The organism is Tardiphaga sp. OK245, assembly GCF_900108575.1.
GTDB classification, from domain to species: domain Bacteria; phylum Pseudomonadota; class Alphaproteobacteria; order Rhizobiales; family Xanthobacteraceae; genus Tardiphaga; species Tardiphaga robiniae.
The window spans coordinates 628,829-856,072 of the sequence record NZ_FNWZ01000002.1; the positions used below are offsets into that span (position 1 = coordinate 628,829).

220 protein-coding genes and 4 tRNA genes (2 of these 224 only partly in view) are annotated in these 227,244 nt (G+C 62.0%); 124 read left to right on the forward strand and 100 right to left on the reverse strand.

The window, feature by feature from the left end; genetic code table 11:
• Positions 1-151: the final stretch of a F0F1 ATP synthase subunit epsilon gene (locus BLW80_RS09620; protein ID WP_093757757.1), read on the forward strand. It extends 257 nt beyond the left edge of the window; 151 of the gene's 408 nt are visible here — the last part of the coding sequence; its start codon lies beyond the left edge, outside the window; it ends in the stop codon at positions 149-151.
• 43 nt (positions 152-194) lie between these two features.
• On the opposite strand, the gene BLW80_RS09625 is transcribed toward BLW80_RS09620, so the two are convergent.
• The 10 genes from BLW80_RS09625 to BLW80_RS09670 all read right to left on the reverse strand — a co-directional run bounded on the left by BLW80_RS09625 (position 195) and on the right by BLW80_RS09670 (position 9,725).
• Positions 195-689 (reverse strand): RNA pyrophosphohydrolase, encoded by a 495-nt coding sequence (locus BLW80_RS09625; protein WP_093757758.1) that lies wholly within the window; start codon positions 687-689, stop codon positions 195-197.
• Between the two features lie 7 nt (positions 690-696).
• The gene (locus tag BLW80_RS09630; protein WP_089263237.1) at positions 697-1,200 is read right to left on the reverse strand and encodes an RNA pyrophosphohydrolase; all 504 of its coding nucleotides are present in this window, start codon (positions 1,198-1,200) and stop codon (positions 697-699) included.
• Between the two features lie 105 nt (positions 1,201-1,305).
• A complete protein-coding gene (locus BLW80_RS09635) occupies positions 1,306-2,511 on the reverse strand; it encodes a divergent polysaccharide deacetylase family protein (RefSeq protein ID WP_093757759.1) in 1,206 nt (401 codons plus the stop codon).
• A 146-nt stretch (positions 2,512-2,657) separates the two neighbouring features.
• On the reverse strand, positions 2,658-4,034 hold the full coding sequence (locus BLW80_RS09640; protein ID WP_093757760.1) for a S41 family peptidase: 1,377 nt from the start codon (positions 4,032-4,034) through the stop codon (positions 2,658-2,660).
• Positions 4,031-5,350, reverse strand: a complete 1,320-nt coding sequence (locus tag BLW80_RS09645) for a murein hydrolase activator EnvC family protein (RefSeq protein WP_502688597.1) — start codon at positions 5,348-5,350, stop codon at positions 4,031-4,033. Before BLW80_RS09645 ends, BLW80_RS09640 begins: the two co-directional genes overlap by 4 nt.
• 125 nt (positions 5,351-5,475) lie before the next feature.
• Positions 5,476-5,958, reverse strand: a complete 483-nt coding sequence (gene rlmH / locus BLW80_RS09650) for a 23S rRNA (pseudouridine(1915)-N(3))-methyltransferase RlmH (protein ID WP_089263230.1) — start codon at positions 5,956-5,958, stop codon at positions 5,476-5,478.
• 46 nt (positions 5,959-6,004) lie between these two features.
• Positions 6,005-6,370 (reverse strand): ribosome silencing factor, encoded by a 366-nt coding sequence (gene rsfS / locus BLW80_RS30745; RefSeq protein ID WP_244558251.1) that lies wholly within the window; start codon positions 6,368-6,370, stop codon positions 6,005-6,007.
• Between the two features lie 351 nt (positions 6,371-6,721).
• The gene (locus tag BLW80_RS09660; protein ID WP_256461223.1) at positions 6,722-7,351 is read right to left on the reverse strand and encodes a nicotinate-nucleotide adenylyltransferase; all 630 of its coding nucleotides are present in this window, start codon (positions 7,349-7,351) and stop codon (positions 6,722-6,724) included.
• Between the two features lie 30 nt (positions 7,352-7,381).
• Complete coding sequence (locus BLW80_RS09665; RefSeq protein ID WP_093757761.1) at positions 7,382-8,674, reverse strand: glutamate-5-semialdehyde dehydrogenase; 1,293 nt, start codon at positions 8,672-8,674, stop codon at positions 7,382-7,384.
• Between the two features lie 76 nt (positions 8,675-8,750).
• Entirely contained in the window at positions 8,751-9,725 is a 975-nt protein-coding gene (locus tag BLW80_RS09670) for a LysR family transcriptional regulator (RefSeq protein ID WP_139285800.1), read from the reverse strand.
• 82 nt (positions 9,726-9,807) lie between these two features.
• Here BLW80_RS09670 and BLW80_RS09675 point away from each other — a divergent pair, with 82 nt between their 5' ends.
• From BLW80_RS09675 to BLW80_RS09700, 6 genes are read left to right on the forward strand one after another with little or no spacing between them, the layout of a single operon-like run.
• The gene (locus BLW80_RS09675; protein ID WP_093757763.1) at positions 9,808-10,821 is read left to right on the forward strand and encodes an ABC transporter substrate-binding protein; all 1,014 of its coding nucleotides are present in this window, start codon (positions 9,808-9,810) and stop codon (positions 10,819-10,821) included.
• On the forward strand, positions 10,821-11,549 hold the full coding sequence (gene rutB, locus BLW80_RS09680) for a pyrimidine utilization protein B (RefSeq protein ID WP_093757764.1): 729 nt from the start codon (positions 10,821-10,823) through the stop codon (positions 11,547-11,549). Before BLW80_RS09675 ends, rutB begins: the two co-directional genes overlap by 1 nt.
• A 7-nt stretch (positions 11,550-11,556) precedes the next feature.
• Positions 11,557-11,943, forward strand: a complete 387-nt coding sequence (rutC, locus tag BLW80_RS09685) for a pyrimidine utilization protein C (RefSeq protein WP_093757765.1) — start codon at positions 11,557-11,559, stop codon at positions 11,941-11,943.
• 1 nt (position 11,944) lies between these two features.
• Positions 11,945-12,736, forward strand: a complete 792-nt coding sequence (locus BLW80_RS09690; RefSeq protein ID WP_089263216.1) for an ABC transporter permease — start codon at positions 11,945-11,947, stop codon at positions 12,734-12,736.
• A 31-nt stretch (positions 12,737-12,767) separates the two neighbouring features.
• On the forward strand, positions 12,768-13,568 hold the full coding sequence (gene rutD / locus BLW80_RS09695; protein WP_093757766.1) for a pyrimidine utilization protein D: 801 nt from the start codon (positions 12,768-12,770) through the stop codon (positions 13,566-13,568).
• Positions 13,565-14,383 (forward strand): ABC transporter ATP-binding protein, encoded by an 819-nt coding sequence (locus BLW80_RS09700; RefSeq protein ID WP_244528081.1) that lies wholly within the window; start codon positions 13,565-13,567, stop codon positions 14,381-14,383. Before rutD ends, BLW80_RS09700 begins: the two co-directional genes overlap by 4 nt.
• Before the next feature lie 56 nt (positions 14,384-14,439).
• On the opposite strand, the gene BLW80_RS09705 is transcribed toward BLW80_RS09700, so the two are convergent.
• The 4 genes from BLW80_RS09705 to BLW80_RS09720 form a co-directional block, all read right to left on the reverse strand.
• Positions 14,440-14,515 (reverse strand) — tRNA-Thr (locus tag BLW80_RS09705).
• A gap of 154 nt (positions 14,516-14,669) precedes the next feature.
• On the reverse strand, positions 14,670-16,385 hold the full coding sequence (locus BLW80_RS09710; protein ID WP_093757767.1) for a heme biosynthesis protein HemY: 1,716 nt from the start codon (positions 16,383-16,385) through the stop codon (positions 14,670-14,672).
• 7 nt (positions 16,386-16,392) lie between these two features.
• On the reverse strand, positions 16,393-17,556 hold the full coding sequence (locus tag BLW80_RS09715) for a COG4223 family protein (RefSeq protein ID WP_093757768.1): 1,164 nt from the start codon (positions 17,554-17,556) through the stop codon (positions 16,393-16,395).
• Between the two features lie 56 nt (positions 17,557-17,612).
• Positions 17,613-18,359 (reverse strand): uroporphyrinogen-III synthase, encoded by a 747-nt coding sequence (locus BLW80_RS09720; RefSeq protein ID WP_093757769.1) that lies wholly within the window; start codon positions 18,357-18,359, stop codon positions 17,613-17,615.
• 145 nt (positions 18,360-18,504) lie between these two features.
• On the opposite strand from BLW80_RS09720, the gene tsaD reads away from it, so the two are divergent.
• From tsaD to BLW80_RS09740, 4 genes are read left to right on the forward strand one after another with little or no spacing between them, the layout of a single operon-like run.
• Positions 18,505-19,578, forward strand: coding sequence for a tRNA (adenosine(37)-N6)-threonylcarbamoyltransferase complex transferase subunit TsaD (gene tsaD / locus BLW80_RS09725; RefSeq protein ID WP_093757770.1), 1,074 nt, complete (start codon positions 18,505-18,507; stop codon positions 19,576-19,578).
• Between the two features lie 10 nt (positions 19,579-19,588).
• The gene (locus tag BLW80_RS09730; protein ID WP_093757771.1) at positions 19,589-20,569 is read left to right on the forward strand and encodes an NAD(P)H-dependent glycerol-3-phosphate dehydrogenase; all 981 of its coding nucleotides are present in this window, start codon (positions 19,589-19,591) and stop codon (positions 20,567-20,569) included.
• 7 nt (positions 20,570-20,576) lie between these two features.
• Positions 20,577-20,990: an EVE domain-containing protein gene (locus BLW80_RS09735; RefSeq protein WP_093757772.1), complete on the forward strand. Its 414-nt coding sequence runs from the start codon at positions 20,577-20,579 to the stop codon at positions 20,988-20,990.
• Positions 20,987-21,664: a class I SAM-dependent methyltransferase gene (locus BLW80_RS09740; RefSeq protein WP_244528082.1), complete on the forward strand. Its 678-nt coding sequence runs from the start codon at positions 20,987-20,989 to the stop codon at positions 21,662-21,664. The genes BLW80_RS09735 and BLW80_RS09740 overlap by 4 nt, the downstream gene beginning before the upstream one ends.
• Here the strand turns inward: BLW80_RS09740 and BLW80_RS09745 are convergent, their stop codons facing one another.
• Positions 21,665-22,771 (reverse strand): DNA topoisomerase IB, encoded by a 1,107-nt coding sequence (locus BLW80_RS09745; RefSeq protein ID WP_089263196.1) that lies wholly within the window; start codon positions 22,769-22,771, stop codon positions 21,665-21,667.
• Between the two features lie 358 nt (positions 22,772-23,129).
• Between BLW80_RS09745 and acs the strand changes: the two genes are divergently transcribed.
• From acs to BLW80_RS09760, 3 genes are all read left to right on the forward strand, one after another.
• Positions 23,130-25,079 carry an acetate--CoA ligase gene (gene acs, locus BLW80_RS09750; RefSeq protein ID WP_170849623.1) on the forward strand — a complete coding sequence of 650 codons (1,950 nt, stop codon included), beginning with the start codon at positions 23,130-23,132 and terminating at the stop codon, positions 25,077-25,079.
• A gap of 40 nt (positions 25,080-25,119) precedes the next feature.
• On the forward strand, positions 25,120-26,241 hold the full coding sequence (locus BLW80_RS09755) for a Kelch repeat-containing protein (RefSeq protein ID WP_093757774.1): 1,122 nt from the start codon (positions 25,120-25,122) through the stop codon (positions 26,239-26,241).
• A 273-nt stretch (positions 26,242-26,514) separates the two neighbouring features.
• The gene (locus BLW80_RS09760) at positions 26,515-27,030 is read left to right on the forward strand and encodes a L,D-transpeptidase (protein ID WP_093757775.1); all 516 of its coding nucleotides are present in this window, start codon (positions 26,515-26,517) and stop codon (positions 27,028-27,030) included.
• Between the two features lie 63 nt (positions 27,031-27,093).
• On the opposite strand, the gene BLW80_RS09765 is transcribed toward BLW80_RS09760, so the two are convergent.
• Both BLW80_RS09765 and BLW80_RS09770 read right to left on the reverse strand, forming a co-directional pair.
• Positions 27,094-27,609, reverse strand: coding sequence for a thermonuclease family protein (locus tag BLW80_RS09765; protein ID WP_231078668.1), 516 nt, complete (start codon positions 27,607-27,609; stop codon positions 27,094-27,096).
• A 111-nt stretch (positions 27,610-27,720) separates the two neighbouring features.
• Positions 27,721-27,951, reverse strand: coding sequence for a DUF1674 domain-containing protein (locus tag BLW80_RS09770; RefSeq protein ID WP_115033144.1), 231 nt, complete (start codon positions 27,949-27,951; stop codon positions 27,721-27,723).
• 195 nt (positions 27,952-28,146) lie between these two features.
• On the opposite strand from BLW80_RS09770, the gene BLW80_RS09775 reads away from it, so the two are divergent.
• The 3 genes from BLW80_RS09775 (at position 28,147) to purH (ending at position 33,055) form a co-directional block, all read left to right on the forward strand.
• Complete coding sequence (locus BLW80_RS09775; RefSeq protein ID WP_093757777.1) at positions 28,147-29,487, forward strand: RsmB/NOP family class I SAM-dependent RNA methyltransferase; 1,341 nt, start codon at positions 28,147-28,149, stop codon at positions 29,485-29,487.
• Between the two features lie 183 nt (positions 29,488-29,670).
• On the forward strand, positions 29,671-31,362 hold the full coding sequence (locus tag BLW80_RS09780; protein WP_093758202.1) for a heparinase II/III family protein: 1,692 nt from the start codon (positions 29,671-29,673) through the stop codon (positions 31,360-31,362).
• A 100-nt stretch (positions 31,363-31,462) separates the two neighbouring features.
• Complete coding sequence (gene purH, locus BLW80_RS09785) at positions 31,463-33,055, forward strand: bifunctional phosphoribosylaminoimidazolecarboxamide formyltransferase/IMP cyclohydrolase (protein ID WP_093757778.1); 1,593 nt, start codon at positions 31,463-31,465, stop codon at positions 33,053-33,055.
• A gap of 12 nt (positions 33,056-33,067) precedes the next feature.
• Here purH and BLW80_RS09790 read toward each other — a convergent pair whose 3' ends face one another.
• On the reverse strand, positions 33,068-34,459 hold the full coding sequence (locus tag BLW80_RS09790) for an MFS transporter (RefSeq protein ID WP_093757779.1): 1,392 nt from the start codon (positions 34,457-34,459) through the stop codon (positions 33,068-33,070).
• Between the two features lie 106 nt (positions 34,460-34,565).
• Between BLW80_RS09790 and ggt the strand changes: the two genes are divergently transcribed.
• From ggt to BLW80_RS09805, 3 genes are all read left to right on the forward strand, one after another.
• Positions 34,566-36,311, forward strand: a complete 1,746-nt coding sequence (gene ggt / locus BLW80_RS09795; protein ID WP_093757780.1) for a gamma-glutamyltransferase — start codon at positions 34,566-34,568, stop codon at positions 36,309-36,311.
• 81 nt (positions 36,312-36,392) lie between these two features.
• Positions 36,393-37,697, forward strand: coding sequence for an MFS transporter (locus BLW80_RS09800; protein ID WP_093757781.1), 1,305 nt, complete (start codon positions 36,393-36,395; stop codon positions 37,695-37,697).
• Positions 37,684-38,583, forward strand: coding sequence for an amidohydrolase family protein (locus BLW80_RS09805; protein WP_093757782.1), 900 nt, complete (start codon positions 37,684-37,686; stop codon positions 38,581-38,583). The genes BLW80_RS09800 and BLW80_RS09805 overlap by 14 nt, the downstream gene beginning before the upstream one ends.
• On the opposite strand, the gene BLW80_RS09810 is transcribed toward BLW80_RS09805, so the two are convergent.
• A complete protein-coding gene (locus tag BLW80_RS09810) occupies positions 38,580-39,245 on the reverse strand; it encodes a glutathione S-transferase family protein (protein ID WP_093757783.1) in 666 nt (221 codons plus the stop codon). The two genes, BLW80_RS09805 and BLW80_RS09810, sit on opposite strands and share 4 nt — an antisense overlap.
• A gap of 108 nt (positions 39,246-39,353) precedes the next feature.
• On the opposite strand from BLW80_RS09810, the gene BLW80_RS09815 reads away from it, so the two are divergent.
• The 5 genes from BLW80_RS09815 (at position 39,354) to panE (ending at position 43,914) form a co-directional block, all read left to right on the forward strand.
• Positions 39,354-39,959, forward strand: a complete 606-nt coding sequence (locus BLW80_RS09815) for a DUF2239 family protein (protein WP_414717053.1) — start codon at positions 39,354-39,356, stop codon at positions 39,957-39,959.
• 26 nt (positions 39,960-39,985) lie between these two features.
• A complete protein-coding gene (locus BLW80_RS09820) occupies positions 39,986-41,341 on the forward strand; it encodes an MATE family efflux transporter (RefSeq protein WP_210185314.1) in 1,356 nt (451 codons plus the stop codon).
• 103 nt (positions 41,342-41,444) lie between these two features.
• Positions 41,445-42,059, forward strand: a complete 615-nt coding sequence (locus BLW80_RS09825; protein ID WP_170849624.1) for a 2-hydroxychromene-2-carboxylate isomerase — start codon at positions 41,445-41,447, stop codon at positions 42,057-42,059.
• A gap of 12 nt (positions 42,060-42,071) precedes the next feature.
• Complete coding sequence (locus BLW80_RS09830; protein ID WP_093757785.1) at positions 42,072-42,809, forward strand: SDR family oxidoreductase; 738 nt, start codon at positions 42,072-42,074, stop codon at positions 42,807-42,809.
• A gap of 181 nt (positions 42,810-42,990) precedes the next feature.
• A complete protein-coding gene (gene panE / locus BLW80_RS09835) occupies positions 42,991-43,914 on the forward strand; it encodes a 2-dehydropantoate 2-reductase (RefSeq protein WP_093757786.1) in 924 nt (307 codons plus the stop codon).
• Between the two features lie 55 nt (positions 43,915-43,969).
• On the opposite strand, the gene BLW80_RS09840 is transcribed toward panE, so the two are convergent.
• The 4 genes from BLW80_RS09840 to BLW80_RS09855 all read right to left on the reverse strand — a co-directional run bounded on the left by BLW80_RS09840 (position 43,970) and on the right by BLW80_RS09855 (position 46,848).
• A complete protein-coding gene (locus tag BLW80_RS09840) occupies positions 43,970-44,560 on the reverse strand; it encodes a c-type cytochrome (RefSeq protein ID WP_093758205.1) in 591 nt (196 codons plus the stop codon).
• A 76-nt stretch (positions 44,561-44,636) separates the two neighbouring features.
• Positions 44,637-45,905, reverse strand: coding sequence for a PQQ-dependent sugar dehydrogenase (locus tag BLW80_RS09845; protein WP_093757787.1), 1,269 nt, complete (start codon positions 45,903-45,905; stop codon positions 44,637-44,639).
• A gap of 258 nt (positions 45,906-46,163) precedes the next feature.
• Positions 46,164-46,613, reverse strand: coding sequence for a hypothetical protein (locus BLW80_RS09850; protein ID WP_170849625.1), 450 nt, complete (start codon positions 46,611-46,613; stop codon positions 46,164-46,166).
• 160 nt (positions 46,614-46,773) lie between these two features.
• Positions 46,774-46,848 (reverse strand) — tRNA-Gly (locus BLW80_RS09855).
• Positions 46,849-47,146: 298 nt separating this feature from the next.
• On the opposite strand from BLW80_RS09855, the gene trxA (BLW80_RS09860) reads away from it, so the two are divergent.
• The 3 genes from trxA (BLW80_RS09860) to BLW80_RS09870 are packed head-to-tail and all read left to right on the forward strand — an operon-like array spanning position 47,147 to position 49,038.
• Positions 47,147-48,085 carry a thioredoxin gene (trxA, locus tag BLW80_RS09860; protein WP_414716828.1) on the forward strand — a complete coding sequence of 313 codons (939 nt, stop codon included), beginning with the start codon at positions 47,147-47,149 and terminating at the stop codon, positions 48,083-48,085.
• A gap of 30 nt (positions 48,086-48,115) precedes the next feature.
• Positions 48,116-48,790 (forward strand): LON peptidase substrate-binding domain-containing protein, encoded by a 675-nt coding sequence (locus tag BLW80_RS09865; protein WP_089263165.1) that lies wholly within the window; start codon positions 48,116-48,118, stop codon positions 48,788-48,790.
• Positions 48,791-48,837: 47 nt separating this feature from the next.
• Complete coding sequence (locus BLW80_RS09870; protein ID WP_068730204.1) at positions 48,838-49,038, forward strand: Trm112 family protein; 201 nt, start codon at positions 48,838-48,840, stop codon at positions 49,036-49,038.
• 17 nt (positions 49,039-49,055) lie between these two features.
• Here BLW80_RS09870 and BLW80_RS09875 read toward each other — a convergent pair whose 3' ends face one another.
• Genes BLW80_RS09875 through gstA form a run of 3 tightly spaced genes read right to left on the reverse strand, consistent with a single transcriptional unit; the run spans position 49,056 to position 50,729 of the window.
• Positions 49,056-49,385, reverse strand: a complete 330-nt coding sequence (locus tag BLW80_RS09875) for a DMT family transporter (protein ID WP_089263163.1) — start codon at positions 49,383-49,385, stop codon at positions 49,056-49,058.
• A gap of 7 nt (positions 49,386-49,392) precedes the next feature.
• The gene (locus BLW80_RS09880) at positions 49,393-50,091 is read right to left on the reverse strand and encodes a glutathione S-transferase family protein (RefSeq protein WP_093757788.1); all 699 of its coding nucleotides are present in this window, start codon (positions 50,089-50,091) and stop codon (positions 49,393-49,395) included.
• Entirely contained in the window at positions 50,088-50,729 is a 642-nt protein-coding gene (gene gstA, locus BLW80_RS09885) for a glutathione transferase GstA (protein WP_349633094.1), read from the reverse strand. Before gstA ends, BLW80_RS09880 begins: the two co-directional genes overlap by 4 nt.
• 87 nt (positions 50,730-50,816) lie before the next feature.
• Here gstA and BLW80_RS09890 point away from each other — a divergent pair, with 87 nt between their 5' ends.
• Complete coding sequence (locus tag BLW80_RS09890; protein WP_244528085.1) at positions 50,817-51,779, forward strand: LysR family transcriptional regulator; 963 nt, start codon at positions 50,817-50,819, stop codon at positions 51,777-51,779.
• A gap of 25 nt (positions 51,780-51,804) precedes the next feature.
• Here BLW80_RS09890 and BLW80_RS09895 read toward each other — a convergent pair whose 3' ends face one another.
• The gene (locus tag BLW80_RS09895; RefSeq protein WP_089263155.1) at positions 51,805-53,025 is read right to left on the reverse strand and encodes a ubiquinone biosynthesis hydroxylase; all 1,221 of its coding nucleotides are present in this window, start codon (positions 53,023-53,025) and stop codon (positions 51,805-51,807) included.
• A 142-nt stretch (positions 53,026-53,167) separates the two neighbouring features.
• On the opposite strand from BLW80_RS09895, the gene tesB reads away from it, so the two are divergent.
• The 8 genes from tesB (at position 53,168) to BLW80_RS09935 (ending at position 62,832) form a co-directional block, all read left to right on the forward strand.
• Positions 53,168-54,043 (forward strand): acyl-CoA thioesterase II, encoded by an 876-nt coding sequence (tesB, locus tag BLW80_RS09900; RefSeq protein ID WP_089263153.1) that lies wholly within the window; start codon positions 53,168-53,170, stop codon positions 54,041-54,043.
• 168 nt (positions 54,044-54,211) lie between these two features.
• The gene (locus tag BLW80_RS09905) at positions 54,212-54,550 is read left to right on the forward strand and encodes a P-II family nitrogen regulator (protein ID WP_089263151.1); all 339 of its coding nucleotides are present in this window, start codon (positions 54,212-54,214) and stop codon (positions 54,548-54,550) included.
• Positions 54,551-55,019: 469 nt separating this feature from the next.
• Positions 55,020-55,358: a P-II family nitrogen regulator gene (locus tag BLW80_RS09910; protein ID WP_068730208.1), complete on the forward strand. Its 339-nt coding sequence runs from the start codon at positions 55,020-55,022 to the stop codon at positions 55,356-55,358.
• A 54-nt stretch (positions 55,359-55,412) separates the two neighbouring features.
• Positions 55,413-56,852: an ammonium transporter gene (locus BLW80_RS09915; protein WP_089263149.1), complete on the forward strand. Its 1,440-nt coding sequence runs from the start codon at positions 55,413-55,415 to the stop codon at positions 56,850-56,852.
• A 295-nt stretch (positions 56,853-57,147) separates the two neighbouring features.
• Positions 57,148-58,377 carry an aminotransferase class I/II-fold pyridoxal phosphate-dependent enzyme gene (locus tag BLW80_RS09920; RefSeq protein WP_093757791.1) on the forward strand — a complete coding sequence of 410 codons (1,230 nt, stop codon included), beginning with the start codon at positions 57,148-57,150 and terminating at the stop codon, positions 58,375-58,377.
• Positions 58,378-58,415: 38 nt separating this feature from the next.
• Positions 58,416-60,902, forward strand: a complete 2,487-nt coding sequence (locus BLW80_RS09925; RefSeq protein WP_093757792.1) for a DNA translocase FtsK — start codon at positions 58,416-58,418, stop codon at positions 60,900-60,902.
• 193 nt (positions 60,903-61,095) lie between these two features.
• Positions 61,096-61,950, forward strand: coding sequence for an outer membrane lipoprotein carrier protein LolA (locus BLW80_RS09930; protein ID WP_349633095.1), 855 nt, complete (start codon positions 61,096-61,098; stop codon positions 61,948-61,950).
• A gap of 66 nt (positions 61,951-62,016) precedes the next feature.
• Positions 62,017-62,832 carry an exodeoxyribonuclease III gene (locus tag BLW80_RS09935; RefSeq protein WP_068730212.1) on the forward strand — a complete coding sequence of 272 codons (816 nt, stop codon included), beginning with the start codon at positions 62,017-62,019 and terminating at the stop codon, positions 62,830-62,832.
• A 6-nt stretch (positions 62,833-62,838) separates the two neighbouring features.
• Here BLW80_RS09935 and BLW80_RS09940 read toward each other — a convergent pair whose 3' ends face one another.
• Both BLW80_RS09940 and BLW80_RS09945 read right to left on the reverse strand, forming a co-directional pair.
• Positions 62,839-63,288, reverse strand: a complete 450-nt coding sequence (locus tag BLW80_RS09940; RefSeq protein WP_093757793.1) for a cyclic nucleotide-binding domain-containing protein — start codon at positions 63,286-63,288, stop codon at positions 62,839-62,841.
• 72 nt (positions 63,289-63,360) lie between these two features.
• Positions 63,361-64,047, reverse strand: coding sequence for a response regulator transcription factor (locus BLW80_RS09945; RefSeq protein WP_068730214.1), 687 nt, complete (start codon positions 64,045-64,047; stop codon positions 63,361-63,363).
• Positions 64,048-64,296: 249 nt separating this feature from the next.
• Between BLW80_RS09945 and BLW80_RS09950 the strand changes: the two genes are divergently transcribed.
• On the forward strand, positions 64,297-64,806 hold the full coding sequence (locus BLW80_RS09950) for a L,D-transpeptidase family protein (protein WP_502688589.1): 510 nt from the start codon (positions 64,297-64,299) through the stop codon (positions 64,804-64,806).
• 86 nt (positions 64,807-64,892) lie between these two features.
• Here BLW80_RS09950 and BLW80_RS30590 read toward each other — a convergent pair whose 3' ends face one another.
• Positions 64,893-65,990, reverse strand: a complete 1,098-nt coding sequence (locus BLW80_RS30590; protein WP_210185315.1) for a YXWGXW repeat-containing protein — start codon at positions 65,988-65,990, stop codon at positions 64,893-64,895.
• A 147-nt stretch (positions 65,991-66,137) separates the two neighbouring features.
• Complete coding sequence (locus BLW80_RS09960; RefSeq protein WP_093757795.1) at positions 66,138-66,866, reverse strand: YggS family pyridoxal phosphate-dependent enzyme; 729 nt, start codon at positions 66,864-66,866, stop codon at positions 66,138-66,140.
• 75 nt (positions 66,867-66,941) lie between these two features.
• On the opposite strand from BLW80_RS09960, the gene BLW80_RS09965 reads away from it, so the two are divergent.
• The 4 genes from BLW80_RS09965 to holA all read left to right on the forward strand — a co-directional run bounded on the left by BLW80_RS09965 (position 66,942) and on the right by holA (position 73,005).
• Positions 66,942-68,639, forward strand: coding sequence for a diguanylate cyclase domain-containing protein (locus BLW80_RS09965; protein ID WP_093757796.1), 1,698 nt, complete (start codon positions 66,942-66,944; stop codon positions 68,637-68,639).
• Between the two features lie 181 nt (positions 68,640-68,820).
• Positions 68,821-71,430, forward strand: a complete 2,610-nt coding sequence (leuS, locus tag BLW80_RS09970; protein WP_093757797.1) for a leucine--tRNA ligase — start codon at positions 68,821-68,823, stop codon at positions 71,428-71,430.
• Positions 71,417-71,968 (forward strand): LPS assembly lipoprotein LptE, encoded by a 552-nt coding sequence (locus BLW80_RS09975; protein WP_068730220.1) that lies wholly within the window; start codon positions 71,417-71,419, stop codon positions 71,966-71,968. Before leuS ends, BLW80_RS09975 begins: the two co-directional genes overlap by 14 nt.
• Positions 71,969-71,976: 8 nt before the next feature.
• On the forward strand, positions 71,977-73,005 hold the full coding sequence (holA, locus tag BLW80_RS09980) for a DNA polymerase III subunit delta (protein WP_093757798.1): 1,029 nt from the start codon (positions 71,977-71,979) through the stop codon (positions 73,003-73,005).
• Positions 73,006-73,274: 269 nt separating this feature from the next.
• On the opposite strand, the gene BLW80_RS09985 is transcribed toward holA, so the two are convergent.
• The 3 genes from BLW80_RS09985 to rsmG form a co-directional block, all read right to left on the reverse strand.
• The gene (locus BLW80_RS09985; RefSeq protein WP_093757799.1) at positions 73,275-74,165 is read right to left on the reverse strand and encodes a ParB/RepB/Spo0J family partition protein; all 891 of its coding nucleotides are present in this window, start codon (positions 74,163-74,165) and stop codon (positions 73,275-73,277) included.
• Between the two features lie 148 nt (positions 74,166-74,313).
• The gene (locus BLW80_RS09990) at positions 74,314-75,168 is read right to left on the reverse strand and encodes a ParA family protein (protein ID WP_068730223.1); all 855 of its coding nucleotides are present in this window, start codon (positions 75,166-75,168) and stop codon (positions 74,314-74,316) included.
• Positions 75,155-75,865: a 16S rRNA (guanine(527)-N(7))-methyltransferase RsmG gene (gene rsmG, locus BLW80_RS09995; protein ID WP_093757800.1), complete on the reverse strand. Its 711-nt coding sequence runs from the start codon at positions 75,863-75,865 to the stop codon at positions 75,155-75,157. Before rsmG ends, BLW80_RS09990 begins: the two co-directional genes overlap by 14 nt.
• Before the next feature lie 103 nt (positions 75,866-75,968).
• Between rsmG and BLW80_RS10000 the strand changes: the two genes are divergently transcribed.
• Both BLW80_RS10000 and BLW80_RS10005 read left to right on the forward strand, forming a co-directional pair.
• Positions 75,969-76,478, forward strand: coding sequence for a DUF4269 domain-containing protein (locus BLW80_RS10000; protein WP_093757801.1), 510 nt, complete (start codon positions 75,969-75,971; stop codon positions 76,476-76,478).
• A gap of 108 nt (positions 76,479-76,586) precedes the next feature.
• The gene (locus BLW80_RS10005; protein ID WP_092141968.1) at positions 76,587-76,775 is read left to right on the forward strand and encodes a hypothetical protein; all 189 of its coding nucleotides are present in this window, start codon (positions 76,587-76,589) and stop codon (positions 76,773-76,775) included.
• Positions 76,776-76,807: 32 nt separating this feature from the next.
• Here BLW80_RS10005 and mnmG read toward each other — a convergent pair whose 3' ends face one another.
• The 4 genes from mnmG to hemJ form a co-directional block, all read right to left on the reverse strand.
• A complete protein-coding gene (mnmG, locus tag BLW80_RS10010; protein ID WP_093757802.1) occupies positions 76,808-78,679 on the reverse strand; it encodes a tRNA uridine-5-carboxymethylaminomethyl(34) synthesis enzyme MnmG in 1,872 nt (623 codons plus the stop codon).
• Positions 78,680-78,934: 255 nt separating this feature from the next.
• Complete coding sequence (mnmE, locus tag BLW80_RS10015) at positions 78,935-80,269, reverse strand: tRNA uridine-5-carboxymethylaminomethyl(34) synthesis GTPase MnmE (RefSeq protein ID WP_093757803.1); 1,335 nt, start codon at positions 80,267-80,269, stop codon at positions 78,935-78,937.
• Between the two features lie 235 nt (positions 80,270-80,504).
• A complete protein-coding gene (rho, locus tag BLW80_RS10020) occupies positions 80,505-81,770 on the reverse strand; it encodes a transcription termination factor Rho (protein WP_068730228.1) in 1,266 nt (421 codons plus the stop codon).
• A gap of 274 nt (positions 81,771-82,044) precedes the next feature.
• The gene (gene hemJ / locus BLW80_RS10025; RefSeq protein WP_093757804.1) at positions 82,045-82,467 is read right to left on the reverse strand and encodes a protoporphyrinogen oxidase HemJ; all 423 of its coding nucleotides are present in this window, start codon (positions 82,465-82,467) and stop codon (positions 82,045-82,047) included.
• Positions 82,468-82,939: 472 nt separating this feature from the next.
• Between hemJ and BLW80_RS10030 the strand changes: the two genes are divergently transcribed.
• From BLW80_RS10030 to dnaQ, 4 genes are read left to right on the forward strand one after another with little or no spacing between them, the layout of a single operon-like run.
• Positions 82,940-83,779, forward strand: a complete 840-nt coding sequence (locus BLW80_RS10030; protein WP_089263669.1) for a pyruvate, water dikinase regulatory protein — start codon at positions 82,940-82,942, stop codon at positions 83,777-83,779.
• Entirely contained in the window at positions 83,776-84,384 is a 609-nt protein-coding gene (locus BLW80_RS10035) for a Maf family protein (RefSeq protein WP_093757805.1), read from the forward strand. Before BLW80_RS10030 ends, BLW80_RS10035 begins: the two co-directional genes overlap by 4 nt.
• A gap of 16 nt (positions 84,385-84,400) precedes the next feature.
• Positions 84,401-85,000 (forward strand): dephospho-CoA kinase, encoded by a 600-nt coding sequence (gene coaE, locus BLW80_RS10040; RefSeq protein ID WP_093757806.1) that lies wholly within the window; start codon positions 84,401-84,403, stop codon positions 84,998-85,000.
• 32 nt (positions 85,001-85,032) lie between these two features.
• On the forward strand, positions 85,033-85,734 hold the full coding sequence (gene dnaQ, locus BLW80_RS10045) for a DNA polymerase III subunit epsilon (RefSeq protein ID WP_089263111.1): 702 nt from the start codon (positions 85,033-85,035) through the stop codon (positions 85,732-85,734).
• Between the two features lie 60 nt (positions 85,735-85,794).
• On the opposite strand, the gene secB is transcribed toward dnaQ, so the two are convergent.
• Positions 85,795-86,274 carry a protein-export chaperone SecB gene (gene secB / locus BLW80_RS10050; protein ID WP_068730233.1) on the reverse strand — a complete coding sequence of 160 codons (480 nt, stop codon included), beginning with the start codon at positions 86,272-86,274 and terminating at the stop codon, positions 85,795-85,797.
• A gap of 504 nt (positions 86,275-86,778) precedes the next feature.
• Here secB and BLW80_RS10055 point away from each other — a divergent pair.
• From BLW80_RS10055 to BLW80_RS10065, 3 genes are read left to right on the forward strand one after another with little or no spacing between them, the layout of a single operon-like run.
• Positions 86,779-87,474, forward strand: a complete 696-nt coding sequence (locus BLW80_RS10055) for a Tim44/TimA family putative adaptor protein (protein WP_093757807.1) — start codon at positions 86,779-86,781, stop codon at positions 87,472-87,474.
• Complete coding sequence (mltA, locus tag BLW80_RS10060) at positions 87,452-89,209, forward strand: murein transglycosylase A (RefSeq protein ID WP_502688590.1); 1,758 nt, start codon at positions 87,452-87,454, stop codon at positions 89,207-89,209. Before BLW80_RS10055 ends, mltA begins: the two co-directional genes overlap by 23 nt.
• On the forward strand, positions 89,206-89,802 hold the full coding sequence (locus BLW80_RS10065; protein ID WP_093757809.1) for a Smr/MutS family protein: 597 nt from the start codon (positions 89,206-89,208) through the stop codon (positions 89,800-89,802). The genes mltA and BLW80_RS10065 overlap by 4 nt, the downstream gene beginning before the upstream one ends.
• A gap of 49 nt (positions 89,803-89,851) precedes the next feature.
• Here BLW80_RS10065 and hslU read toward each other — a convergent pair whose 3' ends face one another.
• From hslU to hslV, 3 genes are read right to left on the reverse strand one after another with little or no spacing between them, the layout of a single operon-like run.
• Positions 89,852-91,153: an ATP-dependent protease ATPase subunit HslU gene (gene hslU / locus BLW80_RS10070; protein ID WP_093757810.1), complete on the reverse strand. Its 1,302-nt coding sequence runs from the start codon at positions 91,151-91,153 to the stop codon at positions 89,852-89,854.
• A gap of 41 nt (positions 91,154-91,194) precedes the next feature.
• Positions 91,195-91,806 (reverse strand): DUF2585 domain-containing protein, encoded by a 612-nt coding sequence (locus BLW80_RS10075; protein WP_093757811.1) that lies wholly within the window; start codon positions 91,804-91,806, stop codon positions 91,195-91,197.
• Positions 91,803-92,375, reverse strand: a complete 573-nt coding sequence (gene hslV, locus BLW80_RS10080) for an ATP-dependent protease subunit HslV (RefSeq protein WP_068730238.1) — start codon at positions 92,373-92,375, stop codon at positions 91,803-91,805. The genes BLW80_RS10075 and hslV overlap by 4 nt, the downstream gene beginning before the upstream one ends.
• Before the next feature lie 201 nt (positions 92,376-92,576).
• On the opposite strand from hslV, the gene hisB reads away from it, so the two are divergent.
• Genes hisB through coaA form a run of 7 tightly spaced genes read left to right on the forward strand, consistent with a single transcriptional unit; the run spans position 92,577 to position 97,230 of the window.
• The gene (gene hisB / locus BLW80_RS10085; protein ID WP_089263102.1) at positions 92,577-93,170 is read left to right on the forward strand and encodes an imidazoleglycerol-phosphate dehydratase HisB; all 594 of its coding nucleotides are present in this window, start codon (positions 92,577-92,579) and stop codon (positions 93,168-93,170) included.
• Positions 93,171-93,201: 31 nt separating this feature from the next.
• The gene (locus BLW80_RS10090) at positions 93,202-93,732 is read left to right on the forward strand and encodes a DUF2628 domain-containing protein (RefSeq protein WP_089263100.1); all 531 of its coding nucleotides are present in this window, start codon (positions 93,202-93,204) and stop codon (positions 93,730-93,732) included.
• The gene (gene hisH / locus BLW80_RS10095) at positions 93,729-94,379 is read left to right on the forward strand and encodes an imidazole glycerol phosphate synthase subunit HisH (RefSeq protein ID WP_093757812.1); all 651 of its coding nucleotides are present in this window, start codon (positions 93,729-93,731) and stop codon (positions 94,377-94,379) included. The genes BLW80_RS10090 and hisH overlap by 4 nt, the downstream gene beginning before the upstream one ends.
• Positions 94,376-95,107 carry a 1-(5-phosphoribosyl)-5-[(5-phosphoribosylamino)methylideneamino]imidazole-4-carboxamide isomerase gene (hisA, locus tag BLW80_RS10100; RefSeq protein ID WP_093758206.1) on the forward strand — a complete coding sequence of 244 codons (732 nt, stop codon included), beginning with the start codon at positions 94,376-94,378 and terminating at the stop codon, positions 95,105-95,107. The genes hisH and hisA overlap by 4 nt, the downstream gene beginning before the upstream one ends.
• A gap of 10 nt (positions 95,108-95,117) precedes the next feature.
• Positions 95,118-95,879, forward strand: a complete 762-nt coding sequence (gene hisF / locus BLW80_RS10105) for an imidazole glycerol phosphate synthase subunit HisF (protein WP_093757813.1) — start codon at positions 95,118-95,120, stop codon at positions 95,877-95,879.
• Positions 95,880-95,927: 48 nt separating this feature from the next.
• Positions 95,928-96,248 (forward strand): phosphoribosyl-ATP diphosphatase, encoded by a 321-nt coding sequence (locus BLW80_RS10110; RefSeq protein WP_089263096.1) that lies wholly within the window; start codon positions 95,928-95,930, stop codon positions 96,246-96,248.
• 28 nt (positions 96,249-96,276) lie between these two features.
• On the forward strand, positions 96,277-97,230 hold the full coding sequence (gene coaA / locus BLW80_RS10115; protein WP_089263094.1) for a type I pantothenate kinase: 954 nt from the start codon (positions 96,277-96,279) through the stop codon (positions 97,228-97,230).
• 4 nt (positions 97,231-97,234) lie between these two features.
• On the opposite strand, the gene olsB is transcribed toward coaA, so the two are convergent.
• The 4 genes from olsB to BLW80_RS10135 form a co-directional block, all read right to left on the reverse strand.
• Positions 97,235-98,185: a l-ornithine N(alpha)-acyltransferase gene (olsB, locus tag BLW80_RS10120; RefSeq protein WP_093758207.1), complete on the reverse strand. Its 951-nt coding sequence runs from the start codon at positions 98,183-98,185 to the stop codon at positions 97,235-97,237.
• 138 nt (positions 98,186-98,323) lie between these two features.
• A complete protein-coding gene (locus tag BLW80_RS10125; RefSeq protein ID WP_244528087.1) occupies positions 98,324-100,570 on the reverse strand; it encodes an ATP-binding protein in 2,247 nt (748 codons plus the stop codon).
• Positions 100,571-100,745: 175 nt separating this feature from the next.
• A complete protein-coding gene (locus BLW80_RS10130) occupies positions 100,746-101,216 on the reverse strand; it encodes a hypothetical protein (RefSeq protein WP_093757814.1) in 471 nt (156 codons plus the stop codon).
• Between the two features lie 107 nt (positions 101,217-101,323).
• Positions 101,324-102,862, reverse strand: a complete 1,539-nt coding sequence (locus tag BLW80_RS10135; RefSeq protein WP_093757815.1) for a YifB family Mg chelatase-like AAA ATPase — start codon at positions 102,860-102,862, stop codon at positions 101,324-101,326.
• Positions 102,863-103,044: 182 nt separating this feature from the next.
• Between BLW80_RS10135 and BLW80_RS10140 the strand changes: the two genes are divergently transcribed.
• Positions 103,045-104,079 carry a diguanylate cyclase domain-containing protein gene (locus BLW80_RS10140; protein WP_244528088.1) on the forward strand — a complete coding sequence of 345 codons (1,035 nt, stop codon included), beginning with the start codon at positions 103,045-103,047 and terminating at the stop codon, positions 104,077-104,079.
• A gap of 72 nt (positions 104,080-104,151) precedes the next feature.
• On the opposite strand, the gene BLW80_RS10145 is transcribed toward BLW80_RS10140, so the two are convergent.
• From BLW80_RS10145 to rsmI, 4 genes are all read right to left on the reverse strand, one after another.
• Positions 104,152-105,132, reverse strand: coding sequence for an MBL fold metallo-hydrolase (locus BLW80_RS10145; RefSeq protein WP_093757817.1), 981 nt, complete (start codon positions 105,130-105,132; stop codon positions 104,152-104,154).
• A 192-nt stretch (positions 105,133-105,324) separates the two neighbouring features.
• The gene (gene gshB / locus BLW80_RS10150) at positions 105,325-106,266 is read right to left on the reverse strand and encodes a glutathione synthase (RefSeq protein WP_093757818.1); all 942 of its coding nucleotides are present in this window, start codon (positions 106,264-106,266) and stop codon (positions 105,325-105,327) included.
• A 38-nt stretch (positions 106,267-106,304) separates the two neighbouring features.
• Positions 106,305-106,718 (reverse strand): YraN family protein, encoded by a 414-nt coding sequence (locus BLW80_RS10155; RefSeq protein WP_093757819.1) that lies wholly within the window; start codon positions 106,716-106,718, stop codon positions 106,305-106,307.
• Positions 106,705-107,661 carry a 16S rRNA (cytidine(1402)-2'-O)-methyltransferase gene (rsmI, locus tag BLW80_RS10160; protein ID WP_093757820.1) on the reverse strand — a complete coding sequence of 319 codons (957 nt, stop codon included), beginning with the start codon at positions 107,659-107,661 and terminating at the stop codon, positions 106,705-106,707. Before rsmI ends, BLW80_RS10155 begins: the two co-directional genes overlap by 14 nt.
• Before the next feature lie 225 nt (positions 107,662-107,886).
• On the opposite strand from rsmI, the gene BLW80_RS10165 reads away from it, so the two are divergent.
• Positions 107,887-109,113: a penicillin-binding protein activator gene (locus BLW80_RS10165; RefSeq protein ID WP_093757821.1), complete on the forward strand. Its 1,227-nt coding sequence runs from the start codon at positions 107,887-107,889 to the stop codon at positions 109,111-109,113.
• Positions 109,114-109,116: 3 nt separating this feature from the next.
• Here the strand turns inward: BLW80_RS10165 and hemW are convergent, their stop codons facing one another.
• From hemW to rph, 3 genes are read right to left on the reverse strand one after another with little or no spacing between them, the layout of a single operon-like run.
• On the reverse strand, positions 109,117-110,280 hold the full coding sequence (gene hemW, locus BLW80_RS10170) for a radical SAM family heme chaperone HemW (RefSeq protein ID WP_093757822.1): 1,164 nt from the start codon (positions 110,278-110,280) through the stop codon (positions 109,117-109,119).
• Entirely contained in the window at positions 110,267-110,902 is a 636-nt protein-coding gene (gene rdgB, locus BLW80_RS10175) for an RdgB/HAM1 family non-canonical purine NTP pyrophosphatase (RefSeq protein ID WP_093757823.1), read from the reverse strand. The genes hemW and rdgB overlap by 14 nt, the downstream gene beginning before the upstream one ends.
• Positions 110,903-110,937: 35 nt before the next feature.
• The gene (rph, locus tag BLW80_RS10180; RefSeq protein WP_093757824.1) at positions 110,938-111,660 is read right to left on the reverse strand and encodes a ribonuclease PH; all 723 of its coding nucleotides are present in this window, start codon (positions 111,658-111,660) and stop codon (positions 110,938-110,940) included.
• 152 nt (positions 111,661-111,812) lie between these two features.
• Here rph and hrcA point away from each other — a divergent pair, with 152 nt between their 5' ends.
• Together hrcA and grpE are read left to right on the forward strand one after the other, a co-directional pair.
• Complete coding sequence (hrcA, locus tag BLW80_RS10185; protein ID WP_068730256.1) at positions 111,813-112,901, forward strand: heat-inducible transcriptional repressor HrcA; 1,089 nt, start codon at positions 111,813-111,815, stop codon at positions 112,899-112,901.
• Between the two features lie 105 nt (positions 112,902-113,006).
• On the forward strand, positions 113,007-113,603 hold the full coding sequence (grpE, locus tag BLW80_RS10190) for a nucleotide exchange factor GrpE (protein ID WP_093757825.1): 597 nt from the start codon (positions 113,007-113,009) through the stop codon (positions 113,601-113,603).
• A 149-nt stretch (positions 113,604-113,752) separates the two neighbouring features.
• Here the strand turns inward: grpE and pncA are convergent, their stop codons facing one another.
• Positions 113,753-114,469, reverse strand: a complete 717-nt coding sequence (pncA, locus tag BLW80_RS10195; protein ID WP_093757826.1) for a bifunctional nicotinamidase/pyrazinamidase — start codon at positions 114,467-114,469, stop codon at positions 113,753-113,755.
• Positions 114,470-114,726: 257 nt separating this feature from the next.
• Between pncA and BLW80_RS10200 the strand changes: the two genes are divergently transcribed.
• Positions 114,727-116,145, forward strand: a complete 1,419-nt coding sequence (locus BLW80_RS10200) for a hypothetical protein (protein ID WP_170849626.1) — start codon at positions 114,727-114,729, stop codon at positions 116,143-116,145.
• The gene (locus BLW80_RS10205; protein ID WP_093757828.1) at positions 116,145-117,674 is read left to right on the forward strand and encodes a hypothetical protein; all 1,530 of its coding nucleotides are present in this window, start codon (positions 116,145-116,147) and stop codon (positions 117,672-117,674) included. Before BLW80_RS10200 ends, BLW80_RS10205 begins: the two co-directional genes overlap by 1 nt.
• A 25-nt stretch (positions 117,675-117,699) precedes the next feature.
• Here BLW80_RS10205 and BLW80_RS10210 read toward each other — a convergent pair whose 3' ends face one another.
• On the reverse strand, positions 117,700-118,644 hold the full coding sequence (locus BLW80_RS10210; protein ID WP_093757829.1) for a hypothetical protein: 945 nt from the start codon (positions 118,642-118,644) through the stop codon (positions 117,700-117,702).
• A 380-nt stretch (positions 118,645-119,024) separates the two neighbouring features.
• On the opposite strand from BLW80_RS10210, the gene dnaK reads away from it, so the two are divergent.
• The 8 genes from dnaK (at position 119,025) to BLW80_RS10250 (ending at position 126,199) form a co-directional block, all read left to right on the forward strand.
• A complete protein-coding gene (dnaK, locus tag BLW80_RS10215) occupies positions 119,025-120,923 on the forward strand; it encodes a molecular chaperone DnaK (RefSeq protein ID WP_068730261.1) in 1,899 nt (632 codons plus the stop codon).
• Between the two features lie 183 nt (positions 120,924-121,106).
• Positions 121,107-122,249 carry a molecular chaperone DnaJ gene (gene dnaJ / locus BLW80_RS10220; protein WP_092140889.1) on the forward strand — a complete coding sequence of 381 codons (1,143 nt, stop codon included), beginning with the start codon at positions 121,107-121,109 and terminating at the stop codon, positions 122,247-122,249.
• A 92-nt stretch (positions 122,250-122,341) separates the two neighbouring features.
• Positions 122,342-122,944, forward strand: a complete 603-nt coding sequence (locus BLW80_RS10225; protein WP_093757830.1) for a class I SAM-dependent methyltransferase — start codon at positions 122,342-122,344, stop codon at positions 122,942-122,944.
• Between the two features lie 45 nt (positions 122,945-122,989).
• On the forward strand, positions 122,990-123,568 hold the full coding sequence (locus tag BLW80_RS10230) for an NADPH-dependent FMN reductase (RefSeq protein ID WP_093757831.1): 579 nt from the start codon (positions 122,990-122,992) through the stop codon (positions 123,566-123,568).
• 6 nt (positions 123,569-123,574) lie between these two features.
• A complete protein-coding gene (gene pyrF / locus BLW80_RS10235; protein WP_093757832.1) occupies positions 123,575-124,291 on the forward strand; it encodes an orotidine-5'-phosphate decarboxylase in 717 nt (238 codons plus the stop codon).
• A 23-nt stretch (positions 124,292-124,314) separates the two neighbouring features.
• Complete coding sequence (locus tag BLW80_RS10240; RefSeq protein WP_068730266.1) at positions 124,315-124,617, forward strand: DUF1330 domain-containing protein; 303 nt, start codon at positions 124,315-124,317, stop codon at positions 124,615-124,617.
• Between the two features lie 120 nt (positions 124,618-124,737).
• Positions 124,738-125,553 (forward strand): 4-hydroxy-tetrahydrodipicolinate reductase, encoded by an 816-nt coding sequence (gene dapB / locus BLW80_RS10245; RefSeq protein ID WP_089263057.1) that lies wholly within the window; start codon positions 124,738-124,740, stop codon positions 125,551-125,553.
• Positions 125,554-125,575: 22 nt separating this feature from the next.
• On the forward strand, positions 125,576-126,199 hold the full coding sequence (locus BLW80_RS10250; RefSeq protein ID WP_089263055.1) for a 2,3-bisphosphoglycerate-dependent phosphoglycerate mutase: 624 nt from the start codon (positions 125,576-125,578) through the stop codon (positions 126,197-126,199).
• Between the two features lie 26 nt (positions 126,200-126,225).
• Here the strand turns inward: BLW80_RS10250 and BLW80_RS10255 are convergent, their stop codons facing one another.
• Positions 126,226-127,017: an alpha/beta fold hydrolase gene (locus BLW80_RS10255; RefSeq protein ID WP_093757833.1), complete on the reverse strand. Its 792-nt coding sequence runs from the start codon at positions 127,015-127,017 to the stop codon at positions 126,226-126,228.
• A 171-nt stretch (positions 127,018-127,188) separates the two neighbouring features.
• On the opposite strand from BLW80_RS10255, the gene BLW80_RS10260 reads away from it, so the two are divergent.
• The 3 genes from BLW80_RS10260 to BLW80_RS10270 all read left to right on the forward strand — a co-directional run bounded on the left by BLW80_RS10260 (position 127,189) and on the right by BLW80_RS10270 (position 130,809).
• Positions 127,189-127,839 (forward strand): GntR family transcriptional regulator, encoded by a 651-nt coding sequence (locus BLW80_RS10260; protein WP_093757834.1) that lies wholly within the window; start codon positions 127,189-127,191, stop codon positions 127,837-127,839.
• Entirely contained in the window at positions 127,836-129,365 is a 1,530-nt protein-coding gene (locus tag BLW80_RS10265) for an aldehyde dehydrogenase (RefSeq protein ID WP_093757835.1), read from the forward strand. The genes BLW80_RS10260 and BLW80_RS10265 overlap by 4 nt, the downstream gene beginning before the upstream one ends.
• Before the next feature lie 76 nt (positions 129,366-129,441).
• Positions 129,442-130,809: an MFS transporter gene (locus BLW80_RS10270; RefSeq protein ID WP_093757836.1), complete on the forward strand. Its 1,368-nt coding sequence runs from the start codon at positions 129,442-129,444 to the stop codon at positions 130,807-130,809.
• A gap of 43 nt (positions 130,810-130,852) precedes the next feature.
• Here BLW80_RS10270 and BLW80_RS10275 read toward each other — a convergent pair whose 3' ends face one another.
• Together BLW80_RS10275 and BLW80_RS10280 are read right to left on the reverse strand one after the other, a co-directional pair.
• Positions 130,853-131,734 (reverse strand): methylated-DNA--[protein]-cysteine S-methyltransferase, encoded by an 882-nt coding sequence (locus BLW80_RS10275; RefSeq protein WP_414716825.1) that lies wholly within the window; start codon positions 131,732-131,734, stop codon positions 130,853-130,855.
• 81 nt (positions 131,735-131,815) lie between these two features.
• Complete coding sequence (locus BLW80_RS10280) at positions 131,816-132,334, reverse strand: DUF2244 domain-containing protein (RefSeq protein ID WP_093757837.1); 519 nt, start codon at positions 132,332-132,334, stop codon at positions 131,816-131,818.
• A gap of 22 nt (positions 132,335-132,356) precedes the next feature.
• Here BLW80_RS10280 and nth point away from each other — a divergent pair, with 22 nt between their 5' ends.
• A complete protein-coding gene (gene nth / locus BLW80_RS10285) occupies positions 132,357-133,133 on the forward strand; it encodes an endonuclease III (protein WP_089263043.1) in 777 nt (258 codons plus the stop codon).
• Here the strand turns inward: nth and BLW80_RS10290 are convergent.
• On the reverse strand, positions 133,130-133,882 hold the full coding sequence (locus BLW80_RS10290; protein WP_093757838.1) for a sulfate transporter family protein: 753 nt from the start codon (positions 133,880-133,882) through the stop codon (positions 133,130-133,132). The genes nth and BLW80_RS10290 overlap by 4 nt on opposite strands.
• 140 nt (positions 133,883-134,022) lie before the next feature.
• Between BLW80_RS10290 and BLW80_RS10295 the strand changes: the two genes are divergently transcribed.
• Genes BLW80_RS10295 through BLW80_RS10305 form a run of 3 tightly spaced genes read left to right on the forward strand, consistent with a single transcriptional unit; the run spans position 134,023 to position 137,202 of the window.
• Positions 134,023-135,405: an ABC transporter substrate-binding protein gene (locus BLW80_RS10295; protein ID WP_093757839.1), complete on the forward strand. Its 1,383-nt coding sequence runs from the start codon at positions 134,023-134,025 to the stop codon at positions 135,403-135,405.
• Positions 135,406-135,458: 53 nt separating this feature from the next.
• Complete coding sequence (locus BLW80_RS10300; RefSeq protein ID WP_089263663.1) at positions 135,459-136,337, forward strand: carbohydrate ABC transporter permease; 879 nt, start codon at positions 135,459-135,461, stop codon at positions 136,335-136,337.
• A gap of 13 nt (positions 136,338-136,350) precedes the next feature.
• Entirely contained in the window at positions 136,351-137,202 is an 852-nt protein-coding gene (locus tag BLW80_RS10305; RefSeq protein ID WP_068730277.1) for a carbohydrate ABC transporter permease, read from the forward strand.
• Between the two features lie 9 nt (positions 137,203-137,211).
• Here the strand turns inward: BLW80_RS10305 and BLW80_RS10310 are convergent, their stop codons facing one another.
• On the reverse strand, positions 137,212-138,099 hold the full coding sequence (locus BLW80_RS10310) for a YiiX/YebB-like N1pC/P60 family cysteine hydrolase (RefSeq protein ID WP_093757840.1): 888 nt from the start codon (positions 138,097-138,099) through the stop codon (positions 137,212-137,214).
• A 194-nt stretch (positions 138,100-138,293) separates the two neighbouring features.
• On the opposite strand from BLW80_RS10310, the gene BLW80_RS10315 reads away from it, so the two are divergent.
• The gene (locus BLW80_RS10315) at positions 138,294-139,697 is read left to right on the forward strand and encodes a flavin monoamine oxidase family protein (RefSeq protein WP_093757841.1); all 1,404 of its coding nucleotides are present in this window, start codon (positions 138,294-138,296) and stop codon (positions 139,695-139,697) included.
• Between the two features lie 25 nt (positions 139,698-139,722).
• Here BLW80_RS10315 and BLW80_RS10320 read toward each other — a convergent pair whose 3' ends face one another.
• The 6 genes from BLW80_RS10320 to rpmI all read right to left on the reverse strand — a co-directional run bounded on the left by BLW80_RS10320 (position 139,723) and on the right by rpmI (position 145,827).
• Positions 139,723-140,670 carry an MBL fold metallo-hydrolase gene (locus BLW80_RS10320; protein ID WP_093757842.1) on the reverse strand — a complete coding sequence of 316 codons (948 nt, stop codon included), beginning with the start codon at positions 140,668-140,670 and terminating at the stop codon, positions 139,723-139,725.
• Positions 140,671-140,743: 73 nt separating this feature from the next.
• Positions 140,744-141,511 (reverse strand): sulfite exporter TauE/SafE family protein, encoded by a 768-nt coding sequence (locus tag BLW80_RS10325; protein ID WP_244528089.1) that lies wholly within the window; start codon positions 141,509-141,511, stop codon positions 140,744-140,746.
• A complete protein-coding gene (pheT, locus tag BLW80_RS10330) occupies positions 141,508-143,913 on the reverse strand; it encodes a phenylalanine--tRNA ligase subunit beta (protein WP_093757844.1) in 2,406 nt (801 codons plus the stop codon). The genes BLW80_RS10325 and pheT overlap by 4 nt, the downstream gene beginning before the upstream one ends.
• Entirely contained in the window at positions 143,910-144,992 is a 1,083-nt protein-coding gene (gene pheS, locus BLW80_RS10335) for a phenylalanine--tRNA ligase subunit alpha (protein WP_093758209.1), read from the reverse strand. Before pheS ends, pheT begins: the two co-directional genes overlap by 4 nt.
• Before the next feature lie 206 nt (positions 144,993-145,198).
• Positions 145,199-145,558 (reverse strand): 50S ribosomal protein L20, encoded by a 360-nt coding sequence (gene rplT / locus BLW80_RS10340; RefSeq protein WP_068730282.1) that lies wholly within the window; start codon positions 145,556-145,558, stop codon positions 145,199-145,201.
• Positions 145,559-145,626: 68 nt separating this feature from the next.
• Positions 145,627-145,827: a 50S ribosomal protein L35 gene (rpmI, locus tag BLW80_RS10345; protein WP_068730283.1), complete on the reverse strand. Its 201-nt coding sequence runs from the start codon at positions 145,825-145,827 to the stop codon at positions 145,627-145,629.
• 293 nt (positions 145,828-146,120) lie between these two features.
• On the opposite strand from rpmI, the gene BLW80_RS30235 reads away from it, so the two are divergent.
• Positions 146,121-146,267: a hypothetical protein gene (locus BLW80_RS30235; RefSeq protein WP_170849628.1), complete on the forward strand. Its 147-nt coding sequence runs from the start codon at positions 146,121-146,123 to the stop codon at positions 146,265-146,267.
• Between the two features lie 115 nt (positions 146,268-146,382).
• Here the strand turns inward: BLW80_RS30235 and infC are convergent, their stop codons facing one another.
• Positions 146,383-146,922 (reverse strand): translation initiation factor IF-3, encoded by a 540-nt coding sequence (gene infC / locus BLW80_RS10350; protein ID WP_086936983.1) that lies wholly within the window; start codon positions 146,920-146,922, stop codon positions 146,383-146,385.
• Positions 146,923-147,245: 323 nt separating this feature from the next.
• Here infC and BLW80_RS10355 point away from each other — a divergent pair, with 323 nt between their 5' ends.
• Together BLW80_RS10355 and BLW80_RS10360 are read left to right on the forward strand one after the other, a co-directional pair.
• Entirely contained in the window at positions 147,246-148,028 is a 783-nt protein-coding gene (locus BLW80_RS10355; protein WP_093757845.1) for an alpha/beta hydrolase, read from the forward strand.
• A gap of 66 nt (positions 148,029-148,094) precedes the next feature.
• Complete coding sequence (locus BLW80_RS10360; protein ID WP_089263020.1) at positions 148,095-148,565, forward strand: nuclear transport factor 2 family protein; 471 nt, start codon at positions 148,095-148,097, stop codon at positions 148,563-148,565.
• On the opposite strand, the gene queG is transcribed toward BLW80_RS10360, so the two are convergent.
• Complete coding sequence (gene queG, locus BLW80_RS10365; protein WP_093757846.1) at positions 148,525-149,760, reverse strand: tRNA epoxyqueuosine(34) reductase QueG; 1,236 nt, start codon at positions 149,758-149,760, stop codon at positions 148,525-148,527. The genes BLW80_RS10360 and queG overlap by 41 nt on opposite strands.
• Positions 149,709-150,401, reverse strand: a complete 693-nt coding sequence (locus tag BLW80_RS10370) for a glutathione S-transferase family protein (protein ID WP_068730287.1) — start codon at positions 150,399-150,401, stop codon at positions 149,709-149,711. The genes queG and BLW80_RS10370 overlap by 52 nt, the downstream gene beginning before the upstream one ends.
• A 205-nt stretch (positions 150,402-150,606) precedes the next feature.
• Here BLW80_RS10370 and BLW80_RS10375 point away from each other — a divergent pair, with 205 nt between their 5' ends.
• Complete coding sequence (locus BLW80_RS10375; protein ID WP_170849629.1) at positions 150,607-151,416, forward strand: undecaprenyl-diphosphate phosphatase; 810 nt, start codon at positions 150,607-150,609, stop codon at positions 151,414-151,416.
• A gap of 69 nt (positions 151,417-151,485) precedes the next feature.
• Here the strand turns inward: BLW80_RS10375 and BLW80_RS10380 are convergent, their stop codons facing one another.
• Entirely contained in the window at positions 151,486-152,454 is a 969-nt protein-coding gene (locus tag BLW80_RS10380) for a complex I NDUFA9 subunit family protein (RefSeq protein WP_093757847.1), read from the reverse strand.
• Positions 152,455-152,617: 163 nt separating this feature from the next.
• On the opposite strand from BLW80_RS10380, the gene BLW80_RS10385 reads away from it, so the two are divergent.
• Positions 152,618-152,704, forward strand: a tRNA-Leu gene (locus BLW80_RS10385).
• 149 nt (positions 152,705-152,853) lie between these two features.
• On the opposite strand, the gene BLW80_RS10390 is transcribed toward BLW80_RS10385, so the two are convergent.
• The 3 genes from BLW80_RS10390 to BLW80_RS30240 form a co-directional block, all read right to left on the reverse strand.
• Positions 152,854-153,489: a 2-dehydro-3-deoxy-6-phosphogalactonate aldolase gene (locus tag BLW80_RS10390; RefSeq protein ID WP_093757848.1), complete on the reverse strand. Its 636-nt coding sequence runs from the start codon at positions 153,487-153,489 to the stop codon at positions 152,854-152,856.
• Positions 153,486-154,409 (reverse strand): 2-dehydro-3-deoxygalactonokinase, encoded by a 924-nt coding sequence (locus tag BLW80_RS10395; protein WP_502688591.1) that lies wholly within the window; start codon positions 154,407-154,409, stop codon positions 153,486-153,488. The genes BLW80_RS10390 and BLW80_RS10395 overlap by 4 nt, the downstream gene beginning before the upstream one ends.
• 114 nt (positions 154,410-154,523) lie before the next feature.
• Complete coding sequence (locus tag BLW80_RS30240) at positions 154,524-154,982, reverse strand: hypothetical protein (protein ID WP_170849601.1); 459 nt, start codon at positions 154,980-154,982, stop codon at positions 154,524-154,526.
• A gap of 380 nt (positions 154,983-155,362) precedes the next feature.
• Between BLW80_RS30240 and BLW80_RS10405 the strand changes: the two genes are divergently transcribed.
• From BLW80_RS10405 to BLW80_RS10430, 6 genes are read left to right on the forward strand one after another with little or no spacing between them, the layout of a single operon-like run.
• On the forward strand, positions 155,363-155,452 hold the full coding sequence (locus tag BLW80_RS10405) for a K(+)-transporting ATPase subunit F (RefSeq protein ID WP_081421711.1): 90 nt from the start codon (positions 155,363-155,365) through the stop codon (positions 155,450-155,452).
• 28 nt (positions 155,453-155,480) lie between these two features.
• Entirely contained in the window at positions 155,481-157,184 is a 1,704-nt protein-coding gene (kdpA, locus tag BLW80_RS10410) for a potassium-transporting ATPase subunit KdpA (protein ID WP_093757850.1), read from the forward strand.
• Between the two features lie 20 nt (positions 157,185-157,204).
• Complete coding sequence (kdpB, locus tag BLW80_RS10415) at positions 157,205-159,322, forward strand: potassium-transporting ATPase subunit KdpB (protein WP_093758210.1); 2,118 nt, start codon at positions 157,205-157,207, stop codon at positions 159,320-159,322.
• Positions 159,323-159,333: 11 nt separating this feature from the next.
• Positions 159,334-159,939: a K(+)-transporting ATPase subunit C gene (locus tag BLW80_RS10420; RefSeq protein WP_093757851.1), complete on the forward strand. Its 606-nt coding sequence runs from the start codon at positions 159,334-159,336 to the stop codon at positions 159,937-159,939.
• Between the two features lie 40 nt (positions 159,940-159,979).
• Positions 159,980-162,700, forward strand: coding sequence for a DUF4118 domain-containing protein (locus BLW80_RS10425; protein ID WP_093757852.1), 2,721 nt, complete (start codon positions 159,980-159,982; stop codon positions 162,698-162,700).
• Positions 162,697-163,386 (forward strand): response regulator, encoded by a 690-nt coding sequence (locus tag BLW80_RS10430; protein WP_093757853.1) that lies wholly within the window; start codon positions 162,697-162,699, stop codon positions 163,384-163,386. The genes BLW80_RS10425 and BLW80_RS10430 overlap by 4 nt, the downstream gene beginning before the upstream one ends.
• Positions 163,387-163,413: 27 nt before the next feature.
• On the opposite strand, the gene BLW80_RS10435 is transcribed toward BLW80_RS10430, so the two are convergent.
• Positions 163,414-163,953 (reverse strand): MarR family winged helix-turn-helix transcriptional regulator, encoded by a 540-nt coding sequence (locus BLW80_RS10435; RefSeq protein ID WP_158596735.1) that lies wholly within the window; start codon positions 163,951-163,953, stop codon positions 163,414-163,416.
• A 202-nt stretch (positions 163,954-164,155) separates the two neighbouring features.
• Between BLW80_RS10435 and BLW80_RS10440 the strand changes: the two genes are divergently transcribed.
• From BLW80_RS10440 to BLW80_RS10485, 10 genes are all read left to right on the forward strand, one after another.
• Positions 164,156-164,686 carry a flavin reductase family protein gene (locus tag BLW80_RS10440; protein WP_244528091.1) on the forward strand — a complete coding sequence of 177 codons (531 nt, stop codon included), beginning with the start codon at positions 164,156-164,158 and terminating at the stop codon, positions 164,684-164,686.
• A gap of 50 nt (positions 164,687-164,736) precedes the next feature.
• Complete coding sequence (locus BLW80_RS10445; protein ID WP_093757854.1) at positions 164,737-166,236, forward strand: 4-hydroxyphenylacetate 3-hydroxylase family protein; 1,500 nt, start codon at positions 164,737-164,739, stop codon at positions 166,234-166,236.
• A 24-nt stretch (positions 166,237-166,260) separates the two neighbouring features.
• Positions 166,261-166,641 carry a cupin domain-containing protein gene (locus tag BLW80_RS10450; protein WP_089266367.1) on the forward strand — a complete coding sequence of 127 codons (381 nt, stop codon included), beginning with the start codon at positions 166,261-166,263 and terminating at the stop codon, positions 166,639-166,641.
• A complete protein-coding gene (locus BLW80_RS10455; RefSeq protein ID WP_093757855.1) occupies positions 166,625-167,236 on the forward strand; it encodes a UbiX family flavin prenyltransferase in 612 nt (203 codons plus the stop codon). Before BLW80_RS10450 ends, BLW80_RS10455 begins: the two co-directional genes overlap by 17 nt.
• A gap of 43 nt (positions 167,237-167,279) precedes the next feature.
• The gene (locus BLW80_RS10460) at positions 167,280-167,819 is read left to right on the forward strand and encodes a TIGR02444 family protein (RefSeq protein WP_093757856.1); all 540 of its coding nucleotides are present in this window, start codon (positions 167,280-167,282) and stop codon (positions 167,817-167,819) included.
• Positions 167,820-167,938: 119 nt separating this feature from the next.
• The gene (locus BLW80_RS10465) at positions 167,939-169,363 is read left to right on the forward strand and encodes a UbiD family decarboxylase (protein WP_093757857.1); all 1,425 of its coding nucleotides are present in this window, start codon (positions 167,939-167,941) and stop codon (positions 169,361-169,363) included.
• A gap of 46 nt (positions 169,364-169,409) precedes the next feature.
• Positions 169,410-170,375: a Bug family tripartite tricarboxylate transporter substrate binding protein gene (locus BLW80_RS10470; protein WP_093757858.1), complete on the forward strand. Its 966-nt coding sequence runs from the start codon at positions 169,410-169,412 to the stop codon at positions 170,373-170,375.
• A 73-nt stretch (positions 170,376-170,448) separates the two neighbouring features.
• Positions 170,449-170,898, forward strand: a complete 450-nt coding sequence (locus BLW80_RS10475; protein ID WP_093757859.1) for a tripartite tricarboxylate transporter TctB family protein — start codon at positions 170,449-170,451, stop codon at positions 170,896-170,898.
• On the forward strand, positions 170,895-172,397 hold the full coding sequence (locus BLW80_RS10480; protein WP_092140811.1) for a tripartite tricarboxylate transporter permease: 1,503 nt from the start codon (positions 170,895-170,897) through the stop codon (positions 172,395-172,397). The genes BLW80_RS10475 and BLW80_RS10480 overlap by 4 nt, the downstream gene beginning before the upstream one ends.
• Positions 172,398-172,446: 49 nt before the next feature.
• Positions 172,447-174,123, forward strand: coding sequence for a thiamine pyrophosphate-binding protein (locus BLW80_RS10485; protein WP_093757860.1), 1,677 nt, complete (start codon positions 172,447-172,449; stop codon positions 174,121-174,123).
• Between the two features lie 36 nt (positions 174,124-174,159).
• Here BLW80_RS10485 and BLW80_RS10490 read toward each other — a convergent pair whose 3' ends face one another.
• Complete coding sequence (locus BLW80_RS10490; RefSeq protein WP_093757861.1) at positions 174,160-174,996, reverse strand: NYN domain-containing protein; 837 nt, start codon at positions 174,994-174,996, stop codon at positions 174,160-174,162.
• Between the two features lie 169 nt (positions 174,997-175,165).
• Between BLW80_RS10490 and BLW80_RS10495 the strand changes: the two genes are divergently transcribed.
• From BLW80_RS10495 to ptsN, 7 genes are all read left to right on the forward strand, one after another.
• Entirely contained in the window at positions 175,166-175,780 is a 615-nt protein-coding gene (locus tag BLW80_RS10495; protein ID WP_093757862.1) for a ribonuclease D, read from the forward strand.
• 176 nt (positions 175,781-175,956) lie between these two features.
• Positions 175,957-176,706 (forward strand): LPS export ABC transporter periplasmic protein LptC, encoded by a 750-nt coding sequence (gene lptC, locus BLW80_RS10500; RefSeq protein ID WP_093757863.1) that lies wholly within the window; start codon positions 175,957-175,959, stop codon positions 176,704-176,706.
• Positions 176,703-177,383: an LptA/OstA family protein gene (locus BLW80_RS10505; RefSeq protein WP_089266372.1), complete on the forward strand. Its 681-nt coding sequence runs from the start codon at positions 176,703-176,705 to the stop codon at positions 177,381-177,383. The genes lptC and BLW80_RS10505 overlap by 4 nt, the downstream gene beginning before the upstream one ends.
• A 197-nt stretch (positions 177,384-177,580) precedes the next feature.
• The gene (gene lptB / locus BLW80_RS10510; protein ID WP_093757864.1) at positions 177,581-178,597 is read left to right on the forward strand and encodes an LPS export ABC transporter ATP-binding protein; all 1,017 of its coding nucleotides are present in this window, start codon (positions 177,581-177,583) and stop codon (positions 178,595-178,597) included.
• Positions 178,598-178,687: 90 nt separating this feature from the next.
• Positions 178,688-180,364: an RNA polymerase factor sigma-54 gene (gene rpoN, locus BLW80_RS10515; protein ID WP_093757865.1), complete on the forward strand. Its 1,677-nt coding sequence runs from the start codon at positions 178,688-178,690 to the stop codon at positions 180,362-180,364.
• 59 nt (positions 180,365-180,423) lie between these two features.
• Positions 180,424-181,029 carry a ribosome hibernation-promoting factor, HPF/YfiA family gene (gene hpf, locus BLW80_RS10520; protein ID WP_089266375.1) on the forward strand — a complete coding sequence of 202 codons (606 nt, stop codon included), beginning with the start codon at positions 180,424-180,426 and terminating at the stop codon, positions 181,027-181,029.
• A gap of 223 nt (positions 181,030-181,252) precedes the next feature.
• A complete protein-coding gene (gene ptsN / locus BLW80_RS10525; RefSeq protein WP_093757866.1) occupies positions 181,253-181,714 on the forward strand; it encodes a PTS IIA-like nitrogen regulatory protein PtsN in 462 nt (153 codons plus the stop codon).
• Between the two features lie 111 nt (positions 181,715-181,825).
• Here the strand turns inward: ptsN and BLW80_RS10530 are convergent, their stop codons facing one another.
• The 10 genes from BLW80_RS10530 to BLW80_RS10575 form a co-directional block, all read right to left on the reverse strand.
• Positions 181,826-182,353 (reverse strand): hypothetical protein, encoded by a 528-nt coding sequence (locus BLW80_RS10530; protein ID WP_139285801.1) that lies wholly within the window; start codon positions 182,351-182,353, stop codon positions 181,826-181,828.
• Between the two features lie 32 nt (positions 182,354-182,385).
• Positions 182,386-182,973, reverse strand: coding sequence for a hypothetical protein (locus tag BLW80_RS10535; RefSeq protein WP_139285802.1), 588 nt, complete (start codon positions 182,971-182,973; stop codon positions 182,386-182,388).
• Between the two features lie 357 nt (positions 182,974-183,330).
• Entirely contained in the window at positions 183,331-183,597 is a 267-nt protein-coding gene (locus BLW80_RS10540; RefSeq protein WP_089266380.1) for a BQ00720 family protein, read from the reverse strand.
• A gap of 106 nt (positions 183,598-183,703) precedes the next feature.
• Positions 183,704-184,129, reverse strand: coding sequence for an Hsp20 family protein (locus BLW80_RS10545; RefSeq protein WP_068730313.1), 426 nt, complete (start codon positions 184,127-184,129; stop codon positions 183,704-183,706).
• Positions 184,130-184,287: 158 nt separating this feature from the next.
• Positions 184,288-185,385: a sn-glycerol-3-phosphate import ATP-binding protein UgpC gene (locus tag BLW80_RS10550; RefSeq protein WP_093757869.1), complete on the reverse strand. Its 1,098-nt coding sequence runs from the start codon at positions 185,383-185,385 to the stop codon at positions 184,288-184,290.
• A 6-nt stretch (positions 185,386-185,391) separates the two neighbouring features.
• A complete protein-coding gene (ugpE, locus tag BLW80_RS10555; protein ID WP_093757870.1) occupies positions 185,392-186,240 on the reverse strand; it encodes a sn-glycerol-3-phosphate ABC transporter permease UgpE in 849 nt (282 codons plus the stop codon).
• A complete protein-coding gene (gene ugpA / locus BLW80_RS10560; RefSeq protein WP_089266387.1) occupies positions 186,240-187,121 on the reverse strand; it encodes a sn-glycerol-3-phosphate ABC transporter permease UgpA in 882 nt (293 codons plus the stop codon). Before ugpA ends, ugpE begins: the two co-directional genes overlap by 1 nt.
• Positions 187,122-187,225: 104 nt before the next feature.
• The gene (gene ugpB, locus BLW80_RS10565; RefSeq protein ID WP_093757871.1) at positions 187,226-188,539 is read right to left on the reverse strand and encodes a sn-glycerol-3-phosphate ABC transporter substrate-binding protein UgpB; all 1,314 of its coding nucleotides are present in this window, start codon (positions 188,537-188,539) and stop codon (positions 187,226-187,228) included.
• A gap of 167 nt (positions 188,540-188,706) precedes the next feature.
• Positions 188,707-189,915 carry a CaiB/BaiF CoA transferase family protein gene (locus BLW80_RS10570; RefSeq protein WP_093757872.1) on the reverse strand — a complete coding sequence of 403 codons (1,209 nt, stop codon included), beginning with the start codon at positions 189,913-189,915 and terminating at the stop codon, positions 188,707-188,709.
• A 222-nt stretch (positions 189,916-190,137) separates the two neighbouring features.
• Positions 190,138-190,563: an organic hydroperoxide resistance protein gene (locus BLW80_RS10575; protein WP_093757873.1), complete on the reverse strand. Its 426-nt coding sequence runs from the start codon at positions 190,561-190,563 to the stop codon at positions 190,138-190,140.
• A 161-nt stretch (positions 190,564-190,724) separates the two neighbouring features.
• Between BLW80_RS10575 and BLW80_RS10580 the strand changes: the two genes are divergently transcribed.
• Positions 190,725-191,183, forward strand: coding sequence for a MarR family winged helix-turn-helix transcriptional regulator (locus BLW80_RS10580; protein WP_093757874.1), 459 nt, complete (start codon positions 190,725-190,727; stop codon positions 191,181-191,183).
• 69 nt (positions 191,184-191,252) lie between these two features.
• On the opposite strand, the gene BLW80_RS10585 is transcribed toward BLW80_RS10580, so the two are convergent.
• Positions 191,253-191,328 (reverse strand) — tRNA-Ala (locus BLW80_RS10585).
• A gap of 81 nt (positions 191,329-191,409) precedes the next feature.
• The gene (locus BLW80_RS10590; RefSeq protein WP_068730321.1) at positions 191,410-191,823 is read right to left on the reverse strand and encodes a TIGR02300 family protein; all 414 of its coding nucleotides are present in this window, start codon (positions 191,821-191,823) and stop codon (positions 191,410-191,412) included.
• A 147-nt stretch (positions 191,824-191,970) separates the two neighbouring features.
• Between BLW80_RS10590 and aroA the strand changes: the two genes are divergently transcribed.
• The 12 genes from aroA to BLW80_RS10650 all read left to right on the forward strand — a co-directional run bounded on the left by aroA (position 191,971) and on the right by BLW80_RS10650 (position 204,091).
• Positions 191,971-193,320, forward strand: a complete 1,350-nt coding sequence (gene aroA / locus BLW80_RS10595) for a 3-phosphoshikimate 1-carboxyvinyltransferase (RefSeq protein ID WP_170849631.1) — start codon at positions 191,971-191,973, stop codon at positions 193,318-193,320.
• 110 nt (positions 193,321-193,430) lie between these two features.
• Complete coding sequence (cmk, locus tag BLW80_RS10600) at positions 193,431-194,069, forward strand: (d)CMP kinase (protein WP_093757876.1); 639 nt, start codon at positions 193,431-193,433, stop codon at positions 194,067-194,069.
• Between the two features lie 262 nt (positions 194,070-194,331).
• Positions 194,332-196,035 (forward strand): 30S ribosomal protein S1, encoded by a 1,704-nt coding sequence (rpsA, locus tag BLW80_RS10605; protein ID WP_068730324.1) that lies wholly within the window; start codon positions 194,332-194,334, stop codon positions 196,033-196,035.
• A 200-nt stretch (positions 196,036-196,235) separates the two neighbouring features.
• On the forward strand, positions 196,236-197,216 hold the full coding sequence (gene sppA / locus BLW80_RS10610) for a signal peptide peptidase SppA (protein WP_093757877.1): 981 nt from the start codon (positions 196,236-196,238) through the stop codon (positions 197,214-197,216).
• Positions 197,217-197,377: 161 nt separating this feature from the next.
• Positions 197,378-197,689 carry an integration host factor subunit beta gene (locus BLW80_RS10615; protein WP_089266402.1) on the forward strand — a complete coding sequence of 104 codons (312 nt, stop codon included), beginning with the start codon at positions 197,378-197,380 and terminating at the stop codon, positions 197,687-197,689.
• An 87-nt stretch (positions 197,690-197,776) separates the two neighbouring features.
• The gene (locus tag BLW80_RS10620) at positions 197,777-198,166 is read left to right on the forward strand and encodes a LapA family protein (protein WP_170849632.1); all 390 of its coding nucleotides are present in this window, start codon (positions 197,777-197,779) and stop codon (positions 198,164-198,166) included.
• Positions 198,167-198,223: 57 nt separating this feature from the next.
• Complete coding sequence (locus BLW80_RS10625; protein WP_093757879.1) at positions 198,224-198,880, forward strand: phosphoribosylanthranilate isomerase; 657 nt, start codon at positions 198,224-198,226, stop codon at positions 198,878-198,880.
• A complete protein-coding gene (gene trpB / locus BLW80_RS10630; RefSeq protein WP_093757880.1) occupies positions 198,880-200,097 on the forward strand; it encodes a tryptophan synthase subunit beta in 1,218 nt (405 codons plus the stop codon). Before BLW80_RS10625 ends, trpB begins: the two co-directional genes overlap by 1 nt.
• Positions 200,094-200,930 (forward strand): tryptophan synthase subunit alpha, encoded by an 837-nt coding sequence (gene trpA / locus BLW80_RS10635; RefSeq protein WP_093757881.1) that lies wholly within the window; start codon positions 200,094-200,096, stop codon positions 200,928-200,930. The genes trpB and trpA overlap by 4 nt, the downstream gene beginning before the upstream one ends.
• A gap of 105 nt (positions 200,931-201,035) precedes the next feature.
• A complete protein-coding gene (gene accD / locus BLW80_RS10640) occupies positions 201,036-201,965 on the forward strand; it encodes an acetyl-CoA carboxylase, carboxyltransferase subunit beta (RefSeq protein WP_093757882.1) in 930 nt (309 codons plus the stop codon).
• On the forward strand, positions 201,962-203,293 hold the full coding sequence (locus BLW80_RS10645; RefSeq protein WP_093757883.1) for a bifunctional folylpolyglutamate synthase/dihydrofolate synthase: 1,332 nt from the start codon (positions 201,962-201,964) through the stop codon (positions 203,291-203,293). The genes accD and BLW80_RS10645 overlap by 4 nt, the downstream gene beginning before the upstream one ends.
• Before the next feature lie 57 nt (positions 203,294-203,350).
• On the forward strand, positions 203,351-204,091 hold the full coding sequence (locus tag BLW80_RS10650; RefSeq protein ID WP_093757884.1) for a metallophosphoesterase family protein: 741 nt from the start codon (positions 203,351-203,353) through the stop codon (positions 204,089-204,091).
• Between the two features lie 246 nt (positions 204,092-204,337).
• On the opposite strand, the gene trxA (BLW80_RS10655) is transcribed toward BLW80_RS10650, so the two are convergent.
• The 11 genes from trxA (BLW80_RS10655) to ubiE form a co-directional block, all read right to left on the reverse strand.
• Positions 204,338-204,658: a thioredoxin gene (trxA, locus tag BLW80_RS10655; protein WP_068734104.1), complete on the reverse strand. Its 321-nt coding sequence runs from the start codon at positions 204,656-204,658 to the stop codon at positions 204,338-204,340.
• 101 nt (positions 204,659-204,759) lie between these two features.
• Positions 204,760-208,248 (reverse strand): double-strand break repair helicase AddA, encoded by a 3,489-nt coding sequence (gene addA / locus BLW80_RS10660; RefSeq protein ID WP_139285803.1) that lies wholly within the window; start codon positions 208,246-208,248, stop codon positions 204,760-204,762.
• On the reverse strand, positions 208,245-211,436 hold the full coding sequence (gene addB / locus BLW80_RS10665) for a double-strand break repair protein AddB (protein ID WP_093757885.1): 3,192 nt from the start codon (positions 211,434-211,436) through the stop codon (positions 208,245-208,247). The genes addA and addB overlap by 4 nt, the downstream gene beginning before the upstream one ends.
• A gap of 68 nt (positions 211,437-211,504) precedes the next feature.
• A complete protein-coding gene (locus BLW80_RS10670; protein ID WP_089266886.1) occupies positions 211,505-212,227 on the reverse strand; it encodes a nucleotidyltransferase family protein in 723 nt (240 codons plus the stop codon).
• A gap of 159 nt (positions 212,228-212,386) precedes the next feature.
• Positions 212,387-212,704 (reverse strand): PilZ domain-containing protein, encoded by a 318-nt coding sequence (locus BLW80_RS10675; RefSeq protein ID WP_093757886.1) that lies wholly within the window; start codon positions 212,702-212,704, stop codon positions 212,387-212,389.
• Between the two features lie 157 nt (positions 212,705-212,861).
• A complete protein-coding gene (gene tsaE / locus BLW80_RS10680; RefSeq protein ID WP_093758212.1) occupies positions 212,862-214,385 on the reverse strand; it encodes a tRNA (adenosine(37)-N6)-threonylcarbamoyltransferase complex ATPase subunit type 1 TsaE in 1,524 nt (507 codons plus the stop codon).
• An 11-nt stretch (positions 214,386-214,396) separates the two neighbouring features.
• Positions 214,397-216,919 carry a sensor histidine kinase gene (locus BLW80_RS10685; protein ID WP_093758213.1) on the reverse strand — a complete coding sequence of 841 codons (2,523 nt, stop codon included), beginning with the start codon at positions 216,917-216,919 and terminating at the stop codon, positions 214,397-214,399.
• A 172-nt stretch (positions 216,920-217,091) separates the two neighbouring features.
• On the reverse strand, positions 217,092-217,556 hold the full coding sequence (dut, locus tag BLW80_RS10690; protein WP_093757887.1) for a dUTP diphosphatase: 465 nt from the start codon (positions 217,554-217,556) through the stop codon (positions 217,092-217,094).
• Positions 217,553-218,998 carry a bifunctional phosphopantothenoylcysteine decarboxylase/phosphopantothenate--cysteine ligase CoaBC gene (coaBC, locus tag BLW80_RS10695; protein WP_093757888.1) on the reverse strand — a complete coding sequence of 482 codons (1,446 nt, stop codon included), beginning with the start codon at positions 218,996-218,998 and terminating at the stop codon, positions 217,553-217,555. Before coaBC ends, dut begins: the two co-directional genes overlap by 4 nt.
• A gap of 60 nt (positions 218,999-219,058) precedes the next feature.
• Complete coding sequence (ubiB, locus tag BLW80_RS10700) at positions 219,059-220,627, reverse strand: 2-polyprenylphenol 6-hydroxylase (RefSeq protein WP_093757889.1); 1,569 nt, start codon at positions 220,625-220,627, stop codon at positions 219,059-219,061.
• Positions 220,624-221,385: a bifunctional demethylmenaquinone methyltransferase/2-methoxy-6-polyprenyl-1,4-benzoquinol methylase UbiE gene (ubiE, locus tag BLW80_RS10705; protein WP_093758214.1), complete on the reverse strand. Its 762-nt coding sequence runs from the start codon at positions 221,383-221,385 to the stop codon at positions 220,624-220,626. The genes ubiB and ubiE overlap by 4 nt, the downstream gene beginning before the upstream one ends.
• A 94-nt stretch (positions 221,386-221,479) precedes the next feature.
• Between ubiE and mutM the strand changes: the two genes are divergently transcribed.
• On the forward strand, positions 221,480-222,361 hold the full coding sequence (gene mutM, locus BLW80_RS10710; RefSeq protein WP_093757890.1) for a bifunctional DNA-formamidopyrimidine glycosylase/DNA-(apurinic or apyrimidinic site) lyase: 882 nt from the start codon (positions 221,480-221,482) through the stop codon (positions 222,359-222,361).
• 1,000 nt (positions 222,362-223,361) lie between these two features.
• Here mutM and rutA read toward each other — a convergent pair.
• Complete coding sequence (rutA, locus tag BLW80_RS10720; protein ID WP_093757892.1) at positions 223,362-224,462, reverse strand: pyrimidine utilization protein A; 1,101 nt, start codon at positions 224,460-224,462, stop codon at positions 223,362-223,364.
• 182 nt (positions 224,463-224,644) lie between these two features.
• Here rutA and BLW80_RS10725 point away from each other — a divergent pair, with 182 nt between their 5' ends.
• Together BLW80_RS10725 and BLW80_RS10730 are read left to right on the forward strand one after the other, a co-directional pair.
• Entirely contained in the window at positions 224,645-225,442 is a 798-nt protein-coding gene (locus tag BLW80_RS10725) for a class I SAM-dependent methyltransferase (protein WP_093757893.1), read from the forward strand.
• Positions 225,443-225,606: 164 nt separating this feature from the next.
• Entirely contained in the window at positions 225,607-226,284 is a 678-nt protein-coding gene (locus BLW80_RS10730; protein WP_093757894.1) for a PilZ domain-containing protein, read from the forward strand.
• Between the two features lie 31 nt (positions 226,285-226,315).
• Here the strand turns inward: BLW80_RS10730 and BLW80_RS10735 are convergent, their stop codons facing one another.
• A protein-coding gene (locus BLW80_RS10735) for a serine protease (RefSeq protein ID WP_093757895.1) crosses the window boundary here: on the reverse strand, positions 226,316-227,244 show its 3' portion. It continues 433 nt past the right edge of the window; only the last 929 of its 1,362 coding nucleotides appear in the window; its start codon lies off the right edge, out of view; the stop codon is at positions 226,316-226,318.

Genomic DNA, 227,244 nt, shown 5'->3' on the forward strand with positions numbered 1-227,244 from the left:
CGAGCTGGACCGCGAAGCTTTCGCCAAGGACATCGCGGAGATGGAAGAGAAGCTGGCCGAGAAGGAAGGCTCCGCTCTGGACCGTGCCATCGAGCGTCTCGACCACTTCAAGGTCATCCAACAGCACATCACCTCGACGGCGATGCACTAAGCGCTATAGCCCGGGTAGCGCTTCGTTTCGTCAGGGCTTCGCCTCAGACAAATTTCGCAAAACTCTCGGCCACGGCGCGATAGACCTCTCGCCGGAACGGCACCACGAGATCCGCGACGCGATCCAGCCGCTCCCAACGCCAGGCGTCGAATTCAGGCGGCTGGTCATTGCGCGGCGTGAGCGGATCGACTTCGGCATCATCCCCGGTGAATTTCAGCGCAAACCACTTCTGCCGCTGCCCGCGGAACTGCGCAAAGCGATGGCTGGGGTTCTCGAACGGGATGAAGTCGTAGGTCATCCAGCCGGTCTCGCCGAGATAGTCGGCATGGCTGACGCCAGTCTCTTCCCATAATTCGCGCATCACGGCGACGCGAGGATCTTCGTCGGGATCGATACCACCCTGAGGCATCTGCCATTCCAGGCCCGGCAGGATGATCTCTGGCCCGTCATCCTTGAAACGGCGGCCGATCAGAACTTTGCCGTCGGCATTGAACAGTGCGACGCCCACATTGGGGCGATAGGGCCGGTTGTCCGTCATTCCAGTACTAGCCGTCCGCCAGACCGGCAAATTCCTTCACCACCCGCTCATAGACGGGGCGCTTGAACGGCACGATCAGCTCCGGAAGGTTCTTCATCGGCTCCCAGCGCCAATTGATGAACTCGGCCTTGTGGCCACCCGGGGGATGCGTGACGTTGATTTCCTTGTCATCGCCGGTGAAGCGTACGGCGAACCATTTCTGCCGCTGGCCGCGATAGCGACCCTTCCAGGCCCGCCCGGCCACCGTGCGGGGAATGTCGTAGATCAACCAGTCCGGCACTTCGCCGAGCTTCTCGACCGATTGGACACTGGTTTCTTCATAGAGCTCGCGCTTGGCTGCCTCCCAGGTGTCCTCACCGGGATCGACGCCGCCCTGCGGCATCTGCCAGACATGCATGTCATCGACGTGCTCGATACCGCCGGCACGTCGGCCGATAAAGACGAGCCCTCGCGGGTTGATCAGCATCATTCCGACGCAAGTTCGATAGGGCAGGTCTTCGTAGCGCGCCATTCCGTCAATGCCTCTCGCGTCCGTTCGAGCACTCTTTACGCAGCGATTCGACCTTGCTGAATCGCAGCGATTCGGCCGTGCCGAATTCACCCTAGCCCAAAGACGCTAGCTTGATTTTGATTTCAGCATCGCGGTTGTCAATGGCACCAGCATGACCCCGCGGCTTTCAAGGGTTTTTGCCCAGGCGCTGATACGTTCGATCGAGATCGGCAGCGCCGAAGCGACGCCGACAGCCACACCCCGCTCCTTGGCCAGCCCCTCGAGCCGCGCCAGCGCCTTGTCGATGTCTGCGGAGGTCGGGACCGCGTCGATGGCGACATCGGAGCGTGCGAAGGGCATGCCCTGCCCTTCGGCGGCTGCGGCGGCAACGCTGCGCGGCGTCGAGCCATCGTCGAACAATGCAAGCCCGCGCTTGCTGGCTTCCCGCGCAATCGGCTGCATGGCCGTGTCCGTGGCGATGAAGCGCGCGCCCATGAAATTGGCGACGCCGACATAGCCCTGGAAGCGGCTCATATGCCACATCATGCGATCGAGGTTCTGCTCGGCCGTGGCGGAGGACAACAATGTCTGCGGACCGGGATCGTTGTCGGGATAGTCGAACGGCTCCATCGGCAGCTGCAACAGCACCTCGTGGCGCTGCGCACGGGCGCGCTCGACCAGTTTGCCGGGATCCGAGCCATAGGGCGTGAAGCCCAGCGTCACGGCCGGTGGCAGCTTCATGATGGCATCGGTGGTCTTGGCTGCACCGACGCCGAGGCCGCCAATGACGATGGAAATGCTCGGCGTCTTCATCGCCCTGGCGCGCTCGGCCTCGGAACCGGCGGCATAGGCCGTCACGGGCTTCAGCGCGCCGATGGCGATCGGCACCATACCGTGGCGAGATTTCTCCAACAATTTCTGATCGATTCCCGTCATGACCGGCGGCGGCGCATCGGCCACAGCGCTGTCCGAGCCCTCGCTCGACACCACGACGTCCTTACGAGCGCCGCTGGAGCCGTCGATGATGGTAATGGTCTTCTGGCCCGGAGCCTCAGGCGCCTTGGCCGTCTCGGGCGTACCGTGCTTGACCTCGACCGGCGGTTTGGCGGCGACCTTGTCCTCGGTCGCGGCGGGCGCCTTGATCGCGACACGCGCAACCGGCTCGCCGCCCATCGGGTTATTGGTGAAGATGGCAACACCGAGAAAGCCGAGCAGCAGCAGGGCAAGGATCGTGGCAAGCGCCTGCGTTCCGGAAAAAGGCAGCCGGAACTGACGCTTACGTTTCGATTTCTGTCCAAGCGGGGCGCTTAGATCGTCCGCCGACACTGCCATGAATCTCCCGAATCAACCGACCGGACAATAACACGCCCGGTCGTGGCCACGGCAGCCGGAAGGACATCGGATCCCTTTGGGAGGATTCCAACAAAAAGGGCGACCCGAAGGCCGCCCTTTCCGCAGAATTGATGCGTACTCGCCGATCAGTTCGACTTGGCGGCCGGCTTATCGTCTGCTGGCTTGTCCGCAGCAGCAGCGGCTCCCGGCGGCGGCGTGATGATTGCGTTCGACGTCACCTTAATGCCATGGAGCAAATCAGCAGCAGCCTTCAGCGCCTTGTCATTCTTGGCATCCGGCGGCACGTAGGACTGCGAACCGGTCTTCTCGTCGCCATCGTTCTTCAGATGGCCACGGAGCGAAGCCTCGCCCTTGATGTCGCGGGACTTCAGCTCATCCGGCACGTCCTGCACGATTTCGATGTCCGGGACGATGCCCTTGGCCTGGATCGACTTTCCCGACGGCGTGAAGTAACGCGCCGTGGTCAGACGCAGCGCACCGTTGCCGGAGCCCAGCGGGATGATGGTCTGCACCGAGCCCTTGCCGAACGAACGCGTACCGATGGTGGTCGCACGCTTGTGATCCTGCAGCGCGCCGGCGACGATTTCCGATGCCGAGGCCGAACCGCCATTGATCAGCACGACCACCGGCTTGCCCTTGGTCAGATCGCCAGCATGTGCCGTGCGACGCTGGGTTTCCTCGGCGTTACGACCGCGGGTCGAGACGATCTCGCCACGCTCGAGGAATGCGTCGGAAACGGTGACGGCTTCTTCGAGCAGACCACCTGGATTGTTGCGGAGGTCGATGATGTAGCCCTTGACCTTGTCCGCGCCGATTGCCGCGGTCTGTGCCGCGATCTCGCGCTTCAGGCCTTCGGTGGTCTGCTCGTTGAAGGTCGTGATGCGGATGTAAGCGATATCGTCGCTTTCAACGCGAGCACGCACCGAGCGAACACGGATGTTGTCGCGCACGAGGGTGACGTCGAGCGGATTGTCCTGACCCTTGCGGATGATCTTGAGCTTGATCTTGGTATTGACCGGACCGCGCATCTTCTCGACGGCCTGGTTCAGGGTGAGACCCTGCACGGCTTCCTCGTCGAGGCTGGTGATGATGTCGTTGGCCATGATACCGGCCTTCGATGCCGGGGTATCGTCGATCGGCGACACCACCTTGATCAGGCCGTCTTCCATGGTGACTTCAATGCCGAGGCCACCGAACTCACCGCGGGTCTGCACCTGCATGTCGCGGAAGCTCTTGGCGTCCATGTAGCTGGAATGTGGATCGAGGCCGGTGAGCATGCCGGAGATCGCCGACTCGACCAGCTTGCTGTCGTCGGGCTTCTCGACATAGTCGCTGCGGACGCGCTCAAACACGTCGCCGAACAGGTTGAGCTGGCGGTAGGTATCCGAGGTCGCTGCGCGGGCACTGGTGCCCATGAACACGGCGCGTGGCTGAGTCACGAAGAGCGTCAAGGCGGCGCCAGTGGCAGCACTCAGCAGAATTATGGAAGTCTTGCGCATCATCCGCGAACCTTTTCGCCTTCGTTAGCGGCCCACCATGGGCCTGGATCAATGGGAGTCCCGTCTTTCCGGAACTCGATATAAAGCACAGGCTGGCTGGCATTGGCCGCAAGGACGGATGCTACCCGGGATGTTGATCCCATGACAGCGATCGGTTCCCCGGTAAGGACGAACTGACCAATGTTCACCGAAATACGCTCCATCCCGGCGATCAAGACATGATACCCGCCCCCGGCATTGAGGATCAAGAGTTGTCCATAGCTACGGAACGGACCGGAATAAACAACCCAGCCGTCACACGGTGTTGTGACCTGCGCACCCGCCCGTGCGGCCAGTGACATGCCCTTTTCGACGCCACCTACACCGTCGGAACCGCCGAAATTGCGAATTTTAACCCCGTTGACCGGAAGTGCGAGCATGCCCTTTGCCGAAGCAAAGGCGATCGCGGGACTGAACCTGCCGGGATCCTTGAAGGCGCCGATATTCGGCTTGCCGTTACTGAGCGCCGCGGGCGTGCCCTGCAGACTGGCTGTGGCTGCTGCCTTCGCCGCCGCCTTGGAGTCCTGCTCCATCTTCGCGATCAGGCCCTGCAGACTGTCGACCTGACGGGACAACGTCAGCGCGCGCGCAGCTTCCGCTTCCATGTCCTTTTCCGCAGCCGACTGCTGCTTCTGGCGCTCCTCGGTAAAGGACGCGAGGCGTGTCTGTTCTTCCTTCAGCTTGTCGCGATCGCCGGCAAGCTGATCGCGCTCGGTCGAGATCACCTTGCGCAAATTCACGAGTTCGCTGAGGTCAGCCACCAGTTGCTCGGCGCGCGCGCGCATCTCGGGCACAACGGAGCCGAGCAGCATCGCGGTGCGCAGCGACTTCAGCGCATCTTCGGGACGCACCAGCAAGGCCGGCGGCGCACGGCGACCGGCGCGCTGCAAGGCGGACAACACTTCGACGATTTCGCCGCGGCGCGATTCCAGCGTGCCGCGGATCTTCTGCTCGCGCGCATCCAGCGGCCGCAATCGTACTTCGGCATCGTCGATCCGGGTTTCGACGCCGCGGACGCGGGCGGCAATATCGATGAGCTGCTGACTGAGCTTGCCGCGATCCTGTCCGATCGCCGCGATATCGGCTTTCAATTTCGCCTGCAGCTCCGCAGCGCTCTTCTGCTGCGCGCGGACCACTTCAAGCTCCTGCTCGCGCTGGCGAATGATATCAGGCGACGGCGCATTGACCTGCTGGATCGGCGTAGCGGTTTGCGCCCAGACCGAGGTCGTCATCAAACCTGCAACAGTCGCAGGTACAAGAGTCGCTGATAGTACCATCATCGACAACGACGATACGCTCGACATCCCGCGGCGACCGGCGTCGTGTTCAGATGGAATGGACCGCGGTGACAGCATCGTGGTTTCGACAGCGCCTTCTTTCAAACGCGTTAAGCTAACACAGCGGGCTAAACGCGGTGATACGGGTGGCCAGCTAAAATTGTAGCGGCCCGGTAAATCTGTTCCAGAAGCATGACGCGAACCATTTGATGCGGCCAGGTCGCCGAGCCGAATGCAATGCTCAGTTTGGCTTTGCGCCGCAATTCGGGCGAAAGTCCGTCCGCCCCGCCGATGACAAAAACATTATGTGGCACCGATTCGTCCCGCCATTTCCCGATATGGCGAGCGAAACTGGCGCTGTCGACGCTGCTGCCACGCTCGTCGAGCGCTACTAATACAGCCTTTTCCGGAATCAGCGCCGAAATCGCCGCGGCTTCCTCATTGATCCGGGTCGCCGCATCACGTGCGCGGCTTTCCGAAATTTCATGAATCGCAAGGCCGCGAAAACCGAGCTTGCGGCCGATATCGTCGAAACGATCACGGTACCGTTCCGCGAGCTCGCGTTCCGGACCCTGCTTGAGCTTGCCGATGGAAATCACAAGAAGATGCATCGGCGCAGACTAGCACGCGTCGCGCCGTTGCCGAATTCCCGCTGGCTCAAACAGCCTTCAGATCGATCCGCGGTTCATCCGACGGGCTCTGCGTCCACAAACGTTCCAGATTGTAGAATTCGCGAACTTCAGGCCGGAAGACATGCAGGATGACTTCGCCGGTATCGATCAGCACCCAATCGCAATTGGACAGGCCTTCGACATGCAGCTTCTTCTGACCGGCTTCCTTGAGACCTTTGGCGACATTTTCGGCCACCGCGCCGACATGGCGGTTCGACCGGCCGGTGGTCACAACCATGTAATCGGAGAAAGCCGACTTGCCGCGCAGGTCGATGGTCACCGTTTCCTCGGCCTTCATGTCGTCAAGCCGGGCGAGAACGAGATTGAGCGTTTCGGTCGCGCTATCGCGCACCGCCGCAGCTGATTTCTTTGCCTTGGGCGAAGCAACCTTCTTCGGAATGACAGCCTTCGGTGCAGCTGCGGGTGTCTTGGCTGCAGCCTTCGGCTTTGCGGTTTTGGTTGCGGCAGCCTTTTTAGGCGCGGCAGCCTTCTTTACCGAAGCGGACTTCTTGGGTGGGGCAACCTTTGACGGGGCTTTCTTGGCGCCCGTCTTGGACAATACAGAAGTGGCCAGAGGACCATTCCTTTCACTGTATTGGGACGCCGAATCCGACGCCCGGTGAGATCAAGTATGCATGTGGGAATGCCGGATTCAATATTCCAGCGCCCGCCCTATAGCACTTATCGGGCGAGTGTTGTGGAATTACGTCTTCCAGCTGCCATCCGGGTTCCGCAGCCGGGTAGAGGACAGATTCAGCTTTAAACCGGTCAAAAATACCCATGCGGGGGGCTTCAGGTCGGCCAATGACCCAGCGTCCTGCTCCGGTATCCGGTAACGGCCGAGGGCCTGGGCGGCGGTCGACGCCAGTCCCTGGAAGCTCTGCGGCGGCCGGTCGATGACCGCAAAGGGAACCTCTCCGGCAATCACCTGCCAGCTCTCCCAGCGATGAAACTGGGCGAGATTGTCGGCACCCATGATCCAGACAAATCGTGCTTGCGAACATCGACGTCGGAGGTAGCTGATGGTGTCGACGGTATAGCGCGTACCAATGACACTCTCGAGACAGGTGATATCGATGCGCGGGTGATCGGCCATCGCCTTCGCAGCCGCCGCGCGCTCGGCGAGATCGTGCAGATTGCGTTGATCCTTCAGCGGATTACCCGGCGAGACCAGCCACCAGACGCGATCGAGCTGCAGCCGCTTCATCGCGAACAGGCTTATGGCCCGATGCGCGGCATGCGGCGGATTGAACGATCCGCCAAGCAGACCGATCCGCATACCGGGACTATGCGGCGGTATGCCCTGCGCCGGCGGGACTGAATGCAAATCCAATTCAGTCTCCACGCGCCGAAACGCACATCATCACGGCCGGGTCTGTCCGGTGCCGTGAATGCGATATTTGAAACTGGTGAGCTGCTCGGCGCCGACCGGGCCGCGTGCATGGAATTTGCCGGTGGCGATTCCGATTTCGGCACCGAAGCCGAATTCACCGCCGTCGGCAAACTGCGTCGAGGCGTTATGCAGTACAATCGCCGAATCCACCTCGTTGAGAAACTTCGTGGCCACCGCAACGTCTTCGGTCACGATCGCATCGGTGTGATGCGAACCGTGATCGCGAATATGCGCGAGCGCATCATCGACACCATCGACGACCCTGGCCGAGATGATCGCGTCTTCGTATTCGGTGTCCCAGTCCTCGTCCGTTGCAGGCTTGACGCGCACATCGGCCTGCTGCACGACGGCGTCACCGCGCACCTCGCAGCCGGCATCAATCAGCATTTCCACCAGCGGCTTGAGATGCGTACCTGCCACCGCGCGGTCGATCAGCAGCGTTTCCGTCGCGCCGCAGACACCGGGACGGCGCATCTTCGCATTCAGCACGATCGATTTCGCCATATCGAGCTTGGCGGTACGATCGACATAGGTGTGATTGACGCCTTCGAGATGTGCGAATACCGGGACCCGCGCTTCGGCCTCGACACGCGCGACCAGGCTCTTACCGCCGCGCGGCACGATCACATCGACGCCGCCATTGAGGCCGGTGAGCAGCAAGCCAACCGCCGCACGATCGCGCGTCGGCACGAGCGTAATCGCGGCTTCCGGCAGACCGGCTTCACGCAGGCCCTGCACCAGACATTCATGAATTGCACGGCAGGAGCGGAAACTGTCGGAGCCGCCGCGCAAGATCACGGCATTGCCGGACTTCAGGCACAGCACGCCGGCATCCGCCGCAACATTCGGACGGCTCTCGAAAATCACCGCAACGACGCCGAGCGGCACGCGCACGCGTTCGATGGTCATGCCATTCGGCCGCTGCCAGCTTTCGGTGACGGCGCCGACGGGATCAGCGATGTCATGAATCACACGAATGCCGTCGGCCATTGCATGCACGCGCGCCTCGGTCAGGGTCAGCCGATCGATAAAGGCCGATGTGGCGCCATTGGCGCGCACCTCGGCGACATCCTCGGCATTGGCCGCCAGAATCGCCGGCGCACCGGCACGGATCGCGCGCTCCATGGCCGCAAGCGCCCGGTTCTTTTGCTCCGTTGGAGCCACCGCCAACGCACGCGCAGCCGCACGGGCGCTCCGGGCGAGGTCGTTCATCAGGACAGGCAAATCTGCCGATCCGTCGATGGCTTTCAGCGAGGCGGTCATAAGGGGCTCAAATTAGCGGAATAGGACTGTTCATCCCAAAATAGGGACTCATGAGAGCAAGGTCAAAGCGTGTTCGCTACCACCCGGCGGCGGTGCGCTCGCGGATCGATTGCGCCACGAGCTGGATGCCGCGGTAAAGCGCCCGACCGGCCGGCGACAAGTCACGCCCAACGCGTCGGATCAGATACAGGTCGCGCTCGATGACCGGATCGAGCAGCCTGCGGAAGGTCAGTACCGGATGGTCGGTCGCGGGCAACGCCAAACCGGGCAACGGCGCCACGCCGACGCCGGCCTCGACCATGGCGAGCAGGGTCGCCGGGTGTTCGGCCTCATGCAGCGGGCTGCTACGCCCCAGTTCCTGCAGACCGCGTTCCATTTCCAACCGGATCCCGGTGCCGGTCGCCATTGCGATCATGCCTGCAGCGACGCCGTCCATCCAGTTCACGGTGCTTTGTGACGCCAGCTGATGATCCCGCCGCATCACCAGCGCAAAACGATCCGTCAGCAGCTTCGTCGCGTCAAGATCCGCATCCTCACCCGGCACATTGGCAATGCCGAGCTCGGCGTCGCCGCTGCGCAGCCCGGCAATGATCTGATGCCGTGACACTTCCTTGAGCGTCACGCTCACCATGGGATATTCGCGCTGGAAGTTCGCCAACACCACCGGCATCAGACGCAACGCCACCGACGGCACGCAGGCCACCGTAACATGACCGCGGCGATGCTCGCGCAGATCGCGTAAATCCTGAATTTGGTGATCGAGATCCGCCAGCAGGCGTTGGATCCCCGGCAGGAATTCGGCACCGACCTTGCTGAGCTGGACGCTGCGCGTCGTCCGGTCCAGCAGCCGGACCTGCAGCTCGTCCTCGAGCTGGCGAACGGCCTGGCTGAGGGCAGACTGGGAAACGCCAAGTTTCCGCGCAGCCCGGCTGAAGCTGCCAGCCTGAACCACCTCGGCGAAGGCACGGAGTTGCCGGAGGTCAATATTCATAAGCATCACAGATAAATATATCTGTTTTTCCCGACTTGTTAATGAAATTAACGGGTGCAAGAATTTTATGCGAAAACGCGCTGCGGCTAAAAACTATGCAGCGCACCATCTGACATCGGCAATGGCGGCGAGGGACAGAGGCATGATCGACAGGCGCAACCTACTCAAATATTCGCTCATCGGCGCCGCAACGGCACCGTTCGCAGGCCTGGGAGGCCCGGCCTTTGCCGCCGGCCGCAAGGTTCTGGTGTCCGAGGCCATCCGGCTCGGCATGTATGCCTCGCTCTATGTCGCCGCCGATAAGGGCCTGTTCGCCAAACATGGCCTCGACACCGACCTGTCGACCGCGGGCGGCATCGCCCTGCCGGTGCCGATCCTGCTGTCCGGCCGCGGCCAGATCGGGGTCACCAGCCCTGGCATGTCGGTCAACGCCACGCGTGAAGGCGGCAAGCTCAAGAATATCGCCAAAATCGTCGGCGGCGTATCGATGTGGGGAATGACCCGCCCGGACGCCAAGATCACCACCATCGATGATCTCCGCGGCAAGACCATCGCGACGCTGAAATTTCCGTCCTCGACGATCCAGGTCCCGACTTACGCGATGAAGACGGTCGGCAAGTTCGACCCCAAGGAAGCGGGCGTCACCTTCCTAGAATTGCCACCGGGCGCCCAGGCCGCAGCCGTCAAGGATGGCCGTGCCGACATCGCCACCGCATTCGAATGGGATATCAGCATCGGCGCCGAACAGTTTGGCCTCGTACCGTCGCTATCATTCGCCGATCTGCTTGGTCCGCTGTGTTTCACGACGGCCATGGCCACCGAAGACGTGATCGCCTCCAACCCGGAGGCGGTGCAAGGCTTCTGTAACGCCATCGCCGAGGCGCAGAAGATGATGCACGAGAACAATGCTGTCTTCACCGAGGTCGCAGAGAAGTACTTTCCGAAAGTCTCGCCGTCGGTGGTCGGAAATGCGACGAAGAACTTCTTTGGCAGCAAGACGGCTATCCCGAAAAACCCCACCATCTCCGCCGAGGAATGGGATCGCGCGATGTTGCTGGAACAAGGCGGCGGCGCAGTCTCAACGACGCTTCCCTATGCACAAATGGTCGACAATCGCTTCGCCGAGAAAGCGACCAAAGAATTCGGATTGGCGTGATGTCCGTCTCAACCAGCTTTCCGCCTGAACGGCGCTACGTCACCTTGCCCGCACGCCCCGAGCCGTTGCGGCTCGCGGTCGAGGAGACTGCAGTCATCGTGGTCGACATGCAGAACGCCTACGCGTCGCCGAACGGCTATCTGGATCTCGCGGGCTTCGACGTGACCGGCGCCAAGGCAGCGATCCTGGCCGTCAAGGAGACGCTGGAGGTCGCGCGCGAGGCCGGCGTCACTGTGATCTATTTCCAGAACGGCTGGGACGCCGACTATGTCGAGGCCGGCGGTCCGGGCTCCCCGAACTGGCACAAATCGAACGCACTCAAGACCATGCGCGCGCGCCCGGAATTGCAAGGCAGCCTGCTCGCCAAGGGTGGCTGGGACTACGCGCTCGTCGATGAACTCCAGCCGCAGCCCGGCGACATCGTGGTACCGAAGCCGCGCTACAGCGGCTTCTTCAACAGCCAGTTCGACAGCATCCTGCGCGCGCGCGGCATCCGCAATCTCGTCTTCTGCGGAGTTGCCACCAATGTTTGCGTGGAATCGACTCTGCGCGACGGCTTCCATCTCGAATATTTCGGCGTGATGCTCGAAGACGCGACGCATCAGGCCGGCCCCGACTACGTCCAGAAGGCGGCTGTCTTCAACATCGAAACCTTCTTCGGCTGGGTTTCCAGCACAGCCGATTTCCGCCGCGCATTCGCGCAGACTGAAACCTCCACGAAAGCCTGAGGATCCCATGACAGATCGCGCGATTATTCCGCCCGGCACTCATCCGCCGCTCGCACCTTACTCGCCCGGCATGATGGCCGATGGCGTGATCTATGTGTCCGGCACGCTGGCCTTCGACAAGAACAACGACGTCGTTCATGTCGGCGATGCGGCAGCGCAGACCCGGCACATCCTTGAGACGATCAAGAGCGTGCTGACTGCCGCAGGCGCCACGATGGCCGATGTCACCTTCAACTCCATCTTCGTAACCGATTGGGCCAATTACGGCGCCGTCAATAAGGTCTATGCCGAATACTTCCCCGGCGAGAAGCCGGCTCGCTACTGCATCCAGTGCGGACTGGTGAAACCGGATTGCCTCGTCGAGATCGCGTCGATCGCACACAAGCGAGCTTGATGTGACGACCATCGAAGCCACCCAAGCCAATGTCGCGCGGCGGCTGATGCCGCCGGTCCTGCGGATCGCGCTGCTGCAAGTGGCACTGCTAGCTCTGTTACTTGCTGCCTGGGAAATTGCGATCAGCTTCAAATGGATCGCGGTCTATCTCTACGGACGGCCAAGCGGCATCTTCGCCAAGGCCTCTATTCTGATCGCCAACGGAGAACTCCTGCGCGATGCTGCGCTGACTGCCTGGGAAGCCATCGCCGGATTCCTGATCGGCACTATTGCCGGCAGCGCCGTCGGGCTGCTGCTCTGGCTGTTTCCCACCAGCGCGGCGGTGCTGCGCCCCTATCTCATCGCGCTCAACGGCTTGCCGAAGATCGCACTCGCACCCTTGATTATCGTGTGGTTCGGAATCGGCATCTCGTCGAAGATCGCCATCGCCGCCATCATTACCTTCATCGTCGCGGTGATCACCGCGCAACAGGGCGCCAAGGAAGTCGATAGCGACCTGATCAAGTTGATGCGCTCGCTCGGTGCCAGCCGATGGAAGACCTGGCGTACTGTCGTCATTCCGGGCGCCATGCCGTGGATCGTGTCCGCCTTCCGTCTCAATGTCGGCTTCGCGCTGATCGGCGCAGTCGTCGGCGAATACATCGCCTCGAAAGAGGGCCTCGGCTACATGATCTATTATGCCGGCGTGCTCTACGATTTGAACGCCGTGTGGGTCGGCATCGCCGCGCTCATGGCCGTGGCGCTACTGATGTACGGCGCGATCGACATTCTCGAACGCCGCCTGCGCTTCTGACTTTCCATCGCTCGAACCCGCAAGACAACCCATGCCCTATGCAAGCGGCGGTGACGCCGACATCTATTACGAAACTCATGGACACGGAACGGCGATCCTCATGTCGGCCGGCATGGGCGGCAGCGGATCGTTCTGGGCGCCGCAGGTCGCAGCACTCGCGCAGCGCCACCAGGTCATCCTCTACGACCACGTCGGCACCGGCCGCAGCGCTGATAACACCGCGCCGCCACGATCAATCTCGGGCATGGCCGACGACATTGCGCATGTGCTCGACCATGCCGGTGTCAGCAATGCACATGTGGTGGGCCATGCCATCGGCGGCATCGTCGGAATTGAACTTGCCCTGCGCGACCCCGCGCGCTTGCGCAGCCTGGTGGTGGTGAACGGCTGGGGTCGCGCCGATCCGTTCCTGCGGCGCTGTTTCGAAGTGCGCAAACAGATCCTGAATCAGTCCGGCCCAAAAGCCTATGTGCGTGCGCAGCCACTATTTCTCTATCCGCCGCGATGGATTTCCGACAATGCCGCGCAGCTCGACGCGGAAGAAGAGCGCATCCTCGCGCACTTCCCGACAGCGGCGACGATGAATGCGCGGATCGACATGTTTCTCGCCTTCGACCCCGGCGACGCTCTCGCGACCATTGCAACGCCGACACTGCTGGCCTCATCGCGGGACGACAGCCTAGTGCCGGCCTATCTCTCGCAACAATTGGCTGCCGCCATTCCCGGCGCGCGCGTTCACGAAGTGGAATGGGGCGCCCATGCCTTCACCGCCGTGACCCCCGATGTTTTCAATAACATGCTACTCGGCTTCTGCAGTGAGGTGGACGCATGAACGCCATGACACCAATCGCCACGTCGTCGTCGTCGTCCACATCCGCTGTGCTCAAGGCCGAACAGGTCGGCGCATCCTTCGGAAGCGGCAAGCAGTATGTTGAAGCCATCCGCGACGTCAGCTTTGAACTGCGACAAGGCGAAACCCTGGCCATCGTCGGCCCGTCCGGCTGTGGCAAGTCCACATTGTTCAATGTCATCGCCGGTTTGCTGAAACCGACCCGCGGCCATGTGGAGGTCGCAGGCATCCGCGTCGACGATGCTGCAGGACATGTCGGCTACATGCTTCAAAAGGATCTGTTGCTGCCGTGGCGTTCCATCATCGACAATGTGATGCTCGGCTTGGAGGTACGCGGCGTGCCGTGGCAGACGTCGCGCGACATCGCCATGAAATTGATCCGCGCCTACGGCCTGGCCGGTTTCGAACATGCCAAGCCCGCAACCTTGTCAGGCGGCATGCGCCAGCGCGTGGCCATCATGCGCACACTGGCATTCGATCCGCAGGTGATCCTGCTGGATGAGCCATTCTCCGCGCTGGACTTCCAGACCCGTCTACTGCTGCAGGCCGACGTGTCACGCATCATCGCCGAAAACGGCAAGAGCGCCATTCTGGTCACCCATGACATCGGCGAAGCCATCGCCATGGCCGACCGGGTTCTGGTGCTCAGCGCACGTCCGGCGACCGTGCGGGCGCTTCATGTCATCGATTTGCCCAAGGCAGGCCGCGATCCCGTAGCGCTGCGCACCGATGCTGCCTTCCAGGCCTATTTCGCCAAGATCTGGGCCGACCTGGAAATGCCGGCCACGGCCGCGTGACGCGCCAAGGCTGCGACTGACTGTTGCGACAGAAACGGATGGCGCCGGAGCGCAACTGGTGCCGCAAACAGGACTCGAACCTGTGACCCCGTCATTACGAATGACGTGCTCTACCAACTGAGCTATTGCGGCGAACCAAGCGGCGATTCGGCTTTTCGGCCGAAAACGCTGGGGCATCTGATATCGCCCGGGGCGTTGCTTTGCAAGAAGCCGAGACCTCTCCGGCAACCGAAAAACTGAGCGACCCACCCGCCGAAACCGACCATTTCGGCCTGAATCGGGGCTGTTATCCGCCCCAGCGCCGTAGAAACCCGCGCCAACCGCCCTGTTGCTGGCCTGCATTCAGCTCGGCGAATTCATCGCGATAATCGTCCGCCTCGTCCACGCCCGGATCGTCCGGGGGCCTGACGATGGGAATGACGGCCGGAATAGCCACCGCGGGCTTCACGGCGCTGGCGATATCGCTGCGGTCGCGGAACAGCGGTGGCGGCGCGGGGGCCGGTTTCGGGAGCGGCGGCGGCGCTTCGGCGGGCTCGGGCGCGGCATCGGCCGCCGGCTCGGGCTGTGCTGGTACTTCAGGTTCCACCGCGAGGTCCTGAGCCGGCGCGGAGGGTGTGACTTCGACCGGCACGGGCACCACGGGTTTTGGCATCGCGGGCGGCGGAGCCAGCACGGTTTCGCGCAAAATCTCGGTCTCAATCGTCGAGGCTCTGTCCGACGGCAGCGCGGCCAACGGCGTCTGCCACTGGAACGCATCGATCCGTCCGGTGACCGGCGATACCGGCCGCCAGCGATCGGACACATAGCCGTCGGCGGTCCAGACCGGATCATGCAACGCGCGCACGGCACGCAATGTCCAAGCGCGGGCACGGCCGCTGTCGCCATGTTCGGTACGTTCGATTTCCGCCATCAGCATCGCAACGCGCTGGGTGGAGTCGGCCGTAAACGGCGCCAGTGCTTCGCGGGCGCGTGTGAATTCGGCGGCATCGATAGCCGCACGGGCGATCGCCAGCGCGCCTTCGATATGGCCTGGCGCTTTCGACGCCAGCGTCTCGACACGCACCAGCCGCTGCCGCGCGGAATCGCCGAGCTTCACATGGGCATAGGCGTCGGCGAGATCCGGATGCGGCTGCGCCAGCCACGCTGTCTCGATGATCTTCATTGCCCGACGGGTCTGATGCGCCTCGCTCTGGAATCGGCTGGCGAGAACGGCGGCTGGCACCAAAGTTGGCGCAAGCTTGATCGCCTCGGTCACGCTGTCGCGGGACAGATCGCGATCTTGTGTCTCAAGCTCCAGCGCACGCGCGGTGAGCAGCACGCCGCGCTGCCGACGAAACGCCGCGCGATCGATCAGGCCAGAGGCAAAATTGTTGTCGAGGATTTTCAGCGCGCCGGTCCAATCGCTCTGCGCGCAGCGGAAGCCAAGAACGGCTTGCGACGCCCATGTCGATGCCGGCGACAGTTTCAGCGCTTCTTCGGCAATCGTCACGGCGGCGACGGGATCGTCGCTGCGCTGCGCCTCGATGAACAGGCCGCGCAGACCCAGCAGCCGCGTATCACCCCGCTCAGCCATCGCCTGAAACGCACGATGCGCACCGGCACGATCGCCATCGAGCTGGGCGGACTGGGCATGCAGCAACAGAGCGAGCGGATCGTCAGCCGTCAAACGCTTGGCGATATCGGCATGACGCCGCGCGGCGTGGCCATCGCCCTGCCCGATCGCCAGCAGACCATGGGTGATGGCCTGACGCCCGCGTGCCTGACGCTTTTCATGTCGGCGACGGCGCATTCGCTTCGGCGCGCCCCACAAACCACGCAGGAGCGACCAGGCGAACACCACCGCGACGATTGTCAGGCCGAGCACCAGCACAAACACCGGCACCGACGGCGAAGCGCGCCAGACGCCCCAGGATATCACGACATCGCCGGGCTGATCGGCGACCCAGGCGGCGCCAGCGGCCGCAAGTGCTATCAACACAAGAAACAGAATAATGCGGAACATCGGATTCCTATGGCGCCGGTTTGGAAAGCGCCGCCATCGCGTCGGCTGCGAATTGACGTGAAGCCGCCAGCGCTGCATCGCGCATATCGACTCTATCGAGCCAGGGCTGAACCACGGCACGATCCGCTGGCGACAGCGTCAGCAACTCACGCCTGGCCGTGGCGATATCGTTGCTGCGCGCAGCCGCAGACGCGCGTGACACAGCGCCGCTGTTGCTACCTGCGCCGACAGCATCGGTGCGCTCGATGCGCACCAGCTTGGCCGCGCCGGCCTGCAGACGATCCATGAAACCTGCGCCTACCGCAGGCGTGTCCGCCGGAGCGGGTGTGAGCTTCGGTAACACTGCAAGCAGTTCACGGCTGAGCGCGACTGCGTTTGGTACGCCCGTCATTGCAAACGCATCGAGCGGCTTCAGCTGATTGGCATTGCCGGCAAGCGGTTTGACCGCCGCAAGCGCCGTCGCAAAGGGCTCACCTTGACGCACCGACGTATCGAGCAACGACGCCGCAACGACACGGCGCAAGACCGTGTCATCGAAAGGTTTGGTATTCTGTTGGGCGGCCGAATACTTCAACTCGCCGGCTGCACGTTCGATCTGCCCGAGCCGCTCATTGATCGGCCCGAGATCGACCACACCGGTCGCGGTACGCGGCGCGGATTTGAGTTGATTGATGTCGGCGACGACACGATCCGATTGTGTCTTCGCGGCAGTGAGATCGCCGCGCAATCCCGCGATGGATTTCTCGAGCGTATCGATCCGCGTTGCCAGCCCCGTATCCGGCGCAGCGACCGGGCGCGCTTCGATCTGCGCAATGCGAGAGGTCAGCGCATCGACATCTGCCTTATCGCTCGATGCAATGCCGCTCAGGCCGAACCATGCAATTCCGGCGACAAGCGCACCGGCAACCGCGCCAACGGCGGCGGGAACCAGGACAGGTGCACGCGCAGGCGAGACGGGCGCCTGCTTTTCAACCGCAGCCTCCGCGGCGGGCTCGGACGGCGGCATGTCCGACGGTGCGGTATCGACGGACTCCGATGCTGTTTCCGGTACCGCAGGCTCCGCTGCAGCCGGACGCTCGGTGACCTCGGCAGCCGTCAATTCGATGGTTGGCGGCGGCCGCTTGGGCCGACCGGCATCCGGAGACGATCCCGTCTCATTATCGTCGGCCATGGCGTCGGTTCCCTCGTGACATGCCCGATCCCTACCGGGATTTGGTCACAGCAGTCTTAACGCGATAATGGCGCGATGGCACGGTCCAGCGCCGCGAGCAGGGCATTTTCGTCCGGGGTCTGCGCCACCACGACCTGGCTGGCTCCGGCATCATGCGCAATCGTACCGACCGCAGCTGAAAGGCAATAGTGTGGAACTGCGAGGGCAGCGATCTCGACGCCCGATAAGCCCACCGCCTGGAAGAATGCCCGCGCGCTCCGCCGCGAATAATGCAGCACAGCCTCGATTCTGCCGGCCACGAAGGCCGCAGCAACATCATCCGGCAGATCGGCCACCGGCATCATCCGGTAGGTGGTTTGTGTCACCACCGTGAAACCGCGCGCACCGAGTTCGCCAGCGAGATCCCGCGCAAGATCGGCGCCGGCCAGATAAAGGAGCGGGCGGGTCTTGTTCAGCAGCTTGCTCTTGCTGCTCTCCGTCAATAGGTCCCGCAGCGCCGCAGCATCACCTTCGGCGGACACGACCTTGGCAAAGCCGAGATCGCGCGCGGTCTCTGCGGTCCGGTCACCGACCGCGAACAGCGGCAGGTGAAGCAGGGTTGCCTGCACCGGCTGATCGGCGAGTGCGCGTAGCGCATTGGACGACGTCACGATCACCGCGCCGAAATCCGCATCCGAATCGATGGACAGCATCACCTTTTCGAAGCGCAGCATCGGCGCCGCCAGCACCTCGAAGCCCCGCGCGCGCAAGACGGCGGCGGTGCGGGTAGTGTCCGGCTGCGGGCGAGTGACGAGAATAGCCATATCTGAGGTCCGGTTTCGGGGGTCTCGCATGCCACGCAGGGCATCGAGTGATTGCACCTTGCAACCCCGCAATGCTACGCCGGGGACAGGAAAAGCCCGGATTTGGCTGATTTAGCAAGGACCGATAGTGACCACCGACCAACCGATGCTGGTGCTGGGAATCGAGACGACCTGCGATGAGACCGCGGCCGCCGTTATCGAACGCCAGCCCGACGGCAGCGGCAAGATCCTGTCCAATATCGTGCATTCGCAGATCAGCGACCACGCGCCCTATGGCGGCGTGGTGCCCGAGATCGCCGCGCGTGCCCATATCGACCTGCTCGACGGCATCGTCGGCCGCGCCATGAAGGACGCCGACGTCAATTTCGCGCAGCTAAGCGGCGTTGCGGCGGCGGCCGGGCCCGGCCTGATCGGCGGCGTCATTGTTGGTCTCACCACCGCAAAAGCCATAGCCATGGTGCATGACACCCCGCTGGTGGCCGTGAACCATCTCGAAGCCCATGCGCTGACGCCGCGGCTGACCACTTCCTTGGCGTTTCCGTATTGCCTGTTTCTCGTTTCCGGCGGTCATACCCAGATCGTCGCGGTGCTCGGCGTCGGCCACTATGTCCGGCTCGGCACCACCGTCGATGACGCCATGGGCGAAGCCTTCGACAAGGTCGCCAAGATGCTCGGACTGCCCTATCCCGGTGGCCCGCAGGTGGAACGCGCCGCATCGGGCGGCGATCCCAAGCGCTTTGCCTTTCCGCGGCCAATGCTTGGCCGGCCCGATGCGAATTTTTCGCTCTCCGGTCTCAAGACTGCGGTACGCAACGAGGCCAGCCGGCTCATTCCGCTGGAAGAGCAGGACATCGCGGATCTCTGCGCCAGCTTCCAGGCGGCGGCGCTGGAATCGACCGCGGATCGATTGAGCGTCGGCCTCAGACTGTTCGAAGCACAATTCGGCCCGCCGCATGCGCTGGTCGCAGCCGGCGGTGTCGCCTCCAACCAGGCGATCCGCGGTGCGCTGCAGGCCGTCGCCGCAAAAGCGCAGACCACGCTGATCATCCCGCCGCCGGCACTGTGCACCGACAACGGCGCGATGATCGCCTGGGCCGGCGCAGAGCGTCTTGCGTTAGGACTCACCGACACGATGGAAGCACCGCCCCGCGCGCGCTGGCTGCTCGATGCTGACGCCAAGGCGCCGGCGGGCCATTCCAAATCCCGCGCGGCTTACTGACGGGAATACCATGACCGACTTCAACTCTGTGGCGGTGATCGGCGCTGGTGCTTACGGCACGGCGCTGGCCGATGTCGCGGCGCGCGCCGGCCGCGAAACCGTGCTTTATGCACGCTCGACTGCAGCCGCCGAACTGATGCAGGTATCGCGCGCCAATCCGAGATTGCCCGGCGCTGCCATCGATGACTCTGTCTTCGTCACCGCCGATCTTTCGCTGGCAGCGCGCGCCGATATCATTCTGCTCGCCGTCCCGTCGCAGCAGTTGCGCGAGGCATTGACGGCGCTTGCGCCGCAATTGCCGGCAGGCGTTCCGGTGGTCGCCTGCGCCAAGGGCATCGAGCGCGGCAGCCACAAATTCATGACGGAAGTCATCGCCGACGTCGCACCGCATGCGATCCCTGCCATTCTGTCGGGACCGAATTTCGCTGACGATGTCGCGGCTGGCTTGCCCACGGCCGTGACGCTGGCTTGCGCCGACGAGGATGTCGCTGTCGCACTCGTGCAGGCCTTGGGCTCGGCGACGTTCCGTCCCTATCACTCCACCGATGTGCGCGGCGTCGAGATCGGCGGCGCTGCGAAGAACGTACTGGCGATTGCCGCGGGTATCGTCGCCGGCAAGCAGCTCGGCGCCTCCGCGCTTGCGGCGCTGACAACACGCGGCTTCAGTGAACTGCTGCGGCTCGGCATCGCTTGTGGCGCGCGCACCGAGACGCTATCGGGACTGTCAGGTCTTGGCGATCTGATCCTGAGCTGTTCGAGCGCGCAGTCGCGTAATTTTTCGCTCGGCGTTGCATTGGGCCGCGGCGAACAGCCGGCGCCTGGCAAACTCGCCGAAGGCGAATTCACGGCGCCGGTGCTGATCGAGCTTGCGACGTCGAAGGGCGTCGATATGCCGGTGGCAAAAGCCGTGGCTGCAATTCTGGCCGGCCAGGCAACCATCGATCAGGCAATCGATGGCCTGCTGACACGGCCGTTCAAGGCAGAAGGTTAGAGGCAAGATGAAATACTGGCTGGTGAAATCGGAGCCATCTGTATGGTCATGGGATCAACAGGTCGCCAAGGGCAAAAAGGGCGAAGCCTGGACCGGCGTGCGCAACCACAGCGCCAAGCTCAACATGATGGCCATGAAGAAAGGTGATCGCGCCTTCTTCTATCATTCCAACGAAGGCAAGGAAGTTGTCGGGATCGTCGAGATCGTGAAAGAGCATTATCCCGACCCGACCGACGAATCCGGCAAGTTCGTCTGCGTCGACATTGCCGCCGACAAGCCTTTGAAGACGCCGGTGACGCTCGTTGCCGTGAAGGCCGAGCCAAAGCTCGGCGAGATGGCGCTGCTGAAACTGTCGCGGCTCTCGGTGCAGCCGGTGACCGCGGAGGAGTGGAAGCTCGTCTGCAAAATGGGCGGATTGTGAGCGCCGACGGCGCGGCCAATCTTGCAATCACTGATCCCGTAGCTTTCATCCGCGCCAATACGCGCCTGCGACCGGTGCCACTGGTGCCGAACATTGTGCTGCACACAGCCGACGAGGCCGTACCGCTGTGGAGCAAGACTGAGGAAGAACTCGGCGAAGCCGGACTGCCGCCACCGTTCTGGGCCTTCGCCTGGGCCGGCGGACAGGCACTGGCGCGCTTTGTTATCGATCATCCCGGGCATGTTGCTGAAAAGACCATCATCGATTTCGCAACAGGATCGGGGCTGGTGGCTATCGCCGCGATGAAAGCCGGGGCAAGCAGCGTCTTCGCCTATGACATCGACGCCTTTGCACGCACGGCCATCGCACTGAACGCGGCTGAAAATGGCGTTACGATCAATGCTCGCGGTGACGATCTGCTCGGCGGCTCATCTGTCCCGACCGCACAAACGATTCTGGCAGGCGATATTTTCTATGAACGCGACACCGCAGAGCGCGCCTTTGCATTTCTTTCAGAGCAAGCGGCGCGCGGTGCAACGGTCCTGATCGGCGACCCCGGCCGCAGCTATCTGCCGAAAGACAAATTGCGCAAGCTCGCGGAATACAGAGTGCCCGTGACGCGCGATCTTGAAGATGCAGAGATCAAGAACACGGCGGTGTGGACGCTGGCCTAACTACCCCGCCTCAGCCACCACCTGCGCCAGAAGCTGCTCGCGCTTCGATTGCGAGCGATAGCCCGTTTGCGTCGCGGCGATGCGCGCGAGCACGCCGTCCTCGAAGGCGGTGACGATGGTATCGTGCACATAGCTCTTGCGGCAGATCGCCGCCGTGTTCTGCAATTCGTCCGCCGCCGACCGCACGGCTTCGAGCACCTGCTTCCTGCGTCCACGCTCACTGGCTGCCGGCTCTATCCGTGACAGGGTTTCAGCCACCGTCGCCGACGCCATCAGAGTGCGGAAATCCTTCAGTGAAATCTTGATGCCGGCGATATCCCGCAGGAAGGCGTTCACTGCTGCCGTGTTGACCTTGTGAATGCGGCCAGCATTGTCGCGATACTGGAACAGGCGTTTGCCCGGCACGTCGTGCAGGATACCAATCGCGCGGACGAGCTTCGACGCATTGGACTCCTTGCGCACTGCCTTGCCGCCCTTGGCTTTGAAGGTGAGCACGATGCAATCGTCTTCGAGCTGCACGTTCGACTTCATCAGCGTTGTAGCGCCGCGGGTGCCCGACAGCTTCATATAGCTCTCATTGCCGGCACGGATCGCGGTCCGCGTGACGAGTTCGATGACAGCGGCGAGCGCGAACTCACGCGTCGGCTCGTCGCCTGCCAGAAGCGCCGAGACGTTGCGGCGGATCTTCGGCAGTGCCGCCACCAGCTTCGCCAGCCGATGCGCCTTGCGTTGCTCGCGGACCTTCTCCCAATCCGAGTGATAGCGGTATTGCAGGCGGCCGGCCGCGTCGCGGCCTACGGCCTGCAAATGCGACGTAGGATCAGCGGCATAGCGGACCTCGGCATAGGCCGGGGGCACTGCCATGGAGTTCAGCCGCTTGATCGTCCCGATATGCTTGATCGGGGTGCCGTTGGCCCTGACGAAGGAATAAGATTTTCCGCGCTTGAGCCGGCGGATCGTCAGCTCAGACTGATCTCCGAGCTTCAGGCCCATTTCACGGGCCAAAACCTCCACACTCGCGGGGCTTGGCTTGGCCATACGGGCTGGCCGCGCGACGGAACGGGCGGAAACGGCCCGGGAAGGCGCGAAATTCTGCTGTTCCATCATAGTGTTATCTGCCTCGTCGGCCCTGTGTCTCTGCTAATGCCGTTTATTGATTTTTGGTTCCGGGCCGCTTGGCCGTCCCTGCGAGGGCGATTTAGGGGCTTCCCGCAACTATTGCGAGTCCACAGGCACGCAATTTCGGTTACTGGTTACTGGTTACCGTTTAGCGCCTGAATTGGCTTTATGATGAAGTTTCCGAGCCGTCAAAACGCGAACGTGATCGGGGCTGCGACCTTGCGGACCGACCAAAGGCCTAGTCCGGCCCCGCTTGTCCAGCTATCTCGCGCCGGCGCATATTGCGCGCAACGAGAACCGGCTGGCGGCGAATTCGCGCAGCGGTCGCACGGTGGTGGAGGGGACGATGTCCGACAAGATTTACGACGTACCGGCTGAGTGGACGACGCGCGCCTTCGTCGATGACGCAAAATACAACGAGATGTATGCGCGCTCGATCAGCGATTCCAACGGCTTCTGGGCCGAGCAGGCCAAGCGCCTCAACTGGAGCCACGCCCCCACCAAGATCGAAAACACGTCCTTTGCCCCAGGCAAGATCTCGATCAAGTGGTTTGAGGATGGCGTATTGAACGCCGCCTATAATTGCATCGACCGCCATCTACCGAAGCGCGCCAACCAGACCGCGATCATCTGGGAAGGCGACGACCCCTCGCAGTCGAAGCACATCAGCTATCAGGAACTGCACGACGAAGTTTGCAAGATGGCCAACGTGTTGCGCAACCGCAATATCGGCAAAGGCGACCGCGTCACCATCTATCTGCCGATGATTCCAGAAGCCGCTTACGCGATGCTGGCCTGCGCGCGCATCGGCGCGGTCCATTCAGTGGTCTTCGCCGGTTTCTCGCCGGACTCGCTGGCGCAGCGCATCACTGACTGCCAGTCGAAGATCATCATCACCGCCGATGAAGGCCTGCGCGGCGGCAAGAAGGTGCCGCTAAAGAACAATGTCGATGCCGCGGTCGCCAAGGCCGGCGGTGTCGACTGGGTCGTCGTCGTCAAACACACCGGCACGCCGGTGAATATGGATCCCGCCCGTGACTTCTGGTATCGCGAGGCCGCCGAAGTCGTGACCACCGAATGCCCCTGCGAGCCGATGAATGCGGAAGATCCGCTGTTCATCCTCTACACGTCGGGCTCCACCGGCCAGCCCAAGGGCGTGCTGCACACCACTGGCGGCTATCTGCTGTTCGCCTCGATGACGCATCAATACGTGTTCGACTATCACGAGGGTGATGTCTACTGGTGCACCGCCGACGTCGGCTGGGTGACCGGTCACAGCTACATTCTCTATGGGCCGCTGGCCAACGGCGCGACCACGCTGATGTTCGAAGGCGTGCCGAACTATCCGTCGATGTCGCGCTTCTGGGAAGTCATCGACAAGCATCAGGTCAATATTTTCTACACCGCACCGACCGCGATCCGCGCGCTGATGCAGGCCGGCGACGAGCCGGTGAAGAAAACCTCGCGCAAGAGCCTGCGATTGCTGGGATCGGTCGGCGAGCCGATCAATCCGGAAGCCTGGGAGTGGTACTATCACGTGGTCGGCGAGGCGCGGGCGCCGATCGTCGACACCTGGTGGCAGACCGAGACCGGCGGCATTCTCATCACGCCTCTGCCCGGCGCGACGAAACTCAAGCCCGGCTCGGCGACGCGGCCGTTCTTTGGTGTCGTGCCCGAGATCGTCGATGCCGACGGCAAGGTGCTCGACGGCGAGACCTCGGGCAATCTCTGCATCGCCAAGTCATGGCCTGGCCAGATGCGGACGGTCTATGGCGATCACGCCCGTTTCGAACAGACCTATTTCTCGACCTACAAGAACAAGTACTTCACCGGCGACGGCTGCCGCCGCGATGCCGACGGTTATTACTGGATCACCGGCCGCGTCGACGACGTCATCAATGTCTCCGGCCACCGCATGGGCACCGCGGAAGTGGAATCGTCGCTGGTTGCGCATGAGAAAGTATCCGAGGCCGCCGTGGTCGGCTATCCGCACGACATCAAGGGCCAGGGCATCTACGCTTATGTCACGCTGATGAACGGCGTCGAGCCGACGGAAGAGCTGCGCAAGGAGCTGGTAGCCTGGGTCCGCAAGGATATCGGCCCGATCGCCTCGCCTGATCTCATTCAGTTCGCGCCGGGCCTGCCAAAGACCCGCTCCGGCAAGATCATGCGGCGAATCCTGCGCAAGATCGCGGAGGATGAACCGTCATCTCTGGGTGATACATCGACACTGGCCGATCCCGCCGTGGTCACCGACCTCGTCGAGCATCGGCAGAACAAGAAGCCGGGGGCGTAACAACTCACCCCTAGTCTATCGGCAGGCGCGGAGTGATGTGATGGATCGTCGGTCATTCGTGTTGGGAAGTGCTGCAGTTGTTGCGGGCGGAGCCTCCGCCCGTGCGCAACATGCCGGTCATCCCGCATTGCCTGCGGCACCATCGTCGAAAGAGCCCTACGCCAAATTGCAAGGTGGCGTACCGCATCACATGACGCCCGAGCAGGAGGCGCAGCGCGTCACAGAGAGTCCGGCGCCGAAAGGGCTGCAAGGCAAGTGGATATCGCGCGCTGCGCTGCCATTGCCGCGCAGTGAGATGGCCTGGGCGACATCATGGGCCGATCGTATGCATATCGTCGGTGGCTACGGCGAAGGCCGTGTCGACCGCCCCTATCACCATGTCTACGATCCCGCTTCAGATCAGTGGCTCGACGCAGCGCCCCTGCCGCGCGGCGCCAACCATGTCTCGGTCGCTGCCGATGCCGGCCGCGTCTATGCGCTCGGCGGCTTCATGCAGCAGAACCGCGGCTCGGACCAGAACGCCTATGCCTATGATGTCGCTGCCAATCGCTGGGATACGATCGCGCCGTTGCCGAGACCGCGCGGTGCCGGCGCTGCGGTCGCGCTGAACGGCAAGATCCATCTGATCGGCGGCGCGTCGGAACCCGCGGCAGAGCGCGCCAGTGTCAGCTGGCACGAAGTCTACGATCCCAAGACCGACAAATGGGAGACCCGCAAGGCACTGCCCGGTGCGCGCGACCATGTCGGCTGCGTCGCCACGCGCGGCGTGATCCACGTGATCGGCGGGCGCTTCAATACGTTCGAGTACAATACCGATCTGCACCATGTGTATCTGCCCGAGCGCGACACATGGGAGCTGCGCGCCGCACTGCCGACGACCCGTTCGGGCCATGGCCTTGTGGTGTATCGCGACCGGCTGTTCGCCATGGGCGGCGAATCCGGCGTGGTGCAGAACGGCCAGCTCACCCAAGGCAAGGTGTACGGACAGATGGAAAGCTACGACCCGGCCTCCGACACCTGGCAGAGCCACGCGCCGATGCTGACCCCGCGCCATGCGGTCGGCGCCACGGTTATTGGCGACTGGATCTATGTGGCTGGTGGCGGTGCTGTCCTCGGCGGCGCGGTACAATCCGCCGTCCATGAGGCCTTTACGCTGGCCTAGTGACCTCCAACGCATTGCATCTGGCTGGCCTCACGCGATTGTCAGGGCCGGATGGCCACCCCCGGCCAATTTAGAGCGAGTGTTGTTTTCCGGGCATTTACTTTGTTCAGCGGATTTCCTCTTTAGGCGCTCGTTGGCGCACTCCCCCGCGCTGGCAGAGACCGGTTGTTTACGCGACTGGTTGAGAATTTCCCGTGTGCAATTGTTTTCGTCGCCTTGAGAGGCGGCACGACCTCGTCGGCCGCTACCGGCCGGGCCGAACTGGAGAGATCGATGTCCTTGAAGATTGCTCGTGCGCTGGCAGCCACCGTTGTCGTTGGCGTCCTGATGTCCCCCACCGCGCAGGCAGCGCCCAATGTGGTCGGCTTCCACGGCGACTATGCCCCCGGCACCATCGTCGTGAAGACCAATGAACGTAAGCTGTATCTCGTGCTCGAACAGGGTCAGGCCGTGCGCTATCCCGTCGGTGTCGGCAAGCCCGGCAAACAGTGGGCCGGCGCCACCAAGATCGACGGCAAGTACCGCCAGCCGGCCTGGGCTCCGCCCGCCGACGTCAAGCGTGACAATCCGAATATCCCGGATGTGATTGCGGGCGGTTCGCCAGCTAATCCGATGGGCGTTGCTGCGATGACCCTCGCCGGCGGCGAATATGCCATCCACGGCACCAACCGCCCCAATTCGATCGGCGGCTATGTCTCTTACGGTTGCGTCCGCATGTACAACGAAGACATCACCGACCTCTATTCGCGCGTCTCGGTCGGCACGCCGGTGATCGTCACCCAGCGCTGATCGCTGGCAGCTTCGCTATTCTGAAAAGCCGCGCATGATGCGCGGCTTTTTGTTTTGCTGATCTCAGCGGTTATCGCACCAGCCGTTGCGATGGCCGCCGCCATACGCGCGCGCGTGACCAGCACCGAGCAGTGCAGCCGACACGTTCGGCGTTTGCCTGGTCGCCACATCGGCGACTACACGGCCGGGATATTTGTCAGGCCCGATATTATAGATCGTGAGGCTTCCCTCGCGGAGCAACTTGGTCAGTGCGGCCGTCGCGGTTTCTGCTTTCTGAATCTCGCGCGCGCATTGCCCCTTCAGTTCCGGCGCATCGATGCCACGCAAACGAATGCGCACACTGACGTCCTCGCCGGACCCAAGATGCACGCGCGCGCCAAAAGTATCGCCGTCGATGGCATAGCGCATCTCGATCGGGTAGCGCGCCTCAGCATTGCCGGCGCGCCTGACGATCGCCTCGGAATCGCGGGCGGCCTCGGTCTGATCCGCGCCGGGCAGGAACGGCAGCCAACGCTTCACCGGCAGCATGGTGCCGGCGGCCAGGCCGAGCACGAATACCCACGGCATCGCCGCGGACATGCGGGATCGCCACGGCGACGCACGGTGAATGCGCGATGCTGGGGTCATCGTCCTGCGATAATGTGAGTCGAAACAACCAGCCAGAAGAATCTGGCCCAGTGATCCGAAGAGTTAGAAGTCGGACGCAATGCCCTTACGTTCCCAGTCGCCAAAGCGCGTGGGCTCCGGGCCTTCAGGTCCCTGGAACTCTTTCGCTTTCGCCGCAGTATGCGCTGCTGCAGCTGCAGCCCGACGTTCTTCTGCCTCGGCCAGCGCACGCTGCGCGGCGGGCGTCAAAACTTTCTTCGGTGCCGGCTCAGGCTCCGGCAAAGACGTTGCGGACTCGGAAGGAATGTCGTTCATCTCAGGTTTCCTGCTGAACCGGCAAGGGCGGCACGCGTTACATAAATCAATGTCGAACAGTTGCCGTTCGACTGTGAGCATATAAGGGCGATTCTTACATTTGGCATATTCGCATGCGACAGAATCGCTCCCATCCAATGGCCGCATGCTGAGCCTGCCCGCGCCATTGCCCGCCCTCCGTCGTGATGTTTTCGCATGTCGCAAGTAAGATACGCACCGCCAACCGAGGTCCCCGGCCTCGCCGCGCGACGGATTGCGGCGGATATTCTCGACGGCGTCTTGCACAAGCATCGGACCCTCGACGACCAGCTCGAAGGCGCCGCGGCCCATCCCGGCCTGAAAACGCTGTCCGACCGCGACCGCGCGCTGATGCGACGTCTGGTTGCGACGATCCTGCGCCGGCTCGGTACGCTCGGGCATATTCTCTCCCGCCTGCTCGACCGCGGTGTCCCCACCGATGCCCCGCGTGCGCAGAGCGCGCTCCTGATTGGTGCTGCCCAGATCCTCTGGATGGATGTGCCGGATCACGCCGCCGTCGACCTCTCGGTCCGCATGGTGCAATCCGACCGCCGCGCCGCGAAATATGCCGGACTGGTCAATGCCGTGTTGCGACGCTGCGCCCGTGAAGGCCAGCCGCTGATCGACGAAGTTGCCGCCCAGACTCTCGACATCCCGCCCTGGCTGATGGCGCGCTGGACGGCCCATTACGGCGGGACGGCAGCCAAGGAAATGGCCGTGGCGCTGAGCCATGAGCCGTCGCTCGATCTCACCGTCAAATCCGAAGCCGATGCCTGGGCCACGCGCCTGCACGGCGAAGTGCTTCCAACCGGTTCCGTCCGAACCTTGCTGCAGGGCTCGGTGACCATGTTGCCCGGTTTCGATGACGGCCAGTGGTGGGTGCAGGATGCCGCGGCGGCACTGCCGGCACGACTATTCGGCGACCTCAAGGGCAAACGCATCGTCGATCTCTGCGCCGCGCCGGGCGGCAAGACTGCGCAATTGGTCCAGGGCGGCGCACAGGTCACTGCTATCGACCGCTCGCCGAATCGTGTGGCGCGGCTGCGCGAAAATCTGGCGCGGCTGTCGCTCAAGGCCGAAACCGTCGTCGTCGACGGCGCCGAATATCCCGGCGAGGGTTTTGACGGCGTGTTGCTGGATGCGCCCTGCTCCTCCACCGGCACGATCCGGCGGCACCCCGACGTCGCCTGGCTGAAACAGGACTCCGACATCGTCATGCTGACGGCGCTGCAACGGCGCCTGCTGCAGAAGGCGGCTTCGATCCTGAAGCCCGGCGGAACCCTGGTCTATTGCACCTGTTCGCTGGAGCCTGAAGAAGGCGAACAAGCCATCGCCGACCTGCTGGCCAAGGATTCCAGCATGCGCCGCGCCCCCGCCGACGCCAGTGAAGTTGCCGGCCTGGCCGAGATCGTCACCCCCGAGGGCGATCTGCGCACTTTGCCGAGCCATCTGCCCCATACCGATCCTCGGCTCGGCGGGCTCGACGGCTTCTATGCGGCGCGACTCATTAAATCCTGATATTCACAGAGTAATCTCCCGATTCGCGAGGCTTCCACAGGGGGCTTCCTTGTACTGTGTGCGGATCGCGTTTCCGGCTAAAAGGATTCGCAACAACCCTTTCTCTTCCAGTTCAAGGCGCGCGTGGTCGCACATCGCAGACGTATCTCGGGGCTGATCCTCGGCCGCTTCGCGCGGAGCGCGATGTCGCGCGCGTCTGGCGGATCGGCAGCCCTGGCCCGGCTCTGGCCCGGACGCACAGATCGCCTGATCATCGCGCCGCATGATCTGCGCACCACCGATGCCACCCGCGCCGCCGAAATCTATGCCGGGCGCTTCGTCTTCGCCGGCAAGATCGTCACCTGCCACGGTCGCTCGATCTTCGATCTGGAACCGCCATCGGAAGACTGGGAAGTTTCACTGCTCGGCTTCGGCTGGCTCCGCCATCTGCGCGCCGCCGACACCGCCATCACCCGCGCCAATGCGCGCTCGCTGATCGACGACTGGATGTCGAATACGTCGCGCAAGCGCCCGGTCGGACGCCGCGCCGACGTCATCGCCCGCCGTGTGATCTCGCTGCTATCGCAGGCGCCGCTGGTACTCGGCGATACCGACGGCAAATTCTATCGCCGCTATCTGCGCTCGCTCAGCCGCGAGATTCGCTCGCTACGCTACGCGCTGTCGCATGCACCCGACGGCGTGCCAAAGCTGCAGGTACTGATTGCGCTGTGTTACGCATCCCTCTGCCTCGCCAATCAAGCGCGCCACATCCGTACCGCCACACGCAAACTCTCCGACGAATTGCAGCGCCAGATCCTGCCCGATGGCGGACATATCTCGCGCAACCCCGGCGCGCTGATCGAATTGCTGATCGATCTGCTGCCACTGCGGCAGACTTTTGCCGCCCGCAACATCGCGCCACCGCCGGCGCTACTGAATGCGATCGATCGCATGATGCCGATGCTGCGATTCTTCCGTCATGGCGACGGCTCGTTCGCACTGTTCAACGGTATGAGCAATGCGCCATCGCATCTGCTGGCGACGCTGCTGGCCTATGACGACACGCACGGCGTGCCGATGGCGCATATGCCGCATACCGGCTTCCAGCGTCTCGAGGCCGGTCAGATGACCGTGATCATCGACACCGGCCCGCCACCACCGTCCAGTGTGAGCCACGACGCGCATGCCGGCACGTTGTCGTTCGAACTGTCGTCCGGCCCGAGCCGCATCGTCATCAATTGCGGCATGCCGTCGACCGGGCGCGACAACTGGCGCGCTTTCGCGCGCGGTACGCCGGCGCATTCGACGATGACCTATCACAACACCTCGTCGTGCCAGTTCGTCGAACGCAGCGCGATGAAGAAGTTTCTGCAGGGTGCGCCGATCGTCAACGGCCCGCATGTGGTGGAGAGCTATCGCGAGATCACCTCGAACGGCACCATCCTGACCACCTCGCATGACGGCTATCACCCACGCTTCGGTGTCACGCATCGGCGCGTGCTGATGATCTCCGAGGACGGTTCGAAACTCGAGGGCGAGGACATCGTCGCGGCGGCGCCCGGCGCGCGGCTGAAAGGCAGCAATACCGACTACGCCTTGCGCTTCCATCTGCACCCGTCGGTAAAGGCCAGCCGGCTCAGCGACGCCCGCGGCGTCATGCTGGTATTGCCGAACCGCGACGTCTGGACCTTCGAGGCGCTGGACGACAAGGTCGAGCTGGAGGACAGCGTGTTCCTGGCCGGCAATGACGGACCGCGCCGAACCGCCCAGATCGTGATCCACCAGAACGCCCAGCAGACCTCCAGCATCCGCTGGAGTTTTGCCCGCTCGGCCTCCTCGCCGTCGCAGACCACGGCCCGCCGCAACGCCCGCCGCGAGCCGGAATTGCCGTTGTAAATCAGGCCTTCACGACGAAATTGCTGGCATGCAAGCCCTTGCAGTTTCTTGCACCGCGAAACCATGCTACGCGGCGTCCTTCTCCCACGGGATACGCATCATGACCGACCATCCGCGCAAGGTTACTCGCGCTCTATTGTCCGTTTCCGATAAGTCCGGGCTGATCGAATTCGCACGGGCGCTGTCCGCTCACGGCATCGACCTCGTCTCCACCGGCGGTACCGCCAAGGCGATCGCTGCGGCGGGCTTGAAGGTCTCCGATGTGTCCGATCTCACCGGCTTCCCGGAAATGATGGATGGCCGGGTCAAGACGCTGCATCCCAAGGTCCATGGCGGCCTGCTCGCGATCCGCGACAATGCCGACCACGCCAAGGCAATGAAGGATCACGGAATTTCGCAGATCGATCTGCTCGTCGTGAACCTCTACCCGTTCGAGGAGACCGTCGCGAAGAACGCCTCCTATGAGGATTGTATCGAGAATATCGATATCGGCGGTCCGGCAATGATCCGCGCAGCCTCCAAGAACCATGACGACGTCACTGTCGTCGTCGAGCCCTCCGATTATCAGTCGGTGCTCGATGAACTCGCGACCAACAAGGGCGCGACCACGCTGACGCTGCGCCGTCGTCTGGCAGCCAAGGCCTATGCGCGCACCGCAGCTTATGACGCTGCGATCTCGAACTGGTTCGCGGATCAGTTGAAGATCACCGCACCGGATTTCCGTGCCGTCGGTGGCAAACTGGTCGAAGCGCTGCGTTACGGCGAGAACCCGCACCAGACCGCTGCATTCTATCGCACACCCGAACTCCGCCCCGGCGTATCCTCGGCGCGGCAGGTACAGGGCAAGCAACTGTCCTATAACAATATCAACGACACCGATGCGGCCTATGAATGCATCGCCGAGTTCGATCCGAAGCGCACCGCGGCCTGTGTCATCGTCAAGCACGCCAATCCCTGCGGCGTCGCCGAAGGCAGCAGCCTGGTTGAGGCCTATCGCAAGGCACTGGCCTGCGATTCCACCTCGGCGTTCGGCGGCATCGTTGCGCTGAACAAGACGCTCGATGCAGACACCGCGCGCGTCATCACCGAGATCTTCACCGAGGTCATCGTGGCACCTGACGCCACCGAGGAAGCCATCGCCATCGTCGCCGCGAAGAAGACCTTGCGTCTGCTCTTGGCCGGCGGATTGCCGGATCCGCGCGCGCCGGGCTTCACGGCCAAGACCGTGGCTGGCGGCATGCTGATCCAGAGCCGCGACAATGCTGTTGTCGACGACATGGTGCTGAAGGCCGTGACCAAGCGTCAGCCGACCGACGCCGAACTGCGCGATCTCAAATTCGCGTTTCGCGTAGCCAAGCACATCAAGTCGAATACCATCGTCTATGCCAAGGACCTCGCCACTGTCGGTATCGGCGCCGGCCAGATGAGCCGCATCGATTCCGCACGCATCGCCGCCCGTAAGGCGCAAGATGCGGCCGCTGAGATGAAGCTCGCACAGCCGATGACCAAGGGATCGGTGGTCGCGTCAGACGCATTCTTCCCGTTCGCGGACGGCTTGCTCGTTGCCATCGAGGCCGGAGCCACTGCGGTGATCCAGCCCGGTGGTTCGGTGCGCGACGATGAAGTGATCAAGGCGGCAGATGACGCCGGAATCGCAATGGTGTTCACCGGCGTCCGCCACTTCAAGCACTAAGGCTTCTCAGTCTCAGGCCTCTCGCACCCGTGCGAGCAGGCCAAGGCCTCCGACAAAGAACAGCACCAGCACTGCCATGCCAGCCTTCTGGCTGGCGGTGATTGCGGTGACGAGGCCGATCAATAGCGGCCCCATGAAGGACGTTACCTTCCCTGTCAACGCGAACAGACCGAAGAACTGCGCGATGCGATCCTGCGGTGCCAACCGGATCAACAGCGTGCGCGATGCCGCCTGCAGCGGACCGCCCGCCATGCCGATCAGGCAACCCAGCGCAAGATAGGCCTTCTCCGCAGGCGCCGCGAACAGACCGCCACCGGGCACCGGCGGCGTGACCTTGATGAAGAAGATGGTTTCGCGATCAATCAGCAGGATCGCGATGATCGAGATCAGCAGCAGCAGGATGCTGCCGGTGATCACACGCTTTGGTCCGAACGCATCGTCGAGTTTTCCGCCAATGAAGGCGCCGAACGTTCCGGCAATGGCTAGGATGATACCGAATGTGCCGATCTGAATCGTATTCCAGCCGAACGTGCCGGCCGCATAGATGCCGCCGAAAGCAAACAGCGACACGAGCCCGTCCGTGTAGATCATGTTGGCTATCAGGAATGCCATCATCGAGCGATGCTTCGGCAGATCGCTTAGCGTGTGCCTGAGATCGGTCAGACCTGCACGCACGGCGTGACCGGGCGAAACCTTTGCAGGAAAATCCGGCGTCAGCAGAAACATCGGCAGCACGAAGACGACGAACCACAGGCCCGACAGCGGCGCCGAAATGCGATCGCCCTGGAACGTCGCGGGGTCGAGACCGAGGATCGGGACCAGACCGAACAATGTGCGCCCAGTGGTCGGGTTCGCAGCCATGAAGCCGAGCACGATGATCAGGCTGAGAATGCCGCCGACATAGCCGAGCGCCCAGCCCGAACCGGACAGGCGGCCGATTTTATCCGGCGGCACCAACGTCGGCATCATCGCATTGTTGAACACGGTGGCAAATTCCACGCCGATGGTCGCCAAGCCATAGGCAATCAGCAGCGGCAGGATGATAGCGGGATCGCCGGGCTTGCCGATCCACATGATGCAGGCGCCGATCACGAAGATCGCACCGAAGCTTGCGATCCACGGCTTGCGGCGGCCGCTCGCATCGGCAATCGCGCCAAGCATCGGCGATGCCAGCGCGATGATCAACCCGGCCGCAGCAGTAGCGAAACCCCACAGCGATTGTCCCGTGGCGGCATCGGATGCCACACGCGTGGCGAAATAGGGCGCGAAGACAAAGGTGGTGATGAGACTGAAGTAAGGCTGGGCCGCCCAGTCGAAAAACATCCAACTGATCACCGCAGAGCGCGGTGGATAGGTCTTTGGCGCCGCTGTCACAGAGGCTGATGAAGCGGCGGCGACCGCCATGCGTGGTATCCCCCGCGAATCACAGAGTGTTGTCTCGTACGTTTCACAAGCCATATAGCATTCGAGACGGCGATGCGATCATGTCCGCTGTCAGCCGGAGTGATCGATGGCACCGTTTGCTTTCCTGCGTTGTACGTGCGTCGCAGCACTCGCATTTATACTCGTCGTCCCGGCATCGACAAACGCGCAGCAGGCGCGTGACATCTATACCCCCGCACCGTCAGGCACGCTCAAACCCATCGCGGCCAAGCATGGCATGGTCGTCGCCCAGGAGAAGATCTCCGCCAGGGTGGGTGCGGATGTCATGGCGCGCGGTGGCAATGCGATCGATGCGGCTGTTGCGAGCGGTTTCGCCATGGCTGTCACCTATCCGCGCGCCGGTAATATCGGCGGCGGCGGTTTCATGGTGATCCACACAGCCTCCGGCGAAGACGTCACCATCGACTATCGCGAGACCGCGCCGGCCGCTGCCACCCGCACCATGTTTCTCGGCAGCGACGGCAAACCGGACACCGCAAAATCCCGCGATTCCGCTTTGGGCATCGGCATCCCCGGCACGGTCGCAGGGCTGGCGCTGGCGCTGGAAAAATATGGCTCGGGCAAGTTCACGCTGTCGGATCTGTTACAGCCCGCGATTGCGCTGGCGCGCGACGGCTTCATCCTGACTGACGATGGCGCAGATACGCTGCCGGATTGGCACAGACGCCTGGCGCGCAGGCCCGCGACGAAGAAGATCTTTTCACGTGACGACGGCACCTCGCTGCGCGAGGGCGACCGGTTGATCCAGACAGACCTCGCAACAACGCTCACGGCGATTGCCGCACAGGGACCGCGCGGCTTCTATGAAGGCCCCGTCGCCGAGAAGCTGGTCAGCGGCATCAATGCGGCAGGCGGCATCTTCACGGCAGACGACCTCAAGACCTATCAGCCCGTGGTTCGCACGCCGGTCCGCGGCAGCTATCGCGGCTACGACATCATCTCGATGCCGCTGCCGTCATCCGGCGGAACGGTGCTGCTGGAGACGCTGAATATTCTCGAAGGCTTCCCGATGGGCGAGATGCGGCAAGCCTCCGCACCGTCGCTGCATCTGCTGGTCGAGGCCATGAAGCGTGCTTATGCGGATCGCGCGCGCTATCTGGGCGATCCCGCTTTTGTCAACGCGCCGATCGCGACGCTGACTTCGAAGGACTACGCTACCGGGCAGCGCGCCTCGATCGATCCCAACAAGGCAACGCCGTGGACCGATGCCCTCTCGGCCGTACCGCCGCGCGAAGGACAGAATACGACCCACTATTCGGTGGTCGACAGCGCCGGCAATGCGGTGAGCAACACTTACACGCTGAACTTCAGTTATGGTGTTGGCCTGATCGCCGACGGCACCGGCGTATTGCTCAACAACGAGCTTGACGACTTCACCGCCGCACCCGGCGCATCCAATGCCTATGGTCTCGTCGGCTTCGAAGCCAACCTGCCCGGCCCAGGCAAGCGGCCACTGTCATCGATGTCGCCGACCATTGTCCTGAAGGACGGCAAGCCGGTACTCGTCACCGGTTCGCCCGGCGGCAGCCGCATCATCTCGACAGTGCTGCAGGTGATCGTCAATGTGATCGACTACAGAATGGATGTGATGTCGGCCGTCGCGACCTCTCGCCTGCATCACCAGTGGCTGCCTGATGAAGTGCGCATCGAACGCGGCTTCAGCGAAGAGACCCTCAATGCCCTGCGTGCCATGGGCCACAAGGTGGTCGAGCCGATGGGCCAGACTTCGGCCAATTCTATTCTCGTGACGCCAGACGGCTTGCTTGGTGCCCCTGATCGGCGTACGCGTGGCGCTGAGGCATCTGGGTACTGACGTCCAATGACATATCCGGTGCTCCCAGGGGCGCACGGGTGAGCGCCCCCCGAACCAAGACGACTAACGGGGGAAACAATCATGAGCGGCAACCGACCAACCTATCCCGGCGCCATTGAGCGCGCGGAAATCGAAGACACCAGCCTTCTGGCCTTCTATCGCGACATGAATCCGCCGGAGCGCCGCACATTCTGGGCCTGTGCCACAGGCTGGGCGCTCGATGGCATGGATTTCATGATCTATCCGCTGGTGATCGGCACCATCATCGTGATGTGGAAGGTCGATCCCGGCACCGCCGGACTCGCCGGCACGGTGACACTGCTCGCATCCGCCATCGGCGGCTGGCTCGGCGGTTATCTTGCCGACCGTATCGGCCGCGTCCGCACGCTGCAGCTAACGATCCTGTGGTTCTCGTTCTTCTCGCTGATCTGTGCCTTCGTGCAGAATTTCGATCAGCTGCTGGTGGCGCGTGCGCTGCTCGGCATCGGCTTTGGCGGTGAATGGGCCGCAGGCGCAGTGCTGATGGGCGAAGCCATCCGTCCGCAATATCGCGGCCGTGCTGTCGGCTCGGTGCAATCCGGGTGGGCGATCGGCTGGGGTCTCGCCGTGCTGTCACAAGCGGTCTTGTTCTCATGGCTTCCACCAGAGACAGCGTGGCGCTGGATGTTCGCCATCGGTGCACTGCCGGCTTTGCTGGTGCTGTATCTGCGCCGCTACGTCGAAGAGCCGGTCATCGCCGCGGAGACCCGCGCCAAGCAGAACGCCAGCGGCGATCGGCCCAAGCTCAGCGAAATCTTTGCCGGCCCGATGCTGAAGACCACGATCCTTGCGTCGCTCGCTGCGACCGGTTGCCAGGGTGGCTATTACGCCATCACCTTCTGGGTGCCGCGCTTCCTCACCACCGAGCGCAAGCTGTCGATCGTCTCATCGACCGGCTATCTCTCGGCGTTGATCGTCGGCTCCTTCATCGGCTATCTCGTCGGCGCCTGGCTCGCCGACCGCATCGGTCGCCGCAACCTGTTCCTGACCTTCTCGCTCGGCGCCATCGCAGTCATCCTGATCTACACACAGGTGACGCTCACCAACGAAGTTCTGTGGATCCTCGGCTTCCCGCTCGGCTTCTTTGCGTCGGGCTACTTCTCCGGTATGGGCGCGTTCCTCACGGAGCTCTATCCAACACGTCTGCGCGGATCGGGCCAGGGCTTCTGCTACAATTTCGGCCGTGGCATCGGCGCTCTGTTCCCGTTCCTGGTCGGCGCTCTGTCCAATACTACCAGCCTCGGCAATGCCATCGCGATCTTCGCAGTGCTGGCTTACGGCCTGTTCTTCCTCGCAGCCTATGCGTTGCCCGAAACCCGCGGACGTATTCTCTATGCAGACGCCTGATTCATCCCCCAGCGAACCCCGGGCTTGCCCGGGGCCGCAACCGAGCCAGCGCAGCGCGACACGGTTCACCGTGCCGCGGGGTGCCGTTGATACGCATGCCCATGTGATCGGTCTGCCGTCGGACTATCCGTTCGTCGCCGGGCGGAGCTACACGCCGCCGGAGGCCACGGCGGCATCTTATCTATCAATGCTCGATGCGACCGGCATGACTTACGGCGTGCTGACGCAAGTCAGCGTCCATGGCACCGACAATCGTCTGCTGGTGGATGCACTCACCGCCAATCGCCAGCGGTTGCGCGGCATCGCCGTGATCGGGCTGGATTGCCCCGAGAAGGAGAAGGCCGCGCTGAAAGAAGCCGGCGTCGTCGGCCTTCGGCTCAACGTGCTTTATGGCGGCGGGATGGGTTTCGCGCAGCTTGAGGACTACGCGTCGCTCTGCCGCGAGATGGGCTGGCATCTGCAATTCCTGATCGATGCCAAGGATATTCCGGCTCTCGCCTCACGCTTTGCGAAACTGCCGGTGCCATTCCTCGTTGACCATATGGGACACTTCCCGACCTCACGCGGCATCAACGATCCGGGCTTCGACGCTCTGGTCGGACTCGTTCGTGACGGCGCATGGGTGCGGCTGTCCGGCGCCTATCGTACCAGCATCCAGGGTGGCCCGCCCTATAGCGATACGATTCCCTTCGCCCAGAAGCTGGTCGCCGCCAATCCGGATCGTTGCATCTGGGGCTCCGACTGGCCGCATGTGGCGAACTGGGATGTGATGATGGGCGTAAGTGATCTGCTCGACCTGCTTGCAGAGTGGGTGCCGGATGAGACGACGCGCAATCGTATCCTCACGAACAATCCGCAGAAGCTGTTCGGCTTCCCCGCGGTCTAGCGCCCCACCGAATACGGCCCGCCCTTCTCCAGCGCACGCTGATAGGCGGGCCGCGCATGGATCTTCGCGAGCCACGCCATCGCCTTGGGATGTCCTTGCTCCAGCCCGGCGCGCGCAGAGGCGGCTTCGAGCGGGAAGCTCATCTGGATATCGGCGGCGGTGAATTCGTTGCCGGCGAACCACTCGCTCTTCGACAGCTCGCCTTCCCAGAAGGCCATATGCTGTTTGAGCTGCGGATCCACCAACGTGTTCAGCGCTTTCGCGGCGATGGCATTGACCACCGGACGCATCAGTAGCGGCGCGCGCTTCGGCAGCATCAGGAAGATCAGCTTCAACAGTAGCGGCGGCATCGCCGATCCCTCGGCATAGTGCAGCCAGTAGGTGAAGCGCAGACGCTCCGGGGTATTGTCGGCGGGGATCAGCCGGCCATTGCCATAGGTCTTGACGAGATATTCGACGATCGCGCCGGACTCGGCGATCGTGTTGCCGTTGTCGGTGATGACCGGCGACTTGCCGAGCGGATGAATCGCCCGCAGCTCCGGCGGAGCCAGCATGTTGGGCTGCCGGTTGTATCTGATGATCTCATAGGGAGTGCCGAGCTCTTCGAGCAGCCACAGGACGCGCTGGGAGCGCGAGTTATTCAGGTGATGGACAGAGAGCATGGCGATCCTTTGCGAGCTGGCGCGCTCAATTATCGCCCGGGTAATATTGACAGATATATTATCCGGGTATAATTAGCATCGATCTTGATGATGAGACGGGCTTATCCCATGACTGAAATGAGTGTTCCTCCGTTTAGCGCCTTTGCCGGTCCGAAGCTGCTGGCTTCTGGGCCATTGGCCGAGGTGGCGATCGCAATCAAGATCGCGACCGGCGCAATCGCCGATCCGATCGTCATTTTCGACAATGCCACCGGCAAGTCACTCGATATCGATTTGCGCGGCAGCCATCGCGAGGTCGTCGCCCGCCTGCCCCAGCCATCGACGGCCGAGCCCGCCACCGAGGCATCCACCGAGCCACGTGGCCGTGGCCGGCCGAAGCTTGGCGTTGTCGCCCGCGAGGTAACGCTGTTGCCGCGCCATTGGGAGTGGCTTGGCACCCAACCCGGCGGCGCTTCCGTCGCATTACGAAAACTGGTCGAGGAGGCGCGCCGCGTCCATGGTGACCGGGATCGGCTTCGTGCGGCGCGTGACGCCGCTTATCACTTCATGTCGACCATGGCGGGCGACCGACCCGGTTTCGAGGAAGCGTCGCGGGCCTTGTTCGCTGACGACCGGCGACGCTTTGCCGGCCTGATCGCCCCATGGCCCGAAGATGTTCGCGACCACATCATCAAGCTTGCCTTCAGTGATCGCGCCGAATCGACCTCGGCCTGATCGGCCGTCGCGTCCATCCCAAGGAAATGCCCGTGTCGAACGTTCCGCCCCTCTGGAAGACCTTTCTCGTCTTCCTTGCACCGATGATGCTGAGCAACATTCTGCAATCGCTGTTCGGCACCATCAACAGCATCTATGTCGGCCAGATGATCGGCGTCGATGCACTCGCGGCGGCATCGGTGTTCTTTCCGATAATGTTCTTCTTCATCTCCTTCGTCGTGGGATTGGGAGCGGGCGCGTCGGTGCTGATTGGCCAGGCCTGGGGCGCGGGCGAGCGCCACAAGGTAAAGGCGGTGGCCGGTACGACTCTCGCTGTCGCCCTTCTGCTAGCGGTCATCATCGCGGTGTTCGGCGCCCTGTTGAGCCGACCAATGATGGTTGCGCTTGCGACACCGGCAGATGTTCTCGACCAGGCCAGCGCCTATGCCCGGATCATGATGCTGGCGATGCCGGCGACCTTCATCTTCATTCTGATGACATCGATGATGCGCGGCGTCGGCGACACCGTGACGCCGCTATGGGCGCTGACACTATCCACATTCATAGGCCTCACCGTCACACCGGCGCTGATCCAGGGCTGGTTTGGCCTGCCGCGACTTGGCGTGGCCAGCGCTGCCTGCGCCGCGGCCGCGTCGAGCGCGTTCACGCTGCTCTGGCTCGCCATGTACCTGCGCCGCAAGAAACACGCGCTCGCGCCCGACGCGGAGCTCCTGCGCAGAATACGGCTTGACCCCGCGCTGCTGCGCAAGGTGTTGCGGATCGGTATCCCTTCCGCGATCGGCATGGCCGTAATGTCGGTGGCCGAACTTGTGCTGCTCGGCCTCGTCAACGGCTTCGGCTCCAACGCGACCGCCGCTTATGGCGCGGTCAACCAGATTTTGAGCTATGTGCAGTTTCCGGCCATTTCGATCTCGATTACGGTCTCGATCTTCGGCGCGCAGGCCATCGGCCGCGGCCAGGCCGACCGGCTCGGCGCCATCGTCCGCACCGGATTGCTGATGAACCTCGTCCTGACTGGCGGACTGGTGGCGATCGCCTACCTGTTCTCCCGCACCCTCATGAGCTTTTTCATTGTCGATCCCGCGGTCCTCGAACTCGCACAGCGATCGCTTCACATTGTACTGTGGAGTTCGGTCCTGTTCGGCATGGCCACAACCTTCTCCGGAATGATGCGTGCCAGCGGAACGGTATTCGCACCATTGGCGCTTCTGGTTTTCGCCATCGTTGCCATCGAGGTGCCCTCGGCCGTCATCCTCAGCCGCACTATCGGTCTCGATGGCGTCTGGGCCGCCTACCCCATCACCTTCTGCGCCATGTTTGTTCTGCAGATGAGCTATTACATGCTGGTGTGGCGCAAACGGACCGTACAGCGTCTGATCTGATACTGTGCGCCGTCAAGCCATAGCATTACGGTCATCATAAAAGATGTGGACGCATCGCACGTGCTGCGCCACACTGCACCCAATAAAAATTCGGGAGACCGCCTTGACCAAGACGTCGCCACAATTCCTGTTCGATTTCGGCAGCCCCAACGCCTATCTCAGCCATCTGGCGATCCCGGCGATCGAAGCGCGCACCGGCGTGACATTCGAATACGTCCCGGTCCTGCTGGGGGGCATCTTCAAGGCGACCAATAATCGCTCGCCGGCGGAGACCTATGCCGGCGTCAAGAACAAACGTGAATTTCATGAGCTCGAGACCGAGCGGTTCGTGAAGCGCTTCAGCGTCAAGCCCTACACGATGAATCCGTTCTTCCCGGTCAACACGCTGAACCTGATGCGCGTCGCCATCGCGGCACAGCTTGACGGCGTGTTCGAGAAATACGTCGAGGCGGCATTCCATCATATGTGGGGTGAGCCAAAGAAGATGGATGACCCCGACGTGGCCATCAAAGCGCTGACCGAGTCGGGTCTCGATGGCGCAAGACTGTTCGCACGCGGACAGGAGCCCGAGGTGAAGGCGGTACTGGTGGCGAATACACAGACCGCTGTCGAGCGCGGCGCCTTCGGCTCGCCGACCTTCTTCGTGGGTAACGAGATGTTCTTCGGCAAGGAGCAACTGCGCGAAGTCGAGGAACTGATCACCGGCGCCAGCAAGTAACGGGAGAGTTTCATGCAGAAGCGCAACGCGACTGTCGCGGTCATCGGAGCTGGAGACTATATCGGCGCCGAGATCGCCAAGAAGTTTGCCTCAGAAGGTTTCACAGTGTTCGCCGGGCGCCGCAACGGCGACAAGCTGGCGCCTTTGGTGGCAGAGATCGAGGCCATGGGTGGCACGATCGTGGCGCGCTCGCTCGATGCCCGCAAGGAAGACGAGATCGCCGCCTTCCTCAATGACGCCGATGCGCATGCGCCATTGGAGGTCTGCATCTTCAATGTCGGCGCCAATGTGAATTTCCCGATCCTGGAAACGACCGAGCGGGTATTTCGCAAAGTCTGGGAGATGGCCTGCTATTCCGGCTTCCTGGCCGGGCGCGAAGCTGCACGGCTGATGATGCCGCGTGGCCAGGGCAACATCTTCTTCACAGGCGCCACCGCGAGCTTGCGTGGCGGCAGTGGTTTTGCCGCTTTTGCATCGGCCAAATTCGGGTTGCGTGCAGTAGCTCAGGCGATGGCCCGCGAGCTCGGCCCGAAGAACATCCATGTTGCCCATCTGATTATCGACAGCGGCGTCGACACCGCCTGGGTACGCGAGCGCCGCGAGCAGATGTGGGGCAAGGAGGCGCTCAACAATCCCGATTTGTTGATGCCGCCTGCGTCGGTCGCCCAGTCATACTGGCAGCTCTATCGGCAGCCGCGTAGCGCCTGGACGTTCGAGCTGGAGATCCGCCCGTTCGGAGAGAAGTGGTAGTCCGCTCACACCACAGTCGTCATTGCGAGGAGCCCTTGCGACGAAGCAATCCAGCTCTGCATCGACAAGGAACTGGATTGCTTCGCTCAAGGGAAAGTTGGCAAGCTAACTTTCCCAGAGCTCGCAATGACGGGCTACTGTTTGACAGCTTCACGTTCCAATCCAACATGGACTCATCCCAATGCGTATTCTCGTGGTCGGCGCCGGTGCTATCGGCGGTTATTTCGGCGGCAGGCTGTTGCAGGCCGGCAATGACATCACTTTCCTGGTTCGCCCGAAGCGCGCCAGCGAATTGGCGAGCGCCGGCCTCGTCATCAAGAGCCCGCACGGCGACGTGACCCTGAAGAATCCACCCACCGTGCAGGCCGACACGATCAAGGAGAAATTCGATGTCGTGCTGCTGAGCTGCAAGGCCTTCGACCTCGACGACGCCATCGCGTCCTTTGCACCCGCGGTTGGGCCAAACACGGCGATCATTCCGCTGCTCAACGGCATGAAGCATCTCGACGTACTGGAGAAGAAGTTCGGCGCCGAGAACGTCATGGGCGGCCAATGCCAGATTGCAGCGACGCTCAACGAGGCGCGCGAGGTCGTCCAGATGGCGCCGATGCAGGTGCTCAGCTTCGGCGAACGCAAGGGCGGCAGTTCAGATCGCGTGAAGGCGATCGCTGCGATCATGGCGACCGGCAACTTTGGAGGCGCGGCCTCCGAGAATATCATGCAGGATATGTGGGAGAAGTGGGTGTTCCTGGCGACGATTGCCGGCTCGACCAGCGCCATGCGCGGCGCTGTCGGTGACATCGTCGCGGCACCTGGCGGCCGGGACTTCATCCTCGGCGTGCGGGATGAGATGAGCGGCGTCGCCAAGGCCAACGGCTTCGCACCGCGGGCAGCCTTCCTCGAACGCACCGAGGGCATGCTGACAGCAGAGGGTTCGAAGATGACCGCCTCGATGTATCGCGACATTCTCAACAAGGCGCAGATCGAGGCCGACCAGATCGTCGGCGATGTCATCGCCCGCGCCGATGCCGCCAAGGTTGCCGTGCCGCGACTGCGGATGATCTATACGCATCTCAAGGCGTATGAGCATCAGCGGGTAGCGTAAGCATCACCACGTAGCCCGGATCAGGCCAATCGCAATCCGGGCTACGGATTTCCCTTCATAGATGCGCCAGATAATGCGCCAGCGCAGTGATCTCTTCTTCACTTAGCGAATAGGCAACCTCAGCCATCGCTGCCATGCCGCCACCGGCGCGGACGCCGGACTTGTAGTCGCGCAGCGCCTTGACGAGATAGTCCTCGCGCTGTCCGGCGATACGCGACACCGCCTTCGTGCCGCCATAACTTTCCGTGTGACACGATGCACAGCGACGGCCGACCGCCGCTTGCGCGCCCTTGGCCGACAAATCCGGATTGTCATCGGGCTTCTTACCCTCCGGCGGTTTCAGCGAGGCGAAATAGGCGCCGAGATTGCGGATGTCGTTGTTGTCGATCTGCTCCAAGATCGGCTGCATCTGTTCGTTCTTGCGCGTACCTGAACGAAAGAACACCAGCTGCCACTGGATAAACAGATCCGGCTGTGCGGCGAGTGATGGGATATTCTCCATTTGCGAGATGCCGTTCTCGCCATGACAGCCGCTGCAGAGCTCGGCTTTCTCCTTGCCCGCGGCGATATCGGCGGCATCAGCCGGACTGGACCCAGAACCAAGAACTAGAAAGACAAGAACAGCCGCGATTGCAAAACGATGCATGAGCCACATTCCCATTCCAGAATACATGAGGCTGGAGCTGCGGATGACGCAACTCCAGCCTCACGCAATTCGCGACTTACTTCGCGTAGCTGATGCGATAGATTGCGCCTGCCCAATCGTCGGCAATCAGCAGCGATCCATCCTTGGCCAGAACGATATCGGCAGGGCGGCCGAGATAACCCTGGTCACCCTCGATCCAGCCGGAGGCAAAGATCTCCTGCTTGGCGTTCTTGCCATCCGGCCCGGCGATCACACGCTTGATACGTGCGCCCTGATACTTGTGCCGGTTCCACGAGCCATGCTCGGCAATGAAGATGTTGTTCTTATACTCGGCAGGAAACATGTTGCCGGTATAGAACTTCATCCCCAACGGAGCGACATGGGCGCCGAGATTCAACACCGGCGGCGTGAACTCCGAACACTTGTGCCCCATGGCGAATTTCGGATCCGGCATGTTGCCTTGATGGCAATGCGGATAGCCGAAATGCTCACCAAGCTTCGAGATCATATTGAGCTTGTCGCTCGGCATATCGTCGCTGATCCAGTCGCGCGCATTTTCGGTGAACCAGTATTTGCCGGTGCGGGGATCGACGTCGCCGCCCACCGAATTGCGAACGCCCAGCGCAACGATTTCGGCATTGCCGGTCTTGGGATCGACACGGCGGATCTGCGAGAGGCTGGTCGGCGGAATGCCGATGTTGAAGGGAGGTCCAAACGGAACGTAGAACCAGCCGTCCTTGTCCGGCGCGAGATACTTCCAGCCATGCGCCGCGAATGACGGCATGTCGTCATAGACCACCTTGCCGTCACCGAGCTTGTCGATATTTGCCTCGGCATTCTCGTATTTGATCAGCTTGTTGATATCGATCACATAGAGCGCACCGTCCTGGAAGGCGATGCCCGTCGGCATCTTCATGCCCTTGATGACGGTCTTGACCTCTTTCTTGCCGCCCTTGTCGGTGATCGCATAGACGTTGCCGAGGCCGAACGATCCGACAAAGAGCGTGCCTTTATCGCCCCAGGCCATCTGCCGCGCCGCCAGCACGCCGGATGCATAGACCTCGATCTTGAATCCCGGCGGCAGCTTGATCTTCTTCATCATGGCTGCGAGTTCGGCATCGGACGCACCGGCCGGCGGGCCCGACGGCGGCGCCAGTCCCTTCTGTGCCTCGGTCTCGTCACCGAGGAACCAGTCGTCCGGCGGATTGGTCCAGAATTCCTTGGTATCGGATTTGTAGCTCTTGAGCTTTTGCTGTGCGCTCGCTTGATTGAGCGAGGCCATGCCGATCGCCGTAGCGAGGATGGCGGCGCACGCAACAACGGATCGACCAGTCATCGATTTCATCGCGTCACTCCCTGTGCAGCTTGTTGCGGCTGCTATGTCTTATTGAACGTTCGAGACGAACTTTATTGGTCTGTGATTTTCTCAGACAGTGAGATGCTAGCACAAATGTCGCAGGTGAAAAGCGCAACTAACGCTCGCGCAAATGAAAGACGTCGCCATCACGACGACATCTTGAAAAAAATTTTGAAAGTTAGTTCCAGTAGCCTGATGCAATTGGCGCATCGCACCGCATCATCGCGCGATCACTGCTACGTTTTTTTAAAGGCTGCCCTTGGTGAGATAGCGCCAGGCCACAGCCAGCAAGATCAACCCGATGAAGATCAACGCGACCGGCAGCTTCTTCTTTTCGCGCGGGGGCGGTGGCGTGTTGGGCTTGATCCGGCGAAAGGGCGTGACGTTGTTATTGTTGTCGTCGGGCATTGGTCTTGATCTCGAAGCCGTCTTGATGATGGGCGCGATGCCGGTGCCGCCCATGCGGGAATAATAGCTGCGGTAGACAGTCTGGATGGTGGCTTCGGCCGCGGCTGGCTCGGATTGTTTGCCACGCGCCAGCAGCGCGAGATAGCCCGCATAGAATGTCTGGGCTTCCTGCGGCAGCGCGTCGAGGCTTTTCAGCTTCGCCATCATCACCCAGGTCGCAAAATCCGCCCGCGCCTCGTCATTGGCACGCTTGGCAATTTCCAGGTTGGAATCAGTGGTCGACGGCATCGTCAGTCTCGTACCCGCTTCGCCCGTGGATTGTCTGCCCAACGCCCGATGATTTCAAGCGATGCGGGGCGGATCTGCGTGCCTGCGGATCACAAACGACAAGGCCGCCGGACGGCGGCCTGTGATCGATAAAACTGATGCCAAAAAACCAGGAAAATTCTGGAGCGGGCGAAGGGATTCGAACCCTCGACCCCGACCTTGGCAAGGTCGTGCTCTACCACTGAGCTACACCCGCATCCGAGAAGACAGGCGGCGATTGCTCGCCGCCGACGCGCAGACCTATGCCAAATGCCGGTGGCGAATGCAACAGTTAGACTGCATCTCGGATCACGGCGAGTTAATCGCGGTTTATGGCCCTTTGAGCCCGATTTTGCCCAGAAAATGGGTCAAAACAGCGAAATGTCGCCTCTCGGGTCGAATCGGTCCCTGCCGGACCTATTTCACCGGATTGCAAATTACTGTCACGGACGCCATTTAATCGCTCAGGCCATGCTAGAAGCAGCCAAATTTTTCAGACATCGAGCGAGGTTCACGTGACCATCATGGATCAGGGCGGCGCACAGGCGCCGCAGGCAGGTTCGACGCCGCAGGCAGCAACCGCTCTCATCAAGGACACGACCACCCGCACCTTCGTGCAGGACGTCATCGAGGAATCCAAACGCCAGCCGGTCCTGATCGACTTCTGGGCGCCCTGGTGTGGTCCGTGCCGCCAGCTGACTCCTGTCATCGAGAAAGCCGTGACCGCCGCCAAGGGCAAGGTGAAGCTGGTCAAGATGAACATCGACGAGAATCCGGAGATTCCCGGCCAGATGGGCATCCAGTCGATCCCCGCCGTGATCGCCTTCGTCAACGGCCAGCCGGCCGATGGCTTCATGGGTGCGGTTCCGGAGAGTCAGGTCAACGCGTTCATCGACAAGCTGACAGCCGGCATGCCCGGGGCCGAGCCGACGGCTGCCGAATTGCTTCAGGAAGCTGAAGCCATTCTCGCAGAAGGCGATCCGGCCACCGCCGCTTCGATCTATGGCGAGGTGATTGCCGCCGATGCCGGCAATATCGCCGCCATTGCTGGCCTTGCCCGCTGTTACGTCGAGACCGGCGCCATCGAACAGGCCAAGCAGACCCTTGAGCTCGTCCCGGTCGCGAAGCGTGAGGACGCTGCGGTCAAGGCCGTGCAGGCCAAGATCGATCTGGTCGAACAGGCCAGTGCGCTCGGTCCGGTCACCGAACTGGAACAGAAGGTCGCCGCGAATCCGCTCGACCATCAGGCCCGCTTCGACCTTGCGATCGCGCTCAATGGCGCCAATCAGCGCAGTGAGGCCACGGGTCACCTGCTTGAAATCGTCAAGCGTGATCGCAAATGGGATGACGACGGCGCCCGCAAGCAATTGATCCAGTTCTTCGACGCTTGGGGACCGACGGATGAGGCCACCGTTGACGGCCGCAGGCGGTTATCGACTATCCTGTTCTCGTAATTCTTCTCGTGTGACGAATCGGAACCGGACATGCCCATCAATGCCGACTATCGCGGGCCTGCCGAACTTCCTGAGGTAATCCCGGTCTTTCCGTTGCCGGGCGCACTGCTCCTGCCGCGTGGCCAGATGCCGCTGAACATTTTCGAACAGCGTTATCTGGCGATGATCGACGATTCGCTTCGCGACGGGCACCGGCTGATTGGCATGATCCAGCCCGATGCGGCGCATTCGCCGGATGAGGCCAAGCCGGCACTGTTCAAAGTCGGCTGTGTCGGGCGCATCACCCAGCTCGCCGAATCCGGTGACGGCCGCTACATCCTCGAACTGACCGGCGTTTCCCGTTTCGAAGTGGTGCGGGAACTCTCGGTGCTGACGGCGTACCGGCAGTGCAAGGTCGACTACTTCCCCTTCATCGACGATTTCACCGCACGCAAGGGCGAAGACGATGTCGACCGGGCCGCGCTGCTCGCGGTGCTCACCGACTTCCTCAAGGCCAACAACCTGAAAGTGGATTGGGAAGGCATCGACAAGGCGCCCAACGAGGCCCTGGTGAACGCGCTGGCGATGATGTCGCCCTATGGTCCGCCCGAGAAGCAGGCGATGCTCGAAGCACCCGACCTCAAGACCCGCGCCGAGATCCTGATTGCTGTCACTGAAATGGATCTGGCCAAGAAGCGCACCAGCGGCGACCCACCGCTGCAGTAATTCTGATAAATAACCATGATCAACGACCGCATCACCGGAGCGCACCCATGACCACACCCCCAATCGAGCGCGCCGAAAGCACCGTCGACGCCAAGCTGCTCGAGATTTTGGTGTGCCCGCTGACCAAGGGGCAACTCGAATTCGATGCGGCCCGCCAGGAGCTAATCTCGCGCCAGGCCAAGCTTGCTTATCCAATCCGCGATGGCATTCCGATCATGCTGCCGGAAGAAGCGCGGAAGATCGACTGAATTTCTGATGTGGCGGCTCATGCCGGCGCAAATCTCAAGGCGACGATTCCCGCGACGATGAGGGCGACCCCGCCGCCGCGCAGCAGAGTCATCGACTCGCCAAACAGCACGCTTCCGAACAAGACCGTCCCGGCTGCACCGATCCCGACCCATACCGCGTAGGCGGACCCCACCGGCAAAACCTCCAGAACCCGGCCGAGCAGATAGACGAACGCGGCGAGGAAGATCAACGACAGGATGGTCCAGCCCAGGCGGGTGTAACCCGCGGCATATTTCATCGAGATCGCCCACGCCACATCGAGAAGCCCGGCCACGATCAGCAGCAGCCATGCGACACCCTGGCTCATGGCTGCCTCATGCTGCGATCTTGAGAAGATGTGCGTCCCGCTCAGCGAGGAATGCGCGCAGCCGGTCGGCGTAGTCGGCCGTGACGGCATTCGCTACGCTCGGACGTCCGCGTAACGCTGCGCGCCATGCCCGAACCTTGGGTGTGTGGGCGAAGACTTCCGTGTCAGCGATGCTATCGAACACATCGAAGTAGCGGAAGATCGGCGCGTAAACCGCATCGACCATACTAAAGTGCTCCCCCGCGAAAAACGGCGCTGCGGTTAGCACGTTCTCGATGCGACCGAATTTGCCGGCCAACATCTTCCGCTTCGCTTCGTAGCCGTTCGCGTCAGTGGCCGTCTCGAATCCCCACAAATCAGCGAGGATCGACGAGCCGAACTCGATCCAACCACGGTGCCCGGCTCGTTCGAGCGGATCGGATGGGTGAAGCCGCACGTCCATCTGCGTCTCTTCGATATATTCGCAGATCACCGTGCTCTCGAAGAGTGCGGCGGTGTCATTGCCGTCGCGCCGGACAAGCAGAAGCGGAACCTTGCCCAGCGGCGAGATCACGTAAAACCAGTCCGGCTTGTGCGCTAGATCGATATAGCGTCGCTCGAAACGGACACCCTTTTCAGCAAGCACGATGGCCGCTCGCTGCACGTAAGGGCAGAGATGATGGCTGACGAGCGTCAGTGCTGTCGCGTCTGGCCGATCCACGGTCATGCGCTCACCTTTATTCTCTCGGCGCGCATGGTCTGCTGCACGGCGGGCCGCGCTTCGACGCGAGCCATGAAGTCGCGCAGATATGGAAAGTTGGACAGATCTACCTTGGCGAAGTTGGACCACCCGACGATCGTGAACAGATAGGCATCGGCCGCCGTGAAGCTTTCTCCGAGCAGGAACGGCCTGCCCGCCGCCAGATGGCGCTCGACCGACGCCAGCCGCTCTGCGATCTTTGCGCGTGCAACATCTGCCGCCTGCGCGCCATATTCGGGGTGAAACAGCCACGGGCTGAACATCTTGTGGAGTTCGGTGGCAATGAAATTGAGCCAGGATTGCAGGTCGACACGCTGCGGTGTGCCGGCAGGCGGCGCCAACCTGCTCTCGGGTTTGAGGTCCGCAAGGTATTGAACGATCGCGGTGCCCTCGGTCAGCACTGTGCCGTCATCGAGCGCCAGCGCCGGCACATAGCCATTCGGGTTCACCGCCGAATAGTCGCTGCCCGCCTCGGTGACGTGGGGCGACTTCCGGATATCCACCCGCACGAGTTCAAGCGGGATACCCGCCTCGTTCGCAACAATGTGCGGCGAGAGCGAACAGGTACCGGTGGCGTAATAGAGCTTCATGGTTGGATCTTTCATTGCATCCGTCGTGGGGTCGCTATCGCACCAGCAAGGTAGCGCCCGCGCAAACGCAAGTCCCATTGGCATTTCGCCAGCGACGCTTGCGTGACTGCAAGCAGCCACACTGCTATCTTCGTCGGCATGGATGATTGGAACGAACTTCGGCTGGCGCTCGCCATCCAACGAGCGGGCAATCTGACGGCGGCGGCGATAACACTCGGCGTCGATCACTCCACGGCCTTCCGCCGCCTGAAAGCGTTGGAGGACAAGGTTGGCGTGCGACTATTCGAACGGCTTCCAGGCGGCGTCTACCAAGCGACGGAGGCTGGCGCGCGGATGGCTGCCGGCGCGGAGCGCATGGAGGACGAGGCGCTGGCGCTTGATCGCGACATATCCGGTCGCGATCATCGTCTGTCCGGCCGCCTGACGGTCACGTCGTCCGAAACGCTGGCCTATAGCCGGCTGACGCCGCTTCTCGCCGCGTTCCAGCAGGCTCACCCCGGCATCGTCGTGGAGCTGATGATCGACAACCGCGTACTGAGCCTGTCGCGCCGCGAAGCCGACATTGCATTGCGCCCCATCCGTCCGAAGGAAGGCGATCTTTGGGGACGCAGACTGTCGGCCATCGCGTGGGGGCTCTATGCGGCCCCTGCCTATCTCGAGGCAATTGGCGGCCCGTTATCGAATCCATCCGAGATCGATCGCCATTCCTTGATCGGCTGGGAGGAAACAACATCAGGCATCGGGGCCGCCGACTGGCTGTCGCGCACCGCGCCATCGAAGGCCTTCGTCTATCGGACAAACAGTCTGGTCAACCAGCTCGTCGCAGCGAAGGCCGGCATCGGGCTCGCGCTAATGCCGTGCTATCTCGCAGATCACGACGCCGGGGTGGCAAGAGCACTATCTGAGCCCCTCAAGGAACTTGAGGGTGAACTCTGGATCGTGACTCATGCGGATTTGAAGAATACGGCGCGCGTCAGGGCCTTCTTCGATCTCGTCGGCGAAGGATTGATCCGCGAGCGCCCACTGTTCGAAGGCGAGAAGAAGCAGACACCTTCACCACGTTGAGCGGCGTAACCGCATGACATGCTGACTACAGCGCCTCACCCTTCAATAGCCGCGGCACTTCGCCCGACAATCCCGCCGCCTGCTTGATGAACGCGCCCTTCAGCGGCGGCAGCCGGTCGACGATGCCGAGACCGATGTCGCGGATGCTGCGCACGAATGGCAGATCGTTCGAGAACAGGACGTTGAGCACATTGGTGGCGACACCCATTGTCATGGTGTCGAAGCGGCGCCAGCGCTGGTAGCGCTCCAGCACATCGCTCTGGCCGAAATCCATCCCAAGACGTGCAGCATCGACGATGGTCTCTGCCAATGCCGCGACATCCTTCAGACCCATATTGAGTCCCTGCCCCGCGATCGGATGGATCACATGTGCGGCGTCGCCGATCAGCGCCAACCGTTCGCCGATGAAGGAGCGCGCGACGAAGTAGCCGAGCGGAAAGGCCCGCGGCTTGTCGAGCGCTTTGACCTCGCCGAGATGCAGGCCGAACCGCTGCTCGAGCTCGGCATGGAATTCATCATCTGGCAAAGCGACGATGCGCGCGGCTTCCGCGCGCTTCTCGGTCCACACCAGCGACGAACGCTTGCCAGTCAAAGGCAGAATTGCAAACGGCCCGGCGGGCAGGAAGTGTTCTTCGGCACGTCCGTCATGATCGCGCTCATGGCCGACAGTGACGACGATACCGGACTGGTCATAATCCCAGCCATGGGTCGCGATGCCCGCACGCTCGCGCAGCTTCGAGCGCGCGCCATCGGCAGCGACAAGAAGAGCTGCCTCGATCACACTGCCATCCCCGAGCGTGACGCTGACACCGTCGGCCCGTGAATCGAATGTCGTCACCGCGGTCGCACGCAGGTCGACGCCCGCCGCTTCGGCGCGGATCACGAGTTCGTCGATCAGCCGGCGATTTTCGACCATATGTGCGAACGGCTCGCCCGGCTCCACATGGCCGCCGAAGGTCAGGAAGGTCGGACGGGTGGCGTCTTCCAGCTTGGAATCGGTGACGACCATGTCGAGAATCGGCTGGCTTTCGGCAGCCACAGCATCCCAGACACCGAGAGCATCAAACAGCCGCCGACAGGCAGCAACGATGGCCGTGGCGCGCGGATCGCGGCTCGGCCGGTTCGCCAGCGCGGGATCGGCGACAATGATCGGCAGATCGGGGCCAAGCCCCTGCCGCAACGCCAAAGCCAGCGCCAGTCCGGCGAAGGCTCCGCCGCCGATGACAATGCCTCGTTGTGCCGCCATGATATCCGTTCTCGCTGTTGCCACGCGCTTATAGCTGGGCGAAACAGGATCGCGAAACAAGGGCGGCAATGGGACCGGGGCCTGCACGGCCAAGGTCTTGGTAAACCTCCCTTAATATTGCCGCTGAGCGAAAGATGCCGACATGTCCAAGAGCCTGATCGATCTGATCGATATCCTCGATCTCGAGACCATCGAGGTGAACATGTTCCGCGGGCGCAGCCCGAAAACGCGCTGGCAGCGGGTGTTCGGCGGCCAGGTGATCGGCCAGGCCATGGTGGCTTCGTGCCGCACCGTCGAAGGCCGCATGCCGCATTCGCTGCATTGTTATTTCATTCTGCCCGGCGACCCGCAGATTCCGATCGTCTACGAGGTCGAGCGCCTGCGCGACGGCAAGAGCTATTCGACCCGGCGTGTCACCGCGATCCAGCACGGCCATGCGATCTTCTCGATGATGGTGTCGTTCCACGCCGAGGAGGAGGACTCGTTCAACCACCAGGATCCGATGCCGGACGTGCCGCCGCCGGACAAGCTCACTGCGGAAGAGCTGTCGAAACATCCGATCATCGAGAAGATGCCCGATTTCATCCGCCGCTATTACGAGTCCGATCGGCCGATCGAGCTGCGTCCGGTGGAATTCCAGCGTTATGCTGGCGAGAAGATTCCGGAGGGGCGGATTAATTTCTGGATTCGTACCGCCGCGAAGCTGCCGGACGATCCGGCGCTCCATATGTGCGCGCTGGCCTATGCGTCGGACTTTTCGCTGCTCGATTCCATCATGGCCCGCTATGGCCGCACTTTGTTCGACGGTCAGGCGATGGCGGCCAGTCTCGATCACGCCATGTGGTTTCACCGCCCGTTCCGCGCCGACGAATGGCTGCTCTACAGTCAGGATTCGCCGAGCGCCCAGAACGGTCGCGGCCTCGCGCGCGGCCTGATCTTCAAGCCCGACGGCACGCTGGTGGCGACCGTGGCGCAGGAAGGCTCAGTGCGCGAGCGCCGCGAGAAGCCGGCGACGTAAGTTGCTCCGCTTCCAGCCATGAATCCCGCTTCGCCGTCTTGGCGTGCAAACGGCCCGCCCCGAAGGCAGGTCGCCGCCCAATTTCCACGCGCCATGCCAACGGGGATGGCATAAAGCTGTCTGATTGCGTAAGCAGGGTCGTACACCGCCCCCGAAGAGGAATCCTGCATGAAGCTCGTGGTCGCGATCATCAAACCCTTCAAGCTCGATGAAGTGCGTCAGGCTCTGACGGCCATCGGCGTCCACGGCATGACGGTGACCGAAGTGAAGGGCTATGGCCGGCAGAAGGGCCATACCGAGATGTATCGCGGCGCCGAGTATATTGTGAACTTCCTGCCCAAACTGCGCCTCGAAATCGCTGTGGCGTCCGACCTCGCGGCCAAGGCGGTCGAGGTCATCTCCACCGGAGCCCGGACCGGCCAGATCGGCGACGGCAAGATCTTCGTGACCCCGATCGACCACGCCCTGCGTATCCGCACCGGCGAGACCGACAGCGACGCGCTTTAGGCAATAAGCCAGCGCCCACTGGGCTTTCAGCCAGAACTGCTCTCACAGTCCGCTCGAATACGCCCGAAGGGCTCTACGGTCTTGCCCGGTTGAACCATGTCGATTCCACGCGCGCCAGTTGGAAGGCCTGCAGATTAGACAATTTCGAGTTTTTTGCCTCGGATTGACGTATTTGGGCACCTCTGGGCTGCCCGCCGCCTAAGCAGGAATATGTCGAGAGCCTGTCATGCTTCCATTTTGGGCAGGATTGGCTAGAGTTTGGGCGCGACCGAATAGCGCACTCTGTCTCATCACGTGAGAAACGCGAAAAGCTGGGGATTCATAAACCGTTAGAGAATTCCGCCGATCTGGCACGGCATTTGATTCTATCTGGTCTGGCTGTGCCCGCGTAGTGAACTTCTCCGCGTGGTGAACCTCAGTCGAGATCGCCCGGTCGGTTTTCGGTCGGGCCCAAGCGGGGATAGGACCCATGAAAATTGTTATGGCGATCATCAAGCCATTCAAGCTTGAGGAAGTCCGTGATGCCCTGACCGCCATTGGCGTTCATGGTTTGACGGTGACGGAAGTCAAAGGATATGGCCGGCAGAAGGGCCATACGGAAATTTATCGCGGCGCTGAATATGCGGTGAGCTTCCTGCCCAAGATCAAGATCGAGGTGGCTGTCGCTTCCGATCAGGTCGACAAGACCATCGAAGCCATCACCACCGCCGCCAAGACCGGCCAGATCGGCGACGGCAAGATCTTCGTCATCAACCTCGACCACGCGGTTCGCATCCGCACCGGCGAGGCCGATGCTGCAGCCCTCTAAGTCGAATTCCTCGGATTTCGCGCTCACCCATTCTTCAATCAGGAGTCAAACACAATGACGTTTAAGCGTCCCTCTGGCGCGGGATTGGCGGCACTCGCCGTTGGCCTGTTCGCCGCAACTGCGGCTTACGCCGATCCGACGGTCAACAAGGGCGATAACGCCTGGATGATGACCTCGACGGTGCTGGTTCTGTTGATGACCGTCCCGGGCCTCGCCCTGTTCTACGGCGGCCTCGTTCGTTCCAAGAACATGCTCTCTGTGTTGATGCAGGTCCTCTACACCGCTTGCATCGTAATGGTGATCTGGGCTCTCTACGGCTACAGCATCACGTTCACTGGCGGTTCGGCTTATATCGGTGGTTTCTCGAAGGCGTTCCTCGCCGGCGTGACGCCTGACTCGATGGCTGCTTCGTTCACCGCAGACGCCAACATCTCGGAACTCGTCTACTTCTGCTTCCAGATGACCTTTGCCGCCATTACCCCCGGCCTGATCGTCGGCGCCTTCGCAGAACGCACCAAGTTCGCCGCGATTGCGCTGTTCATCCCGCTCTGGGTGACGCTGATCTACTTCCCGATCGCACACATGGTCTGGTACTGGGCTGGTCCGGACGCCATCGTTGCAGCCGCCAAGGCTGTTGCGGCTGCGGCTCCCGATGCGAAGGCTGCGGCTCAGGCCAAGCTTGATGAAGTCATGGCCGATGCCGGTCAGGTGTTCCTGTGGGGCGCTCTCGACTTCGCTGGCGGCACCGTCGTTCACATCAACGCCGGCATTGCTGGCCTCGTGGGCTGCCTGATCATCGGCAAGCGCACCGGCTACGGCAAGGAGCTGATGGCTCCGCACTCGCTGACCATGACCATGATCGGCGCGTCCCTGCTGTGGGTTGGCTGGTTCGGCTTCAACGTCGGTTCGAACCTCGAAGCATCGGGTACTGCCGCTCTCGCGATGACCAACACCTTCCTCGCAACTGCGGTTGCGGCGATGGCCTGGATGTTCGCGGAATGGATGACCAAGGGTCACCCATCGCTGCTCGGCGCAGCATCGGGCGCGGTTGCCGGCCTCGTCGCCGTCACCCCGGCTTGCGGCTTCTCGGGCCCGATGGGCGCGATGGTTCTCGGTCTGGTCGCAGGCGTCGTCTGCCTGTTCTTCTGCACCGTCGTGAAGAACTCGCTCGGCTATGACGACTCGCTCGATGTGTTCGGCGTCCATTGCGTCGGCGGCATCATCGGCGCGCTTGGCACCGGCATCCTGGTCAACCCGGCCCTCGGCGGCACGGGTGTCATGGACTACGTCGCCGGCAAGATCGGCGACTACGACATGGTCACCCAGATGATCGCGCAGTGTAAGGCTGTCGCGACCACGCTGGTGTGGTCGGGCGTCGGTTCGGCGATCCTGTTCAAGGTCGTCGACGTGATCGTCGGTCTCCGCGTCAATGTTGAAGTCGAGCGCGAAGGCCTCGACGTCACCGAGCACACCGAACGCGCCTACAACATGTAAGCGTCACGAGCCGTCCCGGATCATCGATCCGGGATGCTCACGAAGGGATCGGTTGGGGCACTACCCGGCAATGTCCCAACCGTCGAAGGGCTCCAGCGCAAGCTGGGGCCTTTCACTTTTTGGGGGGCCATTCTGATCCCCGCATAGGCCTGGACGGGCGCTAAACGCGTGATAGCAAGGCCGGCCCCTCGATGGTTAATCGCGTCTTAACCTCGCCGTATCTATGGTGGTTTGATCTCGTTTCGGCCGATCTCATGGGGCGATCGGCTGCCTTGAAAGTACTGGCGTTTTCCTGATGGCACTCACCGCTCCTCCCTCCGCGGCGCAAGGCGCTGGCAGCCGGACCTCGGCTGGGCCCGATGGCGAGCGTTCGCCGTTTGCGCGGCTGACGGAATTGCTGGCGCCGTATCAGCCCGGCCAACCGCTGATCACACTGTCATTGGGCGAACCGCAGCACCCGGTGCCAGATTTCGTTGGGCCGGTCCTCGCCAAACACATCGCCGATTTCGGCCGCTATCCGATCGCCAAGGGCATCGAGCCATTCCGCCGCGCCGCCGCGACGTGGATGGGTACGCGCTTCAATCTCCCGCGCGGCCTTGATCCTGAAACCGAAATACTGGTGCTGAATGGCAGCCGTGAAGGCCTGTTCTTCGCCGCGATCACGGCCGCGCGCTTTGTCGGCCCGCGCAAAGGCACGCCGGCGATCCTGCTGCCAAATCCGTTCTATCCAGCCTACGGCGCCGGTGCGCGCGCCGCGGGTTGCGAGCCGATCTTCATGCCGACCACAGTGGCCAACGGCTTCCTTCCCGATCTCGACGCACTCGATGAGGCGACGCTGGCACGCACGGTAGCGATGTACGTCGCATCGCCGGCTAACCCGCAAGGCGCCGTCGCGACGCCCGCTTACTTCAAGAAGCTGCACGACCTCGCGCTGCGCTACGGTTTCATCGTGCTATCAGACGAATGCTATTCGGAGATCTACACGCAGGCCGCGCCCGGCAGTATGCTGGCGTCAGCCGGACCCGACTATGCCAATGTCGTTGCGTTTCAATCGCTGTCAAAGCGCTCGAACCTGCCTGGCATGCGCGTCGGCTTCGTCGCCGGCGACAAGAAATTCCTGAGCGCGTTTCACGAATTGCGCAATGTGGCCGCGCCGCAGGTTCCGGTACCGCTGCAGCAGGTCGCGGTTGCCGCCTATAGCGACGAAGCACATGTGGAAGAGAATCGCAGGCTCTACCGCTTGAAGTTCGATCTTGCGGATCAGATCCTCGGCAATCGCTACGGCTACAAGCGACCGGCCGGAGGCTTCTGTCTGTGGCTCGATGTCTCCGCATATGGCGGCGACGAAGAGGCAGCCGTGAGACTGTATCGCGATGGCGGCGTGCGCGTGGTGCCCGGAAGTTATCTGGCGCGCCCGCAGGCCGACGGCAGCAATCCCGGCGCCGGCTATATTCGTTTGGCCATGGTGCAGGACAGTGAAACGACAGCCGAGGCTTTGCATCGGCTGGTGAAGATTTTGAATTGAAGATCCTGGATTGATGCAGGGCGCATGAGCACTCCGGTATGAGCACCACGATCGAACGCGTCATTCCTCTCGTCGGCCATCTGCCCGCGTCAATTCGCGAGATGCTGGGACGACGGCTGCGCGAACTCGCCGGCTTCGGTCTGGTCTGCGCTGCGGGTGTCGCAGCGGCAGCGATGATGACGTGGTCGGTGCAGGACCCGAGCCTGAGCCATGCCACCTCGCGTGCGATCCGCAATGTCGCCGGTTATCCCGGCGCGATCGGTGCCGATCTGTTGATGCAGATCCTCGGCCTCGGCGCGATCATGATGATTCTCACCATCGCCGTCTGGGGCTGGCGGATGATGACGCATCGGCATTTCGATCGCGAAGCGCTGCGTATCGGTTGCTGGGTCCTTTGCACCATCATCGCATCAGGCTTTGCCAGCTGTTGGCAGCATGGCGGGTCGTGGCCCCTGCCGACCGGCGTCGGTGGCGTGGTCGGCGACGCGCTGTTTCGCGCGCCCGCGGTAGTCTTCGGTCCCGTCGGCTTCATCTATCGATTCGTCCTCGGCTTTATTCTCTGCGCGGCGATGATCGTGACCTTCTTCATCGCCTGCGGTTATGGCGCGCAGGCGAAGGAAGAGTTTGCCGAGATCGACATCGAGGAAGACGACGAGCCATTCGAGGAAGACGAAACCCGCGATCGCAGCTCGATCTCGGTCTCGCTTGGCTGGGCCGCGCATGCCGTGATGAGCGCGAAGGCGCGTCTCGGCCGTTTCCTCTCGTTGGTCTATGGCAAGATGGTTGCAAGCGAGCCCAAGGTGCGCGCGGCCTCCTTCGAACGTCAGGAACCGAACCTCGGCGGTCGTCGTAACAGCCCGTCAATTGCGCCGCGCGACGAAGACGAGAGCGATCACGACGAGGACGAAGAGCACGACTACGAGGAAGAAGAAGAGGAAGAGGAGCCCGCCCCGAAGGCGCGCAAGAAATCCTCGGCCAAGGAGCCGGTGCGCAAATCCAACGGCAAGTTCGAACTGCCCTCCGTCGGCATGCTCACCGCGCCGAAGGCCGCGGATCGCAAGCCGCTCAGCAAGGCCGAACTCGAAGCCAATTCGCGCGCGCTGGAAGGCGTGCTGCAGGACTTCGGCGTGCGCGGCGAAATCGTCAAAGCCAATCCCGGCCCCGTCGTCACGCTGTACGAACTCGAACCCGCACCCGGCATCAAGTCGTCGCGCGTGATCGGCCTTGCCGACGACATCGCACGCTCCATGAGCGCGCTGTCTGCCCGCGTCGCCGTCGTCCCCGGTCGCAACGCCATCGGCATCGAGCTGCCGAACCAGCATCGCGAAAACGTCTACTTGCGCGAACTCCTGACCGTGCAGGACACCAATGACGGCAGCATCAAGCTCCCGCTCTGCCTCGGCAAGAATATCGGCGGCGAGTCCATCATCATCGATCTTGCGCGCACCCCGCATATGCTGATCGCCGGTACCACCGGTTCGGGCAAATCAGTCGCGATCAACACCATGATTCTCAGCCTGGTCTATCGGCTGCGGCCGGATCAGTGTCGCCTGATCATGGTCGATCCGAAGATGCTCGAACTCTCCGTCTATGACGGCATCCCGCATCTGCTGACGCCCGTCGTGACCGATCCGAAGAAGGCCGTGGTCGCACTGAAATGGGCTGTGCGCGAGATGGAAGAGCGCTACAAGCGCATGGCCAAGCTCGGCGTGCGCAATATCGACGGCTACAATGCGCGCCTCGTGGAAGCCAAGGCCAAGGGCGAGGAACTCTCGCGCACCGTTCACACCGGCTTCGACAAGGAAACCGGCAAGGCGATCTACGAGGAAGAGAAACTCGATCTCGCCCCGCTGCCCTATATCGTCATCATTGTCGACGAAATGGCCGACCTGATGATGGTCGCCGGCAAGGACATCGAAGGCCTGGTGCAGCGTCTTGCGCAGATGGCACGTGCCGCCGGTCTGCACGTCGTCCTCGCGACGCAGCGTCCGTCGGTGGACGTCATCACCGGCACAATCAAGGCCAACTTCCCGACGCGCATTTCCTTCCAGGTCACCTCGAAGATCGACAGCCGCACCATCCTGGGCGAGATGGGCGCCGAGCAACTGCTCGGCCGCGGTGACATGCTCTATATGGCTGGCGGCGGTCGCATCTCGCGCGTACACGGTCCTTTCGTGTCGGACGAGGAAGTCGAGAAGGTGGTGCGCCACCTGAAGACGCAGGGCGAGCCGGAATATCTCGAGGCGGTCACCGCCGAAGAACCGGAAGAAGGCGAGGACGGCGCGGTATTCGATTCGACCGGCATGGGCGCCGATGGCGGTGGCGGCGATCTGTTCCAGCAAGCCGTTGCCATCGTGAAGCGCGACCGGAAGGCATCGACCAGCTACATCCAGCGCCGGCTGCAGATCGGTTACAATCGCGCAGCGTCGCTGATCGAGCGCATGGAAAACGAAGGCATCGTCGGTCAGCCCAACCATGCCGGTAAACGCGAGATTCTGATCGAAGAAGAGGAAAGCGGGTTCTGAGAGTTTGACCCTGCCAATGGACAATCCCGCTTTCGAGTCGCGAAATCGCCACAGCTCCGGGTTAGCGCCTGCGCTGGCGGCGCCAGCCGCGGCGGGGGCGCAAGAGACCACCGGCCGGACCGCAAAACCGGTACCCATTCTGACGCAAAGCGCGGTAAAATGCGCCGAACCCGCCGAGCAGGACGACGCCTTGATGAGACGCCCGACCCATCACGCCGCAGACCGGTCTTTCCTGCGCATCGGCGCAGCCGGCCTCGTCGCGACGTTTGTCGCCGCCATTGTGGCGCCCTCGGCCTATGCCCAGTCAATCCCATTGCCGCGACCTGCACCGCAGGCGCGCAGCAATGGCAGTTTCCAGATGTCGGCCTCCGAGCCCCAGGCCGTTCGGCCGCCAGTTGCAATCGCACCCAAGACATCGGCGACGACATCCACGCCACCGAATCCAATCATTCCGGATCCGCGCCGCAACGTTCCCGCCAGCATTTTCATGAGCTTCGACGCCAATCAGAAGGCGCAGGCGAGCAAAGTAAGCAGCTATCTGTCATCGCTCAGCAATCTGAGCGGTAACTTTGTTCAGGTGGGCCCGGACGGCAGCCGCACCACCGGTGACTTCTTTATCCAGAAGCCCGGCAAGGTCCGTTTCGAATATGATGCACCGACGACCATCGCCATGGTGTCCGACGGCCAGTCGCTCGCCGTCCGCGATTCCAAGCTGGCAACCCAGGACATCTACCCGCTGTCGCAGACACCGTTGCGCTATCTGCTGTCCGATCGCATCGATCTGATGAAGGACACCAATGTGGTCGCCGTCAGCGCTGACGACCTCTATACGTCGGTGACCATTGAGGAAAAGAACGCGCTGGTCGGCACCTCGCGCCTGATGCTGATGGTCGGCACCAAGGATGGACAGCTCAAGCAGTGGACCGTCACCGACCCGCAGGGCTATGACACCACGGTCGCGATCTACAATCTCGATACCGCGAAAAAGCCCGACCCGGGGCTGTTCAAGATCGACTTCACCAAGTATCCCACCAGCGGCGCGAATTAGTTTTCGCTGCAGGTGATGCCCTCATGATGAGCAGGCGCGCTTGCGCCGTCTCACCATCGGATTTCCATGCGTTTTTCCCTGACCACCTGGAATATCAATTCGGTGCGATTGCGCATCGACCTTGTCGCCAAGTTTCTCGAAGAGATGCAGCCGGATGTGCTGTGTCTGCAGGAAACCAAGTGCCCGGACGATGCCTTTCCGCTCAAGCGCTTCAAACAGCTCGGCTATGACCATGTCGTGCTGAACGGGCAGAAGGGCTATCACGGCGTCGCCATCGTCTCGAAACTTCCATTCGAGAGCAGCGACATCCGCGTGTTCTGCAACAATCTGGACTCACGCCACATCTCGGTATCGTTCGGCGAAAAGGCCGGCATGGCCGTGCCGCTGATCGTGCATGATTTCTATGTGCCTGCCGGCGGCGACGTTCCGGATCCGGACGTGAATGCGAAGTTCGCGCACAAGCTCTCGTTCCTCGACGAGATGAAGACCTGCGAGCCGCTGCATCCGCGCGGCGATGCGCGTCACATCCTGGTCGGCGATCTCAATGTGGCACCGCATGAGAATGACGTGTGGTCGCACAAGCAGATGCTGAAAATCGTGTCGCATACGCCGATCGAGTGCGAAAAGCTGCTCGCCGTGCAAAGCGAGGGCAACTGGATCGACGTCGCGCGCGAACGCATTCCACTGTCGGAAAAGATCTACACGTGGTGGAGCTACCGCGCCGCCGACTGGGCGGCGTCGAATCGGGGCCGCCGTCTCGATCACATCTGGGTGTCGTCCGCGCTGAAAGATTCGATCCGCGACTTCACCGTCACGTCAGATGCACGCGGCTGGGAGCGGCCGTCGGACCACGTACCGGTCACGACGGTGCTGGAGCTTTGATATCAGTTACTGGCTGAGCTTGGCGCCGATCAGCGTCACATCGCTGGCGAGTTGGCTGACGCGAGTCGCCATGTCGTCACGCAGACGGCGCGCGGCCGCGGGATCGCTGTCGAGCACGCGCTGAAACAGGCTGCGTGTGATCCGGATCGTGCTGGAATATTCCGTGGCGACCGCCGTCGATGGCCGCTGCATCGCTACCAGCAGTGCAAGTTCGCCTATCAATGTGCCGGGCCCCGCGATCACCTCATGATCGCTGCCATCGTCGAGGCTGATGCGGAATGCGCCGTTCTGGACGACATAGCCGCAATCGGCATCGTCGCCCTGCCGGAACAACACGGAGCCCCGCGCAAATTCCTGCTGTTCGGAGCCGATCGCGATCACGCGCAAAGCGGCGATACCCAACAGGCGCAATGTCGGGACGCGCTCAAGCAGGGCTACATCATCATCGATCGACATGTAGAACCGTGTGATCGGGACGCGCGAAGGAGGGCACCGAACAGCTAATGGCGAATCGGCTCCCCAATCGTATCACGGCACCAACTTGTAGCCACCGGCTTCCGTCACCAGGATTTCAGGATTGGCGGCGTCCTTCTCGATCTTCTGGCGCAGCCGATAGATATGCGTTTCCAGCGTGTGCGTGGTGACGCCGGAATTGTAGCCCCAGACTTCCTGCAGCAGCGTTTCGCGCGACACCGGCAACTGGCCGGCGCGGTACAGGAAGCGCAGAATCGCGGTTTCCTTCTCGGTCAGGCGGACCTTCTTGGCATTGGCGCCGGTGAGCATCTTGGAGCCGGGCCGGAAACTATAGGGACCGACGGTGAAGACAGCGTCTTCGCTGGCTTCGTGCTGACGGAGCTGCGCGCGAATACGCGCCAGCAGCACGGCGAAGCGGAACGGCTTGGCGACATAATCATTGGCGCCGGATTCCAGACCGAGAATGGTGTCGGAATCGGTGTCGTGGCCGGTCAGCATGATGATCGGCGCCTTGAAGCCACCCTTGCGCAAGCTGCGCACGACTTCGCGACCATCCGTGTCGGGCAGGCCAACATCCATCAGCACCAGATCGGGGGAATTGGCCTTGGCTGCAGTAGCGCCCTTGGCGCCGGTGTCGACAGCGGAGGCCTCGAACTCTTCGTGCAGCGACAGCTGCTCGACCAGCGCCTCGCGCAAATCAGTATCGTCATCCACGATCAAGATCTTGCGGGCATTGGGCATTGCGACAATCCTTTGAACGGCTGCGGCGGAGCGTTGTTCGCCGCGCTGAAACAGTGGGCCAGAAATCGTGACAGGCTTCGCCGTTAACGCATATTCTAGCGCAAAATCAGCGACATTCCCGGCGAATGTACTGCTGCAGCGCGAAATAGAACATTTGCGGTAAATAGCAAGGCGGAGTTCGCGATTCGGATGGGAAGTCTCGTTATTTCAGACACTTATCGAACAAGCTTGCGTGATCGACCGCTGACTATGGTTCACATTCGCGCGTCAGCCGGAGACAGACTCCGTGGATGGCTGACGACCGATCACACAACCATACCCGTCGCGCTCGGCCGCGGCGGAATCAAGGCGAACAAACGCGAAGGCGATGGCGGAACGCCGCGTGGGACGTTTCGCCCCATCCGGCTGTGGTGGCGGGCCGACCGCAATCCACGTCCGCGTAGCTTTCTGCCGATCCGCCCCATCACGCCGATGGATTGCTGGTGCGAGGATCCGTCTGATCGGCACTACAATCGACCGGTCCGGCTCGATCATGGAAATGACGGCGACCGACTGGCCCGCGAGGACCATCTCTACGATTTCATCATCGAGATCGACCAGAACACCAGACCACGGATCGCAGGGCGAGGCAGTGCAGTGTTCCTGCATCTGGCCCGCCCGAAATTCGCGCCGACCGCGGGCTGTGTGGCGATGACCAAGCCGGCCATGCTGCGGCTGCTGGCCCGGATCGGACCGAAGACGCGCATCGTCATTGGGTAGATCTGGCGCAGACTCCGTCTTCAAATTTTGCAGGCGAGGCGTGAATATCTGACCGGGGATGAGAACGTCCCGGCCAGACCGATCGGTTACTCCGGCTTCTTATGCGAATCGTTATGCGGCGGGGCCTTCGGTCTCGCCGGCGGATGAGGAGCCGGATGAGTTGCAACCGGATGCGATGCTGGCCGCGCGGCGGCAACATGCGGCGGGGCCGGCGGTTTCGCGACAGCGGCCATCCTGGGAGCCGCCAGGTGCTGGGCGACAGGCGGCCTGATAGCAGGTGGCTTGGCTACCGCGTTCAGCGGTTTCGGCGGGACTGCACCGTTGGTCGTCGCATGTGCGACGGTCGTCGGTGGCCTCTTGTTCTCAGGCGTTGCGTTCGCAACCGGCCTGTTTGCTGGCGGTTTGGCACCGGTCGCAGGAAGTACCGCGGGCACGGGCGCCGCCGCCGGCCGTGCGGCGGCCGGCCCGACCTCCCGCGCTGCCACGACCCCTTTGCCGGTGAATTCACCCGGTTTGGCAGTCGCCGCGATCGCCGGATGCCCATGATTTTCGGACGCGAGCAGCGCTCTGTTGGTGCTCGCGATATGTTCGTGCTGAGTCTGTACGGCCGTCGCCGCGATGTGCGGTTGGTGCGCGACGGCCTGCTCTTGCGGCGTCGGCTGCGCGGTTGTGCCGCCAGCGCCGCCGTTAAAACTAACCCGTGTGATGTTGGTCGTATTGTTGACGATGGTCTGGTTGTAGACATTCGTCACCGCGACGCCGCCGAAATTGTTGACGGTCCGGTTGTAGGCGAACACGCCGTTGGTCCAGCGCCCACCGCCATAACCAGCGCCGCCATAGCCGTAGCCATAATCGACGCCGCCATAGAAGCCGACATGGGTTCCCCAATAGCCGGCGTTCCAACCGTAATAGCCATCGTGCCAGCCCCAATAGCCCGGCGTCCACAACAGGCCGACCTGAGGCGGCTCGACCCAGGTGCCGGGCACCCAGTAGTAACCGTCCGGACCATAGGCCCAGAAGCCGGGCGTCCAGATATAGCCGGGCGCGGGAATGGCGGGCTGCTCGTAGACCGGCAGTTCCGGTGGAGCAATCGTGATGCTGATGATCTGCGCCATGGCAACGACCGGCATGGTGAACACGACCAGCGCGGCCAGAAGCCAGGTAACGGAGCGAAAGTATCGCATGTCTGTCCCTCTCGCGGGGCGGGGGTCCCGCGTCCGGACACAGTCGAGACGGAATAGTGCGACATTATGGCGCACCCTCAGGCGCCCGTCGGGAACTTTTCAGTTCAGGCAAAGCGCCTGCGGCCCCATTAACGGAAGTGAGAAGAACTACCGTTTCCCGAAGATCGCCGAGCCGATGCGCACATGAGTCGCGCCAAACTGGATGGCGATAGCGAAGTCGGCACTCATGCCCATCGACAACCCGGTCAATCCGTTACGTGCAGCGATCTTCGCCGTCAGCGCGAAATGCGGCGCTGGCGCATCCTCAACCGGCGGAATGCACATCAGTCCGGAAATCGTCAGCCCATAGGTATCGCGACAGCGGGCCAGGAAATCATCAGCCTCGCTCGGCGCGATACCGGCCTTTTGCGGCTCCTCACCGGTGTTGAGCTGTACGAAGAGCTGCGGCGTCCGCTGCTGCGCCTTCATCTCCTTGCTTAACGCTTCGCAAATGCTCGGGCGATCGACCGAGTGGATTGCATCGAACAAGGCGACCGCTTCCTTGGCCTTGTTGGACTGTAAAGGTCCGATCAGATGCAACGCAATCGCGGGTTGAGTGGCGATCAGCGCAGGCCACTTGGATTTTGCCTCCTGGACGCGATTTTCGCCGAACACACGCTGACCGGACTCGATCACCGGCTTGATCGCGTCGGCCTCGAACGTCTTCGACACCGCGATCAACGTCACAGAACTGCGGTCCCGCCGCGCTTCGTTACATGCGCGGAAGATATCGTACTCGACCGAAGCGAGTCCGTCGGTTGGTAAAGAAGACGTTACGCCTGACGACTCTTGCACGGATTTATTTTCAACCAAGGCGCGAACTTTCTTGAGATCCATTGCAGTTTAACGAATCCGGGAAAGGCTTTTTGAAGGCTTTGGAGTACCTATGTCCGCGGGGCTTAGGGATCGAAGATGTCACGCATCGGTATTAACCGCAATAAAGCGAGGCTCAGGGGAGCTCTCGGCATTCGCGCTCGACTGGTCCTGTTGGCCCTCATTCTGGTCGGGCCATTAATGGCGGAGCGAATTCGCTCACTCGATGCGACGCGTACCCACCAGATCGCGACGGCCGCGCGTGATTTCGCTGGCGTCGCCCAGCACAGCGCCGATGCACAGCGCGAAGTCTTCGCCTCGATCGAGGCCGTGCTGAAATCATCCGCCTACATCTATACGTCGGCCGCTCAGGTGAATCGGAGCTGCGCCATCATGCGGGCGAGCCTCCGCGGCGATATGCCGTGGCTGCGCAGCCTGACAGTGGCCGGTGCGGATGGCATCGCCATGTGCTCGACCTGGCCGGAAGTCATCGAGCAGAGATTCGATTTCAGCGATCGCCCCTATTTCAAGAAAGCGATAGCGACCGGTGAGTTTGTCGTCAGCGATTATATGTTCAGCCGCTTGACGAACCAGCCGACAGTGATGGCTGCCTATCTCGCACCGGGCCTGACTAAGGACGACGATGCCGTGGTACTGGCGGCGGTGAATCTCGACTGGATGTCGAAGATCATGGGCAATCTCGGCGACCGGCCCGGTGTCACGACACTGCTGGTCGATCATGCTGGTACCGTGCTTGCAGCGCCGCCGACAAACGCCAGCGCGATTGGTCGGCCGATGGAAGACCTTGCTCTATTGCCGATGATCGAAGCGCATCTGCGCAATACGGATAAGCAGACCGGTTCGCTGTCATTCAGCGCCAGTGACGGTTCACAGCGCACCGTATCATTCGCGACAATCCCCGGTACCGGCGCGCAATTGATCGTCAGCATCGACGAGGCCCGAGTCTCGGCGGTTGCCGATCGCGAGATCCGCACCGCCTATTTGCAGCTCGCCTTCGTTTGCCTGTTCGTTCTGCTTGGCGCGCTGGTGGTTGCGGAGCGACTGATCATCAAGCCGATCCAGATGATGGAGACCATGGCGCAGCGCTTCGGTCGCGGCGACTGGTCGGCCCGCGTAGCGCGGAACAAGCTGCCGGCCGAGTTCGTACCGCTGGCACGCGCATTTTACGGCATGGCGGCGCAGTTGCGTGGTCGCGAACGCGAATTGCGCGCCAGCAACGAGCAGCTCACGGTGCTTGCCTCCATCGACATGCTGTCTGGCCTTGCCAATCGGCGCGGCTTCCAGAGCCGCCTCGATTTCGAATGGCTGAAAGCCCAGCAATCCGGCGACCATCTGACGCTGCTGATGATCGACGTCGATCACTTCAAACTCTTCAACGACACCTATGGCCATCCCGAAGGCGATGCTTGCCTGGCGCGCGTCGGCGAAGCTCTCTCCAGCCTGGCCGATCGCTGCTCGGGCTTTGCCGGACGCTATGGCGGCGAGGAATTCTGCCTGCTGCTGCCGGGCACCGAGGTCGCCCGCGGCATCCAGATCGGCGAAATAGTACGCGCGGCAATCTGGAACCTGGCGGTCTCCCATGCCACCAGCGCACATCAGCGGGTCACGGTCAGTGTCGGCGTGGCCTCGACGATGCCAGCTACGCTGGAGACGGCGAACGATTTGATCGAGGCAGCCGATGCCTCGCTCTACGCCGCCAAACGGCGTGGCCGCAACACCGTGGTTGAGCACGGCTTTGTGCGGGCATATGGCACGGCCGTGTCGCTGGCGGGGTGAGACTGCGGGCCCGCCCCTGGTCCCGTTTCTTGTCTTAAACCATTGACCTAACGCGGCCTTTTATGGCCTAGTCCCCGGCCTCAAGCGCGAATTCAGCCCGAGCAAGCACCGGTTTGCGACCTCGTTCGCGCGTCCATGATCTGAGAAGCGCTCGAACCGGCCGGCGGATTTCAAAAACACCATGAGCAACGAACGTTACAACGCCCGCGAGACCGAACCGCGCTGGCAGCGCGTCTGGGACGACAAGGCGATCTTCGCCACCAAGAACGACGATCCGCGCGAGAAGTATTACGTGCTCGAGATGTTCCCGTATCCGTCGGGGCGCATCCATATGGGCCATGTCCGCAACTATACGATGGGCGACGTGGTTGCGCGCTTCCAGCGCGCGCAGGGCAAGAACGTGCTGCATCCGATGGGCTGGGATGCGTTCGGCCTGCCCGCCGAGAACGCCGCGATCGAACGCAAGGTCGCTCCGAAGGCGTGGACCTATGAGAACATCGCGTCGATGAAAAAGCAGCTGCAGACCATGGGTCTGTCGCTGGACTGGTCGCGCGAATTCGCAACCTGCGACCCTACCTACTACAAGCATCAGCAGAAGATGTTTCTCGATTTCATGCGGGCAGGTTTGGCCGAGCGCAAGAAGTCCAAGGTGAACTGGGATCCGGTCGACCATACCGTGCTGGCCAATGAGCAGGTGATCGACGGCCGCGGCTGGCGCTCAGGGGCGCTGGTCGAGCAGCGCGAGCTGACCCAGTGGTTCTTCAAGATCAGTAAATATTCCGACGAGCTGCTGTCTGCCCTGGATACGCTGGATCGCTGGCCCGACAAGGTGCGCCTGATGCAGCGCAACTGGATCGGCAAGTCGGAAGGTCTGCATTTCCAGTTCGGACTGATCGGCGCACCTGCGGGATTCGACAAACTGCCGGTGTTCACGACACGCCCGGACACGATGTATGGCCCGACTTTCGCTGCGATCTCGCCGGATCATCCGCTGGCGAAAGCGCTGGCAGAAAAGGATCCCAAGGTTGTCGCCTTCATCGAGGAATGCCATCGCATGGGTACCTCGCAGGCCGAGATCGACACAGCCGAGAAGCTCGGCTTCGACACCGGCATCAAGGTCACGCATCCCGCCGATGCGTCATGGACGCTGCCGCTGTATATCGCGAACTTCGTGTTGATGGATTACGGCACCGGCGCCATCATCGGCTGCCCGGCACACGATCAGCGCGACCTGGATTTCGCGCGCAAGTACGACCTACCGGTGCTCGACGTGTTCGTGCCCGTCGGTAGCGATGAGCGCGTTGGTAACATCGCTTTCGCTCCGGCGAAAAGTGAGACTGTGCAGTATGTCCGTTGGGTGGGTGCACCCGGTGTGATGACCTGCGAAGAAGCGATGAAGAAGTCGCTCGAGATTTTCGAGAAGGACGGCTGGGGCAAGCGCGAGATCAATTTCCGCCTGCGCGACTGGGGCATCTCACGTCAGCGCTATTGGGGTTGCCCGATCCCGATCATCCACTGCCCGAGCTGCGATATCGTGCCGGTGCCGGACAAGGATCTGCCGGTCGTGCTGCCGGAGGATGTGACTTTCGACAAGCCAGGCAATGCACTGGATCATCATCCGACCTGGAAGCATGTGAAGTGCCCGAACTGCGGAGCGGATGCGCGGCGTGAAACCGATACCATGGACACCTTCGTGGACTCGTCCTGGTACTTCACGCGTTTCACCGATCCGTGGAACACGACGGCACCCACGACGACCGCCGTTGCTAATCGAATGATGCCTGTCGATCAGTATATCGGCGGCGTCGAGCACGCGATCCTGCATCTGCTGTACAGCCGCTTCTTCACCCGCGCCATGAAGGCCACCGGCCACGTCAATTTCGACGAGCCGTTTGCCGGCATGTTCACGCAAGGCATGGTGGTGCACGAGACCTACAAGAAACAGGACGGCACCTTCGCCTCACCGGCCGAGATCAACATCGAGATCGGCGGTAACGGCCAACGCGCTACGCTGATCGCCACTGGCGAAGACATTACCATCGGCCCGATCGAAAAGATGTCGAAGTCGAAGCGCAACACAGTCGACCCCGACGACATCATGGGCACCTACGGCGCCGATACCGCCCGCTGGTTCATGCTGTCGGATTCGCCGCCGGACCGCGACGTCATCTGGAGCGAGGAAGGCGTCAAGGGCGCCTCACGTTTCGTGCAGCGCCTGTGGCGTCAGATCAACGAATCAGCCGCGCACGGCAAATCGGCGCCGGCAGCCCGTCCCACCGAATTCGGTCCGGATGCGATGGCGATCCGCAAGGCCGCGCATGGCGCGCTCAGCAAGGTCTCGACCGAGATCGAAAAACTGCATTTCAATGTCTGCCTCGCCCATATCCGCGAATTTTCCAACCTGCTAGGCGAAGCTTTGGCGCGTTCGGGAACCCCGACCCCGGACGTCTGCTGGGCGCTCCACGAGGCCTCGGTCATCCTTGTTCAACTGTTTGCGCCGATGATGCCGCATCTGGCCGAGGAATGCTGGGGTGTGCTGGGGCAACCGGGCATGATCTCGGAAGCCCGTTGGCCGCAAATCGAGCCCAATCTGCTGGTTGAAGACACCATGACCCTGCCGGTACAAGTCAACGGCAAGAAGCGCGGAGAAGTCACAGTGGCCCGGGAAGCGACGAACCCGGAAATTGAGGCTGCCGCTCTGGCGCTCGATGCTGTAAAACAAGCTCTCGACGGCAAACCCGTCAAGAAGGTCATTGTCGTCGCCCAGAGGATCGTGAATGTTGTCGGCTAAATCCCGCATTGCCGCCCGGCTCATGGTCGTCGCCACCCTGGCGGCGCTGACGGCCGGCTGCTTCCAGCCGATGTATGCCGAGCGTGGCGACGGTAAACCCGGCCTGCGCGAGAAGCTGCAGGGCGTCGAAGTTCCGCCATTGGAATATCCCAATGCATCGCCGCAGGCCCGCGTCGGCGTGAACATCCGCAATGCGCTGATGTTCAAGATGTATGGCAGTGCCACCGGCCTGCCGCCGACCTATCAGCTGAAGATCCGTTTCAACCCAAGCCGGACCTCGCTGATCGTCGATCCGAATACCGCGCTGCCGACCAGCGAAAATTACGGCATCGACGCGACCTACGGCCTGATCGAGATCGCCACCGGAAAGCAGGTCCTGACCGGCAGCACCTTCTCCCGCGTCACCTATGACATCCCCGGTCAGCTGCAGCGCTTCGCCCGCGCTCGCGCCTATCGCGACGCCGAGGACCGCGCGGCGGGTGAGATCGCCGACAACATCAATACCCGTCTGGCGTCGTTCTTCTACGCCGGCACCTAAGCCGTCGCGTGGTCGCGCTTCGCGGAAAAGACATCGACACGTTTCTGGCGCGGCCGGATGCCGGCCGGCCGATCATTCTGCTCTACGGAGCTGACGCTGGACTCGTCCGCGAGCGCGCCGACGCGCTGATGAAATCCGCGGTCGACGATCCCAATGATCCATTTTCGCTGGTTCGCATGGACGGCGATGATTTGGCCGCCGAGCCGTCGCGTCTCGTCGAAGAAGCTATGACGGTGCCGCTGTTCGGTGGGCGGCGGGCGATCCGTGTGCGCGCAGGCTCGAAGAATTTTTCCAGCGGCGTCGACACGCTCGCTAACTCCGATATCAAGGATTGCCGCATCGTCATCGAGGCTGGTGAGCTTCGGCCGGAATCGCCATTGCGGAAAGTCTGCGAGAAGGCCAGGACCGCGGTGGCCATCGCCTGCTATCCAGACACCGAGCGCGATCTCGCAAAGCTTATCGATGAAGAGCTCCGCGTCTCCAATCTCCGCATGGCGCCGGATGCACGCGCCACACTAATGTCGCTGCTCGGCGGCGATCGGCAGGCATCGCGTAACGAGCTCCGCAAGCTCACGCTCTATGCGCATGGTACCGGCGAAGTCACGCTCGACGACGTGATGGCCGTCGTCGCCGACGCGTCCGAGCTGAAGATCGATCCAATTGTCGACGGCGCCTTTGCCGGGAATCCCACCGCGGTGGAAGTCGAGTTCAACAAGGCGATGATCGCCGGAACTTATCCGGGCATGATCATGATGGCCGCGCAGCGCCAGGCCGCATTGCTGCACAAAGCCAGCCTGCTGGTCGAGGCTGGTAGTTCGGCATCGGCAGCCGTGGAAAGCGGATTTCCGCGGCTGCATTTTTCCCGCAAGGGAACGGTGGAAGCAGCGCTGCGAAATTTCTCCGCACAGCGGTTGGTCAACATCATCGACCAGCTCGCCGTTGCCGCCCTCGATGTCCGCAAGCAAAACGCCCTCGGCGCGGTGATCGCACAGAGGGCGTTGATGTCGATTGCCGTGAATGCAAGACGGCGGGGTTAGGTAGCGATGGCGCTCCCTTAACCTCGCCCCGCATTTGCGGGGAGAGGTCGACCGGCGAAGCCGGTCGGGTGAGGGGCATGGGACAAAGTCAGCCCAACACACGATCTTTCGGATCGCACCAATTCGTCTTCAAAAACGTCAGTGAAATGATCCGACCCGAGAGCATATCTCTGCGGCGAACTCTGTGCGCTGCCCCTCACCCGCCGCAAAGACGCGGCGACCTCTCCCCGCGCAGAGCGGGGAGAGGTTAGGAAGCAGCACCGTCGAAATCAGCCTTCCGAATCCAGCCGCTTCAGAATTTCGTCGAGCTGATCGAGATCACGATACTTGATGATCACGGTCCCGCCGGGATCACGGTGATCCACCGACACTTTCAGCCCGAGCACGTCGCTGACCCGTTTCTCCAGCGCGATCGTGTCGGCATCCTTCGCCGCCTTGGGAGACGACGTGCGCGGCTTCTGCGGCGGACGCTCCGGCACGCCCTCTTCATGCGCAAGCGCTTCGGTCTGACGAACGTTCAGTCCCTCGGCGATGATCCGCTTCGCGGCGCTGGATGCATCCGGCAGGTTAATCAATGCGCGTGCGTGACCGTTGGAGAGCTGCCCCGATGCGATCAGGCCCTGCACGTCTTCCGGCAGCTTGGTGAGGCGCATCATGTTGGCGACATGGCTGCGGCTCTTGCCGACGATTTTCGCGATCTCGTCCTGGCTATGCTTGTAAGTCTCGGCGAGCGCGTGATAGCCCTGTGCCTCTTCCATCGCATTGAGATCTTCGCGCTGGACGTTCTCGATGATCGCGATTTCCATCGCGGCCGAATCCGTCACGTCGAGCGGCACGATCGGCACTTCATGCAGACCGGCGATCTGCGACGCGCGCCAGCGGCGTTCGCCGGCGATGATCTCGAAGCGATCGTTGCTACCCTTCACCGGCCGCACCACGATCGGCTGGATCACGCCATGCTGCTTGATCGACGCCGCGAGTTCGCTGAGTTCCGCATCCGCAAAGACCCGCCGCGGATTGCGCGGATTGGCCTTGAGAAATTCGATAGGCACCTTGCGCTGGTTACGCGAAGGACGCTCGACATGCGCGGCTTCGCCGCCGACATCGCCGATCAGACTTGCAAGACCGCGGCCCAGCCGCGAACGCGCTTCATCAGCCATCGCCAATCCCTTCGAACTCATCGCGCCACTCCATACTCAAACTTGAAATTCGGTTACAGGCTGGGCAAAGGCGCACTTGCGCCGCGCCTGCCATTATCGTTTGCGATCCGCTGTGGTGGGCACGCTGTGCTTTGCCCACCCTACTTGCTCAGTGAGCGGTGCGCAGGTCGCGCTCGCGCTGGATCACTTCGGTCGCGAGCCGCAGATAGGCTTCAGAGCCCGAGCACTTCAGGTCATAGACCAATACCGGCTTGCCGTAGGACGGCGCTTCCGAAATGCGGACGTTGCGCGGAATCATGGTCTCGTAGACCTTGCTGCCCATGAATTCGCGTACGTCGGCAACCACCTGGTTTGACAGGTTGTTGCGCGAGTCGAACATGGTCAGCACGATGCCATGGATCGACAGGTTCGGATTCAGCGTCGAGCGTACCTGCTCCACGGTCTGCAACAATTGAGACAAACCTTCGAGCGCGAAGAACTCACACTGCAGCGGAACGAGAATCGCATCCGACGCGGCCATGGCATTGACGGTGAGAAGGTTGAGCGATGGCGGGCAATCGATCAGCACGTAAGTATAGTCGGAGCCCGGCGAGACATTGTTGTTCAACTCGCCGATCGCATCGCGCAGCCGGAAGGCGCGGTCGCGGGCCGAACCGAGTTCAAGCTCGAGGCCCGACAGATCCATGGTCGAGGCGGCTATGTGCAGACGCGGCACGGCGGTGACAACGACTGCATCGCGCAGCGGCGCTTCGCCGATCAGGACGTCGTAGGTTGAGCAGTTGCGATTGCGACGATCGATGCCGAGACCGGTGGATGCATTGCCCTGCGGATCGAGATCGACGATCAACACGCGTTCGCCGATCGCGGCGAGTGCGGTGCCGAGATTAATCGCGGTGGTGGTCTTGCCAACGCCGCCCTTCTGATTCGCCAGCGCCAGGATGCGCGGATGGCCGGGCACCGTATTTGACGTATGCTCTTGATATTGCTGATCAATTACGGTCATTGGTGTGGCCATTTTGGTTTACGGACGGGGTCAATCGCTCGATCCGGTCGAGTTCGACGATCCAGCCTTGTCCGCCGGTCAGGCTGGCATGCAGGCGCGGGCTTATATTCCAATATCTAGTAGCTTCGGTCAATTCCGATTCTACATCTTGACCCTTGAGAAATAAGGCTTTTGTGCCCGGCTTCATCAGGGGCTCAGCGAAACCGATAACGATATGTAACGAGGCAACGGCACGCGCGGTGATGCAATCGACATGCTCGGGAAATCTATCCACATTATCCCCGATGTCAGCCAGATGAATCGTGCCGGGGGCTTGCGTCACACGTAACGCTTCGCGCAGGAACGCCGCCTTCTTGGCGTTTCGCTCGACGAGATGAACATGTCCGCCAGCGACATCACCCATGGCACAGGCCAGAACCACACCGGGGAAACCTCCGCCGCTGCCGAAGTCGAGCCAGGTCATGGCTGAAGGCGCGAGGTTCAGAAGCTGCAGCGAATCCGAGATATGGCGCGTCCAGAGATTTGGAAGCGTGGCCGGCGAAATCAGATTTGTCTTGGCCTGCCACTGCAGCAACAGGTCGACATAGCGATCGAGCCTGTCTTCCGTTTCACGTGAAACAGGTGTCAGCCGCAAGGCCGCAGCCTTATCGGCATCGAGCCGGGGTGCGGGCGCCGCTTGTTGGGATCGTTGAGCCATTGGATTGTCTGTAAAGCTGCTGGGACCCATCCATACTCTGAGTCCATTTTTCCGGCTATCGAATTGCGGAGCGGCAGCGGAAAATCGGGACGAAAAGCACGCGATGACCGAGCGACCGACCTATCAGGAGGCTCTGCGGCGAACTAATCTGCTCAGGATCCTGGCGCCGTTCGATCCGCATGTGGTCGGCACACTTCCGCTTGGCCTGGCCAGACCCGGCAGCGACATCGATATCGTCTGTTGCGCCACGGATAGATCTTCCGTAGCCACCCTGCTCTGGGAGCATTTTCGCGAGGCCGATGACTTCGCGCTCTATCAATGGTCGGCCAGAGGCCGACCGGTCGTCGCTAAGCTCAGCACCTATGGATGGCCATTCGAAATCTTCGTCAGCTCGACTCCGGTACAGGATCAAGCTGGCTGGCGGCACTTCGAGGTCGAGAAGCGACTGCTAACCCTGGGCGGACCCGCCTTCCACACCGCCATCTGCGCGTTACGGACCGGAGGAGTAAAGACAGAGCCTGCCTTTGCGCGTGCTCTCAAGCTTGAAGGCGATCCTTACGCCGTCCTGTACGACCTGTTCAGCACCTCTGATAACCAGCTGATGCGGTCCTGAGGGCGCAAGGGTTTGCAGTATAGAGGATTCAGGACAGTGAGTTGACTAGGATCAATGCGAGCAGGACGAGTCCGGCCTCCAATGAATCATCGTTGGAGGCAGATGACCATGAGTGTGATCGTACGGCTTTTCCTGATGCTGGCAGCACCCATCACGGCGCTGTTCGTCTCGCGTGATGCACTCAATTTTGATGTGGTCCAGACGATCGTCGCCGTGATCCTCTTTACGGTGGCCGTCGCAGCTATTGCCTTCTGGCCCCGCCGGCCAGCGAAGCCATCTTCAACGGAGCCGCGTTGATTTCGGCTTCCTGTTTCACGTGAAACAACCAACTAGGCCAAAGCAGCCTTCGGCTTGCGTGCTTCGCGGCGGAGATAGGCCGCGAGAATGGCCAATGCGGCCGGAGTCATACCATCCAGACGTCCCGCCTGCCCCACAGTGTGAGGAAGCGCTGCCTTGAGCTTCGCCCGGGCCTCATTGGACAGTCCGGGGACCGCATCATAGTCGACATCCACCAGCGAGAGACCCTCGTCACGGCGAAAAGCCTCCACATCCGCGGTCTGACGTTTCAGATAGACATCATATTTGGCATCGATCTCGATATGGGTGCCGATCGCTGGGTCAATGGCCGATAATTCTGGCCAGATCCGGGTCACGGTAGCCCATTCGGTCTCGGGGTAGGACAGGAGATCGAAGGCAGAGCGACGCTGACCGTCGTGATTGAGCACCAGACCATGCTTCGCCGCCCCGTTAGGAGTGATCGACAGCGCCTGGGTCAGGGCCTTACCGACGGTGAGGGCTTCCATCTTGGCGCCATGCCGGACCGAACGAGCGCTGCCGACACATCCCAGGTTGATACCCTTGTCGGTCAGGCGCTGATCGGCGTTGTCGGCACGCAGCGTGAGACGATATTCGGCCCGCGAAGTGAACATCCGATAGGGCTCGGTAATCCCACGCGTGACCAGGTCGTCGATCATCACGCCGAGATAGCCATCGGCACGATCGAATACGGTTAGCTGGCTCCCACTCGCGGCCAGGGCCGCATTCAAACCGGCGACGAGACCCTGGGCGGCCGCTTCTTCGTATCCGGTGGTGCCATTGATCTGCCCGGCCAGAAACAGGCCGGCGACGCGCTTGGTCTGCAGCGTCGGATCGAGTTCGCGGGGATCGACGTGGTCATATTCGATCGCATAACCCGGGCGGACCATTCGGACCTGCTCGAGACCGGGGATCGAGGCCAGGATCGCAGCCTGAACCTCCTCGGGCAGTGAGGTAGAGATGCCGTTGGGATAGACCGTGGAGTCATCGAGGCCTTCCGGCTCCAGGAAGATCTGGTGACCATCGCGATCGCCAAAGCGAACGATCTTGTCCTCGATGGACGGGCAGTAACGGGGCCCCGAACTCTTGATCTGACCAGAATACATTGGCGAGCGATGCACATTGGCCCGGATCACCTCATGGGTCGCCGGTGTGGTGCGCGTGATGCCGCACTGAATCTGCGGATTGGTGATCCGCTCGGTCATGACCGAGAACGGCTCCGGCGGATCGTCAGCGGACTGCATCTCTACCCCGGCCCAGTCGATGGTGGTTCCATCGAGCCGCGGTGGCGTGCCGGTTTTGAGCCGTCCAAGGGTAAAGCCGACACGCTCGAACGCCTTGGACAGGCCGAGTGCGGGAGCTTCATCGATCCGGCCAGCGGGCCAGTTCTTCTCGCCGAGATGGATCAGGCCGCGCAGAAAGGTCCCAGTGGTGATGACCACCGATCCGGCAGCGAGTTCGCGGCCATCGGCCAGACGGATGCCGGTGACTCGACCATTGGCCGTGAGCAGATCGTCGGCTTCGCCCTCGATCACGCTCAGATTCTCGGTCGCCACAATCGCTGCCTGCATCGCTGCAGCGTAAAGCTTGCGGTCCGCCTGGGTGCGCGGGCCACGAACGGCCGGACCCTTCTTGCGGTTGAGCATGCGGAACTGGATGCCGCCGGCATCGGCGATGCGGCCCATCAAGCCGTCCAGCGCATCGACTTCGCGGACCAGATGACCCTTGCCCAGACCGCCGATGGCGGGGTTGCAGGACATCGCGCCAATGGTCGCGAACTGGTGCGTGACCAGTGCCGTCTGCGCGCCCATGCGCGCAGCACCAGCCGCGGCCTCGCAGCCGGCATGGCCTCCCCCGATTACGATGACGTCAAACTTGTCCTGCATGGCCGCAGCTTCTAGCGCGGGTGCCGCCGGGATTGAAGAGAAATCCACAGGCAGCGTTTCACGTGAAACAACGGATGTCCTCTGAAGAGGATCTGAGAGGCAGGACTGTTTCACGTGAAACACAATCTGCTTTAGCGGCGCACGCCTGCAACGGAGCAGTCTTGTCTTTTTGAGACGGTTGGAATCTGTTTAAGCGAGAGGCTCGCTTCTTAGATGATTTTACATTCATTTCATTAAATAATGAACAAAGAAATATTACTTACCTATACAAAAGTCCCGGAAGATGCTATCGAGGATGTCTTCTACATCAACACTCCCAAGCAACCGTCCCAATTGCTGCGCTGCAGCACGCATATTCTCGGCAACGAATTCTTCGCCTTGCTCAGCCGATGCTGCAGCATGCTGCAGCAAATCCGACGTGCTGCGCAGCAAAAGACGTTGCCGCTCCCGGGTAATCAGCCCGGCCTCACCGCTCCCGAAGTACCGACCGGCGAAATCGATCAGCAGGGCCAATAGTTGTGCGAGGCCATCGCCGCGCTCTGCAGAGATCGCGATCAACAAGTCTGGCCCGGCCGACGCAGTCTGGACCAGATCGACCTTGTTCCGGATCACCCAGACCGGCGTTTCAGATTCCGCCAACCATTGCCCCGGATTGGACGCCTCCGCGCCGGAGTCGACCAGCCATAGCACCAGATCCGCTTCGGCCGCCCGAGCCCGCGCCCGGCGCACGCCCTCCTCTTCCACCGGATCCGCTGTCTCGCGGATGCCGGCGGTGTCGATGATCGTCACCGGATAACCGTCGAGGTCGAGCTGCACCTCGATAACGTCGCGGGTGGTGCCGGCATGCGGTGAAACAATTGCCACGTCGCGCCGGGCGAGCTGATTCATCAGCGTCGATTTGCCGACATTAGGCTGACCCGCGATGGCCACCACCAGACCGTCGCGCAACCGCTCGCTTCGACCCTGCGCCGCCAGCACCTCCTCGATCTCCTGATGCAGCGCCGATGCTTTCGCCAAAGCCGGCGCCAGCAATTCGGCGGATACGTCGCCTTCGTCAGAAAAATCGATGCCGACTTCGACCAGGGCCAGCGCCTCGATGATCTGCTGTCGCCAGTTGCGCGCCTTGTCGCCGAGCAGTCCCTTGAGCTGCCGCAGCGCCTGACGCCGCTGCCGGTCAGTGTCCGCGTGAATCAGATCGTCGAGGCCTTCCGCCTCGGTCAGGTCGAGCTTGCCGTTCTCGAACGCGCGGCGCGTGAATTCGCCGGGCTCCGCCGGCCGTAAGTCGTCGATGGCGCCCAGGGCCTCAAACAAAGAAGCCAATACCGCGCGCCCGCCATGAATATGAAATTCGGCAACGTCCTCGCCGGTCGCGCTCGCTGGCCCCGGAAACCACAGCACCACCGCATCGTCGATCGGGCCGAGCCGGTCATCCGAGAGGAGAACATGGGTGGCCATCCGCGGCGCCGGCAGCTTCCTTGCCAGACGCGTCAGCGCCTCACCTGCCTGAGGACCTGACACGCGGACAATCGCAATCGCTGTCGGCGGGCGGCCGGAGGACAAAGCGTAGATCGTCTGGTCGCGTGGATGCATCGCCTATTTGCCGATGGGGGCGATGCGATGCAATGGGGATTCTGAACCCAGAATCCCGAGATGTTTAAGACAATCCGTGATTCCGGGTCTGTGCATCAGGCGTCTTCGCCGACCTCCGTACATCCCGGAATGACGGTCAACGGCCAGTACAAAGAACCGACACAAAAAAGCGCCGCTGCTTTCGCAACGGCGCGTTTTGCAGTCCTGCAGCTGTTCGCTCGAACAGCCCCGAAACTTACGTATTCATCGAATCGAAGAATTCCGAGTTGTTCTTCGTGTTGCGGAGCTTGTCGAGCAGGAAGTCGATAGCGTCCATCGTTCCCATCGGATTGAGAATGCGGCGGAGCACATACATCTTCTTGAGCAGCTGCGGATCGGTGATGAGCTCTTCCTTGCGGGTGCCCGAGCGCGAGATATCGATCGCCGGGAAAGTCCGCTTGTCCGAGACCTTACGGTCCAGGATGAGTTCCGAGTTACCGGTGCCCTTGAATTCTTCGAAAATGACTTCGTCCATACGGCTGCCAGTATCGACCAGCGCGGTGGCGATGATGGTCAGCGAACCACCTTCTTCCACATTACGGGCCGCACCGAAGAAGCGCTTCGGACGCTGCAGCGCATTGGCGTCGACACCGCCGGTCAGCACCTTGCCGGATGACGGCACCACGGTGTTGTAAGCACGGCCAAGACGGGTGATCGAATCCAGCAGGATGACCACGTCGCGGCCATGTTCGACCAGGCGCTTGGCCTTCTCGATCACCATTTCGGCGACCTGCACGTGACGCACCGCCGGTTCGTCGAAGGTCGAGGAGACGACCTCACCCTTCACCGAACGCTGCATGTCCGTGACTTCCTCCGGACGTTCGTCGATCAGAAGAACGATCAGATAGCATTCCGGGTGGTTGGCGGTGATCGAATGCGCGATGTTCTGCATCAGCACGGTCTTACCCGTACGCGGCGGCGCGACGATCAGTGCGCGTTGACCCTTGCCGATCGGCGCGACGATGTCGATGACACGCGCCGAGAGATCGCGGCGGGTCGAATCTTCCAGCTCGAGGCGGAAGCGCTGGTCCGGAAACAGCGGGGTGAGGTTGTCGAAATTGACCTTGTGCTTCGACTTCTCGGGATCTTCGAAGTTGAGCGTATTGACCTTGAGCAAAGCGAAATAACGTTCGCCTTCCTTCGGGCTGCGGATATGGCCTTCGACCGTATCGCCAGTGCGCAAGCCGAAGCGGCGGATCTGCGACGGCGAGACATAGATATCGTCCGGACCTGGCAGGTAGTTCGCATCGGGCGACCGCAAGAAGCCGAAGCCGTCGGAGAGAACCTCGACGACGCCTTCACCGATGATGTCGGTTTCCTTGATCGCCAGCTGCTTCAAGCTCGCGAACATCAGCTCCTGCTTGCGCATGGTGCTGGCATTTTCGACCCCGAGCTCTTCCGCAAACGAGACAAGCTCGGCTGGCGTCTTGGCCTTGAGGTCCTGGAGTTTCATTTCCCGCATTGGGAGGTGTCCTGTGGAAAGTCGGGGAGGGAGCGCGAGGTAGCCAAGACGGATGCGGACGCTGGAAAAGATCAGGAAAGTCCGCAGGTCTCTGGCCAGGAAGTCTTGAGCGAGGAAGGTGCTGAAGGAGCTTCAAACCTGATGCGGTGGCCGGTTCAAAAAGCGAAACCGGTACAAACCACATCCGCCTGCGTGGGGTGGGATGACGCGAATATAGAAAATCGTAGGGTGTCGCGCAAGGAGCCGAAACGGCGGTTGTGATGAGAAATTTGGCCTAGAACGGCTTCACGATCACCAAAATGACGATCAGGATCATCAAAATTGTGGGTACCTCGTTGATAATTCGATAGAATTTCGAAGTCCGCGTATTTTTGTCCTGAGCAAAATCACGCACCCGGGCACTCAGGAAGCCATGAACGCCAGACATCAGCAGCACCAGCGTCAGTTTGGCGTGAAACCAGCCCGAGCTGAACCAGTGACCGGCCCAGGCGAGATACAGGCCGAGGATCCAGGTGACGATCATCGCCGGATTGATGATCGCCTTGAGCAGGCGACGCTCCATCACCTTGAAGGTTTCGGATTGCTTCGAACCGATCTCCGCATCGCAGTGATAGACGAATAGTCGCGGCAGATAGAGCATGCCCGCCATCCACGAGATGACGGCGATCACATGCAGCGCCTTGGCCCATTCATACATTCGAAAGTTCTTTCCAGCATCACTGCGTCACACCGCACGTGCAGACACCGGAACATTTCACCGGAAAGCCGCGTTGCAGGACGCGCCGATACAGAGCGGATCACCGCACTATCCGCAAGCCATCCTTCTCTTAAATAATATTTATAGAATCTTAGGTTTGAGTCTAAGTGACAGTGGATTTCAGCCGCCCAAAACAATCCCGGAACTGTCCCACGCTTATGCACATGGCCACGTGATTTCTCCAAAGCGGCCTGCATGCAAGTTCGATATGCAGCGCAAAGGCTTACCGTCGCCGTGCACTGGATTATCCCAAGACAAACCCGGATAACCCCATTATCATTCAGAGCAGCCTCAGAGCTTTTCCTCTTCATGAGCCCTGTGAAGAAAAAACCGAGTTATCCCGGGCCCGCCGAGGCGATGGTCGATTTCCCGGAAAAGCTCCACAGAGATTCACAGGACATACACGATCATGGTGCCCACCACCGGCAGCTATTTTCATCTTCATCTGGTCTCCGATTCGACCGGTGAGACATTGATCACCGTGGCTCGCGCCGTCGCGGCGCAATACGCGAATGTCACGCCAGTCGAACATGTCTACCCGCTCGTGCGGAGTCAGAAGCAGCTTGATCGCGTGCTTTCCGAAATCGAGGAAGCCCCCGGCATTGTTCTCTTTACGCTGCTGGAAAAAGATCTGGTTGGCCGGTTGGAAGCCAAGTGCCAGGAGATCAACAGCCCGAGCCTATCGATCATCGGGCCAGTGATGCAGCTCTTTCAGGCCTATCTCGGTGCGTCGACCACCGGCCGCGTCGGAGCGCAGCACACGCTCAATGCCGAATATTTCAAACGTATCGACGCGCTGAATTATTCGATGATGCATGACGATGGCCAGCATGTGGAAGGCCTCGAAGAAGCGGATGTGGTTCTCGTCGGCGTCTCGCGCACGTCGAAGACACCAACATCGATCTATCTTGCCAATCGTGGTGTGCGCACGGCCAATGTGCCGCTCGTCCCCGGCATCCCCATTCCCCATCAGCTTGAGACGTTGAAAAATCCGCTGGTGGTCAGCCTGCACGCGACGCCGGAGCGCTTGATTCAGATTCGCCAGAACCGGCTTCTCAGCATTGGCAGCGATACGGCCAATGACGATTATATCGATCGCCAGTCGGTCACGGACGAAGTCACCTATGCGCGCAAGCTTAGCGCCAAATACGGCTGGGCTTTGTTGGAAGTGACACGTCGCTCCATCGAGGAAACCGCGGCAGCCATCATGAAACTGCTGGCCGATCGCCAGCGTCAGAGGATGTCCGAATGACCATTTGGCGTGGCGTGCAACCACTGATCCTGGCGTCGCAGAGTTTGGCGCGTCGTGAGTTGCTGGCGAATGCTGGCATCACATTTGATGCGATGCCTGCAGATATCGACGAGCGCGGCATCCAGCAGAAATCCGGGTTGAAGGCGCCGGGCGAGATCGCAGCCTTGCTCGCCGAGCGGAAGGCGGCCTTTATCTCGCTGCGTCATCCCGGTCGCTATGTTCTTGGCGCCGATCAAATCCTGGCGCTCGGGGATCGGATGTTCAGCAAACCCGCCGAACGCGAACAGGCGGCCGAACAACTTGCGATCCTCGCCGGTCGGACCCACGAATTGCACTCAGCGCTTGCCGTCGTTTGCGATGGCGCGACGTTGTTCTCCAATGTCTCCGTGGCGCATATGACCATGCGCAAGCTGGATGATGCGGCGATCAATGCCTATCTGGACGCTGCGGGCGACAAGGTGACGACGAGTGTCGGCGCCTATCAGCTCGAAGGTTTGGGTGTGCATCTGTTCGAGCTGATTGAAGGCGATCACTTTACCATTCTCGGCCTACCGCTGTTGCCGCTGTTGAGTTTCCTGCGGGGCGAAGAGATGATCGCGATCTGATTTTTATGAGGAATTGATGCGCGTATTGGGGCTGACCGGTTCGATCGGAATGGGGAAATCCACCACGGCGAAGTTGTTCATGGAAGCCGGCGTGCCGGTCTATGACGCCGACGCCACCGTGCACATGATCTATGAGGGCGAAGCTGTACCGCTGATCGAGGCGGCGTTTCCCGGAACCACCGTGAATGGCAAGGTCGATCGCGCGAAGCTATCGCCGCTGGTGGTGCACGATGCCGCCGCGATGAAGAGGCTCGAGCAGATCGTGCATCCGCTGCTCGGCGCCTATCACAGAAAATTCCTGGACGATGCAGAGAAGTCGGGTGCGCCAGTTGCAGTGGTCGATGTACCCCTGCTCTATGAAACCGGCGGAGAAAAGCGGGTCGATGCTGTAGTCGTCGTGTCCACCAATCCCGAGCAGCAGCGCGAGCGCATCCTGGCGCGCGAGGGTATGACGGCCGAGAAACTCGACGCCATTCTGGCCCGGCAGCTGCCTGACGCCGAAAAGCGCAAGCGCGCCGACTTCGTGGTGGATACATCTAATGGATTGGATCCCGTGCGGGAGCAGATCCGTGAAATTCTCGCCGAGGCTGTTAAGATGCCACAACGGCGGCCCTGACCGTCCCCTGATTCGACAACCGGCTTAGTTCGATGCGCGAAATCGTCATGGATACCGAAACAACCGGCCTCGATCCCCTCCGGGGCGATCGGCTGGTGGAAATCGGTTGCCTCGAAATTTTCAACCGGATGCCGACCGGCCAGACCTTCCATGTCTACGTCAATCCCGAGCGTGACATGCCTCAGGAAGCATTCAACGTGCACGGGCTGTCGGCCGAGTTCCTGTCGACCAAGCCTCTGTTTCACGAAGTGGTCGACGACTTCATGGCCTTCATCGGCGATTCGCCGCTGGTGATTCATAACGGCATGTTCGACCTCGGCTTCATCAATGCCGAACTCGATCGCATCAAGCGCCCGCCGGTGCCGCGCGAGCGTCTCGTTGACACGCTGCTGCTGGCGCGCCGCAAGCATCCCGGTGTGTCGAACAAGCTCGACGATCTCTGCGCCCGCTATGCGATCGACAATTCCCGCCGCACCAAGCACGGCGCGCTGCTCGACTCCGAATTGCTGGCGGAAGTCTATATCGACCTCATTGGCGCCCGGCAGTCGCAACTGATCCTGGCGGACGAAGCGCCTGCGCAGCGCACCGGCAGTATCAATGACGCACCGCGCCGCCAGCGCGAGATCGCACTTGCGCCGCGCGTGACCGAAGCCGATCGCGCCGAGCACCGCGCCTTTGTCGCAACGATGGGCGAGAAGGCAATCTGGAACGAATTTCTGGGAACGCCGTCGTAAAACGACAATGGCCGGGACAAGCCCGGCCATGACGTAAGCTTATTGTTGGAGCACCCGAACTTAGTTTGCCGGACCAGCGTCGGCTTGAGCCTGACGTTCCAGGTTCTGCCGGTACAGACCGACGAAATCCACGGGATCGAGCATCAGCGGCGGGAAGCCGCCATCGCGCACCGCGGTGGCGATGATTTCGCGCGCGAACGGGAAGAGTAGGCGCGGGCATTCGATCATAACCAGCGGGTGCAGGTTTTCCTGCGGCACGTTGACGATGCGGAATACGCCGGCATAGGCCAGCTCGAACGAGAACAGCACCGAGCCGGCGTTCTCGGCCTTGCCCTCGACCGACAGCGTCACTTCATATTCGCTCTCGGAGAGATTGTTGGCGCCGACATTGATCTGGATATTGATGTTTGGCTGCTGGGCCTGCGGTGCCAGCGAGGCTGGGGCGTTCGGGTTTTCGAACGACAGGTCCTTGGTGTACTGCGCCAGTACATTAAGCTGAGGGGGGGACTGCTCCGGAGGGGTGCCGTTGCCGTTTGCCATCGAAAATTCTCCTGAAGCGCTGCCGGGCGGGTGGAACCGGTTCGTCACGGGCGTCCGCACGAACGGTCGAATGAGGTGATCGCGGCGAGTGGCTATCATAGGCCTGCGGCACTCGACAAGGATGCCACGCCACAACCTGGACGCTAGAAAATCGCTGGTTTGACCCACCGCTTGGGCATCCAGGTGCAAAACCGGTCATATTCGCCCCGAATTCACGTTAAATGACTGAAAGTGCGGGTTTTCCTCGTTCGATCCGATTTCCTCTGACAGACAAACGCGCTAGAATTTATCGAAACGGTTGCGGTCGAGGCTGCCGGTGCGAAGGCCGCTTTGCCGCAGCCGGACACGATGGCGCGCCATTGGCTGGGCTTAGTTTCATGTCTACATGGAGCAGGTTCGCCCATGACGCGATCTCCCGACCCTGTGGGAGCCGATTTCAGCACCGCGATGGGCGGCATAGTCTTCCGCCGGGCATGCCCGGCACCGATCAGAAAGCAATAAGACGTGGACATTTACACCATCATCTTCCTGGCACTGGCGGTCTTCATTTTCATCCGCCTGCGCAACGTGCTCGGACAGCGCACCGGCGAAGAGCGTCCGCCCTTCGACCGCGCGGCGCGTGATGCTCTGCCGCCCGAAGGCAATGTCGTGCCGATGCCCGGCGGCCCCATTGATCAGGCTGCGCCGGCACCGGCCGCCGACGTCTCTCCCGCCGAGCGCTGGAAGGGCATTACCGAACCGGGGACGCCGCTCGCCGCCGATCTCGATGCCATCGTCGACCAGGATTCGTCGTTCGATCCGCGCCATTTCATCACCGGCGCCAAGGGCGCCTATGAGATGATCGTGTTGGCCTTTGCCAATGGCGATCGTCGGTCGCTGAAGGATCTGCTGTCATCGGAAGTGTTCGACTCGTTCGACGCCGTCATCAAGGACCGCGAGAAGAACGAGCAGAAGACCGAGACCCGTTTCGTCTCCATCGACAAGGCCGAACTCGTCGGCGCCGAAGTGCGTGATCGCGCGGCACAGCTCACCGTACGTTTCGTGTCGCAGATGATTTCGGTGACGCGCGACAAGACCGGCGCTGTGGTCGACGGCAATGCCGACAAGGTCAGCGACATCACCGACGTCTGGACTTTTGCCCGCGACATCACTTCGCGCGATCCGAATTGGAAGCTGGTTGGCACCGGCAGCGTGCAATAACGCTGTCAGGCTCGGCCGGCTTGCCGCGCTGTGCGTGATTGCTGCTGCGTTGGTCCCTGTCTCTGCAGACGCACGGGTCCGGCGTCACGCCAAGCACGTCAAGAATGATCCTGCACAATTTGTGTATGTGCCGCGGCACAATCCGCCGCGGGAATGGCCGTTCGAATTCACAGGCAGCCAATATGCGCCGGTGAATTGGGCCGATATCGCCGGCTGGAGCGAGGACGATCACCTCCTCGCCTTCCAGGCTTTTCGCACCAGCTGCAAGCCGATTGTTGCTCAACGCAACTCACCAACGGATTCGAAGGCGCTTGGCACCACGCTCCGCGATCCCTGCCGGGCTGCGAGAACTGCCGAGATTTCCGACGGCGCCAAGGCGCGCGCCTTCTTCGAAGACCATTTTCTGCCGCTGCGTATCTCACGGCTCGGCGAGCCTGAAGGTTTCGTCACCGGCTACTATGAGCCGGTGATCGACGGTTCGCGCACGAAGACTGACGTTTACACCGTGCCGGTCTATCGCCGCCCGTCGAATCTGTTTGTGCGCGGCTATCGCCAGTCATCCGCAAGCATGCCGAATGGCGGCGATGTGTTCCGCAAGATTGGCCGTCGCAAACTCGTGCCTTATTATGATCGTGGTGAGATCGAAGACGGCGCCATCGCCGGGCGAGGGCTCGAAATCGTCTGGCTGAAGAGCCAGACCGATTTGCTGTTCACGCAGATCCAGGGCTCGGCGCGCGTCCGCCTCGAAGACGGCGGCACGGTGCGGATCAATTACGATGCGCATAATGGCTATCGCTATACGCCGGTCGGTCGCGTGCTGATTGATCGTGGCATCATTCCGCGCGAGCAGATGTCGATGCAGCGTATCCGGCAATACATGGAAGAGAACCCGGATGCCGCGAGCGAACTGCGTCGGCAGAATCGCTCCTATGTCTTCTTTCGCGAAGTGCAGCTCTCCGACAAGGACGAAGCCGTCGGTGCGCAAGGCGTGCCGCTGACGCCAGGCCGATCCATCGCCGTCGACAAGTCGCTGCATGTCTATGGCACACCGTTCTTCATCGAAGGCGATCTGCCGGTCGACTCGGATACGGCAAAGACGCCGTTCCGTCGCCTGATGGTAGCGCAGGACACCGGCTCGGCCATTGTCGGTCCGGCCCGTGCCGATCTGTATTTTGGGGCCGGCGCAGAAGCTGGCCGAGTCGCCGGCCGGATGCGCCATCCTGCGCGCTTTGTTATGCTGGTACCGAAGAGTCTCGATCCCTCTGTGCGCGGCCATCACATGCCGCTGCCCGATGCGCGGCCGTCGGAGACAATCGCAAAGCTGTTTCCGCAGACCGAGCCGAAGCCGGTCGAAGCATCGAAGGTCGAAAATTTCGCGATCGATAACAAGGCTGCAGCAAGGCCCGATACGTCCAGGTCTGATACATCGGTCGCGTCGAAGCCCGCGGCGCCAGCCGTGACAATGACGACGCCATTGCCAGTTGCAAAACCAGCCGCGGCTGCAGTCGCGCCCGCTCCGGCATCCCCGCCAGCCGCGGCTACGACAGTGCCATTGCCGGAGGCACGGCCTGCGGTCGCGCCTCAAGTCGCAGCCGAGGCGAAGTCGCAGAAAAAACCCGAAGTAAAACCTGAAGTGAAGCGGGAAGTTAAACCGAAACGTGCCAAAGCCAGGCACCGCGTGTATCGTCGCGCAGCGAAGCAGCCGCAGTCCCTCTTCCGTTTCCCCTGGCAATGAAGCGTTCACGTCCACCGCAACTCATCGATCCCGTGGTGCCGCGCCGTCGCCGCGTGCTGAGCGAAGAGGAGCGCGCGCTGTGGGAACTGGTCGCCAAACAGGTCAAGCCGCTGCGCAAGAAGCGTGTGGTGAAGCCGGAGCCTGAGGAAGACGGGCCAACGCTTGTGAAAGTCGCGGCGCCCAAGAAGATGATCTCGGCACCGCCGGCAGTCCTCAAAACCGCAAAGCCTGCGCCGCCGCCGGTGCCGCCTCTGGCGCCGCTCGGGCGTCGCGAGCGTTCGCAGCTCTCGCGCGGTCGCAAGGACATCGACGCGCGGATCGATCTGCACGGAATGACACAGACGCGCGCGCACCACGCGCTGTCGGCATTCCTGCATCGCGCCAGCCATGACGGCATGACTTTCGTGCTGGTTATCACCGGCAAGGGCCGGACAACCGGCCCCGAATCCGAACGCGGTATCCTGCGCCGCCAGGTGCCGCTCTGGCTGGGACTGCCGGAGTTTCGTTCGCTGGTGGTTGGATTCGAGGAAGCGCATATCGGGCATGGCGGCGCCGGTGCGCTGTATGTGCGGATCAGGCGGGCGCGTTCTTAATCTCTCCCCGCAAGAGCGGGGCGAGGGAGCGAGAGGTCGGTGCTTCGTCTCACAAGATAAACCGGCTCAGATCCGAATTCTTCGCCAGATCCCCCACATGCTTCTGCACATAGGCGGCATCGATTCGGACGGTCTCGCCGTTGCGATCGGGCGCAGCGAAGGAAATCTCGTCGAGCACGCGCTCCATCACCGTCTGCAATCGTCGTGCGCCGATATTTTCGACGGTTGAATTCACGGCAACAGCGACATCGGCCAGTGCATCGATGGCATCGTCGGCGAATTCGAGCGTCACGCCTTCGGTCTGCAATAGCGCCACATACTGCTTGATCAGCGAAGCCTCTGGCTCGGTGAGAATGCGGCGCATGTCATCGCGGGTCAGCGCATTGAGCTCGACGCGGATCGGCAGGCGGCCCTGCAATTCCGGCAAGAGATCGCTCGGCTTGGCGATATGGAATGCACCGGATGCGATGAACAGGATGTGGTCGGTCTTCACCGCGCCGTGCTTGGTGGAGACGGTGGTGCCTTCGATCAGCGGCAGCAGGTCGCGCTGAACGCCTTCGCGCGAGACTTCGCCGCCGCTGCGGCCGTCGCGCACGCAGATCTTGTCGATCTCGTCGAGAAACACGATGCCGTTGTTCTCGACCACCGAAATCGCTTCCTGCACGAGTGCGTCGCTGTCGAGCAGCTTGTCGGCTTCCTCATTCACCAGCGGCTCATGTGCGTCTTCCACGCGCAGACGGCGCGTCTTGGTGCCCTTCCCCATCTTGCCGAAGATATCGCCAATCGAGATGGCGCCCATCTGCGCGCCGGGCATTCCCGGGATTTCGAACATCGAGGGGCCGCCGGAGGACTGAACCTCGATCTCGATCTCCTTGTCGTTGAGCTCGCCGGTGCGGAGCTTCTTGCGGAAGGATTCTTTTGTCGCCGCACTCGCCGTGGCGCCGACCAGCGCGTCGACTACGCGATCCTCGGCGGCGAGCTGCGCGCGTGCCTGCACGTCCTTGCGCTTGCGCTCGCGGGTTAGCGAGATCGCGACCTCGACGAGGTCCCTGATGATCTGCTCGACATCACGGCCGACATAGCCGACCTCGGTGAACTTGGTGGCTTCGACCTTGATGAAAGGCGCGCCGGCGAGCTTCGCCAGCCGGCGCGCGATCTCGGTCTTGCCGACGCCGGTGGGGCCGATCATCAGGATGTTCTTTGGCAGCACTTCCTCGCGGAGCGAACCGGTCAGTTGCAGGCGCCGCCAACGATTGCGCAGCGCGATCGATACCGCGCGCTTGGCGTCGTGCTGGCCGACGATGAACCGGTCGAGTTCGCTTACGATTTCGCGGGGAGAAAAGTCGGTCATGTCACTCTACGTAAGTTGAGAAGGGCGTGGGGACAAGCGGATCAGATAATAGGTGGGCCGGCCTGCCAGGTTCGGATCGCTTCGAATGGATGAATCAGCATGATCACGTTCAAAGTGAGATTGTCGCGAATGTGCAGGCCGACCAGTACCTCGAACAGAAGCGCGATCGCGACGGTCGCGGCGACCGGCAGCTTCCGCGCCAGGATGAAGCCCGTGATCATCGACAGTGTATCAGCCAGCGAATTGACGATGCTGTCGCCGAAATAATCCAGCGACATCGTACCCGCGCGATAGCGTTCGATGATCCAGCTCGAATTTTCCAGCAGCTCCCAGCCGCCTTCAATGAGCATGGCGACGATCAGGCGCGCGATCCAGGACAGTCGTGGAAGCAGTAGCCAGGTGGCGGCGTAAAACAGGAAGCCATGGATGATGTGGGAGAAGGTGTACCAGTCGGTGAGGTGCTGTGAATTCTCCGAACTCAGCACCACGCCGTGCCACAGCTTCACGTAGCCACAGGCGCAGATCGGCAATCGCCCCATCGCATAAAGAAGAGTCGCCTGCAGCGCGAGCAGGCCGAGCGCGATCAGCACACCCTGCTGGACCGAGAGACCGGTGACAGACGGCGCGCGGGTATTGTGACCCGCGACGGTCATGCCTCCAGCATTTCCAGCGTCACGTTGCGGTTGGTGTAGACGCAGATATCGGCGGCGATATCGAGTGATTTGCGCACGATGGTCTCGGCATCCTGGTCGGTGTCGACCAGCGCCCGCGCTGCCGCCAGCGCGTAATTGCCGCCGGAGCCGATGGCCATCACGCCGGCTTCCGGCTCGAGCACGTCGCCGGTGCCGGTCAGCACCAGCGAGACGTCCTTGTCGGCGACGATCATCATGGCTTCCAGCCGGCGCAGATACCGGTCGGTGCGCCAGTCCTTGGCGAGTTCGACAGCCGCCCGGGTCAATTGGCCGGGATACTGCTCCAGTTTGGCTTCGAGACGCTCGAACAGCGTGAAGGCGTCCGCCGTGGCGCCGGCAAAGCCGCCGATCACGTCGCCCTTGCCCAGTTTACGGACCTTTTTGGCATTGGATTTGATGACCGTCTGGCCGATCGAGACCTGACCGTCGCCGCCGATCACGACTTTACCGCCCTTGCGGACGGTCAGGATGGTGGTGCCGTGCCAGACCGGAGATGATCCGTCATGGGAAGCCGAATAGGATGCGTTCATGGAAACCCTCTTGAGCGCCTGATCTAGGCACGGATACCGGCCGTTGCAAATCCGGCGACGAAGCATAGGCCAGCGGCCGATGCGCGCGGATTCCGGTCACCATAGGGGCAAAGATCGGTCCGGAATCGGCTCTCCCGCGGTAGCGAAGGTGTCATCTCCCTGTTAAAAGGGCGCGTTTTCAGCAGGCGGAGAGGCGTTTTCATGCGCACGGCGACGATCAAGCGCAAGACCAAGGAAACCGATATCGAGGTCTCCGTGAACCTCGACGGTACCGGCGTATCCAAATCGACCACCGGAATCGGCTTCTTCGACCATATGCTCGATCTGCTCGCCCGCCATTCCCGCATCGACGTCACTGTGAAGGCGGTCGGCGACCTCCATGTCGATTTCCATCATACGGTGGAGGATGTCGGCATCGCGCTTGGCCAGGCGGTCAAGCAGGCACTTGGCGACATGGCCGGGATCACCCGCTATGCCTCGGTCTATATGCCGATGGACGAGACCCTGACCCGGGTGGCGCTGGATATTTCCGGCCGGCCGGTGCTGGTGTTCAAGTCCACCTTCCCGACCCACAAGATCGGCGAATTCGACACCGAGCTGGTGCGCGAGTGGTTCAACGCCTTTGCCGGCAATGCGGGCGTGACTTTGCACGTCGAAACCCTATATGGCGAGAACAGCCATCACATTGCCGAATCCTGCTTCAAGGGTCTGGCGCGGGCGCTGCGGGCGGGTGTTGCGATCGATCCGCGCAATGCCGGCGAAGTGCCATCCACCAAGGGTCAGCTCGGCGGCTGATCGGCCTCTACGGTTTCGGGCGGAGTTTGCCATGCCGGTCTACACAGTTCACGCACCTCGCGGTGCCGGCCCTGAGCCGTTTGCGGCAACGGACAAGTTCGAGTTCGTGCGCGATGGATTCCATTTCTGGGCGTTCGTCGCCGGCCTGATCTGGCTGATCTATCATCGGCTGTGGTGGGCACTGCTCGGCTATGTCGTGCTGTCGATCGCCGGCGAAGTCGCGCTGTCGATGTTGAAGGTCGATCTCGGCGCCCGTTTTGTCGTGATGCTGCTGTTTGCGCTGCTGATGGGCTTCGAGGCCGCCAGCCTGCGCCGCTGGACGCTGTCGCGTGGCAAGTGGCGTCAGCTCGATGTGGTCGTCGCCGATAACAAGGATGCCGCCGAGCGTCGCTTCTTCGATCGCTGGACCGCGCAGCACAACGCAGTCAACGATCAGTGGGCGAGCGATCGCGGCGGTCCGCCGCCGACCCGTCACGTTCCCAGCCAGTCTTTCTCACGTCCGCCGTCTCCGGCGCAAAACGACATCATCGGGTTATTCCCGCAACCGGGAGTGACACGGTGAGCGTTGCCATTATCGATTACGGCTCCGGCAACCTGCACTCCGCAGCGAAAGCGTTCGAGCGCGCCGCGCGCAGCATGGATGTGCCGGAGAAAATCATCGTCACGCGCGATCCCGAAACGGTATTTCGCGCCGATCGCATCGTGCTGCCTGGCGTCGGCGCCTTTGCGGACTGCCGCAAGGGACTGGATTCACTGGACGGCATGGTCGAGGCGATGACCGAAGCGGTACGCGACAAGGCGCGCCCCTTCTTCGGCATCTGCGTCGGCATGCAGCTGATGGCGACCAAGGGCAAGGAACACGTCACGACCGAGGGGCTGGGCTGGATCGCCGGCGATGTCGAGAAGATCCAGCCGCGCGAAGAGAATCTGAAGATCCCCCATATGGGCTGGAACACGCTCGACATGGTGCGTGAGCACGCGGTGTTGGAGCGCCTGCCGCTTGGGCCGAAGGGTCGCCACGCCTATTTCGTGCACTCCTATCACCTGAATGCGGTCAACGAGGCCGATGTACTGGCGCGCGCCGATTACGGCGGTCCTATCACTGCCATCGTCGGCAAGGACACCGCGATCGGTACGCAATTTCATCCCGAAAAGAGCCAGCGTTTCGGGCTGGCTCTGATTTCGAACTTTCTGAAGTGGAAGCCGTGATTCTCTTTCCCGCCATCGATCTGAAAAACGGCCAGTGCGTTCGCCTTGAGCAGGGCGACATGGCGCGCGCCACTGTGTTCAACCTTGATCCCGCCGCACAGGCGCGCGACTTCGAGACTCAAGGCTTCGAATATCTTCATGTCGTCGATCTCGATGGCGCCTTTGCCGGCAAGCCGGTGAATGCGCAGGCCGTAGAATCGATGCTGAAGGTCATCAAGATGCCGGTGCAGCTCGGCGGCGGCATTCGCGATCTCAAGACGGTGGAAGCCTGGCTTTCCAAAGGTATCACCCGCGTCATCATCGGCACGGCTGCGGTGCGCGATCCAGCTCTGGTGAAGGAAGCCGCGAAGAAATTTCCGGGCCAGGTTGCCGTCGGTCTGGATGCCCGCGACGGCAAGGTTGCCGTCGAAGGCTGGGCTGAGACCTCGACCGTCACTGCGCTAGAAATCGCGCAGCGTTTTGAAGATGCTGGCGTCGCCGCCATCATCTTCACCGATATCGCGCGCGACGGTTTGCTCAAGGGTATCAATTGGGATGCGACGATTGCGCTGGCCGATTCGATTTCAATTCCGGTGATCGCCTCGGGCGGCCTCGCCTCCATCGATGATATCAAGGCCATGCTTGAGCCACGCGCTGCGAAGCTCGAAGGCGCGATCTCCGGCCGTGCGCTGTATGACGGGCGGATTGATCCGGCCGAGGCGCTGAAGCTCATCAAGCAGGCGGCATAAGGACCGAGCCATGTTCAAAGTCCGCGTCATCCCCTGCCTCGACGTCAAGGATGGACGCGTGGTGAAGGGCGTCAATTTCGTCGACCTGCGCGATGCCGGCGATCCCGTAGAGGCTGCGATCGCCTATGACGCCGCTGGCGCCGACGAGCTCACTTTCCTCGATATCAACGCCACCCACGAAAACCGCGGCACCATGCTGGACGTGGTCCGTCGCACGGCTGAAGCCTGTTTCATGCCGCTGACGGTCGGCGGCGGCGTGCGTACGGTGGACGACATCAAGACGCTGCTGCGCGCCGGTGCCGACAAGGTCTCGATCAATTCGGCCGCGGTGGCCAATCGCCAGTTCGTCAAGGAAGCCGCCGAGAAGTTCGGCGACCAGTGCATCGTGGTGGCGATCGACGCCAAACGGTCCGGCTCGCGCTGGGAGATCTTTACCCATGGCGGCCGCAAGTCGACCGGCATCGATGCCATCGAATTCGCCCAGGAAGTCGTGTCATTGGGCGCGGGTGAAATCCTGCTCACCTCGATGGATCGCGACGGCACCCGCTCCGGCTTCGATATCGAACTGACTCGGGCCATCGCCGACAGTGTCGGCGTACCGGTCATTGCCTCGGGCGGCGTCGGTAATCTCGATCATCTGGTCGAAGGTATCAGGAACGGCCACGCCACCGCGGTGCTGGCGGCCTCGATTTTTCACTTCGGGGAATTTACCATTCGCGAGGCCAAGGAGCATATGGTCCGGGCCGGACTGCCGATGCGGCTCGACCCCTAGGTCAATCTCTGGCAGGAGTCTGCGCTGCCCAGCCAACAAGGCGCCGAAATGGCTTTTACGCTTCACGATCTCGCCGACACCATCGACGCCCGCGCGGCGGCGGGTGGCGACGCGTCCTATACCCGTAAGCTGCTCGACAAGGGCGCGGAGCATTGCGCCAAGAAATTCGGCGAGGAAGCGGTCGAGACCGTGATCGCGGCGGTTGAGAACGATCGCACCAATCTGATCAATGAAAGTGCCGACCTGCTGTTTCATCTGCTGGTGCTGCTGAAAGCGCGCGGCGTAACGATTCAGGAGGTCGAGGCGGCGCTCGGTCAGCGCACGTCGCAATCCGGACTGCAAGAGAAAGCGTCGCGCAAGAGCGAGTAACAGCGTCGATCACAACGGGGACCGCTTCATGGATATGCGGGCAGACCAACAATACAATCCCTATCGGAATTTCTCGCGCGAGCAGTGGGCCAAGCTGCGCGACGATACGCCGATGACGCTGGAGGCCGGCGAGATCGCCGCCCTGCGTTCGATGTATGATCGCCTCGATCTGCGCGAGGTCGAAGAGATTTACCTGCCGCTGTCCCGCCTGCTTTCGATCTATGTCACGGCGACACAACGTCTGTATTACGCGCAGCGCAAGTTCCTCGGCATCGAGGATCGCAAGATGCCCTATATCATCGGCGTCGCCGGGTCGGTGGCCGTCGGCAAGTCGACCACCGCCCGCGTGCTGCAGGCACTGCTCGCAAGATGGTCGCCGCGGCCCAAGGTCGATCTCGTCACCACCGACGGCTTTCTCTATCCGAATGCGGTGCTTGAGCGCGAAGGCATCATGCAGAAGAAGGGCTTTCCCGAAAGCTACGATCTGCCAACGCTGCTACAGTTTCTCAGTGACATCAAAGCCGGCCGCAATGCCGTCCGCGCGCCTGTGTATTCGCATCTCACTTACGACGTGGTCCCAAACAAGTGGGTCGAGGTCGATCAGCCCGACATCCTGATCGTCGAAGGCGTCAATGTGCTACAGACCGGCCGCCTGCCGCGCGACGGCAAGGCGGTGCCTGTGGTCTCCGACTTCTTTGACTTCTCCGTCTATATCGACGCCGATGAGCCGGTACTGCGCGACTGGTATGTGAGACGGTTTCTGGCGCTGCGCGACACCGCATTCCACGATCCGCGATCCTACTTCAATCGCTACGCATTGCTGTCGGATGAAGAAGCGACGGCGACGGCGCTGGCGATCTGGGAGCGTACCAACCTCGCCAATCTCGAAGACAACATCCTGCCGACGCGGCCGCGTGCGACGCTGATCCTCAAAAAGGGCGCGGATCACGTGGTGGAAAACGTCGCGCTGCGTCGCCTCTAAGCGATTACGCCGCGTGGCGTGAGGTGTCCGTGCTGAAATGCTCGATATAGCGTGCGCCGATCGACGTCACCGGCATCACGATCAGAACGTCGGTGGTGCCGAACTGATGATCGATCACGGCGCCGTCGCCGATCATGGCGCCGATCCGTAGATAGCCTTTGATCAGCGGCGGTAGCGCACGAAGCGCCGCCTTGGTGTCGATGGCATCCGCGACCATCCGGTTCATCTCGACATAGCGCGACGGATGCGCGCGGGCGCGCCAGGCCTCGGGGGCACGCGCATTGTGGTGCAGGAACGACAGCGGCAGCGCGAGGCGATCCGGATCGGTGCCTTCAAAGCTGGCGCAGCCGATCATGACGTCGAACTTGTTCTGTCGCACGTAGCTCCAGATGCCCTGCCACAGCAATTCGACGGTACGCTTGTTGCGGTAGCGCGGCAGCACGCAGGAGCGACCGAGTTCGAGAAACCGCAGACCCTCATGGCGCTCGATCATCCCCGACAGATCGAATTCGCTGTCGGTATAGAATCCGCCATTCTGCATGGCCGCCTCATGGCGTAGCAGGCGATAGGTGCCGACCACCGGCTGTTTCCCGGACAACGTAGGCTTGGCATCGTGATCGACGACGAGAAGGTGATCGCAGATCTTGTCGAATGCATCCTTGTCGCGGCGTGCCAGCATGGTGGCGGCGTCGGCGATCGCGGTGCCGTTCTTGTAGAATACCTTGTAGCGCAGACGCTGCGCGCGCTTCACGTCGCGCTTGTCCTGCGCGAGGCGAACTTCGAGCGGACCCATCCGGCCCAGCGAACTCGTGGCGACGGGAATACCGTTGGCCGGATCGAGATGCAGCGGCGGCTTGAACCAGGTGATCGCCGTCTGCGCGGCGGCGCTCATGTTCTGGGGCCGCAACATCTGCATGAAACCCTGCTTCGGTCGCACCAGTTCGTTGCCGTGCATGGCCATCCCCAACTCAATCGCCTTGTGCCGCAGGCATCACGCGAATCATCGATGCGGCTTATCCGCACCAGACATCACGGGCGCTCAACAGCCGTGTGACGGGCGTGTTGCGGGGGTGTGACAGCGAAGGTGGAGCTGCTAGGCGGCGACGTGCCGAGTCTTGGCGAGTCCCTTGAGGGCTTCGGCGAGCTTGTCGCGGTCCAGCGGCTTCATCAGGAAGCCGTCCATGCCGGCCTCGAAACAGGCATAGCGATCTTCGACCAGTGCGTTCGCTGTGAGGGCCAGGATCGGCGTCCGCCTGACGCGTTGACCGGCCTCGCGCGCGCGAATGCGTTTGGTGGTCTCGATTCCGTCGAGCTTCGGCATCTGGATATCCATCAGGACGAGATCATAGGGCGTGCCTGCGGAGTCGGAGGCGAGCCAGGATTCCAGTGCCTCTTCGCCATTGGTGGTCACGACCGGCTTGTGGCCAAGCCGCGTCAGCAACGATCGCATCAGTAGCGCGTTGATCTCGTTGTCTTCGGCGACCAGGATCGAGAGGCTGGGTGCCATCGCCGCCGTTAGTTCCGGTGTGGCCGGATCGCGATCCAACAGATCATCGGCGGCGATCGTCGGTGAGTCCGTCTGTAATGTCAGGCGCGCGGCAAGCGAGGCCGCACGCAGTGGCTTCACCAGATAGCCGGTAAACGCACTCGGCGTCGCGGGCTGCAGCTCATGACGCATCGCCGGCGTGAACAGTACGATCCGTCGCAGCGCGTGCGGAATTGCAGCGTTCGCAAGCTGCTCGGCAGCGTCAGCACCAAGAGCGCGATCGATCATGACGGCATGCCACGACCGTTCGGGTAGCAGGGCTTGCGCGACGGCAATATCGGACACGGTGCAAGTCTGTGCCCCCCAGCGCCCGAGCCGCAGGGCCGTCAGTGAGGCTTCGATGGTCTGCGGCGCCACCAGCATCACCGAAAGGCCGGTAAGATCGGGTGCCATGAAAGTCGCGGTGCCGCTGTCAGATACGGCGAGCGGGATCGATACTTCGAATGTCGAGCCGGCACCGAGCGTGCTCTGTAGCGTGATGCGGCCGTTCATGCGCTTGACGATACGCTCGCTGATGCTGAGGCCAAGACCCGTTCCGCCATAGTGGCGCGCGGTACCCTCGTCTGCCTGTTCGAATTCGCGGAAGATGCGCTGCTGCGCATCCGGCGCGATGCCGATGCCGGTGTCGCGCACCAGGAAAGAGACTTCGTTCGGCCAGATGCCGGGCTCCACGATCAGCGCCACGCCACCGGTCGCCGTGAATTTGATGGCATTGCCCGCGAGATTGAGCAGCACCTGGCGCAGGCGCGCCGCATCGCCCATCACTGTCAGCGGCAGTCGCTCGTCGACATAGGCCGCGATTTCGAGATTGCGGGCCTGCGCACGCGGCGCCAGCAATTCGGTGATGTCCTCGATCAATCCGGCTAGTGCAAAGGGTCGATGTTCCAGATCGATCTTGCCGGCCTCGATCTTGGAGTAATCCAGCAGCTCCTCGATCAGCGACAGCAGCGCATCGCCGGAGGTCTTCATGGCCTTGGCGTAAGTGGTCTGTTCGGGTGTCAGCGGCGTATCGAGCAGCAAGCCGCTCATGCCGAGAATGCCGTTCAGTGGCGTGCGGATTTCATGGGACGCCATCGCGAGGAACCGCGACTTGGCTCGGTTGGCGGCATTGGCATGGTCGCGTGCCTCACCGAGGGCGCGTTCGGTCTGGGTACGGTCAGTGACATCGCGGCCGACGCATTGCAATTCGGCGGGCTGGCCCGCATCGATCCGCACCAGACCTTCGCGCCAGGCGATCCAGAGCGGACCGGTCGCCGTGGCGATCTTCTGATCGTGCATGCTGGTGCCGTTGGGCTCGTTGGCGATATCGCCCTGCTCCAGCAGCGTGAGTTCGAAGTGGCTGCCGATCAATGCTTCGCGCGATTGTTCCGCCAGCGCACAATAAGCATCGTTGACGAAGGTGATGCAGCCTTCGTTGTTGCGGATCACGATCAGGTCGCCTTGTGCCTCGAACAGGCTGCGCGCGCGCTCTTCGGCTTCTTTCAATTCCCAGTTCCGGTCGACCAGGGCTTCGTTATGCGCAGTCAGCTTGCGCATCCGTTTGCCCATGAAGCGCATGCGGATGCTCATGGTGGCCAGGGCGACGCAGGCCAGCGCGAACAGGAAGCTGGCGCCGATTGCAAAAGCGTGCGGGTCGTAACCGGAGTCTTTCGAGGTCGAACCTGAGATGAAACCATAGGCGCCACCGAAGGCAGCCGAGAACATCACGAAAGAGCGGATGACGAAAGCAAGCCACGGAAAACGGCGCGCGAAGCGGCGGAAGTAGACCTTGATCCGGAAGACACCTTTCGCCACAGATCAGCACTCCGGCTTGGTCACATCATGGCTCGCGATTGCACGCGAATACAGGCCGCGATCAGGCGATCGCAGATGTCGGAGACAATGCGGGGATGTTGTTGCCAAGTGCTTGCGTGACGGCAGTTTTGAATTTGCCGGCACAGATATGGTTGATGAAGCGTTAATCCTCTTCTTAGAGGTTGGCCGCTGCCATCCGCGCCGGGCTGCGGCTGTGGGCACCGACGATCAGCGCAGCGGCATCACGCGCCGTGAAGCTGCGTGACTTCACAAAGATGCGGTAGTCGGCGTCACCCTGCTCCGACAGGTAGATGATGGGCTCTGACGTTGCCGATGTCTCGGCAATACCGATGAAACGCGTCGCAGCGGTGACGGGACAGGCATCGGGTTCCGCTGCATCGGCATCATCGAGCACGACAAAGTCGGCGGTTTCGGCGCTATCGACGATCTGCACACGGACGGTCGCCTGCAGGGGATCGTTGGTGAAGCTGACATGCGATCGCGCCTGCCAGGGCATGACGGCGATCTGGACGGTGGTCTCACCGGTGGAGATGCAGGGATGCGTTCCGCTCACGAGATCGCCGCGGGCGAGAAAGGCTGCCAGCGCCAGGGGAATCGTCGAGGCTAAAATCTTGAAACGCAGCATGACACGGTACTCGCCCTGGCCCCGCAATGCGGGGTTATGGTGAGCAGAGCGTAAACAAAACTCGTTACTATCGCGTTGACGTCCACATCAGGGGCGTTGCCGGAAATTCACGCCGCGCGGCGAACGTCCTCCGCCAGCGCGCGATAAGACAACGCCTCGGCCAGATGCAGCCGCCCGATTTTCTCGGCGCCGTCGAGATCCGCCAGCGTCCGCGCCACGCGCAGTACGCGGTGATAACCGCGCGCGGTCAGTCGCATCGTTTCGGCGGCATCGCGCAACAATATCAGCCCCTGCGCATCCGGCTGCGCTACCGTTTCCAGCACAGAGGCGGGCGCGGAGGCATTGGTATGTGTGCCCGGCAATCCCGCCGCCGCATAGCGCATGGTCTGCAGATCGCGCGCGGCGGCGACACGCGCCGCGACTTCGGCGGAACCTTCCGACGGTGGCGGCAGAATGAGATCCGCCGCGGTCACCGCCGGGACTTCGATGCGCAGATCGATGCGATCCATCAAGGGGCCCGAGATGCGCGCCTGATAATCCGAGGTGCAGCGATCGATGCGGCCACGTTTGCAGGAGAAGCCCGGCTCGAAAGCGTGACCGCAGCGGCATGGATTCATCGCAGCAACAAGCATGAATCGCGCGGGATAGGTGACGCGGTGATTGGCGCGCGAGACCGCCACCTCGCCATTCTCGAGCGGTGCGCGCAGCGAATCCAGCACGCGCGGATCGAACTCCGGCAGTTCATCGAGAAACAGCACCCCCTGATGCGCCAGCGAAATCTCGCCCGGCCGCGCGCGCAGGCCGCCCCCTGTGAGTGCGGCCATGCTCGCGGAATGATGCGGCGCGCGGAACGGCCGGCGTGAGGTGAGCGCACCGTCCTTGATCTCGCCGGCCACCGACGCAATCATCGAGACTTCGAGCAGCTCCGCCGGCGACAGGGGCGGCAGGATCGACGGCAGCCGCGCCGCCAGCATGGATTTGCCGGAACCTGGCGATCCCGCCATCAATAGATGGTGGCCGCCGGCGGCAGCGATCTCCAGCGCGCGTTTGGCGCTTTCCTGTCCCTTGATGTCGCGCAGATCCAGCAGCGTTTCCTCACGCGCATGTATCTTCGGCTGCGGCCGCGACAGAACCTGCGTGCCCTTAAAGTGATTGGCGATCTGGATCAGCGACGTCGCGGCGATGATCTGGATATCGGGACTGGCCCAGGCGGCTTCTGCCCCGCAGTCCGCCGGACAGATCAATCCTTCGTCGCGCGCATTGGCGCCGATCGCGGCCGGCAGTACGCCGGCCACGGGAGCGAGCGAACCATCGAGACCGAGTTCGCCGAGTACGGTAAAACCCGCCAATGCATCCGGCGGAATCGCGCCGATCGCAGCCATCAATCCGAGTGCGATCGGCAGATCGTAATGACTGCCTTCTTTCGGCAGATCGGCGGGCGCGAGATTGACGATGATCCGCCGCGCCGGCAGCGCCAGACCCGAGGCAACCAGCGCGGCACGCACCCGTTCGCGTGCTTCGGACACCGCCTTGTCAGGCAGGCCGACGATCAAAAAATTTGGCAGACCGGGCACGACCTGAACCTGCACGTCGACCGCGCGGGCCTCGATCCCCTCAAAGGCTACAGTGGAAACTCGTTGAACCATGCCGCCCTCATTCGAGATGAGAGCGTAACCTAAGGTTGCTTCTACTTCAAGAACAATCAGTGAACGAAATGTAGCGGTAAAGTATGCTGGTTTTGGCTGAAGTCGGCCATTGGCGTAGAAAATCTTAAACACGTCATGCAAAGCATCCTATGAGCTTCGAGACGAAGACCGGGTGCCCGCAGATGTCAGATCGCTTGTCGATGCCGCCAGACGCTCCGGATGACGCCGACCTGATCGCTGCGCTGAAGGCGCAGATCGAAGCTCAGCAGGCCATCATCGATCAACAGGCTGCTTCGCTGGCGCATAGCCGGAAGATATTCGATCGCTCCTCGGCGGCAGCGCGAATCGGCGTCTGGGAATGCGACCTCTCCGATGAATCGCTGGTCTGGACCGATGTTGTCTATGACATCTTCGATCTACCGCGTGGCTCGACGCCGATTCGCGAGGAGGCGCTCGCCTGTTATCCCGAAGAATCCGTCAGGGAACTGACGAAGCGGCGCAGCAAGGCCATCGAGGATCGCACGGGCTTCAGTCTCGATGCGGAGATCATCACCTTCAAGGGCAACCGGCGCTGGATCAGGATCACGGCCACTGTCGAGTCGGTCGATGGCGTTGCCGTCCGCATCTTCGGCATGAAGCAAGACATCACCGAAGAGAAAATTCTGGCGGATCGCAATCGCTATCTCGCCGAATTCGATACGCTGACCGGCCTTGCCAATCGCAGCCAGTTTCAAACCAAGCTGTCGCTGTTCGATGCGGCGTCGGCCATCAAGGTGAAGCCGTTCGGCGCGCTGCTGTTGATCGATCTCGATGAATTCAAGCCGGTCAATGACTGTTTCGGCCACGCAGCGGGCGATGCCTGCCTGACCGTCGTTGCAAATCGAATTCGCAACATCTGTGCCGGTGCGGAACTGGTCGCACGACTCGGCGGTGACGAATTCGCGGTTCTGCTGGGGCCTCACGCGGAATTCGAGGAAGCCTCGGAGACGGCGCGTGCGATTGTCACGCAGTTGGGACTGCCGATTGATCATCGCGGACAACAGTTGCGGGTTGGCGCATCGGTCGGCATCGCGCTGGCCGATAACTGCACGTCATCGCAATTGGCAGCCATGGCCGATTCGGCGCTTTATGCGGCGAAGGATGCCGGACGTGGCACGTTCCGGATCTACAAACGCGGAGCGGAGAGACGTCCGAGGGACGCCTCATCCGCGGCGTAAGGATAAATTGCTGCGGAATTCCTGCGGCGGTCACTGTCTCAAGATCGCCGCAGGAAAGTCGCAGGATTTCCGCTAGAGATTCATCACCATCGGCTCGGCGATATAGCGGAAGCCGTCGCCTGATTTCACCACATGACCATAGCCCGGCCACGCGAAGTGATAGGACATCACGGCGGTCTTGTTGGCTGCGAGCATGTCGAGCATCTTCACCCGCGTCGCCGCCGCCATCTTCGGATCGGAGTCATAGGCGAACTCCATCCGCGGCTTCTCCAGCAGCAGCACCTGATGATGGGTGAGGTCGCCGAGGAAGGCGAAAGATTTCCCGTCCGACTGGATCATGAACATGTGGTGGCCGAACGTATGGCCAGGTGCATGCATGGCGGTGACGCCCGGCAGGAACTCCTGGCCGTCCTTGAAGAACACCAGGCGATCCTTCACCGGCAGCAGGTTCTTGCGCGCATGGACGATGAAGTCCTTGAGCGGCGAACCGAGCTTGCCTTCGTCGGTCCAGAACTTGAAGTCTTCCTCGCTGAGATAGACCTGCGCATTGGGAAATAGTGGCTTGTCATTGGCATCGACGATGCCGCCGATATGATCGATATGGGCGTGCGAGCACACCACGGCATCGATATCGCCGGGCTTGATACCGGCTTCGGCCATACTTTTCTGCAGGCGACCCGTGGTGTTGCCGAACAGTCGCGACGTGCCCATGCCGGTGTCGAACAGGATCAGTCTGTCGCCCATGTTGACGATCGGCGCGTTCTGTTCGAGCACGACATTGCTGCTGCTGAGGAAATTATCCGTCAGCATCTTCTGCACGTCTTCCTTGGGTACGCCGACGAATGTGCCGGAGGGATCGCCGAGCGGCAAAGGTCCGTCGGAGACAACGGTGACTTCCGCGCTGCCTAACATGAAACGGTGGAAGTAGGGCGCCTGTGTGCCGAGCTTTGGTGCCTTGGCCGATGCGCTGCCGATGAGGCCGGGAGCGAGAAGATTTGCGCCCAAACCAGCGCCGAGCGAGAGCAGGGACCTTCGCGAAACTTCTGAAGTCATGCGTTTCTCCACTGATATGCTTTTGCTTGCCGCCACATGTAGCGGGCCGCCCGATTGGTCAAGCGTGCATCAACATGCTGCGCTTGCCGTCCATGACTGGCAAGCAAAAGCAGTGGGTGAAGAATTGTGACGAATGGAATTCAATTGCTGCGTCAAGCATTGACGCAACACAGCGAATGACGTGGACGGAGTTTACTTCCGCTTCGCTTCGATCACGTCCCAGACCCGCGCCGCGACATCCGGTCCGCCAAGCTTGGCGATGGCGCGAATGCCCGTGGGCGACGTCACGTTGATCTCGGTGAGATTGCCATCGATCACGTCGATGCCGACGAACAGCAGACCGAGATCACGCAGTGCCGGTCCGACACGTTCGCAGATTTCGCGCTCACGCGGCGAGAGTTCGGTGGCCTTGGCGGCGCCGCCACGCACCATGTTGGAGCGCAAATCGTCTTCAGCCGGCACGCGGTTCACGGCACCCGCGAATTCGCCGTCGATCAGGATGATGCGCTTGTCACCATGCTTCACTTCGGGGAGGAAGCGCTGGATGACCCACTGCTCCTTGAAGGTCACGGAGAACAGATCGTAGAGCGAACCGAAATTCATGTCCTGCGGCAGCACGCGAAACACCGCTGCGCCGCCATGGCCATGCAGCGGCTTCATCACCACAGCGCCATGCTCGGCGCGGAATGCATTGATCTCGTCCTTGTCGCGCGAGATTAGCGTCGGCGGCATCAGGTCCGAGAAGCCCATCACGAAAATCTTCTCCGGCGCGTTGCGCACCGAGGCCGGATCATTGATCACCAGCGTCTTCGGATGAATGCGCTCGAGCAGATGCGTCGAGGTGATGTAAGCGAGATCGAATGGCGGGTCCTGGCGCAGCAGCACCACGTCGAAGGATTCCATGCTGGTGCGGGCGGGTTCACCGAGCGTGAAATAATCGCCTTCGACGTCACGCACCGACAGCGATTGCACCGGCGCCACCACATCATTGCCGCGCAGCGAGAGCTTGTCTGGCGTGTAATAGGACAGTTTGTGGCCACGCTTCTGGGCTTCCAGCAGCATTGCGAAGGTCGAATCGCCCTTGTGATTGATGCGCGCGATGGGGTCCATCTGGACGGCGACGTTCAAGGTCATGCTGCAAGGTCCGGAATTGTGGTCGGGGAGGCGAAAGCTCAGGTTGAGGCGTCGAATGCCGCTAACAGATGGCGTGGCAAATGTCTCGGCGCAATCAGCACGACGTCAAAACGCAGGTCGAATTCCGCATGTTCGGGATGCGCAATCAGCCAGCCCTGGGCGGCATCCATGATCCGGGCCTGCTGACGTGGCGTCACCGCATAGGCGGCCTCGTCCAGGCTGGCGCGGGCCTTTACCTCGACAAAGGCAATCAGGCTGCGCTTTCTGGCGACGATGTCGATCTCGCCATGGGGGGTACGAAAGCGGCGGGCCAGGATGCGGTAGCCCTTGGCCAGCAGCAAAGCAGCGGCACGGCTTTCGGCGGAGAGGCCGGTATTGAACGCGGCGACGCGCTCCGGCGCAGCCGGCTTGGCCGCGGGCTTCGGCGCGGAGACTTTGTCAGTCTTCGCCATCGCCTGAGTCCCTGTGAATCTCCTTGGCGAGCTCCAGCGCGCGGGCATAGACGGCGCGGCGCGGCCGGCCGGACAGTTCGACCGCATGCGCCACGGCATCCTTGACGCTGTCACGCTGCAACGAGCTGCGCAGCAGGGCATCGAGATCGTCCTCGGTCATGGCCTGCGCATCCGCAGCCGGTGGCCCGATGACGAGCACGAATTCACCGCGGGTCTCCAGCCCATCGGCCCCCTTGGCCAGATCGGCAATCGGCCCGCGATTGATCTCTTCATGCATCTTCGTGAGTTCGCGGCAGATCGCCGCATCGCGGTTGCCCATGATGTCCGCGAGATCGGCCAGCGTGTCCTGCACGCGGTTGCCGGAGTCGAACATCACCAGCGTGGCGTCGATGGCAGCGAGCTCGGTCAGCCGTGAGCGGCGTGCCATCTGCCGCGATGGCAGAAAGCCCTCGAAGAAGAAGCGATCCGTCGGCAGGGCAGAGACGGCCAGCGCGGCCAGCACCGAGGATGGCCCCGGCAGCGAAATCACATTGAAGCCTGCTGCGGTCACTTCCCGCACCAGCTTGAAGCCGGGGTCGGAAATCAGTGGCGTGCCGGCATCGGACACAAGCGCGATCGATGCGCCCTGCGCCAGCTTTTCGAGGATCTTCGGCCGCGCCTGTTCGGCATTGTGCTCGTGATACTGCTTGAGCGTACCGGAGATCCCGTAGCGCTCGGTGAGCCGGCGGGTGATGCGGGTGTCTTCGCAGGCGATAATATCGACCCCCGCCAAGGTCTCCAGCGCGCGCAGGGTGATGTCGCCAAGATTGCCGATCGGCGTGGCTACGAGATGCAGCCCCGGAACAGCTTTCGGTGCCATGAGCAGATGGCCGGAGACCGTGAAGGTCCGGGCCGATGGTGCCGCGGCGTCCGCAGGCGATGAGGAAAGGGGTGTTGCGCGCATGGCGACAATGTAGAGCGAATTGCGCCAAAGGGGGACAGCCGTTTTTTCGGCGTTTGGCCGTGGTTCATTCCCGTCGTGCTAATCCGGCCGCGGTGACGGGGTATGCCGGACATAAAGCTTTTGTTTTGGTTAACTTATCGCCGACAATATGTCTGAATCCGCGCCTCACACTATATAGTGGGTGACGAGGCGGGCCGATCTGATACGGCCGAAAGAAGAGAAGTGATGGCGGATCCGTTCGACCCCAAATCCGGGACCAAGGGCGCGACGTCGGGCGCAACACGGCGGACGGCTGTCGGCCTGCTGCTGGGCGCGCCGCTGCTCGGGGCCTGCGCGGGTGTGCAATCGACGCTGACCAATGCGTTTGGCACCGGACCGACGGCGCCATCGGGACCGCCTGCCGGACCGGCGCAGCAGTCGCAAGCCATCGGCACCGGGGGTACGAAAGTCGGACTGATCCTGCCGCTGTCGGCTTCCGGCAATGCTGGCGTCGCCGCGCAGTCGATGAAGAACGCCGCCGAAATGGCGCTTACCGAATTCCAGAATCCCAGCATTCAACTGCTGATCAAGGACGACAATGGCAGTGCGCAGGGCGCGCAGCAGGCCGCCCAGCAGGCGCTCGACGAAGGATCCGAAATCATTCTCGGACCGTTGTTTGCGCTGTCAGTGCCGGCCACCGCGCAGCTCACGCGCGCGCGCAACGTGCCGGTGATCGCGTTCTCGACCGATTCCAGCGTCGCCGGCCGTGGTGTCTATTTGCTCAGCTTCCTGCCCGAGTCCGACGTCAATCGCATCGTCGATTACGCCGCGGGCACGGGCAAACGCTCCTTTGCGGCGATGCTGCCCGAGAATGCCTATGGCAATGTGGTCGAAGTTGCGTTCAAGCAGGCCGTCGCGCGCAAGGGTGGCCGCGTCGTCGCTTTTGAGCGCTATGGTGCTGACCGCTCCAGCGCAGCACGCAACATTGCCGCATCGCTCACCGGCGCCGACGCGTTGTTCATTGCTGACGACGGCGATGCGGTCGTCGCGACGGCTGATGCCTTGACAGCGGCGGGTGCCAATCTGCGCAATGTGCAATTGCTCGGCACGGGCCTGTGGGACAATCCGCGCGTCTTCAACAGCGCCGCGTTGCAGGGTGGGCTCTATGCCGCGCCGGATCCCGCAGGGTTTCGTGCCTTTGCGGGCCGTTATCGCGCGAAATATGGCGGCGATCCCGTGCGTACAGCGACGCTTGCTTACGATGCGGTGGCGTTGGTCGCCGCTTTGGCGCGCACCCAGGGCGGACAGCGCTTCGCACCTGAAACGCTCACCAATCCATCAGGCTTTGCCGGCATCGATGGCCTGTTCCGGTTCCGCAGCGATGGCGGTAACGATCGCGGCCTCGCCGTGATGAAGGTCGCGTCGGGTGGTGGTCAGGCCGTGGCGGGCTCGCCGAAGAGCTTCGGGGCTTAGCGCCTACGCCGCCAGATCTGCCACAACAGCATCGAGCACAGGGAAGCCCTCCTGCGTCACGCGCAGGCGACCGTTCTGTTCCACGACGATGGCGCCTTCCTCGCGCAGGATCTGGATACGTTTCTCGTCCAGCGCGCGGCCGGACAGCATCTGATAGCGCGCGGGATCGATACCTTCGGCGAGGCGCAGGCCCATCAGCAGATATTCGTCGGCGCGTTCTTCGCTGTTGAGCAATTCATCCGATGTTACGCCGTGGCCGTTGTCTTCCACGCGCATCACCCAGGCTTCCGGACGCTTCTCGGTGGCGATGGCATGTCTGACACCGTCGATGTCGAGGCGGCCATGGGCGCCTGGCCCGATACCGGCATATTCCTGGCCGCGCCAGTAGACGAGGTTGTGTTTGCACTCCGCGCCGGGGCGGGCATGGTTGGAAATCTCGTAAAATGGCAGGCCCTGCTGTGCGCAGACCTCCTGCGTCACATCATAAAGCGTGCGCGCGAGGCCTTCGTCGGGTGTCTTGAGTTTGCCGGCGGCGTGTAATCCGAAGAACGGCGTGCCTTCCTCGATGGTCAGCTGATACAGCGATAGATGTTCGGCGGCTTCCGAGATGGCGAGCTTGAGTTCGTCGGTCCACATCTGCGGGGTCTGGTCGGGGCGCGCATAGATCAGATCGAACGAATACCGATCGAACGCGCTGCGCGCGATGGCCACGGCATCGAGTGCCTCGCGCGCTGTATGCAAACGTCCCAGTGATTTCAGCGACGCATCGTCAAGCGCTTGTACGCCGAGCGACACGCGGTTGACGCCGGCCTCGCGATAACCGCGAAAGCGCGTCGCTTCGACGGAGGTCGGGTTAGCTTCGAGTGATACTTCGACGTCGGAGGCAACGTTCCAGTATTTTCCGATCGAATCCAGAATCGCGCCGACGGTCTGCGGCTGCATCAGCGACGGCGTGCCGCCGCCGAGAAAGATCGACGTCACGGTGCGGCCTGGCGTGCGGGCAGCCGTGGTTTCGATCTCCCGTGCGAAGGCTCGCGCGAAACGTACTTCGTCGACGGCGTGATGACGGACGTGGCTGTTGAAGTCGCAATACGGGCACTTCGACAGGCAGAACGGCCAGTGCACATAGACGCCGAAAGCGTCCTGCTGTGCGTCAGCGGGGTTCAAGGCAGATCTCCGCGAGTTTCACGAATGCCCTGGCGCGATGCGACAAGCCCTCGCCGAGTGGCGGCAACCCGTGCTTCTCGACCGCGGTCATTTCGCCATAGGTGCGGGTGTGACCATCGGGCAGGAATGTCGGATCGTAGCCGAAGCCGGCAGTGCCGCGAGGCGGCCAGACCAGCGTGCCACGGGCGTGCGCTTCGACTTCCTCGAGATGACCGTCGGGCCAGGCCACGCACAGCGCCGAGACGAAATGCGCGGTTCGCTTGTCGGGTGTGGTCGCGCCGCGCTCCTGCAACAGGCGTTCGATCCGCGTCATCGCGCCGGTGAAGTCCTTGGACTCGCCGGCCCAGCGCGCCGAGAGGATGCCGGGCGCGCCGTCGAGGGCATCGACGACGAGGCCGGAATCATCTGCGAAGGCCGGCAGTTGCGCGACATTGGCCGCGGCAATCGCCTTGATCGCGGCATTGGCCTTGAAAGTGTCGCCGGTCTCGTCGGGCTCGGCGAGCTTGAGCTCGCCGGCCGATACTGCCTCGATGCCGTAGGGGGCCAGGAGATCGCGCATCTCGGCAAGCTTGCCGGGATTGTGGGTGGCGATGACGAGCTTCCCAGTGATTCGACGATGCATGATGCGAGTCTACGCCTGCTTGATGACTTGCGGAATCACGCGATGGCCATTTTCTGCAGTTCAACCAGACGTCCGACGCCCTTTTGCGCCAGTGCCATCAACTTCAGGAACTCGTCCTGCGTGAACGGCGTCTTCTCGGCAGTGCCCTGCACCTCGATGATGCGGCCGTCGCCGGTCATCACGAAATTGGCGTCGGTGTCGGCTTCGGAATCTTCGGCATAATCGAGATCGAGCACCGGGGTGCCCTGATAGATGCCGCAAGAAATCGCCGCGATATTGTCGCGCAGCACGTTGCCGCCGCCGTTCTTGAACATGTTGCGGTTCTTCATCCACGAGATGCAGTCGGCCAGCGCAACCCATGCGCCGGTGATCGACGCCGTGCGGGTGCCGCCATCGGCCTGGATGACGTCGCAGTCGATGGTGATCTGGCGTTCGCCGAGCGCTTCGAGGTCGACGGCAGCGCGGAGCGAGCGGCCGATCAGGCGCTGGATCTCGACGGTGCGGCCGCCCTGCTTGCCGGATGCGGCCTCGCGGCGGGTACGTTCCAGCGTGGCGCGTGGCAGCATGCCGTATTCGGCGGTGACCCAGCCGCGGCCCTGGCCCTTGAGCCATGGCGGCAGGCGCTCTTCCAGCGTGGCGGTCACCAGCACATGAGTGTCGCCGAACTTCACCATGCAGGAACCTTCGGCATATTTGACCACGCCGCGTTCCAGCGACACGGCGCGCAGTTCATCGGGCGCACGACGGCTTGGCCGCATGAGAAAATCCTTCCAAATGTCCAGAGAAGCCTGTTCGCGGTGCTTTTAGGGGCCACAGACCGTAGCGGCAAGGGCGGGGCAGGTTCCACAACCGCAATGGTGCTTGTATCCGGGGGCTCGGGGCGACAGATTAGGTCCTCAAGGAGTACCCTGTGGCCCACCACGATCCGATCGGCCTGATTTCGCCGCATGCCGGGCTCGCCCAGCTCAATGAGCGATCGCGTGAGATCTTCCGGCAGATCGTCGAGAGCTATCTCGCCACGGGCGAACCTGTCGGTTCGCGCAATATTTCACGCCTGATTACGGTTCCGCTGTCGCCAGCCTCGGTCCGCAACGTCATGTCGGACCTGGAGCAGCTCGGCCTCATCTATGCGCCGCATACCTCGGCCGGCCGGCTGCCGACCGAACTCGGGCTGCGGTTCTTCGTCGATGCCTTGATGCAGGTCGGTGACCTCACCGAGCCGGAGCGGCAGTCGATCCAGCAGCAACTGTCTTCGGTGGGGCGCTCGCAGACGGTGGAAGCGGCGCTCGGCGAGGCGCTGACGCAGCTGTCCGGGCTGACCCGCGCGGCGGCGGTGGTTTTGACCGCCAAGTCCAATGTGCGGCTGAAACACATCGAATTCGTCCGTCTGGAGCCCGAAAAGGCGCTGGTCGTGCTGGTCGCCGAGGATGGCCAGGTCGAAAACCGCGTGCTGACCCTGCCGCCGGGCGTGCCGTCGTCGGCGCTGAATGAGGCGTCGAACTTCCTCAATGCCCGGATTCGCGGCCGCACGCTGGCTGAGGCCCGGTTGGAGCTGGAGACGGCGCTGACCCAGAACCAGATCGAGCTCGATCAACTGACCCAGAAGGTCATTGCCGCCGGCATTGCCAGCTGGTCGGGTGGCGAGAAGGACGATCGGCAGCTGATCGTGCGTGGCCAGGCCAATCTGCTCGAGGATCTCCATGCGCTGGAGGATCTTGAACGCGTTCGCCTCCTGTTCGACGATCTCGAAGCCAAGCGCGAGGTGATCGACCTTCTCGGCCGGGCGGAGACGGCCGAAGGTGTCCGCATCTTCATCGGCTCGGAAAACAAGCTGTTCTCGCTGTCCGGCTCGTCCACGATCATTGCGCCCTACAGCGATGGCGCCGGCCATATTGTCGGCGTTCTCGGTGTCATCGGGCCGACCCGGCTGAACTATGCGCGGGTGATCCCGATGGTAGATTACGCGGCGCGCATTGTCAGCCGCATGCTCGGGGGCTGACAGATCGGTCGAATCCGGCCGGTTGCGCTTGATTTTCGGCGCTCAAACCCCGATATCCCGCTCAGCAATCCCACCATTTTGGCGTGTTTTTGAGAAGGCAGCGTGATGACTGATTCCAATGGGCAGAACGACAATCAGGACAAGACGGCGCAGGCCGCCGATCCGGTGGTCTCCAAGCCCTACATCATGCCGGACGATCCGGAACCGAATTCGGTCGAGGCCCTGACCAAGGAAGCAGCGGAATCGCGCGACAAGATGCTGCGCACGCTGGCGGAGATGGAAAATCTGCGCAAGCGGACCCAGAAGGAAGTCGCTGACGGCCGCACCTATGCGATCGCCAATTTCGCGCGCGAAGTGCTCGATATCGCCGACAGTCTGCAGCGCGCCCTCGATGCCGTGCCCGCCGATACCAAGGCCGCGGCCGATCCGGGCCTGAAGGCGCTGCTCGAAGGCGTCGAGCTCACCGAGCGTTCGCTGCTCAACACGCTGGAAAAGAACGGCGTGAAGAAGTTCGATCCGTCGGGCGAGAAGTTCGATCCAAATTTCCAGCAGGCGATGTACGAAGTGCCCGATGCTTCCGTGCCTGCGGGCACCGTCGTTCAGGTAGTGCAGGCCGGTTACACCATCGGCGAGCGCGTGCTGCGCCCGGCGCTGGTCGGCGTGTCAAAAGGCGGCGCCAAGGTTGCACCTGTTTCGGAGTAACAGAGCCTCTGGCTGTCATCACCCGCGAAAGCGGGTGATCCAGTACACGCCGGTCTCAGTGAGTGATCACAAGCGCCGGTGATTACTGGGTCGCCCGATCCCAGCGCGCAATTGCGTGCCAGGTCGGGCGATGACAATGAGAGTATGGGTCAAGCCGCCAGATCGCCCGACTGAATACGCTTCACGCCGGCCTTGTTCATGTCGGCCCAGGCTTTGGCCAGTGAGCCCTGCGTGTCGATGCCGCGGCAGGCATCTTCGACTACATAGACATCGAAACCTGCTTTTCGCGCATCCAGCGCGGACCACGCGACACAGAAGTCGGTGGCGAGGCCGGCGATAAATACGCGCTGCAATTTGCGGGCTTTCAGATAGGCGGCAAGACCGGTGGTGGTCTTGCCGTCAGCCTCGGTAAACGCCGAATAGCTGTCGACGTCCTTGTTGAAGCCCTTGCGCAGGATCAGCTCGGTATGCGGGATCGCGAGATCCTTCGACAGCGCAGCCCCTTCAGTGCCCTGCACGCAGTGATCCGGCCACAGCACCTGTTTGCCGTATTTCACCTCAAGGGTCTCAAACGGCTTCTTGCCGCTATGGCTGGACGCGAATGAGATATGGCCCGGCGTGTGCCAGTCCTGCGTCATCACCACGTCGGCGAATTTCTTCGCGATGCCGTTGATGACCGGGACGACCTTGTCGCCGTCCTTCACGGCCAAGCTGCCGCCTGGTAGGAAGCAGTTCTGCACGTCGATCACCAGCAGAACGGATGTGCGATCGAGACTGACCTTGCCTGCCGCTTCGAGCGCCTTGGGCGCCATGCCGGCCGCTGTTAGCGCACCAAGTCCCACAAGAAGCTGACGTCTATCGAACATCGCAACATCTCCTGTCAGAATTTCTGCAGCAAATCAGGTCCAGGCGCTTCCGTAAAGGCGGCTCGATATGGATGGTGCGGCGGTGTCTCGCAGGCCCGCGCAATGGCTTTTTAACGCGGCTCTCCTAGCGTAGCGATGGTATTGGCCGAAAGAATAAGTGCATGATGATCGATGCCGGTTTGCAACTCGGCGGCGCGACCACGCCTCGGACGTGGCTTGCGGCCATCTGGCTGATCGCCGGCGCTCTCGTCTGCGCGGTGGCCGTCGGGCTGCGCGCGGTGCTGCCGTTTAATGTCGATGTCAGCTGGTTGTTGATCGTTTGCGAACGCGTGCTCGATGGTCAGCGCCTTTATCTCGATATTCTTGAGATTAACCCCCCGATGGCCGGGGCGGTCAATATTATCGCCGTGGTACTGGGACGGCTTCTGGGATTGCGCGCCGAGCTCATGACGCTCGTGCTGGTATTCGGCCTCATCGCAGGGTCGATGGCGGTGACATGGCGGCTGCTGCGCAACTCGCGCATCCCCGGGCGCGCCGCCGCTGCTCCGCTGGCGGTTTGTGCGATCGCGTTGCTCGGCATCCTGCCAATGTACGACTTCGGCCAGCGCGAACATCTCGCCTTGCTGTTTTTGTTGCCCGCGCTGGCGGTCCTGATCCGCCGCGCCCATGGCGAGATAATCCCGCCTGGCGTGGTCGTCATCGCCGGCATCAGTGCCGCTATCACTATGTGCTTCAAACGGTATTTCGCGTTCGGCCTCGGTACAGCCGTTATCGCGGCGGCGACCAATGCACGGCAGTGGAGGATTGTTTTCGCGCCGGAGAACTGGATCGCCAGCGCACTGGTGGTGGCCTATGCACTGTGGGTCTACGTGGCCTTCCCCGCCTATTTCACCGTGATCTATCCTGTTGCCAGCGACGTGTATCGGCTGCTGACGTCGTCGTGGCTGGCGCTCGCGCTGGGCGGTGCGACGACGTTATGGTTGGTCGCCGTATTCGCCACACTGCTGTTACAGAGTCGGCGTTCAGCAGACCCGGCTCTTGTCGTGCTCCTGGCTAGCTCGCTTGGCTTTGCGATGTCCTATTTCGTTCAAAGCAGGGGTTATAACTATCACGCCTATCCGATGGTGGCGCTGGCGCTGATGGCGTTTGGTTATGCCGTCGCAACGATCGATCGCGCACGACAGCATGGGCCACGCTTGCAGGTCGGTTCGTCGGTCGCCGCTGTGGCGCTCCTCGTGAGTGCCTGCTTCTGGTTCAAGGCCAGCGTCGATGTGCGTGCACTTCAAGATGCTGTGGTAAAGCTTGGACTGCAGCGTCCGAAGATCATCATGTTGGGTGGGGCGGCGACGATTGCACATCCGCTCGTGCGCAATGTTGGCGGTGTCTGGGTGTCACGTCAGGAGGCGCTGTCGATCCGGGAGATCGTCCGCCGCGCTCGTCTGGAGCGGACGATCGACGCTGCAACATCAGCACGTTTCGATGAGTATCTGGCGGCTGAGCGAAATGGGTTGGTCGATGATATTCGCAAGCTGCCGCCGGATGTGGTGCTGATTGACGATCGCGAAGCCGACTGGAGCGCTTGGGCGCAAGCTGATCCGGAGCTGGCGCAGCTCCTGAAGTCCTATGCCCTGGTGCAGACCATCGACGGCATCGACATCCTGAAGAGGATGCCGTGATGCGCGCCACCACGCCGGGCGAAACCGCAAGTGCTGTTCTGCCCGGGCGGTCGCTGCAGCGAAGCCGCATCCTTCCGTGGCTGGCCGTCGTCGCACTGCTGATCGTGGCGATTGTGCTGCGTCACGTTCTGGCGGCCAATACGGATGTAAGCTGGCTTCTGACCGTCGGCGAGCGCGTACTCGACGGCCAGCGCCTCTATATAGATATCATCGAGACCAATCCGCCGATGGCCGTCCTGGCCTATCTGCCGGGTATCGCCATCGCCCGCGCGCTCGGGCTGGCTGCGGAGCACGTGACCGATGCGTTGGTCTTCATCGGCATCGCCGTGTCGCTGCTGCTCAGCGCCCGCATTCTATCGCGCGCGTCGGTTCTCGGTGTCGCGCAAGGCTGGCCGCTGGCGCTGCTGGCAGTTGCACTGTTGGCCGTGCTGCCGACGCAGACTTTCGGTCAGCGCGAACATATTGCACTGATCGCCATGCTGCCGATGCTGGCTGTATTGGCGGGCCGCATAAAGCACAGCGCACCATCACGGTCCGCGGCCATCGCAGCCGGCATCGGCGCGGCGATTGCGCTGTCGTTCAAGCCCTACTTCGCGATCGCCCTGCTCGGCGCGCTGGTCGCGGAGGCTGTGTCCACACGCTTATCGTGGCGCGTCCTGCTGCGGCCGGAATATCTGGCGCTCGCCGTCGCGCTGGCCCTCTACGCTGCCGTCGTCATCGTGCTGTTTCCAGAATTCCTAACGGTAGTCGGGCCGCTAGTCCACGATGTTTATCTTCAGGTGCAGCAGCCGGTCATGATGCTCCTGGAAAAGCCCGCTGTGGCACTGTGGGCCACCGCGCTGCTCGCGGCTATGGTGCTCAAACGGCGCGTCGGTGTCGATGGTCCGTTCGTTTTGCTACTGGCGACCTCGGCCGGTTTTGCCGCTGGTTTCGTTTTGCAGGGCAAAGGCTGGCCTTACCATTCATACCCAATGATTGCGCTCGCACTGCTTGCTTTTGGCTATGCGCGTATGACCTATCTGCCGGTCACCGGGACGGATCGTCTGTTCGGCGTCGGCGCGGTCGTCCTGTTGGCGCTGCTGTTCATGCGCTCCATGTTATGGTTCGACACCGCCTTCGATGCGCGCCCACTGCAGGAGAAAATCGCGCAACTGGGACCGCGTCCTGTCATTCTTGCTATCTCCGCGGAGCCGGGTATCGGGCATCCTCTTGTGCGCGCGGTCGGCGGCACATGGGTTTCGCGACAGCAAGGCCTGTGGGTCGCCGCCTATCACGCGGTCCTGCGCAGCAGAGGCGGAGTCAGTCCTGCACAAGATCGACTGCTCGAGGCCTATGCCGCGCGTGAGCGCACGATGCTGATCGAGGATATCAAGAAAAGACCACCGACCCTGGTGCTGGTGGATGATCTCACCGGCAGCGGCTCGGAATGGCTAAAAGCGCATCCCGACGTCGCTGATCTGTTAAAGGATTTTCACGTCGTGGCCGCCATCAACAAGGTGACGTTTCTTACGCGAAGCCGTGAGCCCTGAAGCCGATGTTGTGTTACGCGCTGCGTTAGCGCGGCTCGATACCGTCGCGCACGGCGCGGAAGCGCGGAAACGCCTTGGCCCAATCGTCACGTGGGGCGCTTGCGATAATGCGCATGGTGACCTTGCCGCCGCCGAAGCGCAGCCACTGCACAACGCTGACCGGCGTGTTGTTCTTGCCGCTGACGGCGTCGATACGGGTCTCCCAGCCTGCCATGCCGTCGATCCGTTGCGGCTCCGACATGGTGATGCGGCCTTCGCGCAGGCCGGGAATCGTGCCTGCGGCCTGCTGGGCAAAGCGGCCGCGATCTTCAGCCTTTTCTGGCGCGGAGGCCAGGCTGCCGATCACCACAAAAGGACTTGTTTCGATGCTGTTCTCGTCGCTCGAGTCGGCCAGCAATAGCGCGGCACCCGGCGCCAGCGTGCGGACGGTCTTGAAGTCGCTCATTTCCGAGACCTTGAACGGCATCAGACCGAGTTGTTCTGCCAGCGGGACTTCCTTGCGGACCACGGCGGATGAGAGCATCTGGCGCACCGCGTCGTCGGTGTAGATTTTCTGGGCGTTTTCCGGGACTTGCACGGCGACATAGCCGGAGAAGGTCCCGCCGCCGACGATCATCGAATAGCGCCTGACATTGCCGGTGGCGTCCTTGGCATTCTCGATCGTGTAGAAGGCCTTTCCGGCCGTGGTCTCGATGCTCTCGGGCTTCGCGGCCATACCAGCCGGATTGGCCTTGAACGCGATCTCAACCTCGTTGAAGGCGGCGGCTGGTAGCTCGGTCATGAGCACCTTGACGCCCTGATCGGAGGTCTCGAAGCCGACAAAGGTCTTTGCCGGGGCGAGGCCAACCAGCGGGGCCAGACCCACACGGACACCCGGCGGGAAGACGGGATCAGCCGCCAAAGCGGGGCGGTGGGCGACCGAAATGGCCGTCAGCATGGTCAAAGCGAACAGGGGCGCAGCATGTTTCATGAAAAATCTACTGGGTTTGCATTGAGGCTGTTCGATGGTGCGGGGCTCCGGCCTTGGCCGTCACGCGACCGGCCGGAAAGGGCGTTCACGGTTGCCCTGTTCCGCCAACAGATCAAGCCATAAATCCGTTCCCGGCGCCGTCCGCGCCCATCCGTCGCGTATTGGCGAAACAACCGCCAAGGGTCTGTTTCACCAAATATTAATTTCGCGCACCGGTCGTGTTTTCATGGGTCTGGAGTGTGCCAGATGCCTTGCGGCCACCACCCCCCCTCCTATATGAGGCCTACCGTCGCAATATCGCGAATAGTTGATGTTTGGGGGTTGGGAGCGGGGTGCCGTCAGGGCCCAGCCAACCTGCCGCAGAAAAAGGATATGAGAGCATGGGAAAGGTCATCGGTATCGACCTCGGTACGACGAATTCCTGCGTCGCCGTCATGGATGGCAAAACGCCGAAGGTCATCGAGAACGCAGAAGGCATGCGGACCACGCCGTCCATCGTGGCTTTTACCGATGATGGCGAGCGCCTCGTCGGCCAGCCGGCCAAGCGCCAGGCAGTTACCAATCCCGAGCGCACCATTTTCGCGGTGAAGCGCCTGATCGGCCGCCGCTATGACGATCCGACCGTCGAGAAGGACAAGAAGCTCGTCCCCTACAAGATTGCCAAGGGTGGCAATGGCGACGCCTGGGTCGAAGTCGACGGTAAAACCTATTCGCCCTCGCAGATCTCCGCCTTCACGCTGCAGAAGATGAAGGAGACCGCGGAGGCTCATCTCGGCCAGAAGGTCGAGCAGGCCGTCATCACCGTGCCCGCTTACTTCAACGACGCCCAACGTCAGGCCACCAAGGATGCCGGCAAGATCGCTGGTCTCGAAGTGCTGCGCATCATCAACGAGCCGACTGCTGCTGCGCTCGCTTACGGCCTCGACAAGTCGAAGTCCGGCACCATCGCGGTGTACGACCTCGGCGGTGGTACCTTCGACGTCTCGATCCTTGAGATCGGCGACGGCGTGTTCGAAGTGAAGTCCACCAACGGCGATACGTTTCTCGGCGGTGAAGACTTCGACATGCGTCTGGTCGGCTACCTCGCCGACGAGTTCAAGAAAGAGCAGGGCATCGACCTGCGCAACGACAAGCTGGCCCTGCAGCGTCTGAAGGAAGCTGCAGAAAAGGCGAAGATCGAGCTGTCGTCGACGACCCAGACCGAAATCAACCTGCCGTTCATCACGGCGGATGCCTCAGGTCCGAAGCATCTGACGCTGAAGCTGACCCGCGCCAAGTTCGAAGCGCTGGTCGACGATCTCGTGCAGAAGACCATCGAGCCTTGCCGCAAGGCGCTCAAGGATGCCGGCCTCACCGCCGGTGAAATCGGCGAAGTGGTTCTGGTCGGCGGCATGATCCGCATGCCGAAGATCCAGGAAGTCGTGAAGCAGTTCTTCGGCAAGGAGCCCCACAAGGGCGTCAACCCGGACGAAGTCGTGGCCATCGGCGCCGCCATTCAGGCCGGCGTGCTGCAGGGCGACGTCAAGGACGTGCTGCTGCTCGACGTGACCCCGCTGTCGCTGGGCATCGAGACGCTGGGTGGCGTGTTCACCCGCATCATCGAGCGCAACACGACGATCCCGACCAAGAAGAGCCAGGTATTCTCGACGGCCGAAGACAACCAGAACGCCGTTACCATCCGGGTCTTCCAGGGTGAGCGCGAAATGGCGGCCGACAACAAGCCGCTCGGCCAGTTCGACCTGATGGGCATTCCGCCGGCTCCGCGCGGCATGCCGCAGGTCGAGGTGACCTTCGACATCGACGCCAACGGCATCGTCAACGTGTCGGCGAAGGACAAGGCGACCAACAAGGAACAGCAGATCCGGATCCAGGCATCCGGCGGTCTGTCCGAGTCCGACATCCAGAAGATGGTCAAGGACGCCGAAGCGAACGCTGCCGAGGACAAGAAGCGTCGTGAGGCTGTCGATGCCAAGAACCACGGCGATGCCCTCGTGCATTCGACCGAGAAGGCTCTCGGCGAGCATGGCGACAAGGTTGGTGAGACCGAGCGCCGCGCCATCGAGGATGCCATGAGCGACCTGAAGGAAGCTCTGAAGGGTGATGATGCCGAGGCGATCAAGGCCAAGACCAACACGCTGGCGCAAGCTTCGATGAAGCTCGGCGAAGCGATGTACACCCAGCAGGCCGAGGCTGACGCCAAGCGCGATGCCGAGAAGGATGACGTGGTCGACGCCGAATTCACGGAAGTCGACGACGACAAGCCGAAGAAGTCGGCCTGATAGGCGAGCGGAACGATGACCCTCATCCTGAGTAGCGCGGTGCGCGTCTCGAAGGATGAGGGTTGTTTTTTGTTAGGCCGGCCTTGTTAGGCAAGTTTTGTTAGTGCGGGAGTAGCATCTTCATCGATGCGTTCTTCTGGGATGCTCCTCGGGATGAGGACCAATTTCGGGCGGATCTGACTGATGTCCACCAAGCAATGTTATTACGAGACGTTGGAAGTCGAGCGCGGCGCGAATGATGCGACCCTGAAGACGTCGTTTCGCAAGCTTGCGATGAAATGGCATCCGGACAAGAATCCAGGCGATGCCGCCGCTGAAGTGAAGTTCAAGGAAATTGCCGAGGCCTACGACGTCCTCAAGGACGGCGACAAGCGCGCGGCCTATGACCGTTATGGCCATGCGGCCTTCGAACAGGGCAATGGTGGCGGCGGTGGTCCGGGCTTCGGATCCGGCTTCGCTTCCTCCTTCTCCGACATTTTCGAAGACCTGTTCGGCATGGCCGGACAGCGCGGCGGTGGCCGCAGCGGCGGCCGCGAGCGCGGGGCAGATCTTCGCTACAACATGGAAATCACGCTGGAGGAGGCTTACTCCGGCAAGACCGCACAGATCGAGATTCCGGTCGCGGTGACCTGCGAAGCCTGCTCCGGCACCGGCGCCAAGGCAGGAACCAAGCCGAAGGCCTGTTCGACCTGCGGCGGTGCCGGCCGCGTCCGTCAGGCCCAGGGCTTCTTCACGCTGGAAAGGACCTGCCCGAGCTGTCAGGGCCGCGGTCAGATGATCGAGGATCCGTGCCCGAGCTGCTCCGGCGCCGGCCGCGTCGAGCGCGAGCGCACGCTCTCGGTCAACATTCCGGCGGGCGTCGAGGACGGCACCCGCATTCGTCTTGCCAATGAAGGCGAAGCCGGCGCGCGCGGTGGCCCGTCGGGCGATCTCTATATTTTCCTGTCGCTGGCCTCGCACGACTTCTTCCAGCGCGATGGCGCGGACCTACATTGCCGCGTGCCGATCTCGATGGTGACCGCCGCGCTGGGCGGCGAATTCGAAGTGCCGACCATCGAAGGCGGGCGCAACAAGGTCAAGGTTCCCTCGGGCACCCAGTCCGGGCGCCGCTTCCGCGTTTCGTCGAAGGGCATGCCGGTGCTGCGTTCGCGCCAGACCGGTGACATGTATGTCCAGGTCGTCGTGGAAACGCCGCAGAACCTGACGAAAAAGCAGCAGGAGCTGCTGGCCGAATTCGAGAAACTATCTTCGGGTGCAACGCAACCTGAAGCCGCGGGTTTCTTCACTAAGGTCAAGGACTTCTTCGGAACGCGGACAGGCTCCTGACGTTGGAAGCTTGACCGTTTCTATTGTTGCCTATACCTCTTTATGACGAAATTCTGACGTTCCGCACGTTCCGCGGTCTGCCTGGAAGCGACATGCCTCTGCACTCGTCCGCGCGTACGTTGAAGAAGCCGCTCCGTCTCGACGACGAGGTTCGCTTCCTCCGTTCATGGATCGATAAGCCGCTGCATATGGGTGCCGTGATGCCGTCGGGCAAAGCTCTTGCCCGCACGATGGCGCAATATGTCGACAATGACGCGACTGGTCCGGTCATCGAACTTGGACCAGGCACCGGCGCGATCACCTCTGCGCTCGTCGCGCATGGGGTGGACCAGAAGCGTCTGGTGCTCGTCGAATTCAATCCCACCTTTTGCGCACTGCTGCGTGAGCGCTACCCACAGGCGACGATCGTTCAGGGCGACGCCTACACATTGCGCGATACCCTGTGGGATGTGCTGAAAGAGCCCGCCTCCGCCGTCGTCTCCGGCCTGCCGCTGGTCACCAAGCCGATGCTGACGCGCCTCAAGCTGATCCGCGATGCCTTCGCGGCGATGTCGCCGAACGCGCCCTTCGTGCAGTTCACCTATTCGGTGGCGCCGCCGATCCCCAAATCGCTGCCCGGCGTGTCCACAGAGGCCTCCGAGCGGATCTGGATGAACCTTCCGCCGGCGCGCGTCTGGGTGTATCGCAAACGCTAGTGCCGGCCGCGATCGCGCGGTGGCTTCGCCCCGACGATCGGAATCATGGCTGCGATCAAGATCCTCGTTATTCCAGGCTCGCTGCGCACAGGGTCGCTGAATGCGAAACTCGCGGCTGTCGCCATTGACGCGCTGGTTCGCGCCGATGTCGATGCCACCAGGATTTCGCTCGGCGACTTTCCGCTGCCGATCTATGACGGCGACCTCGAGAGCAATTCCGGCGTACCGAAACATGCGCTCGATCTGAAGCGTATGATATCGGCGCACCATGGTGTGCTGATCGTGACGCCTGAATACAACGCGTCGCTGCCGCCGCTGGTGAAGAATACGATCGACTGGATCTCGCGCGTGGAAGACACGCATGAGAGCAAGGGCCAGGTGTTTCGCGAGCGGCCGTTTGCGATTGCGGCGGCTTCGAATGGGCGGCTTGGCGGTGCGCGCTGTTTGCAGGCCTTGCGGCTGGTGCTGTCGGCGTGTCGCGCGATGGTGATCCCGAATCAGCTCACGCTGGCGTTCGCCGGTGAGGCCTATGACGATATGGACCGGCTGAAACACGCCGCCGACAAGGATGCGATGACGGCGATGGTGCGCCAGCTTATCGATGTCGCGCAGCAGATGAAGTGAGACGAGATGACGTTGCAGACCATTGATCCCCGCGACCGCCTGATCGTCGCGCTCGATTTGCCGGATGTTGACGCTGCCGAAGCGATGATCGCGCGGCTCGGCGACAGCGTGACTTTCTACAAGATCGGCTATCAGCTCGGCTATGCTGGTGGTCTGCCGCTGGTGCGCAAGCTCGCCGATACCGGAAAGAAGGTGTTCGCCGATCTGAAGATGCACGACATCGGCAACACCGTCGCGCGCGGTGTGGAAAGCGTGGCGAAGCTCGGCGCGACCTTCCTCACCGTGCATGGCTATCCGCAGACCATGCAGGCGGCGGCCAATGCCAGCAAGGGCTCCGGCCTGAAGATCCTCGCGGTGACAGTACTGACCTCGTACGACAACGAGGATCTGAAGGCCGCGGGCTATCAACTCGGTGTCAGCGATCTCGTCGCCGCGCGCGCGCAGCAGGCGCAGGCGCTCGGTATCGATGGCCTCGTCTGCTCGCCGGAAGAGGCGGGGAACCTGCGCAAGCATATCAAGCCTGAGATGTGTCTGGTCACGCCCGGTGTACGCCCTGCGGGCAGTGACGTGGGCGATCAGAAGCGGATCATGACCCCGGCACGCGCGATTGTCGAAGGTTCGGACTATCTGGTGGTCGGCCGTCCGGTGATGGAAGCCGCCGATCCCAAGGCTGCGGCCGAGGCGATCGTCGCCGAAATTACGCAGGCACTAGCGAACAAGTAAGAACGGGACAGGGAGAGAGACAGATGGCCAAGGCTTACTGGATTGCACGCGTCGACGTGCACAATATGGACGGCTACAAGCAATACGTGGCCGAGAACGGCCCGGTCTTCAATAAATTCGGAGCCAAATTCCTGGTGCGCGGTGGTCAGTTCGAGGCCAAGGAAGGCACGTCGCGCTCGCGCAATGTTGTGCTCGAATTCAAGGACTACGCGACCGCGCTAGCCTGTTACAATTCGCCGGAATACCAGCGGTTGGTCGCGATGCGCAGCCCGCACGGCGAGAGCGATCTCGTGATCATCGAGGGGTATGACGGTCCGCAGCCTTGAGCGGCAGGGCCTTAAGCATGTGTTTGATCTGATTGGTATCTAAGGACTTTAGGTACCGTGGGCGTGTTGCCGCCGTGGCAACGCGCCGCTATACCGCCTTGAGATACTGAGGATCGTTCAATGTCCGATATGAGACTGATCGTTGCTGGCGCCGGCGGCCGAATGGGCCGCGCGCTGATCCGCACCATCTCCGAAACCCCCGGCGCTGTCGTTTCCGGTGCGCTCGAGGCGCCCGGCTCGGAGCTGCTCGGACAGGATGCCGGCGTGCTCGCCGGCCTGCCCGAGAACGGCGTCAAACTCTCGGCCGACCTCTGGACGCTGTCGAAGGATGCCGATGGTATCCTTGATTTCACGGTGCCTGCGGCGACCATCGCCAATGTTGCGATCGCAGCCCAGCGCGGCCTTGTTCACGTGATCGGCACCACCGGCCTGTCGTCGTCGGACAACGCGGTGATCAAGAGCGTGACCGGTCAGGCCATCGTCGTGCAGTCGGGCAATATGAGCCTCGGCGTCAATCTGCTCGCCGCGCTGGTGAAGCGCGTTGCGCAGTCGCTCGATGACGGCTTCGACATCGAAGTGCTGGAGATGCATCACAAGGCCAAGATCGACGCGCCCTCGGGCACGGCTTTCATGCTGGGTCAGGCTGCTGCCGAGGGTCGCAAGATTCCGCTCGAGCAACATTCGGCGCGTGGCCGCGACGGGCTCACCGGCGCGCGCAAAACCGGCGATATCGGCTTTGCCTCGCTCCGCGGCGGTACTGTCGCTGGCGATCATACGGTGATCTTCGCCGGTCCCCATGAACGCATCGAGCTGTCGCACAAGGCCGAGGATCGCATGATCTTCGCCCATGGTGCGCTGAAGGCGGCGATGTGGGCGCATGGAAAAAAGCCAGGTTTGTACTCGATGGCTGACGTGCTCGGCCTTGGTGAAATGTAAGAAGAACGAAACGGAATTCTCGATGAACGAACGTCTTCTCGTCCTCGTCCGTCATGGACAGAGCGAATGGAATCTGAAGAACCTTTTCACCGGCTGGAAAGATCCTGATCTCACCGAGAAGGGCGTCGCAGAGGCCAAGGAAGCCGGCCGCAAGCTGAAGGCGCAGGGCTTGACCTTCGATGTCGCGTTCACCTCGGCGCTGACCCGCGCGCAGCACACGCTCAATCTCGCACTGGAAGAGATGGGCCAGACTGGCCTGCCGATCACGAAACATCTGGCGCTGAACGAGCGCGATTACGGTGATCTCTCCGGCCTCAATAAGGACGACGCCCGCGCCAAATGGGGCGAGGAGCAGGTCCATGTCTGGCGCCGTTCCTATGACGTGCCGCCCCCCGGCGGCGAAAGCCTGAAGGATACGCTGGCGCGCACGCTGCCGTATTTCGTGCAGGAAATCCTGCCCTGCGTGCTGCGCGGCGAACGCACGTTGGTCGCCGCGCACGGCAATTCGCTGCGTGCCCTGATCATGGTGCTGGAGAAGCTGACGCCGGAAGGCATTCTGGCGCGGGAGCTCGCGACCGGCGTGCCGGTGATCTATCGGCTCAATGCCGATGCGACGGTGGCGTCGAAACTCGATCTGGCGGGTTGATCGACGCGCTCGGTTGCGTGGCGCGGCTAGCGCGCCATCGCAGCCGACACGAAATCCGAGATCGCATCGAGAAAGACGTCCGGCTTCTGCAATTGCGGGACATGCGCGCAGCCCGGAAGCAGGATCAGCCGTGCATCAGGTAGTCCGGCAGCAAGCTCTCTGGACATCGGTGGTGGCGTCGCTTCATCGTGCTCGCCGACCAGTACCAGCACCGGCACTTTGACGGTCCCGATCTCAGGCCGGAGGTCCAGCGTCGCCAGGGACTCGCAGGCACTCTGAAACACGCCGGGATCCGTTCGCAAAAAGGCCTCGCGGCGATCGCGCATCAGCTCCGGGTTCTGTTCCTGAAATTCAGCGGCGAACAAGCGTCGCATCGCGACATCGGTAACCGCCGGCAATCCCTTGGTCGATGCTGCCGTCGCCATGTTGCGGAACGCCTCGCGGCCGGATTCGGAAAACGCTGCGCCGCAATCGGCGAGAACCAGACGGCCTGCAATGCCGGGATGGCGGATCGCCATCTGCAAGGCAACGAAACCGCCATAGCCGTTACCGAGCACGATCGTGTCCGCGCCGTCGCCGCAGTCCCTGACGGCTTCCGCCACGCGGTCCGCTACGGCCGCCAGTCCGCCGCTTACGGCGTCTGATCCCCCAAAACCCGGCAATTCGGGAACGATGACACGGTGGGTCTTGGCCAGCGACGGCACGATGCTGTCGAAGCTTGCCCGGTCAGACAGCAGCGAGTGAAGCAGCATGATGGCCGGTCCTTCGCCGAATTGCGCTGCATTGACGGTGCTGTTTGCCAAGCGCCGATCTGCCATTTTTGCCTCTCCCGTCAAAAGCTTGCAGCCCGCAGCCTGGTCGGCTGTTGCATCCGCCTGTCCTGTTGTGTCCCGGACCGGAGCCTAAAAGCAAGTCCTCGATCGCGCAAATCTGACTTGACGTGATATTTCACGAGATGCATCTTTGTCGGAAAATCAGAGGAAATATCCGTGCTTCTTCGAGATAATGTCTACAACAGCCTCAGGTCTGATATCCTGATGTGTCGCTTTTTGCCAGGCGATGATATGCGGGAGCAGGAGCTGGCGGTGCGCTATGCGGTCAGCCGCCAGCCCGTACGTGAGGCTTTGCTGCGGCTCGAGCGCGAGCATCTCGTGACGGTGCAGCCGCGCCAGGGTTATCGGGTCAATCCGATCTCGATCTCGGACGCCCGGGACCTGTTGCGGTTTCGCTATGCGGTCGAGCCGGCCTGTGTGTCGGAAGCGATCGAGCACGCCTCGGACAACATCCTGCGCGGATTGGACCAATACAGGTCGTTCGACGGCTCGGCGGAAGATTTCATCGATTATAACCGCGCCTTCCATATCGCGCTGGCACAGGCGTCCGGCAACCGGCGCATGGCGTCGGCCGCGCGCGATCTGATCGAACAGGCCGACCGGCTGGTGCGTATCAGCATCGCCAACGTCAAGGGCCGCGATCACATGCAGCTCGTGGGCGAGCACGTCAGCCTGATCGACGCCATGCAGCGCCGCGACCAGCGCGGCGCGGCGCGCATCATCAAGGCTCACATCGAGAAAACAGAAAAGCGCGTGCTGCCTGCCTTGGCGCGTAACGCGATCATCGTCGAAGGGAGAGATCTATGAACATTCCAACAAAAACAGGCTCCATCGATGTCGAGATCCACGGCAATTTCGTAGACGGCCGCGAAGTCGAGGCCGGCAACGGCGAGATGATCGATGTGCGCAACCCGGCCACGGGCGACGTCATCGCACGAATTCCCAATTCGACCGCAGCCGATATCGATCATGCCATGAAGAGCGCGCGTGCGGCGTTCGAAGGGCGCGCCTGGGGTGGCATGGATACACGTGCCCGTGCGCGCCTGATCAATAAGCTCGCCGATGCGTTCGAGGCCAACCTAGACACGCTGTATCGGCTGGAAACGTTGAACAACGGCCGTCCAGTCAACGAGACACGTGCGCAGCTCTCGCGCCTCCCGGACTTCTTCCGCTACTTCGCGGGCGTCGCCCTGGCGCGGCGCGATTCCGTCATTCCGGTTGAAGGCGCGTATCTCAACTATACGCTGCGCACGCCGATCGGGATCGTGGCGAACTGTACGCCGTTCAATCATCCGCTGATGATCCTGTGCAAGTCGCTGGCTGCCGTTCTGGCCACCGGTTGCGTGACGGTCGTGAAGCCCTCGGAATACACGCCCCTGACCACGCTGAAGCTCGCGCAGATCTTCACCGAAGCCGGCCTGCCGCCGGGTGTGTTCAATATCGTGCTGGGCTACGGCCCAAGTGCCGGCAAGATGTTGTCCGAACACCCTGACATCAACAAGCTGGTGCTGACCGGCGGCACCGAAGCCGGGCGCATCGCCGGATCATCCGCGGCGAAAGTGTTCGCGCATCAGACCATGGAGCTCGGCGGCAAGACGCCTGTCATGGTGTTCGACGATTTCGATGTCGATCAGGCTGTGAATTACGCTGCCTTCGGTGCCTTCATCGGTGCCGGCCAGACTTGCGTCTGCGCTTCCAGGCATATCGTGCAGGCCTCGATCTATGACGAGTTCGTAGCGAAGCTACAGGCCAAGACGAAGTCTATCCGTATCGGCGATCCGTTCGATCCCAACACGCAGCTCGGCCCGGTGATCTCGGCGCGCCAGCGTGACCGCGTGCTGTCCTATGCGCGTTTCGGTCACGAAGACGGTGCCCGGCTGGTTGCTGGTGGCGTTGCGGCAAAGGTTGCCGGTCACGAAAACGGGTTCTTCGTGGAGCCCACGGTGTTCGCCGATGTTCGGTCGGACATGCGCATCTTCCAGGAAGAGGTGTTCGGCCCGTTCACCTCTGTCACGCCGTTCAAGGACGAGGCCGATGCGTTGCGTCTGGCCAACGATTCCCCGTTCGGACTTGCAGCGGCGATCCGCACCCGTGACGTCGCGCGCGCACATCGCGTGGCCGGCCGCGTCAAGGCGGGTATCGTCTGGATCAACGATCATCATCGCCTCGATCCTGCATCGCCCTGGGGCGGCGTGGACGACAGTGGCATCGGCCGTGAATGCGGCACCGAAAGCTTCGATGATCACTTCAACACCAAGAGCGTGATGGTGGCGACGGGCGATGGCCCGTTCGACTGGTATCGCGACACGGCGGGGCAGAAGCGACTGAACTAGAGCAAAGCGATCGCCAACAGATCCCCCACAGAGGGACGGCGCTAATCGATATGGAAACAAACAGGGAGAGACGACGATGCCGACATCAGTAACTGCGGGCGGCCGGTTGGACCGGCTGCCGATCGGACCGTTCCACTACCGCATCATGACGTTGATCGGGATTGGAATGTTCTTCGACGGCTTTGACATCTATATCGCAGGAACAGTGCTGGGCGTGACGCTCAAGAGCGGCTTCTCGACGCTCGCCGAGAATGCGCTGTTCATTTCGGCGACGTTCTTCGGAATGATGCTCGGCTCGTTCGGCACCGGCTTTCTCGGCGATCGCTACGGCCGTCGCTTCTCCTATCAGTTCAATCTGTTGCTGTTCGGCGTAGCATCGCTCGCGGCGGCATTCGCGCCAAACATGACCATCCTGATCCTGTGGCGCTTCGTGATGGGTCTTGGGCTCGGTGCTGAAAACGTGGTCGGCTACTCGACGATGACCGAGTTCGTTCCCGCGCGTTCGCGCGGCAAGTATCTGGGGCTGATGGCCGTCTGCGTCGTTAGTGGCCTGCCGGTGGCGCTACTGGCGGCCTCGTTCGTGGTGCCGATGTTCGGATGGCGCGCCATGTTCGTGCTCGGCGGCATCGGTGCGCTGGTGGTCTGGTACATGCGCAAGAACCTGCCGGAGTCGCCGCGCTGGCTCGAGGCCGTCGGCCGCCGCGAGGAGGCAGAGGCGCTGATGCAGAAGATCGAGAGTGAGGCCGCCCAAGGCAAGCCGCTGCCGCCGGTGACCACGGTCCCGACCGTGCAGGCGTCCGGCCAGCTGTCGTCGCTATTCGCGCCGCCACTGCTGTCGCGCATGATCGTCGGTTCGATCTGCCTGATCACCATCAACACATTGCTGTATGGCTTCGTGACCTGGCTGCCGGTGTTCTTCATCAAACAGGGATTAAGTGTCGCCACGTCGTTCAGTTACTCGCTGCTGATGGCGCTGGGTGCTCCGGTCGGCTCGGCCATCGGCGCGCTGACGGCCGACCGTTGGGGCCGCAAGCCGACCATTATCGGTTCGTCGCTGATCGCGGTGGTGTTGGGCATCATCTATCCGATGATTTCCGATCCGCTTCTGCTGCCAGCGGTCGGTTTTGCGCTCACGATCCCGATCTATGTGCTGGTTGCGCTGCTGTTCGGCATTTATATCCCCGAACTGTTCCCCACCGAAGTGCGCTTGCGGGCGTCGGGGATCGTCAACACGCTGGGGCGCGGCGCAACCATCGTGACGCCGTTCTTGGTGGTGACCCTGTTCGAGGCGCGCGGCGTTGCGGGCGTAATGGCGCTGATGATCGGATTGCTGGTGCTGCAGATCATCACGGTGTGGGCGTTCGGCATTGAGCCACGGAACCGCAGCCTTGAAGAAATGAAGACCGACGAATCCTCAGCGCCCGCGCTGAAGGAAGCGTCTTAGTCGTTCAGTCCAATGGGCCGCAGGAAACTGCGGCCCATTGCTGCTAATTCGCTCCCACCTGTCCGGCTTCCCAGCCGATCATGGCCTGCTTCCGTGTAATGCCCCAATGATAACCCGTCAGCGCGCCGGATTTACCGAGCGCGCGGTGGCACGGCACCACGAAGGAAATCGGGTTCTTGCCCACGGCCGCGCCGACGGCGCGTGAGGCCTTCGGGTTGTCGATCTTGCAGGCGATATCCGAATAGCTGACCGCACGACCCATCGGGATCTTCAGCAGCGTTTCCCAGACGCGGACTTCGAAATCCGTCCCGATCAACACCACCCGCAGCGGCTGGTCCGGGCGCCACAGCTTGCTGTCGAAGATGCGCTGCGCCAGTCCGGCCGTGCCGGGAGTGTCCTCAATCAATGTGGCCGCCGGCCAGCGCCGGCTCATGTCGGCGAAAGCGCGCTGTTCGTCGCCCGGATCGGAGAAAGCGAGACCCGCAAGGCCGCGGTCGCTGGCGATCACGATCGCGGTGCCGAACGGTGAGGGATGGAAGCCGTAGCGCAACTCCATGCCGGCGCCGCCGGTTTTCCATTCTCCGGGTGACATCGCTTCATGGGTTACGAAGAGATCGTGCAGCCGGCCCGGGCCGGAAAGGCCTGAGTCGAGCGCGGCGTCGAGGACGCTGGCGGAATCGCGCAGCAGGTGCTTGGCGTGGTCGAGCGTCAGCGCCTGCATGAACGCTTTCGGTGTCAGTCCCGCCCAGCGGCGGAACAGGTGATGCAACTCGTCCGGCGTCACGCTCGCGGCATCCGCCACGGCCTCGATGTTCGGCTGGTCCCGCCACTGCGAGTGCATGAAGCCGATGGCACGGCGTACGGAATCGTAATCGCGCAGGGCCGCGTCGCGCTGGCCCGGCTTGATCGGGCGATGCTCAGTCATCGCTAGGTCTCTGGCAAGATTCATCATGATATCGATGTAGGCCTGCCCCGACGCGCAAACCACCCGTTTCCCGATGGATCATCAGCTCGCCGGATTATAGGTCGGGCCGCGTTTGGCGGCCTGGAGCGCTTCCATCAAGGCTTTGATGAAGCTCGCCTTTTCCTCCGCGCCGAGGAACCGTGCGATCGACACCCGACGGCCGCGCGACACCAGAAAAAGCTGCTCGATGCCGAATTCGGCGTGGCACACCTGATCGATCTGCACCCAGAGTGGATTGAATGCCCATTCCACGACGTCGCCTGATGGGCTGACCCGGCGCACACGGATTTCCGACGGCGTGACCGTGATCTCTTCGGTGGCCCTGGCGCGTCTGTCGTAGACCTTGAAGGCGATATAGATCGCCAGCAGGTCGAGGCCGAAAAAGCCGAGCACCGGCCAGGCGCCCATCAGCAGGAAGGCCATCCCCGCGCCGAACGAGACCATGCTGATGAAACCCATGAGCACGAGGAAGCCCTTGCGACCCAGCGCGTGATGCGGACGCAGCAGCGCGCTGAACAGCATCGGTTCCTGCGAGACGTCAAATTCGTTGCCTGATGTCATGGTCCCTCAGTATATCCCTTTGATGCCGAAAATCACCCGCAAGCTCGCCGCCAGCGCAAAGTCCAGTCCTGCAAAGAAGGTTGTAGCGAAAGCGGTAAAGGCGCCTGCGAAGAAGGTCGCCAAGCCGAAGCCCATCAAGCTGAAACCCATCAAGTTGAAGCCTTGGACCAAAGCCCAGGTCCATGAAGCCTTCTCGCGCTTCCGCAAGGCTAATCCCGAGCCCAAGGGCGAGCTCGAACATCTCAATCCCTACACATTGCTGGTTGCAGTGGTGTTGTCCGCGCAGGCGACTGACGCCGGCGTCAACAAGGCGACGCGCGCGCTGTTTCCCATCGCCGATACGCCGCAGAAAATGATTGATCTCGGCGAAGAGGCGGTGCGGGACTATATCAAGACAATTGGACTCTACCGCACCAAGGCGAAGAACGTCATCGCGCTGTCGGAAAAACTGATCCGCGAATTCGGCGGCGTCGTGCCGCGCACCCGCACCGAAATCGAGTCGTTACCGGGGGCGGGGCGCAAGACCGCCAATGTCGTGCTCAATATGGCGTTTGGCGAGCACACGATGGCTGTAGACACCCATGTCTTCCGCGTCGGCAATCGCACCAACATGGCGCCGGGCAAGAACGTGCTCGACGTGGAGCTGGAGCTGGAGCGCGTGATCCCCGACGAGTTCATGCTGCATGCCCATCATTGGCTCATCCTGCACGGCCGCTATACGTGTCTCGCGCGCAAGCCGCGCTGCGAGGTGTGTCTGATCAACGATCTGTGCCAGTGGCCGGAGAAGACGGTAGTCTAGGCGACCGGCATCTTCGTTACGCGACCTGGCCCGATCAGCTCCGGTCGTGGTCCGCTCAATCGCTTGTGCATATGGACCATGAAGGTCATGCCGAACAGCGGCGTGGCCAGGTTGACGATCGGGATCGAGACAAAAGCTGCGATAAACAGCCCGGCGGTGAACACCGTCGCCGCATGCTGCTTGCGCATCACCTTGGCGTCCGCCGGCGAGCGGAACCGCATGGCGGCCAGCTCGAAATATTCGCGGCCGAGCAGCCAGGCTGTCGCGATGAAGAAGACAACGAAACCAATGCCGGCGAAGAACACGAAGGGCAGCGCGATCAGATAGACCGCAATGGTCAGCAGCGCGGTCTTGCCGCCCTCGGTAATGGCGAGCCCGAACGGCAAGGCGACGCCGACCCGCTCCGCGGGATAGTGCTCGCGCTCGACGATATCGGCAACATCATCGACGAACACGCTGGCGACCAGTGACGTGATCGCCGGCATCAGAAAGATTGCGCCGACGACGACGCCGAGACCGGCGGCAATCGACAAGATCCAGGACAGCACATTGATCATCATGTGGTAGTCCGACCCGATCGTGCTTTCGGCCCAGACGCCGCCCGAAGTGGCAGCCCAGTTCAACAACCGCTGCATGCCGATTGCCAGGACAGTGATTAAAACCAGGGCAAGTCCGATCGACTTCCACAGGATGCTGCGCATCGGTGGTGAAAGAATTTGCGATAGCGCCTTGGCGGCAGCGACAAGCATCCGATTTTCTCCTTGCAATCACGAAGACGTAACCCTTGCGAAGTTGTCAGACAAGTGCAGCGCAGCATCGACTTCTTCACTGGACGGATAAATAGAAAGAGGTAGTCTCAAGAAAAACAATCATCAGGGAGGACGACGTCTTGATCACCAAGGGTACCCGTGCGCTTGTTTTCGCCACTGCCGCTTCCGGCTTGTTTCTGACCGCAGCGCCCGCCTTCGCGCAGCAAAGCATCACCGTCTGGTTCAGCAAGGGGTTTTATAAGTCTGAAGATGAATCGCTGCTGGCGGCGATCAAGAAGTTCGAAGACAAAACCAAGATCAAGGTCGAACTCTCGCAATATGCCATACAGGACATGATCCCGAAGACGGTGGCTGCGCTGGATTCCGGTACGCCGCCGGATGTCGCCTATGCCGACACCTACGATGTGCAGGCATCCGGCAAATGGGCCTTCGAAGGCAAGCTGGAAGATATCACCGACATCCTAAAGCCGATGATGGATAAATTCGCGCCGAACACGGTCGAGACGGCCTATCTGATGAACGGCCAGACCAAGAAGAAGGCGTATTATGGCTTTCCGCTGAAGCAGCAGTCGATGCATGTGGAGATCTGGAGCGATCTGCTCGAGCAGGCCGGCTTCAAGGTCAGCGATATTCCCAAGGACTGGAAGGGTTATTGGTCGTTCTGGTGCGACAAGGTCCAGCCGGCCTATCGCAAGGCGTCAGGCAGCCGTGCCTATGGTGTCGGCCAGCCGATGGGCGTGGAGTCCACGGACTCGCTGCAGTCATTCTACACCTTCATGGATGCCTATAACGTCAAGCTGGTGGACGACGATGGCAAGCTTCTGGTGGACGACCCCAAGGTCAAGGAAGGCCTGATCGGCGCGCTCAGGGACTATACCGACACCTATATCAAGGGCTGCACGCCGCCATCCTCGACGACGTGGAAGGACCCCGACAACAATGTCGCCTTCCACAACAAGAGCATCATCATGACCCACAACTTCACGATTTCGATCGCGGCGAAGTGGTTCGAGGATTCGCAAAACCAGACGTTGACGCCGGAGCAGCGCGCGGCCGGCAAGAAGGCCTATGAAGAGACGATCGTCACGGCATCGTTCCCGCTGAAGCCGGACGGCACGCCGATCAAGTATCGCTCAGACGTGAAGACGGGGATGATCTTCTCGCAGTCGAAGAACAAGGCGGGCGCCAAGGAATTCGTCAAGTTCCTGATGGAAGAAGAAAACCTTGGCCCCTATGTCGAAGGTGCGCTGGGTCGCTGGTTCCCGGTGACCAAGGCCGGACAGGCAAGCCCGTTCTGGCAGGCCGACAAGCATCGCAAGGCAGTCTATACCCAGTTCACGGGTGGCACCTCGTCGTTCGATTTCGTGAAGAATTACAAGTTCACGATCCTCAATAACGAGAACGTCTGGGCCAAGGCGATGAACCGCGTGGTCAGCGAGAAGGTGCCGGTCGAGAAGGCCGTCGATGAGTTGATCGCCCGCATCAAGGAAATCGCGGGTTAGTCCGAGACAAAGCCGGCCGCTCTTCGCGGCCGGCTTTTGCAATGGTGTACAGCATGGCCACGATCACCTATCCCGCTCCCGCCGATACGCTGCCACGCCGGCCATGGTCCGCCCGCCTGACGACGCCGCAGGTCTGGGGCGTCGTGATGATCGCGCCCTATCTGCTCGTGTTCGCCGCCTTCGTGGTCTATCCGATCGGTTATGGCTTGTGGCTGGCGCGGCACCCGGCGAGTTACGTCGCGCTCTATAACGATCCGGTATTCGCGCGCGCCGTCGTCAACACGCTGATCTTCCTGATTATCGGCATCAATGTGAAGATGCTGATCGCTCTGTTTCTGTCCGGCTTCTTTGTGCAGTCACGGACATGGATACGCTGGCTGTCGGTACTGTTCATCCTGCCTTGGGCGGTGCCGTCGATCCCGACCATCCTGTCGGTGCGCTTCATGTTCAATCCCGAATGGGGCGTGATCAATAATCTGATCTTCAAGTTTACTGGCGAGGATGGGCCCAACTGGCTGAACGATCCCGCTATCGGCCTGACGCTGGCGATCATGGTGCACATCTGGAAGTCGCTGCCGTTCTGGACGTTGATCCTGATGACAGGGCGTCTGGCGATCTCGACGGACATGTTCGAAGCCGCCGATGTCGACGGCGCCAGCTGGTGGCAGAAATTCCGCTTCATCACCTGGCCGTCGATGCAGACGCTGTATCTGACCTGCACGCTGCTTTCGATGATCTGGACGCTCGGTGACTTCAACAGCGTCTATCTGTTGACGGGAGGCGGGCCAGCGGATCTCACTCATGTTCTGTCCACATTGGGGATTCGCTATCTCCGCCTCGATCAGCTCGACATGTCGATGGCATCTATCGTTTGCGCGATGCCGCTTGTGCTGCCGCTGGTCTATTTCATGATGAAACGGCTCTCTCGATGAAGAGGTTCACCCGATGAGAGTGCCAACGCTACGAGAAGTCGGCACCGAAGCGCGGCTGCTGCTGATCGGCATTCCCGTGCTGATCTGGACGTTGATTCCGATCTACCACATGTTCCTGTTCGCGATCTCGCCGAAGCAGGATGCGTTCGCGGGCAAGCTGTGGCCCGACCATCCGACGCTGAACAATTTCAGAATCGTGTTCAATCAGCAGCACTATTTCCTGCGCGATTTTTGGGCGCAGTTCCTGAACTCGGTCGTCATTGCGGTGGCGGTCGGTGCGCTGACGCTGGTGATTGCGACATCGGCGGCCTTTGCGATCAGTCGTCTGCGCGTCCGCGGCGGTCGAACGGTGATGAACATGGCGCTGTTCACCTATTTCATTCCCGCGGCATTCCTCGCGGTACCGATGTATCGCACCATGGGCAATTACGGTCTGCTCAACAATCACTGGTCGCTGATCCTAGCGATGGTGACCATTGCTTCGCCCTATGCGATCTGGGTGCTCAAGCAGGCGTCGGACAAGCTGCCGCTCGAGCTCGACGAAGCCGCCATCATGGACGGCGCAACGCCGCTGCAACTGTTTCGCATGGTCTATGTGCCGCTGATGTTGCCATCGCTGGTCGCGATCGGGACCTATGCGCTGCTGCTCGCCTGGAACGAATATCTCTACGCCTTCCTGCTGCTGTCCAAGGATACCGAGATCACGCTACCCGTCGCGCTCGGCAACTTCCTGGCCGCTGATGACTCGCCCTGGGAATTGCTGATGACCACGGGCTTTATTTACGCGCTACCACCAGCCGCAGTGTATTACGCCTTCCGGCGCTACATGGTCGGCGGACTCACAGCGGGCGCGGTCAAGTCTTGAAGTGGCGGATCAGGCGATTAGCCTGATCCGAAGCCTGCTCACGTCTTCGTCAGCCACTTCCGCTTCCGTGTCAGTCGTCTCAGGAATGAGCGTCGGCGTGCCGAAGACGTCCGGAAATGGATCGAAAGTGCCCGCCACCTCCCGGAGCGGCTTTTGTTTGTCGGCCCAATGCAATGCCGTGTAGTCGAATCCGAGTTCAATGGTCGGCTTCACCACTTCGAAATAGGGCGAGATATCGAAATCCCTGGGCATATACAGCGATGAATCGCGGATGTGCAGAATCTCGCGACGGGCCTGGCGGCTACCGGCGCGGGTGATTTTCGGCAGAATCGGATAGCGCACGGCATCGAAAGCCTGCGCGATCAATGCCGAGCAGATGATCTTGGTGGGATCGCCGGAACCGAAAGCGATCATGCGCCGCCGCCAGCGCTGCGGTATTGGCAGCGGGATCAGGAAGCGCATCAGGTCGAGAATGTTCTTGGTGTCGTAACCAAAGCCAATCCGGTTGATGGCGTAGCGACACACAGTGGTGCGGTCCTCGTAGGACAGACCGACCGGGCGGCACAGGCGGGTGTGGAACGGATAATATTTCGACAGCGGTGCCGAGGTGACACCTTCGCCGATATTGGCCTCGATCAGCACATGCGGCTCGCCGTTCGGCTCTGCAGCACCATCGATTGGGCCGACATAGAGCGCGGCATGCGACCAGGTCGATTGCGTGAGATATTTGATGATGCCGGAGACGCGGTTGTTGCCTTCGACCAGCAGCACGTCACCTTCCTCGATGATACCGCGCAGGCGTTCGGGGTCGCTCGGCGTGAATGGCTCGTAGCCGGGCAGCTCCTTCTGCAGATATTTCGCGATCAGTTTCCCGACCGTATCGAGCATGAGGCCCATGATCGTGACTCCCCCAGCGCGGTTCATGTCGACCGCTTTCCCTGGCTCCATCATGGTCGAGAGCCATTGCAATTTGGTTCATGCCCGCGCGGCGCTGGTGACGATTCATTCACCACGACGGTTGCCGCACACCCTCGAATACGGCAAGGTTCGCGAGACGTTCTCATGCATCATAAAATTTCGGAAACCATGTCATGACGATTTCACGCCGAGATTTCCTGTCGGCGTCCGCAGCATTGACACTTGTGCCGCTGTTCGGCGCAAGGACATTGGCCGCGTCGCTGCCGCGGGATGCTGACATTGTCGTGATTGGCGCGGGCGCTGCGGGCATCGCTGCGGCGCGTCGTATCCAGGCGGCCAATCGCAAGGTGATCGTGGTCGAGGCCTCCAGCCAGATTGGCGGACGGTGCATGACAGACGCCACAAGTTTCGACGCCCCGTTCGATCGCGGCGCGCGCTGGCTGCACACGCCGGAAACCAACGCAGTGGTGAAGCTTGCCCGGCCGGTGGGAATTGATGTCGCGCCATCGCCGCCGAGCCAGAAGCTGCGTATCGGCCGTCGCAATGCCCGCGCCGGCGAGACCGAGGAATTGCTCGCTGCGGTCGTGCGGGCCAATCGCGCCATCGACGAAGCAGCGCGCCGTGCCGACATCTCCTGCGCCGCGGCGCTGCCGAAGGACCTCGGGGACTGGGCGGGCACGATCGATTTCGTGCTCGGGGCCTATGCGACCGGCAAGGACCTCAAGGATCTCTCGACGCTGGATCTCTCGCGCGCGCAGGATCGCGCCATTGATGTTGCCACGCGCCAGGGGCTCGGGGCGTTGATGGGCAAGCTCGGCGAGGCCGTTCCGGTGGCGCTGTCGACCCCTGCGACGCGCGTGACCTGGAGCGGACGCGACATCGGCGTTGAGACGGCGTCAGGGCGCATTGCGGCGCGGGCGGTGATCATCACCGCATCAAGCAATGTGTTGTCGTCGGGGACAATCAAGTTCACGCCGGAACTGCCAAAGCGGCAGCTCGACGCGGCGGCAAAACTCAGCCTCGGCAGCTATGACCGTATCGCGCTACAGTTTACTGGCAATCCGCTCGGGCTGGGTCGCGATGAGCTGATGGTCGAACAAAGCACGAGCACACGTACCGGTGCACTGTTTGCGAACATTGGCGGGTCATCGCTGTGTACCGTCGATGTCGCGGGCGCATTCGGCCGCGACCTTGCAACTCAGGGCGAGGCCGCGATGGTGGCTTTCGCCGTTGAATGGCTGACGAAGCTGTTCGGCTCCGATATCAAACCGGCGATCAAGCGTTCTGCAACGACGCGCTGGGATACGATGCCATTCGTGCTCGGAGCCATGTCGGGGGCCGCACCGGGTGGCCAGGCCTCGCGCCGCGTATTGGCTGAGCCTATGGGCAATCTGTTCCTTGCCGGCGAAGCCACGCACGAAACATTGTGGGGCACGGTCGATGGCGCATGGGAAAGCGGCGAGCGCGCAGCAGAGGCGGCGCTCAAGAAGATCGGCGCAATGAAAGAGCCGGAACCAGACAGGCCGGTGCGGACGAAGCAGCGGCGGCAGCGGTCGAGCGGAGCGGGGTTGGAGTAGCCGCGACGTGAGGCTGCTATTGGCGCTACACCGGTAGCGCCAGCTGCATCAGATCTTTGGCCACGATGATCTTGCCGGAAAAATTCTTTCGCACGCCCGAGATCCAGTCCTCGTCGGTGACTTCGGGATCGTCGCCCGGCACGAAGTGGCTGAGCACCAGCACCTTCACGCCAGCCACGGCGGCGATGCGGCCGACATCCTCGGTGGTGGTGTGGCTTTCCATCAAATGCTTTTTCAGCGTCGCGCCGTTCTTCGTCTTGATCACCAGCCGGTCAACAGCGGGCACGTAAAGTGCCTCATGCACCAGCACGTCCGCCCCCTTGGCGAACTCTGCGAGCTTCGGGTTGTAAGCGGTGTCGCTGGAGAACACGATGACGCCGTCGGGCGTCTCGAATTTGTAGGCGAAGCTGTCGACGATCGGCGGATGCGGAGTGCGAAACGCTGTCACCTTGACGTCGGCGGTCTGCAACACCACGCCATCCTCCGCGATATCCTTGGCAACGAGCAACGGCCGCGGATCGGGGCGGCCTTCATCTTCGATGCGGGTATCAACGTCGAATTTGTTCAACTCCCAGTAAGTCCGGGTCATTGCCTCGATGCCCTTGGGACCAAACGAGTGGATCGGCGTCGAGAGGCCTGCGGCCCAAGCATTGTAGAACAAGTTGCCGTATTCCAGATTGTGATCGGAATGGTGGTGGCTGATGAAGATATACTTCACCGAGGGAAGCGGCACGCCGGCATTGACCAGTTGCCGGCTGACGCCCATGCCGCAATCGATCACGAATGGCGTGTCGTTGACCACAACGAGGTTGGCGGGATTGGATGCACCGACGCCGACGCGTGGGCCGCCCTTGGTGCCGAGAAATATGATCCTGGTGCGCGGTTTTGCCGGCGTCTGCGCCAGCGCGGGGCGCGCCGCGAAGACCATGGCGCCGGCAGCGGCAAACTTCAGCATGTCGCGGCGATCGATCATGGTCGTCTCCCGTTGTTCTTGAATTGGAGAGACCCTAACGCCGCGCCGGCTGGCGCCGCAAGTCACGCAAGCGTCAGTGAAATATCCCGTCGAACAGCGGCAGGCTGATCAGCGCCGAGACGGCGATCAGCGCGTAGCAGATTTTGCGGAACAGCTCATCGCTGGCCTTGCCGAACAGTTTCGAGCCGATCCACAAGCCGAGGCCGAACAGGGGACCGGTGACTACCGCGAGCCCAAGGATGGCCGTGTTCCACAATCCGCCGATCGTATAGCTGATGATGATCAAGACGTCTGCGACCGCGAAATACAGGATGATATTTGCGCGGGTGACGGCAGCGACTGCCGCGTCTCGCAGCCAATACATCACTATGGGCGGGCCGCCGAGTTGCGCCAAGCCACCGAAAAAGCCGGCGACGCCGCCGACGCCGACCGTCACCGGTACGGTCGGCTTACCGGGATAGCGCCAGCCGGAGATCAGTAGCGTCAGCATCGTGACGATCAGTGCGACGATGCCCCAACGAACAGTCAGCGGGTCGGCCCAGGCCAAGGCCATCGTGCCGAGCGGCACGCCAATAAGTGAGCCCAGCGAAATGATGCTGACGTCGCGCCTGTCGGCTCGTCTTGCGGCGTTCGGGATCAGCGTCAGCGTGGTCGAGAAGTCGATCAGCAGGAGCAAGGGCGAAGCGACCTGCGCGCCGGCCACGCTTGAGGCGAGCGGCATGAAGATCAGCGCCGAACCGAAGCCCGAAAACCCGCGGGCCAGTCCGGCAATGAAGGCGGTGACGGTGATAAAAACGAGCGACGTGGTCGAATACTGGACCAGGCCGAGTGATTCCATCATGCGCGCAACGTGCCGCCCGTCTTCTTCGTTACTTCCGCCACGATCTTCGCTGCCACCGCATCAATTTCCTGATCGGTCAGGGTCTTCTCGCGCGGCTGCATGGTCACGGCGATGGCGACGGACTTCTTGTCGTCGTCGATGCCCTTGCCTTCATAGACGTCGAACACCGTCACATCGGTGACCAGCTTCTTGTCCACGCCGGCTGCCGCACGGAGGATGTCACCGGACCTGACCTTGCGATCGACGATGAAGGCGAAGTCGCGTGACACAGGCTGGAACGCCGAGAGCTCCAAAGTCGGTTTGGCGCGGGTCGCCTTCTGCTTGGCGTCGGGAATGCGATCGAGGATCACTTCGAACGCCATCAACGGGCCGTCGGCACCGAGTGCTTCGAGCGTGCGCGGGTGCAGCTCGCCGAAATAACCGAGGACGTTCTGCGGTCCGATCTGGATCGTGCCGGATCGGCCGGGATGCAGCCAGTTCGCGCCACCGGCGACGATCTGCAGCGCCTGCATCGGTGCACCTGCGGCTGCGAGAACTGCAAAGGCATCGGCCTTGGCGTCGAGTGCGTTCGCAGCGCTGGCGCCTGACCAATGACGGCCGTTGCCAGCCGACGAGGCGAGGCCACGCCGCACGCCGGATGCAGCCATGAACTGATCCTGCGGGCGATCGCCGCGGAAGATCTGGCCGACTTCGAACAGCGCTAGGTCGGACGAACCGCGATGCGCATTGGCCTGAGCGGCTGCGATCAGTCCGGGCAACAGGCTTGGCCGCATGTCGGAGAGGTCGGAGGCGATCGGGTTGGCCAGCGCCAGTTCCGGCGCGCCGCCGCCGAACACCTCGGCATGCGGCTTCGAGATGAACGACCATGTCACGGCCTCGACGAGGCCGCGCGCGGCCAGTCCACGCTTGGCGCGGCGGGTGCGCTGCTGGATCTGCGTCAGTACCGGCTTGCGCGGGGCATCGCCGCGCGGGAACGGCGTCATCGGCACCTTGTCGACGCCGAAGATGCGCATGACTTCTTCGACAATGTCAGCCTTGCCGGTCACGTCGCTACGCCATGACGGCACTGCGACCTTCACCACGGGGCCGCTGCCGGCCACCATGAAGCCGAGATGCGTCAGGATGCGTCGCATCTCCGGGAATGGCACGTCGATGGCGGCGAGGCGCTTCACCTCGGCAATCGGGAAGTCGATGATGCGGTCGTCGCCGTAAGGCTTTCCGACGACGATGCTTTCCGACGGTGTGCCGCCGCACAGCTCCATCACCAGCTTGGTTGCCAGTTCGAGACCGGGCACCATGAACACCGGATCGACGCCGCGCTCGAACCGATAACGCGCGTCGGAATTGATCCCGAGCCTGCGGCCGGTCTGCGCGATATTGATCTCGTTCCACAGCGCGGATTCGATCAGTACATCGGTGGTGTCTTCCGAACAGCCGGAGGCTTCGCCGCCCATGATGCCGGCGAGCGACTCGACACCATTGTCGTCGGCGATGACGCAGGCCTTGCTGTCGAGTGTGTAGGTCTTGCCGTCGAGCGCGAGCAGCGTCTCGCCGTCGCGTGCGCGGCGGACAACGATGTCGCCCTTTACCTTGGACGCATCGAACACATGCAGCGGACGGGCGCGGTCGAAAGTCAGGAAGTTGGTGATGTCGACCAGTGCATTGATCGGGCGCAGGCCGATGGAGGTCAGCTTCTTCTGCAGCCACTCCGGCGACGGGCCGTTCTTGACGCCGCGCACGAGACGTAGTGCGAAGCCGGGGCACAGCTTGGCGTCTTCGACGGTGACTTTCACCGGGCAGGGGAATTCGCCCTTGATCGGCTTGATGCCGGGATTCTTGAACACGCCCATGTCGGCCGCGGCGAGATCGCGCGCAATGCCCGACACGCCGGTGCAGTCCTGACGATTGGGCGTCAGGTTGATTTCTATGACGGGATCGCCGAGCTTGGCCCAGTCGGGGTAAATCGCGCCGACCGGCGCATCTGCCGGCAGCTCGATGATGCCATCGATATTGTCGGGGAGCCCGAGTTCACCGGCCGAGCACATCATGCCCTGGCTTTCGACGCCGCGGATATTGCCGAGGCCGATGGTGAAATCCTTGCCTGGAATATAAGTGCCGGGCCTGGCGAGGACCGTCTTCAGTCCCGCGCGCGCATTCGGCGCCCCGCAGACGATTTGCAGCAGCTTGTCATCGCCGGCATTGACGGTGCAGACGCGCAACCGATCTGCATTGGGATGTTGCACGGCTGTGACGATCTCGGCGATCGTGAACGGCTTCAGCAGCTTCGCCTTGTCGTCGATATGTTCGACCTCGAGCCCGATCATGGTGAGCTTGTCGGTCAGCGTCTCGAGCGACTCGTCAGTGTCGAGATGGTCCTTCAGCCAGGAGAGGGAGAATTTCACGTGCTCAGTCCTCCGGCCAGCGTCGGTACTTCAAGCGGCTTGAAGCCGTAGTGATTCAGCCAGCGCACATCGCCTTCGAACAGCTGGCGCAGGTCGGCCATACCGTATTTCAGCATCGCGATACGATCGATGCCCATGCCCCAGGCGAATCCCTGATACACGTCGGGATCGATGCCGCAGGCACGCAGCACATTCGGATGCACCATGCCGCAGCCGAGAATCTCGAGCCAGTCTTCGCCTTCGCCGAAGCGAATCTCGTTCTTGTCGCGGCGGCACTGGATATCGACTTCCAGCGACGGCTCCGTGAACGGGAAGAACGACGGACGGAAGCGCATATTGACGTTATCGACCTCGAAGAAAGCCTTGCAGAATTCGTGCAGGATCCATTTGAGGTGGCCGAGATGCGAACCCTTGTCGATGACCAAGCCTTCCACCTGATGGAACATCGGCGTGTGGGTCTGGTCAGAGTCGCTGCGATAGGTGCGGCCCGGACAGATTACGCGGATCGGCGGCTGCTGGCTCAGCATGGTGCGCACCTGCACCGGTGATGTATGCGTGCGCAGCAGCAGGCGCGAGCCGTCTTCCTTCGGATTGAAGTAGAAGGTGTCGTGCATCTCGCGGGCGGGATGGCCCTCGGGGAAATTCAGCTTGGTGAAATTGTAGTCGTCCGTCTCGATATCCGGACCTTCGGCCACGGCGAAGCCCATGTCGGCGAAGATCGTCGTCAATTCGTCCCAGGTCTGGCTGAGCGGATGAATGCGGCCGAGTTCAGCGGGGCCATCGCGCAGCGGCAGCGTCACGTCGATGGTCTCGGAAGCGAGACGTGCATCGAGGGCTGCGGATTTCAGCACATCGCGGCGCGCAGTCAGTGCCTGCGTCACCGCGTCCTTGGCGAGGTTGATCGCGGCGCCCTCGGTCTTGCGTTCTTCCGGCGTCATCTTGCCGAGAGTCGACAACAGCGCGGAGATCGAACCCTTCTTGCCGAGCGCGCCGACGCGCACGGCTTCCAGGGCGGCTTCGTCGGAGGCATTGGCAATATCGGCCAGAATAGTCTGTTGGAGCGTCGTCAGATCGGACATCAGCAACCTCGATGAGAGAGGCGGGCGCCTCTTGCTGTCTGCGCGTCCGACGGAAGGCCGGGCACCAGCTTCTACAGCACGGGTATCACAGGGATTAAGACGTCAATGGCCGGGACAGGAGCGCGTGAACGCTTCTGCCCGGCCATGACAATGTCGATGAATACGCGGAGTGGAGAGCTCAGGCCGCCAGTGCGGCCTTTGCTGGCTTAGGCTGCGAGTGCAGCTTTGGCCTTCTCAGCAATCGCGTTGAACGCCGCCGGCTCGTTGATCGCGAGATCCGAGAGCACCTTGCGGTCGACCGTCACGCCGGACTTGGCGAGACCGTTGATAAACACGCTGTAGGTCATGCCGAGCGGACGGACGGCAGCGTTGAGACGCTGGATCCAGAGCGCGCGGAACGTACGCTTCTTGCGCTTGCGATCGCGGAACGCATATTGGCCGGCCTTGTCGACGGCAGCCTTTGCGGCGCGAATGGTGTTCTTGCGGCGACCGCGGAAACCCTTGGCGGCCTTGTAGACTTTCTTATGCTTGGCGTGAGCCGTCACACCGCGTTTTACGCGAGCCATGACTGATCTCCTTCATCTGAAATAACAAAAGGGGTGATATCCGCCGCAATGAAGCGGCGTAAGGGCGATCAGGCGTTTGGCAGAAAGTACTGCTTGATGTTGTCGCCGTCGGTCTTGAACAGCACGCGGGTGCCGCGGAGCTGACGAATCTGCTTCTTCGTCCGCTTGATCATACCGTGGCGCTTACCGGCATGGGCGGCCATGACCTTACCCGTTCCGGTGACTTTAAAGCGCTTTTTAGCGCCCGACTTGGTCTTCAGCTTGGGCATTTGGCTCTCCTATGGCCACGCAGAAAGCGCCCCGAAAGGCGTTGCGTCGGCTAAAATGCTCGTTAGAGCGTTGAAAATGCTCAACTAACCGCCGTTTGCGGAAAGTCAGCACAGTCGTCGACACGGCAGCCCTTAATCAGCCGGGCGACGAAGGTTGCGCTTATGGCAGAGGAATGCTCCGATGGCAACGATTAACGCGGCTCAACACTCTGTTTAGCGCATGGCTTCAGACTGGTCCGACGCGCCCCGGATGCCTATGTGATCCGGACCAGAGAAACAGAGGGACGACGACAATGGCCCGGAATGCACGTGCCGCCGCAAGGGCGGTTGCCATCCAGCAAGATGCTGCTGCTCAGACCGCCACCCGCTTGATGTTTGCTGCTGCGGGGCTCGCTGCGGCTCTCGCGCTGGCCGGTGCACTCGCCCTCATTTCGGGCTGAGCCGTCCGGCTCCGGACGATCTCCGAATACTCTCCCAAAGAAAAAAGGCCCGCCAGAAATCTGACGGGCCGAAATTCCTGATTACCAACCTCGTTAAGGTCAGTCGGCGCTGTGATCAGCGCGGTGCGAGCACCATCACCACCTGACGACCTTCGAAGCGCGCGTCCTGCTCCACCTTGGCGTATTCGGCGACGTCTGCTTTGACCTTGTCGAGCAGCTTGGTACCGATCTCCTGGTGCGCCATTTCGCGGCCACGATAGCGCAAGGTGATTTTCACCTTGTCGCCTTCTTCGAAGAAGCGCTGCATCGCGCGCATTTTCACGTCGTAGTCATGATCATCGATCATCGGGCGGAGCTTGATCTCCTTGATTTCGACGATCTTCTGCTTCTTGCGGGCCTCGGCGGCCTTCTTCTGCGCCGAATACTTGAACTTCCCGTAGTCCATGATCTTGCAGACGGGGGGGCTCACATTCGGCGAAATCTCGACCAGATCCATACCGGCTTCCATCGCCATCTTGATCGCAGCAATGGTTTCCACGGTGCCGTGGTTGAGGCCGGTCTGATCAATCAGCTGGATCTGCAGATTGCGAATTTCATCGTTGGTGCGCGGCCCGTCTTTGGTTGCGGCGGGCGGGGCTCTGTTGGGACGGCGAATGGGTAACTCTCCAATATTGTTTAGGAAGGCCGCAGTGTGAAGGAATAAGGCGTTTGGAGCAAGCAAACTCACGCAACGCAGCGTCAATCACTCAAATACGAGGCAATTTCGTCACGCGAAAGGCCATAGGCGCAGTACACCGCTGACTTGGCTCAAATAGAGTTCCCCGGCCCGTTCTGCAAGCCGTGGTTGACAGGAGCGCAACGCGGCATCGAGGCGGACGTTCCCTGGGATGATATGGACGTTGAGGGATCGACGTTGACGATCCCGACCTGCTCAATCAAACAGCAATCGGCATTTCAGGGTCGAACAAGGATGGTTTGATGAGCACAACGGTATCGACCGACCCCACTTTCATCACGGCAGGTACAGGCAGTAGCCGCCGCCAGATCGCGATGCGGGTCCGCGACGGCGCTGCTCCGGGCCTGTTCTGGATGAGCGGCTTCAAATCCGACATGCAGGGTGGCAAGGCGGTGGCGCTCGACGCCTGGGCCGCCGACCATGGCCGGGCCTGTGTACGTTTCGATTATTCCGGCCACGGCGAATCCGGCGGCGATTTCGTCGATGGCACCATCGGCCAATGGCTGGAGGATAGCCTCGCGGCGTTTGATGCGGCCTGTCAGGGGCCGCAGGTGGTGATCGGCTCGTCGATGGGCGGCTGGATGGCACTGCTGCTGGCGCGCGCGCTGGCCCGACGCGGCAAAGTAGGGCGCGCGACGCTGAAGGGCCTGGTGCTGATCGCGCCGGCGCCGGATTTCACCGAAGAGCTGATGTGGAAAGGCTTCTCGCCGGAAATCCGCGCGGAGATCGAGACCACCGGTCAATGGCTGCGCCCGTCGGAATATGGCGAGCCCTATCCGATCACGCGGCGGTTGATCGAAGAGGGGCGCAATCACCTGCTGCTCGGCAGCGCGATCGATGTCGGTTGCCCCGTGCGGATTTTGCAAGGCAGGCAGGACCCCGACGTGCCTTGGCAGCACGCTTTTCGGCTGGCCGAACGGCTGCCGAGCGAAGATGTCGTGTTGACCATGATCCAGGACGGCGACCATCGGCTGTCGCGCCCGCAGGACATTGCGCGACTATTGTCGGCTGTGGCGGAGTTTTGATTGCATCACCCGTACCGCTGAATAGGCTCGCCTGAAAAGAGCGATCAATCAGCGGGAGGAATTCGGATGGACGCTACGGCACTCTTGCGCGCATTTTGCGATGCCGTTGAACAGCGTGACGGCCAGAGCTTCGCTGCGCTGTTCACTGAAGACGGCGTCTATCACGACGTCTTCTACGGCGCATTCGAAGGCCGTGCCAAAATCGCCGACATGGTCGATGACTGGTTCTACCGGACCGCGGAAGATTTTCGTTGGGATATGCACACGCCCGTTAGCGACGGCACCACGCTCTATGCGCGCTATACATTCAGTTATCGCTCGAAACTCCCGGAAGCCAATGGCGGCCGCGCGATGTTCGAGGGCGTTGCGATCATGACGCTGCGTGACGGCAAGATCGTGAGCTATCACGAAGTGGCCAATACGGCACCGGCTTTCGTCGATCTGCATTTCGCGCCGGAGCGCATCGCCAAGATCGTCGCCAAGCAGGGTGAAGCGCTCAAAGCGCGGCCGGAGATGGCGCGACATCTGACGAACTGAGCGCCAGTCGCCACTCGCTACCGACGCTCTCATCCTGTTCGGCTTCGGTGAACTGCACAGCCAATGCAGCAAACGCATCCGCAGGCATCAGTTGCGACAACGCCCACACTGCCGCCCCGCGCACCACAGAACTTTCATCGCCCAGCAGCCGCTGCGCATCGCTTACCAGTGATAGGTCGTTTGAATTGCCGATGGCGATCAGCACATTGCGAATGAAGCGGTTACGGCCGATGCGCTTCACGGGTGACTTCGTGAAGAATGTGCGGAAAGACGGATCATCGAGCCTTGCAAGTTCGGCCAGCGACGGTGCGCGCAACTCTTCGCGTGCGGCGAGTTTGATCTCGCGGCCTTCCTGGGCGAATTTGTTCCATGGGCAGGCGGCGAGGCAATCGTCGCAGCCATAGATGCGATTGCCCATGGGTTTGCGGAATTCGTGCGGGATCGGCCCCTTGTTCTCGATCGTGAGATAGGAAATGCAGCGCCGCGCATCGAGTTTGTAAGGCGCCGGAAAGGCCGATGTCGGGCAACTGTCGAGACAGGCCTGGCAAGAGCCGCAGTGATCGATGGTGCGCGCGTCGCGCGGCAGTTCGAGCGTGGTGAAGATCGCGCCGAGAAACAGCCACGAGCCGAATTCGCGCGAGACGAGATTGGTATGCTTGCCCTGCCAGCCCAATCCTGCCGCGCCGGCAAGCGGCTTCTCCATCACCGCGGCCGTATCGACGAACACTTTGACGTCGCCGCCAGCCTGCGCGATCAGCCAGCGCGCCAGCAGCTTCAGGCGCTTCTTGATGAGGTCATGATAATCGTCGCCGCGGGCATAGACCGAGATCGCAGCATGCGAGCGTTGCTTGAGGATCTCGAGCGGATTCTCGTCGGGGCCGTAATTGACGCCGAGCATGATGACGGAGCGAACGTCCTGCCACATCACCTTGGGGTCGGCGCGGCGGTCGGGATTGTCGGCAAGCCACTCCATATCACCATGGGCGCCGGCGTTGAGAAATTCCTGCAGCCGTTCGCGCACGCCGGCGATGGCGTCCGGATCGGTGATCCCGATTGAATCGAAACCCAGCGCCTTCGCCTCGCGCGTCAGCGTATCCCTGAGATCGGCGGGAAGCGTGGCGCGGTCGTCGTCAGCGGATGCGCTCAGAAATCGAGATCCACATAGGTCCGCGATGCCGGCACGCCCGCCAACCATTCGCTCAGCAGCGGTCGGAACGACGGACGGGATTTCACCCGCGCGTACCACGCCTTCGCCGCGTCGTCCTCGCTCCATGGCACATCGCCCAGATAGTCAATCGCCGACAGATGGGCTGCCGCGACCAGATCCGCATAAGTCAGTCGGTCACCGGCCAGAAAATTACGCGTCCGCGCCAGCCAGCCGATATAGGCCAGATGATAGCGCACATTTGCGGTGGCCGCGCGAATCACATCCATCGCCGGGGCGCCGCCGCCGACCTCTTCGCTCATGAAGCGCTTGTAGATGCGTTCGGTGACCAGCGGACCCGACGCCTCCTCGAAGAATTTCTCGTTGAACCACGCCATCAGCCGGCGCACTTCGATGCGTTCCGCCATCGCGACAGGCAGCAGGCGGCGATCGCCCATCTCCGGTCCATGGGTCTCGTCGATATATTCGGCGATGATCCCGGCGCCAGGAATCGGCGGGAAACCGTCGGTGAGCAGCACCGGCGTAGTTCCCGCAGGATTGAGCGCCAGAAATGCCTCGCGCCGATCCCACGGCCGCTCGTCCACCAGTGTGAGATCGAGTCCGTATTCGCCGAGTACGAGACGAATGAAGCGGGAATGCGGACAGAACGAGTGATGGTAAAGCGTGTACATGCCGGCCTTGATAGTTATGCGGTCGTTAAGAAAGCGTCTCGGTTGCGTCGGTGGTAAAAGTGTCACGCGGCGCGCGCCAAACTAGCGAAGCTTGGCTCTGAGGCAACCCGCGAATGTGATGGTATTTGCGATTGCAGCAATGAAGGGAATAGGCGAGAAGAACCCGGCTTTTTCAGGCCCACACTGACGAAGGACAGATAAGCAGATGATGTCTGATGCGATAAGGGCGGTGATTCTCGGCATTGTCGAGGGTGTCACCGAGTTCCTGCCGGTTTCCTCAACGGGGCATCTGCTGCTCGCGGAACGCTTCTTCGATCTGGGCGAGGACAATTTCTGGAAAAGCTTCGCCGTGCTGATCCAGCTCGGCGCCATTCTGGCGATCCTTGCACTTTACTTCGGCAAGTTGTGGCATATCGCGCTGAACCTGTTCAAAGGCGACGCTGCTGCGCGCCGTTTCGTGATCGGCGTGCTGATCGCGTTCCTGCCTGCTGCCATCATCGGCGCCGCTGCCGGCGGCTATGTCAAAAGCTATCTGTTCAATCCGTGGGTCGTGTGTTTCTCGCTGATCGTTGGCGGCGCGATCCTGCTCTGGGTCGATCAGCTCGATCTTGAGCCCGTGCATCACGATGCCACGACGTTCCCGTTGCCGATGTATCTCAAGATCGGTCTGGCGCAGTGCGTGGCGATGATTCCCGGCGTGTCGCGCTCCGGCGCGACCATCGTCGGCGCTATGCTGCTCGGTGCTGAAAAGCGCGCAGCGGCGGAGTTCTCGTTCTTCCTGGCGATCCCGACCATGGTCGGCGCTTTCGTCTACGATCTCTACAAGAGCCGCGCCGATCTCTCGGTCGATCACGGCGTGATCATCGCTATCGGTTTTGTGGTGTCGTTCATCACCGCGATCATCGTGGTGAAGAGCTTTCTCGGCTACGTGACCCGCCACGGCTTCGCGTTGTTCGCATGGTGGCGCGTGATCGTCGGTACGCTCGGGCTGATCGCGCTGGCGCTGGGCTACTGAATTTTGCCAAACACTCTGCTGTCATCCCCGCCGCGCACGCCTTCGGCGTGCCAGGCGGGGACGATATCGTCAGTTTATGCCGTTATGTGCGAACTGACCGGTGGTGCGGAAGCGCCAGAGATATTGTGGCGCAATCGCTTCCAGCGAATCAGCGGCAATACCCAGGCCATCCAGCGTTAGACCGGCCGCCTTGGCGGCTTCCGACACCACATTGTCGACACCAAGCATGGCGACCTGATCCGGCGTCAGCTTGAAGTCGCCAGGGGCGAATTGCAGGAAATAGGACTGCAGCTTGGCGATGGCCGTCGGCACCGGCAGCGTCATGCGCTTGCGCTCGATGGTGGTCAGAATGATCTCGATGATCTCATTCATCGTCAGCACTTCCGGGCCGCCAAGTTCATAGGTGGCGCCCGGCCTGGTCTTGCCGTCGACGGCATCGGCCGCAGCCTGGGCGACATCGCCCACATAGACCGGCTGCATTTTGGTCGTGGCGCCGAACACCGGCATCACCGGGGCCATCCGGGCGAGATTGGCAAATCGATTGGTGAACTGATCCTCGGGGCCGAACACGATCGACGGGCGCAGGATGGTCGCGGAAGGCACAGCCGCCAGCACGGCCTGCTCGCCGGCCGCCTTGGCACGGGCATAGGCCGATTCGGAATCGGCATCGGCGCCGATGGCTGAAAACTGCACCATCCGCGCGCCGATCTCGGCGGCAGCCTGCGCGACCGCGCCGGCGCCTCGCGCCTGCACGGCATCAAAGGTCTGCGCGCCGCTTTCGGTCAGGATACCCACCAGATTGACGACGATGCTGGCGTCGCGCATCGCGGCCTTGATCGAGGCGGGGTGGCGCAGATTGGCCTGAACGATATTGATCTGTCCGACACGGCCAAGCGGTTGCAGATGGCCGGCCAGTTCCGGCCGACGCACGGCGACCCTGATCCGGTATTCGCGCTTCGCCAGCGCGCGGACCACATGGCGTCCCACGAAGCCGGATCCGCCGAAAACCGTAACGAGGGTGTCGATGGGGGCAGCCATGGATCAGTTCCTTGAGTCAGTCATGCAAGGGCAAAACGGGGGAATTTAGACCAATTCGCGATACGCCAACGCGCGGGGCCTGTACAGCGGATTTGGAATTGAACGAAGCAATTTGACAAGCGCGTAACGGCCCCCTACTAACCGCGCCACGTGCCTCGCACGTGCCCAGGTGGCGGAATTGGTAGACGCGCTGGCTTCAGGTGCCAGTGGCTTAACGGCCGTGAAGGTTCGAGTCCTTTCCTGGGCACCACGGTGCTCCTAAGTCTCTGATATTCAGAGCAATTCATTGAATTTGACAGTTTGGGGCTGCGCGGTCGATGCGTGCGGGCGCGGAGGTGTTTCTGCCTTGCCGCCGCCGCGAAGCGCGCAACAACCGCAAACAGACACTGCACTCTGCTTCTAGCGGGCCATCGCCTGATCATAAGCCACGACAGACGCCTGCGCGGTCGCCTTCACCTCGATAGCGCTCATTCCAGGCCGGTACAGGCTGCTGCCTAGGCCGAAGGCCTGTATGCCGGCGGCGACATAGTCCGCGAAATTCCGATCGGAAACACCACCAACAGCCCCGATCACGACATCCCTGGGCAGAACCGCGCGAATGGCGGCGATGCCGGACGGGCCGAGGATCGATGCCGGAAAGAATTTCAGGGCGGACGCGCCGGCGCGGAGCGCGAGGAAAGCTTCGGTCGGCGAGAACACGCCGGGCATCGTGACCATGCCGCGGCTCACCGCCATCGCCAGCACATCGACATCGACATTCGGGCTCACCATCAGACGCCCGCCGACATCGGCGACGCGGGCGCAGTCATTCGCGGTGAGGACAGTGCCGGCGCCGATCAGGGTGTCGTCGCCAAATCGTTTGCAGATCCGTGCGATGGATTCGAACGGATCGGGCGAGTTCAGCGGTACTTCGATCAGCTCGAAGCCGGTATCGATCAACGTCTCGACGATGCTCTCCACCTCGTCGGGCTGCACGCCGCGCAGAATGGCGACGAGCGGACGCTTCACGGTGGGCCAACGGATTGGCTGGTTCATGTGAACTGAGCTCCCCACAGATGAATTGCGGCCTTGGTCAGGCCGTGTTGCGACGCGCGTTCGGCATCAACGATGGCGACCTCGAAGCCGGCAGCTGTAAGCGCCGACGCATAGAGATCCTTGAGCGCGCCGGCGCCGATCAGGCGCACCGGATGCCGCGTGCCATAGCGCGATCCGGCATCGGCGATTTCCGCGCCGATCAGCAGGCCCGACAGGCGTGCCGCGCCATCCGCCTGTTGCTGGAAGCCAAGCAGTTGCGCCGCGCGCAGGCTGAATAGCGAGGCGGTCAAGCCGACCGGCGCATCGATCGCGCGTTGCAGGCCATCGCGGAACGCATCATTCGCGGCGGGCGACGGTGCGTCGTGATCCACTGCGTGTTTCAGGATGCTGTGTTGAGTGATGACCGAAAAGAGCTCGCCGGTCATATAGGTCGTGAATGACACCACGCTGCCGGCGTCGATCCAGACCCATTTGCTATGGGTGCCGGGAATGCAGACCAGACCGGTGAAGTCGGGTTCGGTCACGCCGAGCAGTTGCGTCTCTTCGCCGCGCATGACGTCGGGTGCCGCGGCGTCGGCTTGCGCGATGCCGGGTAGGATACGCACGTCGCCTTGCGTGTCGACACGCTGCGCACCGTCGTGCAAGGCGTCGAGGCGTGTCGGTGTGTGCAGATAGGGCGCCTCGATCCAGCCCTGTCGTGCGCCGGCCATACCACAGATCAACACAGGCACGTTCTGCATTCCGCCAAGTTTGGCAAGATGATCAGCGAGCACCGGAGCGAAGCCTGCAGCCGCGCAATGCAGCATGCCTTCAGGCCCGCGCGTCTCCGCAAGCACGCTGCCATCGGCGGCCATCAACCAGCCTCGAAAGCTGCTGGTGCCCCAATCGACCGCGACGAAGGCCGGTTTGTCTGATGTCACGTTTTGCTCTGGCTTGTCATGGCACGAATTCGTGCCGAGCATAGCCGAAAGCCTCACTCTTGGAAGGCTGTTCGCGGCAGTCTAGCTACAGCATTTCGTACCGACCCTCTTCGCTCAACAGTAATTCTCACACAGCATCGGCTCGGAATCGGTGGGTTGGATCGCGCGCACCGGCGCTTGCGTGAGATGCGGCGTGCCTCCGCGGCAAACAACAGCGCGAAATGCATCCAGGATCGCCATCGCCATGTCTGGGTGATGCGTCTCGACGGCGCTGTCCAACCAGTCAGGAAGGTCACGCTGGTTCGAGAGAGCGCAATGCCATTCACCTTCGTCATAAGCGAGCCGACGCAGTTGCCACCGCGGCAGTTCGATCGCGATCAAGGCAAGCGCAGCATCGGTCCAGGCGCCGGCAGCGACCAGGCGATCGAGGCGCTGGGCCTCCGCTGTGCGACGCATTGCCGGCAGGCGCTTGCAGGTGGCGAGGCAGATCGCGGTGAAACTCGTAGCGTCAAGCGGAGCCGTTTCGGATGGCGCTTCGGAAAGGGGCGTTCGCTGAATCGAGATGAACGACATGACGGGTCTCCATGAACAGCGCGATCTTCGGAAGACCGCATCATGCAATATCCGTAGTCCGTCATTTGAATACGAGGCAGCTTCGGGCACGAAGATATAAAGGCTGCATAAGCACCCGAGGACTAACGGCGCACGCGCATGCGCTCCCCTGCGTCTTTATGAGATTCCTATAAGTTCGCTGCTGGCCTCATCTCGAAAACCTACGTCCTGAATGGCACCTGATCGTGCATCGGGCGCGCGAGCCGTTTGCTCCGTGTCGCCGCAGTCATTGCATCAGGAGCATTCCATGCTGGACGTCGTCATGCTGGCCCTCGGGCTCGGCTTTTTCATTCTCACCCTGGGCTACGCCTATGCCTGCGAGCGGCTGTGAGGAGCGCATCATGATTTTCGATTACACGCTCGCCGGCTTCGTGTCCGCGGCATTGCTGATCTATCTCACTTACGCGCTGCTGCGGCCCGAGCGGTTCTGAGCGCGCGCACCTCAAAAGGTCAACTGACATGACAATGATTGGCTGGATTCAAATTGCTCTGTACTGCGCTGTGGTTCTCGCGCTGGTGAAGCCGCTCGGCGGCTACATGACATCCGTTTTCAACGGCGAGCGTACTTTCCTCTCTCCGATTCTGCGACCGGTCGAAGCCGGGCTGTACTGGATCGGTGGCGTCGACGAGAAACGTGAGCAGCACTGGCTGACCTATACGGTTGCCATGCTGCTGTTTCACGTGGTCGGTTTCCTCGGTCTCTACGCGATCATGCGGCTGCAGGCCGTGCTGCCGTTCAATCCTGCCGGGCAGTCCGCGGTCGCCGAAGATCTCTCCTTCAACACCGCGATCTCCTTCATCACCAACACCAACTGGCAGAACTACGGCGGCGAAAGCACCATGTCGTATCTGACCCAGATGCTGGGTCTGACGGTACATAACTTCCTGTCGGCGGCGGCCGGCATCGCATTGGCCGTGGCACTGATCCGCGGCTTCGCACGGTCGTCGATGCGCACCATCGGTAATTTCTGGGTCGATATTACCCGTTGCACGCTCTATGTCCTGCTGCCGATCTGCATCGTCTACACGCTGTTCCTGGTCTGGCAGGGCATGCCACAGACGCTCGGCGCCTATGTCGATGCGACGACGCTTGAAGGTGCGAAGCAGACCATCGCGGTTGGCCCCGTTGCGTCGCAGGTTGCCATCAAGATGCTCGGCACCAATGGCGGCGGCTTCTTCAACGCCAATGCGGCGCATCCGTTCGAGAACCCGACGGCGCTGTCGAACTTCATCCAGATGATCTCGATCTTCGCGCTGGGTGCGGCGATGACCAATGTGTTCGGCCGCATGGTCGGCAACCCCAGGCAAGGCTGGGCGATTCTGGCCGTGATGGGTGTGCTGTTCATTACCGGCGTTGCCGTCACCTATGGCGCCGAAGCCTCGGGCACCACAGGCCTGAATGCACTCGGCCTCACCGGCGGCAATATGGAAGGCAAGGAGCTGCGCTTCGGCATCGTCGCCTCCAGCCTGTTCGCGGTCATCACCACGGCGGCGTCCTGCGGTGCGGTCAATGCGATGCATGACTCGTTTACAGCGATTGGCGGCATGATTCCGCTGATCAATATGCAGCTCGGCGAGATCATCGTTGGCGGCGTCGGTGCCGGTCTCTATGGCATGCTGCTGTTCGTCGTACTGGCGATCTTCGTCGCTGGTCTGATGGTCGGTCGCACACCGGAATATGTCGGCAAGAAGATCGAGGCGCGCGAAGTAAAGATGGCGATGCTTGCCATTCTCGTCCTGCCGCTGATGTATCTCGGTTGGACCGCGGTGGCGGTGGTGCTGCCCTCGGCCGTGGCCTCCATGGCCAATGCTGGGCCGCATGGCTTCACCGAAGTGCTCTACGCCTTCACCTCGGCCACCGGCAATAACGGCTCGGCCTTCGGCGGGCTCACCGGCAACACTTTCTTTTACAACCTCACACTGGCGAGTTCGATGTTCGTCGGTCGCTTCTTCATGATCGTGCCCGCCATGGCGCTGGCCGGATCATTGGCCGCGAAGAAGTCGATTCCGGCTTCGGCCGGTACCTTGCCGACCACCGGCGGATTGTTCGTCGGCCTCGTCATCGGTGTGATTCTGATCATCGGCGGTCTCACTTTCTTCCCGGCACTCGCGCTCGGGCCGATCGTCGAGCACCTCGCGATGACCGCCAGCACCCTGTTCTGATCGGATTTGGAGTTATGTCCATGGAAACGTTGAAACTGCAGAAGCGGGTGCCGGTCTCGGCCATGCTCGATGCGAAAATTGTCATCCCAGCCATCGGCTCGGCTTTCAAAAAGCTTGATCCGCGGCTGATGATCAAGAATCCCGTGATGTTCGTGGTCGAGGTCGTCGCCGCACTCACCACGGTGATCTTCATCAAGAACGTCATCACCGGCGGAAGCGATCTGGGATTTGCGTTCCAGATCATCCTCTGGCTCTGGTTCACGGTGCTGTTCGCCAACTTTGCCGAAGCCGTCGCCGAAGGTCGTGGCAAGGCGCAGGCGGAATCGCTGAAGAAGACCCGCACCGAAAGCCAGGCCAAGCTGCTCACCGGCAGCGACAGCGGCGACAAGAGCTACCGCATGGTCTCGGGCACCAGCCTGAAGGTCGGCGATGTCGTGCTGGTGGAAGCCGGCGACAACATCCCGTCCGACGGTGAAGTGATCGAAGGCGTGGCTTCAGTTAATGAGGCGGCGATCACCGGCGAATCTGCACCTGTCATTCGTGAATCCGGCGGCGATCGCTCGGCGGTCACCGGCGGCACGCAGGTGCTGTCCGACTGGATTCGCGTCCGCATCACCGCGGCGCAAGGCTCGACTTTTATCGACCGCATGATCAAGCTGGTCGAAGGCGCCGAGCGGCAGAAGACACCGAACGAGATCGCACTGAACATCCTGCTGGTCGGCCTCACCATCATTTTCGTCTTCGCCACGGTGACGATCCCGAGCTATGCGGCCTATGCCGGTGGTTCGATCTCGGTGGTGGTGCTGGTGGCTTTGTTCGTGACCCTGATCCCGACCACCATCGGCGCGCTGTTGTCGGCGATCGGCATTGCGGGCATGGATCGTCTCGTGCGCTTTAACGTGCTTGCGATGTCCGGCCGCGCGGTGGAAGCCGCCGGTGACGTCGATACGTTGTTGCTCGACAAGACCGGTACCATCACGCTCGGAAATCGTCAGGCGACGGCGTTCCGTCCGGTGCGCGGCGTCACCGAGCAGGAGCTGGCGGATGCTGCGCAGCTCGCGTCGCTCGCAGACGAAACGCCTGAAGGCCGCTCCATTGTCGTGCTCGCCAAGGAGAAATACGGCATCCGTGGTCGTGACATGGCCGAGCTTGGCGCGACCTTCGTGCCGTTCACGGCTCAGACCCGCATGAGCGGTGTCGATGCCGGAGGCTCGTCGGTGCGCAAGGGCGCAGTGGATTCGATGCTCGCTTACGTCAATGGCGGCGCCTCGTTTGCCGTCACGTCCGGAAACGCTGCCCGCGCGATCCAGCCGATGTCCGACACCGCACGCGAGATCCAGGCGATTTCAGACGAAATCGCCAAGGCCGGCGGCACGCCGCTGGCCGTAGCACGTGATGGCAAGTTGCTCGGCGTCGTCCATCTCAAGGATATCGTCAAAGGTGGCATCCGCGAGCGTTTCGCCGAACTGCGTCGCATGGGCATCCGGACCATCATGATCACCGGCGATAATCCGATGACCGCTGCGGCTATCGCGGCCGAAGCCGGTGTCGATGATTTCCTCGCGCAGGCCACACCCGAGGACAAGCTGCAGCTTATCCGCGATGAGCAGGCCAAGGGAAAGCTGGTGGCCATGTGCGGCGACGGCACCAATGACGCACCGGCGCTGGCGCAGGCCGATGTGGGCGTCGCCATGAATACCGGCACGCAGGCGGCGCGCGAAGCTGGCAACATGGTCGATCTCGACTCCAATCCGACCAAGCTCATCGAGGTCGTCGAAATCGGCAAGCAGCTCCTGATGACGCGCGGTGCGCTGACCACGTTCTCGATCGCCAATGACGTGGCGAAATATTTCGCCATCATCCCGGCGATCTTCCTCGCCTTCTATCCGCAGCTCGGCGCACTCAATGTGATGGGTCTGGCGAGCCCGCAAAGCGCCATCCTGTCAGCGATCATCTTCAATGCGATCATTATCATCGCGCTGATTCCGCTGGCTCTGAAAGGCGTCGCCTATCGTCCGATCGGTGCCGGCGCACTGCTCGGTCGCAACCTGCTGATCTACGGTCTGGGCGGCATCATCGTTCCGTTCATCGGTATCAAGGCGATCGACCTCGTCGTCACCGCCTTGCACCTGGTTTGAGGAGTTACGCTATGTTGAGAGAAATTCGCCCAGCCATCGTTCTGCTGCTCGGCCTCACGGCCATCACCGGCCTCGGCTATCCGCTCGCGATGACGGGCGTCGCTGAAGCGATCATGCCGAACCAGGCGCAAGGCAGCCTCATCGAACGGGACGGCAAGGTTGTCGGCTCGTCCCTGATCGGTCAGGAATTCAAGGGTGAGGAATACTTCCACGGCCGCCCGTCGGCGACCCTGGGTCCCGACCCGCAGGATTCCACAAAGACGGTGCCGCAGCCTTACAATGCTATCAACTCGATGGGCTCCAATCTCGGCCCGACCAGCAAGGCGCTGATCGACCGCGTGAAGGAGGACGTCGAGAAGCTGAAGGCCGAGAACCCGTCGATGCCGGTGCCGATCGATCTCGTGACCACCTCAGGCAGCGGTCTCGACCCGAACATTTCGCCGGAGGGTGCGCTGTTTCAGGTGCCTCGCGTCGCCAAGGCGCGCAAGCTGCCGGAGGACCGCGTCCGCCAGCTGGTGACAGATAAGGTCGAAGGCCGCCTCGGCGGTCTGCTAGGCGAACCGCGCGTTAACGTTCTTGCCTTGAATCTCGCGCTGGACGCCGCCGCACCGAAGTAGGCCGTCTAGGCCGCAGCCGTAGCGGAGACTATATTGCCTTATGGCAAATCAGCGCCGCGATCCCGACCAACGACCTTCGCCTGAGGCCTTGCTGGAGACAGCAAGGCGCGAGGAAGATGCCGCCGGGCGGCTGAAGATCTTCGTCGGCGCCGCCCCCGGCGTCGGCAAGACTTATGAGATGCTGCAGAGCGCCCATGCCAGGCGCAAGGCGGGTGTCGATGTTGTGGTCGGTGTCGTCGAGACTCACGGCCGCGCGGAGACCGAGGCGCTGCTCACGGGTCTTGAAATCATTCCCCGGCGCCGGATCGATCACAAGGGTCAGGTCCTCGAGGAAATGGACCTCGATGCGCTGATCGCGCGGCGCCCGCAGATCGCATTGGTCGATGAACTCGCCCATACCAATGCGCCGGGCAGCCGCCATCCCAAGCGTTATCTCGACGTCGCGGAATTATTGGCCGCAGGGATCGACGTCTACACGGCAGTCAATATCCAGCACATCGAAAGCCTGAATGATGTGGTCGCCCAAATCACTCATGTGCGGGTGCGCGAGACCGTGCCGGATTCGGTGTTCGATCGTGCAGACGCCATCGAGCTGATCGACCTCACCCCGGACGATCTGATCCAGCGCCTGAAGGAAGGCAAGGTCTACGTTCCCAAACAGGCCGAGCGCGCGCTGGAGCATTATTTCTCGCCTGGCAATCTCACGGCGTTGCGCGAGCTGGCGTTGCGCCGCACGGCCGACCGGGTCGATGAGCAATTGCTCACGCATATGCAGGCCAATGCCATTGCCGGCCCGTGGGCTGCCGGCGAACGCATTCTGGTCTGTATCAGTGAGGACCCGCGCTCAGCCGGGCTGGTGCGCTACACCAAGCGTCTCGCGGATCGGCTTCACGCGCCGTGGACGGCGGTCAGCATCGAGACGCGACGCAGCCTTCAACTCACCGAAGAACAGCGCGACCGGCTGGCCGATACGCTGCGGCTTGCCGAGGCACTTGGCGCCGAAGCGCTAACGATTCCGGGCGCAGGCCGGCGCATCGCCGACGATCTGCTCGGTTATGCCCATGCCAACAACGTCACCCAGATCGTGATTGGCAAGGCATCGCGGTCATGGTGGTTCGAGCTGGTGCGCGGTTCGGTGGTCCATGATCTCGTCCGGCGCGCCGGCAATATCAGCGTGCATGTCATCGCCGGCGATGCGTTGCCGACGGAGCCGGCTGCGAAACGTGCACAGATGACCGATCGCGTCGAGCCGTTCGATGCAAAGCCCTATATTGCGGCGCTGGCGGTCGTGGCGGTGGCTCTTGGAGCCGCAACGCTGCTGCGTCCGATCTTCGGGATCGAGAATGTCGATCTGATGTTTCTCACCGCCGTGGTCGGCGTCGCCGTGCGCTTTGGTCTTTGGCCATCGCTGCTGGCAAGCGTCGTGGCATCGCTGAGCTATAATTTTTTCTTCCTGCCGCCGGTCTATACGCTCACCATCACCGATCCGACCAATGTGGCGGCCTTCTTCTTCTTCATGCTGATCGCCATTCTCGTGTCCAATGTCGCGGCGCGGGTGCGCACCCAGGCCGTCTCGGCCTTCGGCCGCGTGCGCACAACCGAGTCGCTCTATGCGTTCAGCCGCAAACTCGCGGGTACGGCGGCGCTTGACGACGTGCTGTGGGCGAGCGCGTATCAGATCGCATTGATGCTGAAGGTGCGGGTTGTGTTGCTGTTGCCGGAGCAGGGTGTGATCACCGTCAAGGCCGGATATCCGCCTGAGGACGAATTGGACAAGGCGGATCTGGCCGCTGCCAACTGGGCCTGGAGCAATGATCGCCCGGCGGGGCGTGGGTCCGATACGTTACCCGGCGCGAAGCGGCTGTTTCTTCCCATGCGCACCGGCCGTGGGCCGATCGGCGTGATCGGCATCGACGATGACCGTACGGGTCCGCTGCTGACGCCGGACCAGCGCCGGTTGCTGGATGCACTTGTGGACCAGAGCGCACTCGCCATCGAGCGCGTGCAGCTCGTCGAAGACATGGACCGTGCCGAGCGCAACGTCGAATCCGATCGACTGCGTCAGGCGCTGCTGACCTCGATCTCGCATGATCTGAAGACGCCGCTGGCCTCCGTGCTTGGCGCGGCCTCCACACTGCGCGATCTGTCGCCGAAGCTCAGCGAGGCCGAGAAGGCCGATCTGCTCGGCACGGTGATCGACGAATCCGAGCGGCTGAACCGTTTCATCGCTAATCTGCTGGATATGACCAAACTGGAGTCCGGTGCCGTGGTGCCGAATGCAACGCTGCAGGATCTCGCGGAGATCGTCGGCAGCGCGCTGCGCCGGGCCGGCAAGATCCTCAGCAGGCATCGCGTCGCGCTCGATCTGGCGCCGAACCTGCCCATGCTGGAGCTTGATGCGGTATTGTTCGAGCAGGTGCTGTTCAATCTGCTCGACAATGCCGCGAAATATGCCCCGGATGACACCACCATCACGATCAGGGCCATGCGCGATGCGGACTCAGTCTCGCTGCAGGTGACGGACGAGGGGACGGGCATTCCACCCGCCGATCTTGAGCATGTGTTTGATAAATTCTACCGCGCCAACAAGGGCGATCACGTCAGGGCGGGTACCGGTCTCGGCCTTGCGATCTCCCGGGGCTTTGTTGAGGCAATGCATGGCACCATTTCGGCCACCAATCGCGCCGACCGATCAGGCGCCGTGCTGACCATCCGCCTTCCGATCCCGCCGGCCTCCGAAGCTCTGGACACCGCCGCATGAACACCGCCGCCATCAAGGTCCTGATCATCGATGATGAGCCGCCGATCCGCAAATTGCTGCGCATGGGCCTCAGCACCCAGGGCTATGACATCCTTGAGGCCAGCAACGGCAAGATCGCGCTGGAGAAACTGGTGGAGAAACCCGCTTTGATCATCCTCGATCTGGGCCTGCCGGACATCCAGGGCCACGATCTGCTGCAGATGATTCGCGCCCGTGACGACAGCGTGCCGATCGTGGTGCTGTCCAGCCGCGGCGATGAAGCCGGCAAGGTGCAGGCGCTCGATCTCGGTGCCGACGACTATCTCACCAAGCCGTTCGGCATGGATGAGCTGCTGGCGCGCATGCGGGCTGCGCTCAGGCATCAGCTACAGGTTCATGGCGAGCGGCCGGTATTCCGCTCCGGGGAATTGTCGGTCGATCTGGTGCGCCGCATCGTCAAGGTGGGTGACCGTGAGGTGAAACTGTCACCAAAGGAATATGAGTTGCTGCGGGTCCTGGTGCAGCATGCCGGCAAGGTGCTGACCCATCGGTTTCTGCTGAAGGAATTGTGGGACGAGCTCACCGACGCACAATATCTGCGCGTTTATGTCCGCCAGCTGCGTCAAAAGATCGAGCTCGATCCGGAGCGCCCGCAATTCGTCCTGACCGAAACGGGTATCGGCTACCGGCTGCGCGCCGGAGAATAGCTAACGACAAACCCGTCAAACAGCAGGTTATTTGGTCTGCCGGGCGACCGATGCCGGTGCGTTGTAGTCCAGCAGCCGGATCGCCTCGTCGGCGGCGTCCACCATCTCCGACATCAGCTTGCGCGTTCGCTCGAAATCCGCAGCCGACATGCTGCGAAACAGCATATCGTTCACCGGACGCTGAACGGGTGCCAATTCATTGAGCAGCGCGCGCGCTTTCGGCGTGATGGTCAGAATGACGCGGCGGCGATCTTCCTCATCGGTCTCTTTTTCAACAAGGCCGTTTGATACCAGCTTGTTGATCTCGATCGTAATGAACGCGCCGCTGAAGTGCAGGTGCTCGGCGACCTGATTGACGCCGATCTTCTCATCCGTGCCGCTCAAATGAGCAATGGCGATCAGCACTGTGTATTGCGTGCCGGACAGGCCGATCACTGCGCCGAGTTGCCCGCGCACAGCCTGAAGCCGCGCCGAAAACGCCAATGTGTCATGGACAAATTGGCGGAAAGCCCGATCCGATCCGTCGACCATCAATTGTGGCCGCGAAATCGTCGGTTCTACCTTCATTTTACGTGATTTGCTCTTAATCGCCATCAGGTCCCCGCACACCTATGAGTCGTATAGCGGCGGCGTTACGCACAAACAAGTTGGAACCAGTGCGTTTTGATAGCAGGCCAGCCATGCTTGACAGCGCGCGCTTTCGTTCGATAATATAGCTTTGTTATAAAGCTAATGCGCGTCGTTCAGGTTTCGCGATCAGGAGATGACCATGGGCGCCACTGCGGACGTGGATCCCCGCGCCTTCCGACAGGCGCTCGGACAGTTTGCCACCGGCGTCGCCGTGATCACGGCTGAAGCGGCCGATGGCCAGGCGATCGGCTTGACCATGAGTTCGTTCAACTCGGTCTCGGTGGACCCGCCGCTGATCCTGTTCTCGATCGACCGCAAGGCCTTCAGCCTCAAGGCGATGACCGAGGCCAAAGGCTATGCCGTGAATATCCTCGGCCGCGATCAGGAGCATCTGTCGAACAAGTTCGCCAGGGCGCTCGGCGACAAGTGGGCGGCGGTCGAGCATACGCTGGGCCATGAGGCGGCGCCCCTTATCGCCGGCGCGCTCGCGCACTTCGAATGCGCGCCATACGCGCAATATGACGGCGGGGACCATGTGATCTTCGTCGGTCGGGTGGTGAAGTTCACCGCCTATCCGGCCAACGAGCCGCTGGTCTTCTTTCGCGGGGCCTATCGCAGCCTTGCAAGTACCGAGCGCAGCCCGGAATGGCCGCTGCCGATGCACTACTGAAATAACGCACCTGAAATGCTACCCATGACCGAAAGTGACCGAGGCAACCCATGATCAAGACCGGCGAACAGCACATCGCGAGCCTACGCGACGGCCGTGAAATCTATCTCGATGGCGAGCTGGTGGATGACGTGACCACCCATCCGGCGTTCCGGGGCGCGGTGGCTTCTATCGGACGGATGTTCGATTTCCAGAGCGCGCCGGAAAATCGCGAGCTGATGACTTTCGAGACCGAAACCGGCACCCGCGCCAACCGGATCTGGGAACTGCCCGGCAGCTATGATGCGTTGGTCAATCGTCGTCGTGGGCTGGAAGCCTGGACCGAGCTGCATGCTGGCTTCATGGGCCGCGCGCCCGATCACGTCGCTTCCTGCGTCGCAGGTATGTATATGGGCGTCGAGGTCTTCGAGGCCTACAACAAGGATCGCGCGAAGGCGCTAGCGGATTACTATCGCTACGCCCGCGACAACGACCTCTACCTCACTTACGTGATCATCAACCCCCAGGCCGACCGTTCCAAGAGCGCGGCCGAGCAGGCCGATCCATTCCTGTCGGCGGGCGTGGTGTCGCGCGATGCCGAGGGCCTGACGATCCGCGGTGCCAAGATGCTGGCGACTGGCGGCATCATGGCCAATGAGGTGTTCGTCACCTGTATCCAGCCGCTGCAGCCCGGCGACGAGAAATACGCGGTGTCTTTCGCGATCCCGATGAACACCAAGGGTCTGAAGGTCCTGTCGCGCAAGTCCTATGAAGCCGCGTCGCCATCGGTGTTCGACAATCCGCTGTCCAGCCGCTTCGATGAAAACGATGCTGTGCTCTATTTCGACGACGTGAAGGTGCCTTGGGATCGCGTATTCATCGTCGATGACATCGCGATGTGCCAGAAGCAGTTCCACGCCACCCCGGCCCATGTGTATCAGAATTATCAGGCGATGATCCGGCTCTCGGTGAAGCTGCGTTTCCTGATCGGGATCGCGCATCGGACCGCTGAAACCAACGGCATCGCCGGCTTCCCGCAGGTCAGGGAAATGCTAGGCCAGCTCGCAGCCGAAGTGTCGATGGTCGAAGCCTTCGTCGTCGCAATGGAGACCAAGGGCACCCAGCGGGGCGCTTATTATGTGCCAGACCGGGCGATGCTGTATTCGGCACAAGTCCTTACCCAGCAGCTCTATTCCAAGGTCATCAACACGCTGCGCGAACTCGCCGGCGGCGGAATGATCATGCTGCCGTCCTCGGTGAAGGACTTCGGCAATCCGGAACTGGCACGCCTGATCGGCAAGACCCAGCAATCCCCGGCGGCCAGCGCGACCGAGAAGGTCAAGTTCTACAAGCTGGCCTGGGATGCGGTCGGCTCCGAATTCGCCTCGCGGCACTCGCAATACGAGATGTTCTTCGCCGGTGCGACCTTCGTCACGAAGGGCCACGCCTTCCGCACCTATGACTGGATGAAGTCGGCGGCATTGCTCGACAAGATGCTGTCCAGCTATGACCTTGCCGATGAAGTCTCCACCTCAATGGCGCCGGCTGCCTCGCCGCGCGCTGTTGCTTGATCTGTCCCTTCAGGAAAGCTGACCATGGCCATCAATAAGCTTCACGATGAGTTCCGCACCGTCGATATGTCTTCGGGATGGGAGACGCCCGCGGGCTATCCGGCAGGCATCCAGCAGAAGATCCTGTCGGGTGCACTCGATGAGGTGAACAAGCGGGGCAGCCGCACCCGCCTGCTGCGCTTCGAGCCCGGTGTTTACACTACCGAGCCATTCGTGCACGAATATTGGGAAGAAGTGTTCCTGTTCACCGGCGACCTGATCGTCGGCAATGACAAGCAGGGCAATGGCGGCGAAAGCTTCAAGCCGAACACCTATGCTTGCCGTCCACCCGGCGCCTATCACGGCCCGTTCAAGTCGGTCGGCGGCTGCGTGTTGATGGAGATTCACTATTTCGACCCAGCCTGAGACCGCGCCGCGGCGCCTGATCGTCGGCATCACCGGAGCATCGGGCACCATTTATGGTGTCCGGCTGCTGCGGTTGCTGCAGGCGACCGACGTCGAAACGCATCTCGTGCTGAGTCGGTCAGCGAAGATCACGCTGACCCAGGAACTGGACCTTGCGATATCCGATGTCACCGCTCTCGCCAATGTGGTGCATCAGGCCGACAATATTGGCGCGACAATCGCCAGCGGATCGTTCAGGACGATGGGCATGGTGATCGCGCCATGTTCCATGCGCAGCCTAGGGGAAATCGCCACCGGCATTACGTCGTCGTTGGTGACGCGCGCAGCCGACGTTGTCCTCAAGGAGCGCCGGCGGCTAGTCCTGATGGCGCGCGAGGCGCCGCTGCATCTCGGTCATCTCAGGTCGATGGCAGCGGTGACCGAAATCGGCGCCATAGTCTATCCGCCGGTGCCGGCATTCTATGCTCGGCCCAGCAGCCTTGAGCAAATGGTCGATCAGACGCTTGGACGGGTGCTCGACCTGTTCGGCATCCAGACCGGCGTGGTGAGCCGCTGGGAAGGCCTCAATCCCGCCAAAACCCGAGATATCCCATGAGCGCGGCATTGTCGGCGTCACCAGATACGGTTGCGTGGCGACAATGACCGATGACAGCCCGCCCACCGCAAGCGAAAGCTGGGCCTTTGCCCTCAAGCTCTATGCGGAACCGGGCGTACCGGAAGCCTGCCTGAAACTTCAGGCTGAGGCCGGCGTCGATGTGATGCTGCTGCTCGTCGCGACGTTTGCGGTGGCGCAGCAGGGTATTCATCTCACTCCTTCCGACATCGAGAATATGGATCGTACCTGCCGTCCCTGGCGCGAACAGATCGTGCACCCCCTCCGCACGATCCGAACCGCGTTGAAGTTGGGGCCGGCGCCCGCGCCATCGGTCGCCAGCGAACAGTTGCGCGCACAGATCAAGGCTGGAGAACTCGCCGCCGAGTCGCTGGAGAATGATCTGCTCGTCGCATGGCTGGGGCAGTATGCCTCACAACAGCGCAGATCGACGCGTGACGAGGTGAGTAACGTCCTCCACCATGTCGTTCGTCATGCGCTGGGCAAGGAACATCATCACCGGATCGATGGGCTGTCGCCCGCGATCGGGGCGATCCTCTCAGCCACTGATAAATTACTGCAATGATGCAGTGCACGCATCGAAATTAATCAGTCCGTGCCTAGGGAGCGTGCTTGACTAGCTTTGGTACTTAGCTATCTTTCTTCGCAATTATGTGATCAGGCGAAAACGAGAAAAAGACCGACATGCCGCATCCGCAGATCCTCGACACACGATTCCGTTCGGCATTGGCGCGCTTGGCCAAGAACGATCGCATCATGACATTCGAGCGACCCGCCGATCCGCATCTGGAGATCGCAGCGGTTCTGAAGAAGCATGACGGACGTCAGACGCTGTTGTTTCCGTCGGTCAAGGGTTACGACGTTCCGCTGATCGGAAACCTGCTGAGCTCGAAGGAGAATTGCGAGGCCGCGTTCGGCCTCGATTTCAACGGCATTCGCGGTCTCGTGCAGCGCGCGATGGGCGGTCCGTTGCCGCCGGAAGTCGTCTCCAGCGCGCCGTCTCAGGAAGTCGTGCTGAAGACTGGTTTTGATATTACAAAGTTACTGCCAGCGCTGTTCCATGCGCCGGGCGATGCGGGGCGCTACATCACCGCCGGTATTGTGATCGTAAAGGACCCGGAGACCGGCATTTACAATGCGTCCTATCATCGGCTGCAGCTATTGGGCCCGGATCGGGTCGCCATTAAACTCGATTTCGGCCGCCATCTTCGCCTCGCATTCGAGCGCGCCAAGGCGCGCGGCACGTCACTGCCGGTAGCGGTCTGCATTGGCACCGATCTCGCGCTCCACTTCACAGCCGCGACGATGGGTTCGCAGATGCCCGAAACGGCGGACGAACTTGCGGTGGCCGGCGGTCTCGCAGGTAAGCCGCTGACGGTGGTGAAGGCTGTGTCGCAGGACATGATCGTGCCGGCCGAATGCGAATTCGTGCTGGAAGGTGAAATCTCGATCGACGACGTCGCGCCGGAAGGTCCGTTCGGTGAATTCGTTGGCTTCGCCGCGCCGGCTGCGGATGCGCCGGTACTGAAGGTAACGGCTGTCACCCATCGCCTGCGGCCGATCTATCACGTCATCAACGGCTTCGGCCGCGAAACCATCATCCTCCGCAAATACGTGCTCGAAGCCAGCCTGCTCAAGGTGCTGCAGTCGGCGATCCCGATCGTCACCGACGTCGAGATGACGTCGGGCGGACTGCATCGTTTCCATGCGGTCATTCAAGTGAAGAAGCAGAGCCGCCAGCATAACGGTCTGCAGCGCAATGCGATGATGGCCGCCTTCGGTGCGCTGAAGGATCTCGATCTGATTACCATGGTCGATCACGACATCGATATTCGCGATCCCATTGATGTCGAATACGCTGTCGCGACGCGCATGGAAGCGTCCAGCGATCTCATTCTGATTCCCGGCGCGCGGGGCCATGAATATGTGCGTGTCAGCAAGGAAGGCATTCGCACCAAGCTCGGCATAGACGCCACGGTGCCGTTCGAAGATCAGGACAAGTTCCGGCGCGTTGAGTTCGCGAAGACCGATATCGAACTCAGCCATTTTGCTGCGGGTGAAGACAAGGCGACCCAGGCACTCGGGCTCGTGGGAACGAACATTGCATAAGTAGTTGAAGCCCTCTCGACATTTTCTCAATCACTAGGAAAAACCGATGAAGCGACTTCTCGTAGCGGCCCTGCTGATGGGTACCGGATTGAGTGCCACCACTGCCTCGGCGCAGGAGTGGCCGACGAAGCCGATCAAGCTCGTTGTGCCCTATGCTCCGGGGGGCTACACCGATGCGGTCGGGCGCATCACCGCGCGTTTCCTGGAGAAGGAACTCGGTCAGACAGTGATCGTCGACAATCGCGCCGGTGCCGGCGGCATCGTTGGCTCCGATCTCGTGTCGAAGTCCCCGGGCGATGGTTACACACTGTGCGTCTGCAGCGTGGGTGCGATCTCGATCGCGCCGGTCGCGCAGACCACCTCCTATGATCCGGTCAAGAGCTTCAAGCCGATCAGTGTCGTCAGCACCATTCCGCAGACTGTGATCGTCAATCCGTCGCTTCCAATCAACTCGATGGAAGATCTGGTCAAATATGCCAAGGCCAATCCCGGCAAGCTGACCTATGGCTCCAGCGGCGCCGGCGGTCTGATGTACTTCTCCGTCGCCCTCTTCGATGCCCGCGTTGGCACCAAGATGACCCATGTGCCATTCAAGGGCGGATCGCCGGCGACGGCCGCAGTGGTTGCGGGTGAGGTCAATCTGTCTTTCACCAACATGACCGACGCACTGCCGCAGATCGAAGCCAATACCGTGCGCGCACTTGCCGTGACGTCTGCAACACGCAGCGAATTCACGCCGAAGCTTCCAACGGTCGCCGAGACCGTATCGCCGGGCTATGCGGTGGAGTCGTGGAACGGCATCATGGCGCCGGCGTCGACACCGGATGCAATCGTTGAAAAGGTGTCGGCCGCCCTGAAGAAGATGGCTGCGGATCCCGAAGTGAAGAAGAACATGGCGGTCGCCGGTGCATCGACCGTGTTCACTACGCCGGCCGAATACACCGCGCAGATCACCAAGGAAGTCGAGCAGTGGCGCACGCTGCTCAAGGAAATCTCCGAGAAGAAGACCTGATCACCCGACATCGCGGGCGGCGGATTCATTGCATCGCTGCCTTCATCCGCCTCCGACGGCATAGGAGCCCGCCATGAAATCAATCGCGCAGCGTGGGAATTCGGACTTCTATTCGGGGCTGCTTCTGGTCGTCGTCGCCATCGTTGCTTTGCTCTATATCCGCACGCTGACGATCGGCTCCGTGCTCGACATGGGCCCGGGTTATTTTCCGCTTGGCCTAGCCCTGATCCTGCTCGGCATGGGTCTCGTCATGATCGTCAAGGGGGTGACGACGGAGGGCGTGTCGGTCGGTAGGCTGCATCTGCGGCCACTGTTTTTCGTTTTGTTGTCCTTCGTGGCGTTCGGTCTCCTGGTCGAACGCGCCGGTCTCGTGATCGCGATCCTGGTGCAGGTCGGTCTGTCTCATTTCGCCTCGCGCGAAACGACCTGGCTTGCCAGCGCGATTACTGGCGTCCTCCTGGCGATCGCCTCCTCGGTGGTCTTTGTCTGGCTTCTCAAGATTCCGGTGAGTGTGCTGCCATGATGGATATCTTCGCCGGCCTCGGCCACGGGTTTTCCATCGCCGCGACGCCGCTCAACTTGTTGTTCTGCCTCGTTGGCGCCGTTTGCGGTACGTTGATCGGCGTGCTGCCCGGCCTCGGTCCAGTGGCCACTATCTCGCTGCTGTTGCCGGCCACTTACGCGCTTGATCCGATTGGCGCCATCATCATGCTCGCCGGAATTTATTACGGCGCGCAATATGGCGGTTCGACTACGGCCATCCTGGTCAATATTCCAGGTGAGTCGACGTCGGTGGTCACAGCCATCGACGGTTACAAGATGGCGCAACAGGGCCGCGCCGGCGAGGCGCTGGCCATCGCCGCAATCGGTTCTTTCATCGCGGGATGTTTCGGAACTGTCGTGATTGCACTGCTCGGTCCGCCGCTTGCGCTGATGACGCAGAAGTTCGCCTCGCCGGACTACTTCTCGCTGATGGTGTTGGGTTTGGTGTCTGCGGTGGTGCTGGCCAACGGTTCGGCCTTCCGGGCCGTGGCGATGATCTTCCTCGGCCTGCTGCTCGGTATGGTGGGTATGGATATCAATACCGGCGAAGCACGAATGACGTTCGGGCTGATCGAGCTGTCTGATGGTATCAATTTCGTCGCGCTGGTGATGGGTTTGTTCGGCGTGGCCGAGGTGATCTCCAACCTCGAAAACGTCTCGACCCGCATCGTGAACCATTCGAAGATCAACAGTATCTGGCCGTCGTTTAAAGTGTTGCGCGGCGCCTGGGGGGCGGTGACTCGCGGTACGCTGCTGGGTACGCTGTTTGGAATCTTGCCCGGTGGCGGCGCCACCATCGCGTCGTTCTCGTCTTATGCGCTGGAGAAGCGCGTATCCAAAACGCCCGAGCGCTTCGGTAACGGCGCTATCGAGGGCGTTGCAGGGCCGGAGTCGGCCAATAACGCTGCGGCGCAAACGTCATTCGTTCCGCTATTGACCATGGGGATTCCGACCAGCGCGACCATGGCGCTGCTGGTCGGCGCGCTCACGCTGCACGGTATTGCGCCAGGGCCGACGATTATCTCGCGTCAGCCGGATCTGTTCTGGGGTCTGATCGCCAGCATGTTCCTGGGCAATGCGATGCTTGTGATCATCAATCTGCCGATGATCGGCATCTGGGTCCGGCTGCTCAACGTGCCGTATCGTATTCTCTATCTCGTCATTCTCGTGGTCTGCGCGATCGGGGTGTTCTCGGTCAATAATTCGAGCTTCGACATCTATATGACCGTGGGCTTTACGGCGCTGGGTTACATCCTGCGCAAGCTCGACGCAGAACCGGCGCCACTGCTGATGGGTTTCGTGCTCGGTCCGATGGTCGAAGAGAATTTCCGGCGCAGCCTGATCACGTCGCACGGGGATCCGATGGTGTTTCTGCAAAGGCCGATCAGCCTCACGTTGCTCCTGCTATCGGCTGCCCTGCTGATTTCGATCGTGATGCCGTCGATCAGCAAGCGCCGGGGCGAAGTATTCCAGGAATGAGATTGCTCTGTCCGCAATTTCGGCGGGCGAGATCAGGACGAGAGACGCAATGAACAAGCACGAACCGACACAGTCATCGGTCAGCAAGGCCGGTCAGCGCAATGGTGGCGAGATTCTCGTCGCGGCCTTGCGGCGCAATGGCGCCGATCGCATGTTCGGCGTTCCCGGCGAAAGCGCACTGCCGATCTTTGACGCGCTGTATGAGCCGGATGCCGGGATCCGCTTCATTGTCTGCCGGCATGAGACCACGGCTTCTCATATGGCTGAAGCCGACGGCAAAATTTCAGGCCGGCCGGGCATTTGCGTGGTCAGCCGCGGCCCTGGCGCCATGCAGGCGGCGCTCGGATTGCACACCGCGTGGCAAGACTCCACGCCGATGATCCTGATCGTCGGGCAGGTGCCGCGCAGTCATCTGGGCCGTGAAGGCTTTCAGGAGATGAACTACGTCCGCACCTTTGACGACATGACGAAATGGGCCGTCGAGATTGACGCGGTCGATCGCATTCCGGAACTGGTGAGCCGGGCTTTTCATGTCGCGATGCAGGGACGGCCGGGGCCGGTGGTGCTTTCGATCCCTGAAGACGTGCTCAGCGCGATGAGCGACGTTGCCGATGCGGCGCCTGCGACTGTCATCGAAGCTTCGCCGTCGGCGTCGCAGATGGCCGAAGTGCGCGCGCTGCTGCAAAAGGCGCAGCGGCCGCTGGTGATCGTCGGCAATCTCGGCTGGACCTCGGCCGCGGTCGAACAGTTCACGGCCTTCGTCGAACGCAACGATTTGCCGGTCGTCGCCGGTTTCCGCTCGCAGGATGTGCTCGATAACCGCAGTGACCAGTATATCGGCGATATCAGCCTCGGCTGCAGCCGCCCGCTGATGGCGCGGGTCAAAACGGCGGATCTGCTGCTGGTGATCGGTGATCGGCTGGGAGATGTCACGACCAATCACTACTCCCTGCTCGACGTCCCAACTCCGAAACAGATCTTGATCCACGTGTTTCCTGGACCCGACGAACTCGGCCGCGTCTATGTGCCAACCCTCGGGATTCCCGCCAATTCCTCGCGCTTCGCCGAAGCGCTGGCCGATTTGTTTCCGCTCGACAGCGGGGCATGGGCCAGCTGGCGCGCGGAATCGCGTCAGGCTTACGTCGACTATCAGGCGCCGCGCACCGATGCGCCGCCTTTCGATCTCGCTACGGTGATCGATCACCTCAATACCAAATTACCGGACGATGCCATCGTTACCAATGGCGCCGGCAACTATACGATCTGGCTGCATCGCTATTATCGCTACAGAAAGCTGGGCACCCAGATCGCGCCGAAGTCCGGCTCGATGGGTTATGGCCTGCCGGCGGCGATTGCAGCGCAGTTGCGCCATCCCGAACGCAGGGTCGTCTGCCTGGCCGGTGACGGCTGCTTCATGATGGCCTCGCAGGAATTCGCGACCGCGGTCCAGCAACGACTGCCGATTGTCGTGATCATCGTCAACAATGCGATGTATGGCTCTATCCGGATGCATCAGGAGCTTCATTTCCCGAATCGTCCGAGCGGCACGGACCTGCTCAATCCCGACTTCGCGGCACTCGCCCGATCCTATGGCGCTTATGGAGAGGCCATCGAAACGCATCAGGAATTTCCTGCAGCTTTCGCCCGGGCGGTGGAGGCCAAGGGGCCCTCGATCATCGAGTTGCGCGTCAATCGCAACCAGTTGACGCCCGACCGGCGCATCTGAGGCTGGTCCGGAGCCTGTCGTTGATCTGGAAAGTCGCTAATTCGAGCTGGCGGCTTTTTCGCGGTCCTTGGCAGATTTTCTGGCGCGGCCAGATGCCTCTCTCCGTTTTGCCTTTGCTTCCGTCGGCCTCGGTTCTGCTGGCTTCGCCTTCGGCTTGGCCCGAAGCCTCAGGCGACCGGCTTCGGTCTTCTCGATCTCGAAGATTTCAGTCTTGCGCACGAGATCGCTCAATTTTCTAAAACCGTAATTCCGGACATCGAAATCGGAGACGAAGTTCGGCAGCTGCTCTCCGACGCGGTCGAGATTGACCCAGCCGTCTTCATTGCCAAGCTGGGCGACGACCCTTTCCAAAATGGGAATCGCCGCAGCCGGGGTCTTCAAGGCGGCCGCCGCTGGCGGCTGCTCGGTCGTAGTCGTCGCACGCTCGGCGATCAGGTTTTCCGTATAGACAAAGCGTCGGCAGGCTTGCCGAAAGCTCTCGGGCGTCTTGCGCGTGCCAAAACCGTAGACGTCAGCGCCTTGCTCGCGCAGCCGTGAGGCAAGGCGGGTGAAATCGCTGTCGGAGGACACCAGGCAAAATCCGTCGAACCGTCCGCTATGCAGCAGGTCCATCGCGTCGATGACAAGCGCGATGTCGGATGAGTTCTTGCCCTTCGTATAGGCGAACTGCTGGTAAGGATCGATGGCGTGTTTTTGCAGGATATCGGCCCAGGATTTGAGCTGCGGACTCGAGAAGTCGCCGTAGATCCGGCGAACGCTGGCTTCGCCGAATTTGGAGATTTCCTCGAACAGGCCGCCCGCGATCTGCGGGGACGTGTTATCGGCATCGATCAGGACCGCGAAACGGGGCAAACGCTGCTGTGCGACGTTCATCTGCAACCTCTGCCCGCTCCGCGATGGATGAATGGCCCGCTCAGTCTGTCAGCTTTTCGCTACAGGCGAAACATAGCTGAGGGACCGTATCTCTCGTCAGCCCGGCCATTGCGCGGTAAAGTCACCCAAATCCCGCGAATCGCGGGCGCTTAAAGAGGCAATTAAGACCATGACCATCCGCCTGCATCGCGGCGATCTGCCGGATCTGAGCCGCTACACCAATTCAGTTGCGATCGACACCGAGACCATGGGTCTCAATCCGCATCGCGACCGGCTATGCGTGGTGCAGCTCTCGCCCGGCGATGGAAGTGCCGATGTCGTGCAGATCCCGATGGGCCACACAGACGCGCCGAACCTGAAGAAGCTGCTCGGTGACCCGAAGGTGACCAAGATCTTTCACTTTGCGCGGTTCGATCTCGCGGCTCTCTACAACGCGCTCGGCGTGATGCCCGAGCCGGTCTATTGCACCAAGATCGCCTCCCGCCTGTGCCGCACCTATACCGACAGGCATGGTCTCAAGGATCTGGTCCGCGAAGTCCTCGGCGTCGATCTATCGAAGCAGCAGCAGTCGAGCGACTGGGGCAGTCAGACCCTCAGCGAGGCCCAGCTATCCTACGCGGCGTCGGACGTGCTGCATCTGCATGGGTTGCGCGAGCGGCTGAACGTCATGCTGACGCGCGAGGGCCGCACCGAATTGGCGCAGGCCTGTTTCGACTTCCTCCCGACTCGGGCCAAGCTGGACCTCTCGGGCTGGGAAAACGAGGATATTTTCGCTCATTCGTGACCGACCTGCGGCGAAGTGACTTTCTGAAACAGTTCAGGGTCTCTCCCGCCGCGTTTCGGTCATACTCCTCGTTCTGGTGGGGCGGGGCTGCAAACCGGTGCATTTCAGCGTAGACTGGCGCCGGTTTGGTAGGCCTTTCGGTGTGGCCCTTTTCGGCATGGCCCGTTGGAGCGACGGTGAGTTCAGTTCAGATTCCCAGCTATCAGGCGGGCATGGATGCGCGGTTCAGGGCCGCGGCACGCCATAGCCGTCTGGTGCGCCTGCTGCGGATTGCTGTCCCTGCCGTTGTGATCCTGTCGATGGCGGCGATTGTCGGCGTGTCGATCTTCAATCCGTTCCGGATCCTCGCCAAATTGCCGCTCGACATGGGCAATCTGGTCGTTTCGGGGACCAAGATCACCATGGAGACGCCGCATCTGGCCGGTTTCTCGCCGGACGGGCGGCCCTATGAGTTATGGGCCAAGGCCGCGACGCAGGATCTGACAGATCCCGACAATGTCGAACTAACGACCTTGCGCGCCAAGGTGATGATGGAAGACAAGTCGACGATGACGATGGATGCCCGCACCGGGAAGTTCAATTCGAAATCGCAGATGCTCTATCTGTATCAGGACATTTTCCTGCAAACGACGACCGGCTACGAAGCCAAGCTGACACAGGCGAACATTGATATTGCCAATGGCACGGTCACGTCGGACGAACCGGTCGATGTCAAACTTCTCAATGGCACTTTGGTCGGGCAACGGATGCGCATCACGGAACACGGTGAGCTGGTTCGGTTCGAGGGCGGTGTGTCGATGAACCTGAAGATGGACCCGCCTTCGCCGGACGCTTCGGCTCAGCCTGAGACCGTGGCGGAGCCCGAAGCCGCGCCGGAGCCCGTGAAACCGCGGGCCACCAACGGCAAGCGCGCCAACGCGAAATGAATGTGATGATTTTTCCCGTCAGTAATGTCCGATTTCGCGGGGTGACCGGCGCTGCGATCGCCGTGCTCGTGCTGGCTTTGACAGCCGATGCAAATGCGCAGAGCGCGGTGCAGGGTGTGCCGAACGCGATGCAGGGCTTCTCGCAGAATCGCGATCAGCCTATCCAGATCGAGGCCGCATCGCTGGAAATGCGCGACAAGAAAAAGGAAGCGACCTTCGCAGGCGATGTGAAGGTCGTGCAGGGCGACACCACGATGAAGTCGAAGACTCTCGTGGTCTTCTATGACGGCGGCGGCTCCGCGAACGAGCCGGCGGCCAAGGCTGCGCCCAAGGCGCCGATCAAGGCGGCGCAGCCGGGCCCGGGCGGTTCGTCGGCGATCAAGCGGCTTGAAGCGCGCGGCGGCGTCATCGTCACCCAGAAGGACCAGGTCGTCACCGGCGAGACGGCGGTGTTCGACACCCGGACCAATCTCGTCACCATGCAGGGCAATGTTGTGCTTACCCAGGGCAAGAATGTGCTGCGCGGCGATCGTCTGACCGTGGATATGACCACGGGCACCTCACGCGTCGAATCCAACAGCGGCAGGGTCCAGGGCATGTTCGAGTCGTCCGGCCAGAAGGGTGGCGGTGGCCCGACCTCGATCATACCCGGGCCTGGAGGCGGAAAACCCAAGTAACTCGAAGGGTTTGCCGATATAGACGAGCCGGATCCGGTTGAATCTGGCTGCGTAACCCGTTATCGCCATTGTTTTAATCGACATGGAAGGCTTGGCGTTCGGCTGGGCAAGGGACATCTAGTCCGCCATGCTGTTCCCAGTGATCGAACATGCCGCGACCTGGCGCGGATGACGTTTAGAGGCTGATCGAAGCGCGAATGGTTGATTTCCTCGGCATGTTCCGTCGGCGCGCTCCAAAACGCGGTCCGCAGGGTTTTGCGCGGTCGCCGGTCGACATCACGGCGCTCGGCGACAGCATGGGCGACATGCTGGGCAATCCCAGCCGTGAGGCGCCGCCACTCGCGCGGACCGCCCCGGCCGATACGCCCCAGGTTCCGCAAGCCCGGGCGGAGGCGCCGCGTGCCCCACAGCCTGCACCGGCCCGCCGTCCGGACAAGGCGCCGCCGCGGCCCCGGACCAACGGCGCCGCCGCACCAAAAGCTGCCCCGCGTGCGGGCTATCTGGCCGTCCATAATGTGAAAAAGAGCTTCGGCTCACGCCAGGTCACCCGCGGCGTCAGCATTTATGTTCGCCGCGGCGAGGCCGTCGGTCTGCTCGGACCGAACGGCGCCGGCAAGACCACGGTGTTCTACATGATCACCGGCCTGATCAAGCCCGACAGCGGCGCTATTGAGCTTGACGGCCACGACGTCACCCAGCTGCCGATGTATCAACGTGCGCGCCTCGGCATCGGCTATCTGCCGCAGGAAGCCTCGATCTTTCGCGGCCTCACGGTCGAGCAGAACATCCGTGCGGTGCTGGAGGTCGTCGAGCCCAGCCGCAAGAAGCGCGAGCGCGAGCTCGACGGGCTGCTCGAAGAGTTCAACATCCAGAGACTGCGCAAGTCGCCGTCGATCGCGCTGTCCGGCGGTGAGCGCCGCCGCGTTGAAATTGCGCGCGCGCTGGCGACGCGGCCGAATTACATGCTGCTCGACGAGCCCTTTGCCGGCATCGACCCGATTGCGGTGGGAGATATTCAGGACCTGGTCCGTCACCTGACCAATCGCGGCATCGGCGTGCTCATCACCGACCACAACGTGCGCGAAACGCTGGGGCTGACAGACCGCGCCTACATCGTCTATGCTGGTGAAATCCTGACGGAGGGATCTCCTGAGGAGATCGTGGCTGACCCGGACGTGCGTCGCCTTTACCTTGGCGAGGAATTCCGCCTCTAGACCAAATTTACAATTCGTCAAGCCGTGTACATCAGGCCGGGAAAGAGATAAGCAAGAAACGGACCAACTTTTGGATCGGTTTTTGCCTCCATGGCGCTGACGCAGAGACTAGAGTTCCGGCAATCCCAGTCGCTGGTGATGACGCCGCAGCTGATGCAGGCCATCAAGCTGCTGCAGCTGTCGAATCTCGATCTCGCAACCTTTGTCGAAGATGAACTGGAGCGCAATCCGCTGCTGGAACGCGCCAGCGACGGTCCTGAGCCGCCCGTGGCCGGCGAGGCCAGCCCCGAGCGCAGCGAGTTTTCGAGCCAGGACGAGGCGGGCTATGCCTCCGGCCACGACGATGGCGGCGACCATTTCGATTTTTCCGATCGTTCAGGCGGCGACAGCTTCGATGCGCCGGCGCCCGACGAGTGGATGAACCGCGAACTCGGCACCCGCGCCGAGATCGAACAGACCCTGGACACCGGGCTGGATAACGTCTTTTCCGAAGAGCCGGCCGAAGCCGCCGCACGCAACGCACAAGACGCTGCTCCGACCGCCTATACCGAATGGGGCGGCGGCGCCTCCAACGACGACAGCTACAATCTTGAGGCCTTCGTTGCCGCGGAAGTGACGCTCGGCAGCCATCTCGCCGAACAGCTCTCGGTGGCGTTCTCGTCGCCCGCGCAGCGGATGATCGGTCAGTATCTGATCGACCTCGTTGATGAGGCCGGCTACCTGCCGCAAGATCTCGGCGACGTGCATGAGCGGCTGGGTGCCTCTGTTGACGATGTCCAAAGTGTTCTCGGTGCGTTGCAGAAATTCGATCCGCCGGGTGTCTGCGCGCGCAGTCTCAGCGAATGTCTTGCAATCCAGTTGCGTGAACAGAACCGTTACGACCCCGCGATGCAGGCATTGGTCGAGCATCTCGATCTCCTGGCCAAGCGCGACATCGGCAATCTTAGAAAAATCTGCGGCGTCGACGACGAAGATCTGACCGACATGATCGGTGAGATTCGCAGACTCGATCCGAAGCCCGGTCTGAAGTTTGGCTCGGCGCGAACGCAGACCGTAGTGCCTGATGTCTATGTGCGGCCGGGTCCCGATGGCGGCTGGCATGTCGAGTTGAACAGCGACACACTGCCGCGCGTTCTCGTGAACCAGGTGTATTATTCTGAATTGTCGAAAACGATCCGTAAGGATGGCGACAAGTCGTACTTCACGGATTGTCTACAGAATGCGACCTGGCTCGTGCGTGCGCTCGATCAGCGCGCGCGTACTATCCTGAAGGTTGCGACCGAGATCGTCCGGCAACAGGATGGCTTCTTTACGCAGGGTGTTGCGCATCTTCGGCCGCTGAATCTCAAGGCGGTTGCTGATGCCATTCAAATGCATGAATCGACGGTGTCGCGCGTTACCGCCAATAAATACATGGCGACAAATCGCGGCAGCTTTGAATTGAAATACTTCTTTACGGCATCGATCGCGTCGGCTGATGGTGGCGAAGCGCATTCGGCTGAAGCGGTGCGACATCACATCAAGCAATTGATTGATGGAGAAAGTCCTTCTCTTATTCTTTCGGACGACACGATCGTGGAACGCTTGCGCGAAGCCGGAATTGATATCGCGCGCCGTACCGTTGCCAAATACCGTGAAGCCATGCGTATCCCGTCTTCAGTTCAGCGCCGGCGCGACAAGCAGAGTATGCTCGGCAATGCACTCACGGCACCCGCCACTCCGTCCGATAGGGCACCCGACCGATCCCGCGACACTGCACCAGCTTGATTGCACTCCCGTGGAAACGGGATACTGTCGGTTCAAGGCAGAAGAATCGAGGCATCAGCATGACCCTTCGTATCTCGGGAAAAAGCATCAATGTCGGAGACGCTTTGCGAGGCCGCGTGAGCGAGCGGACCGATGAGGTCCTTCGCAAATATTTCGATGGCAACTATTCCGGTCACATCACGCTCAGCAAAGACGGCTTCGGCTTCCGCACCGATTGTGCGTTGCATCTCGATTCCGGAATTACGCTCGAAGCGGACTCCAATGCAGCGGATGCTTATGCCAGTGCCGATCAGGCGTTGCTTCAGATCGAGAAACGTTTGCGTCGCTACAAGAGCCGGCTGAAGGATCGTTCCGCGCGCAAGACGCATGCTGAAAATCAGGCAATGGCTGAACTCACGGCCCCGACTTTGGACGCGCCGAGCTACATCCTTGAGGCGCCCGATCATGAGGGCGATGCCGACAGTGGCTACGATCCGGTCATCATTGCCGAATCAACCAGGTCGCTGAAGCGGTTCTCGGTGAGCGAAGCTGTCATGGAACTTGATTTCACCGGCGCGGCCGTCGTGCTATTCCTGCATGGCAGTACCGGTCGGGTGAATATCGTGTACCGCCGAGGCGACGGTAACGTGGGTTGGGTCGATCCACCGGTGGTTAAACCGTCCTGACGGCATTGACGCCCAAACGGCCCCTCCCTATGGTCCGCCGCCTTTGACAGGGTTATACCGGTCAATGGATTTCGCATGGGGGGTTCCGGTGCTAGAGTACGTCCGGGCGTTCGCGCCCGGCGCGTTTTCCATCACAGGAACGATGTCCCTTTCCAGTCTTTCTTGACGCTGCCGGTTTTGGTTCTAACTACCCGCTGACGGTCAAACATCCTCGGAACGGTCAATGACGATTACCGATCTGGTCGCGCCCGAGGCGATAATCCCGGCGTTGAAGGTCAACAGCAAGAAGCAGGCGCTGCAGGAGCTCGCTGGGCGCGCTTCCGCGCTCACCGGTCAGAACGACCGCGCCATTTTCGAGGTGCTGTTGCAGCGTGAGAAGCTCGGTACGACGGCCGTGGGCTATGGCGTTGCCATTCCGCATGGCAAGTTGCCGAAGCTCGACAAGCTGTTCGGCCTGTTTGCGCGTCTCGATCGTCCGATCGATTTCGAGGCCATGGACGGCCAGCCGGTCGATCTGGTGTTTCTGCTGCTGGCGCCGGAAGGTGCGGGCGCCGATCATCTGAAGGCGCTGGCACGGATCGCACGTCTGCTGCGCGATCAGGACGTCGCCAAAAAGCTGCGTGCCTCCCGTGACGCTCAGGCGATCTATTCGGTGCTCGCTTTGCCGCCAGCGACAGCCGCCTAACCATCTCACCCCGCAGCTTACGCTGGAAGCACCCGGTTGGACCGGGCGTTTCTCTGTTCCGAACCAGATCCCTGCTTGCGCGGAGATGGAAGGCTGGTTGGCCTTGCCAGCTTACGCCGCGAATTCCTTGGCCGAGATTGGAGCGAGCGACTCGTTGCGCACCGCCTGCCGCGCGGTGATCGATGCGAGCTCGTTCATGGCCGCAGAGGCAGCTTCGGCTTGCGTTTCGGCACGGATCGATTCTGCTTCTTCCGCTGCAGCGACTGCGCGCGACGATGCTGCCATCCGCAGTGCGGTCTGGATCTCGTTGGAATCCGCGCCGCTCTTGAGCAGCAGCAACGTCAGCAGCGCCTTGACGTCGGAATTCATCGCGTCTGCGCTCTGCTTCATGCGTCGCACGGCCGCTGACGTTTCAGGAACGTTGACGGCGGTTGCGGGACGAAGCTTGGCGACGTTGCTGCCTGAAGCTTCTATGCCCTGCATGCGCATCGGATTGGCATATTCTTCCGCCATCATTACCCGCGATGCGGCAGCAAGCTGCAGAGCATTGTGAATCTCCGGCGAACTGGTGCCGGTCTTCAGCAACAGCAAAGTGAGGAGAGCTTTGACGTCCGAGTTCATCGCGGCAGTGTTTTGCATTGTGTTCCTCGCTTGTGAGAAGAGTGACTGAGCTAGTTGAAACGTCGTCCGAACAGCTTTTCGAAGAAGGTTGGTTGTGGCGGCTCGGGGTAAGTGATTTCGGCGACGAGTTTGGGTGGCTTGGGGCGCCGGACGTCACGCTTCACCCGCAGCTTTGACAGCAGCATGGTCGGCCCAGGCATGGCCGCGGGCTCGGCGAAGGTCGTGAGCGTGCCGTCCTCGAGGCTGCCGCGGATCAGGATTGGTGAGAGAAATATGGGATCTGCGAGTGCAGCAGCCGTCGCAAGCCGCGCGTTATTTAGAGTGCCGAGGCTCTGAACGGCCTCGATACTCCATTGCCCGAGCGGCAAGCGGTCTGACTTGGTCACGAAAGGCGGGCTGTTGTCGGGTGCGATGATGGGAGGGACGGTGCCGTCGGCGCGCATCAAGAATACGGTGGCAGCCGCGCAGCCCGGTGCAAAGACGAGGATCGCGAAACAGGCTGCGATCACTGGCCGACTATCAAAACCCCAGGAGCCGGTCCGGGGAACTGCCTCTGATTTCGGAGCGGTGATCGTTGCACCGAAGCTCCGTAGCAAGTCTTCGACTTGAACTATCTGAGCTTGTGTCGATCCATTCATGGCGACCTCGAATCTCAACATGACCAGATTTTCTCAAGTCATGGTGAATGCGTAGTCACCATTTTCTTCTGTGAAACAGCAGCAAAGATCAGGCACAATGATGCCATCGCGTCGGATATCCAGATTGCTATTGATGGGGGGATCAGTTTTTCAGATGGCGCAGCGGATGAGAGGTCGCGTGCGAATCGATTGCGTCCGATAATGTGCTCACGATATTGACGACGGGTTAAATAGATACCGCGTCATGCAAGCCGAGCGCCTGCGCGTGATGATCGTCGTTTGGACGCTGGGATACTCAACATTGGGATACGCGGCTGTCACCGCGTATCCTGACGTCTGCATGCTGGCCAGTTCGCGTTAGTGAACGCTGACGGTCTGCAATTCCTGGCTCCATGCATTCGCGATCGCCGCTTCACGGCTGTCGGTGAGCATGATCGGCGTGCCGTCGGCAGCGTGCAGCGCGAACAGCTGCAATCCGGGCGCAATCTCCGGCGCCTGCGGGAACAGTCCCGGCACGTCTTCCGAGCGAACCGGCTTCACATAGGCGATCATACCTTCGCCCAGATGCGCCAATGCTTCGGTGGTGACGGCGGCATTTTCATTGATCGTAACAACTTCAGTCATCGTCTCGACTCCTTCTATGAGATCAAGCGGTCGAGTCCGCTACTCGTTCCATACTCAGGATGCATGACCTGATCGAAAACCGGAAACCAGTTTGTCGCATCATGCATTATTCGTGTTCATTGATAGCGATTGTCTTAATGACCCTTTCAGGCTCAGGCCTGGCCAGATCAATCGACAACAGCCCGTTCTTCAGATCCGCACCCAGCACGAGCATCCCCTCTGCCAGCACGAAGGTGCGCTGGAAGTGGCGCGCGGCGATGCCGCGATGGATGTATTGCCGGGTCTTGTCGTCCTGCTGGCGGCCCCGGATCACGAGCTGGTTTTCCTCGGTGGTCACATCGAGCTGATCGCGGGTGAAACCTGCGACCGCCAGCGTGATCCGCAGGCGTTCGGGTTGACCGTTATTACGGTCGCACCGCTCGATGTTGTAAGGAGGATAACCGTCGGCGCCTTTGACGACGCGATCGAGCGCACGCTCAATCTCGTCGAATCCCAAAAGGAACGGACTGGATAACGAAGGAACACGAGACATACCTACAAAGCCCTCTCGAAGCGACTTTGAGGGGCCCTTACGGCACCCCTGGCCAATCGGCACTCTGCCAACCGGTCAATCAACAATATGGGCATGCCAAAGCCCGGTTCAAGCACCTCTAAATTGCCGGGAAACCGTTACTAAGGCCTTGAAACCGATCAGATATCGATCCGATTGCGGCCATTAGCGCTGAACAGGTGCAGTTTGTCGCGGGGAGCCGTGGCGCGGATCGAAGCACCGATGGCCGGGGCATCCTGGCCAGGGATACGCACGATGACCTCGCCCTCGGGCAGCTCGCCCGGAGTGGCACTGACGGCCCTCTCGGCCCGCGCACGGGTGCCATAGACGAAGGTTTCCGCGCCCACCCGCTCGATGGCCTCGACCGTCAGGTTCAGCGTGATGCCGCCGTCAGCTGCCGCCTCGCCGGAGATTGCAAGGTCTTCCGGCCGGACACCCAGGATACCGGCCTCGGCAGCGCTGCGGCTGTCGCCGGCGAACTGCGCACGGATCTCATCGCCGCCCAGCTTGATCAGGTTCATCGGCGGCGCGCCGATAAAGGAGGCGACGAAAGTGGTCGCCGGCTTGCGGTAGATATCGAGCGGACTGCCGATCTGCTCGACCTGGCCGCCGTTCATCACCACCAGAATATCCGCCAGCGTCATCGCCTCCAACTGATCGTGGGTGACGTAGATCGACGTCGTCTTGAGGCGACGTTGCAGCTTGCGGATTTCGACCCGCATGGCAACGCGCAGCTTGGCATCGAGATTGGACAGTGGCTCGTCGAACAGGAACACTCTCGGCTGCCGGACGATGGCGCGGCCCATGGCGACGCGCTGGCGCTGGCCGCCGGATAATTGTCTGGGCTTGCGATCGAGCATGCCGGCGAGTTCGAGCGTCTGCGCGGCTTCGCGCACGCGCGTATCGATCTCCGGCTTCGGCATGCCTCTGTTGCGCAGGCCGTAGGCCATGTTGTTGTAGACGCTCATATGCGGATAGAGCGCGTAATTCTGAAACACCATGGCGATGTCGCGATCCGCCGGCTCGATCTCGTTGACGATACGGCCGCCAATATCGACCTCGCCGGAGGTGACGGTTTCGAGGCCGGCAACCATGCGCAGCAAGGTTGACTTGCCGCAGCCGCTTGGCCCGACGAGCACGCAGAACTGGCCGTCACCGATATCGAAATCGATGCCTTTGATGGCCTCGAAGCCGCCGGGATAGGTCTTGCGGACGTTGCGCAGCGAAACATTGGCCATCTGAACTTACTTCTCCGTCTCGACCAGGCCACGCACGAACAGCCGCTGCATGAACACCACCACGGCGACAGGAGGCACCATCGCAAGAATCGCCGTCGCCATCGCGAGCTGCCATTCGGCGAGTTCATCCGTCGTCGTCAGCATCTTCTTGATGCCGGTGACGATGGTCTGCATGGATTCCTGCGTCGTGATCAGAAGCGGCCACAGATACTGGTTCCAGCCATAGATGAACTGGATCACGAACAGCGCTGCCATTGTGGTGACCGACAGCGGCAGCAACGTATCCTTGAAAAAGCGAAAGGGGCCGGCGCCGTCGATGCGCGAGGCTTCGAGCAGTTCATCGGGGATGGTCATGAAGAACTGGCGAAACAGCAGCGTGCCGGTGGCCGATGCGATCAACGGCAGGATCAGCCCGGCATAGGTGTCGAGCATCTTCAGATCGGCGATTACCTTGTAGGTCGGATAGATACGGACCTCGACCGGCAGCATCAGCGTCACGAAGATGATCCAGAAAGCCGTCTGGCGGAACGGAAAACGGAAATACACCACCGCATAGGCGGAGAGGATCGAGATCACGATCTTGCCGAGCGCGATGCCCATTGCCATGACGAACGAGTTCATCAGCATGTGGCCGACCGGCTCGCGGCTGGCGCGCGATCCGCCGATGAAAATCGCGCGGTAGTAGTTCTCCAGCGTATGACTGCCCGGCAGCATCGGCATGTTGCCGTTGACCACCGTTGCTGCGTCATGGGTCGAGGCGATCAGCGCGACATAGACCGGGAAGACGACGATGAACACGCCGAAAGTCAGGATCGCGTAAGCGAGGATGTCGTTCCAGCGGCGATGCTCGACCATCAGTACTGCACCTTGCGCTCGACATAGCGAAACTGGATGGCCGTGAGCGCGATCACGATAACCATCAGGATCACCGACTGCGCTGCCGATCCGCCGAGGTCGCCGCCGAGCCTGCCGTCGGCATAGACCTTGTAGACCATGGTGGTCGTCGCCCCGGCCGGCCCGCCGCCGGTGACGGCGTCGATGATGCCGAAAGTGTCGAAGAACACATAGACGACGTTGACGACCAGCAGGAAGAACGTGGTCGGCGACAGCAACGGGAACGTGATCGTCCAGAATCGCCGATACGGCCCGGCGCCATCAATCGCCCCGGCCTCGAGTACGCTGCGCGGGATCGCCTGCAGGCCGGCCAGGAAGAACAGGAAATTATAGGCGATCTGCTTCCACACCGCGGCCATGACGACGAGCGCCATGGCGTGGTTGCCGTTCAACATCGGATTCCAGTTGAAGCCCATCATGCGCAGCGGCCGTGCCATGGTGCCGAGGGAGGGATGGAAGATGAACAGCCACAGCACGCCGGCGACGGCCGGCGCCACCGCATAGGGCCAGATCATCATGACCTTGAAGGTCGGTGCCGCTTTCAGATTCTTGTCGGCCTGGGTGGCGAACAACAATGCGATCGACAGCGAGAGCGCCGCGACCAGCGACGAGAACACCACGGTCGTCGCCATTGCCTTGTAGTATTCCGGCTGGGCAAGCAGCGCCTGATAGTTCTCCAGCCCGATGAATTCCGAGTTCAGGCCGAACGCGTCCTCGCGCAAAAACGATTGCCAGACAGCCTGGCTGGCCGGCCAGTAGAAAAACACCAGGGTGATGACCAGCTGCGGCACGAGCAACAAATATGGCAGCAGTTTACCCTTGAAGACCGCGGACTTTTCCATGCAGTTCGTCGTGCCCCAGAAAGCAGCCTCATTCTGCTCATGTCATCGCCGGTCCGAGCGCGCAATTGCGCGCGAGGCCGGCAACGACAGCGTCCGCTTGAATACTACTTCGCAGTCTTTTCGAAGGTCCGCAACATGGCGTTGCCACGGCTCACGGCGGTGTCGAGTGCCTGTTGTGCCGTCTTCTGGCCACCCAGCGCAGCCTCGATCTCTTCGGACCAGATGTCTCGCAACTGCACCATGTTGCCGAACCGCAGGCCGCGCGAATTTTCGGTCGGCTCCTTGTTGGTCAGCTCCTTCAGCGGGGTCTGCAGGATCGGGTTCTTGTCATAGAAACCGTCGGCCTTGGTCTTTTCATAGGCGGCTTTGGTGATCGGCAGATAACCGGACTCCTGATGCAGCTTGGCCTGACGATCTGTGTCGGACAGGAAGCTGAAGAACTTGGCGATGCCTTTGTATTCCTCAGGCTTCTTGCCGCCCATCACCCATAGCGAAGCGCCGCCGATGATCGAGTTCTGCGGCGCGCCGGCAGCTTCGGGATAGTAAGGCATCGGCACCGAAGTGAAGGCGAATTTGGCGGTGCCCTTCGCCGTCGCGTAATAGCCGGAGGAGGTCATGAAGAGCGGGCATTCGCCGGAGCCGAAGCGACTCTCGCTGGCATTGGCGCGACCGGAATAATCGTAGGTCTTGTCCTTCTGCAATTCGATCAGTGTCTGCAGATGTTTGACATGCAGTGGCGAATTGAATTTCAGCTCGGTGTCGAAGCCGTCGAGTCCGTTCGCCTTGGTACCGATCGGCACGTTATGCCATGCCGAGAACTGTTCGATATTGGCCCAGGTCGCCCAGGCATTGGAGAAGCCGCAGGTCGCATAGCCAGCCGCCTTGAGCTTCTTGGCGTCCTCGAACACTTCGGGCCAGGTCTTGGGAATCTCGGCAATGTTGGCCTTCTTCAGCGCATCCAGATTGACCCACATCACCATCGACGATGAGTTGAAGGGAAACGACAGCATCTCGCCCTTCGATGTCGAGTAGTAACCGGTGATCGCGGGCAGGTAGTTGTTCGGATCGAACGGCTCGCCCGCATCCTTCATCAGCTGGTAGACAGGTTTGACGGCGCCCTTGGCGCTCATCATGGTCGCTGTACCGACCTCGAAGACCTGCAGGATGTGCGGTGCTGTGCCGGCGCGAAATGCTGCGATGCCGGCATTCATGGTGTCGGGATAGCTGCCCTTGAAGGTCGGGACCACCTTGTAGTCCGGTTGGCTGGCATTGAAGTCAGCCGCGAGCTTGTTGACGATGTCGTTGTTGCCGCCGGTCATCGCGTGCCACCACTGGATCTCCGTCACTGCCTGCGCGGGCGAAGCGAGCGCCAGCGCGGATGCGAACAAAGTGGCAAGTGTGAATTGGGGGCGGATCATCCAGTTTCTCCCGTTAGCCGTCATCGTCTCGTTGCAACAAAGCTGCGCCGGATGACGTGCATGCGACATTTTGACGGCGCGGATGCTAGGCGGGAAATGGCGGCGTTGGGAAGCCGCAAAAAGTCGAAGACGAACGGGGCTGCCGATCGCGCAGCCCCGTATTGTTCTTATCGCTTGCGTTCGGAGCCGCTCACGGTTCCCTTGGCGACCAGCTCTTTGATCTCATCACCGGAGTAGCCGAACTCGGTGAGGATCTCGTTGAAGTGCTCGTTGAACTTCGGCGGCACGTGGCGCAGGCTCGCTTTGGTGCGGTCGAAGCGGACCGGCGAGGCAACGCCCTTGTACCAGTCCTTCTCGATGATATCGCCGCGATGCTTCGTGTGCGCATTGGCGAGTGCCTTGTCGATCGACTGCACCGGGCCTGCCGGCAGGCCGGCGCCGAGCAGGCGCTCGCACAGCGGTGCGCTGTCGTGATCCTTCAGGATCGCTTCCAGCTCGGCACGCAGCGCATCGCGATTCTGCACGCGGTCACGGTTGCGTGCGAAGCGCACGTCCGTGCCGAGTTCCGGCTTGCCAAGTTCGCGGCACAGCTTCCGGAAGGTGCCGTCATTGCCGACGCCCATGAAGATATTGCCGTCGCGGGCAGCGAACACGGCATAGGGCACCAGGTTCGGATGCTCGTTGCCGGTCAGTGTCGGCGGCTTGCCGCCGTTGTAGAAATAGTTCGCGGTATGCGGGTGCATGATCGCGAGACCGGTTTCGTACAATGTCGCCTCGACGAATTGACCGAGACCCGATTTGGCGCGCTCGGCGAGCGCCATCAGGATGCCGACGCAGGCATAGAGACCGGTCGCCATGTCGACAAGCGCGACGCCGATGCGGGTCGGGCCGCTTTCCTGTGAGCCGGTCGATGCCATCAGGCCGACCATCGACTGGATGATCGCGTCATAGCCGGGGTGCCCGCCATGTGGGCCGTCGCCGCCGAAGCCGGAGATGCGGCAATGGATCAGCTGCGGGAATTTCTCGCGCAGGAAATCGTTGCCGATTCCCCATTTGTCGAGCGTGCCGGGCTTGAAGTTCTCGATCATCACGTCGGCATTTTCGAGCATCCGCATCAGCACTGTACGACCACCCTCGGAGGCGAGGTCGAGACCGATCGAGCGCTTGTTGCGGTTGGTGCCGATGAAATAGGCCGCGTCGTCGTCGTGGAAGGGGGGGCCCCAGTCGCGAGTCTCGTCGCCGGCCGGCGGCTCGACCTTGACGACGTCAGCGCCGTGGTCGGCCAGGATCTGGGTGCAATAGGGTCCGCCAAGAACGCGCGACAGATCGATCACGCGCAGGCCGGCAATCGCGCCGGGAGCTATGGGCAAGCTCATTCAATCAGCCTTCTCTCAAGTGTCGTTGGGATATTTTTATGCCAGAGAGCATGTAAGGGCTGTCAGAGCTAGCGGGCTTCCGGCTGGTCAGCAATGGCCTTGTCCGGGCAGCGGCTATGGCCAGAGCGAGGGTATGGCGCAACCGCCAGACGAACGCGAACGGGCTCGGCCGATGGCCGAGCCCGTTCGTATCGAGAGTTAATTTATTTGCGTCGCCGTAACTCAGACGATCACGGTGCGGACGTCGATATTGCCGCGTGTGGCGTTGGAATACGGGCAGACCTGATGCGCTTTCTCGACCAGCGCTTCAGCTTCTGCGCGCGCCAGACCCGGCAAGGAGACCGCAAGTTCGACATCGAGGCCGAAACCACCAGCCGAGCGCGGACCGATGCCCACCGTGGAGGTGACCGACACATCGGCGGGTACCTTGGGGCCGCCCTGCGAGCCCACAAACTTCATTGCGCCGATGAAACAGGCAGCGTAGCCGGCCGCGAACAGTTGCTCGGGATTGTTGCCGACGCCGCCTGCGCCGCCGAGTTCCTTCGGCGTGGTGAGTTTGACGTCGAGCGCGCCATCAAGCGTAGCGGCGTGGCCATCGCGGCCGCCGGTTGCCTTGGCGCTGGTCTTGTAGAGCACGTTGACAGACATGGTGGGTCTCCTCGTTGTTTGTGTCTTGCCCCATTATAATTGCGCACAATTAGATTGTGCACAAGACATAAAATGCGCGACGCAATCGAATTGTGCTCAACTGATCGTGAAGGGGTTGGGGTCTGGCGTCAGCTGTGGCCAAATAAGCTCCGGAGATAATCATGGCCAAGAAACCCGCACCTGTTCCGCTGCTGCAGCTCGATAACCAGCTCTGCTTTGCCGTCTATTCGACCGGCCATGCGTTCAACCGCGTCTACAAGCCGTTGCTGGACCGATTGAAGCTGACTTATCCGCAATATCTGGCGATGCTGGTGCTGTGGGAGCAGGACAATGTCCCGGTCAAGGATATCGGCGAGCGGCTGTTTCTCGATTCCGGCACGCTGACGCCGCTGTTGAAGCGGCTGGAAGCGGCCGGCCTGATCAAACGCACCCGCAGCATCGAAGACGAACGGCAGATGCTGATCGCATTGACGGCGCAAGGTCAGGCGCTGCGTGAAAAAGCCAAGGCCGTACCACAGGGAATCCTCGCGGCGTCAGCCTGCACGGTCAGCGAAATGACCGCGATGAAGAACGAACTCGTGGCGCTGCGTGACAGGCTGAATGCGGCGCTGGCGGATTAGCGCGGTCATTCTCTGCGAGGATTAGTTGGTGCGGCTCGCCGAGCCGAAGCTCGCGAAGCGAGCGAAGGATGGTGGAGCCAGGCGGGATCGAACCGCCGACCTCTTGCATGCCATGCAAGCGCTCTCCCAGCTGAGCTATGGCCCCAATACCTGCGACGCACTGGGTGGGGCGTCGCGCGGCAAACCAAGATCACATATCAGGAGTGATCTCAAGTCTCTTCTGAGCTTAACTTTCTTCGTCGCCCGAGACGTCGCCGATGATGTCGGTCACGTCCTCATCGCCTTCTTCTTCGTCGGCAATGAAGGTCGAATCATCGTCTTCATCGTCATCGATGGTGTCATCGACTTCGATATCGTCCTCGGATTCCAGCACGGCAGCCTTCTTGCCGGTATTCTCCTCGGCGTCAGCTTCCTCCAGCGAGACCAATTCTTCGCTCTCGGCGGCTTCCGGAGTTTCCGCGGCGGCAGATGCTGCAGCTGCGCGTGCGGCTGCATCCGCGCGGGTCCGCGGCGGCGCAATCGGCGCAATCGGCACAACCTCGCCCGTATAAGGCGAAATCACCGGGCTCTTGTTGAGGTCGTAGAACTTCTTGCCCGTCGTGGGGCAAATGCGTTTGGTTCCGAGATCGGATTTGGCCACGTGAAGGGTCCTGGGGATTTTTTGAAAAACGGTGCTTCACTTGGCTAGTTGACGCGCCCCTGTCAATAGCGGTTTGCGTGAGAATGACCGCTGCGTGACGCAGCGTGGCTCATATGCTACGAGCCGCCTGCGCGAAGGAACACAATCTTGACCCAATCAGACACAGCCGCCGCCCAGCCGACCCCGCTGACAGCGCGAAAATCCGGCGCCCTGCGCGGTAGCGCCCGCGTGCCCGGTGACAAGTCGATCTCGCACCGGGCCCTCATTCTGGGTGCCCTGGCGGTCGGCGAGACCCGGATCACGGGGCTGCTGGAGGGCGAGGACGTCCTGAATACCGCCAAATCGATGCAGGCGCTGGGCGCCAGCGTCGAACGAACCGGCGATTTTGCGTGGAAGGTCAACGGCGTCGGCGTTGCCGGCTTCGCCGCGCCCAAGGCGCCGCTGGATTTCGGCAATTCGGGTACCGGGTGCCGATTGGTGATGGGCGCCGTCGCAGGCTGTCCGATCGAGGCGACATTCGATGGCGACGCGTCGCTGCGCAGCCGGCCGATGCGCAGGATCGTTGATCCGTTGGAATTGATGGGCGCCAAGGTCACCGCGAGCCAGGACGGCGGGCGTCTGCCGCTGACGCTCAAAGGCGCGCGTGATCCGCTGCCGATCGTCTATCGCACCCCGGTCGCCTCCGCCCAGATCAAGTCAGCCGTGCTGCTGGCCGGCCTGTCGGCTCCGGGCACCACCACGGTCATCGAGACCGAGGCCAGCCGGGACCACACCGAGCTGATGCTCAAGCATTTCGGCGCCGAGATTACTTCCGAAAAAGAAGGCGCGCACGGCCGCAAGATCACGCTCACCGGCCAGCCCGAATTGAAGGGTGCCGATGTCGTGGTGCCGGCAGATCCGTCCTCCGCAGCATTCCCGATGGTTGCGGCATTGATCGTGCCGGGCTCCGAGATCGTGCTCACCGATGTGATGACCAATCCGCTGCGCACCGGGCTGTTCACGACGTTGCGCGAGATGGGCGCATCCATCGAGGAAAGCGATATCCGCGGCGATGCCGGCGAACCGATGGTGCAGTTCCGGATCACAGCGTCGAAGCTGCACGGCGTCGAAGTGCCGCCGGAGCGCGCGCCGTCGATGATCGATGAATATCTGGTGCTGGCGGTGGCTGCGGCTTTCGCAGAGGGCACGACCATCATGCGCGGGCTGCAGGAGCTGCGTGTGAAGGAATCCGACCGTCTGGAAGCCACTGCGGCGATGCTGCGGGTCAACGGCGTTAATGTCGAGATCGTTGGCGATGACCTCATCGTGCACGGTGACGGTCGCGTTGCTGGCGGTGGCCTCGTCGCCACCCATATGGATCACCGCATCGCCATGTCGGCGCTGGCCATGGGCCTCGCTTCCGACAAGCCGGTGACCATCGACGACACGACATTCATCGCCACCAGCTTCCCCGATTTCATCCCGATGATGCGTCGGCTGGGTGCTGATTTGTCCTGAGGTTGCCGGCGTGGATATTTCCGGAGACGGGTGCTAAGCCCGCGCAGGTCGCGCGAGCCTGACTCCCGATCCACCGCCATTCATCGTGACAAGACGAGCACGCGCAACGCATGATTATTGCTATCGACGGTCCCGCCGCATCCGGAAAAGGCACGCTGGGCAAACGGCTTGCGCACCATTACGGTTACCGGCACCTCGATACCGGCGTGATCTATCGAGCGGTCGCCAAGGCGATGCTCGATCTTGGCGCGGACCTGACCGATGAGGCGCAGGCCGTGGCTGTCGCCAGTGAGCTCGATCCCGAGAAATTCGGCAATCCGGCGCTGAAGACCCAGGAAGTCGGTGATGCGGCCTCTGTGGTCTCGGCCATCCCCCGGGTGCGGGAGGTCCTTTTGAACTTCCAGCGGCGTTTTGCCGAGGATCCGCCGGGTGCGGTGCTCGACGGCCGGGACATTGGAACCGTGATTTGCCCCCATGCCGACGTGAAGATCTTCGTCGTCGCCGATGCCAGGGTCCGCGCCCGCCGGCGCACCCTGGAGGCTCTCGGACGGGGCGAGGTGGCCGATGAGGCCGCCGTGCTGGCGGATATCATCAGGCGCGACGAACGCGACCAGAACCGCCCGATTGCGCCTCTGAAGCCGGCCACGGATGCATACTTGCTGGATAACTCCAATTTGGATATAGAAGGCGGCGTCCGGGCCGCCATCGACATTGTCGAGGCCGTCCGAGCGGGCCGGCAACGGGTCTGATTTTTCTTTCTTTCCGAAAGACCTCAGACAAAACCGTTGCCGTCATTGGAGGAAAGCCCGCTCCCGATCTCGAGCTGCGATACGCGCTTCAGGCTCCGGACACCATCAAGACCCTACCCACGTTTCGATCGTGAAGGCATGCTGCCGGCCCGTTCTTGCATCCTCCTGCAAGGCGGTCGTTAGAGGTTGCGGACCTCTGACACTTCACATTTGAGACGCCCATTAACCCGAACGGCCGGCGATACCCGCATCTGGAGAACAAATGGCTTCGACTGCTTCTTCGTATAATCCTTCCCGCGATGATTTCGCGGCAATGCTCGACGAGTCCTTCGCGGGCGGCAACCTTCAGGAAAGCTCTGTTATCAAGGGCATCGTGGTTGCGATTGAAAAGGACATGGCCGTCATCGACGTCGGCCTGAAGACTGAAGGCCGTGTGGCACTGCGCGAATTCGCCGGTCCCGGCCGTGACAGCGAACTCAAGGTCGGCGACGAAGTCGAAGTGTTCCTCGACCGGATCGAAAACGCACTGGGCGAAGCCGTGCTGTCGCGCGACAAGGCCCGCCGCGAAGAGAGCTGGGGCAAGCTCGAGAAGGCCTTCAACAACAATGAGAAGGTTCACGGCGTCATCTTCAACCAGGTCAAGGGTGGCTTCACCGTCGATCTCGACGGTGCAGTGGCCTTCCTGCCGCGTTCGCAGGTGGACATTCGTCCGATCCGCGACGTCGCTCCGCTGATGAACAACTCGCAGCCGTTCCAGATCCTCAAGATGGATCGCCGCCGCGGCAACATCGTCGTGTCGCGTCGTACGGTTCTCGAAGAGACCCGCGCCGAACAGCGTCAGGAACTGGTCCAGAACCTCGAAGAGGGTCAGGTCATCGACGGCGTCGTCAAGAACATCACCGATTACGGTGCGTTCGTTGACCTCGGCGGTATCGACGGCCTGCTGCACGTCACCGATATCGCGTGGCGCCGCGTCAACCATCCGACCGAAGTGCTCACCATCGGTCAGACGGTCAAGGTCAAGATCATCAAGATCAACCACGAGACCCACCGTATCTCGCTCGGCATGAAGCAGCTGCTCGACGATCCGTGGCAGGGCATCGAGGCGAAGTACCCGCTGAACGCACGCTTCTCGGGTCGCGTCACCAACATCACCGACTACGGCGCATTCGTCGAACTGGAGCCGGGCATCGAAGGCCTGATCCACGTGTCGGAGATGTCGTGGACCAAGAAGAACATGCACCCCGGCAAGATCGTTTCGACCTCGCAGGAAGTCGAAGTGCAGGTTCTCGAAGTCGACAGCGTCAAGCGCCGCATTTCGCTCGGTCTCAAGCAGACCATGCGCAATCCGTGGGAAGTGTTCGTCGAGAAGTTCCCGGTCGGCTCGACCGTCGAAGGCGAAGTCAAGAACAAGACCGAGTTCGGTCTGTTCCTGGGTCTCGAAGGCGACGTGGACGGCATGGTCCATCTCTCCGACCTCGACTGGAAGCAGCCGGGCGAGCAGGTCATCGACAACTTCAAGAAGGGCGACATGGTCAAGGCCATCGTCCTCGACGTGGATGTCGAGAAGGAGCGCATCTCGCTCGGCGTCAAGCAGCTCGAAGGCGACCCCTTCGCAGAGCCGGGCGACGTCAAGAAGGGCGCTGTCGTGACTTGCGAAGTGATCGAAGTGAAGGAATCCGGCATCGACGTTCAGATCGCCGGCACCGACTTCACGACCTTCATCAAGCGTTCGGAACTGGCGCGTGAGCGCTCGGATCAGCGCGCTGAGCGTTTCGCCGTCGGCGAGAAGGTCGATGCCCGCGTGATCCAGTTCGACAAGAAGGCCCGCAAGGTCCAGGTGTCGATCAAGGCCCTCGAAGTGGCGGAAGAGAAGGAAGCCATCGCGCAGTACGGATCGTCGGATTCGGGCGCGACCCTTGGCGACATTCTCGGCAAGGCGCTCAAGCAGAGCACCGACAAGTAAGCGCGCAAGTAAGTTTCGACTCACTTGTTGCTACCAATTGGGGCCCCGGTTTCACCGGGGCCCTTTTTGCTGTTTCGACCATGTTTTCTTCATATTGCCTCGCAATTGATGTATTTGAGATACCTCAAGTAAACGCTGCCCGGACGACAGATGCAGCATCCGCCAGACGCAGCTCTCGCCGAGGGCTTAGGAGATTTCCGATGTCGCTTGATTCCGATGTGATCGTCGATCGCCGCAGGATACGTCGCAAGCTGACGTTCTGGCGCGTGGCAGCGGTGCTGGCCGCCGTCGCTGCTGTGGTCGTCGTCGGCGTCGTCGTGACACGGTCGGGCTCCGAGGCGCTGTCGTCGTCGGGCGCGATTGCGCGCATCAAGATCGAGGGCCTGATCCAGAGCAACAATGATCGCGTCGAGGCGCTGGAGCGGCTGGAGAAGTCATCGGCGGCGGCGGTGGTGGTACATATCAATTCGCCGGGCGGCACCACGGCTGGCTCCGAGCAGCTCTATGACGCGCTGATGCGCCTCAAGGCCAAGAAACCGATGGTCGTTGTCGTCGAGGGCCTGGCCGCATCGGGCGGCTACATCGCGGCACTCGCATCCGACCATATTGTTGCGCAGCAGAGCTCGCTGGTCGGCTCCATCGGTGTTCTGTTCCAGTTTCCCAATTTCACGGGGTTGATGAAGACCGTCGGTGTCGAGGTCGAGCAGGTCAAATCCTCGCCCCTGAAGGCGGCGCCCAATGGTTTCGAGCCGACCAGCCCGGAGGCGCGGGCAGCGCTGGAATCGCTGGTGAAGGACTCCTATGGCTGGTTCCGTGGGCTTGTGCAGAGCCGCCGCGCCATGGATGACGCGCAACTACAGAAAGTCGCCGATGGCCGTGTTTTTACGGGGCGCCAGGCCGTGGACCTCAAGCTGATTGATCAGCTTGGCGACGAGAAAGTCGCGGTGGCGTGGCTGGTAGCCGAGAAGAAGATCAAGAGCGATGTGCCGGTTCGGGACTTCAAGCTGACGCCTAAATTCAGCGATTTCACCTTCCTGCGCGCTGCTGCGACGATCACACTCGATGCAGTGGGTCTCAACGCGATCGCGCGGCAGGTCGAGCAGGCGGGCCTCGCGCAGGCCATGGACGGCTTCGGTCTCGATGGCATGCTGGCGCTGTGGCGGCCGGCCACCACCAACTAGGGAACTGCTCGTCCTGTTCTTTCCGCACTGCAAGGAAGGCTGCAACAACGGTTTCGGGCATTTGTCACGCATTTTCGAAGGTGCCCGAATTCATTTAGCGTCTTGACAGTTCAAGGCATTTTCACGGAAATGCATCCTCCCGTTCAGAGTCCAACGTCTCGATGATCAAATCCGAACTCGTTCAACGCATCGCTGAGCATAACCCGCACCTCTACCAGCGGGATGTTGAGAACATCGTGAATGCGATTCTCGATGAGATCGTGGCTGCGCTGGCACGCGGTGACCGTGTCGAACTCCGCGGCTTCGGTGCATTCTCGGTGAAGCATCGCCCCGCCCGAGCAGGCCGCAATCCGCGGACTGGCGAGCATGTTCCGGTAGACCAGAAGAGTGTTCCGTTCTTCAAGACCGGCAAGGAAATGCGCGAGCGGCTCAACCGTGAGAATGGTGCGCCGGAAGCCAGCGCGGCGTCATAAAGAACTTTGAGGTAGCGCGCATTCGGGCCGACAGGTCTGAGCCAATTAGCGGCATGCGCGCCCGCATCGCCTTCGCGAGAGACGTTGATGCGCAAATTCTTCTCAGCCCTGGTGGTCATCCCTCTCGCGATCGTCTTCGTCGTGTTCGCCGTCGCCAACCGTCATATGGTCACGGTCTCCTTCGATCCGTTCAACAGCAGCGATCCCGCGGTCGGTGCCACGATGCCGCTATTCGTTGTGATCATCCTGTCGGCCATCCTGGGCGTCATCGCAGGGGGAACGGCGACCTGGTTCAGGCAAGGGCACTGGCGCCGCGCAGCACGTCAGCATGAGGCCGATATCAGGCGGGCCCGTGCAGAACTGGCCGATCTGCGCGCCCATACCGCGACCACGTCACGGAACGGTGTGCAGCGGCTTCCGGCGCCGGGTTCCTCCTATATGGCCGGTGAGCGAGACAAGTCCGGCGCGACGTTGTAGAACCCCGCGCATAGGCTTTTCCTGCCATTCCCGGTATTGCCAGCGGCCATTTGAAGCATGTCTCTGATCGTCAAAATCTGCGGCCTGTCCACTCCGGAAACGCTCGATGCGGCTCTGGTCGGCGGCGCGGATATGGTCGGCTTCGTGTTCTTTCCGCCGTCGCCGCGTCACGTCACGCTCGACGTTGCGCGGGCTTTGGGTAGGCAGGCGAAGGGCCGTGCCGTGAAGGTCGCGCTGTCGGTCGATGCCGATGACGCGGATCTTGAAAACAGTATCGATGCCTTGAAGCCCGATATCCTGCAGCTCCATGGCAAGGAGAGTGTGGCGCGGGTGCGCGATATCAAACAGAAGTTCGGCCTTCCGGTGATGAAGGCGCTCGCCGTCGAGACCAGGGCCGATCTCGTTGCATTGCCCGGCTATGCCGCGGTCTGCGATCGCATCCTGTTCGATGCCAAACCGCCGAAGGATGCGACGCGTCCGGGTGGTCTCGGCGCGGTCTTCGACTGGCATCTGCTCGAAGGCCTCGATCTGAAGCTGCCCTTCATGGTATCGGGCGGCCTCACTGCCGCCAATGTCGCCGAGGCCCTGCGCATCACGCGGGCCGGCGGTGTCGATATTTCGTCCGGCGTGGAAAGCGCGCCGGGCATCAAGGATCCCGACATGATCCGCGCTTTCATCCGCGCCGCGCGCGCAACGGAAGAGTTGACGACCTGATGACTCAAGCCATTCCCAATTCCTATCGGTCCGGTCCCGACGACACCGGTCACTTCGGCATTTTCGGCGGCCGCTTCGTCGCCGAGACGCTGATGCCGCTGATCCTTGACCTGCAGAAGGCCTATGAGGACGCCAAGGCCGATCCCGCCTTCCGCAAGGAGATGGACGGTTATCTCAAGGCCTATGTCGGTCGCCCGTCGCCGCTCTATTTCGCGGAACGTCTCACCGAACATCTCGGTGGCGCAAAAATCTATCTGAAGCGCGAGGAGTTGAATCACACCGGCTCGCACAAGGTGAACAACGTGCTCGGCCAGATCATGGTTGCGCGCCGCATGGGCAAGAAGCGCATCATTGCCGAGACCGGCGCCGGCCAGCATGGCGTGGCGACGGCGACGCTCTGCGCCCGCTTCGGTCTCGAATGCATCGTCTATATGGGTGCCGTGGACGTCGCGCGTCAGCAGCCCAATGTGATCCGCATGGAAATGCTCGGCGCCAAGGTGGTGCCGGTGCAGGTTGGTGCGCGCACGCTGAAGGATGCGATGAACGAGGCGCTACGCGACTGGGTCACCAATGTGCATAACACGTTCTATTGCATCGGCACCGTCGCCGGCCCGCATCCCTATCCGATGATGGTGCGCGACTTCCAGTCGATCATCGGCGAGGAAACTCGTGTGCAGATGCAGGAGATCGAAGGTCGCCTGCCGGATTCGCTGATCGCCTGCATAGGCGGCGGCTCCAATGCGATGGGGCTCTTCCATCCGTTTCTCGACGATCCATCGGTTGATATCTACGGCGTCGAAGCGGCGGGCCACGGGCTCACCAACCTGCACGCCGCATCGATTGCTGGCGGCCGTCCCGGCGTGCTGCATGGCAACCGTACCTATCTCTTGATGGATGAAGACGGCCAGATCCAGGAGGGCCATTCGATCTCCGCGGGCCTCGATTATCCTGGCATCGGCCCCGAACATTCGTGGCTGCATACGATCGGCCGCGTGAAGTATCTGTCGGCGACGGATGAAGAAGCGCTCACCGCATTTCAGCTGCTGTCGAAACTCGAAGGCATCATCCCGGCACTGGAGCCGGCGCATGCCCTCGCGAAGGTGAGCGAACTCGCGCCAACGCTGCCGAAGGATCACCTGATGGTCGTCAACCTCTCCGGCCGCGGCGACAAGGACGTCCCGCAGGTCGGCGATATCCTGAAGGGCAGGCAGTCGTGACCACCCGCATCGATACCCGTTTCGCTGAGCTCAAGGCCGAAGGCCGCGCGGCTTTTGTCACCTTCGTGATGGCTGGCGATCCCGATCCCGCCACCGCGCTCGAAATCGTCAAGGCGCTGCCGAAGGCCGGTGCCGACATCATCGAGATCGGCATGCCCTTCACCGATCCGATGGCCGACGGCCCGTCGATCCAGGCCGCGGGCCTGCGCGCGCTGCAGGCCGGCATGACGCTGCGCAAGACGCTGCAGCTCGTGCGCGACTTCCGCAGCTCCGACAACAAAACGCCCATCGTCCTGATGGGCTACTACAATCCGATCTATATTTACGGCGTCGATAAATTCCTGCCTGACGCCAAGGCCGCGGGCGTCGATGGTCTGATCATCGTCGATTTGCCACCGGAAGAAGACGCAGAGCTCTGCCTGCCGGCAATCAAAGCCGGATTGAATTTCATCCGTCTGGCCACGCCGACCACCGATGACAAGCGCCTCCCGGCGGTGCTCGCGAACACCTCGGGCTTCGTCTATTACGTCTCGGTCACCGGCATCACCGGGTCCGCCAGCGCGGATTCATCCGCCGTGAGCGCGGCCGTGGCACGGATCAAACGCCATACCAAGCTGCCGGTCTGTGTCGGTTTCGGCATCCGGACGCCGGAAGCGGCGCATGACATCGCGCGGCATGCCAACGGCGCGGTGGTCGGAACGGCGCTGATCGATGCGCTGAAAGGCTCGCTGGATGCCGATGGCAAGGCCACGGTCAGGACTGTCAGCGCGGTCGCCGATCTGGCTGCGGCCCTCGCCCAGGGCGTTCATGGGGCCAAACAGGCTGCAGAATAAGCCACAATTGGCCTCCATCAACCGGGAACAACGGTTGCCGGGCTCCGTTCCGGCCGCCATATAGATATCAGAGCGACGCATCATCTCAGCGACGCGGAGACACATATGAACTGGCTCACCAACGTCGTCCGGCCGAAGATCCGCAGCATCCTCAAGCGCGATACGCCCGAGAACCTCTGGATCAAGTGCCCGGATACCGGACAGCTCGTGTTCTACAAGGACGTCGAGAGCAACCAGTTCGTCATTCCCGGCTCGAACTATCACATGCGCATGGGCGCCACCGCCCGCATGAAGTCGATCTTCGACAACGAGACCTGGTACGACGTCGCGCTGCCCGAAGTGATCGCCGATCCGCTGAAGTTTCGCGACGAGCGCAAATATGTCGACCGCATCAAGGATGCCCGCACCAAGACCGGCATGAACGACTCGGTCAAGGTCGGTTACGGCAAGATGGAAGGCTCCGGCGTCGTCGTCGCCGTACAGGATTTCGATTTCATGGGCGGCTCGCTCGGCATGGCTGCCGGTGAAGCGCTGGTGCGGGGGCTCGAACTCGCCGTCGAGAAGAAATCGCCATTCATCGTGTTCGCGGCCTCCGGCGGAGCACGCATGCAGGAAGGCATCCTGTCGCTGATGCAGCTGCCGCGCACCACCGTCGGCGTGCAGATGCTGCGCGAGGCCAAGCTGCCTTACATCGTCGTGCTCACCAACCCGACCACCGGCGGTGTCACCGCGTCCTATGCGATGCTGGGCGACGTGCAGATCGCCGAGCCCGGCGCGCTGATCGGTTTTGCCGGTGCGCGCGTGATCGAACAGACCATTCGCGAAAAGCTGCCGGAAGGTTTCCAGCGCGCCGAATATCTGCGTGACCACGGCATGATCGACATGGTCGTGCATCGCCACGATCTGAAGCCGACGCTCGCGCGCCTCTGCCGTCTGCTGACGAAATCTCCAGCCATTGCGAGCCCGCCGCGCGCGGAGAGCATTCCGGCCGAGATCGTCGTGGCTCCGGACGCGGTGCCGGCCGCGCACGCGTGAGCACCTCCGCGCCGCCATCGTCGCCCGACCTCGGCGAGATTCTGGCGCGGCTCTCGAAGCTGCATCCGAACGCCATCGATCTGTCGCTGGACCGCATGCAGCGGCTGATGGCGCAGCTCGGCAATCCCGAGCGCAAGCTGCCCCCGGTCATTCATGTGGCCGGCACCAACGGCAAGGGCTCGACCATCGCCTATCTGCGCGCGATCTGCGAGGCCGCCGGACTGCGCGTTCACGTCTATACCTCGCCGCATCTCGTCCGCATGAATGAGAGCATCCGGCTCGCCGGCACGTTAGTGAGTGACGACGCATTGCGTGACGCGTTCGCGCATGTCGAGACGATCAATGCCGGCGCACCCATCACGCTGTTCGAGGCCGAGACCGCCGTCGCGTTCGATCTGTTCGCGAAGCATCCCGCCGATGTCGTGCTACTCGAAGTCGGCCTCGGCGGGCGGCTCGATGCGACCAATGTGATCGAAACGCCCGCCGCCTGCGTGCTCACACCGATTACCATCGATCACACCGACTTCCTCGGCGACACGCTCGCGAAAATCGCAACCGAGAAAGCCGGCATCATCAAGCGCCGCGTGCCGGTCATCACGGCCGAGCAAGCGCCTGATGTAACCGATGTGATCGAACAGCAGGCGCGCAGGATGCATGCGCCGCTCGTGAGCGCCGGGCAGGAATGGCACGTCAATATCGAGCGCGGCCGCCTCGTGTATCAGGATGATCGCGGGTTGATGGATATTGCCGCGCCGCGGCTGTTCGGACGCCATCAGTTCGGCAATGCGGGTCTGGCGATTGCGACATTGCGCGCGCTGGATATCTTCAGGATCGATCCTGCCGCCTATGAAACCGGTGTCGCGCGCGCCGAATGGCCGGCGCGGATGCAGCGGCTGACATCGGGCAAGCTCGTCGCGGCGGCGCCCACCGATTCCGAAGTCTGGCTCGACGGCGGCCACAATGCCGATGGCGGGCGCGTCATTGCGGCGGCGCTCGGCGATCTCGAAGAGCGCGTGCCGCGGCCGCTGGTGGTGATCGCCGGCATGATGGCCAACAAGGATGCGACGGGCTTTCTGGCGAATTTCGCCGGCCAGACCCGCCATATCATCGCGGTGAAAATCCCCGGCCGCGACGGCGTCATGGCGCCGGATGCGTTGGCCGACGCCGCGCGGAGTCTCGGCATGCGCGTCGAGACAGCGCCGAGCGTCGCCGATGCGCTGCAATCCCTCACCCGGCTCGCCTATGAAGTGCCTCCGCGGATCCTGATTGCAGGCTCGCTCTATCTGGCCGGTCATGTACTTGCGGAGAACGGCACGCTCCCTGCATAGAACGGCATCGATACAAGTGATCTCTGATTGATCTTTGCTTGATTTTAGGGAGGTTCGATGCGCTTCGCTGCCATTGCCGATGTTCACGGCAACCACTTTGCCCTTGAGGCGGTTGTCGCCGATATCCGTACCCAAGGCATCACCGACATCGTCAATCTTGGTGATATGGCCAGCGGTGCGCTCGATGCGCGCCGTGCGGTGGACATCATGATGGGCCTCAATGCCACTAATGTCCGCGGCAATCATGATCGCTACATCACCGACTACAAGCTTGACGACATGTGGCCGTCCGATCGGCTGGCACACAGCCAGCTAGAACCAGAGCAGATGGACTGGCTACGCGCGTTGCCCTTCAGCACGATTTATCAGGGTGAGGTCTATCTCGTTCACGCGACGCCCGATGACGACAACACCTACTGGATGGAAGCGGTGACCCCCGAAGGCATCGTGCATATGGCTGCGATCGAAGCCATCGAGGAGAAGGCGAAGGGTATCACCCAATCGCTGATTCTCTGCGCCCACACCCACATCGCGCGTGCCGTCAGGCTTCGCGACGGCCGCATGATCGTCAATCCCGGCAGCGTCGGTGGTCCCGGCTATCGCGACGTCACACCCTATCCGCATACGCTGGAAGTCGGCACGCCGGATGCCTGCTACGCGATCATCGAGAAGGTGGGCAAGCGATGGCAGGTGACGTTCCGTCAGGTGCCTTACGACCATCAGGCGATGGCGGAGTTGGCGTTGGAGCACCAGCGACCGGAATGGGCGAGCGCACTGGCGACGGGATGGATTCGCTGATGCAAAGAAAACGGTCGGCGTCGCTTCCCTCGCCCCGCTTGCGGGGAGAGGGTGGCGCGGACGAAGTCCGCGGCGGGTGAGGGGGAGCCAGCGAGTGAAACACTGGCTCCCCCTCACCCGCCTTCCACATGCTCCGCATGTGAAAGTCGACCTCTCCCCGCAAGCGGGGCGAGGTTGGGTACACAAAACAAAAACGGCCGGTGAGGTGATCACTGGCCGTCGAATTCTCAGAGATAAAGCGCGCGATCAGACCGCAGCGCTGATCCACTGTTGCAGCTTCGCCTTCGGCGCGGCGCCGACCTGGCGCGAGGCCATTTCGCCGCCCTTGAAGATCATCAGCGTCGGGATCGACATCACGCCGTACTTCGATGCGGTCTTTGGATTCTCGTCGACATTGAGCTTCAGGATGGTGACCTTCTCGCCCATTGCGGCGGAGATCTCATCGAGCGCCGGCGCGATCATGCGGCACGGGCCGCACCATTCGGCCCAGAAGTCGATCACGACCGGCCCGGTCGCCTTGAGCACTTCTGCTTCGAAATCGGCGTCTGTCACCTTGCCAACGGCCATTGTCGTATCCTCGTCCTGTTCAATGAAGGGCGCGCTGGAAGATTCGCGCGCTGGAATGATGCATCCAACCTATGAACGCCCCCTTGCCGGGTCAAGGTTGGTCACAGTGAGATGATGGCGGCCAGCTCCGCGTCCAGCGCAGCACCGGAAATCTCCATCATTTCAAGCGTTTCCGTCCAGAGCAGGGCGGCCCGGATCGGCCGGTCTGGGTATAACTTGGCGAGCACGCCGCGATACAGCGCCAGCTGCCGGATATAGGCCTTGGGCGCCTCGATCAGTCTGCGCGGCGGGTTGTGGTTGGTCTTGTAATCGACGATCCGGATCTCCGTTTTGGTCAGGACCAGCCGGTCGATCTGGCCCGACACCAGCACGGGCGACCCGTCCTTCCGCGTCAGTCGTCCGGCCACCGCCACCTCGGCGCGACTGCCGGGGGCAAACAGTTCCGCGAGGCGCGGATCGCCAATCAGCGACAGCACCTGCGTGGCCAGCGCCACGCGGTCGAGATCGGTCCAGTCATTGGCGTTGCGAGCGAGGAAATTCAGCGCGGTCTCGCGACGCTTTTCGGCGGCGATGTCGGGCAGCGATTGCAGCAGCCGGTGCACAAGGTTGCCGCGCTGCAAGGCCAGTTGGCGCAGCCGCTCGGATTCACCGGTACGCTGGCCGCGCCCGTCGTCATCGTCGGCATCCGATGGCCGCAGCAGGCTTTCGCGGTGCGGCTGGTCGCCGACCTTGTCGCGGAGCCACGCCGGCAGCATGATCGGCGCTGCCGTAGCGACAGGCGTTGCAGTGCCCGGCACGGGTACGACGTCTTCCACCCGTGTATAGCGTTTCACCAGGCCGTCCGGCGGCGGCACGCTCTGCATCTGCAGCCCGGAATTCTCCAGGCCCTTCTGGATCAGGTCGTACCAGGACAGCGGCCGCACCTCGTTGCGGTTGCCGGGCATGCAGCCGCCAACGATCAGGCGATCGGCCGCGCGCGTCATCGCCACATAAAGCAGCCGGCGATATTCGTCCTCGGTATCGCGGATCATATCGGCGCGCGCCGCGGCGACTGCTGGCGGATCGTCCGCCTTCTTGCCGGCCCAGACCACGACGCCCGGGCTGTTCGGTGCGGCGTTGCCCTGCGGGAGATGGATCAAATTGAGTCGCTGCGAATCCGCCGGCGACGATGTGGTATCGACCAGGAATACGACCGGTGCTTCCAGGCCTTTGGCGCCATGCACGGTCATCACGCGAACTTCGTCGCGGGTGATCTCCATGTCGCGCTTCACTTCCGTGTCGGCGGCGCGCAGCCAGGCGACGAAGCCCTGCAGCGAGGCCGGCGCCTTGCGCTCATAGCCCAGCGCGAGTTCGAGAAACTCATCCAGCGCGTCATTGGCCTCATGGCCGAGCCGACGCAGGATGCGCGCGCGGCCGTGATCACCGCCGAGCAGCCAGGCATAGAACGCGAAAGGCGTCTCGCTGGCGAAGCGCCTCTCGCAGGCGATGAGCCGCTTGAAAGCGCCGCTGAGCTTGGGATCGCTCGCCGCCTTTTCGCCGAGTGCGTCGCGCAGCGATCCCGTGCGCTCATAGGCCAGCTTGAACAGGTCATCGTCATCGAGGCCGAATAGTGGGCTCTTCAACGCGGTCGCCAATGCCAGATCGTCCTGCGGCAGCAGCAGCGCGTCGGCCAGGTTCATCAGGTCGATGATGGCGATATGTTCGGTGAGCTTCAGCCGGTCGGCACCGGCGACGGGAATGCCGGCATGTTTCAGCGCCTGGATGATGGCATCGAAGGCCTTGCCGCGGCGGCGCACCAGCACCAGCATGTCGCCATAGCGCAGCGCGCGGCGCTTGCCGATAGGCCCGGTCTCGGTCTTCGCCGTGATCAGGTCCTTGATTTCGGTCTGGACACGGCGTGCGAGCTTCACTTCGGGGCTGGTCTCGGAGCGCTTGTCGAACGGCGCCTGCCAGCCTTCGATGCTGGGCCGGTCGTCGGGCTGCTCCAGCTCCCAGAGGTCGATCAGGCTGGGACCGGCATCCTCCAGCGTTTCATGAATGGGATAGCCGTTCTCCACGGCGTGGATACTGCGGAAGATCGCCTCTTCGCGAAACACGTGATCGACCGATTGCAGAATGGCCGAGCCCGAGCGGAACGAATGACTGAACGCGATGGGATCGAATTTCATCCCGGCGTCCTTGAACCGGCTTTGGAGTGCCTTGCGCCGCAGATCGAATTCGCGTGGCGCCGCGCCCTGGAACGAGAAGATCGATTGCTTCTCGTCGCCAACGGCAAAGATCGTGCGCTTGAGCCCGTCGCGCGCACCTTCGCCCGACGTGAATTCCGAGATCAGGTGGGTGATGATGTCCCATTGCCGCGGGCTGGTGTCCTGCGCCTCGTCGATCAGCACATGATCGACGCCGCGGTCGAGCTTGAAATGCACCCAGCTCGACGACACCCGATCCAGCATCTCCAGCGTGCGCGCGATCAGGTCGTCGTAGTCCAGGAGGCCGCGCTCGTTCTTCTCGCGGCGATAATTCTCCGCGACCTGACTGGCGATCACCAGCAGCGACTGGGTGCGTTCGCGCATCGCGACGGCGCGGCGGCGCTCCAGCAGCGGGATCACACGATCGCCCTCGCGCTGCAGGGCCGCCAGCAGATCCGGTCGGCTGTCGGCGATCTTCTTGGTCGCCAGCGATTTGCGTAAGCTCTGGTCCTTGGTCAGGAACAGTTCGAGGTATTTCTCGACCTGTTCGGTGCCCGACAACGCCAAAGCCTCACGCAGCCGCGCTGCCTGATCGTTGTCCGTCTTGCTGCCGGTCTCGAAGATTTCGGCGGCGGGGATCCAGCGCTCGCGGGGCAGATGCGGCCCGTCGATAATCTCCAGCTCGACGCTCTCTCTGGTATCGCCGGCTGTCACGCCCAGCGTCGCCGAGAGTTGCGACATCGCGGCGTCGGTCGAGCCGGCGCGCTCGATCCATGCCAGGAATTGATCGCGGGACAGACTCGCCTCGCGCACCACGTCGCGGAAGGTCACGTCGGCGGCCGAGGTCATCGCGGTCGTCAGCGCGCGGCCCTCGGCGCTGTCAGGTGCCGCCGCCGCATGCAACAGCACTTGCAGGCTGGCGCGCTCCATCATCTCGTTCTGGTCGCGGTCGTCGAGCACGCTGAACCGCGCCGGCACATTGGCCTCGAACGGAAATTGCTGCAGTAGTCGCGTGCACAGCGCGTGGATTGTCTGGACTTTCAGGCCGCCAGGCGTCTCCAGCGCGCTGGCGAATAGCTCGCGAGCGCGCTCGCGTACTTTACGGCTGGGAACGGCGCCGGCATTTCTGATCTCAGCATCGAGCGCGGCGTCGTCAAGCGTGACCCAATGGCCAAGTCGCGTAAACACCCGCTCCGCCATGTTGGCCGCCGCGGCCTTGGTGAAGGTCACGCAGAGAATTTTCTCCGGCGGGACGTCGTTGAGCAGCAACCGGATCACGCGGTTGACCAGCACATAGGTCTTGCCGGAGCCGGCATTCGCCGAGACGAACACCGAGGAAGCCGGATCCGACGCGAGCTGCTGCTTGGCGCTCGCGGCGGGCGGGATATTGCGCGGGCCGCTCATGACTCGCCTCCCCCGCCGCCACCATTGGCCGACCACTCCTTGATCCGCGCCAGATCGTCATAACTGCTATAGCGGTTCGACCACATGGACAGGCTGAGCGACGTATAGGCGGTGGCTTCGTCCTCGAAGCTGCGGATCAGCGCTTCCAGCTTGGCGCGCGCTTCGATCGCGGCATCGTCGGGCAACTGCGCCTCGTCCTTGCGCTCGATCTTCAGTTCAAGCAGCCGCTCTTCGCCGGGCGGATTGTTGCCGCTGAGCCGGACATAGACCAGTTCGCTGACCGACGATCCCGCGGCAATGCCGGCAAATCCACCCTCGCGCAGGATCGCGGCTTCCAGCGTGAGCTGCGGTGACAGGCCCATGCGGACCTGCTTGCCGGTCGGCGGCTGGCCGGTCTTGTAGTCGAGCAGGGCGAAAGTGCGGTCGCTGCGATGTTCGATACGGTCGGCACGCGCCGAGAGATGGAAGACGCGGCCGTGATCGAGCGGGATCTTGATCTCGCCGCGCACTTCCGCGTCGATGCTGGCGACATTGATGCGGCGGTCGATCTCCCAGGCGGAAAACCAGGATGCGATGCGCAGAAATCGCGGCCACCACAGCGCGCGCGCTTCCGGCCGCGTCATCAGGGGCGCAAAATGTGCTTGTCCGATCCGGCGTAGCGCGGCGGCGGGATCGTCAGGCAGCGCCTTGCTGTATTCTATGGTGAAGTCGCCGAGCGACGCATGGATCGCCGATCCCCGGTCGGCCGCAGACAGCGGCATGTCGACGGGATCGAGCGGCGCCAGGCCCAGAATATATTTGGCATAGATCGTATAGGGATCGCGCAGCCAGTCCTCGATGGCGGTGACCGAGAGTCTGAGCGGTCGCGCGTCCCGCGGCGGCCGTGGCTCCGGCTGGACGATCGGCGTGACGGTGTCGGGTTTATCGAGCTCTTCGGCATAGCGAACATAGTGCTCGCCCGCGGCCAGCGCCGCGTCCCAGCGGGTCTCGCCGGCAACAGCTTCGAGCCGGTGCAGAAAGCGCGACGCGACGGCCGGCGCACCGCCAACTTTCGCGGTGTGGCTCAGGATGACGTCCTCGGTGCCGAGCAATTGCACGAAGTCATGCGCGGTGAGGCCGATACGGCGTTCCGGAAGATCGAGCCCGAGCTGATGCCGCATCGGGCGGCTCAGCCAGGGATCGATGCGCGGCGACGGCGGCCAGATGCCTTCGACGAGGCCGCCGAGGATCACGCGGTCCGATTGCGTCAGCCGCGCTTCGAGCTGGCCATAGATGCGCAAGCTGGCATTGGCGACTTCGGGCCGGCGCACGATGCGGTCAGCGAAGGCGGTCTGAAACACATCGGGATAATCGCGGAGCTGCATCATCAGCCCGCTGGGGTGCAGCCGCTCCTCGTCGCCGCTCTCGGTCGCGACAGTCTCCATGACGACGAGATCGTCGAACGCCTTGGTGAGCGCTGTTCCTTCGCGCCCCACAAGCGCGACATCGTTGCCCCTGTCGTCGCGCGACAAGAGCTTGATCGCCTCACGATGCCGCAAGGCAACTTCAGCGAAATCGATCGGCCTGATGGGGTGGATGCCTTCCAGCGGCGCCAGGGCGGTGCGCAATCCGGCGATCAGTTCTTCCGCGCGGTCAAGACGGTCGTCGTGGAGTTTTGCGCGCGGCTCCGCGCCATGCAGCATCGACGCTTCGCGGCGGCGCAGCTTGCCGAGCTCGTCGCGGAAGCGCGTGAAGTCCTGCGCCAGTCCGGCGGTACCGGGCGTCGGCCGCGTGCCGCGCAGCAGCGCGAGTTCGAGCGTCTCGATCGCGTCTTTCCAGGCGTTCGGCGCCGCGCCCAAACGAAACAGCGGATGTTTCAGCAGCGCCAGCAATGTCGCCGGTTCGAGCTGCTCCGCTGCCGCCTCGGCGATGAGGCGCGCGAAGATGCCGGCCGAGGTCTCAGTCAGCGCATCGCCGCCGGAATCGTCGAAGACGAGATTCCAGCGGCCCAGCGCGGCCATCACCCGGCGCGCCAGTGCGCGGTCGGGCGTCACCAGTGCGGCGGACTTCTTGAGTTCATGGGCTTCGCGCATGGCGATCGCGATGGCCAACGCTTCCATTTCCGGATTCGCGGCGGCGATCACAGCAAGGTTCTGCATGCCGGCCGCGATTTTCTCTTCGACGGCCGGCTGAGCGAGACGCGTATGCCACTGCGCCGTGGCATTGGATGGCCGCATCGCCTCCGAGGCCAGCAATTCGCGGCCCTGCGGCGACGGCGTGCCGAACGTCATCACGTCGCGGCGCGTGATGCCGAAACGTTCCAGCAGCGCATGGAGCGCGAATTGCGGATGGTTCGATGCGGACGACTCTGTGCGACCGAACGCATCCTTCGTGCCGCCGATCATATTCCACGCGGTGTCGTCGAGGTCGGTATCGAGGCCCGGCAGCACGACGGCACCCTGCGGCAGCTGCGCGACCTCGCGCAGGAACTTCGCGGTGGTCGGCATCGAGCCGGTCGAGCCGGCGGCGATGATGGGGCCGCCTTTGTGGGCCTTTAGGCGCGAAGCTTCAGCATCGATCAGCAGATCGCGGCGCACCGCAGGCTCAATCGCATTGTGTGCGGCGAGGATGTCTGGCCATACGTTCCTGGCGATGCTCAGAAACTGCAGCGTGAGTTGCCAATACTGATCGAGCGCGTCGGGCACCAGCCCGTCCAGCGCGCTCCAGTCGACCTTGCGCGTCGCCATGTCGTCCATCAGCCGCGCCAGATCGTCGGCCAGAGCGAGCGTGGAGGCGGGGCCACCGACCACGAGCGGTGTCTGCGTGGGATCGCTCGGTGCAAGTTGCTTCGCCCATGCGGCAATCAGTTGCGCCAGCAGAAGCCGGCGCTGCAATCCGTCAAGCGCGGGAGGTGCATCGAGCCTTTCGAGCGCCTCAGGCGAGGCCGCCTGTGCGAAGGCCAATTCTTCTTCGTCGACATCGCCGAGCGGAACGATACGCGGCAGCAGCACGGCGTCGGTACCGAGCACGTCGAGGAAGATCTCCTGCGCCATGCGGCCGGCGCGGCGTGTCGGCAGATACAGGGTGACTTCAGCCAGTTTCTCCGGCGCGCCGCGTGCAGAGAATCCCTCGACGAGATCACCGTCGACAAGCGCGGTGATCAGCGTGCGCAGGAATGGCGCCGAGGACGGAATATTGAAGACGCGCATGAACACCCTGATTCGTGATCAGGGTGCATCATGGCATGGCTGAGAAGGCGGCGGGAGTCGCAGGAAACTCAGGCGACGCTCGCCAGGAACGCATCTTCCGCTGCGCGCACGGCGTCGGGCGTGCCGACATGCATCCAGACGCCTTCCATGCGCAGTCCGAACAGGCGCTCCTGCTCATTGGCCTTGTCGAACAGTTTGGTCAGCGAAAATTCACCGGATGGCGCATCCTTGAACAGCGCCGGTGACAGGATCGCGACACCGGCATAGACGAACGGCACGACCTGATTCTCCTTGCGGCGACGCAGCGCACCATCGGTGAGCATCGCGTAGTCACCGCATCCGGCATAGCCGATGCTGTTGGCGGTCGGCGCCATCAGCAGCAGGATGTCCATACGTGCGGGATCGAAGGCCTCCGCAAGACGCGCGAGATTCGGCTGCACGCCATCAATCCACATCGTGTCGGCATTGAGATGATAGAACGGCTCGGAGCCGAGCAGAGGCAGCGCCTTCACCACGGCACCGCCAGTGCCGAGCACCTGATCGCGTTCATCGGAAATGGTGATCTTCGGTTTGGTGCGCGTCGCGACATGATCGATGATCTGGTCGGGCAGGTAATGCACATTGACGACGGCTTCGGTCACGCCAGCAGCGGCGAGCTTGTCGAGCACGTGATCCAGCAGCGGCTGTCCTGCGACAGGGACCAGCGGCTTCGGCAAGTTGTCGGTGAGCGGTCGCATGCGCAGGCCGAGACCGGCGGCGAGAACCATTGCTTTGGTGGGTTTTACGGACATAGCGACATTGGCCTTGGTAGAATGATGGGCCTTGATGGAATCGTTCTTGAATTTTTGAGCTGAAATGATGGTAGCACGGCGGCGTGTCGCATGCATGAACCTATCGAGCCATAATGGGCCGAGATGACGCGGATGCGACAATTACACCCGCCTGCACAGTCACGTTTCTGCCTCCTGCGTCTCGGAACGTTTCGTCTTTTTCTTTTTGTCGTTGGGTTTGAGAAAAGTCACACCAATCTGGTCGCCATTGACCCAGCCGAGTTCGCAGCGGCGATAGGCAAGTCCGGTTGATGAGAGCAGAAGGAAGAATTCTTTCAGGTTCAATCCTTCGACAGAACCATCGACGGTGAGTTTGGCGCCGGTCTCGGAAATATCTTCCATGATGCAGGAGCGACGCCAGGTGCCGTCGATGCCCATCATGTGCGCAGGAAAGCCGTGCTCGAAAACGACCCGATCTCCGGCACGCCGCTCCGTCATGACACGTCCCTTGTCCAGTACGCCAAGCCCCGCACGTGCAGGGCTCAAGCGCAGGATAGAGCGCGTGCGACTAATAAGTGGTTAAGGAAGTGTTAGAGCGTTTTCGCGCGAAGTGGATGCCGGTTCGCGTCAAGAAAACGCGCCAATACAAAAGGCTCTAGGCCCGCGGCGGTGGTACATGCGCCGCATACCACTGCTGGAACGGCGCCAGCGTCGGATGCGCCAGCGAGCGGTTGAGATAGGTCCAGATCCGCGGCTGGTGCTTGAGATAATGCGGCTTGCCGTCGCGGCGGTTGAGCCGCGCAAATGTACCAAGCAGTCGCGTGTTTCGCTGTGCCGACATGATTGCATAGAGTTCGGCAAAAGCCGCGGCATCGAAAGCGGGATCGGTCGCGCGCCGCGCCTTGATATAGCGCGTCAGCATGGTCAGCTCCAGATGCTCGGGCACGTCGATACGCGCGTCCTGCAGCAGCGAGACGAGATCATAGGCGGCGGGGCCGAGCACCGTGTCCTGGAAATCGATTACACCGACCTTGTTGATGCCCTCGCGATCGTCGAGCCAGATGATATTCGGCGAATGGAAGTCGCGCAGTACCCAGGTCTTTGGCGCCGCAGCGGGTTTCGCCAGCAGCGCGCGCCACATCGTGACAAATTCAGTGCGTGCGTCATCTGCGAGCGGCGCGTCGCGGTCTGGCAGATACCATTCCGGCATCAGGCCGATCTCGACCAGCAATGCATCCGTGTCGAAGACGGGAATGGCGTAATCGACATGCGGCAACAGCGGCAGCGTCTCCGGCAGCGTCTTGCCGTGCAGCATTGCGAGCATATCGGTTGCAGCCTGATAGCGCTCGGCGATCGGCGCAGGTGGCTCGCCTTCGGTCACCGGCACCGTGCCGAAATCTTCGGTGATCAGGAAACCCGCATCGAGATCGGCGTGATGAATCGCCGGCGCGGAGATCCCCTGCGCGCGCAAACCGTTCGCAATGGCGACGAACGGTCTGACGTCCTCCGCCAGATGCACCGCTGCGCTGTAGGACTTGCCGTCATAGACCGGCGCACCATCCGGCCGCTTCGGCGCATTCATCAGGATGAAGACGTCATCACCGCGGATCAGCCGCGCATAGGAGCGCGTCGACGCATCGCCGGCCATGCGCTGTCTGATAGCATCGAGATAGCGCGCCTCTTCGAGAAATTCACGCAGTGCTTTCAGGCGCAGAACGACCGATGCGGCCTTGCCGTGACCGGTGATCTCCGCGGCACGCGCCACGGAGCCCAGTGCCGGACGATGGCTGAGCGCAATATCGATACGATCCGGCGGCAGCGTACCATCGGCGCGCTCCGGCCATTCGATCAGCGCGACCACGTCGTCCGGCAACGGCGATAGGCCGATCTCCTCGAGTTCGCTCGCGTCGTTGATACGATAGAGATCGGCATGGATGAGAGGAAACGACGACAGGTCATAGTTCTGCGCCAGCGTGAAGGTCGGGCTCGGCACTTCGAGTTCAGAATCGCTGGCGAGATAGCGGATCATCGCGCGTGCCGCGGCCGTCTTGCCGGCGCCGAGATCGCCCGAGAGGGTGATGACATCGCCGGGGCCGATCAGCAGGGCGAGGTCGGCCATCAATTGCGCAGTGGCGGTCTCATTTGCGAGCGCCAGCGAAAATGTGCAGGGCTCGTTTATGATGGGGTCGGTCATTCGGCGGCGTTGCGATGCGCGGTCTGGTCGATGGGGAAGTCGCAGCTGACGGTGGTGCCCTTGCCGACCGCGGAATCGACGCGAACCTTGCCGCCATGCAGCTCGACGAAGGAGCGCACTAGCGACAGGCCGAGTCCTGCGCCGCGATGACGCGAGCCATTGGCGTGGCTCTCGAACCAGTCGAACACCTTGTCCTTCACCTCGGGCGGAATGCCGGGGCCGCGATCGGTGACGGTGAAGGTGATGGTATGCTCGGATCGTCGCGCGGTCAGCGTGATTGCGGCATCATGCGGTGAAAAGCCGACGGCATTGGCGAGCAGATTATACAGCACCTGCACGACGCGGCTTTCGTCGCCGGTAAAGCTGCCGATGGCAGGATCGACATCGATCTGCAGTGCGATGCGGTCGCGCACCAGGCGATCCTGAATGCCTTCGGCCGCCGCCGAGATGGTCTTGCGGATATCGATCGGGCCGAGATTCAGCGTCATCGCGCCGGCATCGATGGTGGCGAGATCCAGGATGTTATTGATGATCGCCAGCAGCGCGCCGGTCGAGGTGGTGATGTAATCGAGATATTCGGCCTGCTTCGGCATCAACGGGCCGGTCACGGGATCGCTGAGCAGATGCGCGAAGCCGATGATCGTGGTCAGCGGCGAGCGCAGCTCGTAGGAGACGTGGTGGACGAAGTCGACCTTCATCTGGTCGGCGGTCTCCAGCGCCTCGTTGCGCTCGCGCAGCGCGCGCTCGACATTCTCGGCGTCCGAGATGTCCTGGAAGGTGAGCATGGTCGCGCCATCGGGCAGCGGCATGGTCATGCAGGCCAGCACGCTGCCGTCCTTGCGCTCGAGCTTGAGCGGAACAGACTTGCGGTTGTCGATCCCGGTAATGGCGCTGCGGATCGCCTGCCATGTCGGGGTGTCGTCGAACAATGGCCGGCACCAGGTCTCGACCATTTCGATATGCGGGCGCTGTTCCAGCGCTTCGTCCGACAGCTTCCACATCTTGGCGAAAGCCGGATTGAACAGTTGCGCGCGGCCGTTGCTGCCAAACACGGCGACGGCTTCGGCAAGATTGTCGAGCGTTTCGCGCTGAACGCGGATCAGGCCATCGAAGCGCCGTGCCAGTTCGAGGCTCTCGGTCACATCGTCAAACAGATAGGTGACGCCGCCTTCGGGATTTGGCGTGGTGACGATCGAGAGCGCGCGGCCATCCGGCAGATACCAGACATCCTTATGGGCTTCGACGGCACGATAGGCTTCGTGCAGCTTGGCCTTCCAGGCGCGGAAGTCGGGCTGCTCCGGCAGTTTGCGCGCAGCACGGAGACGGTCGAGCACACTGGAGTCGTCGGGATTGCCGTCGAGGAAGGTGCGGTCGAGATCCCACAGCCGGCGATAGGAGTCGTTGTAGAAGGCGAGGCGGCGCTGGCCGTCGAATACGGCGACGCCCGATGACAGCTGGTCGAGCGTGCGGCGATGCGCCTCGGCCATCCGCACCAAAGCGGCTGATAGCGCGGCAGCTTCGCTGGCGTCGATCGCGATGCCGGCGCTGCCGCTGGCGACCTTGGCGGCGTGGACGTCGAAGATGCGGCGCTCGCCGGAAATCACGATCGGCACGCGCGCGGCAAAGGGCTGGTTGTCGTTCAGCGCACGCGCCAGACTGCTGCGGTCGTCGCTGTCCAGCAGTTCCAGATTGCGACCGACCGCATCGCCCGTATCAGTCGCTTCAGTCGCACGCGCATAGGCCGCATTGACGAAGCTCAATCGGCCATCGGCATGCTTGGCCCAGATCGGCCATGGCGCGGCATTGGCGAAGCCGCGGAGAATCTCGGTTTCCTCGGCCAGTTGCTTGTGACGCAGCGAGACTTCGGCGAGCTCGCGGCGTAAACCGCTCAATTCGCGAATCCGGACAATGGCCTGACCGCCGATGGCGCGGCCCATCGCCTCGATGGCGCGGCCACTGGAGGTCGTCAGATTGAGCAGGAAACCTTCGCCGGCATCGAGCAGTGCGTCGACGGCATGATCCATCCGCAGCGCGGGTTCCGGCGGCAGCCATGTTCCGAACGCGAGAATGCGCTGCGGCTGATGCTGCTGTGGGTCCTGCGACATCATCAATGCGGTGTCGCCGGAGATATCGGGACGGGTTTCGCCTGCGGCCCAGGCGATCAGAACCTGCGGCTCAGTGAACAGCAGAGCGCGAAAGCGGTCGGATTCGACCTGCAGCGTATGCAGCTCCGCGCGCAGCTTTGCCTCGGTCTTGGCCGAGCGAATACGATTGTGCATCAACAGGATGGCGGAAACGACGGAGAAGCCGAGCACCGCTGTGGCGGTCGTCAGCGCGGCGATTTCCTGGCGATCGAGATCGAGCAGATTGGCCAGCGTCTGGGTAATGAAGGATTCGTCAGCGGCCGACGCCGAGGAGGTGGCCAGAAGTGCAGACGCACTGATGCCGACAAGCCCGTCGCGCACTATGGAAGTGCACGACAGCAAGGTCCGACGCATCGCCGCGATCACGCCTGACATCATTCGCCCCAAACCGCACGTCTTCCCGACCAGCCCCTCCCGATCGCGAATCGTTCGACAATATCCGCTTCGGGAGTCGCCGGGTAAGAGTCCAGACCGTGAACGCAGAGTCCCCGGTTAAAAAATGCAGGCGGATTTGATTCAAATGCTGCGCGATGTGACGAAATACGCGCTAGCGGCCGGTGGATCCGAAGCCGCCGCTGCCGCGTTCGGTTTCGCTGAGCGCCGTGACCACCACGAGTTCCGCATGCGTGACCGGCGCGATTACCATCTGGGCGATTCGCTCGCCGCGTTTGATCGTGAAATCCGCGGGGCCGTGATTGATCAGCAGCACGCCGATCTCGCCGCGGTAGTCGGCGTCGATGGTGCCTGGTGAATTCAGCACGGTGATGCCGTGCTTGGCGGCAAGGCCCGAGCGCGGGCGCACCTGCGCCTCAAAGCCCGGCGGCAGCGCGATGGTCAGCGCGGTCGGCACCAGCGCATATTTACCGCTGGCGAGAATCATCGGTTGGTCTTCGGGAACCGCGGCGAGCAGATCGAGGCCGGCAGCATGCGCGGTCTGATAGGCCGGTAGCGCGAGGCCAGCGCCATGCGGGAGCTGCTGGACGTCGACCTGAACGGGGATGGTAGCGCTCATGATTGGTCTTTCGTGGATTGCGTCACGGTGTCGGCGATTCGCGCGATCAGGGTCGTCGCGACCTGTTCCTTGCTCATCGGCGCCCACGAATCAACGGCGATATCGGTGCTGTCTTTGCTGCGCGTCAGCAGATGCACGGTATTATCGTCGCCGCCCATGATGCCGGTGGCGGGCGAGACGTCATTGGCGACGATCCAGTCGCAGCCCTTGCGCGCGATCTTGGCTTTGGCGTTGTCGATCAGGTGCTCGGTTTCGGCGGCGAAGCCGATCACCAGGGGGGGACGATGCTCGGACAGTTTCGAGATCGTCGCCAGAATATCGGGATTTTCCGTGAGCTGCAGCGGTGCCATTGCTGCGCCGGCCGTCTTCTTCAGCTTCTGCGCGCCTTCATTGACGGCGCGCCAGTCGGCAACGGCCGCCGCGAAGATCGCGATGTCCACGGGCAGTGCGGCTTGAACCGCGGCGAGCATGTCGCGCGCGGATTCGACATGCGTCATCGACACGCCAGGCACCTCGTCGAGATCGACCGGGCCCGAGACGAGAATGACGTCAGCGCCCGCGGCCCGTGCCGCGGCGGCAATCGCATAGCCCTGTTTGCCGGACGAGCGATTGGCGATGTAACGCACCGGATCGATCGGCTCATGCGTCGGGCCTGCAGTGATCAGCACGCGCTTGCCCGCCAGCGGTTGCGCGCGCGGCGGCCGCAGGAAGGCGTGAGCCGCAATCGCAATCTCCGTCGGTTCGGCCATGCGGCCGACACCGGCTTCGTTGCGTTCGGCCATCTCGCCGGCATTCGGCCCGATCATCCTGATGTCGTCACGCTGCAACTGCGCGACATTGCGGCGCGTCGCGGCGTTATTCCACATCAGTGGATTCATCGCGGGCGCAATCAGGATCGGTTTGTCGGATGCGAGCAGAACAGCGGACGCCAGATCATCAGCGTGGCCGTTGGCCATCTTCGCCATCAGGTCCGCCGTCGCAGGCGCCACAACAATGAGATCGCATTCACGCGCAAGGCGAATATGCCCGGCATCGAATTCGCTCTGCGGATCGAACAGGTCCGTGTAGGCGCGCTCGTTGGACAGCGCGCTGGCGGCCAGCGGGGTGACGAATTGCTGCGCAGCGCGGGTCAGCACCACGCGGACATGGATGTGCCGCTCCTTCAGCCGGCGGATCAGATCGAGCGCTTTATAGGCTGCGATTCCGCCGCCGATGATCAGCGTGACGCGGAGCTGATCGCCGATCTTTTTCAAGGGCTTGGGTGGGTTTTCCGGGGTTGGCGCGTCTTGGGGAAATCTTGCGTCAGTCTTGAGGCCGTCTTGCGACGCCTCACGCAAAATGACCCGCACCTCGTCCTCGACCGATCGTCCGTTGCGGGCAGCACGCAGTCGCAATTCGTCGCGAATGGCGTCGTCGAGCTTGCGGATCGTCAGGCTGGCCATGAGGCGTCTCGCGCTATTTTGACAGCAACGCTAGCACAAAGTGCCAGCATTGCAATCATTCTAGCGGATCGACAGCAGCAGCCCGAGGAACGACAGCGCGATCACCCAGACGCCCACGGTGCGCCAGCGGAGCTGCTTGGCCCGCGCCCGCGCGATGGCGGCGATGGTTGCGTCGTCGAGCCTGACGCCGTCGCGGGTCATGGTCTCCAACTGTTCCAGCACCGTCAGCGCCCGTGTTGCCAGGGCCGGCAGACTGCCGGCGACCTTGCCGAGTTCGCCGGCGCCGGCGAGCGCACCCTGAATCTTGCCCAATGGGCCGAGATTGCGCTCGATCCATTCGCGGACAACGGGATCGGCGACCTTCCAGATGTCGAGCTTGGGATCGAAGCTTCGTGCGACACCTTCGACTACGACCATGGTCTTCTGCAGCAGGATCAATTCCGGCCGCGTGCGCATATCAAAGAGGCCGGTGACCTCGAGCAGCAGCGTCAGCAGCTTGGCCATCGAGATTTCTTCGGCCGTGCGATTGTGAATCGGCTCGCCGATGGCACGGATCGCCTGCGCGAAATTTTCTACTGAATGGTGACCGGGCACATAGCCGGCCTCGAAGTGGACTTCGGCGACGCGGCGATAGTTGCGGGTGATGAAGCCCAGCAGAATCTCCGCAAGGAAGCGGCGCTCCTTCAGGCCAAGCCGGCCCATGATGCCGAAGTCGACGGCGACGAGGCGGCCGTCAGGATCGAGGAACAGATTGCCGGGGTGCATGTCGGCATGGAAGAAGCCGTCGCGCAGCGCGTGGCGCAGGAAGCTCTGGATCACCTTGCGGCCAAGGTCCGGCAGATCGACGTTGGATTCTTCCAGGCCCTTGTGATCGTTCAGCGCGATGCCGTCGATCCACTCCATCGTCAGCACATTGTGCGAGGTACGATCCCAGTCCACTTCCGGCACGCGGAAATCCGAATCGTTGCGGGTGTTCTCCGCCATCTCGGAGAGTGCTGCGGCTTCGAGCCGAAGATCCATCTCCATCGCCACCGAGCGCGACATGGTGGTGATGATCTCGATCAGGCGAAGGCGCCGCGCTTCGGAAAAATGCTCTTCGGCCTTGTGGGCGACGTAAGCGAAATCGCCGAGGTCGCGGCGGAATTGCGCGGCGACATTCGGGCGCAGCACTTTCACGGCGTAGACCTTGCGGACACCATCCTTGTCTATCTCGGCGCGATGCACCTGTGCGATCGAGGCCGCGGCGACCGGCGGACTGAAGCTCGCATAGAGCTGCGCCACAGGGCGTTCCAGCGAAGCGGCGACGACACCTTCGGCTTCGGTCAGGGAGAACGGCGGAAGCCGGTCCTGCAGGCTTTCGAGATCGCGCGCCATGGCGACGCCGACCACGTCGGGTCGTGTCGCGAGAAACTGGCCGAGCTTGAGATAGGCAGGTCCCAGCCGGGTCAGCGCGCGCGACAGCCGCGCGCCCGATTTCGCGCCGGGCCGCTCAATGAGCCGCGCCATGCGTAGCGCGAGCTGTCCCGGCGGCGGCACCAGCGAGGGATCGACGACGCCGAACACGCCTTCGCGCGCAAACACGAAGCCGGCGCGGGCCAGCCGCGCCATATGATTGAGTGCCGAGATCACAAACGCCAGCCCGAATGCAGCGCGACGATGCCGCCCGAGAGGAGTTCGTACTTCACGCGGGAGAAGCCGGCCTCGCGGATCATGTCGGCGAAAATTGGTGGCTTCGGAAACTTGCGGATCGATTCGACGAGATACTGATAGGATTCGGAATCGCCGGTGACGGCCTTGCCGAGCGGCGGGATGACCTTGAACGAAAACAGGTCATAGATCTTGTCGAGGCCCGGCACATCCACGGTCGAGAATTCGAGGCAGAGAAAACGGCTGCCCGGCTTCAGCACGCGATAGGCCTCAGCGAGCGCGCGGTCGATGCGCGGCACGTTGCGGATGCCGAAGGCGATCGTATAGGCGTCATAGCTCTTGTCGGCGAATGGCAACTCTTCTGCATTGCCCTCGACGAAGGAGACCTGATGTTCGAGATGGTGGGTAATGGCGCGCTCGCGGCCGACATCGAGCATGCCGGTGTTGATGTCGCAGACCGTCGCCGAGAAGCCGAGGCCCGACGCCTTGGCGGCGCGGAAGGAAATGTCGCCGGTGCCGCCGGCAACGTCCAGCAGGGCGAAAGGCGCGTCCGAGCGCGGCGGGTTGAGCGTGTTGATCATCACGTCCTTCCAGACGCGATGCATGCCGCCGGACATCAGATCGTTCATCAGGTCGTAGCGCCGGGCCACGCTGTGGAACACATCGTTCACCAGCGTCTGCTTGTCGCCTAAGGGGACGTCCCTGAAGCCGAAATGGGTGGTTTCGCCCGGCTGATCCATCGTTTTCATCTCAAAAGCCTCATCGCGGCGGACCATAGCGCGCCTGCGGCAATGGGGCTATCACGTCAGCCTCTCAAGGTGAATGACGTGAATCATGCCTGAATTACCCGAAGTCGAGACCGTCCGCCGGGGCCTGCAGCCGGCCATGGAGGGGTCGAAGATCACCCGTCTGGATCTCAGGCGAAAAGACCTGCGTTTTCCGTTTCAGCCGGATTTTGCCGACAGGTTGCAGGGCCGGGTAATCACCAGCCTTGGCCGCCGCGCCAAATATCTGCTGGCGGATCTGGATTCCGGCGACGTACTACTGATGCATTTGGGCATGTCAGGCTCTTTCCGGGTGGTCTCCGATGAAAATAACGTGATGCCCGGCGCCTTCCACCATCCGCGCAGCGACGAGCGGGCCCATGATCACGTCGTCTTCCATATGTCGTCGGGTCCGTCGGTGATCTACAACGATCCCCGCCGTTTCGGCTTCATGAAGATCTTTGCGCGCAGCGAGATCGAGAACGAGCCGTTCTTGAAGGACATCGGCCCCGAGCCGCTGGGCAATGCCTTCGATGCGGCGATGCTGGCCGGCGCCACCGCAGGCAAGAAGACCAGCCTCAAGGCCGCGCTGCTCGATCAGCGCGTCGTCGCGGGCCTCGGCAACATCTATGTCTGCGAGGCGCTGTTTCGCTCGCATCTGTCGCCGCGGCGGCTGGCCGCGACACTGGCGACCAAGAAGGGCGAGCCGACCGATCATTCCAGACGACTGGTCACGGCAATCCACGAGGTGCTGAACCAAGCCATCAAGGCCGGCGGCTCGTCGCTGCGCGATCACCGCCAGACCGATGGCGAGCTCGGTTACTTCCAGCATTCGTTTCAGGTCTATGACCGCGAAGGCGAGCCGTGCCAGACCAATGGTTGTTCGGGGATCGTGAAACGTTTCGTGCAGAACGGGCGGTCGACGTTCTGGTGCCCGAAGTGTCAGAGGTGAGATAAGACCTGAGAAGCCGGCAAGAAATGGAATTATCGAGGTCGTGATTTTCAGCCTTGTTTGTACTAGTGCCTGAACTATGTGGTGAGTTACAGTTATTTGCATGGGAGAAGCAGGACACAAAAGCCGCACGCGCGAAGCGGTCCTCGCGACGGAGCCTCGGTGTATTTACTGTGCCGGACCGCCGGATACATTGGAGCATATGCCGTCGCGCGGGATGCTGCGAGATAAGCAGCGACCTAGCGGTATGGAGTTCGCGGCATGTGCAGCCTGTAACAACGGAACCCGCGGCTCGGACGCTGTCGCTGCTTTGCTTTCTCGTATTCATCCTAATAATGGGGAAGATAGCTGGCAGACGGTGGAGATGCGAAAGCTTATATCCGCGGTGGACGCTCATGCTCCCGGTGTCCGAGAGGAAATGAGCCAATCAGGTAAATCGCAATCGGAATGGCTTCGAAGATCCGGCTCTGGCCTGCTTCAGCGAGTCGTTCGTGTGCATGCAGATGGCCCGAAACTTCACGCCTATCTTAGTGTCTACGGTGCGAAATTGGCTATGGCCCTATATCGAGAGCATGTCGGGCAAGCGCTTCCACTGCACGGCGCGGTATGGTGCCAATTTTCTCTCAACGGAGGTATGACACAGGAGCATCTTGATGCCCGTGTTAAAATTCTTCCTGTGAGTGGGACGCTACGTCAGGGCCGGAAGAACGTCGCGGATCAATTTATCTACCGATTCAACTGCGACGAACGGACTGTCGTTGCTGCCGTGGCTCAGTTTCATCGCGGTCTGTGGTTTACGTTGTTTGTATCGTGCGACTCAAAGATGATCGCATTATTCAATAGGCCAGATTTTCTAGGATTACCCGCGAGTGCATTGATCAGGCCGGGTGAACTAATTCAGAGATTGCCGCCTGTTGGCCTAGGCTTTAGCTAAGTCCCAAATCATTGGTGATAAGTGCAGCGCATCGCCGCACTGCAATGGCGCGGCTGCATCCAACTGTCACATGTCTTTCAACGCCTCCGCCGCCGCTTCAGCCACGCCTTTCCGCGACGTCATCAGCGGCTGAATGCGCTGTCCGAAGTCTTCGACGCCCTGGACGAAATCGTCGAAGGTGAGCAACACGCCCTCGGTGCCCGGCACCGTGGCGACGTCGTCGAGCATGCGGGCGACGTTGGCGAAAGAACCGATGAACGTCCCCATATTGATATTGACCGCTGATGTGGGGTCCGCCATCTGGCGGATGTTGGTGTCCTTGCCTGACTTGGTGTCGACGGCACCCTGGACGCCGAGCCAGGCGACCGCTTCGTGATCCACGCCGGCTTTGTAGTGTTCCCACTTTGCGAACGCGGCTTCATCGGTCTCGGCCGCGATCACCATGAACAGCACATAGGTCGTCACGTGCCGGCCTGTGTCATGCGTGGCTTCGATCAGCCGTTCGGCGGCGGGTGCGAAATCGGTCGGGGTGTTGATGCCTTTGCCGAAGCAGAAATTGTAGTCGGCGTATTTTGCGGAGAAGGCCATTCCGGCGCCGCTCTGGCCGGCGCAAATGATCTTCATATCGGCTTGCGGCCGCGGGCTGACGCGGCAGTCTTCCATCTGGAAGAATTCGCCTTTGCGATCCGAGGCGCCGGTCTGCCAAAGCTCGCGCAGGATCTCGACATATTCCGACAGATATTCGTAGCGGCGTGCGAAATATTCATCGCCCGGCCAAAGCCCCATCTGCGAATATTCGGGACGTTGCCAGCCGGTGATGAGATTGAGGCCGAAGCGGCCATGTGAAATCGAATCGATGGTCACAGCCATGCGTGCGGCAATCGCGGGAGGCATCACGAGCGTCGCTGCCGTGGCGAACAGTTTTATTCGCTTGGTCACTGCGGCCAACCCGGCCATCAAGGTGAAGGATTCCAGATTGTGATCCCAGAATTCGGTTTTCCCGCCGAAGCCACGCAATTTGATCATCGAGAGCACAAAATCGAGTCCGTAATGTTCGGCCTTTAGCGTCACCTCCTTGTTGAGGTCGAAAGTCGGCATGTATTGCGGGGCATTTTCAGAGAGCAACCAGCCATTGTTCCCGATTGGAATGAATACGCCGACCTTCATCTCGCTCTCCTCTGTAACAGGGTGACGCCTCGGGACGTCGCGAACTGTTCTGCTTGCGATAAACCAAGCAACAACCGTGCCGATGTGTGCGCATCGCGCCGATCCCACCGTGAAGGCAACGTGGTTGCGCGCCCGGCATTTCCGGCCATGATCTGCTGCCAACACCGTATTGAGGACTCCCCATGACCGACGCATCGTCTCCCTCCATCCGCTTCAATGACGGCGCGTCCTATGAGCGGATGATGGGCGTCTGGAGCCGCAGCGCCGGCGAGGTCTTTCTGGATTGGGTGGCGCCAAAGCCGGGTCTTGCCTGGGTCGATGTCGGCTGCGGCAACGGCGCCTTCACGCAGCTGATCGCCGAGCGTCATGCGCCGTCGGTGATCGACGGTATCGATCCCTCGGAGCCGCAGCTTGCCTATGCGCGGACGCGGCCGGGTGCTGCGATGGCGGCGTTTCATCTGGGCGACGCAATGGCACTGCCGTTCTCCGACAAGTCCTTCGATGTCGCCGTGATGGCGCTGGTGATCTTCTTCGTGCCGGAGCCGTCGAAGGGCGTTGCGGAGATGGTGCGTGTCGTGTCACCCGGCGGCACGGTGGCCGCCTATGCCTGGGATATGGATGGCGGCGGCTTTCCGCTGCAGCCGATCCTTGGTGAATTGCTGAAGATGGGCCAGATGCCGTCGCTTCCGCCGAGCGTGGATGCATCGCGCCTCGACGTGATGCAGTCGCTGTGGACCTCCGCCGGCCTGGTGAACGTCGAAACCCGCGTGATCGATGTCACCCGTGCCTTCACCGATTTCGACGACTTCTGGTCGGCCTCGTCTGCAGGGCCATCGGTGAAGGCAGCTCTGACGGCGATGACGCCGGAGGAGATTGTGCAGCTCAAATCGCGCGTCCGGACGGGACTTTCGGAGGATGCAACCGGCCGTATCACCTGCAGTGCCCGCGCCAATGCCATCAAGGGGCGGGTGCCCGGTTGAGGCAGAGCATCCTCCGGCCTCCCTGGCCTCAATCGCCGGGATTTGCCGGTAATATTTCCTCAACTTGAAAGGGTATATAAGTAACGCAATAACCAAGGCGGGCGCAAATGCTGGCGTGGTTGGGTTTTCTATGGTGGTGGAAATGTACCGTAGAGGATGAACCTGTGTCCGTCGAAAAATTCCTCAAGCAGCGCGCCGTCAACGTCGTTGTCAGCGGGCAATATACGCTGTCGAACTGGCTGGATTCCGCAGGTAATCCGCGCAGCTTTGCCTGCCGGACCAGCCGCGTCTCCCCGTTCCGGATGATTGTCGATGTGCCGGTGGTGGGTCGTATCGGCGATCGCATCACGCCCTATTTCGGCGACTTCGGTCAGCTCGAAGGCCGCATCAGCGACACCATCTCCGGCAGCTTCCTGCTCGAACTCAACATGACGCCGCCTATGCGTCAGAAGCTCTCGGACAAGCTGACCTGGCTGGAGAAATTCCAGAAGGACCCTACGGTACGTGAGGAGCGCAAGCAGGCCCGCCTCATTCCCGCGAGCCCGCATTCCATGCTGACCTTCGCCGACGGCAGCATGAAAAGCTGCTTTGTGATCGACATGTCGGTGTCCGGCGCTGCAGTCTCTGCCGATGTGCAGCCGGAGGTCGGAACGCCGCTCGCCGTCGGCGCCTGCGTCGGCCGCGTGGTGCGCCATCTCCAGGGCGGATTCGCAGTGAAATTCGTCGAGCAGCAGAACCGCGAACAACTCGAACGCCGGATCATCCGCGCGCCCGCAGCGCCGCCGCCGCGTGCGACACCATTCGCGGCGCAGATGGATGCGATGTACGAGGAAGTGGATTAGAGACGCGTTGGTGCGCTCAGGATCCTGATAGCTACTTCCGCACGCAGATCACACGCACCATCGCAGCCCTGGCATCGGTCGAGGTGCCGTTCGCGCTCACGCCATTCGCTTTGACGAAATTCCGCACGAGTTCCGCGGGCACCAGTGCCGCCTGTGGCGCTGCATTGGGCGGGCCGGCAACGAGCAGTGGCTTCAACTGCGCGAGGCCCGCAAATTTGCCGTCGCTGTCGATGGCGGCTGCGCCGGAAAAACCGAACCCCGGTGCGGGTGAGAGGGCCAGTTCGCTGCCGGTGCCGACCGGCGTGGTGGACGCCTTCACGCTGGTGACGGCTGCGCCGCCGCCCTGGTTTTGCGGATCGGCAATCCCTACGAGCTCAAGATTGGGCTTCGCTGCGCCAGTGCCAAGCGACAGCGGCTTCAGCTCGCGCGCGCCATAGATGCGCAGCAATGCGAGATCGCGCACCTTGTCCTCGGCGACTTTGTCGGCATTGCCGTAACCAGCGACGACAATGGACATGCAGCTGTCTACGGCCTGGCGATCGGTGACGATGGTGCCGTCATCGCTCACGACGATCCCCGACGCATACTCAACCTTCTTGCGTGGCGGTGGGCCCATCGCCTGTGCGCCGGTCGGGAATGCGTTGAAGGCTGACGACATCGCAATCACTACCGGCTCCATCGTGCCTTCGGTGGCCTGATCGTAGAAGATCGAGAGGATGCGGACCTCGGAGTCCTTGAACTGGCCGCGGATGTAGAACTTCTTCTGGTTCTGCAGGCCGGACAGCACGAAGAAATCTGGCTTCACCACCTGATAGTCGATTTTGCGGCCGGGCTCCTTGCGCTCGGCCTCGGCGAGTTTCGCGGTGGAGGGCGCGTCCTCCTTGCGGCGCGCCAGCGTGATCTGGACCGTGCCGGTGGAGGACGACCATTTGCTGCCGTTCGCGTCGGAGGCCTGCTGCG

Bases quoted from the DNA above. Each gene is read 5' to 3' on its own strand.
- BLW80_RS09625 (WP_093757758.1), bottom strand. From the start codon at position 689: ATGACGGACAACCGGCCCTATCGCCCCAATGTGGGCGTCGCACTGTTC.
- BLW80_RS09630 (WP_089263237.1), bottom strand. From the start codon at position 1,200: ATGGCGCGCTACGAAGACCTGCCCTATCGAACTTGCGTCGGAATGATG.
- BLW80_RS09635 (WP_093757759.1), bottom strand. From the start codon at position 2,511: ATGGCAGTGTCGGCGGACGATCTAAGCGCCCCGCTTGGACAGAAATCG.
- BLW80_RS09640 (WP_093757760.1), bottom strand. From the start codon at position 4,034: ATGATGCGCAAGACTTCCATAATTCTGCTGAGTGCTGCCACTGGCGCC.
- BLW80_RS09645 (WP_502688597.1), bottom strand. From the start codon at position 5,350: ATGATGGTACTATCAGCGACTCTTGTACCTGCGACTGTTGCAGGTTTG.
- rlmH (WP_089263230.1), bottom strand. From the start codon at position 5,958: ATGCATCTTCTTGTGATTTCCATCGGCAAGCTCAAGCAGGGTCCGGAA.
- BLW80_RS09665 (WP_093757761.1), bottom strand. From the start codon at position 8,674: ATGACCGCCTCGCTGAAAGCCATCGACGGATCGGCAGATTTGCCTGTC.
- BLW80_RS09675 (WP_093757763.1), top strand. From the start codon at position 9,808: ATGATCGACAGGCGCAACCTACTCAAATATTCGCTCATCGGCGCCGCA.
- rutB (WP_093757764.1), top strand. From the start codon at position 10,821: ATGTCCGTCTCAACCAGCTTTCCGCCTGAACGGCGCTACGTCACCTTG.
- rutC (WP_093757765.1), top strand. From the start codon at position 11,557: ATGACAGATCGCGCGATTATTCCGCCCGGCACTCATCCGCCGCTCGCA.
- rutD (WP_093757766.1), top strand. From the start codon at position 12,768: ATGCCCTATGCAAGCGGCGGTGACGCCGACATCTATTACGAAACTCAT.
- BLW80_RS09700 (WP_244528081.1), top strand. From the start codon at position 13,565: ATGAACGCCATGACACCAATCGCCACGTCGTCGTCGTCGTCCACATCC.
- BLW80_RS09710 (WP_093757767.1), bottom strand. From the start codon at position 16,385: ATGTTCCGCATTATTCTGTTTCTTGTGTTGATAGCACTTGCGGCCGCT.
- BLW80_RS09715 (WP_093757768.1), bottom strand. From the start codon at position 17,556: ATGGCCGACGATAATGAGACGGGATCGTCTCCGGATGCCGGTCGGCCC.
- BLW80_RS09720 (WP_093757769.1), bottom strand. From the start codon at position 18,359: ATGGCTATTCTCGTCACTCGCCCGCAGCCGGACACTACCCGCACCGCC.
- tsaD (WP_093757770.1), top strand. From the start codon at position 18,505: ATGCTGGTGCTGGGAATCGAGACGACCTGCGATGAGACCGCGGCCGCC.
- BLW80_RS09730 (WP_093757771.1), top strand. From the start codon at position 19,589: ATGACCGACTTCAACTCTGTGGCGGTGATCGGCGCTGGTGCTTACGGC.
- BLW80_RS09735 (WP_093757772.1), top strand. From the start codon at position 20,577: ATGAAATACTGGCTGGTGAAATCGGAGCCATCTGTATGGTCATGGGAT.
- BLW80_RS09745 (WP_089263196.1), bottom strand. From the start codon at position 22,771: ATGATGGAACAGCAGAATTTCGCGCCTTCCCGGGCCGTTTCCGCCCGT.
- acs (WP_170849623.1), top strand. From the start codon at position 23,130: ATGTCCGACAAGATTTACGACGTACCGGCTGAGTGGACGACGCGCGCC.
- BLW80_RS09755 (WP_093757774.1), top strand. From the start codon at position 25,120: ATGGATCGTCGGTCATTCGTGTTGGGAAGTGCTGCAGTTGTTGCGGGC.
- BLW80_RS09760 (WP_093757775.1), top strand. From the start codon at position 26,515: ATGTCCTTGAAGATTGCTCGTGCGCTGGCAGCCACCGTTGTCGTTGGC.
- BLW80_RS09765 (WP_231078668.1), bottom strand. From the start codon at position 27,609: ATGTCCGCGGCGATGCCGTGGGTATTCGTGCTCGGCCTGGCCGCCGGC.
- BLW80_RS09770 (WP_115033144.1), bottom strand. From the start codon at position 27,951: ATGAACGACATTCCTTCCGAGTCCGCAACGTCTTTGCCGGAGCCTGAG.
- BLW80_RS09775 (WP_093757777.1), top strand. From the start codon at position 28,147: ATGTCGCAAGTAAGATACGCACCGCCAACCGAGGTCCCCGGCCTCGCC.
- BLW80_RS09780 (WP_093758202.1), top strand. From the start codon at position 29,671: ATGTCGCGCGCGTCTGGCGGATCGGCAGCCCTGGCCCGGCTCTGGCCC.
- purH (WP_093757778.1), top strand. From the start codon at position 31,463: ATGACCGACCATCCGCGCAAGGTTACTCGCGCTCTATTGTCCGTTTCC.
- BLW80_RS09790 (WP_093757779.1), bottom strand. From the start codon at position 34,459: ATGGCGGTCGCCGCCGCTTCATCAGCCTCTGTGACAGCGGCGCCAAAG.
- ggt (WP_093757780.1), top strand. From the start codon at position 34,566: ATGGCACCGTTTGCTTTCCTGCGTTGTACGTGCGTCGCAGCACTCGCA.
- BLW80_RS09800 (WP_093757781.1), top strand. From the start codon at position 36,393: ATGAGCGGCAACCGACCAACCTATCCCGGCGCCATTGAGCGCGCGGAA.
- BLW80_RS09805 (WP_093757782.1), top strand. From the start codon at position 37,684: ATGCAGACGCCTGATTCATCCCCCAGCGAACCCCGGGCTTGCCCGGGG.
- BLW80_RS09810 (WP_093757783.1), bottom strand. From the start codon at position 39,245: ATGCTCTCTGTCCATCACCTGAATAACTCGCGCTCCCAGCGCGTCCTG.
- BLW80_RS09815 (WP_414717053.1), top strand. From the start codon at position 39,354: ATGACTGAAATGAGTGTTCCTCCGTTTAGCGCCTTTGCCGGTCCGAAG.
- BLW80_RS09820 (WP_210185314.1), top strand. From the start codon at position 39,986: ATGCCCGTGTCGAACGTTCCGCCCCTCTGGAAGACCTTTCTCGTCTTC.
- BLW80_RS09830 (WP_093757785.1), top strand. From the start codon at position 42,072: ATGCAGAAGCGCAACGCGACTGTCGCGGTCATCGGAGCTGGAGACTAT.
- panE (WP_093757786.1), top strand. From the start codon at position 42,991: ATGCGTATTCTCGTGGTCGGCGCCGGTGCTATCGGCGGTTATTTCGGC.
- BLW80_RS09840 (WP_093758205.1), bottom strand. From the start codon at position 44,560: ATGCATCGTTTTGCAATCGCGGCTGTTCTTGTCTTTCTAGTTCTTGGT.
- BLW80_RS09845 (WP_093757787.1), bottom strand. From the start codon at position 45,905: ATGAAATCGATGACTGGTCGATCCGTTGTTGCGTGCGCCGCCATCCTC.
- BLW80_RS09850 (WP_170849625.1), bottom strand. From the start codon at position 46,613: ATGCCGTCGACCACTGATTCCAACCTGGAAATTGCCAAGCGTGCCAAT.
- BLW80_RS09865 (WP_089263165.1), top strand. From the start codon at position 48,116: ATGCCCATCAATGCCGACTATCGCGGGCCTGCCGAACTTCCTGAGGTA.
- BLW80_RS09870 (WP_068730204.1), top strand. From the start codon at position 48,838: ATGACCACACCCCCAATCGAGCGCGCCGAAAGCACCGTCGACGCCAAG.
- BLW80_RS09875 (WP_089263163.1), bottom strand. From the start codon at position 49,385: ATGAGCCAGGGTGTCGCATGGCTGCTGCTGATCGTGGCCGGGCTTCTC.
- BLW80_RS09880 (WP_093757788.1), bottom strand. From the start codon at position 50,091: ATGACCGTGGATCGGCCAGACGCGACAGCACTGACGCTCGTCAGCCAT.
- gstA (WP_349633094.1), bottom strand. From the start codon at position 50,729: ATGAAAGATCCAACCATGAAGCTCTATTACGCCACCGGTACCTGTTCG.
- BLW80_RS09895 (WP_089263155.1), bottom strand. From the start codon at position 53,025: ATGGCGGCACAACGAGGCATTGTCATCGGCGGCGGAGCCTTCGCCGGA.
- tesB (WP_089263153.1), top strand. From the start codon at position 53,168: ATGTCCAAGAGCCTGATCGATCTGATCGATATCCTCGATCTCGAGACC.
- BLW80_RS09905 (WP_089263151.1), top strand. From the start codon at position 54,212: ATGAAGCTCGTGGTCGCGATCATCAAACCCTTCAAGCTCGATGAAGTG.
- BLW80_RS09910 (WP_068730208.1), top strand. From the start codon at position 55,020: ATGAAAATTGTTATGGCGATCATCAAGCCATTCAAGCTTGAGGAAGTC.
- BLW80_RS09915 (WP_089263149.1), top strand. From the start codon at position 55,413: ATGACGTTTAAGCGTCCCTCTGGCGCGGGATTGGCGGCACTCGCCGTT.
- BLW80_RS09920 (WP_093757791.1), top strand. From the start codon at position 57,148: ATGGCACTCACCGCTCCTCCCTCCGCGGCGCAAGGCGCTGGCAGCCGG.
- BLW80_RS09925 (WP_093757792.1), top strand. From the start codon at position 58,416: ATGAGCACCACGATCGAACGCGTCATTCCTCTCGTCGGCCATCTGCCC.
- BLW80_RS09930 (WP_349633095.1), top strand. From the start codon at position 61,096: ATGAGACGCCCGACCCATCACGCCGCAGACCGGTCTTTCCTGCGCATC.
- BLW80_RS09935 (WP_068730212.1), top strand. From the start codon at position 62,017: ATGCGTTTTTCCCTGACCACCTGGAATATCAATTCGGTGCGATTGCGC.
- BLW80_RS09940 (WP_093757793.1), bottom strand. From the start codon at position 63,288: ATGTCGATCGATGATGATGTAGCCCTGCTTGAGCGCGTCCCGACATTG.
- BLW80_RS09945 (WP_068730214.1), bottom strand. From the start codon at position 64,047: ATGCCCAATGCCCGCAAGATCTTGATCGTGGATGACGATACTGATTTG.
- BLW80_RS09950 (WP_502688589.1), top strand. From the start codon at position 64,297: ATGGTTCACATTCGCGCGTCAGCCGGAGACAGACTCCGTGGATGGCTG.
- BLW80_RS30590 (WP_210185315.1), bottom strand. From the start codon at position 65,990: ATGCGATACTTTCGCTCCGTTACCTGGCTTCTGGCCGCGCTGGTCGTG.
- BLW80_RS09960 (WP_093757795.1), bottom strand. From the start codon at position 66,866: ATGGATCTCAAGAAAGTTCGCGCCTTGGTTGAAAATAAATCCGTGCAA.
- BLW80_RS09965 (WP_093757796.1), top strand. From the start codon at position 66,942: ATGTCACGCATCGGTATTAACCGCAATAAAGCGAGGCTCAGGGGAGCT.
- leuS (WP_093757797.1), top strand. From the start codon at position 68,821: ATGAGCAACGAACGTTACAACGCCCGCGAGACCGAACCGCGCTGGCAG.
- BLW80_RS09975 (WP_068730220.1), top strand. From the start codon at position 71,417: ATGTTGTCGGCTAAATCCCGCATTGCCGCCCGGCTCATGGTCGTCGCC.
- BLW80_RS09985 (WP_093757799.1), bottom strand. From the start codon at position 74,165: ATGGCTGATGAAGCGCGTTCGCGGCTGGGCCGCGGTCTTGCAAGTCTG.
- BLW80_RS09990 (WP_068730223.1), bottom strand. From the start codon at position 75,168: ATGACCGTAATTGATCAGCAATATCAAGAGCATACGTCAAATACGGTG.
- rsmG (WP_093757800.1), bottom strand. From the start codon at position 75,865: ATGGCTCAACGATCCCAACAAGCGGCGCCCGCACCCCGGCTCGATGCC.
- BLW80_RS10000 (WP_093757801.1), top strand. From the start codon at position 75,969: ATGACCGAGCGACCGACCTATCAGGAGGCTCTGCGGCGAACTAATCTG.
- BLW80_RS10005 (WP_092141968.1), top strand. From the start codon at position 76,587: ATGAGTGTGATCGTACGGCTTTTCCTGATGCTGGCAGCACCCATCACG.
- mnmG (WP_093757802.1), bottom strand. From the start codon at position 78,679: ATGCAGGACAAGTTTGACGTCATCGTAATCGGGGGAGGCCATGCCGGC.
- mnmE (WP_093757803.1), bottom strand. From the start codon at position 80,269: ATGCATCCACGCGACCAGACGATCTACGCTTTGTCCTCCGGCCGCCCG.
- rho (WP_068730228.1), bottom strand. From the start codon at position 81,770: ATGCGGGAAATGAAACTCCAGGACCTCAAGGCCAAGACGCCAGCCGAG.
- hemJ (WP_093757804.1), bottom strand. From the start codon at position 82,467: ATGTATGAATGGGCCAAGGCGCTGCATGTGATCGCCGTCATCTCGTGG.
- BLW80_RS10035 (WP_093757805.1), top strand. From the start codon at position 83,776: ATGACCATTTGGCGTGGCGTGCAACCACTGATCCTGGCGTCGCAGAGT.
- coaE (WP_093757806.1), top strand. From the start codon at position 84,401: ATGCGCGTATTGGGGCTGACCGGTTCGATCGGAATGGGGAAATCCACC.
- dnaQ (WP_089263111.1), top strand. From the start codon at position 85,033: ATGCGCGAAATCGTCATGGATACCGAAACAACCGGCCTCGATCCCCTC.
- secB (WP_068730233.1), bottom strand. From the start codon at position 86,274: ATGGCAAACGGCAACGGCACCCCTCCGGAGCAGTCCCCCCCTCAGCTT.
- BLW80_RS10065 (WP_093757809.1), top strand. From the start codon at position 89,206: ATGAAGCGTTCACGTCCACCGCAACTCATCGATCCCGTGGTGCCGCGC.
- hslU (WP_093757810.1), bottom strand. From the start codon at position 91,153: ATGACCGACTTTTCTCCCCGCGAAATCGTAAGCGAACTCGACCGGTTC.
- BLW80_RS10075 (WP_093757811.1), bottom strand. From the start codon at position 91,806: ATGACCGTCGCGGGTCACAATACCCGCGCGCCGTCTGTCACCGGTCTC.
- hslV (WP_068730238.1), bottom strand. From the start codon at position 92,375: ATGAACGCATCCTATTCGGCTTCCCATGACGGATCATCTCCGGTCTGG.
- hisB (WP_089263102.1), top strand. From the start codon at position 92,577: ATGCGCACGGCGACGATCAAGCGCAAGACCAAGGAAACCGATATCGAG.
- BLW80_RS10090 (WP_089263100.1), top strand. From the start codon at position 93,202: ATGCCGGTCTACACAGTTCACGCACCTCGCGGTGCCGGCCCTGAGCCG.
- hisF (WP_093757813.1), top strand. From the start codon at position 95,118: ATGTTCAAAGTCCGCGTCATCCCCTGCCTCGACGTCAAGGATGGACGC.
- BLW80_RS10110 (WP_089263096.1), top strand. From the start codon at position 95,928: ATGGCTTTTACGCTTCACGATCTCGCCGACACCATCGACGCCCGCGCG.
- coaA (WP_089263094.1), top strand. From the start codon at position 96,277: ATGGATATGCGGGCAGACCAACAATACAATCCCTATCGGAATTTCTCG.
- olsB (WP_093758207.1), bottom strand. From the start codon at position 98,185: ATGCACGGCAACGAACTGGTGCGACCGAAGCAGGGTTTCATGCAGATG.
- BLW80_RS10130 (WP_093757814.1), bottom strand. From the start codon at position 101,216: ATGCTGCGTTTCAAGATTTTAGCCTCGACGATTCCCCTGGCGCTGGCA.
- BLW80_RS10135 (WP_093757815.1), bottom strand. From the start codon at position 102,862: ATGGTTCAACGAGTTTCCACTGTAGCCTTTGAGGGGATCGAGGCCCGC.
- BLW80_RS10140 (WP_244528088.1), top strand. From the start codon at position 103,045: ATGTCAGATCGCTTGTCGATGCCGCCAGACGCTCCGGATGACGCCGAC.
- BLW80_RS10145 (WP_093757817.1), bottom strand. From the start codon at position 105,132: ATGACTTCAGAAGTTTCGCGAAGGTCCCTGCTCTCGCTCGGCGCTGGT.
- gshB (WP_093757818.1), bottom strand. From the start codon at position 106,266: ATGACCTTGAACGTCGCCGTCCAGATGGACCCCATCGCGCGCATCAAT.
- BLW80_RS10155 (WP_093757819.1), bottom strand. From the start codon at position 106,718: ATGGCGAAGACTGACAAAGTCTCCGCGCCGAAGCCCGCGGCCAAGCCG.
- rsmI (WP_093757820.1), bottom strand. From the start codon at position 107,661: ATGCGCGCAACACCCCTTTCCTCATCGCCTGCGGACGCCGCGGCACCA.
- BLW80_RS10165 (WP_093757821.1), top strand. From the start codon at position 107,887: ATGGCGGATCCGTTCGACCCCAAATCCGGGACCAAGGGCGCGACGTCG.
- rdgB (WP_093757823.1), bottom strand. From the start codon at position 110,902: ATGCATCGTCGAATCACTGGGAAGCTCGTCATCGCCACCCACAATCCC.
- rph (WP_093757824.1), bottom strand. From the start codon at position 111,660: ATGCGGCCAAGCCGTCGTGCGCCCGATGAACTGCGCGCCGTGTCGCTG.
- grpE (WP_093757825.1), top strand. From the start codon at position 113,007: ATGACTGATTCCAATGGGCAGAACGACAATCAGGACAAGACGGCGCAG.
- pncA (WP_093757826.1), bottom strand. From the start codon at position 114,469: ATGTTCGATAGACGTCAGCTTCTTGTGGGACTTGGTGCGCTAACAGCG.
- BLW80_RS10205 (WP_093757828.1), top strand. From the start codon at position 116,145: ATGCGCGCCACCACGCCGGGCGAAACCGCAAGTGCTGTTCTGCCCGGG.
- BLW80_RS10210 (WP_093757829.1), bottom strand. From the start codon at position 118,644: ATGAAACATGCTGCGCCCCTGTTCGCTTTGACCATGCTGACGGCCATT.
- dnaK (WP_068730261.1), top strand. From the start codon at position 119,025: ATGGGAAAGGTCATCGGTATCGACCTCGGTACGACGAATTCCTGCGTC.
- dnaJ (WP_092140889.1), top strand. From the start codon at position 121,107: ATGTCCACCAAGCAATGTTATTACGAGACGTTGGAAGTCGAGCGCGGC.
- BLW80_RS10225 (WP_093757830.1), top strand. From the start codon at position 122,342: ATGCCTCTGCACTCGTCCGCGCGTACGTTGAAGAAGCCGCTCCGTCTC.
- BLW80_RS10230 (WP_093757831.1), top strand. From the start codon at position 122,990: ATGGCTGCGATCAAGATCCTCGTTATTCCAGGCTCGCTGCGCACAGGG.
- pyrF (WP_093757832.1), top strand. From the start codon at position 123,575: ATGACGTTGCAGACCATTGATCCCCGCGACCGCCTGATCGTCGCGCTC.
- BLW80_RS10240 (WP_068730266.1), top strand. From the start codon at position 124,315: ATGGCCAAGGCTTACTGGATTGCACGCGTCGACGTGCACAATATGGAC.
- dapB (WP_089263057.1), top strand. From the start codon at position 124,738: ATGTCCGATATGAGACTGATCGTTGCTGGCGCCGGCGGCCGAATGGGC.
- BLW80_RS10250 (WP_089263055.1), top strand. From the start codon at position 125,576: ATGAACGAACGTCTTCTCGTCCTCGTCCGTCATGGACAGAGCGAATGG.
- BLW80_RS10255 (WP_093757833.1), bottom strand. From the start codon at position 127,017: ATGGCAGATCGGCGCTTGGCAAACAGCACCGTCAATGCAGCGCAATTC.
- BLW80_RS10265 (WP_093757835.1), top strand. From the start codon at position 127,836: ATGAACATTCCAACAAAAACAGGCTCCATCGATGTCGAGATCCACGGC.
- BLW80_RS10270 (WP_093757836.1), top strand. From the start codon at position 129,442: ATGCCGACATCAGTAACTGCGGGCGGCCGGTTGGACCGGCTGCCGATC.
- BLW80_RS10275 (WP_414716825.1), bottom strand. From the start codon at position 131,734: ATGACTGAGCATCGCCCGATCAAGCCGGGCCAGCGCGACGCGGCCCTG.
- BLW80_RS10280 (WP_093757837.1), bottom strand. From the start codon at position 132,334: ATGACATCAGGCAACGAATTTGACGTCTCGCAGGAACCGATGCTGTTC.
- nth (WP_089263043.1), top strand. From the start codon at position 132,357: ATGCCGAAAATCACCCGCAAGCTCGCCGCCAGCGCAAAGTCCAGTCCT.
- BLW80_RS10290 (WP_093757838.1), bottom strand. From the start codon at position 133,882: ATGCTTGTCGCTGCCGCCAAGGCGCTATCGCAAATTCTTTCACCACCG.
- BLW80_RS10300 (WP_089263663.1), top strand. From the start codon at position 135,459: ATGGCCACGATCACCTATCCCGCTCCCGCCGATACGCTGCCACGCCGG.
- BLW80_RS10305 (WP_068730277.1), top strand. From the start codon at position 136,351: ATGAGAGTGCCAACGCTACGAGAAGTCGGCACCGAAGCGCGGCTGCTG.
- BLW80_RS10310 (WP_093757840.1), bottom strand. From the start codon at position 138,099: ATGGGCCTCATGCTCGATACGGTCGGGAAACTGATCGCGAAATATCTG.
- BLW80_RS10315 (WP_093757841.1), top strand. From the start codon at position 138,294: ATGACGATTTCACGCCGAGATTTCCTGTCGGCGTCCGCAGCATTGACA.
- BLW80_RS10320 (WP_093757842.1), bottom strand. From the start codon at position 140,670: ATGATCGATCGCCGCGACATGCTGAAGTTTGCCGCTGCCGGCGCCATG.
- BLW80_RS10325 (WP_244528089.1), bottom strand. From the start codon at position 141,511: ATGATGGAATCACTCGGCCTGGTCCAGTATTCGACCACGTCGCTCGTT.
- pheS (WP_093758209.1), bottom strand. From the start codon at position 144,992: ATGTCCGATCTGACGACGCTCCAACAGACTATTCTGGCCGATATTGCC.
- rplT (WP_068730282.1), bottom strand. From the start codon at position 145,558: ATGGCTCGCGTAAAACGCGGTGTGACGGCTCACGCCAAGCATAAGAAA.
- rpmI (WP_068730283.1), bottom strand. From the start codon at position 145,827: ATGCCCAAGCTGAAGACCAAGTCGGGCGCTAAAAAGCGCTTTAAAGTC.
- BLW80_RS30235 (WP_170849628.1), top strand. From the start codon at position 146,121: ATGGCCCGGAATGCACGTGCCGCCGCAAGGGCGGTTGCCATCCAGCAA.
- BLW80_RS10355 (WP_093757845.1), top strand. From the start codon at position 147,246: ATGAGCACAACGGTATCGACCGACCCCACTTTCATCACGGCAGGTACA.
- BLW80_RS10360 (WP_089263020.1), top strand. From the start codon at position 148,095: ATGGACGCTACGGCACTCTTGCGCGCATTTTGCGATGCCGTTGAACAG.
- queG (WP_093757846.1), bottom strand. From the start codon at position 149,760: ATGGTTGGCGGGCGTGCCGGCATCGCGGACCTATGTGGATCTCGATTT.
- BLW80_RS10370 (WP_068730287.1), bottom strand. From the start codon at position 150,401: ATGTACACGCTTTACCATCACTCGTTCTGTCCGCATTCCCGCTTCATT.
- BLW80_RS10375 (WP_170849629.1), top strand. From the start codon at position 150,607: ATGATGTCTGATGCGATAAGGGCGGTGATTCTCGGCATTGTCGAGGGT.
- BLW80_RS10380 (WP_093757847.1), bottom strand. From the start codon at position 152,454: ATGGCTGCCCCCATCGACACCCTCGTTACGGTTTTCGGCGGATCCGGC.
- BLW80_RS10390 (WP_093757848.1), bottom strand. From the start codon at position 153,489: ATGAACCAGCCAATCCGTTGGCCCACCGTGAAGCGTCCGCTCGTCGCC.
- BLW80_RS30240 (WP_170849601.1), bottom strand. From the start codon at position 154,982: ATGTCGTTCATCTCGATTCAGCGAACGCCCCTTTCCGAAGCGCCATCC.
- BLW80_RS10405 (WP_081421711.1), top strand. From the start codon at position 155,363: ATGATTTTCGATTACACGCTCGCCGGCTTCGTGTCCGCGGCATTGCTG.
- kdpA (WP_093757850.1), top strand. From the start codon at position 155,481: ATGACAATGATTGGCTGGATTCAAATTGCTCTGTACTGCGCTGTGGTT.
- kdpB (WP_093758210.1), top strand. From the start codon at position 157,205: ATGGAAACGTTGAAACTGCAGAAGCGGGTGCCGGTCTCGGCCATGCTC.
- BLW80_RS10420 (WP_093757851.1), top strand. From the start codon at position 159,334: ATGTTGAGAGAAATTCGCCCAGCCATCGTTCTGCTGCTCGGCCTCACG.
- BLW80_RS10425 (WP_093757852.1), top strand. From the start codon at position 159,980: ATGGCAAATCAGCGCCGCGATCCCGACCAACGACCTTCGCCTGAGGCC.
- BLW80_RS10430 (WP_093757853.1), top strand. From the start codon at position 162,697: ATGAACACCGCCGCCATCAAGGTCCTGATCATCGATGATGAGCCGCCG.
- BLW80_RS10435 (WP_158596735.1), bottom strand. From the start codon at position 163,953: ATGAAGGTAGAACCGACGATTTCGCGGCCACAATTGATGGTCGACGGA.
- BLW80_RS10440 (WP_244528091.1), top strand. From the start codon at position 164,156: ATGGGCGCCACTGCGGACGTGGATCCCCGCGCCTTCCGACAGGCGCTC.
- BLW80_RS10445 (WP_093757854.1), top strand. From the start codon at position 164,737: ATGATCAAGACCGGCGAACAGCACATCGCGAGCCTACGCGACGGCCGT.
- BLW80_RS10450 (WP_089266367.1), top strand. From the start codon at position 166,261: ATGGCCATCAATAAGCTTCACGATGAGTTCCGCACCGTCGATATGTCT.
- BLW80_RS10460 (WP_093757856.1), top strand. From the start codon at position 167,280: ATGACCGATGACAGCCCGCCCACCGCAAGCGAAAGCTGGGCCTTTGCC.
- BLW80_RS10465 (WP_093757857.1), top strand. From the start codon at position 167,939: ATGCCGCATCCGCAGATCCTCGACACACGATTCCGTTCGGCATTGGCG.
- BLW80_RS10470 (WP_093757858.1), top strand. From the start codon at position 169,410: ATGAAGCGACTTCTCGTAGCGGCCCTGCTGATGGGTACCGGATTGAGT.
- BLW80_RS10475 (WP_093757859.1), top strand. From the start codon at position 170,449: ATGAAATCAATCGCGCAGCGTGGGAATTCGGACTTCTATTCGGGGCTG.
- BLW80_RS10480 (WP_092140811.1), top strand. From the start codon at position 170,895: ATGATGGATATCTTCGCCGGCCTCGGCCACGGGTTTTCCATCGCCGCG.
- BLW80_RS10485 (WP_093757860.1), top strand. From the start codon at position 172,447: ATGAACAAGCACGAACCGACACAGTCATCGGTCAGCAAGGCCGGTCAG.
- BLW80_RS10490 (WP_093757861.1), bottom strand. From the start codon at position 174,996: ATGAACGTCGCACAGCAGCGTTTGCCCCGTTTCGCGGTCCTGATCGAT.
- BLW80_RS10495 (WP_093757862.1), top strand. From the start codon at position 175,166: ATGACCATCCGCCTGCATCGCGGCGATCTGCCGGATCTGAGCCGCTAC.
- BLW80_RS10505 (WP_089266372.1), top strand. From the start codon at position 176,703: ATGAATGTGATGATTTTTCCCGTCAGTAATGTCCGATTTCGCGGGGTG.
- lptB (WP_093757864.1), top strand. From the start codon at position 177,581: ATGGTTGATTTCCTCGGCATGTTCCGTCGGCGCGCTCCAAAACGCGGT.
- rpoN (WP_093757865.1), top strand. From the start codon at position 178,688: ATGGCGCTGACGCAGAGACTAGAGTTCCGGCAATCCCAGTCGCTGGTG.
- hpf (WP_089266375.1), top strand. From the start codon at position 180,424: ATGACCCTTCGTATCTCGGGAAAAAGCATCAATGTCGGAGACGCTTTG.
- ptsN (WP_093757866.1), top strand. From the start codon at position 181,253: ATGACGATTACCGATCTGGTCGCGCCCGAGGCGATAATCCCGGCGTTG.
- BLW80_RS10530 (WP_139285801.1), bottom strand. From the start codon at position 182,353: ATGCAAAACACTGCCGCGATGAACTCGGACGTCAAAGCTCTCCTCACT.
- BLW80_RS10535 (WP_139285802.1), bottom strand. From the start codon at position 182,973: ATGAATGGATCGACACAAGCTCAGATAGTTCAAGTCGAAGACTTGCTA.
- BLW80_RS10540 (WP_089266380.1), bottom strand. From the start codon at position 183,597: ATGACTGAAGTTGTTACGATCAATGAAAATGCCGCCGTCACCACCGAA.
- BLW80_RS10545 (WP_068730313.1), bottom strand. From the start codon at position 184,129: ATGTCTCGTGTTCCTTCGTTATCCAGTCCGTTCCTTTTGGGATTCGAC.
- BLW80_RS10550 (WP_093757869.1), bottom strand. From the start codon at position 185,385: ATGGCCAATGTTTCGCTGCGCAACGTCCGCAAGACCTATCCCGGCGGC.
- ugpE (WP_093757870.1), bottom strand. From the start codon at position 186,240: ATGGTCGAGCATCGCCGCTGGAACGACATCCTCGCTTACGCGATCCTG.
- ugpA (WP_089266387.1), bottom strand. From the start codon at position 187,121: ATGGAAAAGTCCGCGGTCTTCAAGGGTAAACTGCTGCCATATTTGTTG.
- ugpB (WP_093757871.1), bottom strand. From the start codon at position 188,539: ATGATCCGCCCCCAATTCACACTTGCCACTTTGTTCGCATCCGCGCTG.
- BLW80_RS10570 (WP_093757872.1), bottom strand. From the start codon at position 189,915: ATGAGCTTGCCCATAGCTCCCGGCGCGATTGCCGGCCTGCGCGTGATC.
- BLW80_RS10575 (WP_093757873.1), bottom strand. From the start codon at position 190,563: ATGTCTGTCAACGTGCTCTACAAGACCAGCGCCAAGGCAACCGGCGGC.
- BLW80_RS10580 (WP_093757874.1), top strand. From the start codon at position 190,725: ATGGCCAAGAAACCCGCACCTGTTCCGCTGCTGCAGCTCGATAACCAG.
- cmk (WP_093757876.1), top strand. From the start codon at position 193,431: ATGATTATTGCTATCGACGGTCCCGCCGCATCCGGAAAAGGCACGCTG.
- rpsA (WP_068730324.1), top strand. From the start codon at position 194,332: ATGGCTTCGACTGCTTCTTCGTATAATCCTTCCCGCGATGATTTCGCG.
- sppA (WP_093757877.1), top strand. From the start codon at position 196,236: ATGTCGCTTGATTCCGATGTGATCGTCGATCGCCGCAGGATACGTCGC.
- BLW80_RS10615 (WP_089266402.1), top strand. From the start codon at position 197,378: ATGATCAAATCCGAACTCGTTCAACGCATCGCTGAGCATAACCCGCAC.
- BLW80_RS10620 (WP_170849632.1), top strand. From the start codon at position 197,777: ATGCGCAAATTCTTCTCAGCCCTGGTGGTCATCCCTCTCGCGATCGTC.
- BLW80_RS10625 (WP_093757879.1), top strand. From the start codon at position 198,224: ATGTCTCTGATCGTCAAAATCTGCGGCCTGTCCACTCCGGAAACGCTC.
- trpB (WP_093757880.1), top strand. From the start codon at position 198,880: ATGACTCAAGCCATTCCCAATTCCTATCGGTCCGGTCCCGACGACACC.
- accD (WP_093757882.1), top strand. From the start codon at position 201,036: ATGAACTGGCTCACCAACGTCGTCCGGCCGAAGATCCGCAGCATCCTC.
- BLW80_RS10650 (WP_093757884.1), top strand. From the start codon at position 203,351: ATGCGCTTCGCTGCCATTGCCGATGTTCACGGCAACCACTTTGCCCTT.
- trxA (WP_068734104.1), bottom strand. From the start codon at position 204,658: ATGGCCGTTGGCAAGGTGACAGACGCCGATTTCGAAGCAGAAGTGCTC.
- addA (WP_139285803.1), bottom strand. From the start codon at position 208,248: ATGAGCGGCCCGCGCAATATCCCGCCCGCCGCGAGCGCCAAGCAGCAG.
- addB (WP_093757885.1), bottom strand. From the start codon at position 211,436: ATGCGCGTCTTCAATATTCCGTCCTCGGCGCCATTCCTGCGCACGCTG.
- BLW80_RS10670 (WP_089266886.1), bottom strand. From the start codon at position 212,227: ATGTCCGTAAAACCCACCAAAGCAATGGTTCTCGCCGCCGGTCTCGGC.
- BLW80_RS10675 (WP_093757886.1), bottom strand. From the start codon at position 212,704: ATGACGGAGCGGCGTGCCGGAGATCGGGTCGTTTTCGAGCACGGCTTT.
- BLW80_RS10685 (WP_093758213.1), bottom strand. From the start codon at position 216,919: ATGTCAGGCGTGATCGCGGCGATGCGTCGGACCTTGCTGTCGTGCACT.
- dut (WP_093757887.1), bottom strand. From the start codon at position 217,556: ATGAGCGCTACCATCCCCGTTCAGGTCGACGTCCAGCAGCTCCCGCAT.
- coaBC (WP_093757888.1), bottom strand. From the start codon at position 218,998: ATGGCCAGCCTGACGATCCGCAAGCTCGACGACGCCATTCGCGACGAA.
- ubiE (WP_093758214.1), bottom strand. From the start codon at position 221,385: ATGGATCAGCCGGGCGAAACCACCCATTTCGGCTTCAGGGACGTCCCC.
- mutM (WP_093757890.1), top strand. From the start codon at position 221,480: ATGCCTGAATTACCCGAAGTCGAGACCGTCCGCCGGGGCCTGCAGCCG.
- rutA (WP_093757892.1), bottom strand. From the start codon at position 224,462: ATGAAGGTCGGCGTATTCATTCCAATCGGGAACAATGGCTGGTTGCTC.
- BLW80_RS10725 (WP_093757893.1), top strand. From the start codon at position 224,645: ATGACCGACGCATCGTCTCCCTCCATCCGCTTCAATGACGGCGCGTCC.